This window comes from Bifidobacterium sp. LH_491, from assembly GCF_056356495.1.
Window position 1 is genome coordinate 1,153,429 of sequence record NZ_JBKEUI010000001.1, and the last position, 230,686, is coordinate 1,384,114.

191 protein-coding genes and 4 tRNA genes (1 of these 195 cut by a window edge) are annotated in these 230,686 nt (G+C 58.6%); 43 read left to right on the forward strand and 152 right to left on the reverse strand.

The features are described from left to right. A protein-coding gene (aspS, locus tag AC1AWK_RS04400) for an aspartate--tRNA ligase (RefSeq protein ID WP_476568425.1) crosses the window boundary here: on the reverse strand, positions 1-930 show its 5' portion. It extends 870 nt beyond the left edge of the window; only the first 930 of its 1,800 coding nucleotides appear in the window; its start codon is at positions 928-930; the stop codon falls past the left edge of the window. Between the two features lie 63 nt (positions 931-993). Further along, entirely contained in the window at positions 994-2,385 is a 1,392-nt protein-coding gene (gene hisS / locus AC1AWK_RS04405) for a histidine--tRNA ligase (protein WP_476568427.1), read from the reverse strand. A gap of 93 nt (positions 2,386-2,478) precedes the next feature. Here hisS and AC1AWK_RS04410 point away from each other — a divergent pair, with 93 nt between their 5' ends. After that, positions 2,479-3,900: a DUF349 domain-containing protein gene (locus AC1AWK_RS04410; RefSeq protein WP_476568429.1), complete on the forward strand. Its 1,422-nt coding sequence runs from the start codon at positions 2,479-2,481 to the stop codon at positions 3,898-3,900. Between the two features lie 209 nt (positions 3,901-4,109). On the opposite strand, the gene AC1AWK_RS04415 is transcribed toward AC1AWK_RS04410, so the two are convergent. The 3 genes from AC1AWK_RS04415 to AC1AWK_RS04425 form a co-directional block, all read right to left on the reverse strand. After that, on the reverse strand, positions 4,110-9,197 hold the full coding sequence (locus AC1AWK_RS04415) for an NPCBM/NEW2 domain-containing protein (protein ID WP_476568431.1): 5,088 nt from the start codon (positions 9,195-9,197) through the stop codon (positions 4,110-4,112). A gap of 390 nt (positions 9,198-9,587) precedes the next feature. Beyond that, the gene (locus AC1AWK_RS04420) at positions 9,588-11,618 is read right to left on the reverse strand and encodes a hypothetical protein (protein ID WP_476568433.1); all 2,031 of its coding nucleotides are present in this window, start codon (positions 11,616-11,618) and stop codon (positions 9,588-9,590) included. Between the two features lie 364 nt (positions 11,619-11,982). Beyond that, positions 11,983-14,604, reverse strand: coding sequence for an ATP-dependent Clp protease ATP-binding subunit (locus AC1AWK_RS04425; protein ID WP_476568435.1), 2,622 nt, complete (start codon positions 14,602-14,604; stop codon positions 11,983-11,985). 139 nt (positions 14,605-14,743) lie between these two features. Between AC1AWK_RS04425 and AC1AWK_RS04430 the strand changes: the two genes are divergently transcribed. Continuing rightward, positions 14,744-15,709 (forward strand): universal stress protein, encoded by a 966-nt coding sequence (locus AC1AWK_RS04430; RefSeq protein ID WP_476568437.1) that lies wholly within the window; start codon positions 14,744-14,746, stop codon positions 15,707-15,709. Between the two features lie 145 nt (positions 15,710-15,854). On the opposite strand, the gene AC1AWK_RS04435 is transcribed toward AC1AWK_RS04430, so the two are convergent. From AC1AWK_RS04435 to AC1AWK_RS04455, 5 genes are all read right to left on the reverse strand, one after another. Continuing rightward, positions 15,855-17,141, reverse strand: a complete 1,287-nt coding sequence (locus AC1AWK_RS04435) for a DUF3027 domain-containing protein (protein ID WP_476568439.1) — start codon at positions 17,139-17,141, stop codon at positions 15,855-15,857. A gap of 7 nt (positions 17,142-17,148) precedes the next feature. After that, positions 17,149-17,538 carry a cold-shock protein gene (locus AC1AWK_RS04440; protein WP_476568441.1) on the reverse strand — a complete coding sequence of 130 codons (390 nt, stop codon included), beginning with the start codon at positions 17,536-17,538 and terminating at the stop codon, positions 17,149-17,151. Positions 17,539-17,638: 100 nt separating this feature from the next. Then, complete coding sequence (locus AC1AWK_RS04445) at positions 17,639-19,414, reverse strand: sensor histidine kinase (protein WP_476569615.1); 1,776 nt, start codon at positions 19,412-19,414, stop codon at positions 17,639-17,641. A 400-nt stretch (positions 19,415-19,814) separates the two neighbouring features. After that, positions 19,815-20,546, reverse strand: a complete 732-nt coding sequence (locus tag AC1AWK_RS04450) for a response regulator transcription factor (RefSeq protein ID WP_476568444.1) — start codon at positions 20,544-20,546, stop codon at positions 19,815-19,817. Positions 20,547-20,638: 92 nt separating this feature from the next. Continuing rightward, positions 20,639-21,415: a TPM domain-containing protein gene (locus AC1AWK_RS04455; protein ID WP_476568446.1), complete on the reverse strand. Its 777-nt coding sequence runs from the start codon at positions 21,413-21,415 to the stop codon at positions 20,639-20,641. A 78-nt stretch (positions 21,416-21,493) separates the two neighbouring features. Here AC1AWK_RS04455 and AC1AWK_RS04460 point away from each other — a divergent pair, with 78 nt between their 5' ends. Beyond that, a complete protein-coding gene (locus tag AC1AWK_RS04460) occupies positions 21,494-21,784 on the forward strand; it encodes a WXG100 family type VII secretion target (RefSeq protein WP_476568448.1) in 291 nt (96 codons plus the stop codon). A gap of 96 nt (positions 21,785-21,880) precedes the next feature. Here AC1AWK_RS04460 and groL read toward each other — a convergent pair whose 3' ends face one another. Further along, positions 21,881-23,497, reverse strand: a complete 1,617-nt coding sequence (gene groL, locus AC1AWK_RS04465) for a chaperonin GroEL (RefSeq protein ID WP_476568450.1) — start codon at positions 23,495-23,497, stop codon at positions 21,881-21,883. Positions 23,498-23,732: 235 nt separating this feature from the next. On the opposite strand from groL, the gene AC1AWK_RS04470 reads away from it, so the two are divergent. Both AC1AWK_RS04470 and AC1AWK_RS04475 read left to right on the forward strand, forming a co-directional pair. After that, the gene (locus AC1AWK_RS04470; RefSeq protein WP_476568452.1) at positions 23,733-25,421 is read left to right on the forward strand and encodes a RecQ family ATP-dependent DNA helicase; all 1,689 of its coding nucleotides are present in this window, start codon (positions 23,733-23,735) and stop codon (positions 25,419-25,421) included. Positions 25,422-25,477: 56 nt separating this feature from the next. Continuing rightward, positions 25,478-26,866: an MATE family efflux transporter gene (locus AC1AWK_RS04475; protein WP_476568454.1), complete on the forward strand. Its 1,389-nt coding sequence runs from the start codon at positions 25,478-25,480 to the stop codon at positions 26,864-26,866. An 88-nt stretch (positions 26,867-26,954) separates the two neighbouring features. Here the strand turns inward: AC1AWK_RS04475 and AC1AWK_RS04480 are convergent, their stop codons facing one another. Next, on the reverse strand, positions 26,955-27,638 hold the full coding sequence (locus tag AC1AWK_RS04480) for a LytR C-terminal domain-containing protein (protein WP_476568456.1): 684 nt from the start codon (positions 27,636-27,638) through the stop codon (positions 26,955-26,957). Positions 27,639-27,809: 171 nt separating this feature from the next. On the opposite strand from AC1AWK_RS04480, the gene AC1AWK_RS04485 reads away from it, so the two are divergent. The 12 genes from AC1AWK_RS04485 (at position 27,810) to AC1AWK_RS04540 (ending at position 40,288) form a co-directional block, all read left to right on the forward strand. Further along, positions 27,810-28,523: a uracil-DNA glycosylase gene (locus AC1AWK_RS04485; RefSeq protein ID WP_476568458.1), complete on the forward strand. Its 714-nt coding sequence runs from the start codon at positions 27,810-27,812 to the stop codon at positions 28,521-28,523. A 78-nt stretch (positions 28,524-28,601) separates the two neighbouring features. Then, positions 28,602-29,678 (forward strand): AAA family ATPase, encoded by a 1,077-nt coding sequence (locus AC1AWK_RS04490; RefSeq protein WP_476568460.1) that lies wholly within the window; start codon positions 28,602-28,604, stop codon positions 29,676-29,678. After that, positions 29,675-30,625, forward strand: coding sequence for a DUF58 domain-containing protein (locus AC1AWK_RS04495; RefSeq protein ID WP_476568462.1), 951 nt, complete (start codon positions 29,675-29,677; stop codon positions 30,623-30,625). The genes AC1AWK_RS04490 and AC1AWK_RS04495 overlap by 4 nt, the downstream gene beginning before the upstream one ends. Further along, entirely contained in the window at positions 30,622-31,167 is a 546-nt protein-coding gene (locus AC1AWK_RS04500; protein ID WP_476568464.1) for a hypothetical protein, read from the forward strand. The genes AC1AWK_RS04495 and AC1AWK_RS04500 overlap by 4 nt, the downstream gene beginning before the upstream one ends. Next, entirely contained in the window at positions 31,164-32,219 is a 1,056-nt protein-coding gene (locus AC1AWK_RS04505; RefSeq protein WP_476568466.1) for a vWA domain-containing protein, read from the forward strand. The genes AC1AWK_RS04500 and AC1AWK_RS04505 overlap by 4 nt, the downstream gene beginning before the upstream one ends. Further along, positions 32,216-33,259 carry a vWA domain-containing protein gene (locus tag AC1AWK_RS04510; RefSeq protein ID WP_476568468.1) on the forward strand — a complete coding sequence of 348 codons (1,044 nt, stop codon included), beginning with the start codon at positions 32,216-32,218 and terminating at the stop codon, positions 33,257-33,259. Before AC1AWK_RS04505 ends, AC1AWK_RS04510 begins: the two co-directional genes overlap by 4 nt. Continuing rightward, a complete protein-coding gene (locus tag AC1AWK_RS04515; protein ID WP_476568471.1) occupies positions 33,256-33,852 on the forward strand; it encodes a DUF6466 family protein in 597 nt (198 codons plus the stop codon). The genes AC1AWK_RS04510 and AC1AWK_RS04515 overlap by 4 nt, the downstream gene beginning before the upstream one ends. Before the next feature lie 110 nt (positions 33,853-33,962). Next, positions 33,963-34,271, forward strand: coding sequence for a WXG100 family type VII secretion target (locus AC1AWK_RS04520; protein ID WP_476568473.1), 309 nt, complete (start codon positions 33,963-33,965; stop codon positions 34,269-34,271). Then, positions 34,268-35,860: a PGAP1-like alpha/beta domain-containing protein gene (locus AC1AWK_RS04525; RefSeq protein ID WP_476568475.1), complete on the forward strand. Its 1,593-nt coding sequence runs from the start codon at positions 34,268-34,270 to the stop codon at positions 35,858-35,860. Before AC1AWK_RS04520 ends, AC1AWK_RS04525 begins: the two co-directional genes overlap by 4 nt. 82 nt (positions 35,861-35,942) lie before the next feature. Next, the gene (purB, locus tag AC1AWK_RS04530; RefSeq protein WP_476568477.1) at positions 35,943-37,388 is read left to right on the forward strand and encodes an adenylosuccinate lyase; all 1,446 of its coding nucleotides are present in this window, start codon (positions 35,943-35,945) and stop codon (positions 37,386-37,388) included. Next, a complete protein-coding gene (locus tag AC1AWK_RS04535; protein ID WP_476568479.1) occupies positions 37,385-39,871 on the forward strand; it encodes a lysylphosphatidylglycerol synthase transmembrane domain-containing protein in 2,487 nt (828 codons plus the stop codon). Before purB ends, AC1AWK_RS04535 begins: the two co-directional genes overlap by 4 nt. Positions 39,872-40,006: 135 nt before the next feature. Next, positions 40,007-40,288 carry an HU family DNA-binding protein gene (locus AC1AWK_RS04540; protein WP_476568481.1) on the forward strand — a complete coding sequence of 94 codons (282 nt, stop codon included), beginning with the start codon at positions 40,007-40,009 and terminating at the stop codon, positions 40,286-40,288. A 122-nt stretch (positions 40,289-40,410) separates the two neighbouring features. On the opposite strand, the gene AC1AWK_RS04545 is transcribed toward AC1AWK_RS04540, so the two are convergent. The 6 genes from AC1AWK_RS04545 to AC1AWK_RS04570 all read right to left on the reverse strand — a co-directional run bounded on the left by AC1AWK_RS04545 (position 40,411) and on the right by AC1AWK_RS04570 (position 46,918). Then, positions 40,411-41,862: a proteasome accessory factor PafA2 family protein gene (locus tag AC1AWK_RS04545; protein ID WP_476568483.1), complete on the reverse strand. Its 1,452-nt coding sequence runs from the start codon at positions 41,860-41,862 to the stop codon at positions 40,411-40,413. Continuing rightward, positions 41,862-42,059 carry a ubiquitin-like protein Pup gene (locus AC1AWK_RS04550; RefSeq protein ID WP_476568485.1) on the reverse strand — a complete coding sequence of 66 codons (198 nt, stop codon included), beginning with the start codon at positions 42,057-42,059 and terminating at the stop codon, positions 41,862-41,864. Before AC1AWK_RS04550 ends, AC1AWK_RS04545 begins: the two co-directional genes overlap by 1 nt. Before the next feature lie 80 nt (positions 42,060-42,139). Further along, positions 42,140-42,967, reverse strand: coding sequence for an inositol monophosphatase family protein (locus tag AC1AWK_RS04555; RefSeq protein ID WP_476568488.1), 828 nt, complete (start codon positions 42,965-42,967; stop codon positions 42,140-42,142). A gap of 150 nt (positions 42,968-43,117) precedes the next feature. Further along, positions 43,118-44,683: a proteasome accessory factor PafA2 family protein gene (locus tag AC1AWK_RS04560; RefSeq protein ID WP_476569617.1), complete on the reverse strand. Its 1,566-nt coding sequence runs from the start codon at positions 44,681-44,683 to the stop codon at positions 43,118-43,120. Positions 44,684-44,778: 95 nt separating this feature from the next. Then, positions 44,779-46,302, reverse strand: a complete 1,524-nt coding sequence (arc, locus tag AC1AWK_RS04565) for a proteasome ATPase (RefSeq protein ID WP_476568490.1) — start codon at positions 46,300-46,302, stop codon at positions 44,779-44,781. Further along, the gene (locus AC1AWK_RS04570; protein ID WP_476569619.1) at positions 46,295-46,918 is read right to left on the reverse strand and encodes a DedA family protein; all 624 of its coding nucleotides are present in this window, start codon (positions 46,916-46,918) and stop codon (positions 46,295-46,297) included. The genes arc and AC1AWK_RS04570 overlap by 8 nt, the downstream gene beginning before the upstream one ends. Before the next feature lie 122 nt (positions 46,919-47,040). On the opposite strand from AC1AWK_RS04570, the gene serB reads away from it, so the two are divergent. Next, positions 47,041-47,718, forward strand: a complete 678-nt coding sequence (gene serB / locus AC1AWK_RS04575) for a phosphoserine phosphatase SerB (protein WP_476568492.1) — start codon at positions 47,041-47,043, stop codon at positions 47,716-47,718. 105 nt (positions 47,719-47,823) lie between these two features. Here the strand turns inward: serB and fmt are convergent, their stop codons facing one another. From fmt to AC1AWK_RS04695, 24 genes are all read right to left on the reverse strand, one after another. Beyond that, positions 47,824-48,792: a methionyl-tRNA formyltransferase gene (gene fmt / locus AC1AWK_RS04580; protein WP_476568494.1), complete on the reverse strand. Its 969-nt coding sequence runs from the start codon at positions 48,790-48,792 to the stop codon at positions 47,824-47,826. Between the two features lie 40 nt (positions 48,793-48,832). Then, the gene (locus tag AC1AWK_RS04585; protein ID WP_476568496.1) at positions 48,833-49,543 is read right to left on the reverse strand and encodes an HAD family hydrolase; all 711 of its coding nucleotides are present in this window, start codon (positions 49,541-49,543) and stop codon (positions 48,833-48,835) included. Between the two features lie 151 nt (positions 49,544-49,694). Next, complete coding sequence (locus AC1AWK_RS04590) at positions 49,695-51,914, reverse strand: primosomal protein N' family DNA-binding protein (RefSeq protein ID WP_476568498.1); 2,220 nt, start codon at positions 51,912-51,914, stop codon at positions 49,695-49,697. After that, positions 51,914-53,131 (reverse strand): methionine adenosyltransferase, encoded by a 1,218-nt coding sequence (metK, locus tag AC1AWK_RS04595; RefSeq protein ID WP_476568500.1) that lies wholly within the window; start codon positions 53,129-53,131, stop codon positions 51,914-51,916. Before metK ends, AC1AWK_RS04590 begins: the two co-directional genes overlap by 1 nt. Positions 53,132-53,263: 132 nt before the next feature. Continuing rightward, positions 53,264-53,548 (reverse strand): DNA-directed RNA polymerase subunit omega, encoded by a 285-nt coding sequence (rpoZ, locus tag AC1AWK_RS04600; protein ID WP_476568502.1) that lies wholly within the window; start codon positions 53,546-53,548, stop codon positions 53,264-53,266. Positions 53,549-53,638: 90 nt separating this feature from the next. Then, a complete protein-coding gene (gmk, locus tag AC1AWK_RS04605; RefSeq protein ID WP_476568504.1) occupies positions 53,639-54,277 on the reverse strand; it encodes a guanylate kinase in 639 nt (212 codons plus the stop codon). Positions 54,278-54,283: 6 nt separating this feature from the next. Beyond that, positions 54,284-55,189 carry an orotidine-5'-phosphate decarboxylase gene (gene pyrF / locus AC1AWK_RS04610; protein ID WP_476568506.1) on the reverse strand — a complete coding sequence of 302 codons (906 nt, stop codon included), beginning with the start codon at positions 55,187-55,189 and terminating at the stop codon, positions 54,284-54,286. Positions 55,190-55,194: 5 nt separating this feature from the next. Beyond that, positions 55,195-58,572 (reverse strand): carbamoyl-phosphate synthase large subunit, encoded by a 3,378-nt coding sequence (gene carB, locus AC1AWK_RS04615; protein ID WP_476568508.1) that lies wholly within the window; start codon positions 58,570-58,572, stop codon positions 55,195-55,197. After that, positions 58,565-59,782 carry a glutamine-hydrolyzing carbamoyl-phosphate synthase small subunit gene (gene carA / locus AC1AWK_RS04620; RefSeq protein WP_476568510.1) on the reverse strand — a complete coding sequence of 406 codons (1,218 nt, stop codon included), beginning with the start codon at positions 59,780-59,782 and terminating at the stop codon, positions 58,565-58,567. Before carA ends, carB begins: the two co-directional genes overlap by 8 nt. Positions 59,783-59,862: 80 nt before the next feature. Then, positions 59,863-60,384, reverse strand: coding sequence for a transcription antitermination factor NusB (gene nusB / locus AC1AWK_RS04625; RefSeq protein ID WP_476568512.1), 522 nt, complete (start codon positions 60,382-60,384; stop codon positions 59,863-59,865). 33 nt (positions 60,385-60,417) lie between these two features. After that, positions 60,418-60,984 carry an elongation factor P gene (efp, locus tag AC1AWK_RS04630; protein ID WP_476568514.1) on the reverse strand — a complete coding sequence of 189 codons (567 nt, stop codon included), beginning with the start codon at positions 60,982-60,984 and terminating at the stop codon, positions 60,418-60,420. A gap of 212 nt (positions 60,985-61,196) precedes the next feature. After that, positions 61,197-63,128 carry a beta-N-acetylhexosaminidase gene (locus tag AC1AWK_RS04635; RefSeq protein WP_476568516.1) on the reverse strand — a complete coding sequence of 644 codons (1,932 nt, stop codon included), beginning with the start codon at positions 63,126-63,128 and terminating at the stop codon, positions 61,197-61,199. A gap of 320 nt (positions 63,129-63,448) precedes the next feature. After that, positions 63,449-64,642, reverse strand: a complete 1,194-nt coding sequence (locus tag AC1AWK_RS04640; RefSeq protein ID WP_476568518.1) for an SLC13 family permease — start codon at positions 64,640-64,642, stop codon at positions 63,449-63,451. A gap of 44 nt (positions 64,643-64,686) precedes the next feature. Beyond that, on the reverse strand, positions 64,687-66,759 hold the full coding sequence (gene dnaG / locus AC1AWK_RS04645; RefSeq protein ID WP_476568520.1) for a DNA primase: 2,073 nt from the start codon (positions 66,757-66,759) through the stop codon (positions 64,687-64,689). A gap of 52 nt (positions 66,760-66,811) precedes the next feature. Next, positions 66,812-68,101, reverse strand: a complete 1,290-nt coding sequence (locus AC1AWK_RS04650; protein WP_476568522.1) for a deoxyguanosinetriphosphate triphosphohydrolase — start codon at positions 68,099-68,101, stop codon at positions 66,812-66,814. 42 nt (positions 68,102-68,143) lie between these two features. Further along, positions 68,144-69,499, reverse strand: a complete 1,356-nt coding sequence (gene alr, locus AC1AWK_RS04655; protein ID WP_476568524.1) for an alanine racemase — start codon at positions 69,497-69,499, stop codon at positions 68,144-68,146. 105 nt (positions 69,500-69,604) lie between these two features. Further along, positions 69,605-70,123, reverse strand: a complete 519-nt coding sequence (locus AC1AWK_RS04660; protein ID WP_476569621.1) for a GNAT family N-acetyltransferase — start codon at positions 70,121-70,123, stop codon at positions 69,605-69,607. Positions 70,124-70,221: 98 nt separating this feature from the next. After that, entirely contained in the window at positions 70,222-70,767 is a 546-nt protein-coding gene (locus tag AC1AWK_RS04665) for an S-ribosylhomocysteine lyase (protein ID WP_476568526.1), read from the reverse strand. A 123-nt stretch (positions 70,768-70,890) separates the two neighbouring features. Further along, on the reverse strand, positions 70,891-72,396 hold the full coding sequence (locus AC1AWK_RS04670; RefSeq protein ID WP_476568528.1) for a C69 family dipeptidase: 1,506 nt from the start codon (positions 72,394-72,396) through the stop codon (positions 70,891-70,893). Between the two features lie 61 nt (positions 72,397-72,457). Then, positions 72,458-73,249 (reverse strand): ABC transporter ATP-binding protein, encoded by a 792-nt coding sequence (locus AC1AWK_RS04675; protein ID WP_476568530.1) that lies wholly within the window; start codon positions 73,247-73,249, stop codon positions 72,458-72,460. Next, a complete protein-coding gene (locus AC1AWK_RS04680; protein WP_476568532.1) occupies positions 73,242-74,027 on the reverse strand; it encodes an ABC transporter ATP-binding protein in 786 nt (261 codons plus the stop codon). The genes AC1AWK_RS04675 and AC1AWK_RS04680 overlap by 8 nt, the downstream gene beginning before the upstream one ends. Next, the gene (locus tag AC1AWK_RS04685) at positions 74,027-74,923 is read right to left on the reverse strand and encodes an ABC transporter permease (RefSeq protein WP_476568534.1); all 897 of its coding nucleotides are present in this window, start codon (positions 74,921-74,923) and stop codon (positions 74,027-74,029) included. The genes AC1AWK_RS04680 and AC1AWK_RS04685 overlap by 1 nt, the downstream gene beginning before the upstream one ends. Beyond that, positions 74,920-75,891 (reverse strand): ABC transporter permease, encoded by a 972-nt coding sequence (locus AC1AWK_RS04690; RefSeq protein ID WP_476568537.1) that lies wholly within the window; start codon positions 75,889-75,891, stop codon positions 74,920-74,922. The genes AC1AWK_RS04685 and AC1AWK_RS04690 overlap by 4 nt, the downstream gene beginning before the upstream one ends. Before the next feature lie 44 nt (positions 75,892-75,935). Continuing rightward, positions 75,936-77,534 carry an ABC transporter substrate-binding protein gene (locus AC1AWK_RS04695; RefSeq protein ID WP_476568539.1) on the reverse strand — a complete coding sequence of 533 codons (1,599 nt, stop codon included), beginning with the start codon at positions 77,532-77,534 and terminating at the stop codon, positions 75,936-75,938. A 168-nt stretch (positions 77,535-77,702) separates the two neighbouring features. Between AC1AWK_RS04695 and AC1AWK_RS04700 the strand changes: the two genes are divergently transcribed. Further along, positions 77,703-78,470 (forward strand): type III pantothenate kinase, encoded by a 768-nt coding sequence (locus AC1AWK_RS04700; protein ID WP_476568540.1) that lies wholly within the window; start codon positions 77,703-77,705, stop codon positions 78,468-78,470. A 145-nt stretch (positions 78,471-78,615) separates the two neighbouring features. On the opposite strand, the gene AC1AWK_RS04705 is transcribed toward AC1AWK_RS04700, so the two are convergent. The 4 genes from AC1AWK_RS04705 to AC1AWK_RS04720 all read right to left on the reverse strand — a co-directional run bounded on the left by AC1AWK_RS04705 (position 78,616) and on the right by AC1AWK_RS04720 (position 84,270). Continuing rightward, positions 78,616-79,998 carry an ABC transporter substrate-binding protein gene (locus AC1AWK_RS04705; protein WP_476568541.1) on the reverse strand — a complete coding sequence of 461 codons (1,383 nt, stop codon included), beginning with the start codon at positions 79,996-79,998 and terminating at the stop codon, positions 78,616-78,618. Between the two features lie 190 nt (positions 79,999-80,188). Further along, entirely contained in the window at positions 80,189-82,264 is a 2,076-nt protein-coding gene (locus tag AC1AWK_RS04710) for a beta-galactosidase (protein ID WP_476568543.1), read from the reverse strand. Between the two features lie 90 nt (positions 82,265-82,354). After that, positions 82,355-83,356, reverse strand: coding sequence for a carbohydrate ABC transporter permease (locus tag AC1AWK_RS04715; protein WP_476568544.1), 1,002 nt, complete (start codon positions 83,354-83,356; stop codon positions 82,355-82,357). Continuing rightward, the gene (locus AC1AWK_RS04720) at positions 83,353-84,270 is read right to left on the reverse strand and encodes a carbohydrate ABC transporter permease (RefSeq protein ID WP_476568545.1); all 918 of its coding nucleotides are present in this window, start codon (positions 84,268-84,270) and stop codon (positions 83,353-83,355) included. Before AC1AWK_RS04720 ends, AC1AWK_RS04715 begins: the two co-directional genes overlap by 4 nt. Positions 84,271-84,435: 165 nt before the next feature. Between AC1AWK_RS04720 and AC1AWK_RS04725 the strand changes: the two genes are divergently transcribed. Next, positions 84,436-85,446, forward strand: a complete 1,011-nt coding sequence (locus AC1AWK_RS04725; RefSeq protein ID WP_476568547.1) for a LacI family DNA-binding transcriptional regulator — start codon at positions 84,436-84,438, stop codon at positions 85,444-85,446. Between the two features lie 36 nt (positions 85,447-85,482). On the opposite strand, the gene AC1AWK_RS04730 is transcribed toward AC1AWK_RS04725, so the two are convergent. The 8 genes from AC1AWK_RS04730 to AC1AWK_RS04765 all read right to left on the reverse strand — a co-directional run bounded on the left by AC1AWK_RS04730 (position 85,483) and on the right by AC1AWK_RS04765 (position 94,114). Beyond that, positions 85,483-86,298, reverse strand: a complete 816-nt coding sequence (locus AC1AWK_RS04730; protein WP_476568549.1) for a pseudouridine synthase — start codon at positions 86,296-86,298, stop codon at positions 85,483-85,485. A gap of 7 nt (positions 86,299-86,305) precedes the next feature. After that, entirely contained in the window at positions 86,306-88,192 is a 1,887-nt protein-coding gene (gene glmS / locus AC1AWK_RS04735; protein WP_476568551.1) for a glutamine--fructose-6-phosphate transaminase (isomerizing), read from the reverse strand. A gap of 54 nt (positions 88,193-88,246) precedes the next feature. Continuing rightward, on the reverse strand, positions 88,247-88,726 hold the full coding sequence (smpB, locus tag AC1AWK_RS04740; RefSeq protein ID WP_476568553.1) for an SsrA-binding protein SmpB: 480 nt from the start codon (positions 88,724-88,726) through the stop codon (positions 88,247-88,249). 164 nt (positions 88,727-88,890) lie between these two features. Beyond that, positions 88,891-90,318 (reverse strand): CHAP domain-containing protein, encoded by a 1,428-nt coding sequence (locus AC1AWK_RS04745; RefSeq protein ID WP_476568555.1) that lies wholly within the window; start codon positions 90,316-90,318, stop codon positions 88,891-88,893. Between the two features lie 92 nt (positions 90,319-90,410). After that, positions 90,411-91,334, reverse strand: a complete 924-nt coding sequence (gene ftsX, locus AC1AWK_RS04750; protein ID WP_476568557.1) for a permease-like cell division protein FtsX — start codon at positions 91,332-91,334, stop codon at positions 90,411-90,413. Further along, positions 91,331-92,704, reverse strand: coding sequence for a cell division ATP-binding protein FtsE (gene ftsE / locus AC1AWK_RS04755; RefSeq protein ID WP_476568559.1), 1,374 nt, complete (start codon positions 92,702-92,704; stop codon positions 91,331-91,333). The genes ftsX and ftsE overlap by 4 nt, the downstream gene beginning before the upstream one ends. A 12-nt stretch (positions 92,705-92,716) precedes the next feature. Next, entirely contained in the window at positions 92,717-93,847 is a 1,131-nt protein-coding gene (gene prfB, locus AC1AWK_RS04760) for a peptide chain release factor 2 (protein ID WP_476568561.1), read from the reverse strand. 135 nt (positions 93,848-93,982) lie between these two features. After that, the gene (locus AC1AWK_RS04765) at positions 93,983-94,114 is read right to left on the reverse strand and encodes a hypothetical protein (protein ID WP_476568563.1); all 132 of its coding nucleotides are present in this window, start codon (positions 94,112-94,114) and stop codon (positions 93,983-93,985) included. A gap of 125 nt (positions 94,115-94,239) precedes the next feature. On the opposite strand from AC1AWK_RS04765, the gene dapD reads away from it, so the two are divergent. Then, a complete protein-coding gene (gene dapD, locus AC1AWK_RS04770) occupies positions 94,240-95,205 on the forward strand; it encodes a 2,3,4,5-tetrahydropyridine-2,6-dicarboxylate N-succinyltransferase (RefSeq protein WP_476568565.1) in 966 nt (321 codons plus the stop codon). Positions 95,206-95,390: 185 nt separating this feature from the next. Here the strand turns inward: dapD and AC1AWK_RS04775 are convergent, their stop codons facing one another. From AC1AWK_RS04775 to AC1AWK_RS04785, 3 genes are all read right to left on the reverse strand, one after another. Next, the gene (locus AC1AWK_RS04775; RefSeq protein ID WP_476568566.1) at positions 95,391-96,689 is read right to left on the reverse strand and encodes a citrate synthase; all 1,299 of its coding nucleotides are present in this window, start codon (positions 96,687-96,689) and stop codon (positions 95,391-95,393) included. Positions 96,690-96,902: 213 nt separating this feature from the next. Further along, positions 96,903-97,685, reverse strand: a complete 783-nt coding sequence (gene map, locus AC1AWK_RS04780; RefSeq protein WP_476568568.1) for a type I methionyl aminopeptidase — start codon at positions 97,683-97,685, stop codon at positions 96,903-96,905. 176 nt (positions 97,686-97,861) lie between these two features. Beyond that, positions 97,862-98,608 (reverse strand): HdeD family acid-resistance protein, encoded by a 747-nt coding sequence (locus AC1AWK_RS04785; RefSeq protein WP_476568570.1) that lies wholly within the window; start codon positions 98,606-98,608, stop codon positions 97,862-97,864. Between the two features lie 148 nt (positions 98,609-98,756). Between AC1AWK_RS04785 and AC1AWK_RS04790 the strand changes: the two genes are divergently transcribed. Then, positions 98,757-100,829, forward strand: coding sequence for a M13 family metallopeptidase (locus AC1AWK_RS04790; protein ID WP_476568572.1), 2,073 nt, complete (start codon positions 98,757-98,759; stop codon positions 100,827-100,829). 155 nt (positions 100,830-100,984) lie between these two features. On the opposite strand, the gene AC1AWK_RS04795 is transcribed toward AC1AWK_RS04790, so the two are convergent. The 14 genes from AC1AWK_RS04795 to AC1AWK_RS04860 all read right to left on the reverse strand — a co-directional run bounded on the left by AC1AWK_RS04795 (position 100,985) and on the right by AC1AWK_RS04860 (position 115,567). Then, on the reverse strand, positions 100,985-101,518 hold the full coding sequence (locus AC1AWK_RS04795; protein WP_476568574.1) for a single-stranded DNA-binding protein: 534 nt from the start codon (positions 101,516-101,518) through the stop codon (positions 100,985-100,987). 334 nt (positions 101,519-101,852) lie between these two features. Next, complete coding sequence (locus tag AC1AWK_RS04800; protein WP_476568576.1) at positions 101,853-103,661, reverse strand: proline--tRNA ligase; 1,809 nt, start codon at positions 103,659-103,661, stop codon at positions 101,853-101,855. Positions 103,662-103,752: 91 nt separating this feature from the next. Then, positions 103,753-105,153, reverse strand: a complete 1,401-nt coding sequence (locus tag AC1AWK_RS04805) for an ATP-dependent DNA helicase (protein ID WP_476568578.1) — start codon at positions 105,151-105,153, stop codon at positions 103,753-103,755. Position 105,154: 1 nt separating this feature from the next. Then, entirely contained in the window at positions 105,155-106,009 is an 855-nt protein-coding gene (locus AC1AWK_RS04810; protein ID WP_476568580.1) for a Cof-type HAD-IIB family hydrolase, read from the reverse strand. A 51-nt stretch (positions 106,010-106,060) separates the two neighbouring features. Then, positions 106,061-106,741 carry an oligoribonuclease gene (gene orn, locus AC1AWK_RS04815; protein WP_476568582.1) on the reverse strand — a complete coding sequence of 227 codons (681 nt, stop codon included), beginning with the start codon at positions 106,739-106,741 and terminating at the stop codon, positions 106,061-106,063. 336 nt (positions 106,742-107,077) lie between these two features. Then, positions 107,078-108,625: an IMP dehydrogenase gene (guaB, locus tag AC1AWK_RS04820; RefSeq protein WP_476568584.1), complete on the reverse strand. Its 1,548-nt coding sequence runs from the start codon at positions 108,623-108,625 to the stop codon at positions 107,078-107,080. 199 nt (positions 108,626-108,824) lie between these two features. Then, positions 108,825-109,976, reverse strand: coding sequence for a glycosyltransferase family 4 protein (locus tag AC1AWK_RS04825; RefSeq protein WP_476568586.1), 1,152 nt, complete (start codon positions 109,974-109,976; stop codon positions 108,825-108,827). Continuing rightward, positions 109,973-110,716 carry an L-threonylcarbamoyladenylate synthase gene (locus AC1AWK_RS04830; RefSeq protein WP_476568588.1) on the reverse strand — a complete coding sequence of 248 codons (744 nt, stop codon included), beginning with the start codon at positions 110,714-110,716 and terminating at the stop codon, positions 109,973-109,975. The genes AC1AWK_RS04825 and AC1AWK_RS04830 overlap by 4 nt, the downstream gene beginning before the upstream one ends. 147 nt (positions 110,717-110,863) lie before the next feature. Further along, positions 110,864-111,802: a peptide chain release factor N(5)-glutamine methyltransferase gene (gene prmC / locus AC1AWK_RS04835; protein WP_476569623.1), complete on the reverse strand. Its 939-nt coding sequence runs from the start codon at positions 111,800-111,802 to the stop codon at positions 110,864-110,866. 52 nt (positions 111,803-111,854) lie between these two features. Continuing rightward, complete coding sequence (gene prfA / locus AC1AWK_RS04840; protein WP_476568590.1) at positions 111,855-112,943, reverse strand: peptide chain release factor 1; 1,089 nt, start codon at positions 112,941-112,943, stop codon at positions 111,855-111,857. A 71-nt stretch (positions 112,944-113,014) separates the two neighbouring features. Then, complete coding sequence (gene rpmE, locus AC1AWK_RS04845) at positions 113,015-113,227, reverse strand: 50S ribosomal protein L31 (RefSeq protein ID WP_476568592.1); 213 nt, start codon at positions 113,225-113,227, stop codon at positions 113,015-113,017. 168 nt (positions 113,228-113,395) lie between these two features. Beyond that, positions 113,396-113,472: transfer RNA gene (locus tag AC1AWK_RS04850), tRNA-Ile, on the reverse strand. 71 nt (positions 113,473-113,543) lie between these two features. Then, entirely contained in the window at positions 113,544-114,161 is a 618-nt protein-coding gene (locus AC1AWK_RS04855) for an ECF transporter S component (protein WP_476569625.1), read from the reverse strand. 179 nt (positions 114,162-114,340) lie between these two features. Continuing rightward, complete coding sequence (locus AC1AWK_RS04860; RefSeq protein ID WP_476568594.1) at positions 114,341-115,567, reverse strand: ROK family protein; 1,227 nt, start codon at positions 115,565-115,567, stop codon at positions 114,341-114,343. A gap of 158 nt (positions 115,568-115,725) precedes the next feature. Between AC1AWK_RS04860 and AC1AWK_RS04865 the strand changes: the two genes are divergently transcribed. After that, positions 115,726-117,213, forward strand: coding sequence for a xylulokinase (locus AC1AWK_RS04865; RefSeq protein ID WP_476568596.1), 1,488 nt, complete (start codon positions 115,726-115,728; stop codon positions 117,211-117,213). Positions 117,214-117,349: 136 nt separating this feature from the next. Here the strand turns inward: AC1AWK_RS04865 and guaD are convergent, their stop codons facing one another. Continuing rightward, positions 117,350-118,762, reverse strand: a complete 1,413-nt coding sequence (gene guaD, locus AC1AWK_RS04870) for a guanine deaminase (RefSeq protein WP_476568599.1) — start codon at positions 118,760-118,762, stop codon at positions 117,350-117,352. A 232-nt stretch (positions 118,763-118,994) separates the two neighbouring features. Between guaD and AC1AWK_RS04875 the strand changes: the two genes are divergently transcribed. After that, positions 118,995-119,903: a nucleoside hydrolase gene (locus tag AC1AWK_RS04875; protein ID WP_476568601.1), complete on the forward strand. Its 909-nt coding sequence runs from the start codon at positions 118,995-118,997 to the stop codon at positions 119,901-119,903. An 86-nt stretch (positions 119,904-119,989) separates the two neighbouring features. Here the strand turns inward: AC1AWK_RS04875 and AC1AWK_RS04880 are convergent, their stop codons facing one another. The 12 genes from AC1AWK_RS04880 to AC1AWK_RS04935 form a co-directional block, all read right to left on the reverse strand. Then, positions 119,990-121,078, reverse strand: coding sequence for a Gfo/Idh/MocA family oxidoreductase (locus tag AC1AWK_RS04880; RefSeq protein ID WP_476568603.1), 1,089 nt, complete (start codon positions 121,076-121,078; stop codon positions 119,990-119,992). A 66-nt stretch (positions 121,079-121,144) separates the two neighbouring features. After that, positions 121,145-123,088 carry a hypothetical protein gene (locus tag AC1AWK_RS04885; protein WP_476568605.1) on the reverse strand — a complete coding sequence of 648 codons (1,944 nt, stop codon included), beginning with the start codon at positions 123,086-123,088 and terminating at the stop codon, positions 121,145-121,147. An 81-nt stretch (positions 123,089-123,169) separates the two neighbouring features. Continuing rightward, a complete protein-coding gene (locus tag AC1AWK_RS04890) occupies positions 123,170-125,140 on the reverse strand; it encodes a right-handed parallel beta-helix repeat-containing protein (RefSeq protein ID WP_476568607.1) in 1,971 nt (656 codons plus the stop codon). Between the two features lie 44 nt (positions 125,141-125,184). Further along, on the reverse strand, positions 125,185-127,158 hold the full coding sequence (locus AC1AWK_RS04895; RefSeq protein WP_476568609.1) for a sialate O-acetylesterase: 1,974 nt from the start codon (positions 127,156-127,158) through the stop codon (positions 125,185-125,187). A gap of 14 nt (positions 127,159-127,172) precedes the next feature. Further along, positions 127,173-128,300 (reverse strand): family 8 glycosyl hydrolase, encoded by a 1,128-nt coding sequence (locus tag AC1AWK_RS04900; protein ID WP_476568611.1) that lies wholly within the window; start codon positions 128,298-128,300, stop codon positions 127,173-127,175. 95 nt (positions 128,301-128,395) lie between these two features. Beyond that, the gene (locus AC1AWK_RS04905; protein WP_476568613.1) at positions 128,396-130,408 is read right to left on the reverse strand and encodes a right-handed parallel beta-helix repeat-containing protein; all 2,013 of its coding nucleotides are present in this window, start codon (positions 130,406-130,408) and stop codon (positions 128,396-128,398) included. Between the two features lie 76 nt (positions 130,409-130,484). Next, complete coding sequence (locus tag AC1AWK_RS04910; RefSeq protein WP_476568615.1) at positions 130,485-132,116, reverse strand: glycoside hydrolase family 43 protein; 1,632 nt, start codon at positions 132,114-132,116, stop codon at positions 130,485-130,487. Between the two features lie 35 nt (positions 132,117-132,151). Further along, a complete protein-coding gene (locus AC1AWK_RS04915; RefSeq protein WP_476568617.1) occupies positions 132,152-132,973 on the reverse strand; it encodes an ABC transporter ATP-binding protein in 822 nt (273 codons plus the stop codon). Between the two features lie 2 nt (positions 132,974-132,975). Then, entirely contained in the window at positions 132,976-133,830 is an 855-nt protein-coding gene (locus AC1AWK_RS04920) for an ABC transporter ATP-binding protein (RefSeq protein WP_476568619.1), read from the reverse strand. A gap of 10 nt (positions 133,831-133,840) precedes the next feature. Then, the gene (locus tag AC1AWK_RS04925) at positions 133,841-134,764 is read right to left on the reverse strand and encodes an ABC transporter permease (protein ID WP_476568622.1); all 924 of its coding nucleotides are present in this window, start codon (positions 134,762-134,764) and stop codon (positions 133,841-133,843) included. A gap of 11 nt (positions 134,765-134,775) precedes the next feature. Then, a complete protein-coding gene (locus tag AC1AWK_RS04930) occupies positions 134,776-135,768 on the reverse strand; it encodes an ABC transporter permease (protein WP_476568624.1) in 993 nt (330 codons plus the stop codon). Positions 135,769-135,842: 74 nt separating this feature from the next. Continuing rightward, entirely contained in the window at positions 135,843-137,528 is a 1,686-nt protein-coding gene (locus AC1AWK_RS04935) for an ABC transporter substrate-binding protein (protein ID WP_476568626.1), read from the reverse strand. Positions 137,529-137,746: 218 nt separating this feature from the next. Between AC1AWK_RS04935 and AC1AWK_RS04940 the strand changes: the two genes are divergently transcribed. Continuing rightward, positions 137,747-138,769, forward strand: a complete 1,023-nt coding sequence (locus tag AC1AWK_RS04940) for a LacI family DNA-binding transcriptional regulator (RefSeq protein ID WP_476568628.1) — start codon at positions 137,747-137,749, stop codon at positions 138,767-138,769. 24 nt (positions 138,770-138,793) lie between these two features. Next, complete coding sequence (locus AC1AWK_RS04945) at positions 138,794-140,377, forward strand: glycoside hydrolase family 43 protein (protein WP_476568630.1); 1,584 nt, start codon at positions 138,794-138,796, stop codon at positions 140,375-140,377. Between the two features lie 46 nt (positions 140,378-140,423). Here the strand turns inward: AC1AWK_RS04945 and AC1AWK_RS04950 are convergent, their stop codons facing one another. The 5 genes from AC1AWK_RS04950 to AC1AWK_RS04970 all read right to left on the reverse strand — a co-directional run bounded on the left by AC1AWK_RS04950 (position 140,424) and on the right by AC1AWK_RS04970 (position 150,013). Beyond that, positions 140,424-141,674: an MFS transporter gene (locus tag AC1AWK_RS04950; RefSeq protein WP_476568632.1), complete on the reverse strand. Its 1,251-nt coding sequence runs from the start codon at positions 141,672-141,674 to the stop codon at positions 140,424-140,426. A 202-nt stretch (positions 141,675-141,876) separates the two neighbouring features. Next, positions 141,877-143,694, reverse strand: coding sequence for a glycoside hydrolase family 43 protein (locus tag AC1AWK_RS04955; RefSeq protein WP_476568634.1), 1,818 nt, complete (start codon positions 143,692-143,694; stop codon positions 141,877-141,879). Positions 143,695-143,891: 197 nt separating this feature from the next. Beyond that, positions 143,892-145,238, reverse strand: coding sequence for a xylose isomerase (gene xylA, locus AC1AWK_RS04960; protein WP_476568636.1), 1,347 nt, complete (start codon positions 145,236-145,238; stop codon positions 143,892-143,894). A gap of 232 nt (positions 145,239-145,470) precedes the next feature. Beyond that, the gene (locus AC1AWK_RS04965; protein WP_476568638.1) at positions 145,471-148,857 is read right to left on the reverse strand and encodes an NPCBM/NEW2 domain-containing protein; all 3,387 of its coding nucleotides are present in this window, start codon (positions 148,855-148,857) and stop codon (positions 145,471-145,473) included. A 226-nt stretch (positions 148,858-149,083) separates the two neighbouring features. Beyond that, on the reverse strand, positions 149,084-150,013 hold the full coding sequence (locus AC1AWK_RS04970; RefSeq protein WP_476568640.1) for an EamA family transporter: 930 nt from the start codon (positions 150,011-150,013) through the stop codon (positions 149,084-149,086). Positions 150,014-150,304: 291 nt separating this feature from the next. Between AC1AWK_RS04970 and AC1AWK_RS04975 the strand changes: the two genes are divergently transcribed. After that, entirely contained in the window at positions 150,305-151,585 is a 1,281-nt protein-coding gene (locus tag AC1AWK_RS04975; protein WP_476569627.1) for an O-acetylhomoserine aminocarboxypropyltransferase/cysteine synthase family protein, read from the forward strand. Between the two features lie 169 nt (positions 151,586-151,754). Here the strand turns inward: AC1AWK_RS04975 and AC1AWK_RS04980 are convergent, their stop codons facing one another. Then, complete coding sequence (locus AC1AWK_RS04980; protein WP_476568642.1) at positions 151,755-152,309, reverse strand: NADPH-dependent FMN reductase; 555 nt, start codon at positions 152,307-152,309, stop codon at positions 151,755-151,757. Between the two features lie 272 nt (positions 152,310-152,581). Between AC1AWK_RS04980 and AC1AWK_RS04985 the strand changes: the two genes are divergently transcribed. After that, positions 152,582-153,550, forward strand: a complete 969-nt coding sequence (locus AC1AWK_RS04985) for a DMT family transporter (RefSeq protein WP_476568644.1) — start codon at positions 152,582-152,584, stop codon at positions 153,548-153,550. Positions 153,551-153,604: 54 nt separating this feature from the next. Here the strand turns inward: AC1AWK_RS04985 and AC1AWK_RS04990 are convergent, their stop codons facing one another. The 5 genes from AC1AWK_RS04990 to lysS all read right to left on the reverse strand — a co-directional run bounded on the left by AC1AWK_RS04990 (position 153,605) and on the right by lysS (position 160,293). Further along, positions 153,605-154,090 carry a Fic family protein gene (locus tag AC1AWK_RS04990; RefSeq protein WP_476568646.1) on the reverse strand — a complete coding sequence of 162 codons (486 nt, stop codon included), beginning with the start codon at positions 154,088-154,090 and terminating at the stop codon, positions 153,605-153,607. Then, positions 154,087-154,596 (reverse strand): Panacea domain-containing protein, encoded by a 510-nt coding sequence (locus AC1AWK_RS04995; protein WP_476568648.1) that lies wholly within the window; start codon positions 154,594-154,596, stop codon positions 154,087-154,089. The genes AC1AWK_RS04990 and AC1AWK_RS04995 overlap by 4 nt, the downstream gene beginning before the upstream one ends. Before the next feature lie 142 nt (positions 154,597-154,738). After that, positions 154,739-155,983, reverse strand: coding sequence for a hypothetical protein (locus AC1AWK_RS05000; RefSeq protein ID WP_476568650.1), 1,245 nt, complete (start codon positions 155,981-155,983; stop codon positions 154,739-154,741). 545 nt (positions 155,984-156,528) lie between these two features. Then, complete coding sequence (locus AC1AWK_RS05005; protein ID WP_476568652.1) at positions 156,529-157,596, reverse strand: hypothetical protein; 1,068 nt, start codon at positions 157,594-157,596, stop codon at positions 156,529-156,531. A 1,035-nt stretch (positions 157,597-158,631) separates the two neighbouring features. Then, complete coding sequence (gene lysS / locus AC1AWK_RS05010) at positions 158,632-160,293, reverse strand: lysine--tRNA ligase (protein ID WP_476568654.1); 1,662 nt, start codon at positions 160,291-160,293, stop codon at positions 158,632-158,634. 195 nt (positions 160,294-160,488) lie between these two features. On the opposite strand from lysS, the gene AC1AWK_RS05015 reads away from it, so the two are divergent. From AC1AWK_RS05015 to ettA, 5 genes are all read left to right on the forward strand, one after another. Then, a tRNA-Pro gene (locus AC1AWK_RS05015) sits at positions 160,489-160,565 on the forward strand. Between the two features lie 99 nt (positions 160,566-160,664). Further along, a complete protein-coding gene (locus AC1AWK_RS05020) occupies positions 160,665-161,855 on the forward strand; it encodes an MFS transporter (protein WP_476568656.1) in 1,191 nt (396 codons plus the stop codon). Positions 161,856-161,996: 141 nt separating this feature from the next. Next, a complete protein-coding gene (locus tag AC1AWK_RS05025) occupies positions 161,997-164,141 on the forward strand; it encodes a DUF4037 domain-containing protein (protein ID WP_476568658.1) in 2,145 nt (714 codons plus the stop codon). 149 nt (positions 164,142-164,290) lie between these two features. Beyond that, positions 164,291-164,890, forward strand: coding sequence for a DUF4125 family protein (locus tag AC1AWK_RS05030; protein ID WP_476569629.1), 600 nt, complete (start codon positions 164,291-164,293; stop codon positions 164,888-164,890). Positions 164,891-165,090: 200 nt separating this feature from the next. Beyond that, positions 165,091-166,770, forward strand: coding sequence for an energy-dependent translational throttle protein EttA (ettA, locus tag AC1AWK_RS05035; protein ID WP_476568660.1), 1,680 nt, complete (start codon positions 165,091-165,093; stop codon positions 166,768-166,770). 157 nt (positions 166,771-166,927) lie between these two features. On the opposite strand, the gene AC1AWK_RS05040 is transcribed toward ettA, so the two are convergent. Next, positions 166,928-169,897: a family 20 glycosylhydrolase gene (locus tag AC1AWK_RS05040; protein WP_476568662.1), complete on the reverse strand. Its 2,970-nt coding sequence runs from the start codon at positions 169,895-169,897 to the stop codon at positions 166,928-166,930. Positions 169,898-170,172: 275 nt separating this feature from the next. Here AC1AWK_RS05040 and AC1AWK_RS05045 point away from each other — a divergent pair, with 275 nt between their 5' ends. Beyond that, positions 170,173-171,081, forward strand: a complete 909-nt coding sequence (locus tag AC1AWK_RS05045; protein ID WP_476568664.1) for an acyl-CoA thioesterase — start codon at positions 170,173-170,175, stop codon at positions 171,079-171,081. 119 nt (positions 171,082-171,200) lie between these two features. Here the strand turns inward: AC1AWK_RS05045 and AC1AWK_RS05050 are convergent, their stop codons facing one another. The 8 genes from AC1AWK_RS05050 to AC1AWK_RS05085 all read right to left on the reverse strand — a co-directional run bounded on the left by AC1AWK_RS05050 (position 171,201) and on the right by AC1AWK_RS05085 (position 180,718). Next, positions 171,201-171,737, reverse strand: coding sequence for a DUF3180 domain-containing protein (locus tag AC1AWK_RS05050; RefSeq protein ID WP_476568666.1), 537 nt, complete (start codon positions 171,735-171,737; stop codon positions 171,201-171,203). Beyond that, a complete protein-coding gene (locus AC1AWK_RS05055) occupies positions 171,737-172,618 on the reverse strand; it encodes a 2-amino-4-hydroxy-6-hydroxymethyldihydropteridine diphosphokinase (protein ID WP_476568667.1) in 882 nt (293 codons plus the stop codon). The genes AC1AWK_RS05050 and AC1AWK_RS05055 overlap by 1 nt, the downstream gene beginning before the upstream one ends. Positions 172,619-172,767: 149 nt before the next feature. Beyond that, on the reverse strand, positions 172,768-174,834 hold the full coding sequence (gene ftsH, locus AC1AWK_RS05060; RefSeq protein WP_476568669.1) for an ATP-dependent zinc metalloprotease FtsH: 2,067 nt from the start codon (positions 174,832-174,834) through the stop codon (positions 172,768-172,770). 3 nt (positions 174,835-174,837) lie between these two features. Then, entirely contained in the window at positions 174,838-175,395 is a 558-nt protein-coding gene (gene hpt / locus AC1AWK_RS05065) for a hypoxanthine phosphoribosyltransferase (protein ID WP_476568671.1), read from the reverse strand. Then, a complete protein-coding gene (tilS, locus tag AC1AWK_RS05070; RefSeq protein ID WP_476568673.1) occupies positions 175,382-176,590 on the reverse strand; it encodes a tRNA lysidine(34) synthetase TilS in 1,209 nt (402 codons plus the stop codon). The genes hpt and tilS overlap by 14 nt, the downstream gene beginning before the upstream one ends. Positions 176,591-176,614: 24 nt before the next feature. After that, on the reverse strand, positions 176,615-177,970 hold the full coding sequence (dacB, locus tag AC1AWK_RS05075) for a D-alanyl-D-alanine carboxypeptidase/D-alanyl-D-alanine endopeptidase (protein WP_476569631.1): 1,356 nt from the start codon (positions 177,968-177,970) through the stop codon (positions 176,615-176,617). Between the two features lie 160 nt (positions 177,971-178,130). Continuing rightward, entirely contained in the window at positions 178,131-179,783 is a 1,653-nt protein-coding gene (locus tag AC1AWK_RS05080) for an ABC transporter permease (protein ID WP_476568675.1), read from the reverse strand. Further along, entirely contained in the window at positions 179,780-180,718 is a 939-nt protein-coding gene (locus tag AC1AWK_RS05085; protein WP_476569633.1) for an ABC transporter ATP-binding protein, read from the reverse strand. The genes AC1AWK_RS05080 and AC1AWK_RS05085 overlap by 4 nt, the downstream gene beginning before the upstream one ends. Positions 180,719-181,023: 305 nt before the next feature. On the opposite strand from AC1AWK_RS05085, the gene AC1AWK_RS05090 reads away from it, so the two are divergent. After that, on the forward strand, positions 181,024-182,172 hold the full coding sequence (locus AC1AWK_RS05090; RefSeq protein ID WP_476568677.1) for a TDT family transporter: 1,149 nt from the start codon (positions 181,024-181,026) through the stop codon (positions 182,170-182,172). Positions 182,173-182,417: 245 nt separating this feature from the next. Here the strand turns inward: AC1AWK_RS05090 and AC1AWK_RS05095 are convergent, their stop codons facing one another. Together AC1AWK_RS05095 and AC1AWK_RS05100 are read right to left on the reverse strand one after the other, a co-directional pair. Beyond that, on the reverse strand, positions 182,418-184,409 hold the full coding sequence (locus AC1AWK_RS05095; protein WP_476568679.1) for a glycosyltransferase family 2 protein: 1,992 nt from the start codon (positions 184,407-184,409) through the stop codon (positions 182,418-182,420). Beyond that, on the reverse strand, positions 184,410-186,317 hold the full coding sequence (locus AC1AWK_RS05100; RefSeq protein WP_476568682.1) for a sensor domain-containing diguanylate cyclase: 1,908 nt from the start codon (positions 186,315-186,317) through the stop codon (positions 184,410-184,412). Positions 186,318-186,579: 262 nt separating this feature from the next. Here AC1AWK_RS05100 and AC1AWK_RS05105 point away from each other — a divergent pair, with 262 nt between their 5' ends. Further along, the gene (locus tag AC1AWK_RS05105; protein WP_476568684.1) at positions 186,580-187,479 is read left to right on the forward strand and encodes an EAL domain-containing protein; all 900 of its coding nucleotides are present in this window, start codon (positions 186,580-186,582) and stop codon (positions 187,477-187,479) included. On the opposite strand, the gene AC1AWK_RS05110 is transcribed toward AC1AWK_RS05105, so the two are convergent. The 3 genes from AC1AWK_RS05110 to serS all read right to left on the reverse strand — a co-directional run bounded on the left by AC1AWK_RS05110 (position 187,422) and on the right by serS (position 190,004). Beyond that, entirely contained in the window at positions 187,422-188,393 is a 972-nt protein-coding gene (locus tag AC1AWK_RS05110; RefSeq protein WP_476568687.1) for an alpha/beta fold hydrolase, read from the reverse strand. The two genes, AC1AWK_RS05105 and AC1AWK_RS05110, sit on opposite strands and share 58 nt — an antisense overlap. A gap of 165 nt (positions 188,394-188,558) precedes the next feature. Continuing rightward, a tRNA-Ser gene (locus AC1AWK_RS05115) sits at positions 188,559-188,643 on the reverse strand. Positions 188,644-188,717: 74 nt separating this feature from the next. Beyond that, on the reverse strand, positions 188,718-190,004 hold the full coding sequence (gene serS / locus AC1AWK_RS05120; protein WP_476568689.1) for a serine--tRNA ligase: 1,287 nt from the start codon (positions 190,002-190,004) through the stop codon (positions 188,718-188,720). 142 nt (positions 190,005-190,146) lie between these two features. Between serS and AC1AWK_RS05125 the strand changes: the two genes are divergently transcribed. Continuing rightward, a complete protein-coding gene (locus tag AC1AWK_RS05125) occupies positions 190,147-191,247 on the forward strand; it encodes a diacylglycerol/lipid kinase family protein (RefSeq protein WP_476568690.1) in 1,101 nt (366 codons plus the stop codon). Between the two features lie 97 nt (positions 191,248-191,344). Here AC1AWK_RS05125 and AC1AWK_RS05130 read toward each other — a convergent pair whose 3' ends face one another. Both AC1AWK_RS05130 and AC1AWK_RS05135 read right to left on the reverse strand, forming a co-directional pair. After that, positions 191,345-192,190: a PRD domain-containing protein gene (locus tag AC1AWK_RS05130; RefSeq protein ID WP_476568692.1), complete on the reverse strand. Its 846-nt coding sequence runs from the start codon at positions 192,188-192,190 to the stop codon at positions 191,345-191,347. A gap of 24 nt (positions 192,191-192,214) precedes the next feature. Continuing rightward, positions 192,215-194,233 (reverse strand): glucose PTS transporter subunit IIA, encoded by a 2,019-nt coding sequence (locus AC1AWK_RS05135; RefSeq protein ID WP_476568694.1) that lies wholly within the window; start codon positions 194,231-194,233, stop codon positions 192,215-192,217. 335 nt (positions 194,234-194,568) lie between these two features. Between AC1AWK_RS05135 and pgm the strand changes: the two genes are divergently transcribed. Then, the gene (pgm, locus tag AC1AWK_RS05140) at positions 194,569-196,245 is read left to right on the forward strand and encodes a phosphoglucomutase (alpha-D-glucose-1,6-bisphosphate-dependent) (protein ID WP_476568696.1); all 1,677 of its coding nucleotides are present in this window, start codon (positions 194,569-194,571) and stop codon (positions 196,243-196,245) included. 149 nt (positions 196,246-196,394) lie between these two features. Here pgm and AC1AWK_RS05145 read toward each other — a convergent pair whose 3' ends face one another. Together AC1AWK_RS05145 and AC1AWK_RS05150 are read right to left on the reverse strand one after the other, a co-directional pair. Then, entirely contained in the window at positions 196,395-198,533 is a 2,139-nt protein-coding gene (locus tag AC1AWK_RS05145; RefSeq protein WP_476568698.1) for a hypothetical protein, read from the reverse strand. Continuing rightward, complete coding sequence (locus tag AC1AWK_RS05150) at positions 198,530-198,655, reverse strand: hypothetical protein (RefSeq protein ID WP_476568700.1); 126 nt, start codon at positions 198,653-198,655, stop codon at positions 198,530-198,532. Before AC1AWK_RS05150 ends, AC1AWK_RS05145 begins: the two co-directional genes overlap by 4 nt. Positions 198,656-198,806: 151 nt before the next feature. Between AC1AWK_RS05150 and AC1AWK_RS05155 the strand changes: the two genes are divergently transcribed. Together AC1AWK_RS05155 and rpiA are read left to right on the forward strand one after the other, a co-directional pair. Then, positions 198,807-200,018, forward strand: coding sequence for a ribonuclease H family protein (locus AC1AWK_RS05155; protein WP_476569635.1), 1,212 nt, complete (start codon positions 198,807-198,809; stop codon positions 200,016-200,018). A 133-nt stretch (positions 200,019-200,151) separates the two neighbouring features. Then, the gene (gene rpiA / locus AC1AWK_RS05160) at positions 200,152-200,850 is read left to right on the forward strand and encodes a ribose-5-phosphate isomerase RpiA (RefSeq protein ID WP_476568701.1); all 699 of its coding nucleotides are present in this window, start codon (positions 200,152-200,154) and stop codon (positions 200,848-200,850) included. 200 nt (positions 200,851-201,050) lie between these two features. Here rpiA and AC1AWK_RS05165 read toward each other — a convergent pair whose 3' ends face one another. Together AC1AWK_RS05165 and AC1AWK_RS05170 are read right to left on the reverse strand one after the other, a co-directional pair. Then, positions 201,051-201,140, reverse strand: a complete 90-nt coding sequence (locus tag AC1AWK_RS05165; RefSeq protein ID WP_004268639.1) for a 30S ribosomal protein bS22 — start codon at positions 201,138-201,140, stop codon at positions 201,051-201,053. Between the two features lie 127 nt (positions 201,141-201,267). Further along, positions 201,268-201,888, reverse strand: a complete 621-nt coding sequence (locus AC1AWK_RS05170) for a hypothetical protein (protein ID WP_476568703.1) — start codon at positions 201,886-201,888, stop codon at positions 201,268-201,270. A gap of 91 nt (positions 201,889-201,979) precedes the next feature. Between AC1AWK_RS05170 and radA the strand changes: the two genes are divergently transcribed. Further along, positions 201,980-203,413, forward strand: coding sequence for a DNA repair protein RadA (gene radA / locus AC1AWK_RS05175; protein WP_476568705.1), 1,434 nt, complete (start codon positions 201,980-201,982; stop codon positions 203,411-203,413). 6 nt (positions 203,414-203,419) lie between these two features. Here radA and AC1AWK_RS05180 read toward each other — a convergent pair whose 3' ends face one another. The 5 genes from AC1AWK_RS05180 to nusA all read right to left on the reverse strand — a co-directional run bounded on the left by AC1AWK_RS05180 (position 203,420) and on the right by nusA (position 210,474). Further along, positions 203,420-204,646, reverse strand: a complete 1,227-nt coding sequence (locus AC1AWK_RS05180) for a riboflavin kinase (RefSeq protein WP_476568706.1) — start codon at positions 204,644-204,646, stop codon at positions 203,420-203,422. A 57-nt stretch (positions 204,647-204,703) separates the two neighbouring features. Continuing rightward, positions 204,704-205,732, reverse strand: coding sequence for a tRNA pseudouridine(55) synthase TruB (truB, locus tag AC1AWK_RS05185; protein WP_476568708.1), 1,029 nt, complete (start codon positions 205,730-205,732; stop codon positions 204,704-204,706). Then, a complete protein-coding gene (gene rbfA / locus AC1AWK_RS05190) occupies positions 205,733-206,323 on the reverse strand; it encodes a 30S ribosome-binding factor RbfA (protein WP_476568710.1) in 591 nt (196 codons plus the stop codon). Between the two features lie 142 nt (positions 206,324-206,465). After that, on the reverse strand, positions 206,466-209,240 hold the full coding sequence (gene infB, locus AC1AWK_RS05195; RefSeq protein ID WP_476568712.1) for a translation initiation factor IF-2: 2,775 nt from the start codon (positions 209,238-209,240) through the stop codon (positions 206,466-206,468). Positions 209,241-209,445: 205 nt separating this feature from the next. Next, entirely contained in the window at positions 209,446-210,474 is a 1,029-nt protein-coding gene (nusA, locus tag AC1AWK_RS05200) for a transcription termination factor NusA (RefSeq protein WP_476568714.1), read from the reverse strand. Positions 210,475-210,570: 96 nt separating this feature from the next. Here nusA and AC1AWK_RS05205 point away from each other — a divergent pair, with 96 nt between their 5' ends. Then, positions 210,571-211,455, forward strand: coding sequence for a hypothetical protein (locus AC1AWK_RS05205; protein WP_476568716.1), 885 nt, complete (start codon positions 210,571-210,573; stop codon positions 211,453-211,455). A 75-nt stretch (positions 211,456-211,530) separates the two neighbouring features. Here AC1AWK_RS05205 and AC1AWK_RS05210 read toward each other — a convergent pair. The 3 genes from AC1AWK_RS05210 to AC1AWK_RS05220 all read right to left on the reverse strand — a co-directional run bounded on the left by AC1AWK_RS05210 (position 211,531) and on the right by AC1AWK_RS05220 (position 213,317). After that, a tRNA-Ser gene (locus AC1AWK_RS05210) sits at positions 211,531-211,619 on the reverse strand. A gap of 98 nt (positions 211,620-211,717) precedes the next feature. Further along, positions 211,718-212,647, reverse strand: a complete 930-nt coding sequence (gene truA, locus AC1AWK_RS05215) for a tRNA pseudouridine(38-40) synthase TruA (RefSeq protein WP_476568718.1) — start codon at positions 212,645-212,647, stop codon at positions 211,718-211,720. Next, entirely contained in the window at positions 212,631-213,317 is a 687-nt protein-coding gene (locus tag AC1AWK_RS05220; RefSeq protein ID WP_476568720.1) for a TetR/AcrR family transcriptional regulator, read from the reverse strand. The genes truA and AC1AWK_RS05220 overlap by 17 nt, the downstream gene beginning before the upstream one ends. 156 nt (positions 213,318-213,473) lie before the next feature. On the opposite strand from AC1AWK_RS05220, the gene AC1AWK_RS05225 reads away from it, so the two are divergent. Next, positions 213,474-215,120, forward strand: a complete 1,647-nt coding sequence (locus AC1AWK_RS05225) for an MFS transporter (protein WP_476568722.1) — start codon at positions 213,474-213,476, stop codon at positions 215,118-215,120. A 494-nt stretch (positions 215,121-215,614) separates the two neighbouring features. On the opposite strand, the gene rplQ is transcribed toward AC1AWK_RS05225, so the two are convergent. The 29 genes from rplQ to rpsJ form a co-directional block, all read right to left on the reverse strand. Beyond that, on the reverse strand, positions 215,615-216,097 hold the full coding sequence (rplQ, locus tag AC1AWK_RS05230) for a 50S ribosomal protein L17 (RefSeq protein WP_476568724.1): 483 nt from the start codon (positions 216,095-216,097) through the stop codon (positions 215,615-215,617). A gap of 76 nt (positions 216,098-216,173) precedes the next feature. Then, positions 216,174-217,169, reverse strand: a complete 996-nt coding sequence (locus AC1AWK_RS05235) for a DNA-directed RNA polymerase subunit alpha (protein ID WP_476568726.1) — start codon at positions 217,167-217,169, stop codon at positions 216,174-216,176. A 78-nt stretch (positions 217,170-217,247) separates the two neighbouring features. Continuing rightward, positions 217,248-217,646, reverse strand: coding sequence for a 30S ribosomal protein S11 (gene rpsK / locus AC1AWK_RS05240; RefSeq protein ID WP_476568728.1), 399 nt, complete (start codon positions 217,644-217,646; stop codon positions 217,248-217,250). Positions 217,647-217,727: 81 nt separating this feature from the next. After that, positions 217,728-218,105, reverse strand: coding sequence for a 30S ribosomal protein S13 (gene rpsM, locus AC1AWK_RS05245; protein ID WP_003808138.1), 378 nt, complete (start codon positions 218,103-218,105; stop codon positions 217,728-217,730). Between the two features lie 127 nt (positions 218,106-218,232). Beyond that, a complete protein-coding gene (rpmJ, locus tag AC1AWK_RS05250; RefSeq protein ID WP_003842636.1) occupies positions 218,233-218,346 on the reverse strand; it encodes a 50S ribosomal protein L36 in 114 nt (37 codons plus the stop codon). 21 nt (positions 218,347-218,367) lie between these two features. Next, the gene (gene infA, locus AC1AWK_RS05255; protein ID WP_476568731.1) at positions 218,368-218,586 is read right to left on the reverse strand and encodes a translation initiation factor IF-1; all 219 of its coding nucleotides are present in this window, start codon (positions 218,584-218,586) and stop codon (positions 218,368-218,370) included. Positions 218,587-218,726: 140 nt separating this feature from the next. Further along, the gene (locus AC1AWK_RS05260) at positions 218,727-219,290 is read right to left on the reverse strand and encodes an adenylate kinase (protein ID WP_476568733.1); all 564 of its coding nucleotides are present in this window, start codon (positions 219,288-219,290) and stop codon (positions 218,727-218,729) included. A gap of 102 nt (positions 219,291-219,392) precedes the next feature. Then, the gene (gene secY, locus AC1AWK_RS05265) at positions 219,393-220,730 is read right to left on the reverse strand and encodes a preprotein translocase subunit SecY (protein WP_476568735.1); all 1,338 of its coding nucleotides are present in this window, start codon (positions 220,728-220,730) and stop codon (positions 219,393-219,395) included. 182 nt (positions 220,731-220,912) lie between these two features. Continuing rightward, positions 220,913-221,371 carry a 50S ribosomal protein L15 gene (rplO, locus tag AC1AWK_RS05270; protein WP_476568736.1) on the reverse strand — a complete coding sequence of 153 codons (459 nt, stop codon included), beginning with the start codon at positions 221,369-221,371 and terminating at the stop codon, positions 220,913-220,915. 2 nt (positions 221,372-221,373) lie between these two features. After that, positions 221,374-221,559 carry a 50S ribosomal protein L30 gene (gene rpmD / locus AC1AWK_RS05275; RefSeq protein WP_476568737.1) on the reverse strand — a complete coding sequence of 62 codons (186 nt, stop codon included), beginning with the start codon at positions 221,557-221,559 and terminating at the stop codon, positions 221,374-221,376. Continuing rightward, positions 221,559-222,290: a 30S ribosomal protein S5 gene (gene rpsE, locus AC1AWK_RS05280; protein WP_476568739.1), complete on the reverse strand. Its 732-nt coding sequence runs from the start codon at positions 222,288-222,290 to the stop codon at positions 221,559-221,561. The genes rpmD and rpsE overlap by 1 nt, the downstream gene beginning before the upstream one ends. Further along, complete coding sequence (gene rplR, locus AC1AWK_RS05285) at positions 222,287-222,658, reverse strand: 50S ribosomal protein L18 (protein WP_476568741.1); 372 nt, start codon at positions 222,656-222,658, stop codon at positions 222,287-222,289. Before rplR ends, rpsE begins: the two co-directional genes overlap by 4 nt. 1 nt (position 222,659) lies before the next feature. Next, the gene (gene rplF / locus AC1AWK_RS05290) at positions 222,660-223,199 is read right to left on the reverse strand and encodes a 50S ribosomal protein L6 (protein WP_476568743.1); all 540 of its coding nucleotides are present in this window, start codon (positions 223,197-223,199) and stop codon (positions 222,660-222,662) included. A gap of 17 nt (positions 223,200-223,216) precedes the next feature. Continuing rightward, entirely contained in the window at positions 223,217-223,615 is a 399-nt protein-coding gene (rpsH, locus tag AC1AWK_RS05295) for a 30S ribosomal protein S8 (RefSeq protein ID WP_476568745.1), read from the reverse strand. A gap of 83 nt (positions 223,616-223,698) precedes the next feature. Further along, positions 223,699-223,884, reverse strand: coding sequence for a type Z 30S ribosomal protein S14 (locus tag AC1AWK_RS05300; protein WP_003808046.1), 186 nt, complete (start codon positions 223,882-223,884; stop codon positions 223,699-223,701). A gap of 1 nt (position 223,885) precedes the next feature. Beyond that, entirely contained in the window at positions 223,886-224,458 is a 573-nt protein-coding gene (gene rplE / locus AC1AWK_RS05305; protein WP_476568747.1) for a 50S ribosomal protein L5, read from the reverse strand. Then, positions 224,455-224,790 (reverse strand): 50S ribosomal protein L24, encoded by a 336-nt coding sequence (gene rplX / locus AC1AWK_RS05310; RefSeq protein ID WP_476568749.1) that lies wholly within the window; start codon positions 224,788-224,790, stop codon positions 224,455-224,457. Before rplX ends, rplE begins: the two co-directional genes overlap by 4 nt. Position 224,791: 1 nt before the next feature. After that, a complete protein-coding gene (gene rplN, locus AC1AWK_RS05315) occupies positions 224,792-225,160 on the reverse strand; it encodes a 50S ribosomal protein L14 (protein ID WP_476568751.1) in 369 nt (122 codons plus the stop codon). 80 nt (positions 225,161-225,240) lie between these two features. After that, positions 225,241-225,501 (reverse strand): 30S ribosomal protein S17, encoded by a 261-nt coding sequence (rpsQ, locus tag AC1AWK_RS05320; protein WP_003837360.1) that lies wholly within the window; start codon positions 225,499-225,501, stop codon positions 225,241-225,243. Continuing rightward, positions 225,501-225,758: a 50S ribosomal protein L29 gene (rpmC, locus tag AC1AWK_RS05325; RefSeq protein WP_476568754.1), complete on the reverse strand. Its 258-nt coding sequence runs from the start codon at positions 225,756-225,758 to the stop codon at positions 225,501-225,503. The genes rpsQ and rpmC overlap by 1 nt, the downstream gene beginning before the upstream one ends. After that, positions 225,758-226,177, reverse strand: coding sequence for a 50S ribosomal protein L16 (gene rplP / locus AC1AWK_RS05330; protein WP_476568756.1), 420 nt, complete (start codon positions 226,175-226,177; stop codon positions 225,758-225,760). Before rplP ends, rpmC begins: the two co-directional genes overlap by 1 nt. A 4-nt stretch (positions 226,178-226,181) precedes the next feature. Further along, positions 226,182-226,994 carry a 30S ribosomal protein S3 gene (gene rpsC / locus AC1AWK_RS05335; RefSeq protein WP_476568758.1) on the reverse strand — a complete coding sequence of 271 codons (813 nt, stop codon included), beginning with the start codon at positions 226,992-226,994 and terminating at the stop codon, positions 226,182-226,184. A 2-nt stretch (positions 226,995-226,996) separates the two neighbouring features. Continuing rightward, the gene (gene rplV / locus AC1AWK_RS05340; RefSeq protein WP_476568759.1) at positions 226,997-227,356 is read right to left on the reverse strand and encodes a 50S ribosomal protein L22; all 360 of its coding nucleotides are present in this window, start codon (positions 227,354-227,356) and stop codon (positions 226,997-226,999) included. 20 nt (positions 227,357-227,376) lie between these two features. Then, a complete protein-coding gene (gene rpsS, locus AC1AWK_RS05345) occupies positions 227,377-227,655 on the reverse strand; it encodes a 30S ribosomal protein S19 (RefSeq protein WP_003808025.1) in 279 nt (92 codons plus the stop codon). A gap of 15 nt (positions 227,656-227,670) precedes the next feature. After that, entirely contained in the window at positions 227,671-228,501 is an 831-nt protein-coding gene (gene rplB, locus AC1AWK_RS05350; protein ID WP_476568761.1) for a 50S ribosomal protein L2, read from the reverse strand. A 35-nt stretch (positions 228,502-228,536) separates the two neighbouring features. Next, positions 228,537-228,833, reverse strand: coding sequence for a 50S ribosomal protein L23 (rplW, locus tag AC1AWK_RS05355; protein ID WP_476568763.1), 297 nt, complete (start codon positions 228,831-228,833; stop codon positions 228,537-228,539). A gap of 5 nt (positions 228,834-228,838) precedes the next feature. Continuing rightward, positions 228,839-229,504 carry a 50S ribosomal protein L4 gene (gene rplD, locus AC1AWK_RS05360; RefSeq protein ID WP_476568765.1) on the reverse strand — a complete coding sequence of 222 codons (666 nt, stop codon included), beginning with the start codon at positions 229,502-229,504 and terminating at the stop codon, positions 228,839-228,841. 5 nt (positions 229,505-229,509) lie between these two features. Beyond that, complete coding sequence (gene rplC, locus AC1AWK_RS05365) at positions 229,510-230,160, reverse strand: 50S ribosomal protein L3 (RefSeq protein ID WP_476568767.1); 651 nt, start codon at positions 230,158-230,160, stop codon at positions 229,510-229,512. 16 nt (positions 230,161-230,176) lie between these two features. Beyond that, entirely contained in the window at positions 230,177-230,485 is a 309-nt protein-coding gene (gene rpsJ / locus AC1AWK_RS05370) for a 30S ribosomal protein S10 (protein WP_003827292.1), read from the reverse strand. Positions 230,486-230,686 lie beyond the last annotated feature (201 nt).

A 230,686-nucleotide genomic window follows, 5' to 3' on the forward strand; every position in this document is an offset into this window, starting at 1 on the left:
ATCCTTGAAGAATTCAGTGAGTTCGATCAGCTCATTGCCGAAGCGCAGATCCGGCTTGTCAGAGCCGTACTTATCCATCGCCTCCTGCCAGGTAATGCGGCTAATCGGCAGCGTAATCTCATAGCCTGCGGCTTTCCACACGGCGGCCAACACACGCTCGGCCATCGTCATGACGTCTTCCTGGTCGACGAACGCCATCTCCATGTCGAGCTGTGTGAACTCAGGCTGACGGTCGGCACGGAAGTCCTCGTCGCGGTAGCAACGAGCCAGCTGGTAGTACCGCTCCACACCGGACACCATCAGTAACTGCTTGAGCAACTGCGGCGACTGAGGCAAGGCATACCATGACCCCGGCACCAAACGAGCCGGCACCAAGAAGTCACGAGCGCCTTCCGGCGTGGACTTGATCATGGTGGGCGTTTCCACCTCAGTGAAGTTCATCTCGTCAAGCGCGGCACGCGCGGCGCGGGTCATATCGGAGCGCAGCTTGACGTTACGCTGCATGGAAGGACGACGCAAATCCAAATAACGGTAACGCAAACGCACTTCCTCACCAGGCAGCTTGGTATCCGACTCGTTCTCCAACGCGGTGGACACCTGGAACGGCAACGCGTCGGACTTCGCCAGCACCTCGATCTGCTCGGCGACCACTTCGATGGCACCGGTGGCCAAATGGCTGTTCTCGTTGCCTTCGGGGCGCAAGCGCACCTCACCGGTAACCTTCACCACAAACTCGGAGCGCAGCGGACGCGCCATCTCCTCGTCATAAATCACCACCTGCACCAAGCCGGTGGCATCGCGCAAATCGACAAAGGCCACGCCACCGTGGTCACGGCGACGATCCACCCAACCGGACAGCGTCACGCGCTGACCGACCAACTGCTCGCCCACTTCAATGGCATGGTGTGTCCTGTAAGCCGTCTGGCTCATGTTCCCTCTATTCCTCGTTCGTTCAACCTACGACGTGGGGTACGTGACGAAATGCCACACGACTCACGCGTTGAAAACAATGGATTGCTGGGCAGTCATAGTATCGGGTTGCCACGACTGCGCATCGGCCTGGCACTGTTCGCCCGATACGATGTTCTTCACCTCGTCGTGGGCGTCCTCATCGGCGGCATCCGCAGGGAACCACACGTAGGGAATGCCCAGCTTGTCGGCATATTTGATTTGCTTGCCGAGCTTGGCCGCGGTAGGCGCCACTTCGGTGGCGATGCCGCGCGCACGCAACGCGGACGCAATACGATTCGATATGGCGCGGTCCTCTTCGTTCCACACCGACACCATCACCACCGCCGGAGACACGCGGGTCGGATGCGCGCCGACATTGTGCAACATATACGACAGCAAGCGCGATAGGCCGATGGACAGGCCGACACCCGGGTAGCGCTTGCTGCCTTGCGACGCCAAATTGTCATATCGGCCGCCGGAGCAAATCGACCCCAGCGATTCGGCACCATCCAGGAAGGTCTCATACACCGAGCCCGTGTAATAATCCAAACCACGGGCAATCCGCAAATCGGCGATGATGGCGCCCGGACGGATGCCCGCAGCCTCGTCGACGATCATGCACAGCGTATCCAGCCCCTCACACGCCAAACGGTAATGCTCGTCGTCGGTCGGCACGCCCAACCGCTCACACAACGCCATGAAGCGTTCGCGTAGCTGATCGCCGTTATCGGCCTGCAGCTGCGCCAACTGCAAACAGGCCTGCGCCTGCGCCTGGCTTGCGCCACATTCCTTGACCAGCAACGCGCACACCTCGTCGGCGCTGATTTTGTCCAGCTTGTCAATCTGACGCAACACCCCTTCGACGTCATCCAAGCCGATGCCACGGTAGAACCCCTCGGACAGTTTGCGGTTATTGGCATGCACCGTAGCCTTGGGCAAACCGAAGGCACGCAGGCGCTCCAACGCCTCCACCATCACCAGCGGCAGCTCGACCTCGTAATGAGCAGGCAACTCGCCGTTGCCCACCACATCGATATCGGTCTGCACAAACTCGCGGAAACGCCCCTCCTGAGGCCTCTCGCCGCGCCACACCTTCTGCATCTGCCAGCGCTTGAACGGAAACGCGAGATCTCCCGAATGCTCCACCACATAGCGGCTGAACGGCACGGTCAAGTCGAAATGCAGTCCCAAACGCTCCTCTACCGGCGTGTCGGATTCCTGCCCGACCTCCTGCAATCGCGACAGCAAGTAAATTTCCTTGCTGGTCTCGCCTTTTTTCAACAAACTCGCGCCTTGTTCCACCGCTCGCGTCTCAATGCCAAGGAATCCATGAAGCTCAAAAACCTCACGCAGCGTGTCCATAACACGCTGTTCGACGACACGTTCGGACGGAAGCCACTCGGGAAAACCGGAAATTGATGCACCTTTAGCCATGATTCCTTATAATAAGTGAGGTTGCGGAAAAACAGGACGCCACGTGGCCCCTGTCCGCAACGTTCCACTACGTAAAGCTGTAAGGAGCTGACCATGGCCGACGAGAACGTCACCCCAACCGAGAACCCGACAGAGCCCATCGACCGCGAGTCGACCGACAACGCCACACCGTCCGTGGCTCCGGCGACCCCGGTCAAGCCGGCGGTACCCTCTCCGGCGGCTTTGGCACACAAGCCGGCAAGCAATCACCCGGTTACCACCGCCACTTACTCGGCAGCCGATTTGGAACATGCTCGTTCCTTCGGCCGCGTCGACGAACAGGGCAACGTTTTCGTCAAGGATGACGAGGGCGAGCGCGAGGTTGGACAATTCCCCGACTCCACGGCGGACGAAGCGTTGACGTTCTACGCACGCCGCTATTTGGACATCAAAGCCAAGCTGGACCTGTTTGCCACCCGCATGCAGTCCGCCTCCATCAAGGCCCACGAAATCGACGAATCCATCAAGACCCTTGCCAAGGAAACGCTGCAGCCTGCGGTGGTTGGCGATGTGGCGGCGCTGCGCACGCAGTACGCCGCACTGAAGGAGCAGGGCGAGGCCAAGAAGGCCGAGCTTGCGGCGGCACGCAAGGAAGCCATCGCCAAGGCGTTGGCCGAACGCACCGCCATCGTCGAGCAGGCCGAGGCGTTGGCCACCAATCTCACCGACGCCACCAATTGGCGCGACACCGCCGACAAGTTCCGCGCCTTGTTCGATCAGTGGCAAGAACATCAGCGCACGTCCATCCGCATCGACAAGTCCGACGCAGACGCGCTGTGGAAGCGCTTCTCCACCGCCCGTACGGCATTCAACCAGGGTCGTCGCAAGTGGGCGCAGGAGCGTGACAACGAACGTGCCCAGGCCCGTCATATCAAGGAAACCATCATCGCCGAAGCCGAAGCTTTGAAGGATTCCACCGAGTGGGGCGAGACGTCGCGCAAGTTCAACACCCTGATGGATCGTTGGAAGCAGGCCGGCCGCGCGGGTCGCAACGAGGACGACGCCCTGTGGACTCGTTTCCGCCAGGCGGCGGACGTGTTCTTCGCCGCACGTCAGGCCGACCGCGAGCAGACCAACACCACCGAACAGGAGAACCTCGCCAAGAAGGAAGCCCTGCTGGCCAAGGCCGAAGCCTTGGTGCCGGTTGCCGATGAGGCCGCCGCCAAGAAGGCCCGCCACGAATTGGCCGCCATTCAGGAAGCATGGGATCAGATTGGCTACGTGCCACGCGACGACATGCGCCGCATCGAAGGCCGTCTCGACGCGGTCGACAAGCAGATCAAGGCTGTGGAAGACGCCGCGTGGAAGCAAACCGATCCGGAAGCCGACGCTCGTAAGTCCAGCTTCGAAGAGCAGCTTACCGCGCAGCTGGCCGAGCTTGACGCTCGGATTGCCGCCGAAACCAACGAAAGCCGCAAGGCCAAGTTGCAGGCGGAGAAGGCCACCAAGGAACAGTGGCTGAACGCCATCAAGTAAGAGCGGCGCCACTGCAATCCTTCACATAGCGTGGGGGCCTGGCATCCAACGGGTGCCGGGCCCCACTCGTATGGCGGTTGGACGCCACCGGCAACCACTAGAACGCCACGCCATACGCCGTTATGCATGGCACGGTCATATATGCGAACGGGACATGCTCTGTTCGCATGTCCCGTTCGTCAACCGTGCTCAGACAATATGCATGTCAATCAATCATGGCGACGCACTACCGCCACGACGAATCCGCCAACCAACAGCAACACACCTGCCAAGCCCATGGACCACACGGACGCACCGCTATGGGCCATGGTATGGGATGTAGCCGATGAATCGTCCTGCTGAGGCTGATCCTTCGACGGTTCCGGCGATTGCGTCGACTTGTCCGGCAGTGTCGTGGACGCATTGCCGCTAGAAGTGTCCTCGCCAGGATCCGGCGTAGGATCAACGGGAGCATCCACAGGAGAGAATCCCGTAAACGACACTTCCACCAAGCCATCCTCGCCCAACGACACCGTAGCAGGCACGCCATTCACCGTCACCTGCAGCGACGTACCGTCGACCTCATAGCCTTCATCCAGTGCCATCACCATATGCAAACTGTAGGTATGACCACCTTCGAACGCATCGCCATCGGCCAGACGCATGCCTTGCTCGTTTTGATACCACGACTGACGCACCGTGAACGGACCATAGCGCAGACCCACCAGCGAAGCCGCAGGCACGCCCGCAGTCGGCTGTTCCACTCCGGAAATATCAACCGCAGGCACCAACACCGTCGACTTATCCGTCGTCACCTGCACTGGCTGCGACACTGCGTCGGCATAATGTTCATCGCCAGACACTCGCGCAAACGCCCAATACGTGGTATTCGGCGTCAGCCCATCGAAGACAGCATTGACCGTCCACATGTTCAGCGTAGCCGCGGACGGCTCAGCTTCGCCATCCGTAGACAGCGTCGAGGCATCGGCCATGGTAGGCGCCTGATCCGTGGTGGACAGCGCATACATCACCGTGCCCTCGCCAGCGGTAGGCGATGCCTGCAATGTCACCGAAGTATCGGTGGCATTCACAGCGCTCACGGCAATGCTGCGCGTCGCGGCCTGACGGGTCGCCGTCACCGTAGCGCTGACGGTATAGGTATTGAAATGCGCCTGTAGCGTCGCCGTATACGGCTCGTCACTTACCGGAGCGTCGTCACGCAAGGCAACCGTCCACGACGTATCTGTCGAACCGGCAGCAATCTGCGTGGAACCGTTGCCCACCTGGAACCATTGCGCCTGGTCGCCAGTCACCTCCACCGAAGTCAACTGCGCCGGCTGCGTATCCGCGTTATGGATGGCGATGGGGGTCGGCTGCGAAGCAGTGCCCCACTGTGTGGCGAAGTCCACATTGTCGATGGCCACCGGCACCGAGCCAACGCTCATCGTGCTCACGCCCTGCAAGTCGCCAGACTGCACATAATCCGAGCAATCCAACGACACGGTGATGACATACGTGCCCTGACCCAACGCGCGCACCTGGTCGTCGTTAAGCGCCTTGCCGTTGTACAGCACCGTGGCATGGACGCGATCGGCATCGGATGCCAACACACCAGTGAGATTAGCCTTCAGCGGTTCGATACGACCCGGAGTTTGGTTGGTCTCGCCCGAAACCTGAACCGTAACCGGATGCGGAGCAATGGTCACCGAAGCAGTAGAGTCCACTCCGGCATACTGCATGCCGCCGATCTCACCGGTCGGCAAGCTGGCACGAACCTGCCACGTTCCCGCATGCGTCGGCAAACCATTCTGCCATGCATTCGCATCACGCGTTGCCGCACGACGGGCACGGACACGCGTGGACTGCTGAGCACGATAGGAGAAACGCACGCGGTCGGTGACGTCAGACGCCCCGACCTTCGCCGACAAGCCCAAATCCTCGGCATTCAGCGTTTCACCGGTATAGGCGAAGTCAGTCGACGCTTGCCCATCACCGCCCGGCTGCTGCGGCGTCAGCGTTACCTGCGGTGTGGTGGCCTGCGTCTTGACGTACACATTCACCAAGCCGATGCGCAACTGCCATTGCGCCGTATTGCCCTCACGAATCTTCAGGTAGCGCGTGGAGACGGAGTTGGGGAAAGCTACAGTATGCGACGTCGGTACGTTGACCTTGCCCCATGTGTTAGCGCCACCATCCCACGTTGTATCTTTCACTTCCGACCACCGGGAATCTTCAGCGGTCGGAGCCGTTCCACCTTGTTCATCACTAATCGCGTACACTTTAGGGTCTCGCGGAGCAGCGAACTCGGGGTCGGACGGATCGGAGAACAACTCCACCGACGTCACCTCACGAGCCTTGCCCAAATCGATAATCAGATACTTGGCATCGTTCTCGACATTCTTGCTATACCACGCAGAGAACGGATTGCCATTAATCGCATTCGCCGGGGCATGGTTGCCATCCGCCTGCGACGAGTAACCAATAATCTTCATCTCGTTATACGGCACGAACGACTTAGCGGTATCGTTCGTGGTGAAATGCACCGTCACCGGATCGGAGGGCACGCGCGTGCCGGAATATCCGGTACGCAGTTGCACCGTGACATCGCCGGCAAACTGCGAGCGATCCACCGTGTTCAAGATTTGCCAATCCCCGCCATCGAACTTGACCTGTGCGGTGGCCGCATCCACATTGTAGATGTAGTTATCCAAATCATTGGCGTAATAATTGGTCGGCGCATCGGCCTTGGTGATATCGATGGTGTAGTAATCCTGACAGCCAATCAATTGGACGAGCAGATCGTCATCCGAATTGATGCGGGACAGTTCGTCATCGGTCAACTTTGCCGTCAACGCGCCGCCGATCTCCTGGCTCCAGGTCTTGCCGCCGTCCACGCTGTAACGCCACTGCGGCGATGTTCCTTGGAAGCGCGATCCCAGCACAATGGTACCGGCCTTGTCTCCGTCAAAGGAGAACGTCGCTACCGTGCCGGGATCTTTATTGAGCAGCGTATTGGCCATCGACGTCGCCACTGCCGGTTGCAACACATCCTTATTGGTGGCATGTGTTGCTGCCTGCAACGCGTCGGTACGGTTCTGCTCGGCACGCAAGGTAACCGGCGCGGAGTTTGCCTTCTGTTCCAGCAAACGCATCAAATCACTCATCGGCAGCGGATACCAACGCAAATCCTGCGCCAACGTATTCGCCAACGCGCTCCACTCGTCAACGCTCGCCTTGCCGTCGGCATACGCGTTGATGACCATGGTCCAGTTGTCGTAGTTCGCGCCCTGCACCTTCAGCGCGGCCAACGCCAACGCCTTACGGCTGGCTGCATCAGTAAAGGTATCGCCTACCAAACGAATCGTGTATGACTTCGCGTAGTTCGCCCAATCATTCAACGCATCCTGGGCGAACGGCACATAGCTCACCTGATACGCAAAACCGGATTTGCTCTTCACGCCCCAGTTGTTCAGCAGACGCTCACCCTTTTCCGAACCGGTCCAACTGCTGATGTTGTTCTGAATCCACCAGCCACCCTTCTTGCCGCCATTATCGGTTGTATGGTCGTCCTCCAAATAATACTTCAGCGTAGCCGCGTGGCCGGGCTGTCCGATAACCACCGACGGCACGCCAACCGTGGCATTGAGGTTCGCATAGGTCTTGGCCAACGATCCGCACACGCCGCCCTTTTCAAACACCATCCACAGCTTGTGACGGCCCTTGGTACCGTAATCAATCTCATAGGGCTGTCCTACACCATTCGGGAAGTGGTCATCGTTATAGGTTAAATGGTACTTTTGGGTCCAACCGCCAGACCACACTTGTCCCTTGCGATCGGTCACTTGACCGGTGCGATAGTCCTTGTTGTAGAAGGCATCATTGTTGTATCCGCCGTCACTATCCCAATTGCTGGTGTAGGCGATATAGCTATAGGCGTCATATCGCTTGCCCGTATCACTCGGATACCGACTGATGCTATAATTGAGTAACCACGGGATTTCCACATTGTCGATATTGACGTTGTATACCCAACGCAAATCCTCCACACTTAGGGAGTTGAAAATATCCGACTGGAACCCGTATTTAGGATCCGAACGCACTGTTTCAAAGATCTCGTAACGCTGCACCGGATCAGACACGTCACTGTTCCCAGTCCACAGCTTTGGCCCACCGGCCGAATGCGTGAGCGCGATGGCGCTCATAATACGCTTGTGCAACTTGGCCGAAGCATCATTGCCCGCAACATCTTCCGGGTGCGCAAGCCACAGCTTGCGCAGAGTCATCAGTGTGGTGAGTCGATTGGACACACTCGCCTTGTCTGCAGTGGAGTCGAATGGCGTGCCACCCATCACATAATTGCTCAGCATGTATTCATCATTCACGAACCAGTGCAGGAAGTTGCGGTAGCTGGTTCCCGTGTTGGCGAAAGCCTGCAGGTTGTCGTAGCCAACCTCATTCACCAAGAAGCGCTGGAACAGCAGCAGTGCATCCGCATCGCTCAACGTGCCATTAGCGATGGCCGTTGACCACTGCTCGGCCGTGCCGTGCTTCGCCTTGATGGCTTGGTCAAGCTGCTCTACCGTCTTGATATCTGCCAAAGGTTCATAGCTCGGCTGTTCGTACCCGGCAGGGGTGAATTCGGCACCGCCCCACACCGCATGATCGAACCAATCGCTGCTGTTCTTCTTTACCTCAAGCTTGATTTGCTTGACGCCATTCAGCGCGACCTTCACTTCGCTGGCGGCAGCACCGGTACCTTGCACGGCACCCTGCTCGTTGTACACCACTTTCCAACTATTATCGTCATCAGTGTTAGTACGGGTATATACCTTGAATATCACGCCATCGGCGTTCTTACCGCCCGCATTGCCATGCTGCGAATAATCGACACCCACATAGCTATGGAACGTAGCCATCCCATCGGGAATGTTGTAGACCACAGTGGAATCCGCGTGTGTGCCCAAGCCTTTGAGGAAGGTGCGCGGCGCATCACCCACCAGCAACGTGATGAGCCCGCCGCCCGGGGCCACATCATTCTTCAAGCCCCCATTGGCAACATTGGCACTCACGGGTTTGAGATCGGACAAGAATACTTGTTCGGCTCCGTCCGTACTGTCGTCACGTTGTGAATCAGATACCTGCCGTACGGCTGACGTCGTTTGATTGGATACTCCGCGAGCCCCCTCCTGTTGACGCAGCGTTCCCAGGTCCTCGGACGCCAACGCCGATGAAACACCAGCCACCATCAATACTGCACAGCACACCCCAATCAGGGAGCCTGCCACAATGGACATTCGCCCCCGTCGCATTCTATGCATGAATTCCTCCGTTGTACTTGCCTATTTGGCGACCACAGCATCCCCCTACCGACGCACTCGACATGCATTGGCCGCTATGCAAGGTAATGCCATAGTCATTTTCTTACTGATATATACATGCGCTACGATACTCTCTTACAAAGCATCAACACTCCGTAGTCAAAAATCTACATTATGTGCAACTTTATTATTGCATTGCAAAATTTAGATTTATAACGTTTCACCCAGAACGGGACCTATGGTTTTTCTGTGATTATTATCACAGAAAACAGAATCACCAGAAGACGCAAAGACCTAGCACTCCATACCAAAAATGGGGACAGGCCCTCCATAGGAAACCCATCCCCATATCATGTCACGGCGCAACGTAGCAGTTGTCCGGTTTAACACTTAGACATTGCGCGGAGGAACCGGCAGGCAATAAATGGCCTCCGATCCGATAAGCTGAATCTTGATGCCCAATGCAGAATCCAGCTCACCCTGCTCCCGTTGGCTCAATGGAGCAATCAGCTCGCCACCGCCAATCGTCTTGCTCCAAGTCGCTCCGCCATCGATGCTATAACGCCACTGAGGAGCAGTACCTTCGAAACGAGCCCCCAAGACGATAGAGCCGGCGTGCTCACCCGCGAAGGAGAACGTAGCCAACGGACCCTGCTGGTTCTTCATCAACGCATTGGCCATGTCACGAGTCACATTCGGCTGCAAGGTATTGGTGTCGGTGGCATCCTGCGCCGCTTGCAACGCAGCCAGCCTCGCGGTTTCACCCGTCATAGTCACCGCAGGGTTGGCTGCGGCACGCTCCAGCATGCGCATGACATCGCTCATCGGCAGCGGATACCAGCGCAGTTCATCACCAACGCGATTGGCCAGCTGATTCCACTGATCCACTGAAGCGTTGGCATCACGGTAGGCATTGATCGCCAGCACCCAGTTGTCATAGTTCGCACCCTGTGTGGATAGCGCCGAACCGGCCAACGCCATACGCGACGAGGAGTCGGTGAAGGTATTAGCCAGCAAACGAATCTCATAAGACTTGCGGTACGGTTCACTATAGTTCAACGCATTCTGCGCAAACGGCACGTAGCTGCCTTGGTAGCCGGATTCGGTACGGCTCTTTGCGCCCCAGTTGTTCAACAGACGCTCACCCTTTTCCGAACCAGCCCAGCCGCTGATGTTGTTCTGAATCTTCCATGCGCCACGCTGCACACCATCACCGCCGGACTGCGTATGATCGTCCGCCAGATAGTAGGTGAAAGTCGCCGCATGACCAGGCTGCCCGGTCACCACCGACGGCACGCCGGACGTGGCGTTGAGGTTCGAGTAGGTCTTGGCCAGCGATCCGCATACGCCGCCCTTTTCAAACACCATCCACAGCTTGTGACGGCCCGTGGTGCCATAGTCGATGGCGTAGGGCTGGCCCTCGCCATTGGGGAAATTCGCGTCCTGATAGTTCAGCTGGTATTTCTGCGTCCAGCCGCCATCCCATTCCTTGCCCTTGCGGTCGGTCACCTTCCCAGTACGCAGCGCGGGATCATAGAACGGCGCATAATTGTACCCACCGTCGCTGCCCCAGTTCCCCGTATAGGCAATGTACATGTAAGCATCGCGACGCTTTGCGATATCCTGCGGCTGCGATGCGATGCTGTAATTGACCAGCCACGGTATTTCCGCATTGTCAATGTTGTTGTTCATCACCCAACGCATGTCCTCGACGTTCAGCCCGTCAAAAATTCGACGTTCGAACTGGTACTTCGGATCGCTGCGCAGCACTTCAAAGATATGATAACGCTGCACGGGGTCCGAAGGATCGCTGTTACCCGTCCACAGACGCGGACCATTCGACGTGTGCGTCAGCGCGATGGCACACATCATGCGCTTATGCACCAGGGACTGTGCGTCGTCCCCCTTGACATCGCCAGCATACGCCTTCCATAATGCCGACAGCGTGCGCAGGGTGGTCAGACGGTCGGCGGCCGACGCCTGTTCGCTGGTGTTATCGAACGGAGTACCACCCAGCACATATTCACGCAACATGATGGGATCATTCATGAACCACTGCAGGAATGCCGCATTGTCCGCATTCTCCTTGCCGAAGTCAGCCAACGCTTGCTCGCCGACCTGCTGGGTCAGATAACGCTGGTACAGCGGCAGAGTTTGCTGAGGGGTGGCCGCACCATCGGCAATGGCCTTCGCCCACGACACGGCGTCGCCGTGCACCGCGCGGATGGCGGCGTCATAGCGCGACAACGCGCCCTGCGGATCATCATTATTCACGGATTGACCTGCAAAAGTCGGCAGCGAAGCCGCTTCGGCAGCCTGAGCAGGGGCCACCGCCCCCATACCCACGGCACCCACCGCCATGAGGGCAGCCAACGACCATCCGGCCAGGGCGCGTGTTCCACGCCACGTTGTGTAGGACATGCTATCTCCTCCACTTTTTTATTCAACATTTTGTAATATATCGCATAGTTTTTACGCGACAGAGCAACGATACTATGGCTCCCCGGGAGAAACAAGCATGAATATTATGCGACAAATCACATTGTATCGTTGTAATTTTATAGACAGTTTATAGAGTTTACATATAAACATGTCATAACCCCCGAAAACACAGGGAAGAGAACAACTCATACGTATTGACGACACGTCGCCACCGGCCATCAAAATACCGTATTCCAAGATGATATAGCCATATTGCGGACATCAATCATGCTCTGCCGATACACAAAAGCGGTCTTGCGCGTGATACGCAAGACCGCTTTCCTAACACTTAACCAGCTACAGGTCAGTCCATCATCGGTTCCTCAATCGACGCAACACCATCCGCCATCGATTCACTATCCCGTTCTCGAACCGCCAAGTCACTGTCGGCATCAGTCGAAGTTGGCCGCACAGCCGACTGTCCGTCGGACTGCTCGCACGGATCCTCCTGAGGCACTGCGAAATCCTCGCCCACAAACGTGAACTCGCCAAGCAAGCCCTCACCCTGAGCGTCGACCGCAACCCGCTGACCGTCATGCAAATCGCCCATAAGAATCTTCTCGGACACCGCGTCCTCGATCTCACGCTGAATCACACGACGCAACGGGCGCGCACCCAGCAACGGATCAAATCCTTTTTGCGCCAGCAAATCCTTGGCGGCATCAGTGAGTATAAGCTCCATGTGACGTTCAAACAGGCGATCGTTAAGCTGCACCACATCCAAATCGACGATCTGACGCACCTGCGGCTCGGTCAGCTGCCGGAAAACAATAATGTCATCCAAACGGTTGAGGAACTCAGGACGGAACTGTTGCTTGAGCTCACTAGAGACCTGATCCTTCATCCGCTGATAGCTGGACTCGCTCGTATTGCCCAAGCTGAAGCCCGTATTGGCGGATTTGGCGATATCACGAGCACCCAAATTCGTCGTCAGAATGATGATGGTGTTCTTGAAATCAACCTTGCGGCCCTGACCGTCGGTAAGGTGACCATCATCCAGCACCTGCAACAGCGTGTTGAAAATATCCGGATGCGCTTTTTCGATTTCGTCGAACAACACCACGGAAAACGGCTTGCGGCGCACCTTTTCGGTAAGCTCGCCGCCCTCCTCGTAGCCGACATATCCCGGAGGCGCACCGAACAGACGCGAAGCCGCGTACTTCTCGGAGAACTCGGACATATCGACGCGAATCAGGGCGTCCTCGTCATCAAACAGGAACTCCGCCAGCGCCTTGGCCAACTCGGTCTTGCCCACACCAGTAGGGCCGGCGAAAATAAAGGATCCTGCGGGACGCTTGGGATCCTTCAAGCCAACGCGCGTACGACGAATCGAACGCGACAACGCCGATACGGCTTCATCCTGACCGATGATGCGCTTGTGCAGCTCACCTTCCATGTCAAGCAGCTTCTTGGATTCCGCTTGGGTAAGCTTGAATACCGGAATGCCAGTGCTCTGCGAAATCACTTCGGCGATAACATCCTCATTGACTTCCATCTTGACGTCGGATTCACCTTCGCGCCATGAGGATTCACGCTGCTTGCGCTCCTGTTCGAGCTTCTCCTGGCGGTCGCGCAGTTCGGCGGCCTTCTCGAAATCCTGATCCTTCACAGCTTGGTCCTTCTCCTGCGCCAGTTGGGCGACCTGATGGTCCAAGTCCTTGAGTTCGGCCGGGGCGGTCAGTCGCTTAATGCGCAAACGCGCGCCTGCCTCATCGATTAAATCGATGGCCTTGTCCGGCAAATGACGGTCCTGAATATACCGCGAGGACAGCTCCGCCGCCGATTGCAACGCACCATCGGTAATCGTGACATGATGGTGGTTTTCGTAACGCTCACGCAGACCCTTGAGAATCTCGATGGTTTCCGCAACCGTGGGCTCCTGCACCTGAATCGGCTGGAAGCGACGTTCCAACGCCGCGTCCTTTTCGATGTACTTGCGATACTCATCGGTAGTGGTCGCACCGATGGTCTGCAGCTCGCCACGCGCCAACATGGGCTTGAGCATATCGGAGGCGCCCAACGCACCATCGGCCGAACCGGCGCCCACGATGGTGTGAATCTCATCGATGAACAGCACGATATCGCCGCGCACCTTGATTTCCTTGAGTACCTTCTTCAAACGCTCCTCAAAATCGCCTCGATAGCGCGATCCGGCCACCATCGAGCCCAAATCCAGTGAATACACTTGCTTGTCTTTGAGCGTCTGCGGCACATCGCCTTCGTGAATCTTCTGCGCCAGGCCTTCGACCACGGCCGTCTTGCCCACACCAGGTTCGCCGATCAGCACGGGGTTGTTCTTCGTGCGACGAGACAGCACCACCATAACGCGTTCGATCTCATTGCTACGGCCAATCACCGGGTCCAATTTGCCGGCAGCGGCCTCAGCCGTCAGATTGCGGCCGAATTGGTCAAGCAACGCCGAACCCGACTGGTTGCGCTTGTCCTGCACGCCACCGGCGTTGGCCAAATCTCCCTTGTTGTCGCCGGAAGTCGTACCACGAATCAAATCAATGGTGGCGCTGCGCAGTTCGCCCAAATCGACATCCATCTTAATGAGCACCTGCGTGCCCACGCCCTCGCCCTCGCGAATCAGGCCGAGCAGAATATGCTCCGTGCCGATATAGCTATGCCCCAATTGCAAGGCCTCACGCAGGGACATCTCCAACACCTGCTTGGCATGCGGCGTGAACGGAATATGCCCGCTGGGCGCCGTCGATCCCTTGCCGATCATTTCTTCGACTTGCTTGCGCGTATTCTCCAACGACACGCCCTTGGCCGACAATGCCTTGGCGGCAACTCCTTCGCCCTCGCGAATCAGGCCGAGCAACAAATGCTCCGTGCCGATGTAATTATGCTGGAGAGTACGAGCCTCCTCCTGCGCGAGCACAATAACGCGCCGCGCACGGTCGGTGAACCGTTCGAACATGCTTGTCCTTCCCATTTCGATAGTGTCTCCACTCTACCGATTCGCGGTGACGTTTGCATCCGGCAACGCGCGGATTGCGCTCAGGACGCAACACGGCAGCTATATTGGAATCACGATGAGCACGTCGAGAGGAGTCATCATGACATCCACCACGATGGTTGCCAATCACACAGCCGACATTGTCGTTGGCGTGGACGGCACCGACGAATCCTTCGCCGCCTTGAGCTGGGGTATGCGGGAAGCCGCGGCAAGCGGACAATATATCAACGCCGTATTCAGTTGGACCAGTTCATGGGATATGGGCTCGCAACCCGATAACGAAGAAGCCTGGACCGCCATGCGCCATCGCATTGCCGGCACCTTACGCGATTGGGTGTCGGACAACTGCCAACAAGTGGAGTTTGACCCACACCGCCTCAAACTCACCTCGGTACGCGCTTCAGGCGCCACCGCGCTGCTGTCCATCGGAAGACATGCACAACAAATCGTCGTCGGCCGGCGTAGCATGAGCCGCGTTATGCGATGGTTCCTCGGTTCGCTGCCCGAATCCGTAGCGCAGGAAGCCTGCGTGCCCGTCACCGTAGTCCCCTGTCCCGATCATGACCTGGCCGTGCGCGATGCCATAGCCGACGCGCTCAGCGAACGGACGCCCGCAACCGAACTTGGCGCCCCCGGAGACAAACTGGAATCCGCCGGCATTGTCGTCGGCATCGACGGCACCGAAACCAGCATTCCAACCTTACGATTCGCCGCCCGTGAGGCCTTGCTGCATCATTACAGCGTACATGTGATGTTCTGTTGGCAGCACCGTGATATCGACACATTGCCCGGCATGTCGCCAGACATGCCTGACGAGTCAATACAACGACAGGCCGAACATCTGGTTCGTCGATGCATACAGGACGCACAGCTGCCCGATGAAGTCTCTCCTATCCCCCACGCATTCCCCATCGCACCGGCCAAAGGATTGCTCAACGCCTCCCGATACGCCCGACACATGGTGGTAAGCGCCGCCACACGACATGGCATCGACCCCCACGAACTTGGCTCGGTCGCCAAAACCGTCGCGCAACTATGCGAATGTCCTGTCAGCATCGTGCACTAACCATATCGTGGGCTGCGCTCGCCATCAGTCACAAGATTGCGGCCGACGGCGAGATTGCGTCCGGCGTTTACCGATAAGCCGCGTCTCGACGCACGTGCGTTACGCCAATTGCATGACCACCACGACATGCACGCGCCAACCCGACTCACGCCAACTCGTCGCCCTCGTTCTCGCAATCAGCCTCATCCACCTGCGGCTCGTGCTGCGCCGTCATGATGGGCGGAGCCGGCGGTTGCAAAACTACAGCGGCAGCCCGTGTCTCTGTCGCACCGGCGATGTCAGCCTCCACACTTTCGTCATCGGCGGCACGCTCCGTATCACCGTCGGCGACGCCATCCGACTCAGCTGAAGTATCGACTTCATCGATGCCATCGTCCCGGGCGTCATCCGTCGCTTCGGCATTATCAGTGTCATTGACTTCATCAACGCCATCGGACGGCGAATCAGCATGAACATCAACGTCGCCGGTCGATACCTCGGCTATCTCCTCAGCTGTCGCCGCACCATCATCGATGTCGTCCTCGATGCTCTCCAGCGATTCGCTCAACTGCTCAATCAGCTCCACGTCGGCACGCTCGTCGCGCGGCGACTGACGTACCACATCGATATTCAAACTATCAAACGCCGGCTTGGCCTGAATCCACAAGCGAGATGGCTCCGGGGGCGCAATTTCCGAATGCTCGCCGCACCCGTGATCCAACGAGACCACGCGCCCATCATCCGGACTCCATTTATTGGCACACACACCAAACATCGTGCGTAATTCGCCCTGCAACGGCACGAAAAAGCCGCACGTCGAGCACGGATTGCCACCAGCGGTGCGCGTCGACAACGACTTCGGCCCACGCGGCCCCTCATACCAGCGTCTCGCCGTCTGCGCACGACCCAACGCGCTCAACACATGGCGACGCGACAAACCAAAGGTTTCCACCGCGTCACGCAAATCCTCCTGCTGCGCATCCGACGCATCCTCAACGGCCTGGGCATTCTCGTACGATGAAGACTTCCCCTCATCTCCAGTAGCATCGGCACCGCGCGACTCGCCGTCAGGTTCCCTCGGCACCGCGTCCTGCGGCAACCCCTCCTGCAATCGAGGATCGTCCGGATCAGTACCGATGGAATCCGTCACCGACAAATCGCTTGGCTCAAGACGATCCTTCCATGGAATCCACGGCGGCGGCAACAACGCATCCTGTCCGGGTATCAAGGACGACTCATTAACCGTCCAACGATCTTGCTCAACGTCGTGATACAAGGTCACCGACCACTGCCAGCCTTCATATCCACGCAACATCGCAGCAAAGCGAAAATCAGTCACCTGGCCATCCATGGCAATGGCTTCGATGAACTCACCGACATGACTCGGCTCGTCACTCATATCAATGGCCACGGCACGCGCCACAGCCTGCGGATCCATCATGCTTTCCTGCATAAAGGCATCAGTCCTGTACGTCGAAATTATCCGCCACGGCACGCAGCAGCGTTGCCAGCTTACGACTTTCCGCAGCATTCGGATAATGATGGCGACGCAAGCCATTGCCCGCCGTGTCCAACAACTTAATCACATCTTCGACAATCGCCGCCATATCATCGGGAGCTGGACGATTGGCCTTCACCAAAGACGGCGCGGATGCCACCAGCGTCACACCCATCGCCTGCGGCCCCTTGCGGCCATCCACCACCGAATATTCGACTTTAGCGCCCTTGCGCAAGGTAGTCACACCAAGCGGCAACGCGGCGGCAGGCAAAAACACATCCTGCCCGCTCTCCCCGGCAATAAAGCCATATCCCTTATTCGCGTCGAACCAACGCACACGACCACTGGGCATACTTCACCTCACTGACATACTCGCAAACCCTACCGCATAATGTTGCGGTCCATTACCCTAACACACCAGTCTATCGCATGTTGCAGCACACCAGTGACGTTCAGCGCACGGCATCGTCATGACGATGACGGCGTACACGGCGAGTCGGCTTCTGTGACTTCTGTGGCTTGTACGCTTCCGACGGCGAGACAGTCGGCGCGGCGTCCACCACACCCATCGGCAGCACCACCGTCAACGTCAAACCACCACCCACAGTCTCGCTGGCGCAAATTAAGCCCTGATGGGCCTTAACCACCGACTGGGCGATAGCCATGCCTAAACCTGTACCACCTTTCTGACGAGCACGCGAGGGGTCGGCAGTATAGAACCGCTCGAAAATCTTCTCCTGCATATCCCGCGGCACACCCGGACCATGATCGATGAACTGCAACACCGCATACCGAGTGCCCACATTCACCGCCCCACCGACCTCGGCAGCCTGCAGGAATCGCCGCCATGTCTCCTGGGTGGATGGCCAACTCGACAGTGTAGAACTATCCAGCGAGGCAGTCATGGCGGACAGCGCAATCTCAACCGACGAATCCGCAGGTGTATACCGATGAATATTGCCAATGATATTAGTGACTACCTGTCGTAAACGTGAGCCATCGCCGCTTAACGAAATCTGCGGCAGCGTACCCTGCGAGAAGCACACCGAGGGGAAACCCTCACCTTGGGTGGGGCGCAGATCTATCGTGCCGCAACGCACCTCTCGCTGCGGATCGAGCGCATGCAAATCGTCGGCGGCATCGGCGATCAGCGACGTCAGCGGCACCTGTTGGGTCACATCGATGCCACGACCCTCATCCAGTCGAGCCAATGACAGTAGATCCTCAACCAGCACCGTCATACGAGCGCTGGAGGCCTCGATATGCGCAATCGATTCATCGGCACGCTCCAAGGCACCGGGCCGATGACGCTGCATAGCATACAACTCCGCATACCCGTGAATGGCCGCCAACGGCGTGCGCAGCTCATGACTGGCATCGGATACAAAACGCTTCATCTTGTCAGTAGTCGCCTGTTGCTCGCGGAAGCTATGCTCAATACGCGCCAACATAGTATTCAACGACAACGCCAAGGAACCGACCTCCGTATGCTCCGGTGCGGAAGGCACACGCTGCGTCAAATCACCGGCCGCAATCTTGGCAGCGGTACGTTCCATACGCTTAAGTGGCAACAAGGTGCGCTGCACAATCAGTGTTCCCACAACCCCACCCAGTAGCACAATCGCCACACTCATCACCAAGCAATAGCGCGTCAACGTATTAATGGTGTCGATCTGGTCGCCCAACGACAAACCAATGAACACAATGCCACGCGTCTGGCCGTCAACTTCCAGCCGCAATGCCATAACACGCCACGGCGAACGAGCGGCGGTAAGAACTGCACGCTCCGCAGTACCTGAGCTCAACTGCACTTTGGCAGGCGTCGTAAACGCCTCGCCCAAGTGGATATTACCCATCGAACCATCGGGAGGCAGCGTCGGCTGCGACACCACCCCATCATGCAGCACCGGCACCAACGTACTTTGCACCACCGCATCAGGCGTGCGAATCTGCACAAAATAATCCGTCGGACCATTGGAACTGCGATTGCCATTGGTCACCTGCATTAAATAATCGATGTTACGCAACACCAAAGGCGCCTGCTGCGCTAGCTGGGAATCCGTTTTGCTCATCAGGTAATTGCCGACCATCTGTCGTAGAGAGAACGATAATCCCAACGCGCCTACCATCAACACGGCAAGCATGCAGGTGACGATTTTGGTGCTCAGCGGAATGGCGTCCACGCGACGCACCACCCAACGCCGCCAATAGTCACGAATCCTGGTCATCCATGGGACATGCACCGGAGCATGCGTTCCTTGTGCCGACGGTTGCGCAGAGGAGTCACCGACCGTTTCACCATCTGATTGCGGCGTTTCCGACGACTGTGGCACACAGACCCGCGATGACGATGCAATATCCGTCGAAACGGTATCCATGGGCACCGTATCCATTGGTGTCTCGTCCATTGGGATCCGACCCATTGACGCCGTATCCATGAGTAATGCGTCTATCGGCGCTGCACTCGTTGACGAAGTCTTTGTCGGCGCGGCATCCGTCGGTGCAATATTCGTCGTCACTGCATCACACGACGAACCGTCCGGCGCAGCCACTTCGACTGGCGCCGGCTGCGCCAACGATGAGTCCTCGAATACCGACGAATCCTCCTGCGCCATCAATCCGCTCCTTTTAATTGCGTGGCGCGCGAATCATATAACCAATGCCGCGCTTGGTTTCAATCAGTGGCGCAACCTTGTGTTCGTTGCCCTCGTCATCGCGCACTATAATGCCATCAACCTTCTTACGCAGGTAGGATATATAAGATTCAACAATCGCCGCGTCACCGCCCCAATCGTATTGCCATACATGATCGAGAATCTGGGCTTTGGACAACACACGCCCCTCGTTATCCATCAGATATCGCAGCAGTTTGTACTCCGTCGGGCTTAAATCAATGGATTGCCCCGCGCGCGAGACATCGTGAGAGTCCTCGTTGATTTCCAGATCAGCCACGCGAATGATCGGCTCATCGGGAATCGGTTCGCGGGTACGCCGCAAAATTGCACGAATGCGTGCCTCAACCTCTTCCAAGCTGAACGGCTTGGTCACGTAATCGTCGCCACCAACAGTCAGACCCATCACCTTGTCCTGTGTATCATCACGCGCGGTAAGGAACAGCACCGGCGCGGTAATGCCCGCCTGCCGTATGCGACGGGTTACGGTAAAACCGTCAATATCAGGCAGCATGACGTCCAATACCACCAGATCCGGCTGTGTGCGTTCGATCACCTCGATGGCTTGCGAGCCAGACGCGGCCGTCTCCACTTCAAACCCAGCGAAATGAAGGGAGGCCACCAACAACTCACGAATCGAGGGTTCGTCATCCACTACTACAATTGATGCTTCAATGGGTTTGCTCATAATTCCACTGTGACCCGATATCCTGACGGTTTCCTGAATGTATGCTGTATCTTATGCTGAAAGAGTAGACGGATGCCAGACAACATCCCGACTCACCGACCATGACGACCATGCCGCGCGGCACGCCGCTTGCCACCATCCGCAACGTCAGCAGCGACGCGATGACGAACCGTACGCCACAGCCCAATACCCAACACCACGGCAGCCACCATCGCCAGCACCAGACCGCCAATCACATACGGCAGACGCACCGACGCCTGATGCACGCGCGCAATGCACTCCATCATGGCAATCGCCGAACCCGCCCAATCCGGACTGTCGGCATCCATCACCGGCTTCAACGCAGCATCTGATAATTGACGTACCGTGCGGTCATTGCGCAACCAACGATGGGAATTCGACGATACCGCCACCACCAAATTGCCATCATCGGGCGCCACCGCCAACAGCACTGTATCTGGCTGCGGATTCGTCGCCTCCAACATGTCACTCGCCCACTTCGTGGGATTGCCCTGACTATGGAAACTCGATACATATAGCACCCTCACCCGCACGCCACTGGTATCCAACGTGCGCGCAATGGCATCACTGACTTTGCCCGTGCCACCGCCAAGCAAATGCCCCGGATCGGTAATACTGGCCGTCGCCCCCTGATCGCTTGACCCGCCCGTCGAATCCGCCGCCTGTGCCACCGGACTGATCACCAGCGACACACACATGACCCACACCAACGCGCACAACGCCGTACACCAAGCCATAGCATTCAGGCGACATCCCCGCAACGCCGCCCAGCGGCATCGCGACACGCCGACACACATGCGTTCGACCACATCCCCTCGTCCCCGACGACATTCATTGCGCATACGCATAGTCTCAACCATACCGGTGCGTCACGTCAATCGCGGCCATCGGATACACCCCATCCACACACAAGTAAGGACGTGCAAATGCCTCAGTATCAAGTTGATTCCGAACGCCTGCAGTCATCCAGCGCGGCGGTAAGTTCATCCATCGGATCCATCCGTCAAGCCGTCGAGGGCATGGTGATGAATCTTCGCTCCCTACAGGACGCTTGGCATGGGTCAGCGGCCACCCAATTCGGAACGGTGGTCGACCAATGGCATGCCGCGCAACAACAGATGGAGCAATCCTTACAATCCATACAATCCGCGCTCACCCATGCATCCAGCGTCTACGCCGATGCCGAATTGCAAGCATCCAGACTGTTCAGCATGTAGCCGCGATGCCCACCCCACATATGATAGGGCCGTCGCACCAAGGTGCGACGGCCCTATCATATGTGGGCGGCTCATATCATCCGCCCAGACGAGCATTTAGTAGCCCATATCGGCGCCCGGAGCCGGCGCAGCCGCCGGAGGCTCAGGCTTATTGGCAACCACAGCTTCCGTGGTCAGGAACAGACCAGCGATGGAAGCAGCGTTCTGCAGTGCGGAACGAGTCACCTTCACCGGATCGGTCACACCAGCGGCCAGCAAGTCAACGTACTCGTTGGTCGCAGCGTTCAAGCCCTGACCATCAGGCAGGGAACGAACCTTGTCGATCACCACGTCGCCGGACAGACCAGCGTTCTCGGCGATCTGCTTGATCGGAGCCTCGATGGCACGGAACACGATGGCGGCACCAGTGGCTTCGTCACCCTCCAGCTTGACACCGGCTTCCGCCTTGGCGGCAGCCTGCACCAAAGCCACGCCACCACCCGGCAGCAGACCCTCTTCGATGGCGGCCTTGGCGTTGCGCACGGCATCCTCGATGCGGTGCTTGCGCTCCTTGGCCTCCACCTCAGTGGCGGCACCGACCTTGATCACCGCGACACCGCCAGCCAGCTTGGCCAGACGCTCCTGCAGCTTCTCACGATCGTAATCGGAATCAGTGTTCTCGATTTCCGCACGAATCTGAGCCACGCGAGCATCCACCTCAGCCTTGGCACCAGCGCCGGAAACGATGGTGGTCTCATCCTTGGAGACAATGACCTTCTTGGCGGATCCCAGCACGGACATATCCACGGAGTCGAGCTTGAGGCCCAGCTCGTCGGACACCACCTGAGCACCGGTGAGGATCGCCATATCCTGCAGCATCGCCTTGCGACGATCGCCAAAGCCCGGAGCCTTGACCGCGCAGGAGTTGAACGTACCACGAATCTTGTTGAGAATCAGCGTCGGCAGCGCCTCGCCGTCAACGTCTTCGGCGATGATCAGCAACGGCTTGCCGGTCTTCATCACCAGTTCGGCGATGTGCACGACGTCCTGCTGGCTGGAAACCTTGCCGGAGGTGAGTAGAATGTAGGGCTCCTCGAGCACGGCGGTCTGATCTTCGGCATTGGTCACGAAGTACGGCGCGATGTAGCCCTTGTCGAAACGCATGCCCTCGGTGAATTCCAGGTCCAAGCCGAAACGGTTGTTGTCCTCGACGGTGACCACACCGTCCTGACCGACCTTATCCAAGGCTTCGGCGATCTTCTCGCCCACCTCGGGATCGGCGGCGGAAATCGTTGCGGTCGCAGCAATCTGCTCCTTGGTCTCAACATCCTTGGCGGCGGCAATCAGGTCCTTGACGATAGCCTCGGTGGCCTTCTCGATACCACGGCGCAACGCGATCGGGTTCGAGCCGGCGACCACGTTCTTCAAGCCCTCATGCACCAACGACTGCGCCAGCACCGTAGCGGTGGTGGTACCGTCACCGGCCACGTCGTCGGTCTTCTTGGCGACTTCCTTGACCAGTTCGGCGCCGATGCGCTCGTACGGATCATCCAAGTCGATTTCCTTGGCGATGGACACGCCGTCGTTGGTGATGGTCGGCGCACCGTAGGTCTTGTCGAGCACCACGTTGCGGCCCTTGGGGCCAAGCGTGACCTTCACGGTGTTGGCGAGCTTATCGAGGCCCGCGAGCATTCCCTGGCGAGCTTCCTCGTCGTATGCAATGATCTTTGCCATTGTTCCTCCACATATGGCTACATGGTTAGTTGGTCCACCCAGCGCCGCCAAACGACATTCGGCCGTCAGCTGCCGTCTGCCGCCGCACGACGTCGAGTGCTACCTTGGAGATTAGCACTCTCGGGGCGAGAGTGCCAACCCGGATAGCGTCGATTGCGCTCTTGGCATGAAAAAACCGTGACGTCGCGCCATCGACGCGCACGCCACACGATTCTTCCCACCCGCAAGGAGTGTTATGGAACTGCACGATTACGCACCACGGCTGGACTACACCCCACAGGCCCAGGCCGCCTTGCGCACGTTTTTCGGATTCGAGCACTTCCGTCCCGGACAAGCCGAGGTGGTCAATGCCATTCTCAACCAGCAGGACGTGCTCGCCGTCATGCCCACGGGTGCGGGCAAATCCATCTGCTATCAACTGCCAGCCTCCAGGCCGCGCTCGTTGAGCGTGGTCATCACACCGCTTCGCGCCCTAATGCGCGACCAGGTGCAACGTCTGCAATCGCACGGCATCGCTTCCGCGCTGATTGACAGCGGCGTGAGCGGCGAGGAACGCGCCCACATCTACCAACGCATCCACGACGGCACGCTGCGTCTGCTATACGTAGCGCCGGAACGTTTGCACACCGCGGATTTCCAGCAGTGCGTGATGCGCACGCCACCACAACTGGTCGTGGTTGACGAAGCACACTGCGTGCTGCAATGGGGACAGGATTTCCGCCCCGAATACAGTGAGATCAGCGCATTCGTCCAAGCACTGCCGCAACGACCCACCGTAGCCGCCTTCACCGCCACCGCAACGCCACCGCAACGTGACGCCATAGCCGCCAATCTCGGCCTTCGCCATCCGATGCGCCTCACCACCACATTCGACCGTCCAAATATTCGATGGTGTTCGATTCAAGCCAAGCCGACGGAACGCATCCGGCGCATCGAAGCGTGGGCCAAACGACACGCCGGACAAGCCGGCATCGTCTATTGCAATTCACGCAAGCGCTGCGAAACGCTCGCCGCGCAATTGCAATCCCACGGCATCAACGCCGACTACTTCCACGCCTCCATGGAGGATACACGCAAAGCCCATGCGCAAGACGGTTTTCTCGCCGGCGACATCACCGTTATCTGCGCCACCACCGCGTTCGGCATGGGCGTGGACAAGCCCGACGTGCGATGGGTGATCAACGACGCAGCCCCGGCCAGTCTCGAAGAGTACTACCAAGAGGCCGGAAGAGCCGGACGCGACGGCGAACCCTGCCATGCCATCGTAATGTGGAGCCCCGGAGACTTCGTTATGCTGCGCCGACGCATCGCCCTCGACACCGGCACCGCATTGGACAGCCCCACCGACCTCGAACACGCCAAACGCATGGCGCTGGCACGGCTCAACGCCATGTCGCACTACTGCGAAACCGACCAATGCCTCCGCCAAACCATGCTGAGGTACTACGCCGACCCCATCGCCCACACCAACGACAACGGTTGCGGCAACTGCAGCAACTGTTGTCCGGACGACGAAGCACTTGCCGCCCCCAGCCGGTCAAGCTCCGGCACACGCACGCGCCGCACGTCGCCCTCCGCACAAGCCAAACGCGAGCAACTCATGGCGAGAGACCGCCAGATCGCCGCCGAACTTGACCCACACAACGCCAAGGCATTACAGCAACACATCATGACACTGGTCACCGATTTACACAGCCGACTGCACCACGACCCGGTCGTATCCATGGTGGTCGGCGTGCTGGGCGGAGACACCCGCGAGTTCATCAGCGAAGCCGGACTCAACCAACATCCCGATTTCGCCCGCTACGCCGACCAATACACGCTCGACACACTGCGTGCCGTGGTACATGCCATGGTCGACGCCGGCACACTTGACATGCATGGCCGACGACTGCGCATCCCCGACGGCACGCCGGACGAATAACCGTATCGCACGCCGTCGCGCACCGCTTGCTCAATTCGGGGATGCGCGGGCGTACCATGACTGCCGTGCATGAACAGCGAGCAGTAAGCAACGAACAAACCGACGCCCAATACCGACAGATGACCCAGCGTCCCATACGCCCGCTGATCATCGGCCTGTGCATTCCGGCCATCATCTCCAACCTGGTGACCATGGGATACAACCTTGCCGACACCTATTTCATCGGCCGGCTGGGCACATCGCAATCGGGAGCGATCGGCATCGCCTTCTCCGTCATGGCCATCATGCAGGCCATCGGCTTCTTCTTCGGCAACGGCGCAGGCAATTCCCTATCGCGAGAATTGGGCAAACATAACGAATTGCGGGCCGCACGCCTGATGACCGTAGGATTGTGCTGCTCAGTGGGGTGCGGCCTCCTCATTACCGCAATCACTCTTCCCACGCTGCATGTGCTGGTATACGGCCTGGGCGCCACCACCACCATCGCTCCCTACGCCGTGTCCTATCTCACGCCGTTGCTGGTCGTCGCCCCGCTGGTATGCGGTTCGTTCACCATGAATGGACTACTGCGATACCAAGGATTGTCGGCATACTCCATGATTGGCTTGGTTACCGGTGTCATCCTCAACGCCGCCCTCGCCCCGATACTTATTTTCGTCGTCGGGTTGGGTATTTTCGGCGCGGGACTGGCCACGGCCATCTGCCAAACCTGCAGTTTCCTCATACTGTTCACCATCTGCGTGCGCACCTCAGCGGTGCGCGTATCCTGGCGGCATTGCACGCCGGATGTGCTGCTTATCCGTGAAATCATCGGAGGAGGACTACCATCCCTGCTACGGCAAAGCGTCGGATCGGTGGCCGTTACCGCCGTCAATCTGGCGGCCAACCCATTTGGCGACGCCGCCATCGCCGCCATGGCCATCGTCATGCGTCTGATGCAGTTCACCAATTCCATCATCGTCGGCCTGGGACAAGGCTTCCAGCCGGTATGCGGCTACAATTACGGTGCGGGATTAATCGCCCGCGTCACCCAAGGATACTGGTTCTGCGTACGCGTCAGCACGACGATACTGGTAGCGCTGGCCTCAACAATCGCATGGCTTGCCCCCGAACTTATCGAATTGTTCCGCTCCGATCCGCAGGTGATTGCCATCGGCGTCACCGCACTGCGTCTGCAATGCTGCACCGTGGTGATGCTGGGCGTCAATATGATGTCCAATATGATGCAGCAAACCATAGGCATGACCGCCGTGGCATCCTTCCTCGGCGTATGCCGTCAGGGTTTGTATTTGGTGCCGTTGGTGCTGCTGTTACCCCATGCCATTGGACTGTTGGGCGTGCAAATCGCCCAGCCGATATCCGATGTACTCACCTTCGCCACCACACTGCCGCTGCAACGTACCGTGCTGCGCACCATCACTCGCAGCCGCACCAACACGCGATAACTTCAGCCTACGATAAAGGCAATGGGTAAGAAAAAAGGTGGCGACCGACCCTAGTCGATCGCCACCCGAGCCATCACGCCACACGATGTCAGTGCAGCAGCACTACCACCACCGGAGCGGCAATATTGGTCATCTGCTGGACGTTGGTAATGCCCAACGTAGCCGCCACATTGGAGGCAGTCGCCTTATCCGTCTCATTTTGATACCACACCACGGTATCGTCGGGCACACTGCCGGACGGATTGGCCGCCGTGACATTGGTATAGCCGGCTGTTTGCAGCGTCTGCGCCTTCTGCCCTGCATACCCGTTAATCGACGTCGCATTCACCACGCGAATCGCCGTCTGCTTGTTGGGCTGCTCGCTGGCTGTCGTCTCGTCCTGCGTAGCCTGATTGTTGTGCGAAGAAGAGGTATCCGAAGTGTCGGACGAAGCACCGGAAGACGTGTCGTTCTGTGTGCCGCTCGCTGTGTCGTCGCCGGCATCATCCGACTGCGACTGCTGGTCGGAATCGTTGTGAGCACTCTGATTCGTCTTGTCCGACGCGCTTTGTGCCGTACTTGTCGCCGGGCGCATCAGCCTGGAAAACTCGCCGGAGAACATACCCCAGGCACCATATCCCAGTAAGGCCGCCACTACGGCCGCCACAATAAACGGCATGACCCGCACCGTTGCCGAACGCGACCCACGATGCACGCCAACCGGACCGACCGGCGGATTGTCGAAGGTGTCTTTCGGATACGACTCGTACGTTTCCTTGTCGTTACGCGCCATCAGTGTTCCTTCCTGTCGTCTACCCACGAGTGTACCGGCATCGTCGACTGCACACCACAACGGCACGCCCCGAACGCCGATATCCCCGAGATATCCACACCATCGTCACGAACCGCGCCGTCACCCACATGCCGAAAACCACACACGAGGGTAGACTCGAACCACATGAGCATGAACCGCAAACCATTGTCCGAACTCATCGAACCCGGATGGGCGAAGGCACTTGCCGACGTGGAACCCACCGTTCACCAGATGGGTGATTTCCTGCGTGCCGAACTGTACGCCGGATACCGATATCTGCCGGAAAGCCGCAACATACTGCGAGCGTTCACCATACCTTTCGACGACATCAAGGTATTGATTGTCGGACAAGACCCCTACCCCACGCCGGGCCATCCGGTGGGATTGAGCTTTTGCGTCGCCCCCGACGTGCGTCCCATTCCCCGCAGCCTAGCCAACATCTACCGTGAGCTTATGGACGACATCGGCGTTGCCGCTCCGGCAAACGGCGATTTGACGCCATGGACCCGGCAGGGCGTCATGCTGCTCAACCGATGCCTCACCGTGCGGGCCGGCCAACCCAACAGCCACGCCGGCAAAGGATGGGAAACCGTCACCCAAGCCGCCATCGAGGCACTGAACGCACGAGTCGACGAGCACGGCAACCCCAAACCCTTGGTCGCCATATTGTGGGGACGCAACGCACAAAGCCTGGCTCCCCTGCTGACCAACGCGACCATCATTGCCTCACCGCATCCCAGTCCCCTGTCCGCTTCGAGGGGATTCTTCGGCTCGCACCCGTTCTCCCGCGCCAATGAAGCGCTTGTCGCAAAGGGTGCCACGCCAATCAATTGGGCGCTGCCATCCCAACCGATTCCAGCCTGACCGATACACTACCGTCCATAGGAGCATGCGCACGACGTGTTCGACACGCGTGCCAACCAGCCAAGAAAGTGAAGCACCATGCCTTTGTTCCCCCCACAGCCGCAGCCAGCAGCCGCGTCTCAGCAACCCGCGCCAACCATGCCCGCACCGTCGGCGGCATCCCCGCTCGGCCCCGATGACATGACCCGCGCCCGCGAGCTCGCCGACCGTGTACGCGCCCGTTTCCGTCAGACCCTGGTGGGACAAGACAACCTGCGCGAATCACTGATCACCACGCTGGTTGCCGGCGGACATATCCTTATCGAATCGGTGCCAGGTCTGGCCAAAACCACGGCCGCGCAAACCCTGGCAACCGCCGTCAGCGGCACGTTCAAGCGCGTGCAGTGCACGCCCGACCTCATGCCGGCCGATCTGGTGGGCACGCAAATCTTCGATTTCTCCACGCAGCGGTTCACCACGCAGCTGGGGCCCATCCACGCCAACTTCGTACTGTTGGACGAGATCAACCGTTCCAACGCCAAAACCCAATCGGCCATGCTGGAAGCCATGGCGGAAAACGCCACCACCATTGGCGGCGAGCGCATCGCGCTGCCTTCACCGTTCATGGTGATCGCCACGCAGAATCCCATTGAGGAGGAAGGTACGTTCAATCTACCGGAAGCCCAGATGGATCGATTCATGATGCAGGCCATCATGACGTACCCCAGCGCCGATGAGGAGCAGCGCATGCTGGCCATGCTCACGGCTCGCGGCACCGACACGTTCGACGCGTCCACCCTGAGCAGCGAGCCCATTACTGTGCGTGACGTGGAGTTTCTGCGTTTCAGCGCCCGTCGCGTGCATGTGTCGCCCGCGATTTTGCGGTATGCGGTGGATATTGCCGCCACGTCGCGCGGCGCCGGTTCGCAGCCGGTTGCGGGATTGTCCCGCTTGGTGCGTCTGGGCGCCTCCCCGCGCGCTTCCATCGCGCTCACCCGCATCGGTCAGGCCACGGCGTTGCTTGCCGGACGCGACTATGTGATTCCTGAGGATCTGAAGCTGTTCGCGCATGAGGTGTTGCGCCATCGCATCGTGCTGACCTTCGAAGCGCTGGCCGATGGGATCAGTAGCGACCAAGTGGTCGATTCGATTGTTGAGGCGGTGCCCGTTCCATGATCCGCACGTCGCTTAGCGAGTACGATCGCGTACGCGCCCGTATCGAGACGCTGAGCAGCTCGCTGACCTTGCCTACGGTGCGCCGCGCGCTGGGCGTGCTGGAGGGCGAGCATGCCTCACGCTTGGCAGGTGGATCGGATGGGTTGATGGATGTGCATGCCTATGCGCTTGGCGACGAGGCACGACGTATCGATTGGAAAACCAGCGCGCGCATGGGCCGTCCCATGATTGTACGGCGTGAGCGTCTGGCCACCAGTCAGGTATGGCTGCTGATGGATGTGAGTCGTCCTATGACTTCCGTATGTGACGGTACGGAGCAGGCATGGCAGGTTGCCGCCAATGCGTTGCGCATGGTGGCGGCGTTGAGTCTTCGTCGTTCGGATGATGTGTCCCTGGTGGTCGGCGATGCGGCAAATATCACCCGTTTGCCATGCCAAGGTGGTTTTGCCCGTTTCGAGCAGGTGCTCAACGCCGCGTTGGACCGACCGTGGAACCAGTCGCGCAATATCGAAGCTTTGCTGCGTTACGCCACGCGCATCAGCGATCAGCATTGTCTGATTGTGCTGGCCACCGACGAGCATGCCATTACGGATGAGCATATGCCGTTGATCCGCCGTATCGCCCGCACACACCCACTGATATTCATCGATGTGGCGACCCGCAACCCCTTCCACCCGCGAGCGCCCCGCGTTCGTGATGGCTCCGATATCCGCCGCCGCATTCCGGCGTTCCTGGCTTCTCAAGCCAATGCCGATGATGTGCGGGTACACCGCGAATATCAGGCGGCGGCCTTGCAACGCGAATTGCGCCGCCTTGGCTCGCGCATGGTGCGCGCTGACAGCAGCCAACGTATGTTCGATGCTTTCGTGCGCATGGTGTCCCTCGGTATGACCACCATGCCGGGAGCTTCGACGAGATTGGCCACCACACGCAAAGGACGCCCATGACCGCACTTGATACGCTGCATACCTGGACCATGGCAGACAACTTGACTCCCGCCGCGCCGCTGCAGATCACCGGATGGCTTACCGCCGCACTGGTGTGCTCTATAGCGCTTGCCGTCCTTTGCGTGGCATTGTGCGTGTTCTTGTCGCGCCCCCGGCGCAATACGCCACGCGCGGCTTCGAAGGGCGCGCACAGTACCGACAGCGACATCGCTCCTTGGCGCGAACGAGTGAATGCGGTACTCGAACGTCATACCAGCGGCGACATCGACGACGTCCAGGCTTTCGGCGATCTTGCAAGTATCGCCCGTCAATTCGCTTCGCAAGCCAGTGGCCGCGATTTACATACCAGCACGCTTGCTGAATTGGATAGCGGCACACCCGGTATGAGCCGACGGCAGGGATATGATTTGCTGCGTCAAACCATCGCCGCATTGTATCCTCCTGAATTTGCCGATCCGCTCACCCACGAGCAGGCCCGCAACGTCACCGTCGAACAGGCGGCGGGATGGGTATTGGCGCTTATCGAAAGGTGGCGATCATGAACTTGTCTTGGCATTGGCCATGGCTTGCGGCGGCCGCGCTGGCACTTGCTGTCATTGTCGGCATCGTCACTGTTATCGTTACCGGACGCATGCGGCCGCAAGGCCCCGCGGTGTTCTCGCTTGACGACGATTTGAACACCGAGCACGCGGCTGGCGCGTTTCGCCGTTGGCGGATGCTCAACCGTTGCGCCGCGGCACTGGCGGCTTTGGCCATTATCTGCTGCGCCGCCATACTCGCCCGACCGCGTACCGTGAACGTGCAACGCGAGCACAGCCGCACCCGAGATATCGTCCTGTGTCTCGATGTTTCCGGTTCCGCCCTGCCCTACGATCATGAGGTTATCGACACCTATCGCTCGCTGGTGAGAGATTTCCAGGGCGAGCGCATCGGCATGAGTATCTTCAATTCCACCTCGCGCACCGTGTTCCCGCTCACCGACGATTACGCCTTGGTCGAGCGTCAGCTCGCACAGGCCAGCGATATTCTTGACGGCGTGCAATCGCAACAGGATATCGACCAGATGAGCGACAAGGATTACCAGCGTATTGCCGATTGGCTTGACGGCACGCAAAACCGCGCTGACGAAACCTCCCTTATCGGCGACGGTCTCATTAGCTGCGCCGCCATGATTCCCGGATTCGCCTATGACCGCCAGGATGGTTCGGCGTCGGAAGGCGGTCGCGAGCCGTCGATTGTGCTGGCCACCGACAATGTGGTGTCCGGACATCCCACCTATACGTTGCAGGAGGCACTTGCCATCACGGCTTCTGCAGGCATCGCCGTGGATGGATTGTATTCAGGACCGGTAGCCAGCGAACACGACGAAACCACGCAGTCCATGAAGCAGCTCATCGAAGCACAGGGGGGCACGGTACTGATGCAGTCCGATGCCGACAGTATCGCGGATTTGGTCCGTGACATCGACCGCAGGCAAGCCACGCCCAGCGAGGACGACGAGGCTGCCATTGTGGATACGCCCCAATGGTGGGTGCTGGCCTGCTCCATATGCACGGTTCTGTGGATTGCCCTGGCTTGGAGGTTGCGCCGATGAACTTGCTCCAACACTTTACCCTGCATCCGGCGTTCGGTTGGCCGATTGCCGGCGCGCTGGCAGTACTGCTGCTGGTGATGGCCGTACTATGCGTATGGATGCATCGCGCCAGACGAGGCCACAGCGATGAAACCGTGGGCGCATGCGTCCGGCGCACGCTTTTGTGCGTGCTGCTGGCCATGATGATGCTCACGCCCAGCATAGTGACGACCACCACCAGCCGTGCGGTTGCCACTACCGATGTGCTCATCGCCGTGGACGTCACCGGTTCGATGGCAGTACGCGACGCACGCTATGGCTCGCAGGATGTCATATCGCGGTTGCAGGCCGCCAGCGATGCCGTGGATGACATTACCGCCGCATACCCGCATGCCAGTTTCGCGGCCTTGCGATTCGGCGCTTCCGCTACCTTGGACGTGCCGCTAACCCCTGATACGCTAGCCATTGCAAATTGGGCCGATACGCTGTCTACCGAACCGACATCCGCTTCGGCGGGATCCACGTTGGACACCCCATTGGACACCATGTTGCTCACACTGAAATCCATCAGCGAACAGCACCCGGACGACAGGCGCGTTGTGTATCTTATTTCCGACGGCGAGCAAACCGCATCCGGCACACGACGCACCTTTTCGTCGCTGCGCCGCTACGTTGACAATGCCTATGTCATCGGCGTAGGTTCGCCTGAAGGGGGTAACGTGCCCACCAGCACCGTCAATCTCGCCGGAGATCCATCCTCGAACAACAGCGATTCCTGGGTTATCGACCCGACGACCGGACAACCCGGCGTATCCAAGCTGGACGGCGACACACTCTCGGCCATCGCCGACGAAATGGGCGGCAGCTACCTGCACGCCACCGCAACACATACGGCAGCACAGGCCATCGACTCATCCAATGAAGCATCCTGGCGAATCGACAACACCGCCAAACCACGCGTGCGCGTCGTACCCGTAGTCTGGCCGTGGGCCATCGCCGCATTCCTCATCATGATGTGGGAGACCGCCGCCTGGATCGCATTGTCAAGGAGTACCCTATGACCGGCATGACAACTTCACGCACCACCGACAAACGGCAACCAGCACCAGCAAGGGCCGGCAGGCCCGTGCGCATACTCCTGATAGTGTGCGCGACGCTGTTGATGATGCTCGCCGCATGGAGCGCTCTCAACCTTGCCGCCGCCCACACCGCCAACCGCACGAGCGAGCTACTGTCACGCACCATCGCCGACAGCGAGCGCGACGATGCGGATTGGGACGTCGTGCTCGCCCAACAGCAGCAAATTCTCGATCAATTGCCGTCCGACGCACCGTGGCATGCCCTACTGCTGCCAACCATTCAAGACACATTGGACACCAACGCCACCGTATCCCGCCAAATCATCCGCAACACACAACGCAAAATCGACGAACAAACCGGCGCACAGCATGGCTCCGCTCATAACAACGACAGCACCTCCAATGACGCAACATCCTCATCAGGTGGCCAAGGCGCTGCGTTAAGCGAGGAGCAACAACGCAAAATCGACGAGATTCTGGCCGCCAACCAGCCGCAGGGATCATCGCAGGAATCCGCCAGCCAACCAACCACGACATCGGAAGAAACCACCTCGGGCGACGTCAAGCCATGGTAAGGGATATCGAACCCGAAACGACACCTACCGACACGCCGACGGCATAGCTTTCGACCACCATGCCGGCATGCGCTGGACGCCGCGACCAGCCACATGGTGCAATGGCTGTCATGATATGCCTCACACCTCATGCACTTGCCTTGATCGATGCCCCAACCGCTACTTTGGCATCCACGCAGCCATGCACCTGCCGCGCAGAACGCGAGGACGCTGCACACACCGTGCAACGTCTGGCCCGCACCCACCGTGACACCTTGCACGAGATGCAAACGGCATTGCAACAGAACCGAATCGACACTTGGAGCGGAAAGGCCTCCCACCACTATCGCGAACGGCTTGAACAGCTGCGTCGAGCGTGCGCCGAATTGGCGCACGACAGCGATGCCATCGCCGAACTTGCCCGTGGAGCGGCATCATGAGTTGGGCGGTATCCACTATCGTAAGCGGCGGGCGTTATACGGCAGCCGACGAGGATCGCTATGACAGCACGGCACGTGTGCTCTACCACCATGCCGACGTGCTGCAAGGCGACGGCTCGCTGTGGCAGCAGTGCGCTTGGCGCATGCTTTCGGCACAGCAACGCATTCGATGGTGCGCAGCGGCAAAAACCACCAATGACGGCGGCTTTGCCCCGCCGACAGACGGCTCACACGTGCCGTCGGCATATGCCAATCTGCACGAGCGCTGCACCGACCACGCCCGGCAATGCCAACACCTCGGCAAACAACTCAACGAGCTTGCCGACTTGCTGATGCACGCCCGGTCCATGTATTCGCAGGCCGAAACAGCCACACGCACATTGCTGAACACCATCGTGCAGCATGTGGCCGGATTCGCACCATTGGCTACCGCCGCAGGCACTGCGGTGTTGGTCGGCGCCGGCATGGCACATGGCGCAATCACGCATGGCAAAAGTACCGTAGGCGACGCCTTGACCTCGACCGCTTGGGCGCAGGAAGGCTTGCTCAACGCCCTAGCGACGCCGGTGGCCTGGTGGAGCGGACGCAAGAGATCCTCCAGTGCCGTCGCCGATGCAGCCGGAGCCATCAGCGCGATCAGCGCCGGCGTCAACAACCATATGCAAGGCAATACGTTACGCGTCGAACAAGTTCATGCCGGAGCTGACGTCGTTCGCGCCAGTGCCAGCGTCACGGATGCCTTGCGGAACCTGCGCCGTCTTGCCGATGAACATCTGTTTGACACGCCGTTGCAGAGCGGACTGGACTACGGCACCATCGCCATACAATCCTACCGCCATGCCGACGGCTCGCGATCATGGCTGGTGGTGGTGCCCGGCACCGACGGACAACCCGATTCACCGTTTGGCTGGGAGCAAAATCTTGAGCTCATGAGTTCCGACCAGCGTCAACGCCGCGAGGCGGACAGCGCCCGCATGGTCGCCCAAGCCATGGAACGCGCCGGCATCGGCCGTAACGAACCCGTCGGCATCATCGGCCATTCGCAAGGCGGTATCGTCGCCGCCACCATCGCTTCCGATTGGAGCAATCGATTCAACATCCACCATATCGTCACCGCAGGCTCTCCCATCGCAAACCATCCGATTCCTTCACGAACCTGGGTCACCAGCGTGGAAATGGACAATGAACTGGTGGCTGCCTTGGACGGCAAACCCAATCCTGTCACCGATCATTGGCTCACCATACGAGGTTCGGTCCATGAATTGGCCTCACCCGCGACGCCGCCGCCACCGGCAATATCAGCGCCGAAAGCTTTTCGCTTCACCCCCGTGCATACCTCATCACACACCACGGAAATCAGCCATTGGCTGCACTATCATCAAGCGGCATACCGCAACGCCGCCGACATGGGGCTTCCCTCCGTACAACGGCACGAACGCCATTTCCGCACCATCGTGGATGGCACGCTCGAATCCACCACGTACTGGAAAGGACGCATGGAACGTGGGCATGACGGCGGCAAGCCAAGTCAGAGCGCCATCGAACGAACCGATTCCCCCGCAACACCCCAACCAAAGCCCGACGCATAGCAACCACGTTGGCAAAAAGCCGTCAAACACACCACACATCGCAATACCTGCATCGGTTTACGCCTACAAGTACGCTGGAATTATGAATCTTACGGATATTTCCCCCGCAATCGCCCTGACTTCCCTCGATGGCCGCTATCATGCGCAAACCGCCCCGCTGGTCGAATATCTCAGCGAACCGGCATTGAACCGCGAGCGCATCGTGGTCGAGGTCGAATGGATGATTCTGCTGGCCAATGGTTTCGCCGGCAACGGCAACGTACCCGTCGTCCCCGGCGTGCAACCGTTGAGTGAGGCCGAACAGGCATACCTGCGCGCCATCCCGGAACATTTTGATGCCGAAGGCATTGCCCGTCATGCCGCGCATGAAGCCATCACGCACCACGACGTCAAGGCGGTGGAATATTACATCGACGACGAACTCGATCGCGCGAGCGAAACCTTGGGCCCCGATACCCAGCTGCCCAAGCTCAAGACCTTGGTGCATTTCGCCTGCACTTCCGAAGACATCAACAACCTGTCCACCGCCCGCTGCGTCAAGCATGCCGTCGAACGCGTGTGGCTGCCGGGCGCGCAAGCCATCGTCGACCATCTTGCCGAGAAGGCACACGAATACCGTGATATGCCGTTGTTGTCGCTCACGCACGGCCAGCCGGCCACGCCCACGACGCTGGGCAAGGAGCTGGCGGTGTACGTCTACCGTCTGCACCGGCAGCTCACCCATATCCGCACGCAGGAGTACCTGGGCAAGATCAACGGCGCCACCGGCACCTTCGGCGCACACCTCGCCGCCTGCCCGGATGTCGATTGGGTGGCGCTGTCTCGCGAATTCGTCACCAATCGCATGGGTCTGACATGGAATCCGCTCACCACGCAGATCGAATCGCACGATTGGCAGGCGGAACTCTATGGCACCATCAGCCACACGAACCGTATTCTGCACAATCTGGCCGTGGACGTGTGGATGTATATCTCCCGCGGCGTATTCGCCCAGGTACCGGTGAAGGGCGCCACCGGATCGTCCACCATGCCGCACAAGGTCAACCCGATTCGTTTCGAGAACGCAGAAGCCAATCTGGAAATGTCCTGCTCGCTGTTGGACACCCTGTCCGCCACGCTGGTGGAATCCCGCTGGCAGCGCGATCTGACCGATTCGACCACCCAGCGCAACATCGGCACCGCCTTGGGCTACTCACTGCTGGCGCTGAACAATCTGCTAGGCGGTCTGCAGTCCATCCACCCCAATGCCACGGTGATCGAGCGTGAGCTTGAGGACAATTGGGAAGTGTTGGGCGAGCCCATCCAAACCGCCATGCGCGCCTGCGAGCTTGCCGGACTGCCCGGCATGGAACGGCCGTATGAGAAGGTTAAAGAACTCATGCGAGGCCATCATATCGGGCAGGATGACGTTGAGAACTTCATCGATTCCCTGGCCTTCGACGAGCGCACTGCGGAGCGCCTCAAAGCCTTGACGCCCGCCACCTACATCGGCACGGCCAACACTCTGGTCGACTACGCGCAGGCATGAGCGCAACCATCATGAGGGGCACGACGTCACACACCAGCGCCACCGGCGAGCAACCGCCACAGGTGAGCCAACCGACGTCGTCGCCCCATATCGACGATGTGCCGCCCCGTCGCACCCGCAATACCGGCGACCTGTTGCACGCCGCATTCGCCGTGCTCTTCGCGGTCGCCATCGTCGTATGCTCCATGTACCTCAAGGGCATCACCTCCGGCGTGGAATCAGATGCCCACACCGCCGGCGCGGCGGTACGCTGGTTCATGGACGTCCCGGCCTCACTGTTGCAGCAAGCCACCACTGTCGCCATCGTCATTGGCGTGCTGGCACAACTGCTGATCAGCCGTGAATGGCTGCAAAGCGCCACCTCGGTAATCGCCATGTTCGCCGCCTACGCCAGCGCCTGGGGAACATCCCTGGCCTTGTCGCACTGGGGATTGCCGCAACTTATTGGCGGACTGGACGCACTGGGCACACCAAGCGGCCCCGGACTGCTGCCCGATATGTACGCCGGTTTGAGCGCATTCCTCGTCGTCGCAGGCCCGCGTCGCTTGCACCGCACCGTCAAATGGGGATGGAACGCACTGTATACGGTGGCAGTGCTGCTGGTGGCCTTGTCATGGAATTCCATGCCCGGCAGCTGCGTCTCCTTCGCACTAGGCTGCGCCATCGGCCTGGTTATCAGATTCATCATCGGCACCCATAACCAAGGCGCTTGGGGCATGCAGCTGGTGCAAGCCCTGCGTGGCATCGATATCGAGGCCACACGTCTGTCACGTCGGGTTATGCCCGATATTATCTCCGGAACCACTCCTGCCCTGTTGGACGATGATTTGGTGGACCATTCGCGCCTGTACGACGTGACTGACGTTCAAGGACGACACTATCTTGTTTCCGTGCTCGACAGCCAATCACATATGACCGGATACATTCGTCAGCTTTGGCAATGGATCAGGCTTACCGGCGTCGCCATGCGCCGCGACCGTTCAGCAAGCGACGCATGCCATCATCACCTCGCCATGCTATTGGGATTGCGCAATGCCGGGCTGTCCGTGCCGGATGTCTACGGGACCGCCGACAGCGCCGAGTCCTCCATCTTGGTATTCGGCACCGAACACGTAGTGCGCGAGTGCAATCTCAACACACTCACCGATGAGCAAGCGCTAGGATTCATGCGCTATCTCAACGAAGCTCATCGCCGCGGATACACGCATCGCAGCATCACCCCCGATACGCTGGCCATTATGGACGAGGACACCGCCATCATCGCCGGATGGAATAATGGCGATTGCGCTAGCTCTCCCGCCAACATCGCTTTCGACAACGTGCAGCTGCTGGCGCTTATCGCCAGTTTGATTGGTCTTGATCGTGCCATCGCCTGCGCGCGTCAGGCATGGGGCGAGCAGGCAGTAATAGCCTTGCTACCCTTCGTCCAGAAAGCCGCCGTTCCCGCTGCCACCAAAGCACATGCCACATGGGACAATGCACTCATCGGCGGTTTGCGCAATCAGGTACGCGCACTGGTTCCCGACGATGCCGATGCCATCGAACCGGTGACGCTGTCACGCTTCAACCTGCGTTCCTTCGTCGCCATCGTACTGCTCATCGTCGCAGCAGCTGTGGTATTCACCCAACTGCGTCCCCGTGAAGCATTCGATGCCATCGCACACGCCCAACCCATGATGGCCATTCTATGCGTGATATGCGGCTTGCTTGCGTGGGCCGGCTCCGGACTGATGCTGGCCGCGTTCATGGATCGCCATACGCGCAGCCCATGGAATGTCTACTGTTCCCAAGCCGCTTCCGGACTTACGGCCGTTTCTATGCCTGCAGGCGTGGGCCCAGCATTCATCAACCTTCAATTCGTTCGCAAAAGCGGGTATTCGACACCTGCCGCCACCGCCATTATGAGCGCCACTTGGGTAATGCAGGCCATTGTCACCGTCGGTATGCTGCTCGGCATCGGTCTGTTCACCGGACATCACATGCTCTCCGGCATGATTCCTACCAATACCTTGGTCATGGTTATCGGTGTCGTGGTACTTGCCGGATGCACCGCCATGGCCATCCCCCCGCTTCGCCGGCTGATTACCACACGATATTGGCCCCTACTGCGCTCCTACGGCCGCACACTGGTAGACGTTATCAGCCAACCCCGGCAATGCCTAACGTCCGCTGCCGGGGCCTTAATCCTTAATCTGGCCTCCGGATTTGGCTTCTGGGCGGCGTTGATGGCATTCGGCCATGCCACCAATCCCATCGAAACCACCTTCATCTTCCTGCTGGCCAACACCCTTGGTTCCGCCGTTCCCACCCCCGGTGGTCTCGGTGCCGTGGAAGCGGCGCTAGCCTTTGGTTTTACGTCAGTTGGCGTTCCTTCAGCCGTAGCATTGTCAGCAACTTTGGTGTTCCGCGTCGCATTTTATTGGATACGTATCCCTCTTGGCGCGCTCGCCATGCAATGGTTGAACCGCCACAATCTGATATAAAACGATAAAAACCCAGAAAAAAGTAAAGAAAACCCTTGCGCAATGCGGTGTTTCCTTGGAATATGCGCTATTATCAGTTTTGAACCGTGGATATCCAAGTCCTTGGGATATCCCCCGATTAAGAAGGATGCTTCTATGGCATACAACAAGTCTGATCTCGTGTCGAAGATTGCGCAGAAGTCCAACCTGACCAAGGCTCAGGCCGAGGCCGCTGTCAACGCTTTCCAGGACGTGTTCGTCGAGGCCATGCAGTCCGGCGAAGGCCTGAAGCTCACCGGTCTGTTCTCCGCTGAGCGCGTCAAGCGCGCCGAGCGCACGGGCCGCAACCCGCGCACCGGCGAGACCATCAAGATTCCCGCCTCCTACGGTGTGCGTATCTCCGCTGGCTCGCTGCTGAAGAAGGCTGTGACCAAGTAAGGCCCCTTATGACCTACCGGTCACACGCTTACACAACCCTGACCATGGCGGTCGGGGTTTTTTCTTGCTCACGGTACAGGTGACGCTTGTCCGCGCCACTGCGCCGCCTGTACCGTGGCACACTACACCACCGGCAATGACGGGACATCATCGTGCAACGACGACAGCACGCGCCGCACCGTCGCATCGCCCTCGGCATCAAAAGGATCAAGCATCGTCACCTGCGTCAAGCCATGCGCACCATATACGCCAATATGCGTCCAATCGCATGAATACCGCGCCCCCACGGCAGCGGCCATCCGCAATATCCGACTGCGCACGGCCGCCCGGGTATCGGCAGGGGGCTCGTGAAGTGCCCGGTTTGCCTCCTGCGCACCAATCACACGTTCCATACCGCCATGTGTCAACAGCGCTTCGTATATACGACCGTGGGCCACATCATGATAATCCAGGTCGATCTGTCTGCGTTGCGCGAACGACAACATACCGCGTCGACGCTGCATCCCCTGCACCAGCCGCCGCTTGGCCACCCAATCTACCCGATGTGCCAAAACATCCCAATCCTGACGCTCCACCGCGTCCAAGAGCTCGCGCCACAACGCCATCACACGCACCACCGAGGTGCGCGGCAACGCCTGTGCAATCCGATCGCCATATCGTTGCAACGTCTCATCCACCGCTTGCCAATAACGACGCTGGACGGCCGCGGCCCATAAGCCTGACAGATCACGGCTCATGGCACGATTAGCCGCTATAGGATCTTCCATCAAGTCCGCCAAACCTGCCGGGCACACGCCGTCACGCGAGGCCTGTTCAATCATGCACAACACCAGATGAGTAATGGACAGTTTGAACCACGTGATGGTTTGCGAACGGTTGGAATCGCCCACAATTACATGCAACCGCCTAAACAGTCCCGAATCCGCATGCGGCTCGTCTCGCGTATTAATCATCGGTCTGGCATGCGTTGTCGCCGACGACACCGCCTCATCCATGAACTCCGCCCGTTGCGAGACCACAAACCCATCGTCGTATGACGTGACCATGCCAGCGCCGGTAAGCACCTGCCGACTTACCAGCATCGGTACCAATACACGGTCAAGCAATACCGACGACGCACTGCGCCGCACCAGATAATTCTCATGACAACCAAAAGAATTGCCGGCGGAATCCACATTGTTCTTGAACACATGCAATGCAGTATGTTCGCCATATTCCTGACGCAACGCGTCCTGGGCGCGCAACGCCAAACGTCGCATCACCTGTTCGCCGGCAAGATCCTGAGCCAACGCATCCAAGGGATCGCGGGTTTCGGCGGTGGCATATTCAGGATGTGCCCCAATATCAAGATATAATCGGGCGCCATTGTCCAAAAACGTATTCGTCGAACGCGCACGAGACACCACCGGCTGGAACATCACCGTCGCGGCATCCGCCGCCCCGCACGGGCGCTCCGCCCCGACAACGCCCACACCATATTCAGTTTCCACACCAAAAATACGGGCGAAAGAATCCTCTTCAGACAGCGGCACCACAGCACTGCGCGATGTCGAGCTATCGCGCAACTGCGGCATCACTGACCGCCTTGCTGCACAAAGCTGCGCACATACTCCTCGGCATTGCGCTGCAGAGTCAATTCCACATCGTCCAAAATCGCATCCAGCGAGGCGTCAACCTGCGCCAACTCGTCCTGCGCGGCACGCGCTACGATGACATCATCCACATGCTGCTCCTGCATGGCTTCGGATGCCCGCATCTGTTCCTGTGGCATATCCGCCCCTTTCCACCGCCATCCGGTATGGTGAACGCCGCCCGACATCGCGTCATACACGAGTTGACGGCGACATTATCTTACAAGTACTGCGCCAAATCGTCAGTAATTATGCCATTGGTAGCCAACACATCATTCTCACCGCGCCAGTGGATGCCGCCGCCGCCCCACTGCCTCAAGTATCCTTGCGCTTCCCACACCACAATGGCGCCGGCGGACACCGCAGCCACATCCCACTGATGCAAGTGCGGTTCGAAGTAAGCGTCGTACGTACCATCGGCTACCTTGCACAAATCCAGTGATGCAGGACCAACGCGCTTGATATCGGCAGGACGGCCCGCAATACGTGCCACCACATTCAATGCTCGTTCTGATTCCTCCGACACGTACGACATACCGAAGCTCACCACCGAGCTATCCAACGACGATGTGGTCGACGGCATAATCTTCTCACGCTTGTCGCCCAACGCCGTTTTGCGAATGCGAATTGCCCCCTGACCGCGTGCCGCCACATAAGTCAACCCCAACGCCGGTGCATGCACCACGCCGAGAATCGGCTGCGCTGAACCTTGCTCATTGAACTCAAACAAGGTCACCGTCACCGACCATTCCGGCATATTGCGCACAAAATTAATCACGCCATCAATATGCCCCACACACCAATAGCGCTCCCCCGGCTGGCATTGTGCGGGACGATCCGACCACAATCCCTGGAACATGTCGATATACGTCAAACGATTGCTGATGAAACGAATAAGACGATCATCCACACCGGACATCAACTGCGTACGGTTGTCCGCCACCCGAAGCCCGGTCAAATCCCGAGGCGTCATCTGGTCGGTCAACGCATGCTTGCCGGCATCCTGCACCACACGTACTACTTCCAACGCCAATTCACGCAATTCCATGTATCGCCCTACCTATTCCTCATTCAGCGGTCGCATACTGCACACTTACTCACCATCGGCACCGCACACCAACATCACGCCATATCTGCCACGCCGACTCTGCACACGATTCTAGTCGCATCACACGAAGGCACGCCACAGACCGATATGTCAACCAGCCAAGCCCCGGGCTATGTCAGCCGCACAAGATGCTTCCTCACATAGACGCTCGCATTCCTCGCGTCCAAATCCCAGCGCACGATCCATCAGCACATCATGCAACGCGCCATCACGCCCCCGCACCACCACCCGCGACCATGACACGGTCACCACTTGGTCGGGGAAGCGATTGAGCAATGCGGCTCGCAGCCAAGCTCGTGTATCCGACGGAGCATGCGCCATCGCCTCAGCCACCTGAGTATCATCCGCCACCACGCTCACCCGCCCGCTCATCTTGCCGGCAAGTCCTTGCTCGTCCAATCGCCCCCATTCCATATCAAGAGCCTTCAAACGGACATCCGCCCAATCCGTGTCATAACGGCGACGGGCACGTTCCAACAACTGCCATTTGAGCAGCCATTCGATGCGTCCCGCCTGTGCCGTCATCGACAGACGCTCCTCATCGTCTCCATGACGAATCGTCGCCACATCCTGCAATGCCTGCCGCCATTGGGCCATCGTTCGCACAGTCGGCCCGTCAGGCCACAACGGCTCGCCGCGTGAATCCGTACCATAGCAGCGAGCGCCCATCGCGCACACCGCCGTATACAAGGTCACCTGTATCTGCCATGCGGTCGCCTGCTCACCGCCCGCCAATTCCAACGGCACGGACAGCGTGCAGTCATGCGACACCTCATGCATCGCCGCCACCGAGTCGGCAAGCTCCACCGCCGCACGCAGCCGGGCGATCTCGTCGGCATCGTCCTCGCGCACCGCCTGTTCTGCCCACCACAGCAGCATGCTGGTGGTACCGCACGCGAGCACACGCGGCACATCAAGACAATTCGCGTCCATGGTGATGCCATGCAGCCTCCGATACGCGCCCTCGACATGAGGCTCGTCTCGTGTGTTGATAATGGGCCGGTCAAACGTCGTGTGCAATCCCACCCGCATATGAAAGAAATCGGCGCGTTGGCTGAGCTGAAAGCCTGCCTGTTCACCATGCTCGCCAAGGCCGACCCTGCCCGAACCGCAATACTGCACGCGTGTCACCCAATGGGCGCTCATCAGCCACACCAGCAGGTCGAACGGCACGGCACGCTCCACGGCGTAATTATCATGCGTACCCCAGCTCGCCCCCTTGCCGTCGGTATTGTTCCGATACACAATCATGCCCTCACCACGCTCGCGCACCCGCCGTGCCGCCTGCGCCATCAACGCATCGCCCGCCTTGGCATAAGCCAAGGCATCATACGGATTGCCGGTCTCACACGCCGCATATTCGGGATGCGCATGATCAACGTACACACGAGAGCCATTGGCGCCCACCACATTGACGATACGATGCTGCGGAGCATCCGTCAGCATATCGTTGGGCGCATATTCGCGCGCCAAACGCATGCCGCGGGCGTCGCATAAGGGATCTTCCTGCCGGTAATCCCATGGAATACGCCATGGTCTGCCGTGAGCCGCCGCCTCAACCAAGGCAAATGACAGTGCCATGGGATCGCCCGCCTGCGTCCGCGAGCGCATCACTGCATATTCCGTTTCCGTTCCCATCGCGCGTATGACGCTCATCATGCCTCGTTCCGCTATGCCATAGGTATTTGTGCCATCGGCGTCGATGCCATGCGCACCGGCCGCCACATGTATGTGACGTTTCGTGACATATGCTACGAGCACGCCCGTATGGCGTTGATCTCGCCGACACGCACGCCTGCGGTGCGCGACCATTGCGCCGGATCGGCCTGAGCGATCGAAGCGCGCGATTCGACACACTCACGACGCACCGCCTCACGCATCATCGCCGTATCCAACGCCACATCACCGCCTGCCTCAATGCTGGCCTTGACGGCGGCGGTTTTGGCGCGGTCCACCATATTGCGCAGCATGGCACCGGAAATCACATCACGCAGGTACACGGTGGACCAGGTTCCCTGATCGTCGCGCACCTGGCATATCGCCCGCTCGCTGTCACGCGCATAGGCGGCTTCCACCAGCGCTTCGCCCATGTCATGCGCCGACAGTCCCGAAGCAATCGGCAACGCATCGGTCACATATCGCGCCACAATCGCCTTCGCCTGGTTTCGGTTAGGCCGATCCACATGAATCTTGACGTCCAAGCGTCCCGGACGCAGCACCGCGGGGTCAATCATGTCCACGCGGTTCGACGCGCCGATCACCACCACGTTATCCAAGCCTTCCACACCATCCATTTCCGCCAGGAACTGCGGCACGATGGTGGTTTCCATATCACTGGACACGCCCGAGCCCCGCATGCGCAGCAGCGAATCCATTTCATCGATGAACACAATAACCGGATTGCCGGCTGCCGCACGCTCACGAGCCCGCGCAAACAACGAACGGATCAACCGTTCGGACTCACCGACAAACTTATTGAGCAGTTCGGGACCTTTCACGGACAGGAACACCCCTCGTCGGCCACTGCCCTGCGCCAAGGCATGCGCCACAGCCTTGGCAATCATGGTTTTGCCGTTGCCGGGAGGGCCGTACAGCAGCACGCCCTTGGGGGCACGCAGCCCGAAACGCTCATACAGCTCGCGATGCAGGAACGGCAGCTGCACCGCATCATGAATACGTTCGATTTGCACGTCCAAGCCGCCGATGTCATCGAATGACACGTCCGGAACCTGTTCCAACACCAAGTCGTCGCCATCCGCCTTCGGCACGATCGACAACGCACACGCAGCACCCACGTCCACCAATACTTCGTCGCCCACCTGCACCTGCGCACGCACCTTGTCAATGGCATGCACCAACGTCGCGTTGCCCGAACCATCGGTCACCACCATACGGCCGTCCTCCATCAGCTGACGAACCCGACGCAGCACGCCGACCTCATCGGCACCCCGCGTCGCCACAGCGGTCATCGCGTCATTGAGCAGCGCCACATCGCCGACCCGCACATGCCCCAACGGCACGTCGGCAGCCACCGGCACCACCATCCGAGTGCCGCCCAAAGACACCTCCACGCTGGCCCGGCGCAATCCCGAGGCATCCTGCATTACCTCATGCACCCGCACGATGGTGGCGAAACGCATCGGCGGCTGCGCCAAATGCGTCAGCTGATCCTTGATGCGCTCCAGTTCCTGACTGGCCCGACGCAAGGATTGCGCCAACGCGCGATTGCGCTCACGCAACTCGTCATACGACGGCTCGCTATGCGATTCACTCATGGTTGCCTCCACTGCGACGGTGCGCCATCAGATTGCGCACCCATCGGAACAACAGTACCGCCACAACCACGACGAACACCACGATGACCACGTCTTCGAACACGTTGAGCACGCCCAAAATCGAACACCACTGATCTCCCAGCAGGTATCCGGCACTGACCAAGATGGTGTTCCACACCGCCGAACCCAGCATCGTCCATCCGGTGAATTGCAGGAAGTTCATCTGGTTGAACCCTGCGGGAATGGAAATCAGCGAGCGCACCACGGGAATCACACGGCCTATCAACACGGACCATGTGCCGTAGCGGGTAAACCAATCATTGGCCTTGTCCACGTCCTTGCCGCTCACACCCGGAATACGGTCGACGGCACGCCGGATGCGGTGCACGCCGACCCATCGCGCAATGCCATACAGCACCCATGCTCCCACCACCGAGCCAATGGTGGCCCATATGATGGCTTCGACCAGCCCCAACGTGCCGTGCGCCGCCGTGAAGCCCGCCAACGGCAGGATCACTTCGCTGGGAATCGGCGGAAACACCGATTCGGCGGCAATGGCCAACGCCACGCCGGCACCGCCAATCGTGCTCATCAGCGACACCAGCCAATCGGTCATGGCTCCGATCAAGCCAGTTTCTCCGGTCTGGCATACCGATATGGCGGACGAGGCTGCGGAAGCAAAAAGAAACGTATTATGCATACTGTGCATTGTCGCAATGATTCGACACAATCAACACTATGGCGCACAAAGCTTTGCAACCCCTTAACGAGCGTCCCACACTGCGGGCGCCCGGCCTGCTGGTCATGGATGCCGACGGCACCCTGTTCGAACAGGAAGTCATTGACGAGCTCGGTGCCTTGGCCCACGTACCCGACCAAGTGGCCGCCATCACCGCACGCGCCATGAACGGCGAGCTTGACTTCGCACAGGCCTTGCGCGAGCGGGTGCGTCTACTGCGCGGCCTGCCCAACTCGGCGATCGACGGTGTGCGACACGGCATCACCATTACCCGCGGGGCACGCACGCTTGTCGACACGCTTCACGCACATGGCTGGCGCGTCGGCGTCGTGTCCGGCGGATTCCATGATGTACTCGATCCCATCGCACGCGACCTCGGCCTCGACCATGTGCTCGCACACCGTTTGCAATGGCATGACGGCACACTCACCGGCGACATCGAAGGCACAGTGGTGGACCGTGATGCCAAACGCGACACACTTGTCGCCTGGGCACATCTCAACGGCATCGATATGGCACAAACCGTAGCCATAGGCGATGGCGCCAATGACATCGCCATGCTGCTGACCGCAGGGCTGGGCATCGGATTCGACCCCAAGCCCGCGGTGCGCCGTGCGGTGCCGACCATACTCGACGAGCGCAATCTTGCGGCGGCGCTTGACCTGCTGCGCCGCTAACCGTGCAGATTATGGCGCAACCCTAAGGACGCGACCGGCCGCCGGAGGCACAGCCGACGCTTCTACGACACGGCTCCGACGTGCCGACGACGCCCAGCATGGGGATTAGTCGCAATACGCCTGCGAGTCCAAGCGGGCGCCACGCGCCCAATCGGCCGCCGCCATGGCCTTCTTGCCCTGCGCCTTGACCTCCAACAGCTCCAACGGCATCGCGCTGGCCGAGCCAAGCCACACATGCCGCTTGTCCGTCACCAGCTGTCCGGGTCGCATATCGGCAGGCACACCCGGCTCATCGGGCTGGGCGATGCGGGCACGCAGCACATGCAGCGTCATCGCCTCGCCGCCTTCCTGGGCATGCAGCCACACCCACGCGCCGGGATTGGGCGTGCACGCGCGAATCTGACGATCCATGGCAAACACCGGCACATCACAGCGGATATGCGCATCCTCCTGCGTGATTTTGCGCGCATGCTCGTATGCGCCCGCACTTTGCGGCACAGGATCGGCCACCCCCGTGGCCACCGCGTCCAACGCCTCCACCAGCATCGGAGCACCATCGACCGCCAAACGATCCAGCAGATCGCCGGCCGTCTCGTGCGCACCGATGCTTACGGTGGACTGCGCCACAATCGGCCCCTCATCCATGCCGGCGGTAATGCGGAACACCGTCGCGCCCGTCACCTCATCGCCCGACCAAATGGCCCGTTGCACCGGAGCCGCGCCACGCCACTGCGGCAACAGCGAAAAATGCAGATTGTACCAACCCAATGGCAACGCCTGCAACACCGGCTCGCGCAGCAACGCACCATAGGCGACCACCGCCGCCATACGCGCGCTGGTGTCGTGCAGCACCTGGATGAACGACGGGTCATGCGGACTGGACTCCAGCACCGGCAACCCCAGCGCCAACGCCTCCTGCTTGACAGGACTGGCCACCATCTTGCGTCCCCGGCCGGTCGGCGCGTCAGGACGGGTCAGCACCGCCGTGACCGTGAAGCGCGGATCGTTCGCGAACGCGCGCAACGACGGCACCGCCACCTCGGGCGTGCCGGCGAACACTATCGGAACCGTCATCGAAACCACCCTTTCGTTATCGCGTCAGCCAATCGCCTCTCTACAGGCGCACCACATCCGGAATCGGCACACCGGCCTCGACCAGCAGATGCCGCAAGGCACGCGGGTCGCTGAACCGCACGCCGCGAATACCGGCCTCATTGGCACCCACAATGTTCATCGCCTTATCGTCGACAAACACGCTGGTAGAGGCATCAATGCCGAAATCGGCCAACGCCCGCTCGTAGATATCCTTATGCGGCTTGCGCAATCCCACAAACCCGGACACCAGCCGCCCGTCAAGCTCCTGCAGCAGCGGGCAGTCACGCACCGCCAAGGCAAACAGCTCACGCTCCCAATTCGACAATCCCCACACGCCGATGCCGGCCTGACGCAGATCACGCACCAACATGCGAGCGCCCGGCACCAACCCCATCAACGAATCTTCGAAATGCTCGCAGTAGAAGCTCAGCATGTCGGCCCAGGCGTCGCCATACTTGGCACGCACCCACGCCACCGCATCCGTAATGCTCATGCCGCCATCCATCATGTCAGCCGCATCGAAAAAGCCGGAGACCTCGTTATCTAGGAAGCGACGCACCGTATCCTCATCGTAGCGAGACACCAGTGCGGCGGTGGGATCCCACCGAATCAGCACATTGCCGAAATCAAAAATCACGTCGGTAATTGGCTTGCCCGCAGCGGATGCCGCCGCCGAATCTGCCACCAATACGTCGTAGTCCATCTGCGGCTCTCCCGGCCACTGCGTCATGATTGCCCTCCTTGCCATGTCGCGCGTATGATGGCGGCCCATGTCGCCGTCACCACTATGCTTCCCTTATGGTTTCACGGCAGAGCGACGAACCCCGCACGGCGACACACCCGACCGGCAATACCCGACGCAGGCACGCTTGCGCATACGACTACATCATGTCTTTCGGATCCATTTGGAAACGCAGCTCTCCCGGCTCACGTGTCCCGGCATGCCATGCCATTTGCTGACGCAAGGCACGTGCCAACGCCTCACGGCGCTTATGCTCCACGCGCACCACTGCCTTGACCCGGTCACGGGTAGCTTCCAATTCCCGGGCATCCTGGGTGCGCGGCGGCGCGATGGGCACAGGCCCCAACACCGCCGGCATACGTCGTTCGCCCACGCAAACCTCGGCCCAGTCACCGTCAAGCACGCCCAGCTCACGCAAAGCACGCATCACCGCATCGCGCTGACCCCACACGCAAGCCACACTCACCACCGGCGACAACCCGGTATCCACGCGCTCACGCAATTCCGCAGCCGTCATATACCCGCTATCCCACAACGCCAACGACTGCGCCACCACCGGATCGGCCTCACCCACGATCAGCGCCTGACCACCCTTGCTACGCGGCGCACACCATGAAGCCACACGCATCCAAGAACGCAGCACGTCATACCGCGCATCCACGCCAGTGGCATACAGGCTGGTCCACGCATCCAGCAACGCCACAGCACGATACTGCCCCCACGACCCATCTGCGGCACGCACCCGCGGCTCGACGCCGCTTGAGGCCACCACCACCATCGGTCGATTCTCCACCCATGGCACGGCACGGCGTCCCTGCTGCGTACCCGACACCACAATGGGCACGCGACGGAACAATCCTTGCAATTCCATCGCAGTCCCCGCAGGCCCCACGCGCACCACACGCAACCGTTCGCCACCACACGACACACACCGCCAGTGCACCTGCGCCGCAGCACACCAACCGCAACGCACTTCCTGTTCGCCAATGCGCAACACCGGTCCCGTGCAGCGAAGGCACCGCGCCTGACGGTGGCATGACGCGCAGCTCATCGTCTCACGCACACCATCGGAGGGCACCGACAGCAACACCGGCCCGTGCTCCAACGCCTTGGTCAAGATAGATACCGCCGTATGCGGCACCCGTGCTCCCGCCGTACGGTCACCGATACGCCCCAACTCCTCGCGGTTCAGCCAACGCACCCACGGCGTGGCATCACGCAGCACATCCGTCAGCGGACGTAACAGCACGCTGGGCGACGATACGGCGGTATGCGTCGCACGTTCATCGACCTCCCATTGACTCGCCACACTGCGGGTCTGAGCAAAAGCGATAAACGTACCGTGATGCAGGCGCGCACGCAATCTCATCACGCCACGCGCCTGCGCATAGGGAGCCATGCCGTCGGCATGCTGATATACGGTGTCATCAACTACCACAAAATTCGCGCCATCGCCGACCGGCGCATACATGGCCGAACGCACGCCCACCACACACCGCACCTGCCCGGAACGCACCGCATGATACACACGATACCGTTCAGCAGGCGACATCATCGCCCCATACGTCGCCACATCGCCATAGACGCCATAGGTGTGTGCCGACGCCATCGCAAAGGGATGCATTCCCCAGGCCGACAACGTGTTTGCCACATCCTGCACCTCGCGCACATCGGGCAACACCACCACGATCGAACCGCCTGCCAGCCATGTACACAACACCATCCATGCTATGGCATACGTCACATCACGCGCCGCCGGCATCCCATCCACCACATAAGACTGCCCATGAGGATGACGCAACGACTCACGCAATTGCCCGGCATCGGCATACCACGAATGCATCACGGCATACGCAGCTTGTTCGCGTTCATGAGCCTGCGCCGATTGCTGCGAGTCAAGCTGGCGCTCGCGCTTGTGACGCTGCTCCTCCTCGACACGCGCCACACGCGGCGGCACTGCCACACGCACTACGTTGGCGCGCGTACCGCCATACGCATCGGCAATGGCCTCAATGTCACGACGCAGCTGCGCGGGCACCGCATCGCCTTGCGATAACACCCGTTCGATGCAGCGCAGCGACGACGAAGGTGCATCGCTATGCGCCACACGAGCCCATATCACACCATTGACGCGCTGACCGCCGAATCGCACGCGTACCAATGCTCCCGGTTGCGCCGCTGCATCATGACGCTCCGGCACCTGATAGTCAAAGGTTTGTCCTAAATGCGGCGACTGCACGTCCAATACCACTTGGGCAATGGGAAGCTCTGCGGCCAGTGGTGTACCGGCCGTCCGGGAACGCTTCGCGCGGGGAGCCAAACCCTCCAGCGCTGGCTGTTCGGCGTCCAAAGCGCCCATTAGCGAACGGACACCGCCTGCCGCAACACATCGGCGCGATTCGTCTGCTCCCACGAGAACGCCACATCCTTACGTCCAAAATGACCGTAAGCCGCGGTCGCCTCGTAGGTAGGCGTCTTCAGCCCAAGCTCGTCAATAATCGCCGCCGGACGCAAATCGAACACCTGACGTACTGCCCGGGCAATGTCGTCATGACTCACGCCAATCTCACTACCGAAGGTCTCGACGTTGATCGACACCGGATCGGCCACACCAATCGCATAGGCTACCTGCACCTCAACGCGACGCGCCAACCCTGCGGCCACAATGTTCTTCGCCACCCACCGTGCCGCATACGCCGCCGAACGATCGACCTTGCTCGGATCCTTGCCGGAAAACGCACCACCACCGTGATGTGCGGCACCGCCGTAAGTATCCACGATGATTTTACGACCCGTCAAGCCGGCGTCCGCCGCAGGACCTCCCAGAATGAACGAACCGGTCGGATTTACCAGCACACGGTAGTCATCGTGACGCACCGTAACATCCAATTCCTCCGACAATACCGGTTCAATAACATGTGCGCGCAACTGTTCGCGCAACCACGCCTGGTCCACGTCCGCATCATGCTGCGTGGACACCAACACCGTATCAATGCGTGCAGGACGGCCGTCCTCACCATATTCCACCGTCACCTGGGTTTTGCCATCGGGACGTAAATGCGCCACCTCACCGGACTTGCGCACCTGAGTCAAACGCTGCGCCAACCGATGTGCCAACGTAATCGGCAATGGCATCAGCACATCGGTCTCATCGCAAGCATATCCGAACATCACACCCTGATCGCCCGCTCCTTGCGCCTCATAGCGTTCCTCGCGAGACGCGGCTGATTCCTCGTCAAGACTCAAGCGCTGTACGCCTTGGTTAATCTCCGCGCTTTGCCCGCCAATCGCCACCAACACACCGCACGAATCGGCATCCAATCCAATGGCAGAGCTGGTATAGCCGATACGACGCAGCACCCCGCGGACCACCTGCGGAATATCCACATAGCCTTCGCTGGTCACCTCTCCGAATACAACGAACTGTCCCGTCGTCGCACAGGTCTCCACCGCCACATGCGAATGGGGATCCTGACGTAGCATATCGTCCAAAATCGCATCGGAGATCTGGTCGCATACCTTATCCGGATGACCTTCCGTCACCGACTCCGCCGTAATCAGTCGTGGTTCGCTCATGTCTCTTCCTTGTTTGTCAACTGCCATAACCGTGCATCGCACCCGCATACCTGCCGCAAGTGCAAGAGAGGCCCGTGCCAACCACGGAGGGTGGCGCGAGCCTCACCATACGCTCCTGCCGAGCAGACAAGCCTAGTTGCCCTCGTTCACATCATCCTCGCCCAGCGTCTCTTCCAGCAGACCCTCGTTAATCTCGCGGAAAGCGATGGACAGCGGCTTCTCCTGATTCTGGTATTCCACCAGCGGGCCGACGTTCTGCAGCAAACCTTCGTTTAGCTGCGTGAAATAGGAATTGATCTGACGCGCGCGTTTGGCGCCAAACAACGCCAAGGCATACTTGGAGTCAGCGTGCTCCATCAAATCGTCGATGGGTGGATTCGCAAGTCCCTGCGGGGTAGGCTCAGTGCCGAATGCCATAATGAATGTCTCCAAATCGTCATGAAAGCATTACACATTTTCCAACCTCACCAGTATACGGTGAGGGCTCGATAAGCGCGACGCAGATCCTTAGGCACCCTTATACGTGCCATTGTTTCTAGACTCCTCGCCATCATGCGGCAAGCCATATTCGTCGGCAATCACCGCCCACAACTCGCTGGCCGCACGCTCCACCTCATCGTTGACGATGACCACGTCAAACTCGTCGGCGGCAGCAAGCTCCACCTCCGCCGTACGCAGACGACGCTCGCGCTGTTCCTCGGTTTCCGTACCACGTCCCACCAAACGGCGCACCAGTTCCTCATAGCTGGGAGGCGCGATGAATACGGAAACCATATCCAACCCCAGCTCTCCGGCACGCTCACGCACCCGACGCGCGCCCTGCAAGTCGATTTCCAACACCGTCGGGACTCCCCGACGCATATGATCCAACACCGGCTGCAGCGGTGTGCCATAATATGCCATGCCATGCACCACAGCCGTTTCCAAGAATTCGCCCGCCTGTTCGCGTCGCACAAACGTGTCTTCATCCATAAAGTGATAGTTCACACCATCAAGCTCGCCGGGACGCGGCTGACGCGTCGTAGCGGACACCGACACCCATACTTCAGGATGCCGCTTGAGTAGGCACGATTCCACCGTCCCCTTGCCTACGGCAGTGGGGCCAGTCAGCACCACCAAACGATACGAACCTGACGATTGCATCATTCCTCCTTAATGACTCATGACCGCATCCAACGCCCGGCGCACTTCCCCGGCGGCATCCGCAATGGCGGCGGACAACGCCGCAATGTCCGGCCCATGCGTGGCAATAAGCCGCGATGCCGTCACCAAAACATTGCCCTGCGTTCCGGCGAACAACGCACGCACATCCGTGGCCTGCGCCCCCTGCCACCCGTATCCGGGAGCCAGAATCGGGCCGGTGAACTTCGACGGATCCACCCCACTCGACTGGAACCATTGCCGAATGGTGGCACCGATGATCAACCCCACCGACCCCATATGCGGGTTATCCGCGTTGAACTTCTGCGCCGTAGCAGCGATGCCATACGCTACGGTTTCGCCCACGTATTCTCCGCTTTGCCGTATCGCTGTTTGCAAACTCGCGCCTTCCTGATTCGAGGTCAGCGAGGCGATAAACACGCCACGGCCATTGTCCAGCGCGTCATTGATCACGCCGCGCAGCGAACGCGCGCCATAATACGGCAGCAACGTAATGGCATCAGCCAACAATGGCGCATCCGGCTTGAAATAGGCGTCGGCTATGGCTGACACCGTAGTGGGAAGACCGCCGTGCAAACAGTCAACGACGGTCATCATATCCATCTGTCGCGCGGCATACAGCACGCGTTCCAATGCGGCGAACCCCTTGGATCCATATCGTTCAAACATGGGCAACTGCAATTTTACCGCAGCGGCCTGTCCATAAGCTGCCTGCAACATGCGCATGGCAAACAGTTCAGCACCTTCGGCGCTAACACGATACCCCCAATCCACAAGAAGCTTGCGATGCGGATCAATGCCCACACACAACGGACCATATTTATCCATGGCGTTGCGCAGGCGCAGGCCGAAATCCGAACGCTGCGCCTGACGCTCCTCGTGGCTGAGCCCAGTCATGACCATTAACGTTCCTCAAGAGCAAACAGCTCGGCCGCATGCTCCTGAATGCTCATGATCTGGTAGTCATCGCTCTTGACCGCTTCAATCGCCATCAGCACAGCCGCGAACTCGGTCATAGTAGTGAACTGCGGTAAATCAGCAGCAATGGCGGCGGCGCGGATGGAGTAACCATCAGAGCGTGAACCGCGCGAATTCGGCGTGTTCAGCACCATGTCGATCTGACCGTCTTCAATCAGCTCCACCACATTCTTGCCTATGCTGCCCTCGGCGTGATGCACCTGAGCCGGGGCATCGGCGGCGGCGTCCACACGGGTCGAGATCTTATCGACAATATGCGCGTCGATGCCGTAGCGGCGCAACACCGAAGCCGTACCCTCAGTCGCCCAAATGGCGAAGCCCAACTCCACCAAGCGCACACCCATCAACGGCAGCTGGCGCTTATCAGCGTCATTCACCGAGATGAACACATTGCCGCTGGTCGGCAGACCACCCTCGTACGAAGCCAGCTGGCTCTTGGCGAAGGCATGAGGGAAATCACGATCGAAGCCCATAGCCTCACCGGTCGAACGCATCTCCGGCCCAAGCAGAATGTCCACCGTCTTGCCCACCGGCGTACGGAAACGCTTGAACGGCATGACGGACTCCTTCACCGCCACCTGCTGGCCGGGGCGAATCATACCGCCGTCGCCCTGAGGCAGCAGCAATCCCTTGGCACGCTGATCGGCGATGGTTTCGCCGGTCATAATACGAGCCGCGGCCTTGGCCAACGGCACGCCCGTTGCCTTGGAGGCAAACGGCACGGTGCGCGAGGCGCGCGGGTTGGCTTCGATCACGTATAGCGTATTCGCCATGAAGGCGTATTGCACATTGATCAAGCCCTGCACGCCGCAGCCCTTGGCGATGGCATAGGTGGCTTCGCGCAGACGACGGATCTGATCGTCCGACAAGGTACTCGGCGGCAAAGTGCAGGCGGCGTCACCGGAATGCACGCCGGCTTCCTCGACATGTTCCATAATGCCGCCGATATACAACTCTTCGCCGTCGAACAGCGCATCGACGTCGATTTCAATGGCATCCTGCAGGAACTTATCAATGAGCAATGGCGACGGCAAGCGCCCGGAGACCACGGTATCCGCCTTGGCTTGGTTCAGCGCGCGGCGCACATAGGTCTCCAGTTGGGCATCGTCGTACACGATTTCCATGCCGCGTCCGCCCAACACGTAGCTCGGACGCACCAGCACCGGATACCCGATAGCGTGGGCGGCCTCGAAGGCCTCGTCGATGCTCAAGGCCGTGCCATAGCGCGGGGCGTTGAGCTTCTCCCGGCGCAAGACATCACCGAACAGCTCGCGGTTCTCGGCCAAATCGATGCTTTCGGGAGTGGTGCCCAAAATCGGCACGCCAGCAGCCTTCAGACGCGCGGCCAGCGACAGCGGCGTCTGACCGCCCAACTGCACGATAACGCCCTTGACCGGACCCATGAGTTTTTCGGCCTCATAGATTTCCAGCACATCCTCGAAGGTAAGAGGCTCGAAGTACAGCCGGTCGGACATGTCATAATCGGTGGATACTGTCTCCGGGTTGCAGTTGACCATGATGGTGTCATAGTCCTTGCCCAGTTCCTGTACGGCATGCACGCAGGTGTAGTCGAACTCGATGCCCTGACCGATGCGGTTCGGCCCCGATCCCAAAATAATCACGGCCTCACGCTCACGCTTGCGCAACTCGTTCTCCTGCGCGTAGCAGGAGTAGTAGTAGGGCGTCATGGCGTCGAACTCGGCGGCGCAGGTGTCCACCGTCTTATACACGGGTCGCACGCCGTAGTTCCAGCGCAGCTCACGCACCGTGTTCTCGCCTTCATCGCCCAAGCCACGCAAATGTGCGATCTGCACGTCCGACAGGCCCGCAAGTTTCGCCTTGCGCAAGATCTTGGCATCCAAGGTCTGCGCAGCACGCACCTGCATCGCCGTGTCGTTGATCAGCATGAGCTGCTTGAGGAACCACGGATCGATCTTCGTGGCAGCGAACAGCTGTTCCATGGTGGCTCCGCCCCAGATGGCGCGCTGAATCTGCAGATAGCGATGCTCCGTGGGAATCGTAATGGCTTGCAGCAGCCGCTCAACTTCCGCCGCGTCGGGAGCCTCCCCACTCCAGTCGAAGCCCATGTGACGCTTGTCGATGGAACGCATGGCCTTGCCCAAGGACTCCTGGAAGTTGCCTGCCAGTGCCATGGCTTCGCCGACCGACTTCATGGACGTGGTCAGGCGCGGATCGGCACCGGGGAACTTTTCAAACGCAAAACGAGGGACCTTGGTCACCACATAGTCGATGGTAGGCTCGAAACTCGCCGGCGTCGACTGCGTGATGTCGTTGCGGATCTCGTCCAGGGTATAGCCCAACGCCAACTTGGTGGCGATCTTCGCGATCGGGAAACCCGTAGCCTTGGAAGCCAACGCCGAGGAACGCGATACACGCGGGTTCATCTCGATGACGATGATGCGGCCCGTATCGGGATGGACGGCGAACTGGATGTTGCAACCGCCGGTATCCACGCCCACACCACGGATGATGGCAATGCCGATGTCGCGCAGCTTCTGATACTCGCGGTCAGTCAGCGTGAATGCCGGAGCCACGGTGATGGAGTCGCCAGTATGCACGCCCACCGGGTCGACGTTTTCAATCGGGCACACCACCACAACGTTGTCGTTCTTGTCGCGCATGAGCTCCAGCTCATACTCCTTCCACCCTTCGATGCCCTCTTCGAGCAGCACCTCATCGGTGGGCGAATAGTGCAGGCCGGCACCGGCAATGCGGTGCAGCTCCTCCTCGTCATGGGCGATGCCCGATCCCAGACCACCCATGGTAAAGCTCGGGCGGACCACAATCGGATAGCCCAACTCCTCGGCGACCTTGTCCACTTCCTCCATCGAATGGGCGATGTAAGAACGGGCGGACTCAGCGCCCGCCGCATCGACGACCTGCTTGAACAGCTCACGATCTTCGCCACGGTCGATGGCCTCCAGGGAAGCACCAATCAACTCGACGTTGTACTTCTTGAGCACTCCGGCCTCGCCCAACGCCATCGCGGCGTTCAGCGCAGTCTGTCCGCCCAGCGTCGGCAACAGCGCATCGGGACGCTCCTTAGCGATGATGCGTTCCAAAATCGGCGTGGCGATAGGCTCGATGTAGGTGGCGTCCGCCATGTCCGGGTCGGTCATGATGGTGGCCGGATTGGAGTTGACCAGGATGACGCGAATGCCTTCTTCACGCAGCACGCGGCATGCCTGTGTGCCGGAATAGTCGAACTCGGCGGCCTGGCCGATCACAATCGGACCGGAACCGATAACCATGACGGACTTGATGTCAGAGCGCTTAGGCATGGCGTGCTTCCTCCTTGGCGGAACGCATAAGGTCTACGAAACGATCGAACAAATAGGCGGCATCGTGCGGACCCGCTGCCGCTTCGGGATGATACTGCACCGAGAAGGCCGGAATATCGACGCATTGCAGTCCCTCAACCACATCGTCATTCAAATCGACATGGCTGACGAATACCCTGCCGAACCGTCCATGTTCGTACGGCGCATCCACGGTTTCACCCAACGGAGCATCCACTGCAAACCCGTGGTTATGGGCGGTGACCTCTACCTTGCCGGTGGTCACGTCCTTAACGGGCTGGTTGATGCCACGATGGCCGAACTTCAGCTTGTACGTACCAAAGCCCAGAGCACGGCCCAGCAGCTGGTTGCCGAAGCAGATACCGAAGAACGGATAGCCGGCGTCAAGCACCCGACGCAGCAACGCCACCTCGGCCTCGGCCTGCTCGGGATCTCCCGGGCCATTGGAGAAGAACACACCATCGGGATTCAGCGCCTGCAACTCCTCAAAGCTCACATGCGACGGCAGCACGTGCACACGGCAGCCACGTTCCGCCATGCGATGCGGGGTCATCGCCTTAATGCCCAGGTCGACGGCGGCCACCGTGCACAACGGTTCCTTGCCTTCGAACTCGCCGCACGGCTCAATCACATACGCCGAAGCGGTGCTGACTTCCTCATACAGGCTCAGTCCCTGCATCTGCGGCGTGCCGGCCACTTCCTGCATCATGGACTCAACCGAGCGCACCGCACCATTGTCGTCAAGCAGCGCATCGCCCGAAAAAATGCCGGCGCGCATGACGCCGGCAGAACGCAAATGCCGCACAAGCTTGCGCGTATCGATACGGCACAATCCCACAATGCCCTGCGCCACCAAATCGTCATCCAGGCTGCCCGTGGCACGCCAATTGCTCACATTTGGGCTGGGCTCACGCACAATGTAGCCAGCCACCCACATACGCGAGGACTCCTGATCCTGCGCATTGATTCCGGTATCACCAATATGTGGGAATGTTTGCACCACAATCTGGCGGTCGTAGCTTGGATCGGTCAACGTTTCCTGATAACCGGTCATACCCGTGGCAAACACAATCTCACCGCAGGTCTTGCCCGTGGCACCATAGGGCTCACCGACATACACCTGACCGTCCTCCAATACGAGCACGGCGTCCTGCGGGGTAATCGTTACGGTTTCGGAATCAATCTGGTTCACCAAAAACCCCTTTTCTCAAAGGCTAATCGTACTGAGAATAACGGCCCGTTTCGACGAACGAGACGGGCCGCAATACCTAATCATGCGTCGGACGACACATCCGCGTCATCCGCAACGTGTTCGTCAAGCGACGCCTCGGCGTCAGGCGTGTGATCCGGATGTTCGCCATTCGCTTCGCCGGCATCCTGCTCGCCGTCCTGCTGCTCGGCGGCGTGACATACCGCGCTCAACAATCCATGGATAAATGCCGGAGCATCGTCATCGCACAAGGTTTTGGCCAATGCCAACGCCTCGTCGATCGCCACTTTGTCCGGCACTTCGTCGTTATAACGAATCTCCCACACCGCCATACGCAGAATGTTGCGTTCGACAACACCCATGCGACGGACCTTCCAACCTGTGGAATTATCGTTCAACATACGGTCAATGACTGCACGATGCTCCGCCACGCCGCGCACCACGGCGACGGCATAATCCGGCAGCGGCGTCTGAGCACCCGGATGCTCCAAGCGCTCAGCAAGAAGGGACAGGATATCCTGTCCCTTCTCATCCGCTTCGTACAACGTATTCAGAGCCCTTTTACGAGCGGTGGAACGTGCCATGAAGCTTCATCCTTACTGGTTTATCAACAATGCTTAGTTGTTCTCACGGCCAAGGTAAGAGCCATCGCGAGTATCAACCTTCACCTTCTCGCCTTCGCCGACGAACAGCGGCACCTGAATCTCAGCGCCGGTTTCCACCGTGGCAGGCTTGGTGCCGGCGTTGGAACGGTTACCCTGCAGGCCGGGCTCAGTGTGGGTGATTGTGAGCACCACGGAAGCCGGTAGCTCCACATTCAACGGAGTGCCATCGTGGAACGACACGATGCAGTCCGTGCCCTCAAGCAGGTATTTGCTCTGGTCGCCGACCAACGACTTGGGAATGTACACCTGGTCGTAGGTGGTCATGTCCATGAAGACGTAGTTGTCGCCGTCCTCGTAGGAATACTGCAGGGTGCGGTTGTCCACCGTCTCGAAATCCACCTTCATGCCCGCGTTGAACGTCTTGTCGACGATCTTGCCCGAGAGCACGTTCTTGATGGTGGTGCGCACGAAAGCTGGGCCCTTGCCCGGCTTGACGTGCTGGAACTTGATGACGGTCCACAGCTGGCCGTCCAGATTAAGAACCGAGCCGTTCTTGATGTCATTGGTAGTCTGTGCCACGATTATTCACCTATTCATCCGTTGTTGAGGCAACGACGAAAAATTGCCTTGCTTATTATGCCACCACGTATAGAGAATGCAACACGAACGCCGTATCTCGCCCATGTTGCTTCCGATGCCGCCGAACGGCCGTCGAAAATCGTCGGCATCACATCACAACAAGGGCGCGGCCCGAAAGCCGAGCCGCGCCCTTTCATACGCCGCAGTGCCGCTTAGCGCACGCGATGACGCTTCGCCATCATCGCCAGACCGGCGGCAGCCAATATCATCGCGCCAAAGATGGCACCATACATCGACGCACCGGTGGGAGCCAGCGGATCCTTCGCTTCAGGAGTCGGCTCAGTCTGCGTGGCGGACGGATCCTCAATATCGCCCACCGCCGGCAGGACACCGTCCTCATAGCCGGCAACATGACCCAGCGTATCCGTCATCGCCTGGAAATCGGCGAAGGTAAAGCCCTGGTTGCTTGCCACGTTCCACAAGCGCGTGGCCATCGCACGCAGCGGCATCGCGATGTCGCTGGCAACCTGATCTTCCGTAGCAATCTTGGCATTGTCACACCAAATATGCATGCCCGCGCCCTTGATACGCGCGTCATCATCGGCAATGGTGTCTGTGTTGCCCGAGAACGCACCCGGACGCCACTGCTCGAAGATCAGCTTGTCGGGATCGTCGTTATCGAAGGCCGCCCATCCGTCAGGATGAGTGGAATCGGGATTGCGCAGCACGTAATATCCGAAGCTGCTGTTGACGTTATACAAGTCCTTGTGTCCGCGATCGAGAATCGTCTTCAACGTGGCAATGGACTCATTCCATGGCATATTCGACCAGTAATCAACGCCGATGTTGGGATCGAAATTCAGCTTCTGTGCGCCTTGGGTACTCACAGATGTCCCCGTCTCGCCGTAGTACATGCCGTCGTTGTACATGCGCGGCTTGAAGCCCTTGCTCTCCACCAGCTTGGCGATATCGTTGATATAGGCGGTCAGCACGTCGCGCCAATCATAGCCTTCGCCCAAGGTTTGCTCCGCATAGGCGTTCAGTACCGGCATATATTTGGTCGTGAACGGAGGACGGTCAAATTCCATATACTCGTCACCGCCTATCTGGAAATCAGTGCACACATCAGGGAATTCGGCGAACAGATCGGCGTATTCGGTGTAGATGCTCTTCATGAACTCCACCGCCTGCGGATTCGTCACGTCGATACCGGACTTGTAGTGGTTGCCGTCGATATCGACCTGTCCGAATTCGGGATGCGACCGCAAAATCCAATCTGTGTGTCCCGGACTGTCGATGGAGGGGATCACCTTCACGCCATACAGTCGCGCCTCACGCAAGATACCGCGCATCTCATCCTTGGTCAGCGCGCCATCCGTAGACACAATCTCCGGATGCAGTTCGCTTTGCAGACGGAAACCGAAGTTTTCCGAGAAATGCAATTCCAGCGTGTTGAACTTCAAATAGGACAATTCACGAATCTGTCGCTTGATCCAATCCGCGGTGAAATACTTGCGTCCGCAGTCCAGGAACAGACGACGTTCGGCAATATCGGAATAATCCTTGATCTGACCCAACGGCATGGAACCGGTGGTAATCATCATGGCTTCGATCGTGCGCAGGGCGTACATCGCCGCCACATCACTTACCGCACGAATACGCACGCCATCGGCGCCAACACTGATCACATATTCATCCGACGTACGTCCTGGCAAATCCACGCTGGCATCGACGCTCACGAACACATCGGCGGCACCAGTTGCCGACTCCTCACCATACGTCATGCTCAATGACTGCGGCACCACGCCCTTGCTCACCAGCTCGGCGTTCACCAACTTCACGGTTTGCGCCAAACGACTGTCGTCATGCGCCGAACGGTCGATAATCAGACGTGTCGACGGCGTCACACGCCACGCTTGGTTTCCGTCATCCTGACGATATTCATGCACGACGGGATTGACACGCTGCGCCAGCTGCGCGTCAGTGTACCGCACCGTCTGCTGCACGACGGGAGCCTCACCCCCCCCCTCAACGGCCATCGCATTTGCCGGCACCGCAATCACGGCACTGGACAGGCCCAAGGTCAAGGCAACCATGCCAAATCCCATGCGCCTCATAATTCCCATACTTCGCTGCTCGCTCATACTATCCTTTCGAGCATTGTTCTCTTCTGACGGACGCCTATTGCCACAATGCAAAGATTCAATAGTGAGCATCCGCACCAAACACGCATCGGTACGTATCGGTTCATTCAGCGTAAGTACAACCATATACTTATACGCAAAGACTCTATGCAATATTCACATATTCTTCATATATAACATTATGGGCGACAACACCATAGCATCATCGCCCATGTTGCTTCCGACGCCGCCGAACGGCCGTCGAAAATCGTCGGCATCACATCAGCGAGGGCGCGGCCGAAAACCGAGCCGCGCCCACATGCCACCCCAACCCAATATGACTACTCGATCACCCACGACAAGCCGACCAACACAACGAGAAACACCACATTCACCGCGCTGTACACCGCCAAATACCGACCTTTGCGCTCTGGATAGCGGCGGGTCACATTCGTATACGACACCAAAGACGCCATAGACGCGATCAGCGTACCCATGCCGCCAAGATTCGTGCCGATAATCAACGATCGCCATTGGTCGCAGAACCCGGAAAGCAACAACGTAGCCGGAACATTGCTAATCACCTGACTGGTCGCCACCGACACCTCCAATGGATGAGCCCCCACCAACGACGCGGCTAGCTGCGAAAACTCCGGCACCCGGCGCATATTACCGATAAAAATGAAGAACATGATGAACGTTAGCGGCAGTCCCCAATCCACATAACGAAACACCCGACGATCGCACCACAGCATCACCGCAAACACCGCCAACACCATGACATACAGTGGCAAGACACCGCCGACCGCCAACAAGCACACTACAAACAGCGCCGTATACGCCAGCGTGCGCCAACCTCCGTAACCAGCGCCATACCCCATCACACGAATCTCATCAGGCAAAGGCTTGCCGGATTCCGGCGCCAACACACCACGCTCGATACCACCGCCATCGAGATGCGAAAACTCATCCACCGACTGACGTGGAAAACATAGCCACACCATCGCCGCCAGCACCAACGCCGCCACAGCGGAATAGGGCGCCATAATGCCAATGAACCGCAACGTCGACATCCCCGTCAACGCCTTGAGATATAGATTATGCGCGTTGCCAATCGGCGTCAGCATACTGCCGACGTTTGCGGCCACCGTCATCAGCGTCACCACCAGCACCGCATGGCGATCCTGATGAGCCATAATCAATACCGCAATGGCAAACGGCACAAATGTCACCAACGCCACATCATTCGTCACCAACATGGAAGACCAAAACGGCAAGGCCACCAGGGTCAACACCAAACCCCGCACGCTACGCACCCGGCGCAACAGCCGCGAACCAATGATGCGAAACACCCCGATACGCTGCAAGCCGCAGACCACCAGCATCAAACACACCAACTGCGTAATCGTGCCGACATGAATATAGTCCGCATACTCGGCATCGGGAGGTACGATAACGCACGATATCGCCGCCAGCACCGTCGCCACCAGCAGAATGGTTTCGTTTTTGACGACGGCAATCAACCAACGTCGCATGCTTAATCCTCCGGTCCATACCTTATGAACGTTGCCCTGTCACCCTAGCCGATGGCATTGCCATATACCTGGTCTTGCAAGTTCTTCCGCGCCGTTTCCATCGCCGTAAGCCGGCGCAACACTTCCAGCTTCTGTTCGCCATCAGGCATCTGCGCCATCGTACGGCGCTCCTCGCCGATACGACGCGCAAACCCTACATCCAACAAGCGCACCAGCAATTCAAAAGCATATTGCCGCTCGGCATCAGTAGGCTGGCGCAACGGCGCGGCCGGATTGTCCGCATGTCCATCATCGCGCGCCGGCAATGCCGACCCCTGCGAGGGCAACGGCAGCGGCATCACCGACAATTCGTTGATCACCGGAGCCAGCAGCACGCCGCCCGCCTTGCTCAACTCATGCAGCCACCCACCTTGCGTTATCTGCGCAGAAGGCAAACCGCCAGCAGCCTGCACCGCGCAAAACAGCGACACAAACACCGGCGTGACAAAATTCGACATCTCCAAGGAATCAAACAATTGCGCATCCACCGCCGTGGGCACCTGCACCAGCGTGGCCATGAATTGCTGCTCACACATGAATACCGCATCGTCAACACGATAATATCCCTGGTTCCGCGCCGCCTGGCGCAACGCTGCCTGACGCTGGGCGGCATCGTTGGCATATGATGACGGCCCCGACTGCGCCCCCGCCATCGAGACGGCACGCTGACGAGGCGCATATGCATCCTCGTCACGCACCTGCAAGGCACGACGCGCGGCAAGCGCCTCACGGCGCATCACCTCCAGCTCCACACCAATGCGCCCGGCCGACTTGCGCATATACAAATCCAACAGCGAACGGTCACGAATCTGCGCCACCAACGGCGCCACCGCCTTCACCGCGCCCATTTGCCCCGTGGTATACCGAGTATCGAAACGCGCAATCGCCGCATCAATCACAAAGTCATACAACGGCTTGGCATGCTCCAGCAGGCTGCGCACCGCCTCGTCACCATGTTGCAAGCGCAAATCGCACGGGTCGAGATTATCCCGCGCCACCGCCACAAACGTCTGCGACAAAAACGCCGCATCCAAGCCGAACGCATGCAACGCCGCCTTCTGACCCGCTGCATCACCGTCAAACGTAAACACAATGCGCGAACTCAACGATTGGCCCTGCACCTGCAACGGGCCGATCAGCTGCACCGCCCCCAACGAGTCATCCGCGATCAGACGACGTACAATTTTCGCATGCTCGGCACCAAACGCCGTGCCACAGGTCGCCACCGCCGTATCGATGCCAGCCAAATGACAGGCCATCACATCGGTATACCCTTCGACGATCACCACCTGACGTTTTTTCACAATCGCCGGTTTGGCCATATCGATGCCGTACAGTACCTGATTCTTGTGATACAACTGCGTATCAGGAGTGTTGATGTACTTGCCGGCCATTGTGTCGTCATCGTAGAGTTTGCGTGCGCCGAAGCCCAAAGTCCGCCCAGTCGAATCGCGAATGGGCCATGTAGCACGCCCCCGAAAATAGTCGTACACGCCATGATCGGAACGGCGGGCCAAACCGGCATCGACCATCTCCTGCTGCGTAAAGCCCCGATCAGCCAGATGCCGCACCAGATTATCCCAACCACGAGGCGCATACCCGCAACCAAAACGCTCGCAATCGGCTCGTGTGAAATTCCTGCCAGCCAACAACTTGCGCGCTGCCAACGCCTCTTTGCTCGCCAATTGCGAAGCGAAGAAGCGCTGCGCCGCTTCATTGGCTTCCAGCAAGCGAGCACGTTTCGAGCCGGTTTGCGCAGTACGCTGCGTTCCCGCTTCATAGTGCAGTTCCACATGATATTTATCGGCCAAATACTCCACGGCTTCACGAAAATCGATATTCTCGCGCTGCTCGACGAACTTAAACACATCGCCGCCCAAACCGCAGCCGAAACAATGCCACGAACCCATCGCTGGACGCACATTGAAACTCGGCGTCTTTTCATCATGGAACGGACACAACCCCACAAACGTCCCCACGCCCGAGGGCTTCAACGCCACCACTGAAGACACCAAATCATACAGGTCCGCCGCGGCACGCACCCGTTCAATGTCGTCTTTCATAATCATTCCTGGCATATCGACCAGCCTACCGCGATTGCTGGATACGCCGCGCTTGTACCCCGCCCGACTAACAAACAATACTATGCAGCGCCAACGCCGAGGCATCGGTAAGCGAAGCAACTTGGTCAACGGCCACGCGCAAGCGCCCCGCATCATCGCCGGCATCATACCAGTCGCGCAAAAACACCGTTTCCAAGGCATCTGATGGATGTTCTCCCTCGGCCATCAGCACATCGATCAAATCTTCGACGATGCGGCGCTCCTCCTGATGAAACGGCTCGCGTTCCCGCGGCTCCATGACAAAATGCACGGCGATGCCCTTCAATGCGACGATCTCGTACGAAGTCACCTCGGGAACCACCACACTGGCCGCATATCGAGTCAACGGTCCGTCTCCGTAAGTCGTACGCGTCGCCGACTCCACCGTGCCGGCGAACCTGCCGATAAGATTGCTCGTAATGGTTTTCAACTGCGCCAGCGCCTGGCGCGAACCATTAAAATGCTCCGGGAACATATGCTCATGTCGCAACCGCAGCAATGCCTGCAGCAACAAATCGCCGTCCCAACGCTCGCCATACCATCGGCGGGTGTCATGCACGATGGCATCCAGAACCCGCGAATCGTTCAGCACCAGCGGATCGAACGCACCAGTCGCAACGGCATCCTCCACATCATGCACGCTGTAGGCAATGTCATCGGACAAATCCATAATTTGACATTCCATGGGGCGCTCGCCTTCGGGAGCATGCTGCTTAAGCCAGTCGAACACCTCGACATCATCGGGATACACGCAGAATTTCAACCCGCGCTCACCCTTGTCATGTGAGGCCGCCTGCTGCATGGTCCACGGATATTTCACCGCCGCATCCAATGAGGCACGAGTCAGATTCACGCCTGCGGAACGACCATCCAAATGCGCCACTTTCGGTTCCAGTCGCGTCAGCAGCCGCAAGGTTTGTGCGTTGCCTTCAAACCCACCGATATGCGCCGCGATATCAGCCAAGGCCCGTTCGCCGTTGTGTCCAAATGGCGGGTGGCCCAAATCATGTGCCAAGCATGCGCAATCCACCACATCGGGATCGCACCCCAGCATGGAGGCGATTTGCCGGCCGATCTGCGCCACTTCCAATGTGTGCGTCAACCGCGTGCGGACAAAATCATCCGTACCCGCCACCAACACCTGGCTTTTTGCGCCCAACCGACGCAATGCGGACGAATGAATCAGACGCGCCCTGTCTCGTTCAAAAGCGGTGCGGGCACGCGACTTCATCGGTTCGGGAGCCCAACGTTCCTCATCGAAAGGCGTATACCCCTCGCTCAATGGCACAATGTCACGATCAGCGATGGCAGTCACCATACGTCCCTCCCCTTATGTCAGCGCGGCGATATATCACCGAGCCTACAGTATGCTGTGCTCGTCTACCATGGCAACGTCCCGTCCCAATACGTCATGCGCGTGCACATACAGTCGTGGGATACGCGAGCGTAAACAGGTGTAGATCTCATAGCTGATGGTATCCGCCGCCCGCGCCCAGTCGTCGGCGGTGGGCTCGGCATACCGCTCGCCGCGCCCCGGTCCGAACAGCACCACGGTATCGCCTTCACGCACCCCCAAAGATGAGGCATCGCCATGCAGGTCAACCATGAACTGATCCATGCACACTCGCCCCGAGACGCGCAGCAACCGAGGGCCGCCCTCCGTCATCACCCGCACCGGACCGCCAGGCTTCTCAACGTGCTTGGCACCTTGCATATCGAAGCCGGAAGCCGAACGGTGAATGCCGTCGGAGTATCCTAACGGCACAATTGCCGTACTAGTATTGTCCGGGGTCAAATACGTGCGGCCATAGGAAATGCCATGACCAGCCTGCACATTCTTCACTGTGCCCAGCTGCGCCTGCAAAGTCATCGCGGGCTTCAACGCGTACTGCGAGGGCGTGCCCATTGCGGGATCGGGCTCATACCCGTACAACCCGATGCCCGGTCGAGTCAGTTCAAAATGAATCTCCGGACGAGACAAGGTGGCGGCGGTATTTGCCAAATGACGGATGCGCGGAGGCAAGCCCGCTCGACGCATACGCTCGGTAAAAGCATGAAAACAGTCAATCTGACGATCGGTGGACGCGACAAACTCCGGCACATCCGGGTTGTCGGCCACAGCGAGATGACTCCATTGCGCCACCACATCCAGTACCCCACGCTCAACAGCGCGGGACAAACGACGCAATGCCTCATCGAAACTTTCCTCGGTAAACCCGTTGCGCCCGAACCCCGAATCCACCTTGACATGCACACGCGCCGGTTTGCCTACACGACTCGCAGCATCCGCCACCCTGTCAATGGCCTCCAATGAGCCTACCGAAATATCGATATCCTCGCCAATCAGTTCCTCAAACGGCGCATTGAGACCGTTGTACACCCATGTCAGCACATGGCAGCGGTCGGCACCGATACCGGCCCGCCGCAACTGCAGCGCCTCCGAAGCCTGCGCAGCTCCCAACCATGTGGCGCCACCAGCCAACGCCGCCAACGCAGATGGCACCAGCCCATGCCCGTATGCGTTGGCCTTGACGATACCCATCACCGCAGTACCGGAGTGCGGACCCCCAACCACCTGCACCAAATGGCGCATATTGTCACGCAATGCCGCCAAATCAACAACAGCCTGCGCGGGATAGCGTCGACAGGCATGCTCATAGTTGGCCTTGCCTTGCTCGGACGAAAACTGCCATTGCGGCGCTGCGCTCATAGTCATGACGCGGAATACATCTCCTTGCATGGTACGCCAGCATCTTCCACTATGGCGGTGTGCCGGCACACCGGTAAACGAGCCGATGGTTGCAATCCTAATGCGCGGCGTCTACCATTCGTGACGCTGATAGGCGATACGGGTGGTATCCTCGTCCCGATCAAGCAGCTGAATCAAGCCGCAGCGGGCGAAACCACTGGTTTCCAGCACGTGTTGCATGGCTTTGTTATTGGCATGCGTATCGGCACGCACATTGCCGTAATGCTCCAATGCCCAATCGATGCATGCGCGGGCGGCATGAGGTTTGACGCCGGACGAGGCGATGCGGTGAATCGTCACATACGGCTCGTCGTCCAGCCACGCGCCGTCGATGTGCGCATACGTCGGGTCGGCACCGGTACATAGCGCGAACTGGGCCAAGATACGCTCATGCCCCTCGCATTCATCCACCAGCAGCATCATGCGGCGGCGTTCGATGTCGTCACGCACCACTTCCTCTCGGGGGAAGGTATGACCCCACTGCGTGGGATTGCCGGTGCGCATCATCAGCTCACGTGCGTGAGCATAAATCTCGCGCATACGTGGCAAATCGTCCAACGTCGCCGGACGGAAGCGTGCCGTATCGCCCATATCAACCACGTCGCTCACCTCACCTATCTGTTCGCCGAAACCGTCCGATAACCTACCATGCCGTGCGCACAACGCCAAGACCCGCGTGTGTGCACGGTTCACACGACGCGGCGTTCGAACGGATCGCTGCTGATGCCCCTGCTCACAATGTCACGGCACCACTCTCGTGCGGTGAACAGGCTGTGGTCACGGTAATTGCCGCAGCTTTCCACCGCGGTCGCCGGCACATCCTGCCAGGTGGCCTGCTCGGCGATGAAGGTCAACGCCTCCTTGACGGCGAGAGCCACGTCACGGGGGTCGTGTTCGCCCCAGGTGAGCAGGTGGAAGCCGGTGCGGCAGCCGAACGGCGAGCAGTCGATGTAGCCGTCGATGCGTTCGCGCAATAGCACGGCAATCATGTGTTCGATGGTGTGCAGGCCGGCGGTGGGAATGGCTTGTTCGTTGGGTTGCACCAGCCGAATGTCATAGTTGGAGATGACGTCGCCGCGCGGGCCGCGCTGCGTGTCGATGAACCGCACGTATGGCGCGAGTACGGCGGTGTGGTCCAGTTGGAAACTTTCCACGGTCGGTTTCGCCGCGGCCGGAGGCACTGTTGCCGCCGTGGCAGGCCGTTCGCTTACCGATGCATGTCGATTATTAGTCATGCTGACTCCTTATTGAAGCGTTCATCACAGTATGGTGTGCCCGATCATGGCTACCGCCCGCAACAGCGGTGGCACATCGGCGAACGGAACAAGGCCGCCCGCCGATGCCTATATGGCCGGCCGCTACCGGTCGGACATATGGAAGGCGTTGCGCATGCCGTTGCTGGCTTCGTACAGCACCGCGGCCAACACGTCGTTGGTTTCCTTGCGTAACCGTTCGGCCATGCATTCGTTGGCGCGCTCAAGCACCTGCCACGCCTGTTCGCCGCTTGCCTGGGCCATGGCCTCGTCGGTGTCGCACACCAGCCGATGCCCATAGGCGATAACGGTTTCGCGATAGCGCTCCAGCGCGTTCGAGGTGCTCACAAAATGGGCGTCGGCCAGAGCGGCGATAATACGGTTCGTCCAATAGAAAGAGTCGGTGGTGACCAATGCCGTGGTGTCGCGCAGATACGCCGGCGTATCTCGCACATGCGGATAGAACGGCGCCACCGTGTTGAATGGCCCCGAACCATAAGAGATCCACATGATGGTACGGTTCGCTCCCTCGACATAGCCTCGTACCTGCAACGCCACCATATGCCCGGTGCGGTTGATCCCAATGGGACGATAGCGGTGACGCGTCTCGTCCGTACCCAACGTGCCATACGGATCGTACGGCGTACCTTCGAAATGCGAGCTCATCAGCACATCGATGTCCTCGACGCTGATGCGCCGCTCCGGACGACGGCACCACGGCATATCGTCGGAGGTCGGCGTATAGCGGGCCTGCGGCGAATCCCAATCCTCACTGGGATTGAGATAACGCTGCATATACCACGCGCGCGGCGTGTTGTAGATATGGTCCTTGGCGGTGCAAGTGCCGAACATGTGACGCGGGTTGAGATGCCGCTCGTCCATATCCATCGCCATCCACAGATGATGCCGGTCGATGAACTCACGCATGTCGGCGCTACACAAATGCTCGCGCCCCTCGCCCAGGGCGTCCGTCAAATCGAAGTCGTCCAAGCCCAGCTGGTTGGGAATCGCGGCGTAGCAATCGTCCGGCACGCGTCGGGCGATCCAATGGTGGCCGCCAATCGTCTCGACATACCAAATCTCATCCGCATCGGCGATGGCAATACCGTTGGCCTCGTAGGTGCCGTATTCACGCAACAGCTCGCCCAACCGCAGCACACCCTCTCGAGCAGAGCGCACATACGGCAGCACCAAGGTGATGAAATCCTCTTCGCCGATGCCGCCAGGTACTTCGGGCACATAATCCTCGTCGCCGGGCACGCCTTGCGCCTCACGCAATTGCACCATCGGATCGGCGCCCAGCACCCGCTCGTTCACCGCGATCGTTTCGGTGGCACTCATGGTCACATGGCAGGCGTTCGCGCCGGCCTCCGCCAAAATGCCGCGTCCCGGCAGTGCGTTGGGCACGATGGCATACGGCAACGGATCATTCGGCAGCCGCATCGAACAATGGCTGATCTCACTGCAGTAGTCGATGGGATGATCCTGGGGCCGCACCGCCACAAAACGCTTCGGATCATAACGGCCACTACCCGAATCATCATTGCGGGCAATTAGCGTCGACCCGTCATAGCTGGCATCTTTTCCTACAAGTATCGTGGTACAAGACATAGAACTTACTCTAAGAGCCACCACGCCCAAACGGCACGCCCAGCCCGAGATACGCGCCATCTCATGGCATCAACGACGCCTCGACCAACGCTTGGGTATAGGCATGCTGCGGATGGTGAATGATCTGCTCGACACTCCCCCGCTCGACCACACGCCCCTCGCACAGCACCACGATGCGATCAGCAAGATGGCGCACCACACCCAAATCATGCGATACCACCACCAGTGCCATGGACGGACGCGCACGCCGAACATCACGCAACACCTCCAACAGTTGCACTCTCGCCGTCACATCGATTGCGCTCATCGGCTCGTCCGCAAACACCACATCGGGCATGTCGGACAACGCACGCGCCAGCGCCACACGCTGCGCCTGGCCGCCCGACAGATCCATGGGATAGCGCCACCCGTACTCATCCTGCGACAAGCCCACCATTGCCAAAGCAGCCGCTACACGACGATCCAGCTGCCCGGCCGTGTAGTCACGATGATGCAACCGCACCGGTTCGCCCACCGAACGGGACACCGTCCAGCGCGGGTCCAACGCACTCACCGGATCTTGCAACACCACACCGCATCCAGCACGCAGCGCACGATACCCGGCGCTGGCGCGACCTTGCACCGCCTGTCCGCGGTAACTCACCGTACCTTCATCGGGACGTACCATACCCAACGCCACCCGCAGCAGCGTCGATTTACCGGCTCCCGATCCGCCGACCAGCGCCACGCATTCTCCCGCACGCACCTGCAAAGACACGTCATTCAATACCTGCCGCCTCGATCGACCTTTGCCCAACCAACAATGCACCCGCCTGCAGCATACCACCGTCGATTCATTGGCCGATTCACACATCGTAGTCCTCCTGCCGCAACGTGACCATTCGCGCCGAACGCACCAACGCACGGGTTACATCGTTCCCCGGCTCATGAAGCATCGCCATCGTCGCACCTTCGTCCACCACCCGACCGGCATCCAACACCAGGCATCGCGTAGTCGCCCGCGACAACACCGCGAAATCATGGGTAATAAACAACATCGAGGCACCGGCTTCGTCCACCAGACGCACCATCACATCTACGATATGCCGTTGCGTCAACGCATCCAACGCCGTCGTCGGTTCATCGGCGACGATCAACTGCGGCGATGTGATCAACGCCGTGGCAATGCCCACCCGCTGTGCCTGACCGCCCGATAAGGTATGCGGATACCGTCCGGCCAAGGATGAGTCCAAACCAACCTTCTGCAGCATGTCCATCACCCGATCACGGCACTCCCGTTCGGACACGTCGTAATGCAGCCGCAACGGCAGCGCCACCTGCTGCGCCACCGTCATCACCGGATTCAACGACAACAGCGGCTGCTGAAACACCATGCCCGCGAAACTGCCCCGCATACGCGCCAGCGTGCGCTCATCGCTGTCCAACACCGATGTGTCGCCCAGTCGCACCACGCCGCCGGCACGCATATGACGCGGCAACAATCCCAGGATGGTTTGGGCAATCAGGGACTTGCCCGAGCCCGACGCGCCCACCAACCCCACACGTTCGCCCTGACCGATATGCAAGTCCACGCCATCGAGCAGCCGGCGATGCCCCGCATCCACCGTCAAACCCCGTACCGTCACCACCATCAGCACACCACCTCGGGTTCATGAGCACGACGCAGCATCGGATTGCAGGACGGATCCATCGCATCACGCAGCACATCGCCAAACACATACAATGCCATCACCACCACGGTCACCACCAATCCTGGCCACACCACGGCCCACGGCATCACCCGCACAAACTTCACCGAGGTGGCCAGGCAATGCCCCCAACTGGGAGTACCCGACGGCACACCAATGCCCAAATATGTCAATCCACTTTCCGCCAAAATGGAGGTTCCCGCCGACATCGACAGTTGGACGGCCACCACCGAGCGCATATTGCCCCACACATGGCCACGCCACACCTGCCATAGACTCGCACCATTGATCAGTGCCGACTCCACATACGACGAGCGCAACGCCAACGCCGCCGGAACACGGGCCACCCGAGCCAAATTCAGCCCGTAGCCCACACCGCAGGCAACTACCACCACGGCAATCGAGGCGCCAAACGGCACTGCCAAGATCAACGCCAGCAACACGGTAGGCACGGAAATCAAAGCATCGACGCTCACCACCGCAATCTGCGACACCGAGTCACGACGAGCTGTCATCGTCACGACCAACGACAGACCCACCGCTAAGGCCACGGCCATGCACAGCACCGCAATAAGCAGATTCGTCACACTGCCCGCCATCATCCAACTCAGCACATCGGCACCCGTGCCATCCGTACCCAGCCAATGCTCGCGCGAAGGAGCCGACCATGTCTCATAACCATTGGTCGCCCACAGCGAATACGGCGTCCATACCAAGGACACCGCACACACCGCCAGCCAAGCCAGCAGCAACACCGATGCGCAGCAACCCTCACGGCGTGACCATATGCAGCGGATCACCGCACCCGCACTACGCCACAACGCATGTGCCTTCATCATTGTCCATCCCCCGTTCCATCGCGCAGGCGCGGATCAAGCAGTCGATGCGCCACATCCACCAGTACGCCGATAGCCAGAAACACCGCCGCCAGCAGCAATAGTTCACTTTGCACCACCAGCAAATCGCGATTGCCCACATCCGTCACCAAACCGCTGCCCAAACCCGGCAACGCGAAGAGATTCTCGACCACCATCACGCCGGTAATCATCTGCGCGAACGTGAGCCCGATCACCGATACCAGCTGCGCCGCCGACAACCGCAGTCCAACCCGCAGCAACGCCTCACGCTCGCTCATGCCGCAGGCACGCGCCATCGCCACATAACCACTGTCCAGCATGGATATCAGCGACGAGCGGGTATAGCGCGTCACGGTCGCCGCCACGATAACGCCCACTGACAACGCGGGCAACAGCAAACACGATAACGCAGTTAACGGCGTATGCCACCCATCAGGTGCAAAACCTTGCGAAGGCAGCCAGTTCAGCAGACCCCCACCGCGCCCGAACAGCACAATCACCAGCATGCCGCCCCATAACGCCGGAATGGCCCCGCCAACGATGGCCACCACCTGACAGCACACCCGCACCCAAGCGCGATGGGCCAGCACCGCGACACATCCCAGCGGCACGCCGATCGCCAGTGCCAAGGCCATACCCATAACGATCAGTGGCACCGTTACGCTGGCCCGTTGCACCACCTGCTCGCCCATCGGCCGGCCGGTGAGCACCGAAACCCCGAAGTCTCCGTGCAGCACCGAAACCAGCCAATCACCATACTGCACCAACGCGGGACGGTTCAACCCCAGTTCAGCTCGCAACGCCTCGACACGTGCCGGCGTAGCCTTGGTACCGGCCATAATGGTGGCCACATCACCGGGCAATATGCGCAGCGCGCAGAATATCAATGCCGACAAGCCCCAGAGGGCCAGCAGGAACAGCACCATGCGGCGCAGAAGGAAACGTTTCACAACCGTGTCTTTCGTCCAGTACAGACCGTCAAGGTCAGACAGCGTCAGGCAGCGTCAAACCGCACGTTGTATAGCGGCATCAGCGACTGATTGAGGTTCACGGGGAAACCACTCACGCCGTGTACCCACGCCGTAGACACCCGATAGTTGAACAACCAATCCGCGGGCGCATCCTGGCTGACGATGCGCGCCGCCTGGGCCAAAGCATCGTCGCGTTGCGCGTCCGACATGGCGCTCATCGCCTGATCGTACAGCTGCTGCACCTGCTGGTTGTCGTAGTTGTAGTAATACTTGGGGTTTGCCCACTGTGAAAAATCATGGCTTTCATTGTGGTCCACCAAAGACAGGTCATACTGTTTGTTGGTGTACACATCCTGCAACCACGTGGAGAACTCCACCACATTCAGCGTCAGGTCAATGCCGATGTCATGCAGCTGAGAGCGCAGCAAATCGCCGATTTCTGTGCCGTATGTATTCGCATAGGTCAACGTAAGCGCCAGCGGATGCTCCGTCGTGTATCCGGCCTGGCGCATCAGTTCCTTGGCTTTGTCCACGTCATGCGGATACACATCAGTGAGGTCTTGGTAGCCTGGATCCAGAGACGGAATGGGACCGCCCAACGGCTTGTTCAGCCCGCCGAGCGAAGCGATGATCTGGTCATGGTCGATGCCATAACGGATGGCTTGCCGTACACGCAAATCAGCGGTATGTTCGCCCTTGTTGTTGAACGCCAGCACATATTTGTCGGTGCCTTCGCCGACCTTGATGGTGTATTGATCGGGTTTGGCACGCAACGGCGCGGTCAACGTTTCGTTGATGGGCGCCAATATCTGCACATCGCCGGAGGTCAGAGCGTTGAGCGCCGCGGTGTCATCGGTGAAGTAGCGCAACACCACCGTGTCGACTTGCGCAGGATGATCGCCCCAATAGCGCGGGTTTTTAGTCAATACCAGACGGTCGTTCGGAGCAAAGGAATCAACCAAAAACGGCCCCGACCCCACAGCCTGCGTTTTGGCGTCGTACTGGGCATCCTTATCGAACACCAATCCAGCTCGCCCCGACAACGACCATAGCAGTTCCGAATACGGCGCGCTCAGGCTGATACGTACCGTGCGCGGGTCCACGGCTTCAACGCTCGTGACATTGCGCAGCATATCTGAGTCATGATACTGCTTGCTGATCAACTCGTTAAGCGACCAGGCCACATCGTCGGCGTTCAGCACGTCACCGTTGGAGAACACCATATTGTTGTGAAGCGTAAAGGTATATGTCAAGCCATCGGCACTTTCCTGCCAGGACTGCGCCAACGCCGGCACCACTTGATTGTCGCTATCGCGCGCCACCAAACCTTCATATACGTTGCCAATAAGCGCTTGGTCCAGCGCCGTGCCCGACTGATTGCGAATATCCAAATTGGTAGGTGCCAGTTTCAATCCCACGGTTACCGTGCTGCCCTGGCGCGCGGAGCCACCACGCCCCGCCAGCAAGGCCGCCGCCAGCAATACCACGGCCACTACCGCGGACAGCAACCACAACAGACGCCCTCTTGGCGACTTGGTGGTCTTGATTCGATTATGCAAACTTGCATCAGTGCTTGCGTTGGTTGCGCCGGCCTCGCCGTGCGCACCATTGTGCTCAGTCATGGTGCTTATTATCCTTTGTCATCTCTTGTATCATCATTGCTTCGGTTGGCCGCCCGCCTGCGGGTCGTCCACCGAAACGCCATTGTACTCGAGACTGCCTATGTCGGAGCGTCGACGCGGTTCGCGCGGCAACAAACCGTATAATGATGCACGACCAAGGAGGACACCATGCTTGTAGCAGTTGATATCGGCAACACCAACATCGTCATCGGATTCATGCAGGGCGAGTCGGTGATCGGCACGTATCGCATCACCACCAAGGCCGAGCACACCTCGGACGAATACGGGTTGATGATCACTAATTTCATGCGCATGAGCCATATCGGCCGCGAGGATGTCGAGGATGTCATCATCGCATCAGTGGTGCCTAACGTCATGTATTCCTTCCGTGCCAGCATCGTCAAATTCCTCGGCGTCGAACCTATGATCGTTGGTCCGGGCATCAAAACCGGTCTCAACATCCGTATCGACGACCCCAAGTCGTTGGGCGCCGACTGCCTGGTTGACTGCGCAGGCGCCTATTACAGCTACGGCACACCCGCACTGGTCGCGGATTTCGGCACCGCCACCTCGTTCAACTACGTAGATGAGCAAGGCACCATCACCTGCGGTTTGATTACCACCGGCCTGCGCAGCGGAGCCGCTTCCTTGTGGGGTCAAACCGCACAATTGCCCGAAGTGGAAATCACCCGTCCCAAGTCCATCCTCGCCAAGGACACCAAGACCGCCATGCAGGCGGGCTTGTACTACAGCTATTTAGGCGGCATCGAACGCATCATCAATGAGTTCCGCGAAGCTATCGACGGCGATTTCACCGTCATTGCCACCGGCGGACTGGGACGGGTTTTCCACAGCGATACCTCCCTGATCGATATTTACGATCCTGATCTGATGTTCAAGGGCATGGCGCACCTGTACCGACGCAATCGTCAATAATGCGCGAGCCTGCGAGACGGAGCATACCGGCCGGTACAACTGACCCCGCACACGTCAGCGCGGTTATACGCCGGCCGACGGCGCGTAACCAGTCGTCGGCCGGCAACGCCACCATGTGCATACCATCACGTCAACCGGTATGCCATTAATGGTGCATAGTAAAGCCCTGATTCGTGCCATAGAGCAGCAAGTCATTTTGCCACTCGGCAATGCCATCTCGCAACGTGATTTTCTTGCCCGGCCCCTGAGGCACGCTGATGGGATTGCCACTCGAGTCCACCACGCCGGCAGCCCTTCGCCGTTTAGCGGACAGCACCGTCTGATGGGCGCTTTGCCAACGATAGGCATCGCCTACCGTCGAACGGAAGTTACTGCGCGAATACACTTCGAATGGCAGATACTGGTAGCCTACTGACACATTCTGCGCCGCCTGCGCCAGCACCCGATTGAACTGCTGACCGCCAAAATAGCTTACGTCAATCCCGCGGGCATCGCGCACTGTCGTTTGGTTGAGAAAATCCTCACTACTCAATGTTGCATCGTCAGCCGGGAATGACCCTCCGGCCACACGTGGTGCGATGCCTTCCTGCGTGTGGCACACATATTCGATAAAACGATACGCGGCGTTGGGTTTGCGCGTCGACTGCAAAATCGCCAACGCAGAACCGCCATTCTCTGAAGTTTCCGAAGTACCGTCGGGCGTTGGCATGGCCGCTACCCGCCACAGACCGGATGCCCCCGGCACATCGGCAAGCAACAAGGACGGCATCCAAGCGCCGGCAAACACCGATGCCACCTTGCCCGTACCCAATGCCTCTTTCCACCCATCCGACCATGTGGTCAGCTTCGTGTTAACCAGACCCTCGTCGATCATCTTTTGCCAGAACTCGGTGAATGTCGCCGTCCCTCGATCTCCCTCCAAGTCGACGGTCACATCCTTGCCATCGCTGGAGGTAGAAAACGGCCGTCCCCCCGCAAGCCATATCATGGCATTATAGAAACTTGCATCGCCCGCATCAGCGGTAATAAACACACCGATACGTTTCAGCTTTTTTGCCGCTTGGTAATAATCATCCCACGTCTTGATGGCCGACGCGTCCACTCCGGCTTCCTCGAACACATCCTGATTGTAAAAGAACGCCATCGGACCAGAATCCATGGGCAAACCATACACACGTCCATTCAACTGCACCGACGACCACGTGCCCGGCGTATAGAAATCCCCATACCCCTGCGCGCGATCGGTGATATCCAACAGCTGGCTGCTCACCGCATACTGCGGCAAAGCAAAATATTCAACCTGAATAACATCCGGCATACCATAACCATCTTGGATGGCGCTATTGAGATTGTCATAGCCGCTGGTATCACGCAACTGGACGTGAACATCAGGATTGGCCTGTTCAAAGCCGTCGATGACGGCATCCATGCTTGGCTCCCACGACCACACCGTCAGCACCGTGCGGGTATCCTGCGCAGCGCATGCGCTCAACGCCACCAGCATGATTGCGGCAAGTGCGCATGACATCGCTCGTGATATGTGCCGACGTGCCTTCACGCGTAGTCCTCCTTTGCCGCTTGGTTGATCCTCGCACAGCAAGTGTACGCCATAACCCTGAAGCCAACGCCACCTTGTGCGCCGATATGACAAGGCGGCATGGCACCTCCGTACCACGCCGCCTTAACCAACAGGCAGTATGCACGTCACACGCGCTGCACTAGAACGCGGCCACTACCACGCCGTTGGGGAACAACGTCGCCGTACCGGCTTCGTCGTCCGCCTGCGCCAAAGAGGCCACTAGCGCTTGTCCTGGCAGCGGTACCGACACCGGCTCATGCGTGCGGTTGAACACGAAACGCAACCCATGCTCGCCGCTGTCATCCACACGGTCGACCGTAAACACATCGCCGTTGCCCAACAGCAGCGCGCTCTCGCCCAACGCTTCGAACAGCTGCGGCAACGTGGCGGCGATACCTTGACGCCCCAAACGGCAGCCAACATACGCCGCCACACCGGACTCATACGGATGCACCGTCACCGCAGGCACGTCGTTCAGACCGGTCCATACATCGGCATGATACGAAGCCAACACGCGCGTATCCTCATCCATCGAAGTAATGACGTCGGCAAAGTCAGTGGCCACTGTGCCGTTGCTCACCTCAAGATGATCCAGCGTTCCACCATCCTGGCCCATCGGGGCAAACTCCTCAACGCGCACGCCCACCACGTCACGAATCGAGCCCGGATACCCGCCCAGATGCACGTGATCGCGCTCGTCGGCAATACCCGTGTAATACGTGACAATCAACTTGCCACCATGCGCCACGAAGCGACGCACACGTTCACTGGTTTCCTCAGAGAGCAGATACACGCTCGGCAGCACCACTACGTCATAGTCGTCCCAGCCAGCCCGCACCGGCACCACATCGGCGCCAATACCGACATCGGCCAACGCCCGGAACCAATCCAGCGGCTCGGTCCAATGGCGAACCTCCTGTGACGGCGTGGCCGTATGTTCGGTGGCCCACTGCGACTCATAGTCGAACACCACCGCCACCGGCGACTGCGCCACGCGAGTGCCCAGCACGCCGGCATCGGACAGACGCTGCAGATCGGCGCCCAGCTCGCATACATCGCGGAACACCTGGGAATCGGCGCCAGCGTGCGGCAGCATCGCCGAGTGGAACTTCTCCGCGCCCGCCTTGGACTGACGCCATTGGAAATAGCACACGGCGTCCGCACCCATGGCCACATGCGCCAAGGAATCGCGCACCAACTGTCCGGGTTCCTTACGGTAGTTGATGGCACGCCAATTGACGGCACTGGTCGAATGCTCCATCAGGAACCACGGCTGCTTGCGGGCAATGCCATCGGTCAGGGATGCACTGTACAGCAGCTCGTCCAGATGGGCCTCCCCCGGCGTGAAATAGTGGTCGTTGGAGACGAAGTCAACCTCGTAACCCCAGTCGTCGTAATCCAAACCGGTGCCACCGGCACTCACCATGAAATTAGTGGTCAGCGGACGACCCGGCGTCAGTTCCTCGAGCAGGTCGCGCTCCGCGCAATAGAACGCCTTGAGCGCATCCGAGCTGAAACGCTTGAAGTCCAACAGCTTGCCCGGATTCATGAAGTTGCCATCGCCAATGAAGCGCGGCGGCACAATCTGGGAAAAATCGGTCATGTGCTGCGCCCAGAACGCCGTACCCCAAGCATCGTTCACCGCCTCGATCGTGCCGTAGCGAGCGCGGCACCATTCCTGGAAGGCCGCCATGGCATCATCCGAATAGTCAAAACGATTATGGCAACCATACTCGTTGCCCACATGCCAGGCCACCACATACGGATTGTCGCGATAATGCTCCGCCATCTTGCGGCACAAACGTAAGGCATATTCACGGAACACCGGGCTGGTCGGTCGCCAATGCTGACGCGCGCCAGGCCAGCACACGTCGCCGCGATAATCCTTCCACATCACCTCCGGATGCGCCTGCGTAAGCCACAACGGCGGCGACGCGGTTGCCGATGCCAAATCGACGGCAATACCGGCTTGACCCAGTTTGTCAATGATGCGATCAAGCCAGTCGAAGTCATACACGCCGTCCGACGGTTCGATCTTCGCCCACGAGAAAATACCCACGGACACTAGATTCACGCCCGCTTCGCCCATAAGACGAACATCCTCATCCCATACTGCTTCGGGCCACTGGTCGGGGTTGTAATCACCACCGTACCAAATACGTTCTTGCTGGCCCGCCAACGGTTGCGGCCAACGATGCCTTCTACGTGCACCCATACTTCATACTCCTTATAACTGTAGTGGCCAGGTCGCTCCGGCAACACTACCGGGGCGACCTGCCAGCTCACGAGGGTTCCGCGAACCCCATCATTCCTTGACGGCGCCTGCGGCCAGGCCGGACTGCCAGTACTTCTGCAACAGCAGGAACGCGACCACGAGGGGGATGATGGTGACCAGCGAGCCGGTGATGACCAGGTTCTGGATCGCGGTGCCGCCGGCGGTGGAGGCTTGGTCCTTCCATTGGTTCAGGCCGATGGTCAGGGGGTACCAGTCGGCGTCCTTGAGCATGATCAACGGCAGGAAGTAGTTGTTCCAGGTCGCCACGATCGTGAACAGGGCTGTCGTGACGATGCCGGGGGCGAGCAGCGGCAGGGAGATCGTGCGGAACGTGCGCCATTCCGAGGCACCGTCCACGCGGGCGGCCTCGAGCAGCTCGCTGGGCACGGCCTGCTCGCTGAAGATCCACATCAGGTACAGGCCGAACGGGCTGATCAGGCTGGGCACGATGACCGACAAAGGCGTGTTCGTCAGTCCGAGCTTGGCGAACAGCAGGAACTGCGGGACGGCCAGCGCGATGCCGGGCACGGAGATCGAGCCGATGATCAGCGCGAACACGGCCTTGCGGCCCGGGAAGCGGAACTTGGCCAGCGCGTAGCCGCCCATGATGGCGAGCAGGGTCGCTCCGCCGGCGCCGACGACCACGTACAGCAGCGTGTTGAGCAGCCAGCGTGAGAAGATGCCGTCGTTGTAGGTGAACACCTCGACGAGGTTGTCCCACAAGGCGAAGTCCTTGCCCAGCCCCAGGCCGAACGTGGACGTGAAGTCACGCTGCGTTTTGGTCGCGTTGATGATCAGGTACAGGAAAGGGAACAGCGAGTACACCGCGAACACGGCGCACACCACGGTCAGCAGCACGCTGCGCCGGGGGTTGGCCACGTTCGAGAAACCGCTTTTGGCGGCGCGGCGGCGTTCGGCCGCCTCGTCGCGCGCCACCCTGCGCTGGCGCTCGCGCTCCGCCTTCTTGGCCGCGCGCTCACGCGCGCGCAGTTCCGCCGCAGTGCGGCGGGCATCACTCGTCACTGCTGTCATTTCATCTGCTCCTTCATGCTCCTCAGCTGCACGGCGTAGGCCACGGCCATGGTGATGACGGCCATCACGATGGCCAGCGCGGCCGCGTAGTTGCTCTGGTTGCCGCTGAAGCTCAGGTTGTACGCGTACATGTTCGGCGTGTAGTATGTCGTGATCGCGTTGCCCGGCACCATGTTCTGCATGATGCTCGGCTCGTTGAACAGCTGGAACGAGCCGATGATGGAGAAGATCACGGTGATCGCCAGGGATCCCTTCAGCTCGGGCAGCTTGATGCGGCGCACGATCTGCCATTCGCTCGCGCCGTCGATCGACGCGGCCTCGTACAGCGAGTGCGGGATCGTGGAGAGCGACGAGTAGAAGATCAGCATGTTGTATCCGGTGAACTCCCAGGTCACGATGTTGCCCATCGAGGCGAGCAGCACCGACGGGGCGAGCACATCGAAATTGGTGCCCAGCACGTCGTTGAGCGAGCCGACCAGGCCGTACTTCGCGCCATACATGAAACCCCAGATCAGGGTCGAGACCACCGCGGGGACCGCGTAGGGCAGGAACGTGGAGATGCGGAAGAAGCGCATGCCGTGCAGTTTGAGCGAGTCCAGCGCCAACGCCATCGCGGCGGCCAGGAACAGCATGATGGGCACCTGCACGATGGTGAACAGCGCCACTCGGCGCACACTACTCCAGAACTGCGCGTCCGCGAACAACTGCTTGTAGTTCGCCAGCCCCGCGAACACCGTGCCACCGATCATGCGCGTTTGGAAGAACGAAATCCACACCGCGTACACGATCGGCACTACGAACACAAACACGAACACCAACGCAAACGGCCACATAAACTTCCATCCACGCCAGTCCGCGCGATGCCTATGTGACACCACGGGAGACGCGATGGCGGGCGACTCATGCACTGACATCACACACCCCTCTCCGTCGAAGGTTATTGCAGCTCCATAACTGCATGCCAAAAATGGTTACGATATCATCATAGCATAGCTTTGGCAGAATGAGCACTTTCGCGTTTCTTAGATGATATAATGGTGACGAAAACATAATCAGCACACCGAAGAAACGAGCTCACTATGGAGAACAAGCAGCCTGCCTCCATGCAGGACGTCGCCAAAGCGGCAGGAGTCTCTCCCCAAACGGTATCACGAGTCGCCAACGGCAGCGACGCCGTGCGTCCCGAAACCCGCCAGCGCGTAGAAGCCGCCATGGAACGATTAGGCTACCGTCCCAACTATGCGGCACGTGCGTTGAAGCACGGGCGGTTCAATGATATCGGCGTCGCACTATTCAACATGTCCTCATACGGCAACGCCCGCATTCTCGAAGGCATCACCAACGCTGCCGTCGATGAAGGATACGCGGTGACACTGCATACCATCAGCCAAGCGGGCACCACACTGCAAGACATCGTCAACCGCATGAAACGACTACCGGTCGACGCGCTCATCGTCGTTATGGAACAGCGCATCACCGACTTCGACGATTTCACCCCGCCCAAAGACCTGCCGGTGGTGCTTATCTGCGAAGACGCCGCCAACCACTGCCCCACCACCGACGCCGACCAATACGGTTGCTCCACCGCCATCGTGGACTATCTCCTCAGCAAAGGACACCGCACGGTTTACCACGTCGCCGGCCCCGCCTCCTCCCGCGCCGCGGAAAGCCGACTGCGCGGCTGGCAGGACACCCTGCGCCAAGCCGGCCGCCCCATACCCCCAACCTATGTAGGCGACTGGGAAGCCGACAGCGGTTATCAAGCCGGATTAGCGCTCGCCCATGAATCCGACTGCACCGCCGTGTACGCCGCCAACGATCAAATGGCCTACGGCGTCATGCTGGGTTTGCAGGCAGCGGGCAAGCGTGTCCCCGATGACGTCAGCGTCATCGGCGTGGACGATTCGCTGCGCAACCTTGTGCCGCGACTGTCCCTCACCACCATGAGATTGCCATTCGACATCATTGGTCGCACGGCATTCGGCATGGCACACGACCTGTGCGAAGGACGCAACGTAGCCTCGCACGTCAAAAACGTCATCCCCGGCACACTCATCGAGCGCTCGTCCGTCGCCGAGATCGCCGCCTAAACAGGCCATCGCATCACTTGGGCCGGCCAGACAACGTCATTCGCCGGCCCGCACCACCAGCGCCGAATCTACGCGCCGTAAAGCTTGCATGTCCGTATCCAACCTCACCTGCGATCGCCATACGCGGCGACGCCCGCTCACCGGATCGTCAAAGGCGAGACTACGGGCCACCAAACGCAATGGCTGCGCGAAGTCATCATATGCGCGTGGCATCACCTGCGGGTACCAATCATCTCCGACGATAGGCAATCCCAACGATGCCATATGCACACGCAATTGATGCGTTTTGCCGGTAAGCGGATGCAAGTCGTATTGGCACCACAAACGAGACGGGCGCGTTGAACCGCAGGCCACAAGCCTTACCAATTGCCCGCGCTCCATACGAGTGATCGCATTCACCTGCCCCGGTATTTCAAAGGCCTGCAATTGCCCCCGCTCTTTGCGTATGTGAGAAGCACGCACCAATGGAAACGGTGTATGCGCGCATTCCCGACGTACCACGCCATATCGAGGCGTTCTCACCGGAGTGCACGGCGCGACGCATTCGTAATATTTTTCGGCCTGCCGCTCTTGGAATACCTTCTGATACGCCCCGCGCAAAGCCGGGTCCCGCACAAATACGACAACACCTGCGGTCATGCGGTCCAAACGGTGGGCCGGAACGATGTCCGGCTCACCGTAGGCCATGCGCAATCGCATCAGTGCAGTCTGCCGATACCACATCCCTCGCGGCATGGTCGGCACAAAATGCGGCTTATCAATCACAATAAGCGAAGGATCCTCATACAATACCGTGCATGCGAAGGGAATATCCGGCTCGTCCTCGACCCACCGGTGCCTGCCGCCAGCCATCGTGCGGCTACTCCACCGTCACCGATTTGGCCAGGTTGCGCGGCTTATCCACGTCGTAACCCTTGTCTTGGGCCATATACATAGCGAACATCTGTAACGGCACCACGTCGACCAACGGCGACAGCAGCGTAGGGCACGCCGGACGCCACAGCACCACATCGGCATATCGCTCGGCATCCGGGTCGCCTTGCTCAGCCACGGCAATGGTGAGCGCACCGCGTGCCTTGACTTCCTCAATAGCCGAGACCACCTTGGAGTGCAGCATATCGCGTCCACGTGCCGACGGGACGATTACCACGACCGGTTTGTTTTCCTCCACCAATGCGATAGGCCCGTGCTTGAGTTCGCCGGCGGCAAATCCCTCCGTGAAGGTATACGCGATTTCTTTAAGTTTCAACGCGCCTTCCAAAGCGACCGGATATCCCACGTGACGCCCCAAGAACAGCACGGACTGCGCGTCACGCAAACGATGCGCCAACTGCCGCACCGTTTCGCCCTGCGTGTCCAACACCCATTGAATATGCTCCGGCATGGCTCGCAGCTGATCGAGCACCTGCCGGATCTCATCGGCAAACATCGTGCCCTTTACCTGCGCCAAGTACAACCCCACCACATACGCCGCAACGATTTGCGCCACAAACGCCTTCGTGGAGGCCACGGCCACTTCCGGTCCGGCATGAGTGTAGAGCACGGCGTCGGATTCGCGCGGAATGCTGGCGCCTTGCGTATTGCAAATCGACAGCACCAACGATCCTTGCTCGCGTGCGTGACGCATGGCCATGAGCGTATCCATAGTTTCGCCAGACTGGGAAACCGCCACCACCAGGGTACGCGATGTCAAAATTGGGTCGCGATAGCGAAACTCATGCGCCAGCTCCACTTCCACCGGAATACGCACCCAATGTTCGATGGCATATTTGGCCACCAATCCGGCGTAGGATGCCGTACCACATGCCACTACAATGATTTTGTCAATGCTGCGGAAAACATCCTCATCCAATCGCAGCTCGTCCAACGTCAAGGAGCCCTGCTCATCCACACGCCCCAACAGCGTATCGGCCACAGCCTGAGGTTCCTCATGGATTTCCTTATCCATAAACGAAGGCCAACCACCCTTATCTACCGCGGATGCGTCCCAATCCACTGTGAACCGAGCGGATGCCGGCACTGCATTACCTTGCCAATCCGTAATGGCATAGCCGTCCGCACGCACGCTCACCACCTGATCCTGCCCGATTTCCACAGCCTCGGTGGTATACGCCACAAAAGCCGCCACGTCGGACCCCAGGAAGTATTCGCCGTCTGCAACACCAAGCACCAGTGGCGAATCATGGCGGGCCGCCACCACCGTATCAGGCTGACGGCAATCCAACGCCAAGATAGTAAACGTACCTTGCAGCAGCGAAGCCACCCGCCGCATAGCCTCGGCCAAGTCAGGCACGCCCTCGCGCTCCATGAGTGCAGCCGCCTCGACGCCCAGCAGCTTGGCGATCACTTCCGTATCCGTACTTGAAGAGAAGGTATGCCCCTGCTGCTGCAACTGCGATTTAAGCGAGGTAGCGTTTTCGATAATGCCATTGTGGATGACCGCAATCATCCCATCTGAACTCACATGCGGATGCGCGTTCACATCACTGGGCCGTCCATTGGTGGCCCACCGGGTGTGTCCAATCGCCGCCTGCGCCGCAGGCAAAGGCGCGCGTTGCACGTCGGCAACCAAATTATCCAGACGACCTGCCTTCTTACGCACCACCACGTGGTTCATATCAGGCCCGCACACCGCCACACCGGCGGAATCATATCCGCGGTACTCCAAACGCCGCAAACCTTGCACACACACATTCCACGGGCGGTCGCTCACCGCACCACCCACATATCCTACAATGCCACACATGACTTCTTAGTCTAAGGCACAATGATGTCGATACGGCAGCGTGTCTTATTTCTTTCACCGGCTGCGCATGTTCCGGTAGCGCATGGCGCGCAACGCCTCGCGCTTGTCCTGCTCCTCACGCAACGCCTGACGTTTGTCGTATTCCTTCTTACCGCGCGCCAACGCAATCTGCGTTTTCACCCGACCATCCTTGAAATACAGGCTCAACGGCACAATGGTGTAGCCTTTGGCCTCGGTCTGCCGCGCCAACTTGGCGATTTGCGCAGCGTGCAGCAACAACTTGCGCTTACGACGTGGCGCATGGTTAGTCCATGTGCCATTCAAGTATTCAGGAATATTGGCACCTTCCAGCCATATTTCCCCACGACGATCAATCGCCACAAATGACTCCGCCAACGAAGCCCGCCCCTCGCGCAGCGATTTGACCTCCGTACCGGTGAGCACAATACCCGCCTCATACGTATCTTCGATGGCATAATCATGACGCGCCTTACGATTTTGCGCAATCATCGTCGTTCCCTGTTCCTTGGCCATCACGCCTCCCACTTGTCCGTCCTCGTATGCCTTGTCCAGGCTCAGAACCAAACGTCTCGCACACATCTGCTTTTGACCATAGCACGGCGGGTGCGCCGCCATGCTATGGCAACACACCCGCCGAAAATGCCTCGCTTCAACGGCGCTTAGCACCGCCAAGCAGATCAGTAGTGAATGTACTCGTAGTTACCGGTATTGTAAATCGTCTCGTACGCAGGGAAGGACGCAAAACCGGTGCCACCTTCCGACACCAACACCGAACCATCCGCATTAACACGTTCGACAATCGCCACATGGCCGTACTGCCAATCCGCATACCAGCTGGTCACCTTCTGCCCACGGGCAAATACCATCACCGCGCCAACATGCGGCGTACGGTTCACCAAATACCCCAAACGACGGGCACTATTAGCCCATTCCGCGCCATTGCCCATATACGAACCGACGGGAAGTCCCATCTGGGAGCGGCGGATATACGCCCACAGCGTGCACTGACGGGCCGGATACGCAGCGCCGCCAACCGTATTGCCCGTATTGTGTCCATAGCAGAACGACGAGCCTTCTGGACAGGAACCGGGCACGGCATAATCCATACCGTTGGCCGTACCGCCACCCGTGTTGCCACCGGTGGATCCTCCGCCTGCGTTCCCTGATGAACCACCGGCAGAGCCACCGGAGTTAGAGCCACCTGAGTTGGAACCACCGCCGATTTGCTGCTGTCCACCGTTTCCGGCATTCGCATTGCCAGCATTACCCACATTCTGGTTCCACGAATCAATCTCGGACTTCATGGCAACGATATCGGCGGCTTCACGAGCTTCCTGCGTGGTCAGTTGGCTCTTCTGCGCTTCCAACTGCGCGCGTGCCGCGCTGCCTTGGTCACGCAACGTCTGCAGTTCGCTTTGCTTCGACTGGGCCGCCGCCAGCGCCTGCTGCGCTTGGGCAAGCTGCCCATCATACTGCTGCTTGAGCTTGGTGATTTCCTGTTCGATGGCATCCAAACGCTGCTGGCGATTCATCGACGTATTGAGGCTTACGGCAGCATCGGAAGCCGCGTTCGCCTCACTGCGCGTCACGGCCGCCTCGGATTGCATTTTGTTCACAAAATCTTTGGTGGTAGTGGCATTGGTCACTACATCCATCACATCGGAAGCGTCAGAGCCATGGAAGCTGTCACGCGCCAACTGCGCCACAGCGGCGCGGGCATCGTCGTAATCCTCGCCGGTTTGCTTGATCTTCGCCTCAAGATCAGCTTTGTCTTTCTTGGCAGCGTCCAAACGCGCGTTCGTGGCATCGGCCAAATCCTGCGCCTGTTGCGCTTGAGACTGCGCTTGGTTGGCGGCCTCCTGCGCGGCAGGAATCTGCTGTTCCGTCAAATCGTCGAGCTGCAAAATAAGGTTCGCCAAATCATCATTGACGCCCGCCAGCTTCGCTTTCAGCGCATCATGGGACGATACTTTCTGCTGATACTCGGAAACTGTCACCGCTTCTGCTACCGGAGCCTGGGCAAACGTTCCCAATCCTACCGAAACCAACATGGCGGCGCTTAATACCGTTGCGGTAACGGCATGCATATGTCGTACCTGTATCATGACTGACCTTCCTATATTGTCAACGTCACTCTATGATGTCGACGCTAACACACCAACCTGAATATTGTCTAGGTAGCGTGGCAAAGCGTGTACTAAGCCTGCAAATATCGCCGTAACGAAATCGTCGATGCCACCGCCGACAGCAACACGGCGCCGACAATCAGCCCCGGAGCCGCCAGCCACACCGTGCGCTGGGAAATAAACGGCATCCATTGCACATTTTGCGCCAGCCAATCGGTGACGAATATCTTAACCACGATACTCAACGCGGCACACGAAAGCACCGAGCCCAACAACGAAGCAACCGCACCTTCCAACACGAACGGCAGGCGAATAATCCAATTGGACGCGCCCACATAGCGCATGATTTCGGTTTCGTTCTTACGCGAGGCAGCGCTCAAACGAATCGTCGTACCTGTCAGCATGATGGCCACGACGACCATAACCACCGCCAGCACCACCGTCACCACCGTAGCGCGATTGAGCACCGCGAACACCGGGTCGAAAATCTGACGTTGGTCCACAACTTCTTCCACACCCGTACGGCCAGTTAACACCTCAGACACGGTCTGATACTTCGTCGGGTCGCTGAGCTTCAACCGCAGCGAATCCTGCATATCCGCGGCGGTCAGCGTACGCCCTTGGTACATACCATCGGGATATTGCTTCAGGAAGGTGTTCTTGTAGAAATCCTCACGGCTCACATACGTGATTTTGGACACAGTGCTGCCTAATTCGGTACGGATCACCTGCTCCAAATCCACGATCTCACTCTGGCTTGGCGCCGTACCCGCGGCACAATTGGCCGACTGGCTTGTGCCGTCAGGACATAGCCACACCACCACTTCGACTTGGTCATACCAATCGCCCTTGGCTTGGGTAATCTGCGCCTGCATCAGCACCGACGCACCGATAAACAGGAACGAGATAAACGTCACCAACATTACCGATAGAATCATGGATACATTGCGACGCAAACTCGTCCAAGTTTCCGACAGGATAAATCGGATATTCATTGGTTGTCCTCCATCGTGGGGGTCGACTCAGTGGCATTGCTCACAGCGTTGCTTGGCGGCTGCGGTGGAGCCGGAGGCGGCACCGGCGGTCCGGCAACATGTTGTTCGGCGATGGCTTGACGCTTTTGCGCGCCATCCTGCTTCGTGTCGTCCTGCGGTCCGGCGTCCCGACCACCGGCATCCTGCGGATGACCGCACGTCGTCGCATCATCACGCATGTCGCCAGCATCAGTGTCTTGCACGACGTCATCCACGGCAACGCTCTCCACCATCGTTCCGGAAGGTACGGCGCTGCCCGCCATGTCATCGGCACTGCCATCGGCACGATGACCATCCGGCCCATCGCTCAATGCCGCAGCACCAGAGGCCCCGGCCTGACCATCGTCCGCCAGCACCAGCCCACGTCCCCATGTCAAGGTATCTTCAACCGGCGCGAACACTTCGCCATAACGTCCGGTACGGCCCGAATGCACGGAATTAGCCAGACGGGCTATGCCGTCGTTATCCTGCGCAGCCACGGTATCGCTCAGCACCTGCAGGGCCTGAGCCACGTCACGTTCGCCCTCCTGCGCGGCCTGCACCTGTATCGGAGCCGACTGGGGACGGAAACGATCCTGGCCTTCGGACTGTCCAATGGCCTGCTGCGCCTTCGACTCGACTTCGGCATCCGGAAAATACAGCGCGGAATCATACGAACCATGCACCTGATCACGTACAATCTTGCCGCTATGCAGCTCCACTACGCGCTTGCGCATGGAGTTCACGATTTCCTCATTATGCGTCGCCATCACAATGGTGGTGCCGGTACGATTAATGGCGTCCAACACCTCCATAATGCCCAACGACGTGGTGGGATCAAGGTTACCGGTAGGTTCGTCAGCCAGCAGGATCTGCGGATGGTTCACATAGGCGCGGGCAATGGCCACACGCTGTGCCTCGCCACCGGAAAGCTCATGCGGATAATTATGTTCCTTGCCAGTCAGACCGACAGTTTCCAATACCTTGGGCACCAACGACTTGATGGTGGCGCGGCTGGTGCCGATCACTTCCAAGGCAAAGGCGACATTCTGCCATACCGTCTTATTGTTCAGCAACTTATAGTCTTGGAAAATAAAGCCGATGGAACGCCGATACTGCGGCACCTGACGGTTGGTCAGACGACGCAAATCATTGCCCGCAACGCGAATTTCACCATCGGTGGCTTCCTCTTCGTGCAACAGCAAGCTCAGCAACGTAGTCTTACCCGAGCCGGACGCACCCACCAGGAACACGAAATCGCCACGGTCAATGTGCAGATTCACGTCATCCAACGCCGGGCGTGTACCACGGGGATAGATTTTGCTCACATGGTCAAGCGAGATCAACGCCATAATACCGGCTCCTTATGCTTGCGCTTCTTCCAATGTCGCACGACGCTGCTCATGACGCCAGCGAATGCCAGCCTCGATGAAGGCGTCGATGTCGCCGTCAAACACCGCTTGGGTTTGCGAGGTTTCATGCCCGGTGCGCAGATCCTTGACCATCTGGTAGGGATGCAGCACGTAAGAACGCATCTGGTCACCCCAACTGGCCTTGATGTCACCGGCAAGCTCCTTCTTCTTCTTGGCTTCCTCCTCATGACGCAACACCAGCAAGCGAGACTGCAACACCGCCATGGCCGCAGCACGATTCTGAATCTGCGAACGCTCGTCCTGCATGGTCACCACAATGCCCGTCGGCAAGTGAGTGATGCGCACCGCGGAATATGTGGTGTTCACGCCCTGTCCGCCAGGTCCGGAGGAGCAGTAGGTGTCAACGCGGATTTCCGTATCCGGAATGTCGATGTGGTCCGTCGCTTCGACCAAAGGCACCACTTCGACCGCAGCAAAGCTGGTCTGGCGGCGACCCTGGTTGTCGAAGGGCGAAATGCGTACCAGACGGTGCGTGCCGCCTTCCACGGAAAGTCGGCCATAGGCATAGGGGGCGTCAATTTGGAAGGTGGCAGATTTGATACCGGCTTCTTCCGCGTAAGACGTATCCATCATCTTGGCCTTGTAGCCGTTGCGCTCCGCCCAACGCACGTACATGCGCAGCAGCATCTGCGCGAAGTCAGCGGCATCCACACCGCCCGCGCCGGAGCGAATGGTCACCACAGCCGAACGTTCGTCGTATTCACCGTCCAGCAAAGTTTGGATTTCCATATCGTCCAAGTCACGCTGAATCGCCTCGACTTCCTGCTGCGCTTCGCTTAACGTGTCGGCGTCACCTTCCTCGCGCCCCAACTCAACCAGCGTCTGCACGTCATCGATACGGCTTTCGGCAGAGGTCAGTCGCTTCATCTGCGATTGCGCGGCCGACAGACGACTCGTTACCTTCTGCGCATTGTCCGGATCATCCCACAAGCCCGGCTGCGCCGCCTGCTCTTCCAGCCGCGCAATCTGCTCGCGCAGGCGCTCGACATCCAACGCTTTGGCGATGGATTCGTATTTGGCGCGCGCGTCCGCAATGCCTTGTTCAAAATCATATTCAGCCATGAGTTACCACCATACATTGTTTGTCACGATATGGAGTATGCCATATCTTCATTTCCGCGGGTTCATCACGCATGCGCCGTCAACGCGCCAGCGCCACACTTGGGCAATGCCTCGATTGCCGGCAACGCACCAACGTCAAAGACCAGAAATAACCGCGGGAATCACCAGGCTCGCCAGCAGTGCGACCGCCACTACCACGGCTATCGCACGCGCGATGCAGCGCCGCCGCGCCTGCCTGCGCTCACGTTCCCTGCGATAGTCATCCATGCTGGGCATTGTACGCAATACGGCGGATTTTACGCTTGGCAGGACGCGCCAACGGCACGCCCTTACGGTATGGTTGAACAGGTATCCGCGGGCACACGCGGCCATCGAATGCTAAGGAGCGAAGCATGATCGAACCACGTACGGCATGGGGTTGGGGTTTGGCAAGTATCGACGCCAGCGGAGCGACCCTTGACGTTTGGTATCCCACGTTGTCCCTCGGCGCACCTCCTGCGCCGCAATCACGACCGCACCACGGTTTCGGCGCCATGGCTTTCGACGAACCGGACGCCCGTGGCGTGCGTCGCGTGCCGGTATTCACGATCAGCGATTTGGATGCTCCCATTGCCGACAGCGCTGACGCCTATCTGCGTCTGCACGTCCTGAGCATGCGGCTGGCCAAACCGAACACCATCAATCTCGACGGTATTTTCGGCAAGCTCACCACCGCCGTATGGACGAATTACGGACCGTTCTCGGTGTCCGACTTCGCCTTGCGCAAAATCGACGTCATGGATGCCGCACGCCGCGCGATGCCGATGATGCCGCCCGCATCGGTCACCGTCCACTCGTTGGATAAGATTCCGCGCATGCTGGACTACGTCACACCTACCGGCGTGCGCATCGCCGACGCCAACCGCGCCCGCCTGGGCGCCTATCTGTCCGAAGGCACCACGGTGATGCATGCGGGCTTCGTCAACTTCAATGCCGGCACACTCGGTGTTTCCATGGTCGAAGGGCGCATCTCACAAGGCGTGGTCGTCGGCAACGGTTCGGACATCGGCGGCGGTGCCTCTATCATGGGCACGCTGTCCGGTGGCGGCAAGCATCGCGTCACCATCGGCGAGCACAGCCTGTTGGGCGCCAACGCGGGCATCGGTATCTCGCTGGGAGACCACTGCGTCGTGGAAGCGGGCCTGTATGTCACCGCAGGCACCAAGGTAACCGTGCACGCCACCGGCGAAGTCGTCAAGGGCGCGGAACTGTCAGGCAAGGACAACCTACTGTTCATCCGCAATTCTCTCACTGGTGCCATCGAAGCACGCTACCGCAAGAGCGGCATCGAACTCAACGCCGAATTGCACAAGAACTGACCTCCATACGTCACGTGTGCCGTTGGACTCGCCGATACGACGAGTCCAACGGCACACGTCGTCTGCAACGCCGCGCACGGCAAGCACGCACGCCGCGAATCACCAGACGGTGGCGGTGCATCCTTATGGATATGCACCGTCACCATCGCATGTGCAGCCGATTGCGCGAATTAACCGATGTGGAATCACTCTTCCCTCTGCTCCATTGGCACATAGGTTCGCGCCGGCACACCCGTGTACACCTGCCGTGGACGTCCGATCTTCGTATTCGGATCGGTCAACAACTCACGGTACTGCGCAATCCATCCGGGAATACGTCCCAACGCAAACAATGGAGTGAACATTCCCGGCTCGAAACCGATGACGCGATACAGCAACCCAGTATAAAAATCCACATTGGGATACAGATGACGCTCCACGAAATACTCGTCATGCAGGGCGATGTCTTCCAATTCCATCGCCACCTCACACAACGACCGCACCTCACTAGGCAGTGTATCCATATCATCGCGGTGCAGCACCTGCTCCATATATTGCCGAGCAATCGCCGCGCGCGGATCATATGACTTATAGACACGATGACCCAGTCCCGCAATACGTCTCCCCTCGCGCTTGGCATCCTCGACAAACTCACGCACCGACTTCCCCGAATCACGAATCAACGCCAACTGCCGCAACGCCGCCTCGTTCGCACCTCCGTGCAAGGGTCCAGACAGTGCGTTGATGCCCGCCGCCACCGCCGCATATAGATTCGCATGGGCACTTCCGGCGATACGCACCACGGACGTGGAACAGTTCTGCTCATGATCGGCATGGATAATCAACAACCGTCCCAATGCATGCACATTCAACTGATCTGAGGCAAATGGCTCATACGGTATGGCGAAACACATGCGCAGAAAATCGTCGACATATCCACGCGCATAATCCGGATACAGCATTGGCTCGTCACGATGACGCCTCATGATGTAGCTCACCATCGTGCGTACCTTCGCCATAATGATGATCGCCGCCTCATCCAGCTGCGCCTCATCCAATGGATTGGTGGTGTCCGCATAAAACGCACCCAAGGCGTTCACCGCCGAGGCCAATACCGCCATCGGATGACTGCTGCGCGGGAACGACCCCAGGAATGTACGGAAATCCTCCCCTACCATCGTGCGATGGTTCACCGCTTCGCAATACGTCTCGAACTGCGTACGCGACGGAAGCTCGCCATATTGCAGCAACCATGCAACCTCAAGGAAATCCGCATATTCGCATAGCTCGCTGATCGCATACCCGCGATAGCGCAAGATAGAACGCTGACCGTCGATAAAAGTGATTTTCGACGCACATTGCGCAGTGGTCAGAAATCCCGGGTCAAGCGTGACCCAGCCATCGTTGCGCAACCCCGACACCACAATGCCGTCGGGACCATCCGTGGACTCCACCACCGGCAACACATAGGAACTGCCGTCAACATTTAGATTCGCCTCGGCCATCGCCACCGCCTTTCGCTACGTCGAAGGATTATCCTTGCGGCATCGCTGGTGTCTGACCACACAGGCAACTGAAACAAGCAGAGTACTTTATCGCTTGTAAGCCCTTGCAGCACAAGACGTTATACCATACAAGAACGCCGTATGCGGATTCACTGTAGCAAAGCAAATCGCATACGGCGTTACCTCGTCTTAGCGTACGGACAACACTACCGATTACAGACGTTCGCGATCGGTGAGGATAATCGGGCCGTTGTCCGTAATCGCAATGGTGTGCTCGCTGTGTGCGCCACGCGAACCGTCCACGGAACGCAGCGTCCACCCATCCTTCGGATCTTGATAAATCTCATCGGTAGTCTTAAGGAACCACGGCTCGATCGCAATCACCAAACCCGGACGCAAACGATACCCGTGATGGGCACGGCCATCGTTGGGCACGTGAGGATCGCCGTGCATGATATGTCCCACGCCATGGCCGCCGAAATCAAGATTGATGTCATAGCCGGCCGCATGAGCCACCTCACCGATGGCTGCGGAAATGTCTCCAAGACGGTTGCCTGGTTGCGCCTGCTCGATGGCCGCCGCCAAGGCCTCTTCGGTGCAGCGGATCAGACGCTCGTCCTCCGGGTCGCGATGCTCGCCGACGATGAAGCTGATCGCCGAATCGGCCACCCATCCGTCCACGCTGATCGCCAGGTCAAGACTGACCAGATCGCCGTCGCGCAAGGCGTAGTCAAACGGCACACCATGCAGCACGGCATCATTCACCGAGGTGCAGATATAGTGCGCAAACGGTCCGGTGCCGAAGTCCGGCGCGTAATCCACATAGCACGATTTAGCCCCCTTGCGGCTTTCGATGCGACGGCGCACGAAATCATCGATTTCCAACAAATTCGTACCCACCTTGGTGGTTTCGCGCAAATCCTTGAGAATGCCCGCCACAAAACGGCCGGCCGGCTTCATCGCTTCGATTTCTGATGCTGTCTTCAACTCAATCATATGTTCACCCTACCGCGTGCCTTGCCCGAACATGCCAAACGCCATGTCACACACCACACCACTCCAGGGCAGGTTCCCATCCATCGAACTGCCCCACCGCACATCGGTGCGGCGAGGCATTATCTGCACGAAGTGGCGAAGCACATGGGTATAGCACTCAACTCCACTCGACATTACTATCGTTGCACGCCGCGTCCGAAAGACAGAGCCCGCATAATGGAGGCAACGCCCATCACCACCAATGCGATGGCACCGAACCACACCAGCCAAACCGTGGACGACAGCGGGAACACCAGCACCACCACACCGGCGACCACCGCCAGCACGGCGTACAGCATCGACCAGCCCGAGCTGGCCAGACGCCGGCTTTCCGCCAATGCCGTGATGCCTTCGACCATCCAGCCGATGCCCACCGTCAGCGTCACCAGCAATGCCAAGGTCTGTCCCGACAGCATGCTGTTCTTCAACACCACCACGCCGCCGACGGCAAGCAATATGCCGACCAGGATATTGAGCACGCGCCAACCTCCCGGCAGGCCGAGTTCCACGATGGCGGTGACGATGCGCACCACGCCGGAAACGACAAAATACACGCCGAACGCCAACGCGAACAGCGCCAACGTGCGCCCCGGCCAGAAGAGCAGCGCCGCGCCAAGAGCCACGGCCGCCACGCCAAGTACCGCGTAACCACCGCGAATCATATTGCGCGCACGCATGGAAAGTGCGTCTTCAAACAACGAGAAGGGCTCAGGACCCCACCAATCGTTGGAGGTGCCGTCCTGCCATGCAGTCTGCTGCGGTGGCTGCTGCGACTGCTGCCACTGGCCATCATCTGCAGCTGCGCGTTGCGGATCATAGGGATTGTTCATTGATGCGGACATGGCGTCACGCTCCTTCACTGAATATGTAACGATGACTGACACAGTGTCACCTTTTCCTATATTCAAGAATAGACAGCCTGACCATTCCATGCCCAAAGCGGAACTCCGACTTGTGTGCTCCACACAGTTTGGCGTCCATCCAGCGGACGAGCATGCATGGATTGTCACCAAACATGGCTAGGGTAAAGCCATGAGTACAACATTGACCTCCGGCATCGACCCGGCATCATTTTCCTCCGTCATCTCCCCCGCGCAGGATCTCTTCCGTTACGTCAACGGACCCTGGATCGATACGTATCGCCTTCCCGACGACCGCTCACGCTATGGGTCGTTCGACAAACTCGCCGAAGACGCAGAGCGCCAAATACGCGAGATTCTCGACGACGAGAATGCCCCCGCGCCCCTCTCCCGACTTATCTACCGCACATTCCTGAACACGCAGGCCATCGAAGCGGCAGGCTTGGAACCCATCCGCGACGACCTGTCCCGCATCGACCAGGCCGCAGACAAAACCGAGCTGGTTCGCGCGCTGGCCACGGTCGACGGCGCTGAATTCTTCGGCATCGGCGTCTACGGCGATCCCAAGGATCCAACCACCGACATCATTCACATCGAGCAGGGCGGCCTGCTGCTGCCCGACGAAGCCTACTACCGTGACGAACACCACGCAGCGATACGCGAAGCATTCAGCACCATGGTCGCCCGACAGCTGCGTCACGCAGGCTACGCCGAGGATGACGAGTCCGCCACCGAACAGGCTCGGACACTGTTGGATATCGAAACCCGCATCGCATCGCATCATTGGGATGTCGTTGCGACCCGAGACTCGCAGAAAACCTATAATCCCTACGATTGGCAAATGCTCACCGAAGCGCTACAGCACGTTAACCTGCAGGCATGGACACAGGCCTGGCAGGAAGCCTACGATGCCACCGAAACATCGGCGGCCCAGCCCGTATCCATCAGCCAAGCGCTTGCCCATAGCATCGTGCACGAGCCGAGCTTCCTGACTGGCTTCGATGCTTTCTGGCAGGCCGCCAGTCTCGACGAACTCAAGCTGTGGGCCCGTGTACACGTCATCGTCGGCTGGGCCAGCATGCTGAGCGAACCATTCGACAGCACGAACTTTGACTTCTACGGTAAGATCCTTTCGGGAGCCAAGCAACAGCGCGAACGCTGGAAACGCGCCGTATCGCTCGTCAACGGCACCTGCGGCGAAGAGGTCGGCAAGGTGTATGTGCAGCGCCACTTCCCCGCAAGTTCCAAGCAACGCATGGAAGAGCTCGTCGCCAACCTCATCGACGCCTACCGTGTCTCCATCACCACCAGCGACTGGCTGGGCGAGCAAACCAAGGCCAAGGCGCTGGAAAAGCTCTCGAAGTTCACTCCGAAGATCGGTTACACAAATCATTGGCGCGACTACAGCGCACTGGTCATCCACGAAGGTGATAGCCTGATCGACATCATGCGCGCCGCCAATCGATACGAAATGGGCCGTCAGCTCGCCAAGGCCGGCAAGCCGGTCGACCATGAGGAATGGCTGATGAATCCGCAAACCGTCAACGCCTATTACGAGCCATCGATGAACGTCATCGTCTTCCCCGCAGCCATCTTGCAGCCGCCGTTCTTCAACCCGGATGCCGAAGATGCCGCCAACTACGGTGGCATTGGCGCGGTGATTGGCCACGAGATTGGACACGGCTTCGACGACCAGGGAAGTCAGTACGACGGCGACGGCATGCTCCATGACTGGTGGACCGAAGAGGACAAGGCCAACTTCGAGACACGCACCAAGGCGCTTATCGAACAGTACAATGCCTTCGTGCCCCAGCAGCTCGCCGACAAATACGCCGAGCATCCCGAACAGGCACCACATGTCAACGGCGCACTCACTATCGGCGAGAACATTGGCGATCTCGGCGGTGTCACCATCGCCCTGAAAGCCTACGCCTTCTCACTAGATAAAGCTCACGGCAACGCCAAGGACGGCTCGGCGCAAGGCATCGCCGACGCATTGCGCCAGGCGCCTGTCATGGACGGGTACACCGGCGTGCAACGCTTCTTCCTAAACTATGCCGCCATCTGGCGCACCAAGAATCGCGACGAGTTGGCCGAGCAACATCTGCAGATTGATCCGCATTCACCCGCGGAATGCCGCACCAACGGCATCGCGCGCAATGTGGATCTATTCTACGATGCGTTCCACGTCACCGCGGACGACCCCATGTGGCTCGACCCCGACCAACGCGTGCACATCTGGTAACGTTCCCGTCATCTTGCGGCATATACCGTATCGGCCGTGTCATGTGATATGCACGACCCATCGCCGCACTTGACCATTCGTGCCGACCCGTTGGAGGGTCGGCACGTTGCGTTATGTGCCTCCGCAGCGAACAACATGTCCACATGGGCTGCCGCTCACACGCTATCTGCAGTTGACAGCGAGGTGTTGTCCAACGCCTCTTCCGCAGTATCAAAATCCGAGTCCTCCGCACTGGAGTCACCCGCCGACTGCGCTCGATCGCCCATCTCGGATGCATCACGATGGACCCCGCCTTGCGCATTAGCGGCAGGCTGCCCGCCAGTGCCTTCGCGCCGCTGGCGTTGAAACATGCCGATACCACGGGTCAGATCATGCCCGACCGTCTGGGCTTCGATAACCAAACGGCTGCGCTCCGCGCCATCCTGCGTCCACTGTTCGGTTTGCAACGCACCACACACCATAACAGGGTCGCCTTTGTGCACCGATTGCAGAATATTCGACGCCAATGTCCTGAACGCCTTTACGGTCCCCCACGTGGTGACGCCCTCCTTCCACGCGCCCGCTTTGGCGTCGTAATAACTTCTGGTACACCCCAGACGGAAGGAGCAGGCCGCCGCCCCGCCTTCCTTGCCGAACGCCACCGGCTCTCCCCCGACATACCCGTTGATGGTCACCATTGCTTGCTGCATATCGCGCTCCTTGTGCTCGTTGGTGGACCGACGAGCACGCTGCTGGGCAACCAATCCATGACACCAACCGAAGTGACAGACACCATGCTCGCCGGTACCGACACTATGACGCACGCATGCCGCGCAGCACCAGCCGCTCCAACAGTGGTGGTCGAAGGCCTGGCAATCGGGCGTGTTGTGGATAACCTCCAACCGGAATGCTTCACCAGGCCCGGCAAGTATGCAAGATCGGCAACACCACGGCACTCCAATCCGACCCACTATGCCAAACGGCCCGCAGCAATGCTACGGGCCGCCCATCAACATGACCGCACGTGGGCCACGCTCACTATGCCTACAGTGCGGCGATACGCTCGACCAGCACCTGCGCCACCTGCTCAGCCGGCACCGCCACCATATGCTGGCCGTCGCGGTCACGAATCTCGATCGTGCCCTGCGAGACGGTATCGCGGCCGGCAACCGCCACCAGCGGCACACCGATCAACTCGGCATCCTTGAATTTCACGCCCGGCGACACTTTGCGGCGATCATCGTAGATAACCTCGACGCCACGTTCCTCAAGCTGCTCGACCAAGCGCTCCGCCGCCTCAAAGGCAGCCTCGTCCTTGCCGGTGGCCATCACATGCACCTGAGCGGGCGCCACGATCGACGGCCACGCCAAGCCCTTCTCGTCGTGATGAGTTTCCGCGATGCAGGCCAGTACGCGGGACACGCCGATGCCATAACAACCCATCCATACCGGAACGGTTTTGCCATTGGCATCCAAGACCTTCAAATCCAACGCCTTCGAATACTTCAAGCCCAGCTGGAACACCTGGCCGATTTCCACACCACGCTCGAAGCTCAGCGGTCCCGAACCATCCGGACTCATATCGCCCTGACGCACCTCAACCGCTTCCACCACGCCATCGGCTTCGAAATCGCGGCCGTACACCGCATGCACGCGGTGCTTGCCCGGCTCATCGCCACCCACGATCCACTGCGAACCGCGAGCCACATGGGCGTCGATGAAGAAACGCACCGGCTCGGCCACACCAGCCTCGCCAGCCTGCTTGCCAAACGCCATCGGACCCATATAGCCGGCCACCAACTCGGGATGCTTGCGCAAATCCTCGGGCGTGGATTCCTCCAACTCGCTGGGAGCGAACTGCGCTTCCAAACGCTTCATATCCACCTGGCGATCTCCCGGAATCGCCACGGCAACCACTTCGCGCCACGGCTTGTCATGCTCGTCATCCTCGGCATGCAGCACGGTCACCGCCACGGTCTTCAACATGTCGGCAGCGGTCCATGCACGGCCGTCCTCACGCGGATAACGGCTATTCATCACTTCCACCAACGACTCGATCGTCTTGGCGTCAGGAGTCTGCACCATCGCCATATCAGCGGTATCGGCATAGTCGACCGGCGCCACCTCGGGCGTGGTCAGCGCCTCGACGTTCCACGCCTTGCCGGACGGCGCCAAGGCAAACGTATCCTCGCCAATCGGCATGGGTGCCAGGAACTCTTCAGAAGCGGAGCCTCCCATGGGGCCAGACATGGCGAACACCGGCACATATCGCAGGTCCAGCCGTTGGAAAATACGCTCATACGCACCGCGCTCATCCATATAGCAGCGCTTCATGCCCTCCTCATCCAGCGTGAACGAATAGGCGTCCTTCATCACGAACTCGCGTCCGCGGATCAAACCGGCACGCGGACGGAACTCGTCGCGATACTTGGTCTGGATCTGGTACAGGGTCACCGGCAGATCCTTGTACGAGGAATACATGTCCTTGACCAGCAAGGTGAACATTTCCTCATGCGTCGGAGCGAGCAGATAATCAGCACCATGACGATCCTGCAAGCGGAACAGATTCTCGCCGTACTCCTCCCAACGATGGGTGGCCTCATACGGCTCGCGCGGCAGCAATGCGGGGAAATGGACTTCCTGGGCGCCAATGCCGTTCATTTCCTCACGGATAACCGCTTCGATCTTGTTCAACACCCGCAGACCCAACGGCAGCCACGTCCAAATGCCGGGGGCGGTCTTGCGGATATAACCGGCGCGCTGCAGCAGTTTGGCCGAATCGACGTCCGCATCGGCGGGATCTTCACGCAACGTGCGCAAAAACATAGTAGACATACGAAGTGCTTTGCTCATACGCCCAACCTATTAGCGCAAGAGGACATTGCCCGATAACATACCACACCCCTCATGGACACACTGTCTGCACCCAACAGTCGGCTCAGCACTAGAACAGTTCGTCCTGCGTAAACTCATCCTCCCCAACGATTTGTGGCGCAAAAGTCTCCTCGCCTTCTTGCGACAGCCGAGCGGAGGCTGCCCTGGCTTCGGCGCGCAGCGATGCATCCAGCCGTACGGCGTCCGGCGAGACCATGAACGCCCGCTCATTGATGCCGTCCAGATACAAACCATCCAATCCCTGTACACGCGACAACGCCACATATCCCATGCCCGGCGCGAACGTGCGCCGCAGGTCCATAACCGCCCGATCCAGCGTCATGCCCTGCGACTTGTGAATCGTTATCGCCCACGCGCACCGCAACGGCACCTGGGCCACGCTGGCCAGCACCGTTTCGCCATCCATCATGTCCCATGACGCGGGCTTCATCGTCACCACGTTGCCGTTGTCAAACTCGACGATCGGCCAACCGCCCTTGGGCTCCTTCGCAAAACCCCGCACCACCCCAATAGAGCCGTTCACATATTGACGGTCGGCATCGTTGCGCAACGCCATAACCGCCGCCCCGGTTTTCAGCTGCAACACCTGCGGAGCCAGCATGTTCTTCTGCAGACGAGCCACCAGGTCAGCAGGCCCGCGCGACTGCGACTGATACTCATGCGGCTCTTCGTCGATCTGCGCCAAACGGGTGTCGTTCAGCGTATCCGCCTGACGATTGACGGGAAACAGATGCACCGCCACTTCATCGTCGCCAGGCCTGGAACCCACCCGCGCGGCCAACACCTCATGGTCCTCCTGCGTCACCATGCCATCGCGAATATCGGTAAGTACCGTAAGCAGCTGTCCGTCATCCTGACGATGCTGTTCGGTCAGATAGCACACCACGGGAGCAAGCTCGCGCCACACCAACGATTCGGTGACGAAACCTTCCGGATTCAAGCCAGCGTCGGCATACCGCTCACGCATGGCCACAAACTCCGGCCTCGGCGCAATGACATCATGATTGCGCCCCGCCACGCTCACGGGAGGCAGCTGGAAGAAATCTCCCGACAGCACCACCTGCAGTCCACCGAAAGGCCGCGGATCGCGACGCAACGAACGGCACACCTGATCGACCATGTCGAACAGCCACGCATGAATCATCGACACCTCGTCGATGACCAAGATATCGGCGGATTGCAGCCTCCGGCGGCGGCGCTGCGCAATGGTTTTCATCAACGCGTCGCTCAACGATGTGGCCACGCCAATGCCGCTCCACGAATGAATCGTCTGCCCGTTGATATGCGTGGCGGCGATACCCGTGGAAGCCGTCACCGCCACCGACGCGCCATTGCGACGCGCCTGCGCCACGAACGCATTCAACACGTAGGTTTTACCCGCACCCGGCGCACCGGTAAGGAATACGGGCGCACCGGCCGCCAAAATCGCCAACGCCTCCGACTGCCGCATCTCACGCCTCCAGCATCGCCCGCAACACTTGCAGCACACCATGCTCGACGTTGGATGGCGCGCCGTAACGAGCGCACCGAACCACCTGCGGATGCGCGTTCGCCATCGCATACGACCATGATGCGGCCTGCAGCATGCCGACATCGTTGATGTAATCGCCGAACGCCATGGTGTGCGCGACATCGACCTGCCAACGCTCCTGCAACGCGCGAACGCCGCACGCCTTGTCGGCCCGGCGGTCCATCACATCCACCCAATGGGCGCCCGAGACCACCACTTGATGGGATTCGCGCAACGCTCCGAACAACGATTCGGCCACTGGCTGCGCGTCATCGAAATCAAACACCGCCATCTTGACCACCGGCTGGCCGTCGCGCACGGCGGCATCCAGCGCCTCGCGCACATCATCCACCACGCGCAGCGCATGATAATACTTGGCGCATTCCTCAACGAACGGCCGGTCGCCGCGTTCGATCAACGCCTCGTCGCGGCAGCACACCACCACGCCCAGATCACGCCCATGGTCACCGCGAGCCAGCGTCACCACATGCCGCGCCGTATCGGCATCGATGCCGCTTACCGCTTCCATACTGCCGTCAACGGCGATGACATTGCCATTCTCGGCGATCATGGCCATATCGCCGCCACGCGCGGCAAACATATCGCGCAGCGTGGCATACTGGCGTCCGCTGGCCGGTACAAATCGTATCCCCTGGCCGCGCAGCAGTTCGTACACCTGCCAAAAATCCTCGGGGATATGTCCGTCGCCGTCCAGCAACGTACCGTCCATGTCCGCCACAACCATGCGTACGTCGTGAACGGACGGGTGGACCTGCGACCATTGCGCTGTTGTCATAGGTTCACTCCTTGCGATGGGCCACGCGATGGTAGGATCGCGCGGCGCGGATCACTGCCCCAGCGGCGTGCCTTGACGCTCGTACTCCCGCAGCAGACTGGTGTCTTCGATTTGACGCGCCGTACGCTCACATGTGGCGGCGTCGGGACCAGGAGCCGGAACCATGCACAATTCGCGGTAATAGCGCAACTCGTCAATGGATTCGATGATATCGGCCAACGCACGATGGCCGCCATGTTTGGCCGGACGATGCACCAACACGTCCGGATACCAACGGCGGGACAGTTCCTTGAAGGTGCTCACGTCAATCACCCGGTAATGCAGCCGTTGCATCAGCTGCGGCATGTACCGGTCAAGGAATTTCTTGTCTGACCCTACTGAATTGCCCGCCAGATGCGCCTTGTCGCCCTGCGGCAAGAACCGCGACACGTATTCGACCACCATGCGTTCGGCTTCCTGTAACGACACCCCTTCTCGATGCCATTGGTCGACCAAACCGGACGAGGTGTGCATATGCCGCACGAAGTCGTTCATATGCGCTTCGGCCGCCTCGGAGGGCCGAATCACCACGTCGATGCCCTCATCCAATACATTGAGATCAAAATCCGTAGGCACTACGGACACTTCGCACAGTTCGTCACGGAAAATATCCAATCCGGTCATTTCACAATCGATCCAGATCAACCGCGAATCACTCGCGGCATATGTGACGTCATCGTTCTTCCCAGCCATTATGGCCACCTTTCCTTGACGAACGTACCGAACAGACAAGCCTATAACTCGGCAGCGACGGAGCGACGGCAACCAACCACGCAGTCGTCCCCACTCAGCTCGCCCATCACAACCACACAACGTTACGACCAGACGACGCCATGCCGCCGCATAACGACAAAGCGCCCGCCTGGGCAATTCCCGACGGGCGCTCAACATTACCAAAACCTGGCTTTAGCGAAGCTCGGCATTATCAAAGCACGGCATTACCGCAACACTAGCGAAGCTCGGCCCTAGCCTTGTTCGGCGCGCTCCGGCACGCACACCATGAGAGCCACCAAGCGCGAACGCACACGATCAGTTGTGGAAACCAGTGTAGTTCGGCGCTTCCGTGGTCATCACGATGTCATGCGGATGCGACTCGCGCAAACCGGCGTCCGTGATGCGAATAAAGCGACCCTTCTCGCTCATTTCCTTGATATTGTGCGCACCGATGTAGAACATCGACTGGTGCAGGCCACCGATCAGCTGGTACAGCACAGCGTTCAACGGGCCACGGTACGGCACTTCGCCTTCCACGCCTTCCGGCACCACCTTTTCGGTACTGGTCACATCGGCCTGGAAGTAGCGATCCTTGGAGTAGCTCTTCTTGCCGCGCGGCGCCATGGCACCCAACGAACCCATGCCACGATACAGCTTGTACTGCTTGCCGTGCAGCAACACCTTCTCGCCTGGGGTTTCCTCGCAACCAGCCAGCGTGCCGCCCAGCATCACCGAGCTGGCCCCCGCCACCAAAGCCTTGGCGATATCGCCGGAATAGTGGATGCCGCCATCGGCGATACACGGCACGCCAGCCGCCTTGCACGCCTGCGCCGCTTCATACACGGCGGTCAACTGCGGCACGCCCACACCGGCAACCACACGCGTCGTGCAAATCGAGCCAGGGCCCACGCCAACCTTTACCGCGTCCACGCCAGCGTCGATCATCGCCTGCGCACCTTGACGGGTAGCGATATTGCCGCCGATGACCTGAACGCCCCTAAACGCGGAATCGGCCTTGATGCGACGAATCATGTCCAACGCCAACTTGGCTTCGCCATTGGCGGTGTCCACCACCAACACGTCGACTCCGGCTTCCATCAGCGCCGAAGCACGCTGCCAGGCATCGCCCAGGAAGCCAACGCCCGCAGCCACACGCAGACGGCCCTGCTCATCCTTGGTCGCATCCGGATACTGCTCGGTCTTGACGAAATCCTTGACGGTAATCAGACCGGTCAGCTTGCCTTCGGCATCGATCAACGGCAGCTTCTCGACCTTGTGCTTGGCCAGCAGGTCATGCGCGTCGTCCTTGGAAATATCGGACGGGCCGGTGATGAGATGCTCACGGGTCATAACATCCCTGACCTTGAGATGGTCGTAGTCCTCCGGCGCGATGAAACGCATGTCACGATTGGTGATGATGCCGACCAGACGGTTGTCGGAGTCCACCACCGGCAAACCGGAGATATGAAAACGCCCGCATTGCTTATCAAGCTCTGCGAGCGTGGCTTCGGGACTGACGGTCAGTGGATCGGTGATCATGCCGGATTCGCTACGCTTGACCACGTCCACCTGGGCGGCCTGATCGTCAATCGACAGATTGCGATGCAGCACGCCGATACCACCGTTGCGCGCCATGGCGATGGCCATTTCTGCTTCGGTCACGGTATCCATCGCAGCGGAAATGGCGGGAACCTTCATCGTGATCTCGCGGGTCAGATGCGTGGTGGTATCCACTTCCGAAGGAATGACGTCGGTCGCGTTCGGCAACAGCAACACGTCATCATACGCCAAGCCGAGATTGGCGAAAATAGGGGGCAGAGGAGCATACGCGGATTGCGCGTTCATTTCAGGGATTGTAGCCATAGCACCACTATATGAGCGTGTGCTGACGAAAGACACACCGCAGGGCACTCCATACGACGCTCAGCACAATATGGTAAACGTTAGCCCTATGACGCGGGCGCGCATACTGCGACACATGCTATCCACACCTGCGCGCCCGCAGTACCACATCAATCCGATATCGCGGACGTTCCGGCGAATCGGCGCAACCGCACGAACGCTAACGCCCCTCGCGACCTGACGAATGATGCCCCCGCTTCGAAGCCGCATTCTCCTCGCGAATCTCCGGAATGCGGTGACGCATATACGGCATCAGCGTCACCCCCGACAACACCACCACCGCCACGGCAAAACCAATCGCCACATACTGCGCCTGAAAAAACAGAATCATCAACGAGCCAAAAGAAATCAACGCAGCCCACGCCCATAGCGTCAGTACCGCCCCCGGTACCGAATGGCCGATGCGCAGCATACGATGATGCAAATGCATGCGATCGGGATGCATCGGAGACTGCCCTTTGCTCAAGCGGCGCACAATCGCCATGCACATATCCAACACCGGCAGGAACAACACCAACACCGGCAGCAAAATCGGCATGAACACCGGCAGATAAATACTGGTATGGATGGAAGCCGGGTCCAAACGTCCCGTCATCACAATCGACGCGCACGTAATGAGATACCCAAGCAGCATGGAACCGGAATCGCCCATAAACAACTTCGCCGGGTGCCAATTATGCAGGATAAACCCTGCGCATATGCCCACCAGTGCCACATCAATCAATGTCGCCAGCGATGCATACGACGGCGACGAACGCGCGATCACATACGAATATATGGCGAACGCAATGCCTCCGATCGCCACGATGCCGGAAGCCAAGCCATCCAGGCCATCGACGAAATTCACGGCATTAATCGACGCCACAATCAAAAACGCCGTAATCGCCACCGACAGGCTGGGCGACGCCGTAACCAACGACCCCAACGGCAATGAAATAATCTGCAAACCGCCCCATGCCACAAACACAGAGATCAACAACTGTCCCGACATTTTCAGCATCCAGTCCAGATCCCACAAATCATCGGCCACGCCCAACAGACAAATCATCCACGCACCCGCAAGAATCACCCACGGCTGATGCGTGCTCACGAACAAGTTGGAAATAAACGGAATCTGACTGGCGAACAGCATCGACACCGTAAATCCCAGCAGCATCGCCACCCCGCCCATACGCGGTGTGGGCACCGTGTGCACATCACGGGCGCGCACCTTACCCACCGCACCGATACGAATCGCCAGATGACGAATCAGCGGCGTCAGCAACCACGTCACACCGCCGGCAATCGCCGCGATGAACAAATACACCCTCATGCCTGCGCCTCCATCCGTCCGCGCTCTCGACACACGCCCTCGACACCGCCCCTACGCGCGGCATCCGCACCAGCGGGAACGCCAACGGCAATACCAGCATCATCCGCATCCAGCACGCGATCGATAACCGCACGCTCCAACACGCCCTCGCGCAACACACGCACGCCCCGCGGCGCCGTCGCATCCGCCATCACCACCGTGCTGGGCACATGGCTGCGCGTAGGCCCGTCATCAATATACAAGTCAACCGAGTCGCCGAAAGCGCGCACCGCCTCCTCAACACACTGCGCACTGACACCGCCGGACAAATTGGCGCTCGACGCCGCCAACGGACCGGTCACCGCCAACACCCGCAACAGCGCCGGACAATTCGGCACACGAACACCCTGTGTGCGCTCGCCACGCTCATTGACCGCGGTCGTCACCAAAGAACATTCCCGACCTGCCACGGCAATAGGCGACAAACCGCCCGGCAGCAACGCATGGGACAACACGTCCAAAGGAGACGGCAACGTCAGCGCCAATGCGGCTGCATCATCCACACACGACATCAACACCTGCAAGGATTTTTCACGCGGACGATGCTTGACGGCGAACAAGCGCTCGACGGCCGCCTCATTACGCGGATCACACGCCACACCATACACCGTGTCAGTCGGTATGACGATCACACCGCCTTTACGTATGACGGACGCCGCCAACGCCAACGTCTCGTCATCAACGCCACGAACCGCGACCATGTCATCCTCCGTATTCCGCACCGCATCCAGCGGCACCGAGTGCCATTGTACAAAACATCCTTGGCAACGTAAGCCCGGCCAACAGCCCGTCCGCGCGAGTCCGCCCGTCCACGACCGACCGTCAATCGCAGGCAGGAGACGACGCGCTCATCCACACGACATACGACGGCATGCCACCACAAATCGCGGCCGACCCGCCCAATCGGCAACGGTATGCGCCCGCGCAAAACCATGCTCCAGCGCCCACGAAACCAAAGCCTCGCCCTGACTGATATCGTGCTCCATAACCAACAGTCCTCCCAGACGCAGCATCGAGGCCGCACGGACCATCAACCGTTCGGGGAACAGCAGACCGTCATCGGAACCGCCGTACAGCGCCATCGCCGGATCATACAACCGCACTTCCGGCTGCTCGGGAACGGCACTATTGGGAACATACGGCGGATTCGTCACCACAACATCCACCTTGCCGCGCAACTCGCCCAAGGTATCGGGAGCCAACGCATCACCCTGCACCAGATGGTATCGGCCCCGCACCGACGGATGGGAGTCAGCCACACGCTCGGCGTTACGCCGGGTCCACGGCAACGCCTCATCGCTGAGTTCCACGGCCCATACCTCGCTATGCGCACATTCCACGGCCACGGAAAGCCCGATCACACCGCTGCCCGCGCAATAATCCACCACACAGGGCGCTTCCAACGACTGCTCACCTATCCAATCCAGCGCAAGATCAACGGCCATTTCCGTTTCCGGACGAGGCACGAACACGCCCGGACCAACCGCCACATCAAGATAACGGAACGGCGCATGGCCAACAATATGCTGCAATGGCTCACGTGCGCAGCGCCGACGAACCACCTCGGACAACATTGTCGCAGCGGCAGATTCGTCATGTTGCAAGCCCTCCATGGACGACACCTGCGCACCATATTCGGCCATGGTGCGTCCCATCGCCATACCGGTGCGCAGGTCAGCCAGCGTGCCGCCCAACACGTGGGCGAACAGCACCGCGGCATCATGTTCGGGCACCTCCACGCCGGCGTCCCGCAGCATCGTCGCCGCCTGCGTTACGGCAACACGCAACGACGCATGCGGATCGCACCACGCATGGCCGTCCCCGTCATGGACACAGCCGCTACTGCTGGTTGGCAAGACGCTCCGCCTCATCCGCTTGGATATCGCTGTCGATCACCGCTTGCAAATCGCCGTCCAACACCTGATCGAGGTTGTACGCCTTATAGTTCGTACGGTGGTCAACAATGCGGTTTTCCGGGAAATTGTAGGTGCGAATGCGTTCCGAACGATCCAGCGAACGCACCTGGGAATGACGCATGTCGGCAGCTTCCGCAGCCTCCTGCTCATGCTTCATCGCCAACAGACGCGATTTGAGCACGCGCAACGCAGCGGCACGGTTTTGAATCTGCGATTTCTCATCCTGCATGCTCACCACAATGCCCGTGGGAATATGCGTCATACGCACCGCGGAATAGGTCGTGTTCACCGACTGGCCACCAGGACCGGAGCTCATGAAGATATCGATCTTCAGATCCTTCGGATCGATTTCGATCTCGTCATTGTCATCATCGGCTTCCGGGAACACAATGACGCCGGCGGCCGAAGTTTGGATGCGTCCCTGCGATTCGGTCACGGGAATGCGCTGCACACGATGCACGCCACCCTCATATTTCAAGCTCGCCCACACCCCTTCTTCGGGAGACGGCGTGCCCTTGGCACGAATCGCCACCTGCACATCCTTGATACCGCCCAATTCAGTACGATTTTCGCTTTGAATGACGGTGGCCCAACCACGCTTCTCCGCATACCGCATGTACATACGCAACAAGTCGCCGGCGAACAAAGCGGCCTCCTCGCCGCCCGTACCCGCCTTAATTTCCATAATGGTGTCACGGGCATCGTCCGGATCGCGCGGAATCAACGCATTACGCAGCTTCTCCTCAACCACAGGCAGCTGCTCTTGCAAACGCTTCGCCTCCTGCGCAAACTCCGGATCCTCCGACGCCATTTCCTGCGCGGCCTGCAAATCGTCGCGCACCTGCAGATACGTCTGGTAGGCACTCACAATCGAGCCAAGTTCGGCATGGCGACGGCCCAGCTTGCGCATGGCCTCAGGGTTGGCCGCGGTTTGCGGATCACCCATCTGCTCCTCAAGACTCCGATACTCGTCAAGCGCGGTCTGCGCGGCAGGGAATTGTTCGTCCGCCATAATCATCCTTTACGATACAAAAACGCCAGTCCACGGAACCAACATTGCCCCGTGAGACTGGCGCACCACAGTTACTTGGTCTTCTTGCCGTAGCGCTTCTCGAAGCGAGCCACACGACCACCGGTGTCGAGAATCTTCTGCTTGCCGGTGTAGAAGGGGTGGCACTTCGAGCACACGTCAACCGTCATGGCCTGCGTATCGGCGGTAGAACGGGTGACGAAGGTGTTGCCGCACGAGCAGGTAATCTGCACGGCATGATAATCGGGATGAATACCCTGCTTCATGGTGTCTCCTAAGGAATTCGGGGGACTCGGGTCGCCATGCCCCGATGGCAGGCGTGAACCGAAACCTGTGACATTGTACGAGACGGCACGGACGAACTACACACATCTCAGCGCGATCTGCGCGGGAATGAAAAACCGCCGACGCCACGGACGGCGACGGCGGACAGCTGGTAGGGCCGCTGGGGCTTGAACCCAGGACCGACGGATTATGAGTCCGCTGCTCTAACCGACTGAGCTACAGCCCCACATCGACCAACAGGCCGACGTGGTTAGTGTAGCAAACATCCTGACAACACGCGCACGTACACGCCGCATGTTAGTCGACTTGACCACGCACGGCCCTGCCGGAGGCGAATCGATCCAACGCTCCGGTGCGCGCAACGCCCACATACAAGAACCAGCTCATGACGCCAGCAATCAGTACGCCACCAATAATCTCGCTGATCATGTGCACTATGCCACGCGGGCTGAAAAACGCTACGCCTTGATAGCGGAACAGCATCAAATACACGCCATATTCCAATCCCGTCAACGCTCCGGAAGCAACGGCCATCGGCAGATTGAACACCCGGTATCGCGCCAGTGCAAACGGTAGCTCCGCAAACACCCCCTGCAACATCGCCGAAATCAACACAAAGCCAACCGCATACTGATTGCCCAACACCATTTCGGCCAAGCCGCCGACCACATTCACCATCAATGCCGAACCTGGTTTGCGCACAATCAGCATGGCCAACGTGCCTGAAAAATACCACAACGCATGCAGCACACTAGCCACGCCGGGCAGGATAGCCCCTAGAATCGGCGACAGCCACGCATACGCAAAATTGAAGCCCCAGAACACCACGCCGCACGCCACGCCCAACGCGGCTGCAACCGCAATGTCGGCCGTGGTCCAGCGAAAACGAACCATATCAGTGGTAGACGAATACATATCATGAGACGAGGAAGACATGGGAACTCCTTGAATCAAGTCGCACACAGCACATACCGTTTAGGTGCGCTTCTTGACCTGTGCGACGCGGGCGGAAGCGCACAAGCCACTGTACCAGCGCATGTGCCGCTACGACCTGAGTCACCATGTCATGGCCCAAACCCCTCCAGTCAACGCCATCAATTCTGGGCAAGAAAACGCAAGGGATCGTCAAGGAACCTGCGCATTCCCATATAGGAAGCGCCGAGCAATGCCGGCCGCGCGGTAACCTGGGAGATCAACACCCTCGCCTGCGTTCGCGGATATCCCAATACCTGAGGGCGGACCATATGCTCCATACGCTGCGCGAATTCCGGCTCCATACGCGCCCACAAACCGCCCAATATCACCGTATCGACATCAAACGCGTTAATCGTGGAAGCCATGACTGACACCATTGCCTCGATGGCATGATCCACCACGGCCAAAGCCTTGGCATCACCGTGATGCCAACGTGACAACAATTCGTTCAACGCATCCCTCGTCGCCGCGGCGCTACCGCTGGCGATACCCGCGGATTCCACCATGGCTCGGCGTCCCGCATATACTTCCAGACATCCACGTCGGCCACAACGACATACCGGTCCCCTCATATCCACGGAAACATGCCCCAATTCTCCACCAAATCCGTGCTCGCCGCTCAATACAGCGCCACGTTGAACGACAGCACCGCCAATACCTACGTCAGTGGACAGGTAAATGAACGAATCGGTGGGCTCAACGATGCCTTTGCCTTGCCGCCGTGTAGCATACCCGGGAATTTGCGCCAACGCCGCCATGTTGGCTTCATTGCCAGCGCACGCGTCCAAGCGTCTCACCACGTCGAAAGAAGTGAGATCAAGACGTTCCCACCCCAAGTTCCTCGCCATCAGCAATTGCATGTTGCCGGTGACCAAACCCGGCAGAGCCAGCGCCGCGCCAACGAGCCTCATGTTATGGGCGAGAGCCTCGTGTTCGCACTCCTGCGCAAGCATATTGAGTTCGTGGAACACGTACGGAGCGTCGGCATTGGTCATATTGGCTTCGATCCAACGCTCGGCGACTACCGCACCATTGAGATCCACCACACATACGCCGTATCCGTCGGTATTCACTTGCAAACCCAACGAGCATATGGCTCCTGCGCGAATTTGCAATGGCGTGCTCGGTCTTCCATAGGTGGATTGCGCGGCGGGCTCCCCCTCTTGCAATATGCCATTGTCCAATAACAGCGACACCAACAGCGACATGGTGGCTTTGGTAAGCCCGGTCGCTTTGGCGAGATCGGCCCGGCTCATGGGCTCGTCGGCACGCAGCAACGTATCGAGCACAACCGATAGGTTATGGTTGCGCAAATCATCCTGGTTGATGCTGCGTAACGCTGGCATAACAAGCCTCCTGCTGGTTTCGGTACGACGCACGGTAATGCGCTTGTGGAAACAATGCTACACTGAGCATTATAGTTCATTCATCTAACTATCCATGTGGCTGTGGTGCGCAGTGGGTACAACGTTGCCACGCCACCAACCACGGCAAGGAGGCCTTCATGGTCAGCACGCTCGTTGCAGGCATCGACACCTCGACCCAATCCTGCAAAGTTCGCGTCACCGACGCGGCAACCGGAGCACTCGTCCGATTCGGGCAGGCCAAGCATCCCGACGGCACCACCATCGACCCGAAGTACTGGTGGCAAGCCTTCCAGGAGGCAGCCGCACAAGCCGGCGGACTCGACGACGTTGCGGCGCTAGCCGTCGGCGGCCAACAGCACGGCATGGTCATCCTCGACCGGCAAGGACGAGTCATCCGCGACGCCATGCTATGGAATGACACCAGCTCCGCCCCCCAGGCAGACGAACTCATCACCATGCTCGGCGCAGCGCCCGCCCAAGACGACGAACCCGACGACATCATCGAGCGGGGCAAACAACGCTGGGTCAAAGCCGTAGGCTCCTCCCCCGTAGCCTCCTACACCTTAACCAAACTCAAATGGGTCGCCGACCATGAGCCGCACAACGCCGCGCGCATCGCCGCGGTATGCCTGCCGCACGACTGGCTCAGCTGGCGCATCGCCGGCTACGGCCCCGTCGACGAAGGGCAGGACGCCCATCTCGAAGCGCTGTTCACCGACCGCTCCGACGCATCGGGCACGCTGTATTTCGACGCCGCCCACAACACCTATCGCGAAGACCTGCTCGATCTAGCGCTCGGACGCCACGACATCATCCTGCCCACCGTACTCGCCCCCCACGCCGCGGCACCGGTGCGCGCCGACGCCGCGTATGCGGGAGCCAACGTCGAAGGCGGATGCATCATCGCACCCGGCGGCGGCGACAATGCCATGGCATCGCTAGGACTTGGCATGTCCGTCGGCGACGTGTCCATATCCCTCGGCACTTCGGGTGTGGCAGCCGCCATCTCCCAGCATCCGACTTACGATCTGACCGGATCGGTATCCGGATTCGCTGACTGCACCGGACACTACCTACCGTTGGCATGCACCATCAATGGCTCGCGCATTCTTGACGCCGCACGCGCCGCACTCAACGTCGACTACGACGAATTGGCGCAACTGGCATTCGCGTCGAAGCCTGGAGCCGAGGGCATCACACTAGTGCCCTACTTCGACGGCGAACGCACCCCGAACCGCCCCAACGCAACCGCCACATTATCCGGACTGACGCTGCGCAACACGACAAAGGCCAATATCGCCCGTGCGTTTGTCGAGGGACTGCTGTGCTCGCAACGCGATTGTCTTGAGCTCATTCGCTCGTTGGGAGCCACCATCGATCGCGTGCTGCTCATTGGCGGCGGCGCCAAATCCGCAGCCGTGCGCACACTCGCCCCGTCGATATTGGGACTGGACGTCACTCTCCCCGCAACCGACGAATATGTGGCCATCGGCGCCGCACGCCAAGCCGCCTGGGTATTGTCCGGCGAGGACGAGCCGCCCACATGGTCGCTGACGCTCGAAGGCACGCAAACCGGCGAGCCCACGCCGCATGTGTACGAAGCATACGTGAAGGCGCGCGCCTGACGCATGGGGATCATGCGACCATCGCCGATATCACGACCGCATGAAAGTCAACAACATATGAGGTCCCGCCAAGTGCCATCGCAGGCATTCGGCGGGACCTCATGAATGATGCCGTCCAGCGGCGAGACGAACCGCTTTACTCCGACAGCAGGTCGCCGTGCACCAACCGCCCCTGAACCCATACGGCACGAATGTTCGCCGGCGAAACCAGATTCACCAATTTCTGGAACACATCATGCGAAGCCAAATCGTCGTCGAATATCGGCAGGTCCGCGCCAGGAGCATGCACATCCACCAACTGCGCATCCCAGTATTGTCCGACCTGCAACGAGCCGGCGTTGACGCCCAATGCTTGAGCGCCTCCGACCGTCGCCATCCAAAACGCCTCGTCAACCGTAATCACACTACCGGGCACGCCGCGACGCTCAACCGGCACGCGGGCATCCACGCCCTGCTCCAACATGCGCCCCATCACGCCGGCCATGCGAATCATGCCATAGATGCTCGGATCATACCCGCCGGAAATATCCGTACCCAATCCAACGTTCACGCCATGTTCACGATATCGACGAACCGGCGCGACCGTACTGCCGAAATACACGTTCGACAGCGGGCAATGCGCCACCGAAGCGCCACGGCTCGCAAACAACGCCGCATCGGACGGCGAAAGGAACACACAGTGATGCATCACGGTTTTGTCCGTCAACAAACCGAAACCGTCCAACGACTCCGTGTCGCTACGGCCGTAACGACGCAGCGCCTCGCCATGCTCCCAATCACTTTCCGAACAATGCGATTGCACGGCGCAATCGTAGCGGGCCGCAATATCACCCAAACCACGCAACGCCTCGTCAGTGCAACTAGGAATGAAACGCGGCGTCACCACCGGCTGCACCAAACGATCGGCACTCATGCCGCGTACCGCTTCGACAAACGCCTCCGTATCGGCGAGCGCCTTATCCGTTTCCTCGCGATAATATGACGGGTTTGCCTCGGGATGATCCATAACCACTTTGCCCACGAACGCACGCTGTCCCATGTCGGCGCATACCCGCGCTAGGTTCTCGGACGATTCACGGTAAATGGTGTCGTAGTACAGTACGCTCGTGGTGCCATGCGCCAGCAACGCCCGCACCAAATGCCGATGGGCTTTGTCGGCGAAGGCGGGATCGCCGAAGCGTGATTCCGTCGGGAACGTGTACTTGTTCAGCCAGCGTTCCAACGGCTCGTCCAAAGCCGTGCCATCCTGAACCCACTGCGGCGCATGCACATGCAGATCGGTGAATCCGGGCAGCACATACTGCCCGTCGGTCAAGGAAGTCAGGCGTCCCAGGCGTGCGGCCTGCGTGCGTACGTCCTCATAACGCTCATTGCCGGAAACGATGATGTCGGCGATGATGCCTTGTCCGTCGATGACATAGAGCGATCGGTCACGCAACTGCACGCGATGTTCGTCAACGCTGGCAAACGCCTGCGCTTCCACCACATGACCGTCCATTGCGTACGCCTGGTTGTTGACATGTTTGCTTGACTGCGCTGTGTGTTCCATGTCTCCACTATAGGCGAAGACTTCCCTCTGGACTGGAGCGTACTTGGCGAACTTCCGGCAAAGGTTCTCACCAACAGCATCCAAACATCGACATCACCTATTGATATACCCGAGCCTTCCCGATACTCGTGATTTTCCGAAGTATAATAGTTTATTGAAAAAACTAATAGGCGGGCGACGACGCCACGCCACAACAACACCCCAGAACCCCATTATCAAAAAAGGAAACAACATGACCTATAGGTTCTCCATCACCGATGATAAACGCATCCGAGTCATCATCGACACCGATGCCGACTGCGAGGCAGACGACCCCTTCGCCATCACGCATGCCCTACTGACCCCCAAATTCATCGTCAAAGGAATATGCGCGGAACACTTCAACGAAGAAGGCAGCATGGAACGTAGCTACCGTACGGCATTGCGCATAACCACATTGCTCGACAGCAGCGTCCCCGTACTGCAAGGCTCCACGACCCCACTCGACCCCAACACGGACGGCGCTCCACATGTAAATCACATTTTGCTCTCCGCCGCATCACAAGCCATCATCTACGAAGCACAACGCGACGACCCGCACCCTCTCTACATCCTCTGTCTAGGCGCCATCACCAACGTCGCCGCGGCGATACAGCAACAGCCCTCCATCATCCCCCGTCTTCATATCATTTGGATTGGCACACAGCTCGTCAATCAAAAGGAAACACCAATTCGCGAATTCAATTCCGGCAACGACGTCACCGCCGCCAATATCGTCCTATCCAGCGGAGCGGACCTGTGGCTCGTCCCCTACACCGTGTACCGAACCATGCATATCAGCATCGCCGAACTGCAATGGCGTCTCAGCGGCACCGGCCCCATCGGCGATTTCCTATTCACCAATCTCACCGCCTACAACGAAGGACCGTATTCATGGTGGACATCAGGCGAATCATGGTCGCTTGGCGACTCGCCGGCAGTCGGAATAGCCATCAAGCCAGATTGCGGCACATTCCACTATGCCCCGGCACCTGTCATTCACCACAACAGCACCAGTAGCTTCAGCGCCGACAGGCCGCTCATTCGCATCTACGACAGCGTCGATAGCCGATTCATTCTGGAGGACATGTTCGCCAAACTCCACCTGCACGCTCAACCCTAACGAGCAACCAACCCCACATGACACCAGCACAGATCGGTAAGAGGCCCGCCGCAGTCACCAAGCAAGCCCCTTACCGCTCCCCGCGGCTACGCCATCCACGGCTCGTCTTCGACGCGTACATCCTGCCCGCTACGCACCGACGCTTCAATCGCCAATCCGATGGCATGATCGTGCATGCCGTCGGCCAACGAGTAGATGGCATCGCCTTCGCCCCGCGCATACCGACCCATAGCCACCAAATGATCGGCAACCGCCAGATCATCTTCGGACAAACGTCCGCCTGGCAATGGGTTGCGATACACCACATTCCCGTCAAAGCTCGCCGAAGCAACCTCATTGCCCTCAAGATTCATGTCACGGCCCAAACGACGATATTCGATATGCGAAGTAACCGGCGTACCGTCAACCCAACGCAATACCGTGTCATCAACCATCTCACCCAAACTCGCACGCACCACCACGCGACGCGACAGCAACGGATTCCACCACTGGTTGTCCACGAAGTCATACACACCGTACCGGCCATCACCAAAATCCACCGTCGCCAACGTCGAGGCAATCGGCTCCGGCTCAGGATCAACTGTCCAGCCATCACGCTGTAGCGGATTGATCATCGGCGACGTAAACACACGAGCATTCACCGTAGCCGCCACGCGCCCGATTCCCAAATAACACCGCATCAGCGACACCGCATGATACAGGTGAGTCGAAGCGATTTGCACACTATTCACGGTGCTCAATGCGCCTTGACGCAACACAGCCAATCGTGACGCATGCCCAGGCATGCGGTAATACTGTTCGCCGATCTGAATCAGCTCGCGACAATCATGCGTCTCGTCCCAGAGACGACGCAAGCCCTCCATATCCGGAGCGGGCGGAGTCTCACATAACACGTACTTGCCGCGCTTCGCCAAATCCACGGCTAGACCGGGCGTCGCCGACCATGAGACAGCCACGGACACGAAATCAGACGGTACCTCATCCAACACCGCCATATCCGCGCCGACGCGAACACCATATGTCTTCGCCAAACGCTCCAGCCGATCGCTATGATGCCCCACCACGGCGCTCACCTGCAACCATTGCGGCACGGCCTGCGCCACGCGACAGAAAAACTCGCCGCGCCAACCGTCACCAATCACCACCATCGAATATGGATTGTCAGGAACCATCATGAAAACCTCCTTGTCATCCACCAGCAACCATAGCCCCCGGCACATGGCATGAAGCCAGCGACACGCTTACTTGTGTCTTCTATAGTCCCCCAACGACGACCCGGAAAACACGGCATTGAGTCCATCGACAATCGCTCCGACCGCCCAGGGCATAAGAGCAAACCACGTACTTGCGGCGGACCCATCGGGGTATCGCTCATGAAGCAATCCCCTCGAATAGCAGAAGCGTTCCGACATCCAGCCCCGCCGCCCATAATCGTATTCGCGATCATATCGGTTGTACGTCTGGCAGCTCCAAGCAATCATGTCGTCCACTCGAGCCCGCACATAGTCGTCGTCCTGCCGGTGTTGCAGATAATAGAGCATATCACCAATCACGTTGCTGGACATGGGATGGATATGCGGATTGCATACCGAAGTCACGCCACCCCCGCAACTCGTCCACCCTACGGTGCTCAATGGCGGCGTGGACACCGGCGTGTTCCAACAGAATGTAAAGCTGAACTCATAGTCCAAAGCATGACGCAGGTATGTCAGCATGCGGTCTTCGCCAGTCATCTCGTGCAGCCTACGCATAGCCTTGATGTATGCCAGCACGCCCTCCGAATCGACGGCTTTCTTCACGTCGAGCGGCGCACCGTAGCATTCCATGCGATCGATATACGCCTTACGATACCATTCCTGCGACGCCAGCAACGATGCCAAATGTTCGCGAGTGCCCGTCACCACATCGTAATAGGCCACGGCAGCCATGCACCAGGCCCCGGCAAAGGAGTTGTAGTCCAAACCGTCCCCGCTTTGCCCTGAAAACACGTAGGGATATTCCCCATCGCCATTTTTCGACGCTTCCAATACCGAAATCACGCGGGACACGAACGCCAGCCAATCATCATGCGTCGCACCGCAAGCTCGCTGTTCCGCCTCGTACGCCTGAAGAATGTAATACAACGCCTGCCCTACGAGATACGAGGAATGTCCGGGTTCGGGCAGACACGACGCCCACCATCCACGCAACAACCACTCGTTATCGTTTACCGCATCATAGGGAAGCCCACTATCGGGATTCATCGAGCAATCCACTATGTGCTGAATGCAATCGAGCGCTTGGGCTCTCAATACGTCATCTGACCGTCCGAGTGCGGCCTGCAGCATAGGCACCGCGACAGAAAGTCCATTGGTCCATGAAATCGACCCAAGATCGCGGACCGTGTTCTTTTCCTCGCCCATGTCATCAAAAACGAAACCCGCGTACATGTGCTTATCCGGCAACCACGCGTAATCCCGAACCGCCGCACTCAGATCCCGTATCGCCTCCTCAACGCCGCCAACTGCACGGCAAGGCTGGCGATAACGCCAATACACGGTTTCCAACGCATCCGCATAGCCACGTTCGCAATCCGCCGCATAGTCGAACACATCCACCTTCACGCAAACCGTTTGCCCAACTCCGATAGTGATCACATTGGCCGCCCCCAACGGCTCACGGTCGCGCATATCATCCGCAGCGACAAATACCCAAGGAGCTTCCTCATAACCCAAGGTATATCCCACCGAAGCGCCGAATGCGCAGGTAAAGCCCGACATGCCAAGCTCAGTCACCGGCCTACCCGCCAAGCCACGAACCGCGCCATCGTCATACGCCAGCGCACACGGATACGCAAGCCGATCGGCACTCTCCATCCACCACGTCGACAACGGTTTGCCTTCGGCCCATGGACTCAACCGCGGATAGTCGCGTCCATCAACGGGGACTTCTCCCCGATTCCACCCATACATGAATCCAGGAAGCAAGAAACGTGGATGCTTATCGCGCAACACCAACTCGATATGCACCACGCCGCTCCAGGCAGCATCGGCATTATTGCTCACATAGATGGCGTATTGGAAGGGCCTTGCCGCGGAACCATCACCCTCCACAAGTTCCTCGCGCACCGACAAAGGCTTGCCGTCACACACCTCGTATTTTTTCGTGGCATCGTCCAGCGATCGACAAGTGTAACGAAATTCCATACTTCTCCGATCTCTCCTCACGGACGGCACCGGCGGGGCGCCCTATCGAGCCCCACCGAACCATCCTTGATCGAACATCATCTAACGGCGCTTGAACACACAAATGTCGCAGATACCAGGCCTCAACGCCTGCAAAGGCCCTGGGACACGGACCCGCTCAGCGACAACGCCCTCCATATCGGTATCAAGAACATACGGCGTCCCGTCAGGATGCTCATACCGCTCCTCAACCACACGCGGCTGTCCGAGATCATCCGTAGTCACGACAGGATTCGAAAGCCCCGCAAAGGATTGCGGCACCTCGCATAGCAGATGACAACCATCCTCCCGTTCTTCGATGCGGATGGACAGCGGTTCCGGCAACAACACCCCGTCACGTTCGACAGACGCGCTCTCAAGACCCGAAGCGTGCACATTGTTGGCCGCATAAATAGGCTGCCACGTGTATTTCTCTTCTTCGTCTTCGGGCATGGTGGCCCACATCGAGCCCAGCCGATCATTGTATTCACGCAATGTCGCCGGATTCGATTCGTATTGCGACAATCCGAAACTTCCCCGCTCGACCCTCTGCGTTTGAGGAGCGAATATATTACCGTAGAAGCGCTCGTCACCTCCCGAAACCACCGTGGTGCCAGCAACTTCAGTGCTATGCGGATAATGGTACGGCGTGGAACGCTTCAGCACTTGATGCAGTGTGAACGAACCGCAGATGAGATTGTTGACGAACGCGGAGCCTTGCGAAAAATCATCCCACGTAATGGGCGAGGCGAAAACATTGCTATCCACCAATAACGGACCATGCGTCACCTCGAACATCATGTCTCTAACATTGTCATGAAATACATTAGAGGATATGCGCACGCCCTGAGCTTGCCAATCGAGCCACATGCCCAACGAGCAATCATGCACATCATTCTTGGCGATAACCGCATCAATGGCGGCATGGAACTTGATTCCGGCAATCTCATATCCGTAGAATTCACGCCGCACACCGATATGGTGAATATCGTTTCCGATCACCTGACTGTCAATGCAGCCCAGATGCCCGACCACACCATTCTGTCCGCAATGATGAATTTCATTATTGCGGACAATGTGCGACCCGACATAGCCCTTTTGCCAACCGATGCGACGCGCTTTGAACACCGCCTCGAGCTGATACTGATATCCCTGCTTGCGTCCGGTAAGGCTGTGCTCGTTTTCTCCGGTGTCCTCTTCCTTTCCAAGACAGACCGCCGAGAACTTGGCATGATGCAACACGTTGTCTTCAATAATCCAGCTCAACGCCCAGTTAGGACCAATCATGCCCATCTGATGAGAGGTCGGCGGCGCCCAATTGGTAGCAGCCTGGCACATCTCGAAATTCCGTACGGTAATGTAATTGCGATGATGCCGGCTCGGGAAGAAGCAAGTCTGGCGAACGCTCACTTCGACCAGCTCCTCATTAGGGTTCCGATGTTGAAAATTCGCCCATACGGTAGTATCGCCGCTAATTTCATCCACTTGCGCAAACCATACGAACTGCGTCATATCAGGATTCTCGATGGCGCATTCCACGCCAATGTCATAATCATCAATCGTTTCCCTGCGCTGCGGTGCGTAGAGTTCATCCAAAGACGTCACCTCATACAGAGGCTCTCCACACAAGTACACATCGCCAAGATGCTTGACCGGGTCAACGCCAGGTTTAGGCACGTCCAGCCAATCCCCAAAAATCGGTTCGGCGAACGGATTGAATCCACCGAAATATTCCTTGGCAAACATCGTCTTCCACACACCGGGATGAGCCTCATCGCGAATCCAATTGCTTACTCTCTCAGATCCCTTAATGACCGGCTTACACTCTCCGTCCGCACCTTGATAGACGATACGACAGCTATCGCTCTCGCCTCCATATGCAGGATCCACTGACTCCCGGTACGTGCCTTCGTGAACCGTCACCACATCCCCCGGCCGCGCCAGCACGGCAGCACGCGAAATGGTTCTCAACGGATGCAATGCATCTCCGATATTCCCATCATCACCAATAGTCGACACATGATATTCAGCCATAATACTTACCTTCCTCTTTCCTTTTCCACGTTGCTGACAATGCCTCACCGCATGACAGTCTCAGACGGTTCACCTGACGGTACACGTACTTCACATGGAGCGACCAGCAAACCCGAACTGCCGTACAGCAATCCATCCGTGGGCGCATTGCTCCAGGCGTATCGCACCTGTTCGGGACGCCTGCCTCGCACGGGAATGGTCACCGTATGCCCCTGCAAGAATGCCGGGACCTTTGAGGACGAACCATCTTCCCAAACCAACGTGAATTCTCCCAATGCCTTGCCGTCAATGGTTCGCAACACACAATCGTCACTTCCGTCGGCGAACTCCAATGCGATCGTCCCATGTTCGTAGCGGACGCACGAAACATACGGAGCTTGCGCAAGGGATACATCTCCGTAGACCGAACGACGCATGGCAGTGAACAATCGCTGTGCCACCAAACGTTTGTTAGTGGGGTGCAAATCGTTCCATTCGCCCGCATCAAGCGTCACCACAGTGGTTACGCCATCAACCTCATTCGCCACACGCTGTTGGCAATCACGCACTATGGCCCATCCGCCGTCTTCGACGCTATCGATGGAGAAAATCGGCAGTTGCACAATCAAGAATGGCAAATCGTCCTGCTGCCAGGCCGACCGCCAATCACCAATCATGGCCTTCAATAGGTCGCCATATCGCTTCGCCCCATTACCGGTGTTGGATTCGCCCTGATACCACAATACGCAGCGCACACCATACCCAGCGCATGGAGCAAGCATCGCGTTATACAATCCGACCGGACGCCATTGCGCGAAGTCCTGCCCAGGACAGTCGCAGTCCTGCACCCAAGCGACCTCGGCAGGCAACCCACCCGGAACGCTGGTCCGATGTTCGCGAATCGTTGTCGCACGTGCACCTATGGCATATGACCACGTGCCTTCCAAATCATAGGTTTCGCCATCAACGACAAGCGACAGGCGCTTGCCTGGAGTCACTCTCCCCGTACCGCGCTCGCAAACCAGCCGAACAAGAATTTCGTTGTTCCCCGCATGCAGCACGCCCGCCGGAATCTCATACTCGCGAGATACATACTGATGGGCACTTTCACCGACACGAACACCATTGACGAACGTCACATCCGAGTCCACCATGGTGCCCAGCGTAAGCAGTCCGGGGCAGCCCTGCACGTATTGCGGCAATGAAATCTCACGCCGCAAATACACCGCACCCCTCAGTTCCCGCAGCTCGACATCACCCGATTCGCACAATACGCTCGGTAGATGAATCGACCGCCATGACCATCGCGCATCGTGCGACAACGCCATGGCATCGGACTCAGCTAGATGCAATTCGTCATACCATTCCTGCACTTGGGAAAGACCATGTGCCACGCGGCGTTCCAGTTCAGCATCGTCACGATAGGGGGCCAACTCTTGCAATGATTGTGGAGCTATGCTTCTCAAGGTCCCCTCACTCATCCAGGATTCGATAGGCGAACCACCCAGACTGATGTTGAGAATACCCACGGGAACATGCAGCCACTGGCGTATCAAACACCCGACCCAATAACCGATTGCACTAAACTCACCCAGATGGTCATGACTCGCGCCGAACCAGCGCACCTCATCGAGCCAATCGCGCTCTTGGTGAAAATCAAAGGCAACAGGAACCTTGCAATGCCGAAGCAGGACATCATTCTTTTCCCACTCGCGTGAGTAACGATGCCGAACATCGAACATCGTAAATTCCATATTCGACTGACCGGCGCATACCAATACTTCACCGACATATACTTCCCGCTGTTGCAGGGATATGCCGTCGCTCACACGCATGGCAAACGGACCTCCGGCCGGCAATGCCTGTAAGCAAACCCGCCAATGGCCACGATCATCGGCCACGCACCGAGCCGACGCATCACCTACCTGCACCAATATTTCCGCAGTCGGTCTTCCCATGCCCCAGATGGCAACCGGACGCTCTTGCTGCAGTACGCATCCATCAGCAAACAACGCGCCCAACATCAATGCTTCGCTCATCGACACTCCCTATGTCACTCGTCAACGGAGGCAAAATACCGATACCTGCCGCTTAATGCCAGGAACGCAAACGCGTAGAGGAAATTGTCGTAATAACGACGCTTGCCGACACGCATGGGCGTGTCCCATAGCATCCGCACCCACGTGATGACGTCAGCCCGAACCCGATCGTCGTCCACGCAGCTCGAAGCCAGAGTCCCTTGAGCAGTCGCCGCCAGGAATCCCACGGGATGCAACACCGTTTCGCCCACGGCGGTTCCATCCACTTCGTACACACTGGTCCGATCATGTTCCAAGAAGAAGCGCTGCAAGCGGGCCACTGCCGCGCACAACGTCGCATCGGGCCCATTCCACAGACAGTCCAATCCGATGTTCGCCGCGGTGCGGTAGGCATCTGAGTAGAACCGCCAATGCCCACGGTTGCTCACATGAGGCGTGCCGTCGTAGTTGGCGTATTCCGGGTTCATACCCGTATGCGGGTCGCAAGCCTTGCCAAGGAATCGACGGCTGGCCGCGGCAGCCGCCCGCCAGAAAGGACGATCCTCCTCATTAGCCTCCTGCGCAAACACTTCGTAAAAATGAGGAAGATGGTAGGACGGATCGGTCCATTCCGTTTCGGGAATGAACTTGATCAGATGATTGTCGGCATTCCACATGGGATACCCCACGCCATCCTCGCCTTGATGCACACAATAATGCAGGAGCTCGCGGGCATGCCGCGCATACGCAAAGATGCCCTCCCCTTCGCCCCACCTACGCGAAGCCAGGAATAAGGCCATGGCAAAGTATTCCTCGCCATCGGGCGCGGGCCCGTCGGAGTTGGGCACGCCATCCGCAGACACCGACCATGCGAAATAATGCCGATGCACGCCCTGATCCATATACATATGTCGCATGACCCATCCCCAGAGCTTGTCGAACACGTCATGCCGGTCATACTGCACCGCCAGCATCATCGCATACGACATGCCCTCGGTACGCACATCATCATTACCTGTGTCCATGACGTAGCCAAGGCCTTCGTCGTTCTCCCAGTAGATTTTGTCGGGACCTTCGAACATCTCGTACCACACGCGATCCACACGCCGCGCAATCTCCTCCGGCTCATATCCGCACTGCGCGAACATCGATGTCAACGACATACCACCCTCCGTATCGTGCTACTTCCATTTCACGGTTTCCGTTGCGCCACGGGAACCCATCCTGCCGCGCAACGGAAACCGCGCCAACCAATCGATCAGCGCCACACGCAAATCTCATTGTGTCCGGCACGCAGATCGACAAGCGCACCGGCGATACGCTCCCCCTCGCTCCGCTTACCAGTTATGTCAACGTTAAGTACATACGGCTCGCCATTCGCATCTTCATAGCATTCCTCGACGATGCGAGGCGTGCCAAGCACCTGCGAGGTAACCGCCACAGCCGTGTGACGTGCCACCGACTCAGGAACGTCGCATACCAGATACCAGCCGTCCTCCCGTTCGGACAGCGATACCGGCATCGAAGCAGGTTCCATGATTTCAGACGCATCATCCCCACCGAAGAAGCCAGTATCCTGACGTCCTCGATCGGTACGCTCGCCCGCAGGCGCCGCCTGGCCGGTATATACGTTGCCCGCCGCATACAGCGCTTGCAACGGATTGCGCTCACCGCCGCCTTGCGACGGATCGGCCCACATGGCACGTTGACGCTCCAAATATTCCGGCATCGACGCAGGATACTCCGCATAGGACGCCAACCCATATTCGCCTACCCACGGCTTGACCGGCTGCGGAGCGAACAGATTATGCAGATAGCGCTCATCACCGCCGGAAACCACGGCGCATCCCGCGACCTCCGTCGTATGCGGATAATGATACGGCGTGGAACGATCGGGAACCGTATGCGGCTCTATGGCTCCGCAAATCAGGTTGTTGACGAACGCGCCGCCTTGGGACCAGTTCTGGAACATCACCGAAGACAGGAACAGATTGTTGTCCACCAGATACGGCCCATGGCTGACTTCGATCATCAGGTCGCGCACATTGCGGTGGAAGACATTGCGTGTGATGCGTGTGCCTTGCGTCTGCCAATCCATCCACATGCCCAAGGAACAATCGTGAATGTTGTTGTGCTCGATAACCGTATCCAATGCGGCATGGAACTTAATCCCCGCAACTTCCCAACCGAAGAACTCACGCTTCAACGCAATGCGATGCACGTGGTTATGTTCAATACGGCAGAACGCAGAACCCATATGGCCGACGATGCCATTCTGTCCGCAATCGTAAATATCGTTGTTGCGCACGATATGGCCACCGATAAGGCCGCGTTCCCAACCGATGCGGCGAGCCTTGAACACCGCTTCGAGCTGATACTGGTAACCGGTCTTCCTGTCGGTTTTCGCCCATTCGTTGTCTCCGGTGGAGATTTCTTTGCCTAAGGACACCGCCGAGAACTTGGCGTCATGCAACACGTTATCTTCGATAATCCAGCCATAGGACCAATTCGGACCAACCATGCCCCACTGCTGAGAAGTCGGCGGAGCCCAATCACCGGTGGCCTGCGCCATTTCAAAACCACGAACCGTAATGTAATTGATGTGGTTCCTCGACGGGAAGAAACAGGCACGGCGCACACTGACTTCCACCAGCTCCTCATTCGGATCCGCTTCATGGAAATTCGCCCAAATAGTCGTTTCGCCAGTCTCGCGATCAACCCGCGCATGCCACACGTAACGCGTACGATCCGCATCAAGAATCGGACACGGAACCTTCAACGCAAAGTCCTCGTCCACTTCGCGCGCCTGCGGCGCATACACTTGTTCCAAGTCAGTCGCTTCAAAGAACGACCGACCATTGAGATACACATCGCCCAGATGCTTGTCTGGCTCCACGCCACGTTTCGGCTGCTCCAGCCAGTCGCCAAAAATAATCGTGTCAAACGGGTTGAACGATCCGAAGAAGGACGCCGGCAACGTCACCGACCAGACTCCCGCATGCGACGGGTCCTTAACCCAGCCGCTCACCGGCTCGGAGCCCTTGACCACCGGCCTACCTTCGCCTTCGGCGGCGCAATACACGATCCGCTCGCGCTCGCTCACACCGCCATGCAACGGATCGACCTGTTCCCGGTAGACGCCTTCATGCACCACCACGGTGTCACCCGGAGCTGCCACGCGAGCCGCCTGAGAAATCGTAGCGAACGGATGCTCGGCATCACCACGCCAGGTGTCATTGCCCGAAGGCTTCACATGGTATGTAAACGTCATCGTTGTACTCCTTGATGTACCTTGCATTTTTATTGTTATTGGGGCCGCCTGCATCGGCGGCCCCAAACGGATCAAACTACTCGTTGTCGGGTAGTTCGCGATAGTCGAACGAAGTGAACCGTGCGCGAGCGTCGTAGCCCGACAAATCCACGGCGGCCATGCCGACAAAAGCCCCGGTAAAGAAACCACCGTAGCGCTGGTTGACATAGTCATCAGACAGAATCTTGGCATCCAAGGTCACGCCCAAATCATGCCATTGCTGACCGTCGAATGAATATTCATAGCCGTAGGTCTGCGTACGCACCTTGGTACGCAGCCATACCTGCGCAACATCATCAGGTACCACCACGGCACGCTCCCGCAGGAACGACGTGTAAGAATGGAAGTCATTCTGAGCGACTTCAATGACCCGGCACGCCCGTTGCTCATCCCACGTAACGAACACCCACGACCAGCACAGGTCGTTGTAGTAGTTGGTCAAGCCAGCCATCTGATTGTAGTTCTTCGGATCGAACTCCACCGCAACCTGCGCATCAAAGTTGAAAGCCTGCCAACGGCGAGCCACCAACGACAGGTCAAAGAGATTGCACAACGATCCCTGGCCTCGCAGTTCCAACGCGCCGCCACCCACATGTCCCATCGTCTCATCGAACGGCACACGCAACGTATTCCAATCCAACCCAAGCGAATCGGATTGGAAATCATCATGCTGGCTATGATCCGTAGGCGCCTGCGTCTCAATGGCATCCTTGGGAGCAGGCACATACCGCTGTCCACCATGGCCTCCAACGACATACGGCCAGCCGCCTTCGGTCCATTCCACCTTTTGAATGGACGTCTCACGACCAAGCGTGCACCAGCCTCGAGGGTCGCGATCCGGCTCGGTATCATGATGCCACGGACGCGCGCAGAGCGAAGCATAATACCATTCGCCAGAAGGCGTATCCACCAACGCGCCATGTCCCTGCTTCTGCAGGTAGCTATCGGGCGTATCGTAATTGCCGATAAAGGGATTGTTCGGCATGCCTTCGAAAGACAACGCATCCAACGAACGGGAGCGCGCCACGGACTCCTGGTGCGTATACACCGTACCGCCCTCGGCCGCGAACAGATAATAATAACCGTTGATCTTGTACAGGTGCGGTCCCTCAACCAACTTGACCTCCGTACCACGCCAAATGGTGCGGGCCGTTTCCGGCCGCAGCCGCATGGTCGATGCGTCGAACTCGGTCAGCGTGATCCCGTCGAAACCATGATGATATTCACGGAAGTCCCACGTCTGCTGCACCAAATATTTGCGACCATCGTCATCGTGGAACAGACTTGCGTCAAAGCCCACACCATTGAGTCGAATCGGATCGCTCCACGGTCCGCGAATGTCATCGGCGGTGATCAGATAGTTGGTGCAATCCTTAAACGCACCGTTAACAATCTTCACATCGGTATACACCAGCCAAAACTTTCCATCGGCATACGAGAGGTCAGGCGCCCAAATGCCGCCGGACGAAGGATTGCCCCGCGCATTCAACTGAGACACACGAGACAACGGCCCCGGAAGCAAATTCCAATGAACCATGTCCTTGGACTCATGAAGCCGCACGCCCGGAAACCAATCGAACGTGGAATTAGCGATGTAATAGGTATCCCCCACACGAATCATCGACGGATCGGCGTCGAAACCAGGGAGCACAGGATTTGCGATTTGCATTTTCTCTCCTGAAAAATATGAAAAACAGTAACCGATTATTTACCCGCACGCTGGGCCCGAATCTTGCTGAAGTGCTTCTCAGGATCAGGAGCAGCACCCAGAAGAACCTTGGTGTATTCATGCTGCGGATGCAGAATGACATCATCAGATGCACCGTACTCAACAATGTCGCCGTGGCACATCACCATAATTTCATCCGAAAAATGCCTTGCAGTCGCAAGATCATGGGTAATGTACAACATGCCGATATGCTCTTCTCGCTGTATGCGGGACAACAAGTTCAGCACTCCAAGCCGCAATGAAACATCGAGCATAGAAACAGGTTCATCAGCAATCAGCACTTTAGGGTTGGGGGCCAAGGCACGAGCGATAGCCACACGCTGACGCTGTCCACCAGAAAGCTCATGCGGTCGGCGATACATAAACTGCGTCGAAGGCGTCAATTCCACACGCTCCAGCAATTCCATAACGCGTCGTTCGCAATCCTTATGATCCTTCGCAACCTTGTTAATCATTAGAGGTCGTGCAATGTGATGGAAAATAGTATGGTATGGATTCAACGAAGCAAACGGATCCTGAAACACCATCTGCACATTATGGCGATACTCATATAGTTTACGCCCACGAACCGGCACGGGTTCACCATCGAGCGTAATACTCCCCGATGAAGGACGTTCCAAACAGGTAATCATACGAGCAATTGTCGATTTACCCGAACCTGATTCTCCGACCAACGCAATCGTCTTATCTGATGACAACGAGAAGGAGGCATCTTTCACCGCATGTATTGTCGTGGTCTTCAAACCATCGCGAAGCTGAAAATCTTTAGTGACATGTTCAAGTTTCAAAACAGACATAATCAATCCTTTGCGACACTGGAGTCACGAACGAACGCACCGCGGTCACCAGTCAATGAGGGGAAAGAACTCAACAGTCGTTGCGTGTATGGATGCTGAGGATTAAAGTAAACATCTTCGGATTTACCTTGCTCAACTATCACCCCATCTTTCATGACGGCGATCTTGTCCGTTATCTCCAAAAGCATTGGCAAATCATGGGTAATAAAGATTACCGAGAAGCCTTTCTCTTTTCGCAGCTCAGCAATCTGTTCAATAATCTCACGCTGAACTACTACGTCCAAAGCCGTGGTCGGCTCATCCATAATGATGAGCTGAGGCTCCAACGCCAAAGCCATAGCAATCATCACTCGCTGTCGCATACCACCCGAAAGCTCGAAAGGATATGCCGCCAAACGATTAGGGTCAACATGAACCATTTCCAACAAATGCGCGCAACGATCATGACGCTCTTGTTTGGAGAGTTCAGGCCAATGCGTCTTGTAAATATCACCAAGTTGTTTTTCGATCTTAGTGACAGGGCTCAGGGAATTCATGGCCCCCTGAAACACCATCGAAGTTTTTTCCCAGCGATATCTGCGCAATTCCTTACCGGACAGAGCACGTATATCAATATCGGTACCGTCTTTGTCATGGAAAATGACAGAACCACTATTGATGCGCCCCGGGGATTTCAGCATCTGATTAATGCTATATGCCAATGTCGTCTTGCCACATCCCGACTCACCTGCAAGTCCAAGCATTTCGCCGCGCTTCAATTCGAAAGTCGCATTTTGCACAGCATGCACCGGATTATCTGTGTCATAGATGACATCCATATTCTCGACAGAAAGCAAAACATCTTGTTTCTTATCCATCGTATGACTCCTAACCCTTATGCTTCTTCGTTTTCTTGGTGGTCGTAGGCTTACGCAAACGCGGATTAATAACCTCATCAATGGAGAAATTGATAAAAGACAATCCGGCCCCGATAAACGCGATCATGAGCCCTGGAGGCAAGAACCACCACCAAGCGCCAGTATTAAGCGCCGAACCGTTCTGCGCATAAAACAGCATGGTTCCCAAGGAATACGAGTTGCTAGAGCCCAAACCAATGAATGACAAGGACGATTCGCTCAGAATAGCCATAATGACGGAGAACACAAATTGTGAACCCATAACCGGAAGTAAGTTCGGCAGAATTTCGACAGTGATAACACGCCAAGGACGTTCTCCTGAAATCTTCGCGGCCAAAACATAATCGCGGTTTCTCATAGAAAGCGTTTGCGCACGCAACACACGAGACGCTCCGGCCCATGCTGTAATGGAAATGACCAAAATCAGCATTCCAGTGCCCTTGGAAGGCATCAGCGCAGCAATAACGATGGTCAGCGGCAAACCAGGAATCACTAGCATGATATTGGTAATCAGGGAGAATAAGTCATCCCAGAAACCACCAACATACGTACCTAAAACACCGAAGATACATGACATGACCGTAGCGATTATCGCCACGCAAAAACCAATGATCAGAGACCCACGGACGGAATATCCCAACTGAGCGAATACATCCTGACCAGACTGTGTGGTCCCTAATAGGTGCTTGGCAGAAGGCGGGGTCAAGCCAATATTGTTAATCGCATCGGGATCCTGAGAAAATAGGGGTACAAATACAGCAATAAGAATAACGATCCCTACAATCACAAGCCCTGCCACAAGCCTCGGCGATCGCTCCGGAAGGACACGCTTTACCGAATCCCAAGCGGAATGCGTCGGCAACTGCGCAACTTGCTCAATGTTCTTTTCTGACATTACAACTCACCTCAGTCCTGCTGACGCGTACGCGGGTCAATGACGCCATAAAGCAAATCGATGATGAAATTAACCACGAGCACGGTAACCGTGATAATCAAGAAGATTCCCTGCATCAGTGCATAATCGTTGCTTTGTACTGCCTGAAGCAGCATCTGCCCGACACCCGGATAGGAAAACACCTGTTCCGTAAGCAACGATCCGCCAACGACTGCGCCAATGGATGTTCCAAAACCCGAAATTGACGGAAGGACAGCATTACGGGCTGCATAGCACATCATAATCCGCCGAGGTTCCAGACCTTTAGCTTCGGCGGTTGTAATGTAATCTTCAGCCAACGTGGAAACCATCATATTTCTCATGCCGACAACGCCGATTCCCAAAGAGCTTACAAGAATGGTCAATGCAGGAAGCGCAGCATATTCGAGTGCGCTAGCAAAGAAATCCCAAGAGAAACTTGGCACTACCTCACGGTAGTTATAACCACCAGATTGAGGGAACCAGTGCAGCGTCTTCGCAAACAGCCAAATGAAGATAAGCGCAAGCCAAAAATACGGTACAGCTTGAAAAATTGTTGCCACAGGAGACACGATGTTATCGAACTTGCTTCCTCGACGCCATCCTGCCCAGATACCCAGCGCCTGCTGGATAAAGAACGACAGAACCGTTGTTGTGCCTACCAGAGCGATAGTCCAAGGAAGTGCAGAGGAAATAGCAACCGTCACTTGCGTCGGGAAATACAATACCGATACTCCCCAATTACCAGTAAAGATATTTTTTAAGTAATCAAAATACTGCTGTATCAAATTCCCACCGTTTTGTCCCAACATAGCGGTAACGGCTTCTTTGGTTTCAGGAGCTACTATGCCACCACGCGCAGCCAACCGATTCAGCACGGCACTGACCGGATCACCCGGCATCATACGCGGAATTGCAAAGTTTAAAGTAAGCGCAGCAAATAGCGCTATCAAATAAAAGCCTATTTTTCGAAGATAAAATTTCATAAATATCCCCCCGGGACAGGTGACGCGGAAACTCCGCGCCACCAATGGAACTCATTCGTTGAAAGAAGTAAGAACTACTTCTTGACCTTGAGGTTCTTCAGAACAATTCCCAAATCCGGGTTCGCCCACGTTTGAGGATTCGCGTAAACGTCATCATCCGTCGGCCAACCAGTGACCTTATCTGTCCAGTACTCAGTCAGGCCAGTCTGACGAAGCAGCGGAATATAAGGCATATCCTCAAACGTCTGCTCCTGGATCTTCTTGTATTCCTCAGTCTTGGTGGCAACATCAGTGGTACCGTTGATCACATTCAGAGCATCATCGACCACCGGGTTGCTGTAGCGGGAATAATTCGGCCATGCACTCTCACCCACGGGCTTAGTCTGTTCAGTCGAATAGAACTGGTTGTAGAACATCCACGGCTCTGCACCCGCAACCCAAAGTCCGAAGATGGACATCTGGAATTCACCCTGCTGCATCGCCTGCGTCCATTCGTTAGAGGACATCTGATCGGCGTGAATATCAATGCCAACTTCCTTGAGTTGCTGGGCAGCTACATTAATAGTGTTAATCCAGTCGGAATAGTCACTTTGCACAGCAACTGGGATGCTCAGCTTTTGTCCACCCTTCTCATAGATGCCGTCGCTACCCTTGGTCCACCCATCCTCTTCAAGAATCTTTATCGCTTCAGACTGACGAGCTTTACCAGGAATCGGCGTATCGGGAATGTCCTTATCCATATACTTGCCGAACTGCCCATATGGATAAAGAGAGCCGGCCAGTTCAGTGTATTGACCATTCAATGCAAGCTTATTGATTTGATCACGATCCAGCGCGTAATAAATTGCCTTGCGCACCGCAGGATCCGTCATTGGACCAGTGCACCCCATCTCGACATTCGAGCAAGTGATAAACGCTAGCTGGCTCGAAGGCACGTTCACCGTCTTAATGTCAGGATAGCCAGAAAGTACCTTATCCATATTGGGGAAAATCGCCGACATCCAGTCGATATCTCCGCCAGTCAAAGCATTCTGAGAGGCCTGAGTGCCTCCAGTTACAAGAACATATCGAACACCGTCAACCTGAGGTTTCCCCTTATCCCAGTAATACGGATTCTTTTTGAACGTGTACGCCGTAGGAGAGAAGTTCCCGCCCTTGACCGTGAATGGGCCGTCACCAACAGCATCTTCATTAGTGAATGTAACTGGATCCTTCACATCCTTCCAAATATGTTCCGGAACAATGTACGTACCTGCCAAAATCGACAGGGCATTCACGGATTCTGCTTTAGCCAAAGTCACACGGACCTGATTATCGCCAGTCACCTCTGCTTTGCCATCGAAACCAGACGTGTTCAGACCAGCGTTACCCGCAATCAAATTAAAAGTATATGCGACATCATCCGCGGTAAATGGCTTGCCATCAGACCACTTACCACCACTGCGAATCGTGATATCGATAGTTTTTGCATCATCACTAATGGTGTATGACTTACCCATAAGCGGTTCAAGCTGCGTAGGATCATCTTTCAGATTATTCATAAAGAACAACGGCTCATACAAAGCTCCAACAACACCAGTCAACGCTGTCGGAGAGAAAGGGTTGTAATTCAACGACGCCTGAGCGGTGGAATTCATTGTCGTATTAATGATAACTTCTTTTGAAGCGGATTGCGAACCGCCACCACATGCTCCCAGCGATGCAACCAAGGCACCGGCAATCAACGCCGAAGATATTTTCTTCCAGCATTTAACGTTCATCTTCGAACTCCTTAAAAACGAGGATATTGCTGTTTTCTTTTCGAAAACATATTCACCATAATACTTAGTTAGACCATCTGTCAAATCACTATTAAAACGAAAAAAGAAGTTTTTATCATTGATATTTCAACAATTTGAATATATAATATCAGCCATATAGAACTTCATTATTTTCGTAAATTTTCGATATTACGAAATGCCAGATAGGATCAACACACATGCAAGCCAAGAACAAACCACACGTCCAGCTTTCCACTATTGCCGCGCAGACAGGATATTCAATAGCCACCGTTTCCAAGGTACTTAACAACAAAGAAGATGTCTCCCAAGAGGCTCGCCAAGTCATAACAAAAGCACTAACAGCTTCAGGCTACAGACGCAAAAAAAGACGAGAGGCTTCCTCTCTCCACGGCACCATCGAAGTCGTATTTCAGGATTTCGATAATATCTGGGCATTGGAGGTGCTTCGCGGTGCTCTCAAAGAAACGCGCAATAACGACATTAGCGTCGTCATTACCGAAGGAGGCGATCGCCAACACCCTAAATCATCCTGGATTACCGGAGTAACACAACGTCGCCCCATGGGAGTAATCCTGATTTTTTCCAACCTAACCCCCGAAGAACGACGCACACTCAGTTCCCTGCGTATTCCTTTTGTTATTTTCGATCCTTCGGGAGAACCCACCCCAGATGACCTCTCAGTACAAGCCGATAATTGGACCGGAGGCGTCACCGCAACACGGCATCTCCTTGCTTTGGGACACACGCGCATCGGCGTCATTACCGGACCGGATGAAATGCTATGCTCGCGCGCCAGACTTGACGGCTACACCTCAGCATTGGCCGAACGCGGAATTACCCGTTCCGCCGAACTCATTACCGAAGGCGATTTCACCACACCCGGAGGCTATGCTCAGGCAATGGCATTATTGGAAAACCAGCAAATACGACCAACAGCCATTTTTGCGGGAAGCGACCTACAAGCCATGGGCGTGTATGAAGCTGCACGCCAACTCGGCATTCGCATCCCAGAAGACCTTTCCGTCGTAGGGTTCGATGATGTGCAAACCGCTTCGTTTATGGGCCCTGCCCTTACCACAATCCGGCAGCCTCTGCAAGAAATGGCACAAGCAGCCGTACGTCTCATACTTGACTCCAATCACGGCACACCAATTCAACGTCAAATCATCCTCCCCACCACACTTGTCGTTCGCAACAGCACTAGACCACCTCAACGGTAAATCATCACAGCAAAGGAACCTCACATGACCCGCGTACCCCAACCGCTCATTGCGATGGACATCCCCGACCCCGATGTCATCCGAGTTGGCGACACGTTCTATATGATCACCACGACCATGCATTTCTTCCCCGGCGCGCAAATTCTGCAATCACACGATTTGCTGCACTGGGAACATGCCTCCTACGTGTTCGAACAACTCGACTCCCCCGCCACCGCGGGGCAACGACTCGAAAACGGCCATACCATTTACGGGCAGGGCATGTGGGCGGGCAGCCTACGCCACCACAACGGCATCTTTCATGTGGTATTCTCCGCAAACGACACCCACCGCACCTACCATTTCACCGCTGAACACATCACCGGCCCTTGGATAATCCAGCCACTGGAAGGCTTCTACTACGATTGTTCGCTATTTTTCGACATCGACGACCGAGCCTACCTGGTGCACGGCAACCACACCATACGACTCACCGAACTGAACGATACGCTCACCGCCCCTCGTCCCGGCGGACTTGACCGCATACTGCTCGAAGACGATGCCAACGCGGTCACACTTGGATTTGAAGGCTCGCACCTCTATCGCATCGACGGGCGATATTATCTCTTCAACATCCACTGGCCGAAAGCCGCCCCAGCCAGACGCACGCAAACCTGTGCCATCGCCGACAGCCTCGACGGCACCTTCACTGTCCGCGATGTGTTCAGCGACGATATGGGCTACCACAACTCCGGCATCGCACAAGGAGGCATCGTCGACGACCTGGATGGCAACTGGTATGCCATACTATTTCAAGATCATGGCGCGTTTGGCAGAATGCCAGTGCTGCTTCCCGTCACATTCGGCGACGACCATTATCCGATCTTGGGCGTCAACGGCACCGTGCCATCGCAATTCCCAACTCCATCCGTCGCCAATGGTCACTCCGTCCACACGCCCCGTCCCTTGGCACACGACGACGATTTCCGTTGGACACGCGACGACCACGAACAACCGCAACCAGACCCGCAATGGCAATGGAACCATATGCCGGACGCTTCGGCATGGAGCATCGTGTCCCCCTCCGACGCCGGCAACGCATTGCGCCTGTACGCCGCCACTCCGGCGCCGACCATACTGCGAGCGCACAACACGCTGACGATACGCACCACGTATCCGCACTGCCGTGTCGAAATCACCATTGATCCTCGGCATATGCAGCATGGGGAACAAGCCGGACTGGTGGCATTGCTTGCAGCGTATGCGACGGTCGAAGTATATCGGGACGCTTACGGCAAGCTTGGCGTACGTATGACGAGCCGCGCCGCACAGGATGACACCATGGCTCCCATGCCTACCGACAATGAGGAAGCATCGGTCTTGCAGGCCATGAATATTGACGAACAGCCTGTTCGTCTGGCGTTGGAGTTCACGTCCGATGACACTGTTGAGGCGGTCGCGGGTCTGTACTACGACGAAACCCGCCGACAGTGGCATAGCTTGGGAACGCACCGCCTTTATTGGAAACTTGATCATTTCACCGGATGTCGGGCGGGAGTATTCATGTATGGCTCTACCCCATCGCATGGATACGCGGATTTCAGCGATTTCCGTTATCTCACCGACTGATATGGGTGATGTAGCCGCCGCTGCCGCATTCCGGCTGCGGCGGCCATTATTCGCGCGGCAATCTCACCGAGGCCAGCAGCGCCGCTCCGCACAACACAATCATTGCTTCCACCACAAAGGATGCTCCGTATCCAAGCGAGTCAATAATCACGGCTCCTAAGCACGAAGCACCCACGCCGCCAAGCGTGTTCGCCAAATTGAGGAATCCTAAATCCTTCGCAGCAGCATGCGGGTCAGGTAACACGCGCACGCTAATGCTTTGGATCAACGAAGCATTCATACCACCGCCGATACCAAATAGCACCGCGAAAATCGTCAGGCCTTGCGCTGTCGGCATGACAAAGGGAACGAAGGATGACGCGGCGGTAAGGAGCACCGAGAGCACCGCCAGTTGCTTGACATGCCCGAAAGTATCGGCCAACGGACCAATTGCCACGCAGCACACCAGGCCGATTCCCAACCTAAGCGATGAATTGAGCGATAGCAACGATTGCGTATGATCCGCATCCAACCCCAAATAATCCTGAATGATGTACAGCATGTAGTTCGACACCACACCGCCGCCTACGGTCATGAGGAACCGTGCGCCCAACGTCTTGTAGAAGTTCACGGCATGATGCGTGGGAAATGCGAACATATTCCATAGGCTTCGCCATACAAAAGGTTCTCGAGGCTCGTCGACGTTGGAAGGTTCGCCCGCCATCAGCGCCGAGACGACGCCGCCGCATAACGCAATCAGTGCGAACACCCCCACGCCAGCGCTCACCGAATCGAGGAACTGCGCTCCTACTAAAACACCGAGCTGCGATCCGGCCATCTGTCCGATGCCATACGCCGACGAAACGCGCCCGCGCCATTGCGCCGGCACCCTATCGGACAGTTGAGCGATCATAGCGGCTGCCACGCCATTGACCACCACCTCGTACAGGCACCAATACGCCAACATGGCACCGATGGCCTCCGCTTGGGCAAACAGCAACAACACCGCGCACGAGAGCACCGAACAGCCGACGATCCATGGTTTGCGCTTGCCGAAACGCGTGCGCGTACGATCCGAACAGGCCCCCAGCACGATGTTCGACACCAGCGCCACCAGCATCGCGATGGTCGAAAACATCATCACCAACTGCACTTTGTTCGCCGGATCAATGTCCGCAATGCGCTGCGGCAGCAACGTGGAAATCGCACCTTGATGTGGCATAAGCCATGAAGCCGGCCCAATCAGCAACGATACGGTGAGCCAGCCAAACCCTTGCATGGCCTGGTTTACTTCGGTCTTCTGCTTGTGCGCGACCATGGCACCATCCCTTTACGCGCTCTTCTCCCATGCGCGCGCTTTATGCGCGCTCCGCTCACATGTCCTCCCTGCAATGGTTCCGCACCGAAGGCTTGCGTGCCGCGGTCCACGTATCATCACAGGCACGAGAACGCCATCACACGATGGCACACCAAGGGGCCTCGCATCATATGACAGCGTTCTCGCACACCATATATTCCCGTTAATCACCAGCGGTCGGCAACGTACCCATCATGCAGCCAACGAAACCACCGGCCCGTTCCGTACTCAGGAACCGTGCGTCATACACACGCAGCACCACACCGCCTTCGGCCTCAACACAAGCCTGCGTTGACTGCGTCCACTGCGATGCCTGCGCTTGCCGCTCAGCGCCGCCACACACCACCTGCGGCACCATGCGGTCGTCACCGCATCCCAATACCACCAGCTGATTGCACGCGAACGCCACCATAACCACACTCAGACCAGCGGACACAGCATCGATATGTTCCGTTACCATTTCCCCGTCCACCACACGACTGACCACACGCCGACCATCAAACCGTACCGTGGCGTAATGCGTGGAATTTTGCTGCACACGCAAGAATCCGTCCTCGGGAACAACCATCGCCACTTCGTGATGGCAGATACGCACGTACCGTATGGACGCATCGCCTCGAATCAACACCTCATGCGGGTCATCTCCACGCCGCATCACCACGCACGGCTTACGGCAGGGCTTGCCCATGTCGCCGTCGCAAGCGCCTCCATCGCAGGATTGCCCGCCGAATATACGCACTTCCCCGCCGTCGACCGCCATGCGTTCAGGCAACCGCCCCAATCCATCGGCAACCACCGGCCAGCCAGGATCTCCCTGCCCCTCGCCCGGTCCGGTTCCATCCAACTTCCAATTCGACGGATTATGCTGCCACGACACCGGAGCTGCGAACGTCTCGCGCCCCAGATAGCTCAACAGCTCTCCCGGACGCGCTCCCGGAGTTTCCCGAACGCCCAGACACGTCATCCACCACCCCGACTGCGGATGGCGCAAGATATCCCCATGACCGACACACTGCACGGTTTCGCTCAAGCCCAGATGACGATGGCTGAGAATCGGATTCTTCTTATTCGCCTCAAACAACCGATGCCACTGCCCCACCATGCTGCACTCGCCATCACGAGGCGCTTCGATGGCATCGCCGGACATATTGACCGCGCAGTCAAAGGTCTCCATCGCCGCGGAGAGTCCCTCCGGCGCATACGTGCGCATAGCCATCTCGCTATGCTCGAAGCTGGTGCCACCCTCGGCAGTCATCAGATATACATAATCGCCAATACGATACATATGCGGCCCTTCGGCCCATACTGCGTCGATGCCATATCCACGCCACACAACCGTCTTGCAGCCCGCAGGCTGATCGTCGTTCACCAAACGCCACGTATCCGGATCAATACGCTGCGTCCACACTTCGGTCTGCCCTTCCCACTGCGGGTGGACGGCAGGACGGGTCTGCGTCCAATACACACGACCATCGATATCTTCGAAAATATCCGGATCGATGCCTTGGGCGCCCTCAATCCAGTAAGGACCACGCCACGGCCCTTCCACGGCATCGGCGACCATGGCGAAATTACCTTCACTCTTGCGAGCTGCAGCAAGCTCGTCTTCGGAACATCCACCGCAGCGTGCGGCCTGTTCGTCGATGCGCGCCACCGTGCACACGATGACATAGCGTCCACGTATGCACCGAATGGTGGGCGCATACAAGCCACCGGAATCCTGAACGAAAGGAATCAGCAGACGACGAGCCATGTCGGCATCCACGGCATCCGCCACATACCGCCAATGCACCATATCCGAAGAGGCGTGCATCGGCAGACCCGGTACCAATTCAAATGATGAATTCACCAGCACCGCTTCGTCGCGCCGCTCATCCCACATCCACGAAGGATCCGGATACATACCCGACAAAATAGGATTCGTCACCGCATTGGCGGATTCGACACTGTAGACGCCGCTGTCGCCAGCATAACGTTCCATGAAGGCACCTCCTCGTGCACACAAGCCGAGGCGGTCCGCCCAAGAACATGCGCCACGCATGCCCTGCGAACGGACCGCCCTCGAAAAGGAAGGAAAAAGATTGAACCGGGTCAGCTGAGAGAACAAAGCGCCGACCCGGTGCGCTATTCATTGCCCGGGGCCGCCCTGACGAGTAGGCGACCACGTCGGCATTATCATCACGCCTCGGCCAGCGCGTCCACGATGTAGTTGTTGATCGTGGCCTTGACGGACTCCAGGTGATCCGACTTGGTGGCCTCGATCAGCTTGGCCTGCGGGATATCCAGCGCGTACTTCTCCAACGATGCCAGCGACGCGGTGCCGTTCTCGATGGTGGCGCCGATGCCGGAATCGTAGGAGCTATAGCGCTCGGCCTGCAGATTCTCGATGAACTTGTCCTCATGCATCTTTGCGGCGACCAGCAGGCCAGCGGCGAAGGAATCCATACCGGCGATATGCGAACGGAACAGGTCTTCGGCATAGAAGGAGGTACGGCGCGGCTTGGCGTCGAAGTTCAGGCCACCCTTCGGACCGATGGAGCCCGCATCGAGCACTTCCCACATCACGGTGGAGGTCTCGTACAGATCGCTCGGGAACTCATCCATATCCCAACCAATGAGCTTGTCGCCCTGATTGGCGTCCAGCGAGCCCAGCACACCGGCCTCACGGGCGGTGCGAATCTCGTGCTGATAGGTGTGACCGGCGAGGTTCGCATGGTTGCCTTCGAGGTTCAGCTTCATGAAGTCGATGTCATACGTCTTGAGGAAGGCAATGGCGGTGGACGCATCGAAATCATACTGATGCATCGTAGGCTCCTTGGCCTTCGGCTCGATGAGGAACTGCGCATCCAGACCAATCTGCTGCGCATACTCATGGCACATGTGGAAGAACTTCGCCATATGCTCCTGCTCACGCTTCATCTGCGTGTTCCAAAGGTTCTCGTAGCCTTCGCGACCGCCCCAGAACACGTAGTTCTCAGCCCCCAGACGCTTGGCGATTTCCAGGCTGTGCTTGAGCTGGCCAGCGGAGTACGCGTAGATGTCGGCAAACGGCGACGTGGCAGCGCCTGACACGAAACGCGGGTTGGTGAACAGCGACGACGTGTTCCACAGCAGCTTGACGCCGGTGGCCTTCATCTGCTCTTCGATGCGGTCGACGACCTTATCGAGGTTGTCGTTCGTTTCGCGCAGGGTATCGCCTTCGGGAGCGATGTCACGGTCATGGAAGCAGAAGAACGGAGCACCCAGCTTCGTGAAGAACTCAAACGCGTAATCGACCTTGGCCAGAGCCTCGTCCATCGGGTTCGAATACTTGCCATACCAAGGACGGTGCGAAGTGCCGGTGCCGAACGGATCGACCAGCTCCTGATCGAACGTGTGCCACCAAGCGACGCCGAAACGCAGCCAATCCTTCATCGGCTTGCCGGCGACCACACGGTCGGCATCGTAGTAATGGAACGCCAGTCCCTCCTGCGGGCCCTTGGCGCGGCCAACATACTCAATCTTATCGATATCCCACAAAGCCATGGGAAGCTCCTTTGCTGTAGTGCTTATGCATAGGTGACGGTTTCCCGCCTCGCCCCATATAGTAAAATCAATTACCTATATTTGTCAAATGGCTTTACTATCGACGTGTCGAGAGATTATGAACCACTCACCATCCGCCAACACCAAAGTCCAGATACATAAATGCGGGTGTTGCCAAACGCAACACCCGCATCATTTACACGTAGATCATACGCACAGTGAGGTCATGCCATTACCGACGGGAGCTCCGACGGCGAATCATTACGAGCATGGCCGCAACAGCGCACGCAGCCAAAGCGACGATGGCAAAGACCAGAACGGCGCTGCCGGCAGCTGCCACTCGATTTTCCTTCACGACCTGCGAGCCGTTCGATTGACCCTCGACAGTATTGCCGCTCGAACCATTCTGTTGCTGGCCATTGGAAGAACCTCCGGCCTGCTCATCATTGCCACCCGGCGTAGAGCCGCTGCCGCCAGTGTCTCCATCGCCACCCGGAACATCGCCCGAACCTTGACTTGCCATGCGCACCTCAAAAGATGTGGTCACCGTACCACCCGGAGCTTCCGCCACCAAGGTATACATACCATTTTCTGTAATCGGATCCCCGTTGGACCACCCATCAACAGGCGAACCATAGCCCGCATCGTCCTGAGTGCCATCACCGGTCTCATCGGCGGCGGCGTCCTCCTGCGACGCCATCATCACACGCGCCATACGCGCCATACGCACCGAGGCCGGACGAACGAAGGAAGCCGCACGAGCAGAATACTGAGCCGCCGACGGCGACGCCTCGCCATCGGCAGGCAGATCGCGCCGATACAGGGTTACCGTATTGGCGTTCTTCGCGTAAGGCTTCGGCGCGGTGGTATACGTCGCCCCATCACGTACGCCAGACACCTCCGGCATCACCGGAGTATCGGGAATCGCAGGCTCCTGCGGCTTCGGCACACCAATCTGGAACGACACCTTGCTTGTCTGTCCAACGTTATTCGAAGCCACGATGGTATAGCGCCCTTCCCCACTGATCGGAGTGCCGCTCTTCCAACCAGCGACAAGCTCGCCATAATCCTCAACGTCGCCATCGGCAGTGGATGCCACCGACCCGACAGTGACCAAATCAACGGACTGCGCCGCAGCAGGCTCGACCACAGTCGGCAAATCCTTGCGATACAGGGATACCTCCGTAGCATGCTCGACCTCGGGAGTGACGGCCTGCTCATACACCGCACCATCCTCGACGCCGGCAAAGCTCGGCGGCACAGGAACCGTATCGAGAATGTCATCCGTGAAGAAACGGGGATTGCCCCATCCGGCGTGGTTGTTGCCACTACCGAGAGGGGTGTTCTTCAAAGTAATCGCCGTAGCCCCTTCGGGAATCTTCACCAACGCATGCTGCTGCACCGCATACCACCCCATATCCGGAGAGGTGTACAGCTGCTCTTCCTTGCCGTCGACGGTGGCCCATACTTCGAGGCGAACCTTGCCATTACGCCCCCAGGAGGTGTTGTCGCGGACTTCCTTCTCGATACCCACCCAAGCATCGAAATAGCGATAGCCCTTGCCCGCAATGTCATAGGTGAGAGACACCTTTTCATTCATCCAGATGCCATTGTCGTACCAACGCTCGGCGTTGCCGGTCCACAAACCGACCCGGCGGAACGTATAGCTGCCGCTGTGAGACGAAGGATCCTTACCTACGGCGGTCCCCTCGTTGATCACCTGCACATAACCTTTTGCCGTGGCGGTGTTGCCTCGCGAATCCTTGACCGAATACGTCAACGTATAGAAACCGGGAGTATATCCCGCATCCGTGGCCTTCGCAGCCAAACCGCCGTCATCGATCGAAACCTTACCGATAACGTTGCCGTCATATACGCTGCTGGCTTTTGTAATCAACGACGAAGCCTGGAAGGACTTGCTGTCACTGGGCACCAACACGTTGATATCCTGCGACACTTCCAAGGAGAGGTTCGGCCACTGCGTGTACTGGAACGGATACGACTCATCCGTCATATCTGGATATCCCTTGCTGCGATCGAAATACACCTCGTGATGATGTCCGTGGTACTTCGACATAAAGCTGCCGCCATCCACCGACAGGAAGCAACCATCGCGAGCCAGCAAATCAACGCGATAGTACTTACCGGTTTCGTTGAGCTTGATAATGCTCCACGCATGGCTGGCAGTACGCACCCAGTAGGCCTTGATGCCCAAACGCTGCGACAGATAGATGGCGCCGCGGGCATTGCCGCCGCACACGCCCTTGCCTTCCGCCAGCGCCTGATCCATGGTCTGGCCGCCCCATCCACCATAGTCGTTGTATTTGATCCAATCCGCATACGGGTAGAGCACCGCACGCAAGGTCTGCGCATCCGTCATACCCTTCTCATACTTGGCGATGAATCGACTTGCGTTGCCTTCCGTCGCGAGAAGACGCTTATTGTAATAATCGTCCTTGGTGTATCGCTCCGGCACATAGAAGGTCGCCACAGACGCCATGCCTTCCTTGGCAGTCACCACCGGCGCCCATTCCTTCAGCAGGAACAGTCGCGGTTCGTCGTCATACATCAATGCCGTGAAGTATTTTGCGTCCGCGGTGCTCATGTAGATACCGGCAGCCTGAAGGTTGATATCCACCTGCGCCACGCGCTCATTCCAACGGGTAATCACCGGATACTTATTGACGTCACGTCCGAAGTGCAGCAAAGTATCCACAATCAAATCGAAAGCCTTCTTGCCCTGTTCATCCAAGAAATCACGACCCGAATACAGGTATGAAGCGAACGGCGTGGTCAGGTAGTCGATATCCGCATTCGTGCGATACCGTTCGGTGCCTTGCACGGTCATCTTCACCGTTCGGGTGCGCACCAGCCCCTGCGCATCCTGCACACGATAGGTAATCGAGAAGTCTCCAGTTTTGCCTGGCTGATAGTTCGTGGTGTACGTCACCGCGTCCGACAGGTCGTTGCCCTCCTTACCGTTGCGCAATTCCCCTTTAACGCCTTTGACCGGTTCCGGGGTTGGACCCACCGGACCGGATAGCGTACGAGCAAAGACACCTTCCAAGATATTAGCGGCCGTAACCTGTTCTGGAGTGGAGAATTCCTTATCGGCGGCCGATAGGTACGGTGTGGCACTGCTCTTGTAGAAGGCAGCGTCACCCCACACGGCATGGTCGTCCTGGTTGCCTCCCAAAGCATCAGCTTCAAGCTTGAGCACGTGAACCTGCGAGATATCCACCGACACATGCTCCGCCTCGCTGGAAGCATTCATCGTCGAGCTCTGCCACAACAGTTGGCCGTCCCCATACACCCGGAACTGAACCGAGGCTTTGGCTGACTGTCTCTTGGCCTTGTCGATACCCACCCACGACTCAAAACGCTCATAGCCATAATCTTGGATATCGTTGTAGTAGATGTACGAATGCGCATGTGCCAACAAACCCTTGTCGAACTGATGTTCAACCCCCTGTACTTTCAGGGAAAGCTTTGCTCCGTCGAAATTGGCATCCGTACGCAAGGAACCCCAGCCCATCTGACTGCCACTGGGCGACCTATCCGACAAATATTGACGATACTCCCCACCGTTGGCGGCGCTCGCCGGGTGAACAAATGCCATATTGGACAAGACTATGCCCAATACAACGATGCATATAACGAATACATACCGCGACTTGCGCTGTATCCAGCCCATCACTCTCTCCCACAATCAGTATGGTTTACACTCGACCTTACAAGGATAATACAGATATGGGAATTTTATTAATGGACTGCCTGTACTATAAAATATTTACTGGAACATCAACACCCTGCACCATTCCGACACACGGCATCCCATTACAACATCACGCCGCCCGATGGCCCAACATCAACATCCGACGATATTGGCGAACCATGTCGAAGGAATACACCACCAGTGCCAGCCAAATCACCGAAAAAGAAATGAAGCGATGCGCAGGCACATATTCGCCCAGTACCACAATGCCCAATATCAGCTGAATGGTGGGCGTGATGTACTGCGTAAAACTCACCGTAAGGAACGTCGCATGCTTAACACCGTACGAAGTCAATCCCAACGGCACCACGGTTAACACACCGCATCCGGCGAGCAGTACCCAAACCCACCAAGGCGCGCCGGCCGGCACCCCCATCCGCGGCTGGACGGCGAGCGCCACCAGCGCGAAGGGCGCAAGAATACCGGTTTCAAACGTCAGTGACGAGAAGGCGTCCAAGGGTACGAATCGTTTGATCAGGCAGTATCCGCTATAGCTGAGCGTCATAATCATGGCCAACCCCGGGAAGGATCCAGTATCCCACACATATAAGCCGGCGCCGACCAAGGCAATCACCATGGACAGAACACCGAGCACACTGGTTTTTTCACGCAACAGCACCAAGGCGAGCAGCATGTTGATCAGCGGCATGAGGAAGTTGGCAGCGCTGGCTTCGGACGTATGCCCGATGGACACCAGATAGATGTACACCACCCAATCAATCGTTACCAATATGGCTGCAGCCACGGCGGCGGCAAATACTTTGGGTTTGGCCCACATGGCACGCACCGAGGCGACGAACCCCGCCCAACGGCGCGAGCATATCATGAACAGCACCATAACAATGGCCGCGGTGACAATGCGATATAACATGACATTCATGGACGAGACGCTGGCGAGCGCCGCCCAATAAAGAGGGAAAAATCCATACACGACAGATGCCACCAAGGTGGCCGTCAATCCTTGCGGGGTTTGTTCGATTCGATGCTGCGTACTGCTCACCGAACGATAATAACGCAGCTGCGGATATCCGACATTACACCGACGTATCGTTCCACCTGTGCGATTGCTGCGCCACCGTGATGGCGACATACGCGAGGGACGGCATCACTACACGAGGTCGATAGCGAGATTGTCCGGCATATCTGCGGCGGACAAGCGGAACATGTCACCATATTCATCTGCAAAACACGAGACGGAAACATCGTTGTGCTTATCTGCGATGCTACGGTGGACACAATGCCTATATTCATGCGCACTACGGCGCTTCCCTATGAGGTCAGGAGGAATCCCATGACGCTGCATCTCGACACCACCTGCGTGCAAGGCGGCTACCAGCCGGGCAACGGCGAGCCGCGCACACCTCCCATCGTGCAGTCCACCACGTTCAAATACACCTCAAGTGAGCACATGAGCCGCCTCTTCGACCTCTCCGAAGCCGGATACTTCTACAGCCGCCTGCAAAATCCAACCAGCGATACGGTTGCGGCGAAAATCTGCGAGCTGGAAGGCGGCGCCGCAGCCATGCTGACTTCCTCGGGACAGGCAGCCAACTTCTTCGCACTCTTCAACATCTGTGGCAATGGCGACCACATCGTCGCATCCAGCGCCATCTACGGCGGCACGTTCAATCTAATCAACGTCACCATGCGACGCATGGGTATCGAATGCACGTTCGTCAGCCCAGATTGCACCCCTCAAGAGCTGGAAGCGGCGTTCCGCCCCAACACCAAAGCGGTGTTCGCCGAATCCATCGCCAATCCTGCGCTCATCGTGCTTGACTTCGACAAATTCGTCGATGCCGCCCACCGCCATGGCGTACCGATGATCGTCGACAACACCTTCCCGACTCCCATCAATTGCCGACCGTTCTCGTTCGGCGTGGATATCGTCACGCACTCCACCACCAAGTACATGGATGGCCACGGCTCATGCGTCGGCGGAGCAATCGTCGACTCCGGCAACTTCGATTGGATGGCACACGCCGAGCGTTTCCCCGAAATGACCACGCCGGACGACTCCTACCACGGTGTGGTCTACGCCAAAGATTTCGGCAAAGCCGCATACATCACCAAAGCCACCGCGCAGCTCATGCGCGATTTCGGCTCCACACCGGCTCCCATGAATTCATGGATCATGGGGATGCATCTGGAGTCGCTGGCCCTGCGAGTCCAGCGCCATTGTGCCAACGCCCAGGCCGTGGCGCAGTTCCTGCACGACGACCCGCGCATCAGCTGGGTCAACTATCCGGGATTGGCTGATGACCGTTACCACGAACGTGCCATGCGTTACATGCCCCAAGGCACATGCGGCGTCATCGCGTTCGGCGTGCCTGGAGGACGCGAACAGGTAACGGCTTTCCTTGACCGTCTCACCACCATTTCCATCGCCACCCATGTGGCCGACGCCCGTAGCTGCATCCTCTACCCCGCCGGCACCACACACCGCCAGCTCACCGAGGAACAGCTCGAACAAGCCGGCGTGGGCATCGATTTGGTGCGCTTGAGCTGCGGCATCGAAAACGCGCAGGACCTCATTGACGACATCAACCACGCTTTGGACGCCGTCTCATAATCACACGCGACCATCGCTATACCTATGCATGACTGCGCGTTCGCCGGTCCGAACGTTCGACTCACCACGCATGCGCAGGTAACCAACGAGGGGTGGCACGTCATCATGACGCGCCACCCCTCGCCATATCAGCCGCCACCATCGCTACGGCAACGGCCATACCGCGTTACTACGCGATAGCAGCCAGCAAGGCATCCGCCTGTTCGGCAATCGCCTTGCGGTCATCCTCGCTCGGCGTGAACGCACCGGTGGCGAATGCCTCCGAAGGCAGCACAACGCCCACCTGTTGTTCCAGTACCTTGGCATTGACAAACTGCAGCAAAGTGGTCAGATGCTCACGTACCAGCGCACCTGCCGAACGCCCCGCAGCCGAGCTCAGCGCCACCGTCTTACCAGTCAACGCACTGGTAATGTCCTGGAAAGTCGGATCGAACGGACGGGATAGCCAGTCGATAAGATTCTTCAGCACTGCGGTATAGCTACCGTTGTATTCGGGAGCGAACATCCACAGCGCATCGGCATGCCTGACCTGCTCGACCACACGAGCGACCGGTTCGGGCGCGGGATGCTCAACATCTTGATTGAGGAACGGCACATCGGCGTAATCCACAACAACCACGTTGGCCCGCCCCTGCAACGCCTCGCTTGCCACTTGCGCAAGCATGCCGTTGAATGAACCACGACGCAGCGAACCAACGATTAGAGCAATGGTAGGAAGAGTCATCAGTATTCCTTTCGTAAGTGGCTTGTTTGTAATCGTCCAACGTCAAACACGGATGATGGATTGACGGGAAACGGGGCAAGCCACGGATGAATATGATTCCATTATCCCGTTCGCGCATGTCCGGCATATGCCACACGCCGAGCGTTCCCCTCATGGCGTAGCGAGGTATCTCACATTCTCACTGCAAGCCCCACCACTTGTTTACACACCACGCATTATGCTTAGGCACAACATTCGTATTCGTCACCCACGCAATCAGGCTAAGGATCATCATGTTTCCCATTCTGCTAGGCGTCATCGCCGGTGCCGTCACTCCCGCGCAAACCGCAATCAACACCAGGCTACGCCACGCCGTCGGATCACCGCTGCGCGCCTCCATGATTTCCTTCAGCATGGGACTGCTTACCATGCTGATCGCCACACTGGTGGCCGGCCCTTACCCATTGATTCCGCAAGGCGCCACCTCGGGCCCATGGTGGATGTGGCTTCCCGGCCTTTGCGGCGGCATCTTCCTGACCGGCAACATTCTGCTTCTGCCGCATCTAGGCAGTCTGCAAACTGTGATGATGCCCGTCATGGGTCAGATTGCCATGGGATTGCTCATCGACCAATTCGGCTGGTTCGGCGCCGAGCAACGCTCGCTCAACACGCTGCGGACGATCGGCGCACTCGTAGCCACCATCGGTTTTCTTGTCACGGTCGTGCTGCCGTCATGGCTTGCCCATCGCAACCATGACGACATTCATGACATGAAGCCGAGCATGGCCAGTGCCCCTGCCACTAGCAAACACCACACCGTATGGCTGTGGCGTCTTGCCGGCATTGGCTTCGGCGCGTGCGCGGCCATCCAAATTGCCATGCTTGGCACCTTAGGCACCGCGTTGGGATCGCCATTGAAAGCCGCGGTCGTATCCTTCGCACTGGCATTGCTGCTGCTTGCCGCAGTCGTCGGAGTGCGGGAACACAGCTACAACATATCCGGCGCATGGCACGGCCAACACCCTTGGTGGATGTGGTGCGGCGGATTCATTGGCGCGGGAATCGTGTTGTCCAACGCATTTCTTTCGCCACGTCTTGGCACAGGAGTGACGGTACTGCTCGTGCTGTTGGGCCAAGTATTGGGCGGTGTGCTCATCGACCAATGCGGCTTGCTCGGAGTTCCCCGCCGCCGCATCAGCACGGTACAGATCATCGGCCTGATACTGGCGATTGGCGGCATCGCCCTTATTCGACTCTCCTAACAAACCGGATATCCTACGAGTGAGAACAGCTGTTCCTGCCTAACCACTGGCGTTTCACAGGCAGTTGTCTCGTAGAAACGCGACAAGCTCCGTCTTATTCCGCTTGCCCGTCACCAAGTCCTGTACCCACTGGTACAACTGGTTGTCCTCCGGATTGGGCGTGTCCTCGAAACCGTAAAAAATACCTTGACGGTTCAGACAGCTTAGGGCAAACGTGACCGTGGTGCGTTTGTTGCCGTCCGCGTACACATGGCGCTTGGCTATGCGTTCTGCCAAGTCGCTTATCTGCTCGAAGAAGTCGGCGTATCGGTCGGCGGGCGATACGCCGAAGTGCGAACAGAATACCGCTTCGATAATTGGTGTTATCCGCTGTTTCCGATCGGCACGCCCGTCGGTTGGAAACAGCTCCTTGGATTCAAAACCCGCTTGTGAGACGATACCTGCGTGCGCTTCATCCACGGATTGCGCCAATGCTTCAATTTTCCTAGCGTCGGCAATCATCAATGGCGGAAACACTGCCTTCTGCATATTGCCGCTCATGAGTTCTCCAACAACCGCATGGTGTTAGGCCATTTTTCCGCCACCATGTCGAAACCGTCACGCAACGTTCGCCCGATGTTCTCAAACGCGGTCATATCCGTTGACGAGGTGATGATTTCCGCTGTGATGGGGGTGTCTTCATTGGGTGTATAAGCCTTTTCCCACGCGCCGCCATCCCTGCGAGAGAGTTCCACAAGATCAAAAGCGGTCAATCTTCCTATCTTATCCATCGTCAGGGCGACGATCCGCTGTAGCCGTTCGGAGTTTTCATACTGGGAAAACTCCCGTATACGATTGCTCCCGTACTTCTGAAACGCTCGATGTACAGCGGGCACTGTCACCCCATTTCCCTCCGCTTCTATCGCGTCGTCGAACAAAAGCCTGCCGGTTTCCCTAAGCGAACACACCTGCGTGAAATACACCAGCTCATTAAGTTTCAGGTTCGTGAGCACCACGTCAGAACCGTACCTGTCGATAATGCAGTTCGCCACGTCAACCGATTTCATATGTGCTCCTTTCCTGTCGCACGCCCTCTCTCCTATCGTCTCACGAACTCCTTATTTTCTTTTCACGCTTACAACGCCTTCTGGAAGTCTGTCAGCAACCATTGCGCGGCCTGATCGCCAGGATTGACTTCTAACGCACGGTTCAACCGACGCAACACATGCCGTAGGCGCTGTTGCCTTTGAAGTCGCCCAAGTCCTTCGGGAACCCGTTGACGGTGATGGTGTCCCACAGTTCCGCGCCGGTTTCCGCGTGGGGTTCGGCTACCATCGACCATTCGGAGAATGTCTGGCGGTGTACGTTGGTTTCGTTCGGTTTGCCCACGTTGTCGATGGTGTCGGCTTTCACGTAGCTCAAGGGGTCTCCGGTGAGCGTGCCGCCGATGGTGATGTGGCTGGTGTCGCGTGGGATGACCCATAGCCATGTGCCGAACGTGCCGTTGCCGGGCGACGTGTAGGGTTGTCCGTTCTTCATGGCGGTCGCGGTCTGCGTGCCCGCTCCGGTGAATGTGACGGACGCGGTGGCGGTGGGTTCGCCCAAAGACTGCTTGACGCGGTTCACGTAGTCGCCCGCGTTGTTGCCGTCCACGCTGATTTCGCGCAGGATGTTGCCAGCCGCGCCCTCGAAATAGTAGCCGTCCGCCTTGAGGCTCACGCCTCCGATGTACGAGCCGTCCGAAACCCCCAGAGTAACTTGGTCGGTGACGGTCTGCCCTTTGTCGTATGTCTTGGGCGCGTTGGTGGACAGGCTGGGTTGGAACGCGGGCTGGAACGGTTCGTTGTCCGCGAGCACGAGGACGATGACGCTGGTACTCCTGATGTTGGGCGAAGTCGCCTCACGATTCACGATGCTGTCCACCGAGGTCACGCCATCAGAAAAAGTACGCGAGGTCTGATATGCCAAACCATTGCGATAGTATGTGTTTGGAACAATATTCTGTAGATAAGGGGCAAACCATTGTTGGCTTGTGTGTGAGCCGGATGCGCCCGTGAAGCTGTTCGTACCGGTCGAATGGACGAAGCCCACGCCCACCAGACGGCAGTTCGCGGACGCTCCGGCACGGGACTGGCACTCCGAGACCGCCTTCTGCAACGCCTCGTTGATGGACTTGTCCGGGTTGTTGCCGCCCACTGCGACGATTTGGATGCCCGGAGCCGCCTGTTGCATCGCCGCCCGCACGTTGGCGTTCGTCGCCGCCCCAAAGTCCTCGCGGTACGTCCACACCACCGTGGAACTATCGCCGGAACCGCCTGAGCCGGAACCGGAACCGCCGCCTCCGTCGCCCGCATACGCCGTTGCGGGAAGCACCATGCCGATGCCCACCGCGACAGCCACGCACGCACGCGACACATTCTTCAATTTTCGTTTGATGCTTACCCATGTACTCATGGAATAGCTCCTTTTGTTGAGTCTGCACTTACGCATAACCCAACACACCTCACAGCACAGTTTACACGATTGCGGTTTTTGCCGCAGGGCGACCGGCGCGAAGTCAAGCCACCCCATTTTCGCCGGTCATATCCATCCACACCACCTGCACGCGAATACAGTGGAACACGAAAGGCAAACGAAAACCCTTGGAAAAGGAAACAGCCACAAAGAAAAACAATAAGGACAGGTTTTCGCCGGTCGAAGCCCATGGGGGCGCTCGCCCACACATAGGATGGAAAACACAAGCCCCACGCAACAGCGAGGGGGCAGAACGTCGGGAGGACGATATGACGCAGACCATCTTCCTGCTCGCCACATTGGCAGCCCTAGCGACCATAGGAGGCATACGCCACCACCACAACACCACAACACCCGCCACATGGGGAACATGGGCGACATGCGCCACCACCACACCAGTGACACCGAATACGAGAGTGTCCCCGCAAACGCCGGGGCGCTCGCGGGGACACTTGTTCAGGAGAGAGAGGAGAGGTAAGACCTAATCAGCCAACAGGGCAATACTTGGTCGGGTCAGTGCAAATAGGAGATGTGTCACGACCTTGGCTTAAAATAGCCATCATTTCCTCGTAGGTCATGTTTCCGCTGTTGGATGCACTTCCACTGTTGGAGGACGTGCCACGATTGGAGGAACTTGACCCGTAGCTCTTGGACGTACCGTAACTGGTGCTCTTCTTGGACGCTTGCGCCTGCGCCTGCGCCTGTGCGGCGGCTTGGGCGGCTTCCTGCTCAGCCTTGGTCTTCGCGTCCATGGAAGCCTGAACCGCGTTCACGGCATCGTCGAGCTGTTTCGCCTTGGCGGTGTAATCGTCCGCCTTGTCCGAAGAGAGCTTGTTCGCCTCGTCGATAAGCGTCTGCAACGTGGCGCGGGTGTTCTCGTCCGCGACCTTGCCGTTCGAGTCGTTGAGCTTCGCGGTGGCGTTGTCCACCGCCGTCTTGAGCGCGGTCTTCGCGTCAGCCAGCAGTTTCGCCGCATGCGAGTCGTTCACCTTGCCAGCCAGTTCCTCCACCTTGCCCATGCGCGTGCGCAACGTGTCCGCCACCTTTTGGTTGGCGGTCGCCGCCGCCTGCAAGCCTTGGGTGTCCGCGGGGCATCGCTCGGTCGCAGTGTCCTTGGCTTGCATGAGCTTAGCCAATCGTTCCACGAGCTTCGCGTCCTGCACGTCGCCCGCCGTGTACTTGACCGCCGTCTGCACGCTGTCGGACGCGGCGAGCTTCGTCCACTCGCCCAGCGTCTTGTCCGCGATGGTCACGCTTCGCTCGCACGCTTGCGCGGCGGTCTTGTGACGGTGGCTGGTGTACAAGCCGACTCCCGCCGTTCCGGCGAGGATGATTGCCAGCGCGCTGAGGGACGCGATGAGGATGGTGCGCCGCGTGGGCTTGCGCTTCGACGTTGCGTTATCGTCGTTGCTGTCCCGCAAGGGAGCGTCCTGCAAGGGGGCGTCCTGCAAGGGGGCGTCCTGCACAGTGGTCTCCTCCACAGTGGTTTCCTCCATGTCCGGGGTAGGCTCCACGCCAAGCTCCGGCATATCCATGTTCTTCTCGTTTTCCATTGTCGTTCGTCTCCTGAATCTCGGTGAAACCCCCACCCAATGTGAGCGTTTCGTGTACATTCACATTGTCCCAAACCCCATAGCGGAATGTCAAAAACCAACCGAAAACGACCGGCGAAAACGACAAAAAAAGGGGCGCACTCCCCCGTGGGGTTGTGCGCCCGGAAAAACAGGGCTAAGCCTACAACCGTCTGATTGTCAGCCACGCCAGCAGGAGCAGCAGGAGGAGAACCGTAAGGTTCGCCGTCCATTGGCTCACCGCCTTTGCGACGCATAGGAGGCATATCGCCTTCAGCAGGTTGGCTGGTTGGCTGTCGCCATTGTTGTTTCCGTTCATTTGATTGTTCTTTTCTTACTTGGGGGCTTTCCCCGTGTTCGGGGATTGCCCGAACCGTCCCGTGCCGGACGGACGCGGGACACGCGCACGGCGGAGGGTGAGTCCAACCGTGGGCGCGTTTGCCATTCTACACATCTTCGTGTAGTATCGGTGGTGACGGATGGCGGGGTGACTTTCCCCAGAACGATGAAAGCCCACCGCAGACAGACTTTCGGGGAATGCGCCAAACGTCAGGAATGGCAACATTCCACCTTTCATTTAATTTTCTTTTCTTGAACGAGTGCCTACCGTTTCCGGTAGGCACTCGTTTTATACGCACGTCTTCGTGTAGTATCGGTGGTGACGGATGGCGGGGTGACTTTCCCCAGAACGATGAAAGCCCACCGCAGACAGACTTTCGGGGAATGCGCCAAACGTCAGGAATGGCAACATTCCAATGGATATACCTTTTTATCGGTGAGTGCCTACCGGAAACGGTAGGCACTCGTTTTATACGCACGTCTTCGTGTAGTATCGGTGGTGACGGATGGCGGGACGACTTTCCCCAGAACGATGGAAGCCCACCGCAGACAGACTTTCGGGGAATGCGCCAAACGTCAGGAATGGCAACATTCCAATTTTCATACTAACCTTCTTTAAGTGGGCGCCCGTCGTTTCCGGCGGGCGCCCACTATTTATCTACGCAGGAGCGACTATCGTCAGTTCAGCGGTTTGACCAAAGGGAACGTAATCGTCTCACGGATGGTCGCGCCGGTCAGGGCGATCAGCAGACGGTCGATGCCCATGCCGGTGCCGCCTGCCGGCGGCATGCCAACGCCAAGCGCCTCTAGGAAGTCCTCATCAATATCCATGGCCTCCACATCGCCGGCCAACGCATCCTTGGCTTGCGCCACAAAACGCTCGCGCTGCACCACCGGATCGTTCAGCTCCGAATAGCCGGTCGCCAGCTCGAAGCCGCGCACATACAGATCCCACTTCTCCACCATGCCCGGCTTGGTGCGATGCGCCTTGACCAGCGGCGAAGTCTCCACCGGGAAATCACGCACAAAGGTCGGCTCATACAGCTTGTCCTCATAGAAGTGCTCCCACAGATGCTCCACCAGCTTGCCGTGGTTCTCCACCTCGTCGCGTTCCACGCCCAGCTTGTCGGCAATGGCGCCGAGATATTCCACGGACGTCTGCGGCGTGATTTCCTCACCTAAGGCTTCCGACAGCGAACCGTACATCGTCATGGTCTTCCACTCGCCGCCGAAGTCATACTCCGTGCCGTCCAGCAGCGTCACCGTAGTCGAACCAAACGCGTCGATGGCCGACTGCTGAATCAGCGTCTTGACCAGCTCGGCGATGGTGTCGTAATTGCCATACGCCTGATAGGCCTCCAACATGGTGAATTCGGGAGCGTGCGTACCGTCGACGCCCTCGTTGCGGAAATCGCGGTTGATCTCAAACACTCGGTCGATGCCGCCAACCAGGCAACGCTTGAGGAACAATTCCGGCGCGATACGCAAATACAATTCCATATCGAACGCATTCATATGCGTGGTGAAGGGGCGCGCAGCCGCACCACCGTGCACCGTCTGCAGCATCGGCGTTTCGACCTCAAGGAATCCACGGCTTTCAAACGTGTGCCGCAGCGACGACACCACCGCCGAACGCTTGCGCACCATATCGCGAATCTTCCCGTCCGCGATCATGCCGATGTACGGCTTGCGTGTACGGGTGTCATCATTGAGTTCCTTATGCAGCGCAGGCAGCGGCTGCAATGCCTTGGCCGCAATTGCCCATTCGGATGCGAACACCGACAGTTCGCCCGTCTTGGAGGCAATCACGCGACCGCGCAGGTATAGATGGTCACCCAAATCAACCAACTGCTTGAATTGCTTGATGGAATCGGCACCGATTTCCTTCTTCGACACCATGCCCTGAATGGTGGTGCCGTCTCCGGCGGACAACTGCACGAAGCACAGGCCACCGGCATTGCGCAGGAACAGCACACGACCAGCGATGCCTACGATATCTTCGGTTTCCTGTCCGGCGTCCAGCGTGCCGTCATACTGCTCGCGTACCTGCTCGATGGTGTGCGTCACATCCAACGACACCGGGTACGGCTCAATGCCGTCCTTCAACATCATGGCACGCTTGGCGACGCGCATCTGCACCTGTTCGGGGTGTGCGGCTGGGCCAAACTGCGCGTTGCTGGGATCCACTGCCTCGTCAAGCGTCGCGCCCTGTTCGATCTTGCGACGAATCTCCTCGTCCTGGCGCATCAGCATTTCGGCACGTTCAACCGTGCTCATCGCCTGTGACACGGCATCATCCTGCATCTCGTTCATCTCATCGGTAGCGTTCAAGTCAGTCATAGTCCTTCAGTGTATCGATGAGCCACTACACCGTAACGATGGTGTGTACCATCCACCGAATGGCCATCATCGCTTCGGCTCCACCGCCGCACGCGCCACGACTGGCACATCGAACCCGAAGGTCACCCATAATACCTACGACACGCGGTATTTGCTTGTCCGCATGTTCGTTGTAAGATAACCAACGTTGCCAAACGGGCTGTAGCGCAGCTTGGTAGCGCGCTTCGTTCGGGACGAAGAGGCCGCGGGTTCAAATCCCGCCAGCCCGACCACATAAGGGAACTACTAATGGTCACACGACTGTTGGCGGTTCTCTTTTTTTATGCACGAACGGCATCGTTCGGCAAACCACACAGACGATGAGGTGAGCGATGAAGAAAAGCATCCTGGCGCTGGCGTCCGGCGCGTTCGTGTTGGGAGCCGCGGAATTCGTGATGATGGGCATCCTGCCGCAGGCGGCACACGCCATGCACGTAGACATTCCCACCGCCGGCAATTTCATCTCCGCGTACGCCATCGGCGTGTGCATCGGAACCTTGATCCTGGTCTTTGGCCGCAAAGTGCCGCCCAAGAAGCTCATCATCATCTTCATGCTGATTGCCCTGATCGGCAACGCCGCGAGCGCCTTCGCCATCAATGCTCCCATGCTCATCGCCGCACGTTTTGTGGCCGGCCTGCCTCATGGCGCGTTCTTCGGCACCGCCACTCTTATCGCCAAAACACTTGCCGACAAGGGTAAGGAAGCACAGGCTGTATCCATGATGGTCACCGGGCAAACCGTCGCCAACATGATTGGCGTACCGGCGGGAACCCTTATGGCGGAAAGCATGTCATGGCGGCTGGCGTTTGGCATACTTGCAGCGTGGGCGGTGCTCACCATCGCATTGGTGGCTTGCTGGGTGCCATTCGTCGCTCCGGTCAAGGACGCGGGCATCGCCGGACAATTCCGTTTCCTCACTAAGCCTGGTCCGTGGCTGGTGCTGCTCGCCGTATTCACGGGCAACGCCGGTATTTTCTGCTGGTGGAGTTACGTATCGCCATGGCTGCAGCAGGTTGGCCACTACCCGTCATCTTCGATATCGTTGCTGATGATGCTGGCTGGATTCGGCATGGTGATCGGCGGACTGATCGGCGGGCGCATCTGCGATCGTTGGCGTCACGCCGGCACCGCCGCCATCGGGCAAACTATCGCCTGCATCGGCTTGCTCGCCGTATTCCTTACGCCCGGCGAACCCGTCAGCGCCGCGATACTTACTTTTATCATTGCATTCGGCTTGTTCTTCGTATCCTCTCCGCAACAGTTACTCATGGCTGAGGCTGGCAAGGGTGGCGGCGAGCTTATCGGCGGCGCCGCCGTGCAGGTGGCGTTCAACTTTGGTAATGCAGTGGGTGCCGCATTCGGCGGCATCATGCTCACCGCATTCCACGACGACTATCATTATCCGGCATTGGGCGGCGTACCGTTGGCCGTACTCGCTGTCATACTGCTGGCCATATTCTCTGTGCGGCATGAAGCGCATCGTAGTGTGCTCGACCGTATCGAGGAAGTTCACATACAGTGACCTTCGCTGCGACATACGCGCTGTGAGCACCCTCACACCGCCACGCCACGCGAATACATACCCTACGGCCGTACACTGGAAGGGCAACGACGCCACGCCAAACGCGCCGCGTCCCCTCGCGCACCAGGGCAAGGAGTGGGTATGAGTAACGACGACACCACACTGGATATTCCACGGTTCTTCGCAACATTGGACCAATTGTTCGCCGACCACGCTTCTGCGGACGACGTGCATCGGTATCTCACCGATACGTTGCAGCAAACAAAACTCCGCCATGACGATGCCGGAGTGCTTGCCGTGCTCAACGAGCTTATGGGCTGGTACCGCGCTCAAGGCCGCCACGAGGACAACCGCTCCATTGTCAAAGAGGCCCTTGCTCTGCTGGACGCCATGCACGTGGCGGGCACCGACAGCTGGACCACCACCATTATCAATGCCGCCACGGCCTATCGAGCTGCCGGCGACTACGGACAGGCAGAAACCCTCTACCAGCAGGCGCTTGACAGCGCATCCCATACCCTGTCTGCGACGGATCGTCGTATGGCCGCTTTGCATAACAACCTATCGCTGCTCTACAGCGACACCCAGCAATGGCACGCCGCCCAACATGAGCTCATGCAAGCCCTGCAGGTTCTCGAACACTCCAGTGTGGACGTCGACACGGATGTGGATGTCGCCGCCACTCACACCAATCTGGCATTGGTACTCGCCCAACGCGCCGACGCCCTCAGAGACGATGCTGAACACGCCCGCATCGATAGCGTCGACGCAGACAACGACACTGGCCTCAGCACTGCCGACGCCGACGCACTGCGGTGCGACGCGCTCTCGCACGCCACACGTTCCCTCGATATCTATCGGCGAGCGCAAGGCGAAGGCAACGGCCATTTCGCCAGCGCTCTGGCTGGATACGCACAGGTATGCTTCAGTATTGGCCTCTTCAAACAGGCCGTCGACGCTTACGAGCGAGCGTTGGCATTGATTGGCGAATGCTACGGCACCGACGCCGAATCGTACGGCATCACCCAAGCCAACCTCAACGAAGCCCGCCAGGCGCTGCATGTCCAGCACTCCGGCACCGCCGCAAACGCGGATACGAACGTCAATGCCACTGCCGACACCACCAGCAGCAATATCGCCGGCACCGCGGCCGCCGGTATTATCGGCACTAGTTCAGCCACCGTTCCAGCAGACGTATCTTCCGCTCCCGTCAATAATCGTCCCGCCATCAGCGGACTGGCCCTTTCCCGCGCCTACTGGCAGGAATACGGCAAACCATTGATCGAACAACGCTATGCGCAATATGCCTCCCGCATCGCCGCCGGTCTGATCGGCCACGGCTCGGAATGCTACGGCTTTGATGACAATCTGTCCCACGACCATGATTTCGGCCCCGGTTTTTGCCTGTGGCTCACCGATGAGGATTACGCCATCATCGGCGAAGCCTTGCAGGCCGATTACGAACGCCTACCCTCGTCGTTCATGGGATTCGGCCCCGCAGAACGCACGCCGCGCGCACAAGGTGACGCCCGTCGCGTCGGCGTATTCGCCATTTCGGATTTTTTCGCCTCTATCACCGGCTACGCACAGCCGCCGTCCGTCGACAAACCCCATGAATGGCTATTGCTGGATGAGCCCACGCTGGCGGCCGCCACCAACGGCGAGGTATTCGCCGACCCATTGGGCGCGTTGCTTTCTCGCCGCCAAGCCTTCAAGACCATGCCGGATGATGTACGTCTGTCATTGGTCTCCCGACGGCTGGGCATGATGGCGCAAGCCGGACAATACAATCTGGCACGTATGCTTGCCAGAGGCGACGGCATGGGCGCTTGGATGTCGATTCGTGAATTCATCCACGCCGCCACATCCCTTGTGTTCCTGATCAACACACCGATCAGCGCCGGGTATATGCCGTATTATAAGTGGCAATTCGCCGCGCTACGCCGCCTATCCGCACGCATGGCAACCCGGTTGGCCACGGTCTGCGAGCGCCTTGAAACGATGGCGCGTCTGTCGTCAGCCGCATGTTTTGGCGGCGCGGGTTTTGGCGAAGGCGGCAAGGGATCGACCCCTGCGGCCGTGCAGATCCAATCCTTGGTGGACGGTATCTGCGCCGATGTGGTCGACGAGCTGCGCCGTGAAGGTCTGACCACCAGTCGGGAGACCTTCCTGGAATGGCAGCGGCCGTATGTGGAGTCGCATATTGTCAGCGATGCCGCATGCCTGCACAGTTTGCCGGCGCCGGCCACCCCAACGGAGCATGGTGAGCAAACCTCCGCAGGATGATGCAACGGCACGCCACGCGTCGCACTGACGAAGCTCGACGAATGTTCTTGAGATAAGGAGCGATCATGCAGTTCCATGACAACACGAGCAACGACGCCAACATCGCCGACGGCGTCGACCCTCGTGCCACACCTGAACCCACCGCACTGATGGAGGATGTGGTACGGCTTGAATGGGAACAGTTCCAACGCACCCATAACGAAGGCGGCCGAGCGTCCTGCCAGGATAATTGGCGCACGTTCCGCATTATGCGACTCAGCCAGTTCCTCACATGGCCCGAATCACTCATCGCATCATGGGCTGCAGACCTGCGCAACGCCGAACGCGACGGCCGCAATCTCATCACCGAAAAATATGCTCGCATGATGGAATCCACCGCCCCTGACGAATTCCGTGAGCGTATTGCGCCGTTCCTGCCCGCGCTCGATGAGTCCAGGCGACGCGAGCAAGAGCGCGTCATCGCAATCCAAGTGGTCTGGGCACGAGACTTCCGACAACGATATCCGCGGCTTGGCAACGGCATGCGAGTGCTCACCACCTCGGAAGACAGCGACGAATACACCTCGTTGGAAACCTATCTGCGCGGAGAGATCAGCACCTATTCGGCACCCATGTTCGCCAGCTATGCAGCCTTTATCGACGAGTGTGCGGCACACGGACGCAACCTCACCGAGGAGAGCGTGCGCCACACCGTAATGTTGGAAGGCTACACCAGTGTGGACGACGCGGAGGAACACGCCACTGCGTAAGCCGCCATCTTTTCCAACCCGTGTAGACGGCATATGGGATAATGCCACAGGTACTGTGCTGCGCCTTGGATGGGCAAGCCGGCTGATATATCGGCGGATACATCAGCATTGCCTACAGCCGGTCGGCGTCTGACCGATTCGTCCGACCGCATCAAGGAGCGCAACCGCTGACATGGTAATTGACAACGGAAAGAGTAGCTGTGGCTGAGTTTGTATATCAGATGATCAAGGCCCGCAAGGCTTTCGGTGACCGCGTCATTCTCGACGACGTCACCCTAAGCTTCCTGCCTGGCGCCAAAATTGGCGTGGTGGGCCCCAACGGCATGGGTAAGTCCACCCTGCTGAAAATCATGGCAGGTTTGGAAACCGTCTCCAACGGCGAAGCAAGTCTGACTCCCGGTTTCACCGTCGGCATCCTCCAGCAGGAACCGCCGCTGGATGACACCAAGACCGTCGGAGAAAACATCAAGATGGCGTTCGGCGAAATTGCCGAAAAAGTCGCACGTTTCAACCAAATCGGCGAAGAGATGGCGAATCCTGACGCCGATTTCGACGCCCTGATGGAAGAAATGGGCAAGCTGCAAACCGAAATCGACGCCGCGAACGGCTGGGATTTGGATTCGCAGCTCGAGCAGGCCATGGACGCACTGCAATGCCCCGATCCGGACACCCCGGTCAACGTGTGCTCCGGTGGCGAGCGCCGCCGCGTCGCCTTGTGCAAGCTGCTGCTGGAAGCTCCCGACCTGCTGCTGCTCGACGAGCCCACCAACCATTTGGACGCCGAGTCGATTCTGTGGCTGGAGCAGTTCCTGCACCAATATCAGGGAGCGGTAATCGCCGTCACCCACGATCGATACTTCATGGACAATGTTGCCGAATGGATTTGTGAGGTCGACCGCGGCCACCTGTATCCGTACAAGGGCAACTACACCACGTATTTGGAGACCAAGGCGAAGCGTATGGAGATCCAGGGCGCCAAGGACGCCAAGCTCGCCAAGCGCCTCAAGAGCGAACTTGACTGGGTGCGCTCCTCCCCCAAGGCCCGTCAGGCCAAGAACAAGGCTCGTCTGGAACGCTACGACCAGATGGAGCAGGAGGCACGCAATTCCAAGAAGCTCGACTTCTCCGAGATTCAAATTCCGCCGGGGCCGCGTCTGGGCTCGACGGTGTTGGAAGCCAAGCATATCCACAAGGCGTTCGGCGACCGCGTGCTTATCGACGATTTGAGCTTTACGTTGCCGCGCAACGGCATTGTGGGCGTGATCGGCCCCAACGGCGTGGGCAAATCGACCCTGTTCAAGACCATCGTCGGCTTGGAGCCGCTCTCCGGCGGCGAACTCAACGTCGGCGAAACCGTCAAGATCAGCTACGTCGACCAGGGACGCGCCGGCTTGGATCCCAACAAGAACCTGTGGGAAGCGGTTTCCGACGGTTTGGACTTCATGGAAGTGGGCGGCGTGGAAGTGCCAACCCGCGCCTATGTGGCTAGCTTCGGCTTCAAGGGTTCCGACCAGCAGAAGCTGACGGGCGTGCTGTCCGGCGGCGAACGCAACCGCCTGAATCTTGCGCTGACCCTCAAGCAGGGCGGCAACCTGCTGCTGCTCGACGAGCCCACCAACGATTTGGACGTCGAAACGTTGGAATCGTTGGAGAATGCGCTGATTGAATTCCCCGGCTGCGCCGTGGTCGTCTCCCATGACCGTTGGTTCCTGGACCGCGTCGCCACGCATATACTCGCGTGGGAAGGCAATGACGAGAACCCGGCCAATTGGTATTGGTTCGAGGGCAACTTCCAGGCCTATCAGGAGAACAAGGTGGCCCGTTTGGGCGAAGAGGCATCCAAGCCGCATCGCCTGCACCGCAAGCTCACTCGCGTGTAGCCTGCGCAGTCGTGTGGCACGCGCGTTATGCCACACGAATCCACATACGCCCCTGCGTACACAACTCATGTACGCAGGGGCGTATGTGTTGGCCATTGACGCGTTGACCCAATGTCTCCACTAGGTCAACGCCGCGCATGTTATTAATACCGGGTGACTAATGCCGCATACGCCAGCGCCGTGCGGCAACCAATGCGACGATCGCCCCAGACATAGCCAACACTATCGCCGAACGCATGACACCAATAGTGGCGGCACCTGATGGCGGCAGCGTAACCGACGAACGAGGTCCGCTGTTGGTCGCCCCTTGCCCGGGCGTCGCGTCATCGCCAGACTGACCTGCCGCCGGCGGCGCCGGTTCTGGTGTTGGGCCCGGCGTCGGTTCAGGGCTTGGTTGCGGACTTGGTTCCGGTGTTGGCTCACTCGACAATGCACCAATGGCCATCACCTTACCCCGCTCAATCCGAATCGGCACCGTGCTGGACACCATATTGACGCCGGCCTGCTCTCCAGTGCCGCCTTGCACGGTGATAGTGCCCTGCGCATGGTTACGCAATGATTCAGGAATGTCCACCGACACATTTGCCACGCCATTCATCCTAGTGCCGTAGAGCATCTGCTGCCCTTGCTCGTTGACTTGTTGCCCCTGATATCCCTGCTCCATGCTCACCGTCACCGGCAGCTCAACCACATTGCGCGCGGTGTCATCCTGGAAGGTGGCGCGCAGCTTCACCGCCGATTGGTCGACGATTTTCGGCTCCGCATAGCCGCCGATACGCACCGGCTGGCTTACGTCGGCTCCCACGGCATCATAGGTCACATACTGCGCCTGCCAACTGGTCACTTCACCGGCGACATGGAAATTCACGCCACGATTCATCAGATCGATGCCCATCAGCCCGACCCGCGCATTCCAATTGGCATAATTGCGCAAGTTCTGTTGGGTCCATGCCACTTCGGCCGTGGACAGCATGCGCGGGAACATCATGAACTCGGCGTCACTGAGCGTACGCACATGTTCGCTCCACAACGCCGCTTCCACACCCAGCATGTCGGATTCATTGACATACGCTTGCGTGGTGGGATTCCAGTTGTAGTACTTGGCGGTATCACAGCCAGACGCGCCACACGCCCAGTCAGGACCAACGGTGTCCTTGCCCGGCTTCTGCGCAACGTAAGTATTGGCTACCGGCGACATGATGATTTTGCCGTTGTGTTCCCTGACGAAGCTCTGGATGCGTCCGTTATGGTCGTCAGCCCTGCCGGTCCACACCTGAACCACCGTGCCGTCCGGAAGCTGATCAGCGGCATCCATGCCGTCGTTCCACACGATGACAGTGGAACCACTATCTTTAACCTGCTTGCCCAGCTTACCTAGGTATGTTTGCATGCGTTGGGTCAAATCGTTGGCGTTGGCAGCCAACTCGTCGCCACCGATATGGAAGTACTGTCGGCGCATCACCTCAACCGGCATACCGGAACGTTCCAGGCCTTGTTCGATCATGCCCCGCAACTGACTCATGATGTGCCCCATCACCGTGTAGGTCACTTCGCTATCGGTAGCCAGGCTGGTCTTACCCCACTGTTCATAGGTGAGTTCCGCCGTAGCCTTGCCTTCCGCGGGCTTAGGCAACGCATTGCCCACATTGAGTTCGGGCAATGCGTGCAGCATGCCCATGCTATGGGCCGGTCCGTCGATCTCGGGAATAATGCTGATTCCGCGATCGGCAGCATATGCCACCAGGTCGATGAACTCTTCCTGCGTGTAATATCCCGTGCGGCCATTAATCGGGGACGTCCAGAACTGCTTCTTCTTTACCGCCCAATCATGGTTGTAGCTGCCGGTACTCGACACCTCGGCAAGCTTCGTGTAATCCACGGTGTCCCCTGAGACACGACCTTCGTTGGTAATCTGCACACGGAAACTCTCGTCATCGGACAAGTGCAGGTGCAATACGTTGTACTTATATGACGACATGACATCGATCATGCGTTTGACTTCATCCGTCGGAGAGAACGAACGAGCCACATCCAGCGTCAACCCACGCCACTGATAGCGCGGCGCATCGACAATGTGCGCGGCCGGCACGCGGGCTTCCTGCGCCACGCGAGTTGCCGAATGCGCCCACGGCCCAACCAGCTGCAACAGCGTCTGCACACCCCAAATCGCTGACTGGGCGCTTACCGCCGTAATCCTCACGCCATTGGCATCACTATCCAAGATGTATGCCTCATTGGCCTGTACACTTTGCGAAGCGTCTACCGAGGACGCTATCGAGAGCTGAGGATCACGCGTGATGGTCACACCGCATGCCCCGGTGGATTGCGTTAAGCCCACGCCATAGGAGGCACTCAACGCATCACGCAACAACGCGGCCGCAGGCTTCAAGGAATCATCCGACAGACTTACGCAGGTTTTCGCATCCAGCACATACCCCTGTCCATCCAACGCTTGGGCGACCAGCGGCTTGGGCGTCAGCGCCTGGACAGGGTTGTCCGCAACCTTATCCATAACGCCCATAATGTAGACTTCCCACACCGAAAGCGCCCACTTCTGGCTTTTTTGGGTAGCTACCATGCGCAGGTACCGTGCGTCCACAGGTGTTTTCAAGGTCACCGTGGTTTTAGCGCTCTTCTTGCCTACAAGCCGATCTCCAACAGTGGTCCACTGCGAACCATTCTCCGACACCTGCAGGCGATATGCGGTGGCATAGGTATTGCCCCATTCGATGGACACCTCATCGATATGCACAGTACTGGCGAATTGGTATTGCAGCCACCAATTGCCCGTCATGGTCTTGTTATCCGTGTTGGCGCTCCATCGGGAAGCGTCCGCGGCATTGTGCACGCTACTGTCGGCACCATGTTCTGGCATTCCCTTACCATCGGCAGTCAGTTCCGGACCCCATTTGCCGGCAACTTCCTGCCCAGATGCCGTCACCGTGGATCCCAACGACACATCAGTACGTCCATTCGTGGCCCGATCATCAGCCACAGCCACATGTGCGCCCGCCATCGCACCCACTATCATTGCGGAAGCGCACAACGTGGTCGCCCACCATCGCACCGCACGGCCACCGTGACGCAGCATGCGGGCGACCAAGCGAACATCGCCATTGGATTTCATGAATATCCCCCTTTCCGGCAGTACAGATAAATCCCGAATGCCGGTAGTATGCCGCCCACACACCTTCGTGCATGTCACGCGGCTCCGTTGCGAGAGCACTTCCTTGGCTCTTGCAATACGACGCAGTACACGTTAGTACGCCGCCCCTACATTATTATACAACACGCACGATGTTGTATCGTCGCAAGTATTGTGCTGCAAAGACTACACTCAATTGCGGTATTCCGATAGATGTTATTGGACGCAACGCGCCATCCACCAGAATCGAGGACCATATGAACGAATCCGCGCCGACCACACAGCCGACACCCATCGACCACGTGCTCAACGTTCTAACTCTAAACCACAAAAGTGATACCTGTTTCGTAGGCGAGAGCTTGTATTTCCCCACCGGACGCGTCTACGGCGGTCAAGTCGTCGCACAATCCATCATGGCTGCGGCGCGCACCGTACCTGACAGCCGCTTGCCACATTCCGCCCACGCCTATTTCATCGCCGCAGGCGACATCGCGCAACCCGTCACCTTCGATGTCGACGTGCTGCGTGACGGCCGTTCGTTTTCGGCCCGCCGTGTCAATGCCACCCAATCACAGGGGACCATCCTCACCGCCATCGCTTCATTCCAAGAACAAGGACAGCAAGGCGTGCAATTCGCCGATCCGATGCCCGACGTTCCCGCACCTGAGACCCTGACCAACGCGCAGCAACTCATGGCCCCCTACAGTGCGGTATCGCCTTTCGCCCACTATTACGCCAAGCAGTCACCCTTCGACATTCGCCACGTCACCCCGACGGTGATGCTCTCCGCCGACCCGACAAGCGCCAAGCGCGACAGCGGCAGACAAATGGTATGGATGAAAATCGACGGCACCATCGACGCCTCACAAACCACCCACCGTGCCATGCTGGCTTTGGGCTGCGACCAAATCATGATGGAACCCGTGCTGCGTCGAGCTGGATTAAGCATCGCAACCCCAGGTATTTCCTACGCTTCCCTCGATCACTCCATGTGGTGGTATCGTGACATCGACATCAACCAATGGCACCTGTACGTCCAAGATACCCCTACCGCCGCGCATGGACGCGGACTGGGAACCGCAGCCGTCTACGACCGCGACGGACATCTGGTCGCCGCCATGGCACAGGAAGCTATGATTCGCGTGCCCGAAGAACTCTTGGCCTGAAGACTCGTCCTAACGAACGGCGGGGTGTCTGCCCACGGTGGGCAGACACCCCGCCGTTCGTTACGCTTCGGTATCGGTACGTTTCCGTTCACCGCCTTGTTCAATCCGGCATATCCGTCTCACTCATGCGAGGTTTTCACCGCTGCGCCGGCCATCTGTCGTTGTCGTTCAGCCTCGCGCATACGGGGATGTTCCGCCCCCTCGCTCGGCGGTAGCTGACACCAGCGTTCCCCGATAATGCCGGCAACCATATCCAGCAATGACAGCACACCAGCCACCGCACACTGCCAAGCCACCTGGCGATAGAACTCGGCATCCAAGTGCCCCAGACACAGCAGGATCTGCCCGCCATACCACCCGGCCAACACCGCGCCCGCAATCCCCAATGACTTGGACAGCATCAAGGCATATACCGCCTTGCGTGGATCAAGCGTGGTCTGCCGTTTGCGTGGATCGGTACGCGCATACACCCGCACCTGCCAAGCCAGCGCCAACACCACCACACCCAACACGAAGAGCAGCGCGTCCACCACCCAGGGAGCACCCGCCAAGGTCACGCCGGTACGATCCGACAGCGACATGACACCCATGCCGCACAGCACTCCCAGCAAGATGCCAATCACATAATGCCACCACGGCGTTCGCATAGCATTCATCACATCGCTCCCACAATCCATTGATCGGACAATACACCCACACGAGCCGCGTCGTCGGCGTTGGCTAGCAAAAATGCCACCGGATCGCCATCACATTCCGCATTGGCATCCATATCGAGCCACGGCGCCAGCACCGCCGCACGACGCTTCGCCGACGGCCATGGAATGCGGCATTGCAGCGTATTCTCATGCACGCCCTGCATATCCACAACATCCAAGTCAACCGCACCATCATGCAGCCGTTCGACCTCCTGTAATGCGGCAATCAGCGCAGTAGGCGACAATCCGGTACGCAGCTGCACCACCGCCGACATACCATCCGACCCTTGCAACGCGCCGACATGATATAACGGCGAAATGCCCTCGACCTGTGTGCCGGCAAACGCATCCATGCTCACCACGGCCTGTCGAAACATCGATTCCGCATTCGTGGAAACACTTTCCAACGACACCACCGCACGGCGGCACAACAACGAATCATCACCAGATGACTCCGCTACCGCGTCACCCGACATCTCGTCCGAACCATCTCCCAACACCCCGCATGCCACAGCGTCGGCAACGCCACATTCCTCCCCGGCCGTTTCGTCAAGATACCACTGTTTGACCGGGTTGGACGTTTCATCGCAGGCAAGCCGTACCGAGGGATGATCCACCAACACCGCAAACTGCCGGTCATCCGTATGCACGATGACGTCAACGCGCACCGCCTGCCGCATCGCCCATATCGTATCCGCATCGGCGAATGCCGACGGATCCAATCGCAAGGTCACCTCCGCGCCGTTGACTTGCTCCGGGCGCAGCGTGCAGCGCACCATGCGGTCGGTGTCGACCCCTGGTCTCATATCCGAGGCGGCGCTCCTACCTTCGTCGTCCATCATCCCATCATCCTTCCCTCACCATTATGTGTCAACACCATATCAACATGCCAACATGCACCTTGAACAGCCACTGGCGAGTCACTCGCTTCAACAAATTGAGGGGTATGCCGATGCTTGGCATACCCCTCAACCATGCGTGCATCGCAGCGTCACTCGCCCGGCTTCATGCCCACGGAACGCTTCAACGATTCAGGAATCTCCACTGGCGGAATATCCGAATTGGGTCGCATGCTGTCGGACAGCCACATCCGACGCTTCGGAGCCTTCTTGATATTGGCAAAAATCTCCGCCAATTCCTTTTCGTTCAGCGTTTCCTTCATCAGCAACTGACGCACCAACTCATCAAGAATCTCACGGTTCTCGTTAATGATGGTCCATGCTTCCGTATGCGCAGTTTCGACCAGTTTGAGCACTTCCTCATCGATCACCTGCGCGGTTTGATCAGAGTATTTGCGCGGCTGCAAACCGTCCATCACCGTGGTCTGGTCATCATCATCCGCCCACTTGATGGCACCAAGGCGCGACGAGAAGCCATATTCGACTACCATCGTGCGGGCGATCGCCGTTGCCTTCTCGATATCGTTGGACGCACCCGTCGTCGGATCATGGAACACCACTTCCTCGGCGGTGCGCCCACCCATGGCATACGCCATCTGATCGAGCAACTGGTTACGGGACTGCGAATAGCGGTCAGACGTCGGCATTACCGCCGTATAGCCCAACGCACGGCCACGCGGCAAAATCGTCACCTTGGTCACCGGATCGGTGTTGTGCAAAGCAGCCGCCACCAACGCATGCCCACCCTCGTGATAGGCAGTATTGCGCAGCTCCTGAAGCGCCATCCCCTTGGACTGGCGCTTCGGGCCAGCCTGCACACGGTCAATGGCTTCGTCGATAGCGCGATTGTCGATCAGCTGTGCTCCGGCACGCGCGCACAGCAGCGCCGCCTCGTTGAGCACATTGGCTAGGTCAGCACCGGTGAAGCCCGGCGTGCGCACGGCAATAGCATGCAAATCAACATCAGGTACAAACGGCTTGCCTTTGGCATGCACCTTCAAGATAGCCTCACGACCCTCCAGGTCAGGCGCTTCCACGCCTACCTGACGATCGAAACGACCAGGACGCAGCAATGCCGGATCAAGCACATCAGGACGGTTCGTCGCCGCGATGATGATCAGATTCGTATCGTTGTTGAAACCATCCATCTCCACCAGCAGCTGGTTCAACGTCTGCTCGCGTTCATCATGACCGCCGCCCATGCCGGAACCACGGCGACGACCAACCGCATCGATTTCGTCGATGAAGATGATGGCAGGAGCGTTCTTCTTCGCCTCTTCGAATAAGTCACGCACGCGGGAAGCACCTAGGCCAACGAACATCTCCACGAAGTCCGAACCAGCCATCGAATAGAACGGCACACCTGCCTCACCGGCGATGGCACGAGCCAGCAGGGTCTTACCGGTGCCGGGAGGACCATACAGCAGTACGCCGCGCGGAATACGGGCGCCCAGCGCCTTGTACTTGGACGGATCCTTAAGAAAGTCTTTGATTTCTTCGACTTCCTGCACGGCGGCATCCTCACCGGCGACATCGGCAAACTTCGTGGTGGGTGTCTGCCCGTCCAGCAACTTGCCGTGGTTCTTCTTGCTGCCCATGCCAAACATGCCGCCCGAACTCATGCCGCGCATCATCCACCAGAACAGCAGCACAATCAGCAGCACCGGAGCCAGCGAGGTAATCAAATAACTGAGGATACTGGCCGATTGGATGGTGCTCGTCCATCCCTTGGAAAGGTTGGCTTTTTCCACCAAGGAAATCAGCTGTCCTCCTTGGGCGAAGGTGTAGTAGAACTGCACTTTCTTGCCGTAGTTGTGGCTGGCACCGGTTTGCGCATCGCGCTTGACGAAATTACTGGACAATTCCAGCTTCACCAGCTGTTTGTTGTCAATGATTTCCGCATACTGGGCGCTGCCGTCCTCAATCAGCGACAAACCATCCTTGGTGTCGATGGTCTGCGTACCGCCGCCGAAGAACATGCCGAACATGCCCACTGCCAGCAACACCACCACCGCACCCCACAGCCACGGCGACTGCCAGAACGCACGAGGTCCTTTGCCATTGCCTTGACGCGAACCGTCGTTGCGCATATTGAAGGGATTATTGCCGCCGTTATTGCCCATCGGCGGGCGCTGCTGCGGCCCTTGGGGAAAACTCATGCCCTACGCTCCTTGATACACTGCCGGTTTCAGCACGGCGATCGAATCGAGATTGCGATAACGTTCCGCAAAGTCCAGCCCGAAGCCGACTACGAACTCGTCAGGAATCTCAAAACCCTGATATTTCACGTCCACGTCCACTTCACGGCGAGCCGGCTTGTGCAGCAATGCGAAGACTTCCACGGAAGCGGCTCCGCGCTGCTTAAGCTCTTCGACCAGCCAAGCGAGTGTACGCCCTGAATCCACGATATCCTCGACAATCAAAATGTGCCGCCCGCGAACATCCGTCGACAGATCCTGACGGATGGTGATGGTGCCACTGGAGGTTGTCGACGTCCCGTAGCTGGACAAACTCATGAAGTCCATCGTGGTGTGGATGCTCAACGCCTGAGAGAAGGCCACCAGTGTATTGACGGCACCTTTGAGCACCGCAACCAGCATCACATCACGGTCACGGTAGTCATTGCTGACCTGTGCCGCCACCTCGTTGATTCGCGCGACAATACGGTCGTGACTAATCAGCTCATGATCAATTTCATCTTGGATATCAGCAATTCGCATGCTCACCATCTTGACACAGGCGAATGACGTGTTTCTGACGACTTGCCGAATATTTGCTGGGAAGATGCACCGCTCCCTGCCCATGCCAATCGGTAACCAGACGCTCCACCGCAAGCACATGACGCGCCGACGGCTGCATGCCAAGCCGCGACATGGCCATGGCAATCACCCGACGGCGAATCGCAGCGTGTTCGGCCGCCAACGGTTTCACCGCCAACGTCACGCCAGCCAAGGCCGTCATGACGTCATCCATCTCCCCCTCGTGCAACATCCTCTCGCCCGCACGCGCCGCAGCCACAGTATCCGCAGCGGCAACTTCTTCACGCACACACCGCGCCCACGCCTGCCGTGCCTGCGCGCACAGAAAATCACGCTCGGCCGCCGCCACCGACGCCCCGTAGGCAAGATGCGCCTGCACCGATGCACCGGTAACCGCACGTAACACGGGCATTACATCATGCCGCACCCGCGAGCGCAGCGGATACTGTGCCGGCAACAAACCATGCGCTGACGTCGCCCCATCGCCGCCGCCAAAAGCATCGCTGCCGACGTCCTCGCCATTGGTGGGATCATCCCACCAGGACACGCCTGCATCGGCGCAGATACCTGCGGTATCCTCACGGGTAAGGTTCAGGAACGGCCGCAGCATGGGTATTCCGCCACGCACGGCTCGCGCCGGAATGCCCACCACCGCGTCAACCCCCACCGTACGCAACACACCCATAAGCACGGTTTCCGCCTGGTCGGTTTGCGTATGCGCCAACAACACCGCCGCGGCACCGCAACGCCGAGCTTCGTCGACAATGGCCTCATATCGGGCGGTTCGCGCGGCATCCTCCAATCCCGTTCCGGCATCGACCACCTGCACCCGGCGCACTGTCACGGGATGCAATCCCGCGTCTTCACACACCCGCGCCGTCCTCTGCGCCACGTTCGCAGAATCTTCCTGCAGCTGATGGTCCACAATTACGGCACCGCACCGCACGCCAAACATAGCGCATACTTTGGCCGCGACCAATGCCAAAGCCAACGAATCACGGCCTCCCGAACAGGCAACCAGCACCAGCGGAGCATGTTCGGCGGGAGCATGCTCGCCATGCTCGCGCATCCGGGTCGTGCCGGATATCACGCCTTCATTGACCAGCGTCGCACGAACATCACCGATGGCTTGCCGCAGCCGTGCCGAATACGTCATACGCCAGTCCTTTCTGTGCGATTTTTACAAGTTCACCAGTTCAGTGATGAAGGTATCCACCGCTTGTTTGGCCGCGGCATAATCGTCAGGATTATTGACGATCACCGCAAACGTCAGCACTCCTCCGGAGCGGCGTGACACATTGCCGGTCATGGACGTCACCTCGTCCAAACTGCCGGTTTTCACGCGCAGCAACCCGGCTGCGGCTTCATCCGTAATGCGATATTGCGCCGTGCCATTCACGCCAGGAATCGACAAGCCTTCCGCTGCCGCGGCCTGACCATCCGCCACCACATTATGATGCTGCACATCAAGCAGCGTGCGTATGGTGAGCTGCGATCCGGGCGACAATCCCGAACAATCCGCCATCTGCAAGCCGTCCGTGGAGATGCCCAGCTTAGCCAGCGCCGCCTGCACCGCCTGCACGGCGCCCGACGGCGAATTGTCAGTACCCGCCGCCAGCGCGGTAAGCCTACCGAACTCCTCCGCCAACGTATTGTCCGAATGCCGTAGGGCAAACGCCAGGATTTCGCTCAACATGGCGGAATGCACCTGCGCAATGGGCGACGTGTTGGCGGGAACCGTCTCTTGCGTCGCATCGCCTTGCACCTCGATGCCTTGATCGCGCAGACGTTGGACGAACACGCCAGCCGCATCCTGCGCCGTCGTGGTCGATAGCGTGGGATACTCCTCAAACACGTCAGGATTACTGGGACGCTGTCCATTCCATTGACGACCGCCGTCAATCGCCATCGACGACACCCCGGTGTAGTACAGATTGCCCGGATTATTGCGCTCGATATTCGCCGGAGCTCGCGTCGAACCGAACAACGAATCGTCATATCGCACCTGCACCGCCGCAATGCCACGCTGACGCAACGCCGTTGCCGTATCCTGCGCCAAGGACGCCAAGCCCGCACGACCATTGACATGCGAAGCGTCGTTATACCCATCCGACAGCAGCATATCGCCGTTGCCTTTGATGATAACAACCGGCACATCGCCGGTTTGCACCAGATACGTTTGCGTATCCAAGGTAGCGCCCATATCCAGCGTGGCCGAAGCCGCCAGCGCCGTCAGCGTTTTCAACGTCGAAGCCGGTTCTCTGGGCGTGTCAAGTTCCCGTTGCGCCACAATCTGGCCAGTGCCGTCGGCTATCGCCACCGATACGTCAGTTCCCACACCCGGCGCGGCCAGCAATGCGGAAATCACGGCATCGGCACGCGCCGAATCCACCGGCAGCCCCGTATCCACCGACGCCACAATCGGCTCTCCCGACACAGCTTGCAACGGGGTATCGATATGGCGCACCGGCACAGCCTGCAGCGTCAACGGCCCAGGCAACACGTCGCATACGTCCCCCGCCACGTAGCCGACCATGGCCGCCGTGGCGCACACGCACGAAACCACCACGCGGATCACACGGCGTATATGGACGGTACGCCACGATGGCACATGCTTGACTGGCAACGCATCTTCCCCTTGGATCGACGTGATGGTGTTCGGCCCGCAGCCGCGCGCATACCGTCGGCAACAAGCGTTATCGCTGCAGGGATGCGAACGAATCCAGCGTCGCCATGATACGCACCACCCGTGCATCCAACAGCTTACCGCCGAGTACCGTACCGCCATAGAGCACAGCCGCGCCGTTGACCAGCGCGACCACAGCCAACACGCCATACCAAAGCGGAGCGAAAATCATCACCACAACGGCCACGATCACAGTAGGCAGCATCAATACCAATGTGCCGAACATATGCGCCAGCGGGAAGAAACCCTGCGCCACGCCACGGCCCTGCGGCGAAGCGAACGGACGGTCCAACGACGGCACCGGATACATGAGCACGCAGGACAACACCTGCGCCAAACCCAGCGAACAGCCCAACAAGCCCAAGCCAACGGCCCACATGACTACCGCGAACAGCAGCAACTCCAGGTCAGCCCAAGCACCGGAAAGCGCCACCAGCACCAAACCGATCACCGTCAGATACGCCAGACCGATAACGCCATACACCCGTACACGTCCGATGCGCTCCTGACGCCCCCGCACACCGGCGATAACCTCCATGGCAAGTCCCTGACCGTCATACGCCAAACCATTGCCTTCGGTGAGCGCCATCAACCAACCCGATATGCATAAGGCCGAAAACGCCACGGCAAACTCGCCGTTGGCATACGTCTCAATGCCCAGCACCACCGTGAACAACACCGGCATTACCCAAATCATGGCCTGACGCACATCGCGTACCAGATACGTGAACAAGCGGGCAGACACCGCCCCCGACACGCTATCAGGCACTCGCTCGAACATCCCCAGGCCCTTGGCCGAGGCGCGGCTATGACCGGCATTGTCGGCAACGCGCTGACGACGAAGCGCCCACACGCCGACCACAAAACACACCGCCCATGTCACCGCGATAATCGCCACACGGACACACAACGCCAGCCAATTGCCATCAACCACGTCGAAAGGCAGGCACATCGGCGCCGCCAACGGCGTCCACGACAGCACCGCAGCGGCAGAGGACAGCATACTCCATGCCGACTCCAACCAGGCATCCTGCCAGGAGGATGCCACCATGCCGGGAATCTGACACACCACAATGAATACGATGAGTACCACCATATATGTCAGGTTGCGGCTGCGTGAACTGCTGGCCAGCGCGGTGAACAAGTTCAGCACCATCTTCGACAGGCTCATCAATGTAACAATGGTCAACGGAGCCGCCACCACGGCCATCACCACAGCGCCCACGCCAAGACCGGAGAACACCGACGCCCAGATCAGCAGCCCCAACACGCCGAATATCGACGGCAAACCGGTCAGGGAAGCGCCCATCATGCCTAGGTGTATCGTACGGTCGTCAATACCGTACATGGCGAACATCTTCGGGTCCATCGTCATGCCGGACCCGGCCCACATCAGTTGGAATATGATGCACCCCAGACACAACAAAGCCGTCCCCACCATGGTCAGGCCCCATACCATCCGCACGGCGCCCGTGCCCACTATGACAACAGGCGCGTCAAGCATCGCCCCTACCATGCGCGCGAACTTGACGACGCCCGCCAACGCTGCCAGACCAATGATGAAAGACACGATGTAACCGATCATCTGCCACATCGAGCGGCGCATTTCCGCCAGCATCAGCGCCCAGCGCAAACGAATCATGATGCACGCCGTAGCCATCATGCCTCCCCGGCGCTCTGCGTACGAGCAGCACCCTGCGTCACACCGGCATCCAGCGTTGCGACACCCGCAGACCCAACACCGGAAGGCACACCACCAGAAGGTGCAACATCCGAAGTCACGTCATGGGACGCGGACGAGCCGTCCTGTTCCAGCCAATCCAAACGGGCCGCTTCGTGTCGCCCGCCCACCAACTGCAGGAAACGCTCCTCAAGATCCTCGCCAGCCGCAACCTCATCGACCGTGCCGCTGGCACATACTTGACCGTGATTAACCACCGCCACATGGGTGCACATCTTTTCCACCATCGCCATCACATGCGAGGAAATCACCACCGTACCGCCAGCCGACGCATATTCCAGCAGAATATCGCGCAAATTGGCGCTCGACACCGGATCCACCGACTCAAACGGCTCATCGAGCACCAGCACACGCGGACCGTGGATCATGGCCGAGGCAAGGCAGATTTTCTTCGTCATGCCGGCCGAATAATCCGACACCATGACATTGGCAGCATCATGAAGATCGAATGCCGCCAACAAATCGTCGGCTCGGCGGCACGCCTCATCGCGACGCATACCCCGCAGCATGCCCGCATACACAAGCAGTTGCGATCCGGTGAGCCGGTCGAAAATCTGATCGGCCTGCGGCATCATGCCAATCAAATGCTTCGCGCGATTCACATCGGCCCAAACCTCGTGTCCAAGAATCATCGCCGTGCCATAATCCGGGGTAAGCAGCCCCGCCACCATATTCAGCGTGGTGGTTTTGCCGGCGCCATTGGGGCCCACCATGCCATAAAACGATCCGACGGGTATGTCCAGGCTCAGGCCGTTCACGGCGACTTTCTCCCCAAACCGCTTGAAAAGCCCACGAATCGATATGGCCGCCTGCGGATCGGCGGGCGGCAAAGCCCCGGCTTCAGAGCCGACTTCCATCACTGTTGCATCCGTGTTCTGCATCCCATTATGCAATGGATTATAATTGTTCACAGTTTGCAATTTAGCACAAAAACACAGTGAATGGTAGAAATGTCCACCGACGCGGTGCACGAGACACACCAACCTCGCGAGCCTCACCGAATCCCCGCCGTCGACTCACCGTCATCAATATCACTCAACAATACCGCCTTGCCATGTCAGAGCTTCGTTTCCACCTCAGCCACAAGCTATCGATTTTTTCGATAACAAGCATTGAAAACATCGATTTGCGTAATAGGTAAGCCTAGAGGCAAGATACCACTATGACTAACGCAAACCATGCCATTGTTTCCCGCGGCGACCTGCGCCGCCGCCGTTCGCGCCACTTCCACAAAACCGTGGCGCTCCCCCGCGCGGGCCTCACCCTCGGCATGCTCGCCTTGGGCAACCTCCTGATCTCCATGACCCCGGCCAGCGCCGCCACGCCACTGCGCATCGTCTTCGGCGTGGTCTCCCTGCTGTATTTCATCACCGTTGCCACGAAGTTCTTCGTGCAGCCGGCGGAAATCATCACCAACGACATGCAAAACCCCGTGGTCGCACCGGTCAGCGCCACCGTATTCATGACCATGATGCAATTCGCCACGTATCTCATGCCTGCAGGCGGCATCTGGGCCACGCTGGCGGTATTCCTGTGGTACTTCGCGGTGAGCTTCAATGTGGCGCTGATGGCACACATCACCACCCGTTTCGTCGCCCACGACTTCCAGCTGAGCAACGTATTCCCCACTTGGTTCGTCGGCTACGTCGGCATTGTCGTCGCCTCCGCCACCAGCGCTCCCGTAGGCCAGCAGGCACTGGGGCAAATCATCTTCTGGATCGGTTTCGTGCTGTATATGCTCATGCTGGCGCTGGTCACCATGCGCATGGCACGTCATCCGCTGCCCGAACCAGCCAAGCCCACCTTCGCGATCTACACCGCTCCTATGAGCCTGTCCATCGCCGGCTACACCACGGCATTCGCGGACCCCAACGTCTGGTTCGTGCTCGTGATGCTCATCGCCGCCCAACTGCTGTACGTACTGGTGCTGGTGAATATGCCCCACTTGCTGCGGTTGAAGTTCTACCCCAGCTACGCGGCATTCACCTTCCCCTTCGTCATCACCGCCACCGCCTTGCTCAAGGCGCTGACGCTTTTCGAAGCGCACGGCTGGCAGGTGCCGGCATGGCTGCACGTGCTGCAGGTGGTGGAAACCGTGCTTGCCTGCGCCATCGTGTTGTATGTCGCCATCCTGTTTGCCTATCACATCTTCCGGCATTGGGTGCAGGCCGGTCAGACCGTCCGCGAGGAAATCGCCCGCAGCGGAGCCACCGCCACATTGGGCGAGGAGCTGCGCGAAGTCGCCGAAGCGGTTGCGGACAGCGAGGAACAGGAACGCGAACAGGACGCGCAAGCCCTGAGCGGACGCTGATTGACCGGCATGGATTGACTGGACGCTGGCTGGCAGTACACCCCAACCGCACGGTCACTGACAGTGCAGCGCCCATCCTCCTCAACGCCGCAACCAGCAACCGTCACCATCTAAGGGGCGGTCACCCACAGTGGCCGCCCCTTTCGCTACCCTTTCGCTACCCTTTCGCCACCCTTCGCGATCTTTCGCCGCTTCGCTGATCAGCCGCCACCTCTTGCCCTCGGACACCTCTTGTCAGCCTCCGACTAAGCCCGTCGCGCCGCGTCCACGGCCTCTCGATAGGAATGCATATGCTCGGCGAACACGCGCATCACAGCGCGCATCCCCGCCGGATCAAGTGCTCCGAAGCGCACACCCACCTGCCGGTCCGCCACGCGGGCCACCGTTGCCGGCAACGCCACGCCATCCAGGATCACCGTCACCGAGGCATCCCTGCGCAGCCACTCTCGGGTCTCATCGGCACCATCATCCTGTCCCGCGCGCTCATCCAGCCGTCCGCCCAACCGCACGCCCATACCGGTACCGGAAATATCCACAACCTCGCCATCGCAGCGGCACCGTCCATCAGCGCCACGAGTTTCGACACCGACAGTTCCGCCAACTCCATCAACGCCGCCAGCCTCCTGGACCGATACCGGGACAGTATCCAACACCGCCACACGTTCGCTGGAACGCACGATAGGACGCTGATACGCCACCATGATCGCGACAATGATGCCGGTGACGTTGTACACGCTCCACACCAGGCTCAACAGCATCGACCCTGCATAGCCGTAGTGCATGGCGAACGACACCGCGCTTACCGCCCAAGCCGCCACGGTCAACAGCGCCAACACCATGTGCGGCAGCGCCACCGACATCTGGAACGACGCGCGGTCCAATACCGTATCCTTCGCCGTCACGGCAAACGACGTGCGCACATGGAACAATTCCTTGAGAATGGACACGCACAGATGCGGCGCCATCGCAATCTCGTAATAATGGCTCCACCGAATGGTGCGCGTACGCGGCGACAGCACATGAAAAATGGCGTACTGCCCCACCATGAAGGGAATATACACGGTCATCAGTGCAGCAAACGTGCACTCCAATATCACCGTATGCGTCAGCAAGTGAATCAGAGGACACAGCAGATAAATCATCTTTTGGAAATTGGAAAACCAATACACCGCCCCATCCAAATAGGCGATTTTCTGCGACCTACTCAGCCCTTTGGTGAACAGCGGATTGAAATGGCGCAACACCTGCAGGTTGCCACGGCACCACCGATCGCGCTGCTTGACCATATCGGAGAAGGTCATTACGGACAGTCCGCACACCAGTTCCTCGTTGACAAACGCAGAAGCATAGCCATGCGCCTGCAACAGCATGCCCACCGCCATATCCTCGGTAATCGAGCAGGTGGGATAGCCACCTACCGCCAGCACATCGCGCTTACGAAAGACAGCATTCGTACCCACATGGAGCACGGCGTTGCGGTCGGCGCGAGCCTGCTGAATGTCACGCATAAAGAAGTCCTGCTCGTTGGGAATATCACGACGCGACAGGTTGTACTGGTACATGTCCGGGTTGTAATACGTCTGCGGCGTTTGCACGAACGCCATCCGCTCATCGGCAAAATAGCCGACCGTGCGCTGCAGGAATTCCCGCTTGGGCACCATGTCGGCATCTAGCACCGCGAACAACTCGCCGTCGATCATCTCCAACGCATGATTGATATTGCCGGCCTTCGCCCCCTCGTTGCCTTCGCGGGTTATCCAATCCACCCCATAGGAGGCGCACAGCTCACCCAATTCCTTGCGATTGCCGTCATCGCATACATGCACCTTAAAGCGGTCCGTCGGATAATCCAATTGCACCGCCGCAGCCATCGTCATCTCCAGCACACGCAACGGTTCGTTATAGGTGCAAATCAACACATCGACGAACGGTAGATTGTCTCCATATGCGCGAATATCCCCAGACAATTGGCGACGTTTGCCCAAAAATAGGTATTGGAAATCGAAAAACGCCACCATGCCCAACATTTCCGCGGCGAACAGCAAGACGCCTAGCGTCGCACTGACCGGGCCCGCCCGGAAAGGAATGGTCGTGACACGCCATCCGATATACACCAGGCATACCACCATATCAGCCACGATCAAGCCGCCCCGCCACGAAGGCCGAACCCTGGCGACCAGCCACATCACCGCCAGAACCGCCAATGCGATCGGCGCATACCACCATGACACCGCCATTTATGCACCCCTCTCGCTTTCGTCGTATACCCGATATTGGTGTTTGCCGGCATGTTTCGCTGCGTACAACGCACTATCCGCCCTCTGATACAGCATTTCATACGGCAAGTCACCTGAGGAACGCGCCACGCCGACGCTCAGCGACATTCCCGATCGAGATAGCCTCGCCTGCAATGCACCAAGCTTGCCAGCCAGTACGTCGTCATCCAGCACGCGGGTCACCCATACGCAGAATTCGTCGCCGCCAATACGCCCTATGACGTCGTCGGAACGGAATTGTTCGCGCAATGCCTGCGCCACCGTACGCAGCGCCCGATCGCCGGCGGGATGACCTTGCCGGTCGTTGATTTGTTTGAAGTCGTCGACGTCCGCGATCAGCAGCATGCCTTCGCGCTTGTCCAGATTCTCAACCATTGCGGTAAATCCGCGCCGGTTCAGCACTTCGGTCAATGCGTCGGTGTCACCCATCTGTCTGGCCGAGTCCAGGCGGCGCTGCAACCCCTGCCGGTCGCGCACTTGCGCAGTGCGGTCAACCATAATGCCTTGCAATTCGCCTTCTTCGCGGTGTACGCGCAATTCGAGGTATCTCTCGCCGCAAGCCATAACCTGCTGTTCGCCGCACCGTTGCATCCACGCGAGTATTTCCCGTTCACATCGTTGAGCATCATGCATGAGCTGCTTCCAGGTTTCGTCGTCGTATCCGACCATGTGCTGAATGTTGTCCGTTGCCAATACCGTGCCCAGTGCGGGGGAACATTCGAATACGCCGATGTCATCGCCTAATGCCGAGAACAACACCGTCCAATGCTCCGACTTGCGGATGTACCCTTCGCGTAGCCGTTGGATAACGGCGAACAACTCTCGCAGCTCCGGCACCTGCGCCGATGACGCCCCCCGAGAGAAATCACCGGCCAGTACCGCACGCACGTCGTCACGCACACGCGCGACATCACGCAATACCGTGCGAGCCATGCGTCTGCGCAGCACCAGCACGGTTATCGCCGCCACGGCCGCCAGCAAGATGGCGAACCATGCAAACTGCTTCGCCGCGCCGCTGAGCAACGTTGCCATGGACGTGAACGCCAGCACATAGGACGAGCCCACCCGCATCGAGCGCACGATGCGCAGCTGTCCGTTCACGCTCGCATACGCCGGCTCCTGAATCGCCGCACGCGCCACGGCAAGCGCGCCGTCGCCGCCTCCCGTGAATTGCAGATCCCGGTCATTGTTTACCGACACCGCTCCCACGTCGCCGGTATCGGCATGGATGGTCATTACGACGGTGCTGCGTTCGGTGCTCATGCCCAGCACCGCCAGCCGCAGCGCACCTTGCGTATCCGGCACTCGCAGCCCCGATACATCGGCGTCGATTGACAATACGCGATATACGGATGTTCTCGCCTGCCCACCGAATGTCTGCGCTGCTGGCAGCACCACCTTCACTTGCGTTACAATGCCTTGATCATTCGCCTCCAGCTGCACGGCAGATGGCTCGCCGTTCTGCACGACTGCCTGCAACCCATCCATCCAATCGAATGTCGTGCCCACCAGCGCGGGGTCGGTGTCTTCGAGAATCGTTCCCTCGAGGTTCATGAGATGAATCGCTTCGATATCCATGAATTGGCGGATTTCCTGCAAATCGGCGCTCCAATTGTCACGCGCCCCCTGCTCCATCATGTAATCGACCGCCTGGGCGCGGTTGACGTAATCCTCCTGCAGCAGCCGTCTGCTCTCCTGCGCCTCTTCCCGCAACCGGGAAGCATTGCGAGACACTTCCTCCACCAAATCACGCAGGTACCCGGAGGTATTGCTCACATCAACGCTGACCGCATAGACACCCATGACGGCCAGCACGGCCAGCATCGAGAACAGCAAGGTCGCTACCACTGTCCGATACAGGTGTTTCATACGATCACCTATCCTTTGCGGGACACTTACCGCCACCATGGTGGCGGCCGTCGACGAAGTATAGGGAACATGGCTCCACGACGACCGGCTGCGGCGATACCGCATATAGACACCATGCCGATTCCCTTCAGACTAACATTGACGTTACGTCATGAACAGGGTGTTCAGTCGTGGGCATAGCGCCCCCCATTGCCCGTGAACCAAACCGATACACTGGAGACAAACAAACAACCAACCAATCGCCACAGGCAAGGAGCGCCGCATGCCCGCACAAGCCACACCTGACAGCGGCATCACGCCGGACAGTCCACCACAACTGCGCGTGCCGCGGCTGCGCGCCGCCATGGCAAACGGCGAATTTCGTGCGGTGTTCCAACCCAAATGCGATATTGCCTCGGGGACCATCGTGGGCGCCGAAGCCCTGGCGCGGTGGCTGCCGGAACGCACCGACGCCATATCGCCCGACCAGTTCATCGATTTTCTCGAACGGCATGGCATGATCGTCACATTCGACCGCATGATGCTCACCGAAGTGTGCCGCCATCTGCACACCATGCATGAGCAAGGACGCGCCGTCGTCCCCACATCCGTCAACCTATCGCGCGCGCACCTAGCCAGCGACGACACCATGCGCGATACCCTATATCAAATCGACCGCGCTTTTGACCAATGGCACATCGACCCGCAATGGGTGTCATGGGAAATCACCGAACGCGAGATCGGTTGCGTCCACGGCGACGCACCAGACATACAATCATCCACGAGCATAGCTGCCACGCCATCTGCCCAAGAAGACAGCCAGCTCGCCCGACGGCTGGATACGCTCATCGACGCCTTGCATCAACGTGGCTGTTTGGTCGAACTCGACGATTTCGGCGCGGGCGCTTCCACACTGCGTACCGTGGCCATGCATGCGTTCGATGTCATAAAGATCGACCGCTCACTCACCATGCTGATTCCCGGCAAACGGGCGAACGCCATCATCGCCGCCATCACCACAATGGCCGCGGAGCTGGACATGCAGGTTATCGCCGAAGGCGTGACAACATGTGACCAGGCACATGCGCTGCTCACCCTGGGATGCGCGACAGCCCAAGGGTACTATTACGATAAACCCATGTCCCCGGAAGATTTCGCCGCCTTACCTGCTCTTCGCCGGTAGTTTTCGACGGCGCGATCGACATACTCAACCACCACCGACTCTACAACGCGCCAATCGACACGACGCGGCACATGCCCCCACCCCGGCAATCGCACGAATGTCACGCATCGATTGGTCTCGGCAATTGCGTGAAGTTCGTTCGCCGGCGCAAACCAATCCTGCCATCCCTGTACGTACAGAGTCGGTACCCGAGTGGCATATGCGTATCGCCGAACATCAACCCAGCGCAGTGAGCGAGACATCGTGCGGAATATGCCCGCGCCTGTCCATTCCAACACCGTCACACGCATCATCGCAGCATACTCGCGCCACCCGTACTGCGCGCAGGCCGCAAGCGGAGCCAGCCACCACCACGCCTGTGGCGCGCGGGCATGCCGTTTGGCAGCCGACACCGCTCGGCGATACCGCGCGTAGAATACCGTCGGGTCATCCATTCGTCGCCTACGCCAGATTACGGCTCTCGTTTTCTTGCCGGCGTCGGACAACGTAGCCAAATCCAACACTGGAGCCACATTCACTACAGCGGCAATCGCATCCGCGCGCGCCCATGCGGCGACCATGGTCAGATATGTGCCGAACGAATACCCATTGAGCACTATCGGCGCCCCGGGAAACATCCGTCCGATGACATCGACCAAGTCCACCGTCATCCGCGCCATCGTCCGCACCGTCATGCGCGAGGCAACCCGATCGGACACACATCCAGCATTGCGCCCGCAGCCGCATTGGTCCCACCAAATCAGCGTATAACGACGTGCCAATTGAGGATATCTTCCGTGATATGCCATGCCATACAACACCGGCATCCACGGCCCGCCGTGCAACATCAACATTATGGGAGCATCAGATCGATGCACTTCAACGCCGATGCGCTGTCGCACCCCACCAAGCGTCACCATATGCTCTTTGTACATCGGCCACCTCCGCATATTCGCCCAACAGCCTCGGCACAACCGGCGTCTGCGGCTTGACGCCTCACCTCGTAACCGCCTTGAGATCAGCGGCTCTTATGCGCATCCGACACGGTCAAATACCTCTATGAAAAAGGCTCTGACACCACTATGCCAGAGCCTTTCCTGCGGGCAGAGCGAGATTCGAACTCGCGGAGGCGTGAACCTCAACGGTTTTCAAGACCGTCTCCTTAGACCGCTCGGACATCTACCCTTGTGCTTATGCACGAATCGCCATTATAGGCGATATGCTCGATATAACACGCGCGGCACACCGACTACCGGGGATTACGCTTCCCACGCCACCGGTTCGATAACCTCACGGCCGCCCATATACGGACGCATGGCGGTAGGAACAGTAATCGAGCCGTCGGACTGCTGATGGTTCTCCAAAATCGCCACCAACCAACGGGTCGTCGCCAACGTGCCGTTCAGGGTCGAAACCGGACGAGTCGAGCCATCCTCCATACGCTCGCGCACATTAAGGCGACGCGCTTGATACTCGGTGCAGTTGGACGTGGACGTCAGTTCACGATAGCGTCCCTGCGTCGGTACCCACGCCTCGCAGTCGAACTTACGCGCCGCCGACGAACCCAAATCGCCAGCCGCCGTGTCGATGATGCGATACGGCACTTCGACCTTACCCAGCATTTCCTGTTCCATCGCCAGCAAGTGCTGATGCTCGGCTTTGGCGTTCTCCTGCTTGGTGTACACAAACATTTCCACCTTGTCGAACTGATGGACGCGAATGATGCCGGAAGTATCCTTACCGGCCGCTCCAGCCTCGCGACGATAGCAGCTGGACCATCCGCAATAGCGAAGCGGACCGTTGTCCAAGTCGAGGATTTCGTCAGCGTGCATGCCTGCGAGCGCCACTTCGGACGTGCCCACGAGATACTGCTCGTCAGGTTCGCGCAGACGATAGATCTCGTCGGCATGCGCGTTGAGGAACCCGGTTCCGCGCATGACTTCTGGACGCACCAGCGTCGGCGTCACCGCCAGGGTGAATCCATTGGATTCCGCCTGGTCTACGGCCATGGTAAGCATGGCAATCTGCATGCGAGCCACGGCACCACGCAGGAAGTAGAAGCGCGAACCGGACACTTTTACGCCACGACGCATATCAATACCGGCAACTCCCGATCCCAAGGTGAGATGGTCCTTGGGCTCAAAACCTTCGGCGGCGAAATCACGCGGCTCGCCGACCTTCTTGACCACGACATAATCGTCTTCGCCGCCTTCGGGGGCTTCGTCCTCCACAATATTGGACAACTTCCACATGGCGGTGGTGTACTCTTCGGACGCCGCATCCGCCGCCGATTTGAATTGCGCGACCTGCTGCGAAAGTTCCTTGGTCTGCGCGATCAAGGCTGCCTTGTCATCACCGCTGGCGGCGGCCACTCGCTTGCCAATTTCCTTCTGCTTGGCACGAGCGGCTTCGAATTCCTTCAACGAGGAGCGACGCACTTCGTCCGAGCGCAGGACATCATCAACCAGTTCCACGGATTCGCCGCGCTTGCGCTGGGAATCCTTCACCACATCGGCATGTTCTCGAATGAATTGGATATCAAGCATGCCCTCCACACTAGCCGTGCAAGCCGACACCGCCGCAGAAACATCCGCCCCCCGGAGCGAACGCGCCCATATTGCGTGCAGAATTCGTCAAGTTTTGCCACCCGACAAGCTCTTCCGGCGCGCATGTGCCCACAATAGTGCCATGTCCCCTTCCACTGGCGCCGTATTGGCTATTGTTGCAGCGATTCTAACCGTTATCGTTGTTGTTGCGGTGAATATTCGTCTGTATCATCGTCGCCGCCGCGCTGAGTGGCTGCGCAAGCGCGATGGTGACCAAGTTCGCTATGCCTTCATCGTGAACCCGTCCAAACCACAAGCCGAGCACTACGTAATCCTGATCAAGGATTTTTGCGCCAATCGCGGACTTACGCACATTCAGTTCATCGAAACGCAGTTGGATAAGGACGGCCGCGTCTGCGCGCAGGAGGCCTTGGCCCAAGGCGCCGATGTGGTGGTGGCTGTCGGAGGCGACGGCACCGTGCGCACGGTGGCCAGCGCATTGTCGGGCACAGGGCATGCCCTCGGCATTGTTCCCATCGGTACCGGCAATTTATTCGCCCGCAATATGGGCATTCCGATTGACGACGCGCAAGCGGCGCTCACCGTAGCGACCTCGCACGGCTCACGCATGGTCGACGTCGGACGCCTGACATTACTGGACCATGAGGATGAAGACCACGGACACGCCTTTCTCATCATCGCCGGCATCGGCTTCGATGCCTTGATGATCGACGACACCGACCCCACACTGAAGAAAAACATCAGCTGGCTGGCATATTTTGTCAGCGGCGTCAAGCATCTCTTTACACCAAAACATCGCGGCACCATCAGCGTTACCGACGCGCATGGCAATATCAACATCATCAACGAAGTGACGTTCCGCACACTCATGGCCGGCAACTGCGGCCAGATTCCGCTGTTTTCGCTGATGCCCAACGCATCTTATGACGACGGATTATTGGATTTCGAGGTTATCGACACCTCCGGCGGCATTATCGGCTGGGCCAATCTATTCGGCGATGTCGTGCATCAAACCATTACCGGCAAGCCGCAACAAAGTCCTTTGTCCACCAATTCGACGATGGAACAGATGCAAGGCATCACGGCTGTCATCACGCTGGACGATCCGACCCTCGCCCAAGTGGATGGCGATACCCTAGGGCCAACGTCGCATATTCAGTTCAGCATCGAGCACCGGGCATTGTGTGTGCGCGTGCCGGAAACCAGTACCACGGCGTTATGAACGCCTCGCCCCAATCCACGCTACCGATGGATTCACCGTAATTTTCACCACAATGCAACCCGCCCCATCGAACATACTGTCTACTTGAGCCGTCACGTTACCGACTGTCTCGCTCGTCGGCGGTCACACGGGCCACATGCAAGGTCAGATAGGCGATTTCGTCGTCGGTAAGCGAAGCGCCCAACCGCAGTTCAGCCACCGTGGCGATACGCTGCGCACATGCCGTGGCCTGTGGATACGACTCATAAATGGACGTGATGATCGGCTCGGGCTCACGTCGCAGCTGCTGATGCTGATGCACTCGCACGAATAAATACCGCACATGCGTGATGAACCGTCCTACGCTCACGCTGTGCTGGTCAAGCGTAATGCCGTAGCTATGTTCAATTACCGCCAACATCTGTTGGATGACACCGGTCATGGTGTAGGTATACGACAAATCCCCCGTGGAAAAACCGGCATTGACCAGATGCATAGCCACTGCCACGCACTCACCGTGCGGCAACGTCTTGCCCAATGATTCATTCAGCGCTCCGATCAGCGCCTCACCCTGCGCATATTCTTCCGGATAGAGGGAGCGCACTTCCGCAGTCAGCGGATATTCCACATGAACGTCATCGTTCAATCGGCGCAACGCGCCGGCCACGTGGTCGGCCAAGGCCATCACCAGCGTGGGCTGTTGCTCGATATGCTGACCGACGCCGGCCTTCACCATGGCGTCGGTCACCAAACGAATCATTTCCGGCGGGATTCCGGCCAGAAGCTCAGCCACATGGTCGGGATCGCGCCCGTCGGCCGGAAGGAAAGTCCGCACCACCTTGGATTCGTCGACCTGCTGGCCGGGGCGGGTCTGGAACCCGAGCCCACGGCCAGTGAGAATCATCTCACGGTCGCCATCTTTGGCAAGCACGACGTTGTTGTTGAATACGCGAAGTACCTCCACAACGCTCCTTCCGACCTATCGGCGTCAACGCTCGACGGTCAGCACAGTCTGTCCTGCCTGCACGTCCTGCCCCGTCTTCGGGGTGACACCCGCGAACATGGTGGTGTTCAGCACCGTCATCAATGTGGTGGTGCTGTACCCAGCTTCCTTGACTTTGTCAAAGTCTACCGTTACCAGTGTATCGCCGGCATTGACGCGCTGCTCGGCAGACACGGCGACCGTAAAGCCTTCACCATTCATCTTGACGGTATCGATGCCCACGTGCACCAACACTTCCACACCATCATCGGTCTTGATGCCGAAGGCATGGCCGGTTTCCGCCACGGTCTGCAGCACGCCGGAGACCGGAGCAACCACCACGGACGAGGTCGGCTCGATGCCCACGCCCTCACCCAAAGCACGCGAGGCGAACACCGGATCGCCGGCTTCGTCGAGCGTCACCACATGGCCGGCAACCGCAGCGCCCACCGTATCGGTGCGCACATCGGTGGCCACGGCAACCGTGGCAGCAGCCGGAGCGGAAGCCTCCATCGCCTCACGAGCCACACGAGCCTTGACTTCGGCACGCTGTTCGGGAGTACGGTAGTCAAACATGATGATCAGCGCCATGGCGGTGAAGAACGCCACCGCAATGGCAATGGCATAAACCCACATCGGGCTGAACACCGGAATGGTCAGCAAGCTAGTGAACGCGAATGCCGATGTCTTCACGCCGTTGAACGGGAAGCTCAGGATGGCGATGACCAAGCCACCCAAACCGCAGCCGATCAGCATACGGCGGTAAACCAGCTTGTAACGCAGGTGGATGCCGTACAGCGACGGCTCGGACACGCCACCGAGCAGACCGGCGGCCAACGCACCGATGGACACCTGGCGCATGCCCTTGTCCTTGTCGCGCATGGACAGGACGAGCACACCGGCGGTCGCACCGAAGCAGGCGAAGTTCCACACGCCCATCGGTCCCTGGATGAAGTCGTATCCCAGGGACTGGATATTCACGAGCATCAAGGCGTTGAGCGGCCAGTGCAGACCCAGCGGCACGAGGAACGGGTAAATCAGCGGAATCATCACGCTGAAGATGAACGGAGCGTTCGTGTTGAGCCATGCCAGGCCAATGCCCAGATAGTTGCCCAGGAACACGCCGACAGGGCCGATGATGAACGCGGTAAGCGCGGTGACGATCACCATGCACAGGAACGGCACGAACACCATCTGCACGCTGTCGGGGATGATCTTCTTCAAACCGTGGTACACCACAGCCAGCACCGCAGCCATGAGGAGCGGCACGAACACATTGCCACTGTAATCATTGAGCATCATCGGCAAACCAAAAATCTTGGTAGAGCACGAGGTGGTACCCAAAGTCTGGTTCACCACGCAGCTCGTGACGCCCTTATAGGTTTTGGGATCGAGCAGACCGGTGAACTGCGGGGTCATCAGCGCCGCCATAATGGTGCCGCCGAGCCACGGATCAACCTTCAGCTTCTTCGCGGCATTGTAGGCAATCATCACCGGCAGGAAGTAGAACACGCCCTTCCAGATCGCTTTGACGAACACCCAGCCGGTGGAGGCTTCGTCATTGGGGATGACGCCCACGGAAATCAGCACGTTCACCAACGCGATGATCAGTGACGCGCCAAGCAGTACGCCCAGAATCGGACGGAACGAATCGGACAGATACTCGAAGAACGCATCGAGCCAAGCCACCTTGCCACGAGCCTTGGCACGAGCGGCGGCCTTAACGTCCGCATTGGACATTTCGCCACCGGACTTCGCCGAACCGGAACCGGCATTGGACATCTCGGGAAGATGCATGATGTCGTCATAGACGGAGGCCACCGCTCCACCAATGACCACCTGATAACGGTTGCCGCCTTGCGGAACGGCACCAAGGACTCCGCTCATGGAGTCGAGACGCTGAGCGTCAACGGCATCGGCGTCGTTGAGCTCGAAGCGCAAGCGGGTCGCACAGTGGGTCAGGCTGCGCACGTTACCGGCGCCGCCCACCGCCGCAATAATCTGCGACGCGAGTGAATCAGTCATGATGATTCCTTCCTACAGTGATGTTCTCTCAGTCAATTCACACCGACAGGCAGCCCGTTTCGAGGCAACAAAAAAGACCTGAGATACGGCGAACCGTACCTCAGGTCTTGCGTCTCAATTTGGACTTGCAACCCTGCAAATGTCGAATTACATGCAATATACGACTGTCTTGCCCGGAACACAACCACGACACGCCGAAACATCGATTACCTCTTTATAGGCATCGACGGCATCCCTCCTTCACCATCCTCGCACACGCCGCATATTCTGCCAAATGCGAACAGAACATGACATTTTCTTACACAACATCCCGCAATCGTGGCACAATAGAAAACATGGTTGCAAACAATGCGGGACTACCCGCCACCCCAGCTGATCTCATCAACGTTGACGAAGTCATCGGTAGCTACTATGACCTCGTCCCCGATTCCACGGTCGCCGAACAGCGCGTATCGTTCGGCACGTCCGGACACCGCGGCTCCAGCCTCAAAACCTCTTTCAACGAGGCCCACATCGTCGCCATCACGCAAGCCATTGCGGAATACCGCAAGACACAGGGCGTAACCGGCCCGCTGTACATCGGCCGCGACACCCACGCACTGTCCGAACCGGCGTGGAAAACCGCCATCGAAGTGCTGGTCGCCAACGACGTACGCGTCCGCATCGACGCCCGTGACGACTTCACCCCCACGCCCGTGGTGTCTCAGGCCATTTTGACGCACAACCGCGCCGCCGACGGCACGCAGCGCTTCAGCGGCGCCGACCTGGCCGACGGCATCGTCGTCACGCCGTCGCATAACCCGCCCACGGACGGAGGTTTCAAGTATGACCCGCCCACCGGCGGCCCAGCCCCGTCCGAAACCACCAACGCCATTGCCGAGCGCGCCAATGAGCTGTTGAGCAACTACCGCAACGTCAAGCGCGTGCCGTTCGAACAGGCCATCGCCTCCGATTTGGTGGAGCGTTTCGACTATCGCGAACATTATGTCGCCGACCTGGAAAACGTCATCGACTTCGACGTCATCCGTTCCTCCGGCGTACGTCTGGGCATCGACCCACTGGGCGGCGCATCCGTCAACTACTGGCCGCTGATGAACGAACGCTACGGACTCAACATCGGCGTGGTGCGTCCGGACGTCGATCCGACCTGGCGTTTCATGACGCTGGATCACGACGGCAAGATCCGCATGGATCCGAGCTCCCCGCACGCCATGAAGGGCTTGGTGGACCAGCTCAATGCGGGCGCCTGGGACAAGTACGATCTCGTGGGCGGCACCGACCCGGACGCCGACCGCCACGGCATTGTCTGCCCGAATTGGGGCGTCATGAACCCGAACCATTACATTGCCGTGTGCGTCGAATATCTCTTCGGCGGCGCACGTCCCGGCTGGCCGCAAGGCGCAGGCATCGGCAAGACCTTGGTCAGCTCGTCGTTGATTGACCGCGTTGCCGCATCAATCAACGCGAAGCTCGTCGAGGTTCCCGTAGGCTTCAAGTGGTTCGTCGACCCGCTGTTCAGCGGCGATGTGGCGTTCGGCGGCGAGGAAAGCTCCGGCATGAGCTTCCTACGCAAGGATGGTCGCGTGTGGACCACCGACAAGGATGGTCTCATCCCCGACCTGCTGGCTGCGGAAATCACCGCCAAGACCGGCAAGAATCCGGCGCAGTTGCACCAGGAGCAGGTCGCCCGCTTCGGCGAAAGCTGGTACAAGCGCGTCGATACGCCGACCACGCTGGAACAGAAGGCGAAGTTTGCCAAGCTCAGCGGCGACGATGTCACCGCCACCACGCTTGCCGGCGAAACCATCGAAGCCAAGCTCACGCAAGCGCCGGGCAACGGCGCGGCCATCGGCGGCCTGAAGGTCACCACGGCGAACAACTGGTTCGCGGCACGACCCTCCGGCACCGAAAACATCTACAAGGTGTATGCGGAGAGCTTCACCTCGCCCGAAGCCCTGGACCAGGTACTGTCCGAAGCGACGCAACTGGTCGACAAGGCCCTGGAGTCCTGACCCATAACGGCCTAGCCAAACGGCGTTATACCAAGAGGGGGATTCCCACGCAGTCATGCGGGAATCCCCCTCTTGTCGCATGTCATCGTGTCGCCATGCGAGCTTGTCTATGCAGCGGATCCCGACACACAGACAGGCCACTCACATCGTCAGGCGCGACGACGCGACGAACGCACGCCAAGCGCCATGCCGCCAACCACAACCAATGCCGCAGCCACGGCGACGGGCGCGAACACGGAGGCACCTGTGTCGCCCAACTGCGCGACGGTCTTGGTCGCAGTCGAATCGGTCGCATCGCTCTGTCCATCGTCGGGCCCGGCGTTCGTGCCGGTGAGAGCACCGGCAGGTTTGCCATTGGCCGATTCGCCGGTGCCGCCAGCAGAGTTGGCGACCTTCGAGGCAATCATGAACGGAGACAAGTCCGTCACCGTCACCACGATGGAACCGTTCTTGACCGTATAATCGTCGGCAGTGATGGTGCCATCGGCGTGCTTGTGCCACAGCGTCACCACCGTGCCATCGGGAGCCGCCACCGGGAAGGTCAACGTGAGCTTGCCGAAGTTATTGTGGAACTGGGTGCCGCGGTTATCGAGCGACACTTCGTACGCGCCATAAATCGTGGCACCGCCCACCACCGAGAACACCGAGTCACGCAGCGAGGCGTAATCGGCGCTGTTGGTGTCGAGCTGGGATGCCTTGACGGTGGCATCCTTGCCCGTGGGGTCAACGTTGCTGTCACGGAAGTCACCCACGGCCGAGAAGCCCGGAACATCGGGCGCATCCACCTTCGGCGTCACCGTATCAGCAGTGTAACCAGTGGGATGAGCCGAGACCTTGAGCGTGAGCTTGGTCGCCTTGCCGGTGACCGGATCCTTGTCGGCAATCAACTGCGCGTCATCATCCATATCGAAATACTGACGGTCGTAGAGAGCTATCGCCACATAATCGCCACTGAAATATGCCTTGTAGATCACATGGTTCGGGTTGTTCGGATCGACGCCATCGGGGGTGTTGAAATAGGACTGGTAGAACTCAGTGGGAACCAACGCATCACCATTGGTGTAGGTGACGTTCAAGTCACGAATGGGCTGGCCCGAGTACCAATCGTACACGTGCACCTTCGTGGTATCGAGACGACGGGTCTTGGTGTCATCAGCCGTATGGCCGAACCACGGGTTGTTCTGTTCGGCGTCCGTGAGCTTGGTGACCACGTTCTTCTTCATGACGCGATCCATGAGCACCTGCTGCGTTTCGCTGGCACCCGGATACAGCGGCACGGTCTTGTAGACATCGACCACGATGGTGTAGGGCTCGGCGCTGTTGAACGGCATGCGCCAAGGCACATCGCCGGATTGCTGGTCGGAGCCCACCTTGTTGCCATTCGAGTCGAAAGCCGCAAACTTATACGTGCGGTCGTTGAACTCACCGGACTGGTTATCGATATGCACCGAAGCGAATGGCTTGGTGGAGGTATCGAGCGTGAGCTTGGGCACCTTGATGGTGTCGGGAGCCTGAATGGTGTTGCTGTACTTGGAGTCCCATGTGAACGTGATATCGGCAGTCAACGTCTTACCGGCAATCTTGCGCACCGTGGTGTTATCGAGTTCGTAGGAGACATGATCGGTGACAATATTTACGCCATAGTCTTTCCATGTATCGGAGGACTCCCATAAATCGTGACTATAGGTGAACTCTTTGGTTGCAATGAGCTCACCGTCGGCGTATACATGCTGCGTGGCCAACACGTCGCCATCGGGTTTGTATCCTGCGGCTGCATGCATCTGGAAGTTCATGACCAACTCGGCCGACACGTTCGTGTTGAGCATGTCAGTGGCGCTCTGCGGCGTTACCGACAATTCGTGCGTTTGGTTGGCTGGCTTGAAATCAATATCAGCGGTGATCGCCTTGTTCGGGTCTCCGGTGTACTGCGGAGGAATCGGGCCTCCTGGCCCATCGGGCGTACCGTCGGAGTCTGCGGTCACATCACCGTCAGCCGTAGCTGAATCGCCGGCAGCGCCGTTGCTATTCGAGGGCGCAGTCTGTGCGTCAGTGGTGGGCGCAGTAGTCGTTGCCGCAGTCTCGGTCGAGCCTTGCGCGGCTTCGTTGTCGGCGGCCGTATCGGTACCAGTGTTTGCCGCAGAAGTATCAGCAACCACTGCATCGGTGCCACCATCGGCCATTTGCGAATCCTCGCGGGAGGTTCCATTCGCCACCGCCTTTTCCAGCGGCGTTACGTCCTTGTCGCCGATAGCGGATGTCGAAGACGACAGCCCGGATTGCGACTTCAATTGCTCAGGATTGATACCCCCCCCTGAGCCACCGCCGGAACGGCGCCAGCACATATGCCAAACACCGCCACTGCGGATAGCGCCACCGATACGAGGCGCTTCTTCTTTGTCTTCTCTGCCATACCAGTATTCCTTTCCTATGGCATATATGGACACTATGCCCATACCTCGGCAATTATATAATGACAAAGCGTCAATATCGGATATTGTCAACGTTTTTCTCATGATTGGTGCCACAACGCCCCGTCGCACACACTCCGTAGTGTGGAACGCATGACCATCATTGTTTCCACCGACGGCAGCGCACTCGGCAACCCCCACGGCCCCATGGGCTGGGCATGGGCGGACCACGGCGTCAATGGCAAGGTATCCGCATCCCATCCGCACACCAGCGACTGCGCGGCAGGAGGCGCCACCAACGGCACCAACCAAATAGGAGAATTATGCGCCGTATTGCAAGCCCTGCGCGCACACCCCGGCAGCGAGCCGCTCACCATCGAAACGGATTCGCAATACGCCATCAACTGCGCCACGACCTGGGTGCGTGGATGGAAACGCAACGGCTGGCGCAACTCGCAGAAACAACCCGTCAAGAATGCCGAGCTCATTAAAGCCATCGACCGCGAAATCACCAATCGACCCGGACCGGTGAACTTCGTGTGGGTCAAAGGTCACGCCGGCAACGCAGGCAACGAGCGAGTGGACGAGTTGGCCCGCACGTACGCCGCCGACTGCCGCAGCGGCGCACAGGATGGTTTCCTGCCGCTGGAAGGATGGCAAGCCCTGATGGCTTCGCCATACGCGCAAGGATTGGACGTGCCCGCCGACGCGCAGCTGTTGATGGACGGCGCGATCACCGGCGAGCAGTACGAGCAAGGCCGCCCCGGAGCACTTGTGGCGCAGCATCTGCCGCAAGACACGGCACAAGATATGACGCAGGATGCCGGAGAAGAAACATCTGACACAGCGCAGAAGGCAGCCGATACCAACGACAGCGCGGACGCAGCCAATACGATCGACGGCACAGATACCGCTGACAACGACATCGATAACAGCGCCGATATCGCTGACAGCGCAGCCAACATGGACAGCGCCAATAACGCAGACACGGATGACGCTACCGCCAACACCGGCGACGCCGTCAGCACGCCAGAGGAAGCACACGACGAGACACCGCAGAACACGGCAGATACAACGACAGAGACCACTTCCCCTGCCAGTGACGACACCACCAATGACGACACTAGCGACGCCGGCCAGCCTTCAACCCCATCCGCCACGCCGTCGGCCGTTCCCTCCTCCGCACAGCGCGTCAGCGGTCTGACCGTAAGCGGCACGGTGACGTTCTCCCCTCCGCCCTCCTCCAGCCCATCCTATGATGGCCGTCCCCGCCTGGTACGCGGCGTCATCGCCGTGGAAGGCTATGTGGACGGCGAGGGGCGCCTCACGCTCGCCCAAGCACCGTTCCTGATCAACCGGTCGTAACCCCACTCCAGCTCATTGCGGCGACATCCAATCGCGAAAAACACACAGGCCATGCGGCAATCGCCACTGGCCACTACTATGAAAACAAAGGCTTAGCGTTTCCAGCCAAGCCGCTGTTTCTCGAAGGAGCATCATGGATAAGGCACAACAAGACGCACTGAAGAAGGCGGCGGGCATCGAAGCCGCCAAGCTCATCACCAACGGCATGATCGCCGGTTTGGGGACCGGTTCCACCGTTCGTTTCCTCGTGGATGAGCTTGGTCGTCGCGTCAAGGAAGAGGGCTTGGAGTTCATCGGCGTCACCACGTCTCGCCGCACCCAGGAACAGGCGGAAAGCTACGGTATTCGTATTGTCGATATTGACGAGGTCGACCATATCGACGTCACCATCGACGGCGCCGACGAAGTGGACAAGGACTTCAATGGCATCAAGGGCGGCGGCGCGGCGCTGCTGTGGGAGAAGATCGTCGCCATCAACTCCAACCGCATCGTATGGATCGTCGACGAATCCAAGGTGGTGGACACCATCGGCGCGTTCCCGCTGCCGGTGGAAGTCATTCCGTTCGGCGCCGGTCAGGTCGTCAAGAAGTTCGAAGCGAAGGGCTACAAGCCTGTGCTGCGTTTGGATGCCGACGGCAAGCCGGTGCGCACCGATGAGCACAACTATGTCGTTGACCTGCATCTGGAACGCATCGAGCACCCGCAGGCCCTGGCCGACGATCTCATCAACACGGTTGGCGTGGTGGAACACGGCCTGTTCCTCAACATGGTGGACACCGTTATCGTAGGCGACCCCAACGGCCCGCGTGTGATGACCAACGGCAACAAGTAATCCACGCGTCACTACGTTAACGTCGGGGCGGCTTCTCATGCCGGGAAGCCGCCCCGACGCATATGCGCATACCGCATCCTCCTAGCCACTCTATGACATACGATGCCAGCCAATCCTGACGGCACGAACGCATCACCCGGTATGCAAAATCCCCGGAAATCACTACGATTCCGGGGATTTGCAACGTCCATAAGCGAAGACTACTTGCGCTGGTGACGAGTCTTACGCAGCAGTTTGCGGTGCTTCTTCTTGCTCATCCGCTTGCGGCGCTTCTTGATGACCGAACCCATCGGAAGCCTCCATTCCTATATGTGAAAGATTGCAACTCGCCCAATAGTACACTGCTTTGGCGACTTTGCACATCGATACGAAATCTTAGGGTGTTTCGCCAATGCAATGCCACATGCCGACAAAACGCTACATGGGAAACTTGCGATAGAACGTATCCACGGAATCCTGCGCGCCAGATGCTCGGAACACCACCGTATCGTTGCGCCATACCGCCACCGCATTCTTGCCGTTATCCGTGGACTTGACCTCGTAATTGCCCGTCGACGCCCCCGACACCTTCACCTCGCCAGCCGCAATACGCGTACCGTTGAGGTTGCCGGTCAACGTCGTGTATTGATTCTCCGCCTTATCCGACGTGGACCACTGCGCCACAATCAGCGTCACATCCTCGCCTTTGGTACCGGTCGAATACGTCAGCGTATATTCTTCCAACGGTGACGAAGCCGACCAATCCTGCGTATGCTTGGCAGCCACTCGGGCGAAATTACGTACGGAATCAGGCATGGAACTCAACAGATTGCTGGCATCATCCGGCAATGGCACCGCATCGATCGTCGGCTTGTCAGGCGTCGACTTCTTGGCCGTATGCTGTGACGTTTGGGATGACGAAGACGCATCGGCTTCGGATTTGACCGCCCAGCCGGGCCATACGAATGCCGAAAGCACCGCCAATACCACCACTACCGCAGCGGCGGTCACCACCACGATCAACTTGCCATGCGAGGGAGACTGCTGAGAATTAGCCATGCCGCCATTGTCTCACGCCGTCCTGACCCCGGGCCATCCGCGCGCCTCACCACACGAGGCAATGTCTGCAAATCTCGGTAGCGTCACATATATGGCAAAGTCGTCGACGCAATTCCTCTGCTCCGAATGTGGGTGGACCGGCACCAAATGGTACGGCAAATGCCCAGAGTGCAACCAATGGGGCACGGTGAATGAATTTCACGAACCCCGAGCTTCGACCGGAACGCGCACCGCCGCCCCCGGACACACGGCACGTACCACCGCACTGCATGTCGGCGATGGCGTCGTCACTCCAATTACGGAAGTCGACACCGACACCTCGTCACGCATTGCTACCGGATTCAGCGAGTTTGACCGCGTACTCGGCGGCGGCGTGGTTCCCGGATCGGTAGTACTCGTGGCCGGAGAACCCGGCATCGGCAAATCCACTCTACTGTTGGAAACAGCCGGCAATATCGCACGAGCGCACCAAGGCACCGTCGTCTACATTTCCGGTGAAGAATCCCAAGCACAGGTGCGCATGCGAGCCAACCGCGTCGGCGCAATGTACGACGATCTCCTGCTCGCCTCCACCACCGACTTGGCCACCGCATTGGGCATTATCGAGCAACACCGCCCGACATTGGCAATCGTCGATTCAGCACAAACCATCGTCTCCCAACACGTCGATGGCATCGCAGGCGGATCCACACAAGTACGCGAAGTCGCCAGCGCGCTTATCGACACCGCCAAAGCCAACGCCATCCCCATCATGCTGGTCGGGCACGTCACCAAAGATGGCACGATCGCAGGCCCACGCACATTGGAGCACCTTGTCGATGTGGTCTGCCAATTCGACGGTGACGAACAAACCGCGCTACGCATGCTACGCGCATTGAAAAACCGCTTTGGCCCCACCGACGAAGTCGGCTGCTTCGATATGAGCGGCGATGGCATCGACGAAGTACTCGATCCTTCGGGGCTGTTTCTCTCCCGCGACGACGAATCCGTGGAAGGCACCTGCGTCACCTTTACTTTGGAAGGCCACCGCAGCCTGCCAATCGAAGTACAGGCACTCATGACCAATTCGGTATTGCCCACACCACGGCGTGCGGTGAACGGCGTAGATCCTAGCCGCATTGCCATGCTTACCGCCGTGCTCTACCGTCACGGCGGCATTAATCTGCTGGGCAATGACCTGTATGTGTCCACCATTGCGGGAGGAATGGCCAAAGAACCCTCCTGCGACCTAGCCATTGTGGCGGCATTGGCGAGCGCTGCGCGTTCCATACCGCTCTCTAAATCGACGTGTGCCATTGGGGAAATCAGCCTTACCGGACAGGTGCGTCCCGTTCCGCGTCTGGAGCATCGCTTGCAAGAAGCCGCTCGGCTGGGATTTACCACCGCCGTAGTCGCGCCATCGCGCACCCCCGTACGTCCTATCGAGGGAATACGCGTGATTACGGTGTCGTCGATTCGGCAAGCTTTACAGGCCTTGTTGACACCGACCAATGGCACCGGCGCGCACTCATCACCAGCGGTATGAAGAAGCTCAGGATTCCTCGGCCATGCGCTTGGCAGTACGGGCATTGTCCGTCAGTGCCGCCTGCAACGCGTCCACCGAAGTGAACTTCTCTTGGGGGCGCAGGAATCCGCAGAATTCCACCCGGACACGGTGACCATACAGTTCCAGCCAATCATCCGTAATGGCATAGGCTTCGATCACTCGTTCCTGCAAACCGGTTTCCTCGCTGAAGGTTGGCTTGGTACCAATGGAAATCGCCGCAGGATAACGCCACGGCGATCGGGCGACCATGCGCGAACCGTCTCGGGCAATATGCTGGTCGTCCATAGACTTACCGGCTTGCGGAGGAAAACCTGAGCCTTCATCATCGCCCATATCGACCAACCATCCGGCATACACGCCATCCACCGGCACATAGCCCTCCACGGTTTGCCCCACATTCGCCGTAGGGAAGCCGATAGTGCGTCCACGCTGTTCGCCATGCACCACCACGCCCTCAACGGCATGGTCATGTCCCAAAATCTCGTTGGCAGCGCGCACACGACCTTGTGATAGCAGGTATCGCACATTCGTGGAGCTCCACAGCCGATGCTCGCGGCACTGATGGCGCTTGCTCCATGCCCGCACCTGCGCTTTGTCCATACCATCCAGAGGATCGGCGGGCTCCCCTTCGCCCTGCGGTACCACCGGCATGAAATCGGCAGGAATACGCACATATCCCGGGCCTCGATCATCCACCACATCCAAGGTGAACACGCCAGTGGCCTGTGACAACGTAGATATGGCTTTAACGTCGCCGGCACATTGCGCGCCCAATGCCGCGTCCCGACCCAGCACGAATGTGCGCATGCCAAGTTTGCCCACCAACTGCCCCAAGAAGAATCGGTAGGATTTCGCGGCAAATTCCAACGTGTACCGCACCATCAATACATGGTCGACACCCAATTCGCGCATCAGGCGCAGACGGTCGCGCACACCGCTCACCATATGCGGATCCGGCATGCCTTGAGGCAGAGGTGCTCCGCCATGTGCTTTGGCATAGGCGTGCACCAAGCCGGGGCGCGGGTCACACATGATTACCACGGCAAAGGAATCGGACTGGCGAGCCAGTTCCACCGTGCGATGGATCACCTCTTGGTGTCCCCGATGCATACCGTCGAAGACGCCGATCGTCACCACCGACTTACGATTGGCGCTCAACATCGGCCACGCCACCACACCGGCGCTATCTGGAACAAGTTGCGTGATTTTCATGCCATCCTCATCATCTTTCCAGCCGTACACATACGGTTTTTCACTCTCTTCAGACTATCAGTCTTGAGGAAACACCACCATGGGGCGCACCATGCCTTGCCGTCCCCTATCTACAATCGCCACCACGTCACGGGATTGCTCGTACACCGCAGCCCACGGTCCGCGATTCCTATCGACATCAGTATCCGACATGGCAATCTGCCGACCAAAGCGCAAATCCAGCGCCTGTCCATCGTCCACTGCCAGCACCGGCATAGTCAACCGCACGGCATCCACCATATCCAACGCGCTATCGCACACGCTTTCGGGATGTTCGAAACTCGCCTGCATGCGATGCCGCTCCTCACCATTGCGATCGGTAAACACCCGTTCCTGCGCATGTGCTCGCAAAACGCGCGGATCATCCACCGAAAACGCACCGACTGCCAGTCGACGCAATCGCGTCACATGCGCACCCACGCCAAACTCGTTGCCCAGATCACGCGCCAACGCACGAATATAGGTTCCTGCCGAGCATGTCACCCGCACGCACGCATCCACCACCGGTGTACCGTCCGCAGCCTGAGCGGGTTGCACTGTCACTACCGTGAATTCATCGATAGTGACTTCCCGCGGTTGCAACTGCACGGCCTCGCCTTGCCGGGCCGCCTCATACGCGCGTTTGCCATGTACTTTGATAGCTGAAAACGCATTCGGCACCTGCTGGATGACACCCAGAAAAGCACGTTCGATAACCGCTTGCAACCGGTCAAACGTCACCTCATGTAACGTGTCCAGCTCAATAGGATGTGCCGAGTGCACAAACTCACCGTCGGCATCATCCGTTGTGGTGCGTTGCCCGAACCGTATCGTCGCTTCGTAGGTTTTGCGATGGTCCACAATGGCATTGAGCAATCTGGTGGCATGCCCGAACCCTATCACCAGCACGCCGGTGGCCATGGGATCCAGCGTTCCCGCATGCCCCACACGCCGCATATGCAATGCGCGGCGCACGGCACCAACTACATCATGACTCGTCACCCCTTGCGGCTTGTCCACAATCAACACGCCCGACGCCAACGGGCTCTGCGCCAAAACCACAGCCACTCAGTCCTTCACCACGGACGCGGGCAAGCCGCTATCGTGAGCTATCTCAGCACCATCGACACTACTAGCATCATCATCCCAATCCCCCAGGTCTTCAACCTCCACGCCGTCAGCATCGGTCTCGTCATCCCACTCGTCATCCGAGAAGTCCTCGGCTTCCTCGACATGCTTGTAGGGATCGGCCTCGCCGGCATACTGCGCATGCTCACGCGCCTTCGCCAGCTCTTCGTCCCGGCGCCGAGCAATAGCCAGAATATCCTCGATTTCATGCGCCTCACCAGGCACTTCATCGAAGATGAACTGCAGTTGCGGCGTCAACCGTAATCCGGCCTTCGAGCCCACCAACGAACGCAAGCGCCCCTTGGCCTGATTCAACGCATCCTGCGCACGCTTGCGTTCCCCCTGCTCGCGGCCCTCACGACCCAACTGTGTCCAGTACACCTTCGCCAATTGCAAGTCGTTGGTTACTTTCACGTCGGTAATGGTCACATGCGCGATGCGCTTGTCATGCAGCTGCGACTCCATCGATGACGCAATCACCCGCTGGATCAGCGCCGCAATACGCGCGGCGCGTGGATTCGTTCCCGCCATGCCTCTGTCCTTACTCATATTGTTGCCATACGGCGTTCCTACTCGCTGTCGAATCAGCCTACCATGGTCGCTTCCCAGAACGCGTTGTGCCCGCGGCCGTACATGACGGACGCGGGCACACCACCTGCTTTGGCGCAATACGCTACTTGCGCTCGACCTCCTGCATTTCAAAGGTCTCGATGATATCGCCGATTTCGATATCGTTGAAGCTGCCGAGGTTGATACCAGCCTCGTAGCCCTCGCGAACTTCGGTGACGTCGTCCTTGAAGCGACGCAGCGAGGAGATTTCCAAATCGTTGACCGTGGCAACGCCATTGCGCAGAATACGGCACTTGGTGCCACGCTTGACCACACCATCCTGCACGGACACACCAGCGATGTTGCCGAACTTGGACGAGCGGAAGATCTCGCGAATCTCTGAATGTGACGTGGTGACTTCCTCGAATTCGGGCTTGAGCATGCCCTTCAACGCAGCCTCGATATCCTCAATGGCCTTGTAGATGATCGAGTAGTACTTGATCTCCACGCCTTCGCGTTCCGCCAAATCGGCAACCTGACGGTTCGGGCGCACATTGAAGCCGATGATGACGGCCTTATCGACGGTCGCCAGATTGACATCGTTCTGCGTGATCGCACCGACGCCACGGTGAATGACCTGGATACCGACCTCGTCGGACACCTCGATCTTCATCAAGGAATCTTCCAGCGCTTCCACCGAACCAGAGGAATCACCCTTGATGACGATGTTGAGCATATCGACCTCGGACTTGGCGAACTGCTCCTTGAGGCTCTCCAGCGACACGATCTTGCGACGCTTGGCCAACTGGGCGGCACGCTCCGTAGCCTGACGCTTCTCGGCAATCTGACGTGCGGTACGGTCATCCGGCGCCACCAGGAACAGGTCACCAGCAGTCGGCACGGACGTCAAGCCAAGCACCTGCACCGGAGAGGACGGTCCGGCTTCCTTCATCTGATGACCGTTCTCGTCCAACATGGCACGGACGCGACCATAGGACGTACCCGCCACGATCGCATCACCGACGCGCAGAGTACCCGACTGGACCAACACCGTGGCCACCGCCCCGCGGCCCTTGTCGAGGCGGGCCTCGACCGTGGCACCACGAGCGTCCATATCCGGATTCGCCCGCAAATCAAGCTCGGCATCAGCCGTCAACAACACCGCTTCCAGCAGCTTGTCAACATTCAGTCCCTGCTTGGCGGAGATGTCGACGAACATGGTGTTGCCGCCGTACTCCTCCGGCACCAAACCAAACTCGGTCAGCTGGCCACGGACCTTGTCGGGGTTCGCACCGGCGACATCGATCTTGTTCACCGCCACCACAATCGGCACATGCGCGGCCTGGGCGTGGTTAATGGCCTCCACGGTCTGCGGCATCACGCCGTCATCGGCGGCCACCACCAAAATGGCGACGTCGGTCAACTCGGCGCCACGGGCACGCATGGCGGTAAACGCCTCGTGACCAGGAGTATCGAGGAACGTGATCTTGCGCGGCTCGCCCTCCAGCGATACCGTCACCTGATAGGCACCAATGCGCTGGGTAATGCCACCGGCCTCGCCAGCGATGACGTTGGTCTTGCGGATGGTATCCAACAGTCGGGTCTTACCATGGTCGACATGGCCCATCACCGTGACGACCGGCGGGTGCGGCTGCAAATCTTCGTCTTCCTGCAGTTCTTCCTCATCGAGATTGATGTCGAACTGCTGCAGCAGCTCCTTGTCTTCTTCCTCGGCAGACACAATCTTGATGTTCCAGCCGATTTCCTCGCCAAGAATCTGGAAGGTGGACTCGTCCAACGACTGCGTGGCGGTCGCCATCTCGCCAAGATGGAACAGCACCGTCACCAACGCCGCCGGATTGACGTTAATCTTCTCCGCCAAATCCGCCAACGACGCACCCTGACGCAAGCGGATGGTCTGACCGTTACCGGCGGGAATGCGCACACCGCCGATAACCGGCGCTTTCATCTCCTCGAATTCCTGGCGCTTGGCTAAACGATTCTTACGCGCCTTCGAGGACTTGCCTCCCTGACGTCCAAAAGCTCCGGCAGCACCACCGCGACCGCGACCGCCACCGCGGGACGGTCCGCTATTAGGCGCGCCTCCACCTTGGAAGCCACCGCCATTGCCACTGCCGAAACGGTTGCCGCCCCCCGGAGCGGGACGACCCGATGAGCTGCTCTGGGCCGGACGATGCTGACCCCACTGGCCCGGCTTGGCGCCTTGCGATCCCTGTCCTGGACGGCCGCCACGGAAGCCCGAACGACCGCCGGCTCCTTGACCCGGGCGCGGTCCACGACCACGCCCGCCTTCACCGGACGCGTTATTCGCATTCGGACGGGACATCGGATGCGGACGCGGAATATCTCCCGGAGTCGGGGTGCGCATGCCCTGCTTGCGGCTAAACGGATTGTTGCCCGGACGCGGACCATTCGCAGCATGAGGACGCGACCCCGTACCCGGAGTCGCGGCAGGACGCGGAGCCTGCGGCTTGGGCGCGGCAGGACGCGGCGCAGCCGCACGCTCGGTATTCGAAGCAGCGGGCTTGGAAGCGACCGGTTTGGCCGCACGCTGCCCCGGCTTAGGAGCACTCTTCGCCGGAGAGACAGACGGTGCGCTTACCTGTTCTGCGTTGCTCGACGTTGCGGCAGGCTTGGGTGCTGCGGCAGGCTTGGACGTAACCGTCTTAGCGTTCGGTTTGCGAGCGGCCTGCGGTTTGGGCGCGGCTTCCTGCGGCTTAGTTTCTTGGAACGCGGACCGCAACTTGCGGGCCACCGGTGGTTCGACTGTCGATGAGGCGGACTTTACGAACTCCCCCATGTCCTTGAGCTTCTCAAGAACAGTCTTGCTATCAACGCCAAATTCCTTGGCTAAATCATACACGCGTGCTTTCGGCACTCTTTCTCCTATTCTGCGCCGCGTGCATGCGCACGCGGTCACCTTGTGATGACGGCGTTACCCTGTCTCATCGCTGAACCATGATCGTATACCTCTGATGTCTACCGGGAGTTCGGCGCACGGTGCGCCACCCGGCGTTGTTCAGCATACTCGCGGCTGTGGATGTGTTCACCGCCGCGAGTCACTGCACTGCTTACCCGTATGGTCAGGCTTGTTCCCGAACTTCGGACGGACGGTGAGCGTCCGCCGATTCGATGCCGATCTTCCAACCGGTCAGCTTTGCCGCCAAACGAGCATTCTGGCCTTCTTTGCCGATGGCCAACGACAGCTGATCGTCATGGATGAAGGCAATGGCGGTTTGATTCTTCTCGCTCATAACACGCACATCCGTGGCAACGGCCGGAGACAGCGCTGCGGCAACAAACTTCGCCGGATCATCAGACCAATCCACAATATCGATTTTCTCGGCACCCAGATTCTCCATCACGGCACGCACACGTGCGCCACCGGGGCCAATCAATGCACCCTTCGGGTTCACGCCAGCGGTATTCGCTCGCACCGCAATCTTCGTACGCGCGCCGGCCTCACGGGCGACAGACATGATGGACACCGCTCCCGACACCAATTCCGGCACTTCGCGCTCAAACAAGCGACGCACCAAATCCGGATGGGAACGAGACACCACGATTTCCGGCCCCTTCAATCCGCGCGACACATTCACCACGAACACGCGCAGACGTTCACCATGGCGGTAACGCTCGCCGGGAACCTGTTCACGGCGCGGCAGCAAGGCTTCGACGTCGCCAACGGCGATGTGTACGTTCGATGGATCCTTGGCATCCTGCTGGACGATACCGGTAATCAAACGACCTTTCTGCCCGGAAAATGCGCCAAAAATCTTATCGTCCTCCGCTTTGCGGAACAGTTGCATAATCACCTGACGGGCCGTGGCGGCCGCAAGACGTCCGAAATCCTTTGGAGTGTCGTCATATTCCTCACCCAAGGTGACCGTCGGATACGGATTGTCTTCGGTCGGTTCCGCGGTAATCTCGTCGCGGGCCCACACCACGAACGAACCAGCGCGTTCGTCAAGTTCGACACGCGCGTGTTTCGCTGCATGGGGCGTTTTGCCGTATGCAAGTTGCAAAGCCTCACACAATGCGGCGTCCAGCGTTTGGGAGTCGATCCCCTGTTCGGCGGCCAGCTGATGCATACCTGCCAGGTCTAGTTCCATGTGGAAGACCTCCTATGAAGTTATGTGTAGATACTTGAAGTTACGGTCCGAGCGTTGCGCCCATATGGTCACAGTCAACTATTAGTCTAGGTGGCTATGCAGACACCTTCGCTTCGCGCAAACACCGTGCAACGCCGTCATTGTCGCCATCTCGTCACGGCAATCTGCACCACGATGACGCTGGTGCTGTCAGGCTGCGCCATGCCACGCATCGACGGCAAGGATGAGGCGGCACAATCGCGCACCTCCTGCGAAGTAGTATACGAACGCGCGAATCGAAATCGCACCCTATCGCTCGATGCGTCGACTCCGGCAATGCTGCGATTCGTTTATGCGCAACGGGCACAACGCGACTGGCTCAATGTCGCCTCCCAATGTTCGGGGCGTTTTCAGGAAGGCGCGGTACGCAGCGCCGAATCGCAGTATCTGGCCAGCACCATCGCCGACCATTGGCATCTTGACTTCTCTGCCGCCGGGACCGCTTCGGTAGCATATGCGCCACAACGTCTCGATGGCTGGACCAACGCCGTCCTCTCCCCCCAAGCCCTGGGTTCGCTTGCATTGGCGGAAGACCGCGCAGGCTTCGCATGGGAGGTACTGGCGCCTCGCTCCGGCGCCGAGCAAGCGGTATCCATGAGCGACATACATAAGGCAACCGCCCAACAACTCATCTCCGCCGGTAGCGCTACCGATACGCGCCGCAAAGTCTACGATGTCAAGGACCTGCTACATCATCCAGACACCGTGGTGGACAATCGCGGCATCGCGGCCCCAACCACCGCAGCGGTGGAAATGGATTGCGCGCGCGAACTACTCGCCGCCACCAGCACTGCCTCCCTTGCCTCGGATGCCGCGCCGAACGCCACCGCAACGCAACGCGGCGATAGCCTTATTGTTGTAGCGTCCTTGGTTGCGAATCGACTCATGGGCGCGTTCCATTACGGCTACCCTTGCGTCGAAGCGCTACTGCTGAAGCAATAGTTGTCAACCATAGGACAACATCATACATGTAAACAAAATCCCGAAGCCGCACCAAGTGCGAAACTTCGGGATCGATGGCGGATGAGGCGAGATTCGAACTCGCGGAGGGGTTCGCCCTCACACGCTTTCGAGGCGTGCTCCTTAGACCGCTCGGACACTCATCCATGTCACATAAAGCAACTTGTCCATTATTACATACATTTCGCGTTACGCAAGTGGCGTGCCGCATCGAAGTGTCGCACACAGCGAAAAGGCGCACACATCAGCTCACATGGGATTGTGGCAATGTACGTTTTGCACGGATCGATTGCGCCCGTAACGCCAGTTGATCATCCGGCGGATACGCCACGTGTTCCAAAGTAAGCCCACCCGGAGCGATAGGGCCCGTCGACCCTTCACGCAGCGGATGCGCCATTTTGTCCGCGAACCACGACAACGTTTTGCGTCCCATACCAATCTGCACGCAGGCATTGACCAGCGAGCGCACCATATTATGGGCAAAGGCATCGGCCACGATCGTGAAGCACAGCAACCCGCCTTCCACATGGGACACCACATAATCACCGTTATGTCCAAGTCGTACGGGAGCCACGCCAAGTGGCTCGATCGGCACACGCTGCCAATGCGCAGCCTTCACCTCACGGATTGTCGTACCATGCGGATTCGCGGTGGCAAACGAACCGAAATCATGCAACCCCAGCATCAAGGCAGCAGCCTCATTCATCGCATCCATATCCAATGGCGTGCAGACCGGCAGCACCATCGAACGCAAACGAGGATCGAGCAGTTCCGGATCGTCACATATGCGATAGACGTAGGTTCGCTCCAATGCCGAAAAACGCGCGTCAAATCCATCCGGGGCTTCGCTGACCGCATGGATGCACACATCGTCGGGCAGCACATGACGCAGACGACGTTGCAATGCGACGGCCCCATCCACGGCCATATGGCCCACGCAACGGTCAAGCATCTCGGGTTCGATATCGACATGGCATACCTGGTGACGTGCATGTACACCAGTGTCCGTACGCCCAGCAACGGTCAAGCGCAAACACGCACGCTCCTGCTCGTCGGCGCGCAGCACCATTGCCATCGCATCCTCGATCACCCCTTGTACCGTGCGCAGCTGCGGCTGCCGTGCCCATCCGAAAAACTGGCTGCCATCATACGCGCAATCACAGCGCAGGCGCATTGTTCACCTCCTCGCTCAAGGTTGCGGCAAGTGCGCGCACCGCACGCTCAACATCTTGAGTTATCGCACGGGCTTTGTCCTCACAATCATCGACATTCGCCTGTTCTCGCGCAACCTGCGCCGCATGCATGCCGCCACGCACCAACGCACGCGTCAATTCCACGCCAAGCTGCGGATCGTGCGGCCGCAACTGTTGCCATGCTCGCAGCAATGGCCCTTCGATATTGCAATGCTGAGCATCACGCTCTGCCGCGTCGCCTGCCTCACCGTAGGATGAAGCGAGCACAGGACACCCTTCGCCCTCTTGCCGTTCGCGTAATACGCCATACAGCCGCATCAACCACGCATGTCCATGCACCGACGCCTGTTCCATGTTCACCCTCGCCCATATCGCCACCGCTTCCTGCGGTGTGCCCGCCTGACGCAAGGCCTCCGTCAAGGCATGATGCCATAACGGTACATGACGTTGCACCACCATCGCGCATAATTCATCGACGGTGTTGACATAGCGGTAAATCGAGTTTCTTGCGATGCCTGCTTGCGCGCTCACCGCAGCACTCGTCAGCGCCTCGCGTCCAGACTCTCGCAGTATGGATTCGGCGGCATCTACCAAAGCACGCTCAACCTTATCATGGTGCGCCTTCACCGTGGCTTCACTGATCTTGGGCACTTTTCCTCCTTGTCCTGACTCGCCGCGACATGCCCATCAACTTGCCTTGCAGAACTTAGCGACATATAGTCGCAATCATAGGGACATCCTGTCTCAATATAACATCATCGACGGTTCGACGCACCTAGCGCGAACCCTTCTCGGAAAAGTTGCCTTATGAATTCCCCAACCACCCATACGTCATCACACGACGAAACTCCCGCGCCCTGGAACGCCCTATGGGTCCTGGCCCTAGGTCTAGCGCTCATCATCCTGGACAGCTCCATCGTGAACGTATCGCTGCCCACCATTATCGACGCCATCAATATCAACCTCACCGACGCACAGTGGATCACCTCACTGTACAGCATTATCCTCGCCGCGCTGCTGCTGCCGGCAGGCAAACTCGGTGATATGCACGGACGACGCAACCTCTTCCTCATCGGACTGGTGATCTTCATGACCGGCTCCGGCTTGGCCGCGGGAGCCGCCAACGGCGCCATACTCCTCATTGCAAGAGCCGTGCAGGGAATCGGCGGCGCCTTCATCATGCCCTCCACACTCTCTACCGTATCCGCAGCATTCCGCGGCAAAGCCCGCGCCGTCGCATTCGGCGTATGGGGAGCTGTCATGGCTAGCGCCGCCGCCATCGGACCACTGCTTGGCGGCATTCTCACCACCACCGTCGGCTGGCGTTGGATTTTCCTCGTCAACATTCCACTGGGTCTGATTGCATGTTACGGCGCGTGGCGATTCGTTCCCGAAACGCGCTCCGACGAGCGGCACGAAACAACCTCATCCATCCGTTCTGATTTTATCGGACTCATACTGCTCGCGGTTGGCGCCGCTGCCGTGGTATTCGCCCTCATCGAAGGACAAGACTATGGATGGTGGAGCCCTCAACGCGATTTCACCCTCGCTGCCTTCACTTGGCCCAGCACTTGGCCCATCTCACCCATCCCCTGCTGCCTTGCAACCGGCGTGGTGTTACTGGTCATCGCCATAATGCATGAACACCGTCGCATCGGACAGCACAAGCTGGTTATTCTCGATGTTACGCTGTTCCGGTTCCCGGCGTTCGCCTGGGGCAACCTCGCGGCCGGCGCAGTGTTCTCCGGCGAAATGATCGCCGTCTTCGTCCTACCGCTGTATCTCATTAATGTTCGCGGCATGAGCTCGTTGGGCGCTGGCGCCATCCTGGCCATTCTCGCATTGGGTGCATTGGTTTCCGGCGGTCTGGCCCGCCATTTTGCCAGCTCAATCGGACCGGCGGCAACCGTGCGCCTAGGCTTATGCATCGAAATAGTTGGCATTGGCCTAGCGATTGCCATGATGGGCACATCGATTACTGTATGGGCATTGTCACTCGTGCTTGCCCTGTACGGATTCGGACTGGGACTCGCCTCGGCTCAGCTCACCAGCCTCGTACTCGCCGATGTTCCGGTGGCGCAATCAGGGCAGGCTTCCGCAACACAATCCACTATTCGTCAATGTGGATCCGCCGTTGGCGCAGCACTGGCCGGCAGTGTCTTGTCCGGCGTTATCACCCATACCGTTCCCGCATCATTGCAAGGTATTGCCGGTATCAGCAACGGTTTGGCAACGGGCTTAAGCGAAAGCTTGGCAGCATCCGCCGGTACCGTCATTCCGGCATTGCGCGCACAAGGCGCCCATGGCAAGTTTGGCGAGGCTACCATACATGTCGCCGACATGATGGCCGCCGGATTCACCCATGCCTCACAATGGACACTGGCATCCGCCATGGTGCTCATCGCCTGCGGTCTGTGCGCTTCGTTACGGGTGAAGGCCTCGCGCGAATCCTGACACACCGACAACCATCGCGCATGAATGCAATATTTACGAAGTCGCGTGTGACACTGTTTCAGCGGACGGACTCACCACCCGTCCGCTGTTATATGTGCACCCGCTATGGCTAAACCATCGATCTCATATCTACGAACGGCACATGCTTCCGGGGGAGCCGGCCATGCAGGCGCACGACCGTACATACGCGGAACCGGTATCGAAGCCGGCCTCGCGCGGGGAGCCGGCTATGCAGGCGCACGACCGTACATACCAATGATCCGCACCGCGTATCATTCCGTGTCACTTTCGAGATACATCCGTAATGCAGCGCACCAACTACGCTATGCGTATCCCCTATCACACAAAGCTGCCATCATGCCAAGCATAGTGCGGCGTCTATGACAGACATATCGGCCGGATGTTCGTTGCACACACATCTGTTGTAGATAACACAGGGGCGGGCGTGTTCGTTAACTAACACGCCCGCCCCTAACGCTGTATCAGCGGTGAGGTCACTCCTCGGTCTGCTCGGCGGTGTTTTCCACCTCAGCCTCGACCGTAGGCTCTTCGACCTGAGCCTTTTCGGCAACCTTCACGGCAGCTTCGGCTTCCTTCACCACGGCCTTCTTCGGGCTCACCGGCTCGGTCACCAGCTCGATAATCGCCTGCGGCGCGGAATCACCACGACGCGGAGCGATCTTCACAATACGGGTGTAGCCACCCTCACGCTGCTCCATCTGCTCCGCAATCTGCGTGAACAGCACATGGACAACCGACTTATTGCGAATCACGCGCATCACGCGACGACGCGAGTGCAGATCGCCACGCTTGGCGAACGTAATCAGGCGTTCGGCCAGCGGACGGAGGCGCTTGGCCTTCGGCAGCGTGGTCACGATGCGACCGTTCTGGAACAGGCTGGTGGCCATGTTCGCCAGCATCAGGCGCTCGTGCGCCGGACTCGAGGCCAGACGGGGACCCTTCTTGGGTGTAGGCATGTTAACTCCTTATTGCCTCGGGGAACCAGGTGGGCATGCGCCCGAACATCCGATTCCCCGGAGCGGTTGTTGAAGATCAGTCGTCTTCCGGAGAGAAGAACGTACCACCTTCGAGATTGGCGGCATCAAAACCAAGCGGCGAAGCCTTCAGCGACAGACCCAGCGTCTGCAGCTTTTCCTTGACCTCGTCGATGGACTTCATACCGAAATTGCGAATGTCGAGCAAATCCTGCTCGGTATGGGCGACCAATTCGCCGACGGAATGAATGCCCTCACGCTTCAGGCAGTTGTAGCTGCGCTGCGTCAGGTTCAACTCCTCAATCGGCACGGCCATCTCCGGGTTCGCCTCTTCGACGACCGGAGCAGGACCGACCTCGACGCCCTCTGCCTGAACATTGAGTTCGCGGCATAGACCGAACAGTTCGACCAACGTCGAACCAGCGGAAGCCACCGCATCACGCGGAGCAATGGCGGGCTTGGTCTCCACATCCAAGATGAGCCGGTCGAAATCCGTGCGTTGTTCGACACGGGTAGCCTCGACCTTATAGCTCACCTTGAGCACCGGAGAATAAATCGAATCGACCGGAATGCGACCAATCTCATCATTCTCTTGCTTGTTCATCTGCGCCGGAACGTAGCCACGGCCACGCTCGACCGTGAACTCGACTTCCAGCTCGCCATCTTCCGCGAGCGTAGCAATATGCAGCTCCGGATTGGCGACCGTAACACCGGCAGGCGGCGTGATGTCACCGGCGGTGACCTCTCCCTTGCCGTTCTTACGCAGATACATGACCACCGGCTCATCGTATTCGCTGGTCAGCACGATGCTCTTGATGTTCAGCAGAATCTCGGTGACATCTTCCTCGACTCCCGGCAACGTGGTGAACTCGTGCAGGGCACCAGAGATGCGCACCGAAGTCACAGCCGCTCCAGGGATGGAGCTCAGGAGCGTACGGCGCAGCGAGTTGCCAAGCGTATAGCCGAAGCCAGGCTCGAGAGGCTCGATGACGAAGCGAGAACGCTGAGGGTTAATAGATTCCTCGGTAAGTGTCGGACGCTGTGCGATAAGCACTGTGGTATCCTTTCAGCTTTTGGCTGGCGGTGCACTCACCAGCCATCGGCACGTTGGACGAATAATTGCTTCTAGTGCTCAGACGCGGCGGCGCTTCGGGGGACGAACGCCGTTGTGCGCTTGCGGGGTGACGTCGGTAATGGAACCAACCTCGAGCCCAGCGGACTGCAGGGAACGGATAGCGGTCTCGCGACCGGAACCCGGGCCCTTGACAAACACGTCAACCTTCTTGACGCCATGGTCCATCGCCTTACGGGCGGCGGACTCAGCAGCCATACCAGCGGCGTACGGCGTGGACTTACGTGAGCCCTTGAAGCCGACATCGCCACCGGATGCCCAGGACACAACGGCCCCGGAAGGATCCGTGATGGAGATAATGGTGTTGTTAAAAGTGGACTTGATGTGCGCCTGCCCAACCGGCACCGACTTGCGGTCCCGGCGACGCGGCTTGCGCGAGGCTTGCTTCGTAGCTGCCAATTGACCCTCGTTTCCTAATAACGAATGTTTCCTATTGCCAAGGCGATGGATGTTACCCCGTGGCCCTGGCTATGCCACCGACTACTTGGTGGCCTTCTTCTTTCCGGCGACCGTGCGCTTCGGACCCTTACGGGTGCGGGCGTTGGTCTTGGTGCGCTGACCGCGCACAGGAAGTCCCTTGCGGTGACGCTGGCCTTGGTAGCAGTTAATCTGGATCTTACGGCGGATGTCCGCGTCGATCTCACGACGCAAATCACCTTCGATCTTATAGTTACCTTCGAGGTAGTCACGCAGCGTAATCAGCTGCTCATCCGTCAGATCCTTGACGCGAATATCCGGATTGATACCGGTCGCGGCAAGCGTTTCCTTAGCGCGAGTGCGACCCACACCAAAGATGTAGGTAAGCGCAATCTCGATACGCTTCTCATTGGGGATGTCGACTCCGGCAAGACGTGCCATTGCGATTCCTTACTGTTCTCCGCAGGTCTTGCACCGAGTCCTCCGGTTCCCCGGCCCGGGCCTGCGTACCCGGGGTTCAGCTGTCGCTGTGACTCAGCGCCTGTTCTCTTATGCCGCTGGAATCTGCTCAGCCCTGACGCTGCTTGTGGCGCGGGTTGATGCAGATCACCATGACGCGGCCGTGACGACGGATCACGCGGCAGTTTTCGCAGATCCTCTTCACACTAGGGCTGACCTTCATGGTTTTCCTTTGCTATGTACCTTACTTGTAACGGTACGTAATACGACCGCGGGTCAAATCGTAAGGACTCATTTCCAAGACAACACGATCCTGAGGCAAAATACGGATGTAATTCTTCCGCATCTTGCCAGAAATAGTCGCCAACACGATATGTTCATTCTCAAGTTCGACGCGAAACATTGCGTTAGGCAACGCTTCGACAACTCGACCTTCGACTTCTATCACACCGTCTTTTGCCATGAGCCTTCGTTTCTGTCCTTTGGCTGGATTACTGGTACGACATGTCTAAAAAGACACGCCAAATTCCAATAATACAAGATAAGCCGTGATTGCAACACACTCGGCGTGTTGCAATCACGGCTATGGTATTGCAGAGCGGTTCACTCCCCCAGCGTTGCGATAATGCCACGCGAAATGTCGTCGATATCACCGACGCCATCCACGTTGAGCAAGATACCTCGCTGCTCATACACATCGAGTAGCGGTGCGGTTTCGCGCTCATAGGTTTCCAAGCGCTTCGCAATGACTTCCGGAGTGTCGTCGGAACGTCCCTGCTCGGCAGCGCGCTTGGTCATACGCGCAAGCAACACATCACGCGAGGCTTCCAGAGCCACAGCGTGATCCAATGGTGTGCCCAACTCCGCCAGCATGGCATCCAGCGCTTCCACCTGCGCCATATTGCGCGGATACCCGTCAAGAATCCACCCCTTGCTGGCATCCTCCATGGCCAAACGATCCTTCACGATGCTGTTAGTCAGCTCGTCGGGCACCAATTCACCGCGATCGATATACGCTTGCGCCTGCTTGCCCAGCTCAGTTTGATTCTTCAGGTTGTAGCGGAAGATATCACCGGTGGAAATAGCGGGAATGCCATAATGCTCGCTCAACAGCGCAGCCTGCGTGCCCTTGCCGACACCTTGCGGACCCATAATCAGCAGTCGCATAATCTTTATCCTTCTCTACATTTTTTCGGTTGTACAGCCGTATTGTTGCAAGCCCTCACGACGCGGGGCCGGACACGATGTCGCGTCCGGCCCCGTTCAGGCTTACTTGCCCTCGACGTGATCAGTGTTTTCGAACAGGAATCCAGCGTACTGGTACTGCTCCGTCTGTGCCTTGGCCTGACGCAGCGTATCCAAGCCGACACCAGAGATGATCAGAATCGTGGTACCTCCGAACGGCAGCTTGGTGCTCAAGTCCAGCATCATGATCAGCGCCGTAGGAATCAATGCCACGAACAGCAGGTAGACCGCACCAACCGTATTGAGGCGATTCATCACATAGCTCAGATAACGGCTGGTGGCACTGCCAGCACGGATACCGGGGATGAAGCCACCGTACTGCTTCATATTGTCGGCAGTTTCATCAGGGTTGAAGGTAATCGAGGTGTAGAAGAAGCAGAAGAATACAATCATCAACGCATACAGCGCGATGTACCATACCGACGTCGTATTCGCCAGATTGGTGTTGATCCACTGCACCCAGCTTTGGCTGCTATCGCCGAACTGTGCGATCAGCGTCGGAATCGCCAAAATGGAGGACGCGAAGATCGGTGGGATAACACCGCTCATGTTAATTTTCAGCGGCAAGTACGTGGAAGAACCGCCATACATCTTACGACCAATCATGCGGCGAGTGTACTGCACCGGAATACGGCGCTGAGAGAGTTCGACGAAATCGACCAACACAAGAATCACCAGGAAGACGCCAACCACGATACCAAACTTGGTCCAGTTTCCATCAGTGCCATTGGTGCCCCAGCCGATCTCCCACAGCTTCGGCAGGAAGCCGGCGCAGATGGACATGAAGATTAAGATGGACATACCCTGACCAATGCCCTTGTCGGTAATCAACTCAGCCATCCACATAATCAGGCCGGTGCCGCCGGTCATGATGAAGAGCATAACGATCAAGTTCCACACGCTGCCGTCGGGAATTACCTGTGAGCACTGATAGTTGAACAGCGCGCCGGAACGAGCGGTGACCAGAATTGTGGTGGACTGCAGCACCGCAAGTCCAATGGTCAGATAACGAGTATACTGGGTCAGCTTGGCTTCGCCGGACTGGCCCTCCTTATGTAGCGCCTCAAAGCGCGGAATCACCACACGCAGCAGCTGGATAACGATAGAAGCGGTGATGTACGGCATAACACCCAGCGCGAAGATGGACAGCTGGAGCATCGCACCACCGGAGAACAGATTCACCAAACCAACAAAGTTCTCCTGGTTATTGGAGATCGTACTCACACACTGCTGCACTACCGTGTAATCCACACCGGGAATCGGGATAAACGAGCCGATGCGGTAGATGATGATCATGCCAATCACAAAAAGGATTTTCTTTCTCAGCTCCTTAGTGCGAAAGGCCTGGATTAACGTCCTCACGTTGGGGTTCCTTCCCTTAACCTATGCGAACTGGCGCATATCGACAAGTAAACAAACTCTAGCTCACCAGTCTAGCCTACAGCGTCTACCTTCGTGGCTTTTCGACGCGCATGTCTTATCTACGACAAGGGGCTTCCCCCCGAGCAGACTCGGAGAGAAGCCCCTCATACTATCGTAGACAATCAGTCTTCGACAATCGAACCGCCAGCAGCTTCGATCTTGGACTTAGCGGAAGCAGAAGCATTCACGCCCTTAAGCGTGAACGCGATGCTTGTCTCGCCTTCACCCAGAATCTTCACCGGCTGGTTGGCACGAACAGCGCCCTTGGCCACCAAGTCAGCGACGGTAATCTCGCCACCCTCAGGGAACAAACGCACCAAAGCCTCAACGTTGACTACCTGGAACTCCTTCTTGAAGGGGCTCTTGAAGCCACGTAGCTTCGGCAAACGCATGTACAGCGGCAACTGGCCGCCTTCAAAGCCAGGACGCACCTGATAACGCTTCTTCGTACCCTTGTCGCCACGACCCGAGGTCTTGCCCTTGGAGCCTTCACCACGGCCAACGCGGGTACGGCTCTTCTTGGCACCCGGCGCAGGACGCAGATCGTGCATTTGCAGGATTGTGGTCTCTTCGTTAGCCATAATCAGTCTGCCTCCTCCACGGTAACCAGATGGCGCACCGTCTGGATCATGCCCAGATTCGAACCGGTGTCCTCACGGACCACGCTCTGACCAATCTTACGCAGACCGAGGCTCTGCACCGTCGCGCGCTGCTTGGGATTGGCACCGACGACGCCATGCACCAATGTAATCTTCAGGTTCTTAGCCATCACTCACCATCCTTCTGAGCAGCGGCAGCCTTGGCCTGAGCCTCTTCGCGAGCCTTACGAGCCTCGGCGATGCCCTCGGCGCGAGCACGCAGCAACGCGTCGGGAGCCACCTCTTCGAGGGACATTCCACGGCGAGCGGCGATCTCCTCCGGCTCTTCCAGCTTCTTCAGCGCATCGACAGTGGCACGCACCACGTTCACCGCGGTGGCCGAGCCCATCGACTTGCTTAGAATGTCAGAGATGCCAGCGCACTCCATGACGGCGCGAACCGGACCACCGGCGATAACACCAGTACCCGGAGCAGCCGGACGCAGCAGCACAGTGCCGGCAGCATCGTGACCAATCACCGGATGGGTGATGGTGCCCTTGATGCGGGGCACAGTGAACATGTGCTTCTTGGCATCCAGCTGGCCCTTGGCGATAGCCGCGGGAACCTCACGGGACTTGCCGTATCCGACGCCCACGGTGCCGTTGCCGTCGCCCACCACTACCAGAGCAGCGAAGCTGAACGTACGACCACCCTTGTGGGTCTTGGAGACGCGGTTGATGGTCACCACGCGATCGAGCAGCTCGTCGCCGTGGTTTTCCTCACGACGGTTGCGACGCTCGCCGCGACGACCCTCACCACGCTGACCGCGACGGTTCTTGCGATCCTCGTTGCGCTCCTCGGCCGTTGCCTGAGTGTTCTGAGTTTCTTCCACCACTGGGGTTTCCTTCTCGTTGTCGCTCACAGTGCCAGACCTCCCTCACGGGCGCCCTCAGCAACAGCTGCGACGCGGCCATGATACTTGTTGCCGCCACGGTCGAACACGACAGCGGTGATGCCAGCTTCCTGAGCCTTCTTGGCCACCAGCTCGCCAACCTTCTTGGCCGCTTCGACCTTTGTGCCCTGGAAACCAGCGAAGTCGGCCATCAATGTCGACTCGCTCACCAGCGTGATGCCCTTGGTGTCATCAACAATCTGAGCCACCATGTGACGGTTGGAACGGGTAACCACGAGACGCGGACGCTCTGGGGTACCCATGATGCGCTTGCGAATACGCGCATGACGACGCAAGCGCGCAATCTTCTTGCCTTTACCGAAAATCTGGACGGTCATATCACTTACCAGCCTTTCCAGCCTTGCGCAGGATACGCTCATCAGAGTACTTGATGCCCTTGCCCTTGTATGGTTCGGGAGCACGCAGCGCACGGATATTCGCGGCAACCTGACCAACAGCTTGCTTGTCGGTGCCCTTGACGATCACCTGGTTGGGGTTCGGCAGCTCGAACTCGATGCCTGCCGGAGGCTCAACGGTGATAGTGTGCGAATAACCGAGCGAGAACTCGATGCCCTTGCCCTTCATCACGGCGCGGTAACCGGTACCAATGATGTCAAGCGTCTTGGCGTACCCCTCGTGCACGCCCTTGACCTTGCCGGCAATCAGTGACCGGCTCAGGCCGTGCATAGCGCGGGTAGGACGAGTGTCGTCAGCGGGGACCAACACGATCTCGTTGTTCTCGACCGTGGCGGTGACGCCTGCGGGGATTTCGTAGGAGTCAGAGCCCTTCGGTCCCTTGACCGAGAAGTTCTGACCATCAATCTTGACTTCCACACCTGCCGGGATGGCGATGGGGAGCTTACCAATATGCGATGCCATGTGTCAGCTCTCCTTTCTCACCACACGAAAGCGACGATTTCGCCGCCGATGCCCCGGTCGAGGCATTCCTTCTGAGTCAACAATCCCGAGCTGGTCGAGATAATCGCGATGCCGAGACCGCCCAACGGCATGGGCAGCGCGTCGGACTTAGCATAGCGACGCAGACCGGGCTTGGAAATACGCTTGATGCCCTGAATGGAACGTTCGCCATTACGACCATACTTCAGCGTGATTTCCAAGGTCTGACCGACCTTGGCTTCCTTAGCGGTGAAGTCCTTGATGTAGCCTTCACGCTTCAGAATCTCAGCAATGTTCGCCTTGAACTTGGAGTACGGCATATCCACGGTTTCGTGCTTTGCCGCGCTCGCGTTACGCAGACGCGTAAGCATATCTGCGATTGGATCTGTCATTGTCATGTGGGCTAGTGCCCTTTCTCGCCGTGGTTTCCGCCGCCCTCACGCACTACAGCGCTCGGGCCGCGGACCTTCAGCGTCGATGTTTACCAACTGGACTTCGTAACTCCGGGCAGCTCGCCACGGTGAGCCTTCTCACGAAGGCAGATGCGGCACAGACCGAACTTGCGGTAGACGGAGTGGGGACGACCGCACACCTGGCAGCGCGTGTACGCGCGAACCTTGAACTTCGGCTTAGCGGCCGCCTTGTTCTTCAGAGCGGTTTTTGCCATATCAGTTCTCCTTGAACGGGAAGCCCAAGTGCTTGAGCAGCGCACGAGCTTCGGTGTCGTCCTTGGTGCTGGTCACCACGGTGATGTCCATACCACGCTGATGATCGATCGAATCGGGATCGATCTCGTGGAACATGGACTGCTCAGTCAGACCAAAGTTGTAGTTGCCCTGACCGTCGAACTGCTCGCCGCTAATACCACGGAAATCGCGGATACGCGGCAGAGCCAGCGTCAGCAGACGATCCAAGAACTCCCACATGCGATCGCCACGCAGCGTCACATAGGCACCGATGGCCTGACCCTCACGCAGGTGGAACTGCGCAACAGACTTCTTGGCCTTGGTGACCTTGGGCTTCTGGCCGGTAATCAGCGTGAGGTCCTTGATCGCACCTTCGATGAGCTTGGAGTCGCGGGCAGCGGCGCCAACGCCCATGGAGACGACAACCTTCTCCACGCGAGCCACCTGCATCGGGTTGGAGTAATGGAACTCCTTCTCCAGCTCAGGAACGATCTGCTCCTTGTACTGCTGCTTCAAGCGCGGAGTTGCCGGCGCTTCGATAGTGATATCGCTCATGCCAGCTCCTTTCCGGACTTCTTGGCCACGCGCACGCGCACAGTCTTCACCTTGCCGTCACGAGCCTCTTCCTTGATGACGACGCCAACGCGGGTGGGCTGCTTCGTTTCCGGGTCGATCAGCATCACGTTGGAGCGATGGATCGGAGCCTCGGTGGCAACGATGCCGGCCTGCTGACCCTGCTGGGTGGCACGCACGTGCTTCTTGACGATCTGCACGCCCTCAACGATCAGACGATCGTTGGGCAGCACGCGGGTCACGGTACCTTCCTTGCCGCGGTCCTTGCCGCGAATGACCTTCACCTGGTCGCCGGTCTTGATCTTGGCTACCATCTCAGATCACCTCCGGGGCGAGGGACACGATCTTCATGAAGCGCTTGTCGCGCAATTCACGACCAACCGGTCCGAAGATACGAGTGCCCTTCGGTTCACGGCCGGAGCCGAGAATCACGGCGGCGTTCTCGTCGAACTTGATGTAGGAACCATCGACACGGCGATGTTCCTTAACGGTACGGACGACGACGGCCTTCACCACATCGCCCTTCTTAACCGACCCGCCAGGGATCGCGTCCTTGACGGTGGCGACGATCACGTCGCCAATGCCGGCATAGCGTCGCTTCGATCCGCCGAGCACTCGGATGGCCAGGATTTCCTTGGCACCCGTGTTGTCGGCGATATGAAGCCGCGTTTCCTGCTGAATCATTTGATTCTCCTTAGCCGAGCTGGTTCTCCCCGAGCACCCTGCCTAAGCAGGGTGTCTCGCGGAGCCTTGCCGAACTGGTATTACTTGGCGCGCTCGATAATGCTTTCGAGACGCCAACGCTTGGTCTTGCTCAAGGGCCGAGTCTCCATAATACTCACGAGGTCGCCAATATGCGCGTCGTTGTGTTCATCATGGACCTTGACCGTGCGGGTGGAACGAACGACCTTGCCATACAGCGGGTGGGTCGAACGCTGCTCGAGCTCGACGGAAATCGTCTTATCCATCTTGTCGGACACGACGTAACCGCGACGAACCTTGCGGAAGTTACGCTCTTCAGCCATTACTTCTCCTCAGCTTTCGTATCGGTCGCCTCGGGGGCCTGGCTAATGCCGAGCTCACGTTCGCGCAGAACCGTGTACATCCTGGCGATATCGTGCTTGACCGCCTTGAGGCGCGCGGTGTTTTCGAGCTGACCGGTAGCCGACTGGAAGCGCAGGTTGAACAGCTCTTCCTTGGACTTCTTCAAGAAGCCCTCGATCTCAGCATTGGTCTTCTCGTTGAGATTCTTGATGGTGTAGTCTGCAGTTCCGACTGACATCAGATGTCACCGCCTTCACGAGCAATAACACGGCACTTCATGGGGAGCTTGTCGATAGCGCGGCGCAGAGCCTCGCGCGCAACCTCCTCGGAAACACCACCGATCTCGAACATCACGCGACCGGGGTGCACGTTGGCAATCCAGAATTCCGGAGTACCTTTACCGGAACCCATTCGGGTACCAAGCGGCTTCTTCGTCAACGGACGATCCGGGAAAATCGTGATCCACACGCGACCACCACGCTTGATGTAACGAGTCATGGCGATACGAGCGGCCTCGATCTGACGGTTCGTCACGTAAGCCGGAGCCAGAGCCTGAATACCGAAATCGCCGAACGCGATCTCGTTGCCGCCCTTGGACATACCGCCACGGGTAGGACGGTGCTGCTTACGATATTTGGTCCTCTTTGGGATAAGCATCAGCTCACTCCTTTGTTTCCGTTGCGGCAGGAGCTTCAGCCGGAGCGGCTTCGGTCGCGGTGGCGGCCTCGGCGGCATTCTGCTGAGCGGCGGGACGAGCACCGCGACGAGGACGACGATCATTGCGACGTCCAGGACGGTTGTTGCCCTGCTGAGCCTGCTGCTCTTCAAACTCACGTTCGGTCATATCGCCTTTGTAGATCCAGACCTTGACGCCGATACGGCCGTACGTGGTCTTGGCCTCGAAGAAGCCATAATCAATCAAGGCACGGAGAGTCTGCAGCGGGACGCGACCCTCACGATAGAACTCGGAACGGCTCATTTCCGCACCGCCGAGACGGCCGGAGAGCTTGATACGGATACCCTTGGCACCAGCGCGCATGGCATCCTGCTGAGCCTTGCGCATGGCGCGACGGAACGTAACGCGGTTGGTCAGCTGCTCGGCGATGCCCTGAGCCACCAGCTGAGCGTCCAGCGCGGCATTCTTCACTTCGAAGATGTTGAGCTGAACCTGCTTGCCGGTGAGCTTCTCGAGCTTCGCGCGAACGCGCTCGGCTTCCGCACCACGGCGACCGATCACGATGCCCGGACGAGCGGTGTGGATATCCACGCGTACGCGGTCACGAGTACGTTCGATAACGATACGGGACACGCCCGCACGCTCGAGGTCCTTGCTCATGGCCTTGCGGATGGCGTCATCTTCGAGCACGAAGTCACGGTAACGTTCGCCAGCCTTGTTGGAGTCGGAGAACCACTTGGAACGGTGGTTTTCAGTGATGCCCAGGCGATAGCCAAAGGGATTAATCTTCTGACCCATCTTTAGCGGGCTCCTTCCTTGCTAGCGACGACGACCGTGATGTGGCTCGTGCGCTTGTTGATACGAGCGGCACGGCCCTGTGCACGAGCGCGGAAACGCTTGAGCGTCACACCCTCATCCACAAAGGTCTCCTTGATGACCAGGTCGTTCTCGCGGAACGACTCGCCGGCACGTTCGGCCTTCACGCGAGCGTTCGCGATGGCGCTCTCCAGGACCTTGAGCACCGGAACCGATGCATCCTGCGGAGCGAACTTGAGAATGGTGATGGCTTCGACCGCCTGCTTGCCTCGGATGAGGTCGACCATGCGGCGAGCCTTGCGCGGCGTCACGCGGACGTGACGAGCGATTGCTTTAGCTTCCATGTGTCTTTACTCTCCTACCTTTAGCGGCGTGCCTTCTTGTCGTCCTTCACGTGACCCTTAAAGGTCTTCGTGGGGGCGAACTCACCGAGCTTGTGTCCAACCATGGACTCGGTGACGAACACCGGCACATGCTTGCGACCATCGTGAACGGCGAAGGTGTGTCCGATGAAATCAGGGGTGATCATCGAACGGCGTGACCACGTCTTGATGACGTTGTGCGTGCCCTTCTCGTTCTGCTCGTCGACTTTCTTCTGCAGGTGGGCGTCGACGAAGGGGCCCTTCTTGATGCTACGAGTCATCTTCTCGACACTCCCTTACTTGCGGTTCTTACCATTCGGACGACGACGAACAATCATCTTGTTCGAAGCCTTCTTCGGACGACGGGTACGAACCTCGCCCTTGCCCCACGGAGAAACCGGCGGCTTGCCACCGCGGGTACGACCGCCGTGCGGGTGATCGACAGGGTTCATGGACTCACCACGGGTGATCGGACGCTTGCCCATCCAACGCGCACGACCGGCCTTACCGAGCTGGATGTTGGCGTGGTCGGAGTTGCCGACCTCACCAACAGTGGCGCGGCAGCGAGCGTCCACGTTACGGATCTCGCCGGACGGCATACGCAGCTGAGCGTAAGCACCATCCTTAGCAACCAACTGCACCGAAGCACCGGCGGAACGCGCGATCTTCGCACCGCCCAACGGACGCAGCTCAATGGCATGAACCACGGTACCGGTCGGGATGTTGCGCAGAGGCAGGTTGTTGCCCGGCTTGATATCGGCCTTGGCGCCCGTCTCAATCACGTCGCCCTGCTTGATGCCTTCAGGAGCGATGATGTAACGCTTCTCGCCATCGGCATAGTGGAGCAGCGCAATACGAGCGGAACGGTTGGGGTCGTACTCGATGTGAGCGACCTTCGCGGGTACTCCGTCCTTATCCCAACGACGGAAATCGATGAGACGGTACTGACGCTTGTGACCACCGCCACGGTGACGGGAAGTCATGCGGCCATAAGAGTTACGGCCGCCAGTCTTGCTGAGTTTGCGAACCAGCGACTTCTCAGGCGTGGAACGCGTGAGCTCGGAGAAATCCGAAACAGAAGCGTTGCGACGGCCTGCAGTCGTCGGCTTATAAACGCGGATAGCCATAATGTAGTTCTTCCTTTGACTTTCTCGGCTAGCCTTCAGTTGCCGAAGATGTCGATCGTCTGTCCCTCAGCAACCGTCACGATGGCACGCTTCTGGCTCACACGCTGGCCGAAACCAGTACGCGTGCGCTGACGCTTGCCGGCGCGATTGAGAGTATTGACGTTCGTCACCTTCACCTTGAAGATTTCCTCAATAGCCTGCTTGATCTGCACCTTGTTTGCATCCGGAGCCACCACGAAGGTGTACTGACCGCGATCGGAGATCGCGTAGCTCTTCTCCGACACGACAGGCTTCAGGATGACGTCATATGCGGGCTTATGAATAGCGACCATCTGAATCAGGCCTCCTTAACCGTCGGCTCGGCCTTCGCCTCAAGGAACGCGTCCAAGCCTTCCTTGGAGAAGACGATGTGCTGAGCGGTGACCACATCATAGGTGTTGAGCTGATCAGCGAAAATCGGGTGAACGGTCGGGATGTTACGCACCGACAGCCACTCGTTAACGTTGTCGCGGGACAACACCACGGTCGTGAACTTGTTCTCCGTAATCGGAGTCAGTACCGACACGGCAGCCTTGGTGGACGGAGCATCGGTGATACCGAAGTCCACAACGGCAACACGTCCGGCGTTGAAACGATCGGACAACACGTAACGCAGCGCAGCGGCCTTCATCTTCTTCGGGGTGCGCTGATCGTACTTGCGCGGAACCGGGCCATGCACCACGCCGCCGTGATACCACTGCGGAGCGCGGATGGAGCCCTGACGGGCACGACCGGTACCCTTCTGCTTCCACGGCTTCTTACCGCCGCCGGAAACCGCGCCACGGTTCTTTACCGCGTGCGTACCCTGGCGAGCAGCAGCCAACTGAGCCACCACGACCTGATGGATCAGCGGAACGTGAGCCTGAACCTCTTCAGCGGAAAAACCGAAGATTTCAGCGGGCGCTTCAACGGAGCCAGCCTTCTGGCCCTTAGCGTCAGTGACGTTCAGAGTAATGTTTGCCATGCTAATCAGGCTCCCTTCACTGCCGAACGGACGAGAACGATGCTGCCCTTGGGGCCCGGCAGGGCACCCTTGATGGCGAGAATGCCGTTCTCCACATCCGAAGAAACGATGGTGAGGTTCTGCACCGTGGAGGTCACATGACCCATGCGACCCGCCATGCGCTTGCCCTTGAGGATACGGCTCGGAGTTGCGCATGCGCCGACGGAACCGGGGCGACGCTCGTTCTTGTGCGAGCCGTGCGAACGACGATAGGACTTGAAGCCCCAACGCTTAATGGTACCGGCGAAGCCCTTACCTTTGGTGGTGCCAGTAACATCCACCTGAACGCCCTCAGCGAAGAGCTCGGCGGTCAGTTCCTGACCTGGTTCGAACTCCTCAACGTTCTCCGTACGCACCTCAACGAGGTGGCGACGCGGAGTCACGCCGGCCTTGGCGAAATGACCAGCCATCGGCTTGGTCACCTTGGTAGGATCGATCTGGCCATAGCCGAGCTGCACGGCCTTGTAGCCGTCGGATTCCTCGGTCTTAACAGCCGTCACCACATTGGTGGACACATCGACGAGCGTAACAGGTACGAAGAAACCGTTCTCGTCCCAAACCTGCGACATGCCAAGCTTGCGGCCTAGCAGTGCGGTGCGCTTTGCTTGCTGCGACATAACGTTTCCTCCTCCCTTACAGCTTGATCTCGATGTTGACATCCGCAGGCAGATCAATGTGCATCAGGGAGTCCACGGCCTTGGGGGTCGGGTCCACGATGTCGATGAGACGCTTATGCGTGCGCATCTCGAAATGCTCGCGAGAATCCTTGTACTTATGGGGAGAACGAATAACGCAGAACACGTTCTTCTCCGTCGGGAGCGGAACCGGGCCTACCACAGTAGCGCCCGCGTTCGTCACCGTTTCGACGATTTTCTTCGCCGATTGGTCGATGACCTCATGGTCATAGGACTTAAGCCTGATGCGGATTTTCTGTCCCGCCATTGCCTTCCGCCCTTTCTAGCGATTGTTGTACTGTTTACCAACCTGTCACAGGGCACTGGCGAAGAGCCACAAGGGACACACGTCCCCCAAGGCGACCACATCAGTGCGTAGGCTTCCACACATCCACTGGTGAAATGCTGGCCCTACGCTCGCTTTTTTGATTCCAATATGCGAGCCCAAAACAGGCAACTTCTTAATTAA

Bases quoted from the DNA above. Each gene is read 5' to 3' on its own strand.
- hisS (WP_476568427.1), bottom strand. From the start codon at position 2,385: ATGGCTAAAGGTGCATCAATTTCCGGTTTTCCCGAGTGGCTTCCGTCC.
- AC1AWK_RS04410 (WP_476568429.1), top strand. From the start codon at position 2,479: ATGGCCGACGAGAACGTCACCCCAACCGAGAACCCGACAGAGCCCATC.
- AC1AWK_RS04415 (WP_476568431.1), bottom strand. From the start codon at position 9,197: ATGCATAGAATGCGACGGGGGCGAATGTCCATTGTGGCAGGCTCCCTG.
- AC1AWK_RS04420 (WP_476568433.1), bottom strand. From the start codon at position 11,618: ATGTCCTACACAACGTGGCGTGGAACACGCGCCCTGGCCGGATGGTCG.
- AC1AWK_RS04425 (WP_476568435.1), bottom strand. From the start codon at position 14,604: ATGTTCGAACGGTTCACCGACCGTGCGCGGCGCGTTATTGTGCTCGCG.
- AC1AWK_RS04430 (WP_476568437.1), top strand. From the start codon at position 14,744: ATGACATCCACCACGATGGTTGCCAATCACACAGCCGACATTGTCGTT.
- AC1AWK_RS04435 (WP_476568439.1), bottom strand. From the start codon at position 17,141: ATGCAGGAAAGCATGATGGATCCGCAGGCTGTGGCGCGTGCCGTGGCC.
- AC1AWK_RS04440 (WP_476568441.1), bottom strand. From the start codon at position 17,538: ATGCCCAGTGGTCGTGTGCGTTGGTTCGACGCGAATAAGGGATATGGC.
- AC1AWK_RS04445 (WP_476569615.1), bottom strand. From the start codon at position 19,414: ATGACCAGGATTCGTGACTATTGGCGGCGTTGGGTGGTGCGTCGCGTG.
- AC1AWK_RS04450 (WP_476568444.1), bottom strand. From the start codon at position 20,546: ATGAGCAAACCCATTGAAGCATCAATTGTAGTAGTGGATGACGAACCC.
- AC1AWK_RS04455 (WP_476568446.1), bottom strand. From the start codon at position 21,415: ATGCGTATGCGCAATGAATGTCGTCGGGGACGAGGGGATGTGGTCGAA.
- AC1AWK_RS04460 (WP_476568448.1), top strand. From the start codon at position 21,494: ATGCCTCAGTATCAAGTTGATTCCGAACGCCTGCAGTCATCCAGCGCG.
- groL (WP_476568450.1), bottom strand. From the start codon at position 23,497: ATGGCAAAGATCATTGCATACGACGAGGAAGCTCGCCAGGGAATGCTC.
- AC1AWK_RS04470 (WP_476568452.1), top strand. From the start codon at position 23,733: ATGGAACTGCACGATTACGCACCACGGCTGGACTACACCCCACAGGCC.
- AC1AWK_RS04475 (WP_476568454.1), top strand. From the start codon at position 25,478: ATGACTGCCGTGCATGAACAGCGAGCAGTAAGCAACGAACAAACCGAC.
- AC1AWK_RS04480 (WP_476568456.1), bottom strand. From the start codon at position 27,638: ATGGCGCGTAACGACAAGGAAACGTACGAGTCGTATCCGAAAGACACC.
- AC1AWK_RS04485 (WP_476568458.1), top strand. From the start codon at position 27,810: ATGAACCGCAAACCATTGTCCGAACTCATCGAACCCGGATGGGCGAAG.
- AC1AWK_RS04490 (WP_476568460.1), top strand. From the start codon at position 28,602: ATGCCTTTGTTCCCCCCACAGCCGCAGCCAGCAGCCGCGTCTCAGCAA.
- AC1AWK_RS04495 (WP_476568462.1), top strand. From the start codon at position 29,675: ATGATCCGCACGTCGCTTAGCGAGTACGATCGCGTACGCGCCCGTATC.
- AC1AWK_RS04500 (WP_476568464.1), top strand. From the start codon at position 30,622: ATGACCGCACTTGATACGCTGCATACCTGGACCATGGCAGACAACTTG.
- AC1AWK_RS04505 (WP_476568466.1), top strand. From the start codon at position 31,164: ATGAACTTGTCTTGGCATTGGCCATGGCTTGCGGCGGCCGCGCTGGCA.
- AC1AWK_RS04510 (WP_476568468.1), top strand. From the start codon at position 32,216: ATGAACTTGCTCCAACACTTTACCCTGCATCCGGCGTTCGGTTGGCCG.
- AC1AWK_RS04515 (WP_476568471.1), top strand. From the start codon at position 33,256: ATGACCGGCATGACAACTTCACGCACCACCGACAAACGGCAACCAGCA.
- AC1AWK_RS04520 (WP_476568473.1), top strand. From the start codon at position 33,963: ATGATATGCCTCACACCTCATGCACTTGCCTTGATCGATGCCCCAACC.
- AC1AWK_RS04525 (WP_476568475.1), top strand. From the start codon at position 34,268: ATGAGTTGGGCGGTATCCACTATCGTAAGCGGCGGGCGTTATACGGCA.
- purB (WP_476568477.1), top strand. From the start codon at position 35,943: ATGAATCTTACGGATATTTCCCCCGCAATCGCCCTGACTTCCCTCGAT.
- AC1AWK_RS04535 (WP_476568479.1), top strand. From the start codon at position 37,385: ATGAGCGCAACCATCATGAGGGGCACGACGTCACACACCAGCGCCACC.
- AC1AWK_RS04540 (WP_476568481.1), top strand. From the start codon at position 40,007: ATGGCATACAACAAGTCTGATCTCGTGTCGAAGATTGCGCAGAAGTCC.
- AC1AWK_RS04545 (WP_476568483.1), bottom strand. From the start codon at position 41,862: ATGCCGCAGTTGCGCGATAGCTCGACATCGCGCAGTGCTGTGGTGCCG.
- AC1AWK_RS04550 (WP_476568485.1), bottom strand. From the start codon at position 42,059: ATGCCACAGGAACAGATGCGGGCATCCGAAGCCATGCAGGAGCAGCAT.
- AC1AWK_RS04555 (WP_476568488.1), bottom strand. From the start codon at position 42,967: ATGGAATTGCGTGAATTGGCGTTGGAAGTAGTACGTGTGGTGCAGGAT.
- AC1AWK_RS04560 (WP_476569617.1), bottom strand. From the start codon at position 44,683: ATGAGCGTCATACGCGCGATGGGAACGGAAACGGAATATGCAGTGATG.
- arc (WP_476568490.1), bottom strand. From the start codon at position 46,302: ATGAGTGAATCGCATAGCGAGCCGTCGTATGACGAGTTGCGTGAGCGC.
- AC1AWK_RS04570 (WP_476569619.1), bottom strand. From the start codon at position 46,918: ATGACCGATTGGCTGGTGTCGCTGATGAGCACGATTGGCGGTGCCGGC.
- serB (WP_476568492.1), top strand. From the start codon at position 47,041: ATGGCGCACAAAGCTTTGCAACCCCTTAACGAGCGTCCCACACTGCGG.
- fmt (WP_476568494.1), bottom strand. From the start codon at position 48,792: ATGACGGTTCCGATAGTGTTCGCCGGCACGCCCGAGGTGGCGGTGCCG.
- AC1AWK_RS04585 (WP_476568496.1), bottom strand. From the start codon at position 49,543: ATGACGCAGTGGCCGGGAGAGCCGCAGATGGACTACGACGTATTGGTG.
- AC1AWK_RS04590 (WP_476568498.1), bottom strand. From the start codon at position 51,914: ATGGGCGCTTTGGACGCCGAACAGCCAGCGCTGGAGGGTTTGGCTCCC.
- metK (WP_476568500.1), bottom strand. From the start codon at position 53,131: ATGAGCGAACCACGACTGATTACGGCGGAGTCGGTGACGGAAGGTCAT.
- rpoZ (WP_476568502.1), bottom strand. From the start codon at position 53,548: ATGGCATTCGGCACTGAGCCTACCCCGCAGGGACTTGCGAATCCACCC.
- gmk (WP_476568504.1), bottom strand. From the start codon at position 54,277: ATGATGCAATCGTCAGGTTCGTATCGTTTGGTGGTGCTGACTGGCCCC.
- pyrF (WP_476568506.1), bottom strand. From the start codon at position 55,189: ATGACTGGGCTCAGCCACGAGGAGCGTCAGGCGCAGCGTTCGGATTTC.
- carB (WP_476568508.1), bottom strand. From the start codon at position 58,572: ATGCCTAAGCGCTCTGACATCAAGTCCGTCATGGTTATCGGTTCCGGT.
- nusB (WP_476568512.1), bottom strand. From the start codon at position 60,384: ATGGCACGTTCCACCGCTCGTAAAAGGGCTCTGAATACGTTGTACGAA.
- AC1AWK_RS04635 (WP_476568516.1), bottom strand. From the start codon at position 63,128: ATGAGCGAGCAGCGAAGTATGGGAATTATGAGGCGCATGGGATTTGGC.
- AC1AWK_RS04640 (WP_476568518.1), bottom strand. From the start codon at position 64,642: ATGCGACGTTGGTTGATTGCCGTCGTCAAAAACGAAACCATTCTGCTG.
- dnaG (WP_476568520.1), bottom strand. From the start codon at position 66,759: ATGCCAGGAATGATTATGAAAGACGACATTGAACGGGTGCGTGCCGCG.
- AC1AWK_RS04650 (WP_476568522.1), bottom strand. From the start codon at position 68,101: ATGGTGACTGCCATCGCTGATCGTGACATTGTGCCATTGAGCGAGGGG.
- alr (WP_476568524.1), bottom strand. From the start codon at position 69,499: ATGACTATGAGCGCAGCGCCGCAATGGCAGTTTTCGTCCGAGCAAGGC.
- AC1AWK_RS04660 (WP_476569621.1), bottom strand. From the start codon at position 70,123: ATGGGCGATACGGCACGCTTCCGTCCGGCGACGTTGGACGATTTGCCA.
- AC1AWK_RS04665 (WP_476568526.1), bottom strand. From the start codon at position 70,767: ATGACTAATAATCGACATGCATCGGTAAGCGAACGGCCTGCCACGGCG.
- AC1AWK_RS04670 (WP_476568528.1), bottom strand. From the start codon at position 72,396: ATGTCTTGTACCACGATACTTGTAGGAAAAGATGCCAGCTATGACGGG.
- AC1AWK_RS04675 (WP_476568530.1), bottom strand. From the start codon at position 73,249: ATGTGTGAATCGGCCAATGAATCGACGGTGGTATGCTGCAGGCGGGTG.
- AC1AWK_RS04680 (WP_476568532.1), bottom strand. From the start codon at position 74,027: ATGGTGGTGACGGTACGGGGTTTGACGGTGGATGCGGGGCATCGCCGG.
- AC1AWK_RS04685 (WP_476568534.1), bottom strand. From the start codon at position 74,923: ATGATGAAGGCACATGCGTTGTGGCGTAGTGCGGGTGCGGTGATCCGC.
- AC1AWK_RS04695 (WP_476568539.1), bottom strand. From the start codon at position 77,534: ATGACTGAGCACAATGGTGCGCACGGCGAGGCCGGCGCAACCAACGCA.
- AC1AWK_RS04700 (WP_476568540.1), top strand. From the start codon at position 77,703: ATGCTTGTAGCAGTTGATATCGGCAACACCAACATCGTCATCGGATTC.
- AC1AWK_RS04705 (WP_476568541.1), bottom strand. From the start codon at position 79,998: ATGTCATGCGCACTTGCCGCAATCATGCTGGTGGCGTTGAGCGCATGC.
- AC1AWK_RS04710 (WP_476568543.1), bottom strand. From the start codon at position 82,264: ATGGGTGCACGTAGAAGGCATCGTTGGCCGCAACCGTTGGCGGGCCAG.
- AC1AWK_RS04715 (WP_476568544.1), bottom strand. From the start codon at position 83,356: ATGACAGCAGTGACGAGTGATGCCCGCCGCACTGCGGCGGAACTGCGC.
- AC1AWK_RS04720 (WP_476568545.1), bottom strand. From the start codon at position 84,270: ATGTCAGTGCATGAGTCGCCCGCCATCGCGTCTCCCGTGGTGTCACAT.
- AC1AWK_RS04725 (WP_476568547.1), top strand. From the start codon at position 84,436: ATGGAGAACAAGCAGCCTGCCTCCATGCAGGACGTCGCCAAAGCGGCA.
- AC1AWK_RS04730 (WP_476568549.1), bottom strand. From the start codon at position 86,298: ATGGCTGGCGGCAGGCACCGGTGGGTCGAGGACGAGCCGGATATTCCC.
- glmS (WP_476568551.1), bottom strand. From the start codon at position 88,192: ATGTGTGGCATTGTAGGATATGTGGGTGGTGCGGTGAGCGACCGCCCG.
- smpB (WP_476568553.1), bottom strand. From the start codon at position 88,726: ATGGCCAAGGAACAGGGAACGACGATGATTGCGCAAAATCGTAAGGCG.
- AC1AWK_RS04745 (WP_476568555.1), bottom strand. From the start codon at position 90,318: ATGATACAGGTACGACATATGCATGCCGTTACCGCAACGGTATTAAGC.
- ftsX (WP_476568557.1), bottom strand. From the start codon at position 91,334: ATGAATATCCGATTTATCCTGTCGGAAACTTGGACGAGTTTGCGTCGC.
- ftsE (WP_476568559.1), bottom strand. From the start codon at position 92,704: ATGGCGTTGATCTCGCTTGACCATGTGAGCAAAATCTATCCCCGTGGT.
- prfB (WP_476568561.1), bottom strand. From the start codon at position 93,847: ATGGCTGAATATGATTTTGAACAAGGCATTGCGGACGCGCGCGCCAAA.
- AC1AWK_RS04765 (WP_476568563.1), bottom strand. From the start codon at position 94,114: ATGGATGACTATCGCAGGGAACGTGAGCGCAGGCAGGCGCGGCGGCGC.
- dapD (WP_476568565.1), top strand. From the start codon at position 94,240: ATGATCGAACCACGTACGGCATGGGGTTGGGGTTTGGCAAGTATCGAC.
- AC1AWK_RS04775 (WP_476568566.1), bottom strand. From the start codon at position 96,689: ATGGCCGAGGCGAATCTAAATGTTGACGGCAGTTCCTATGTGTTGCCG.
- map (WP_476568568.1), bottom strand. From the start codon at position 97,685: ATGATTGAGTTGAAGACAGCATCAGAAATCGAAGCGATGAAGCCGGCC.
- AC1AWK_RS04790 (WP_476568572.1), top strand. From the start codon at position 98,757: ATGAGTACAACATTGACCTCCGGCATCGACCCGGCATCATTTTCCTCC.
- AC1AWK_RS04795 (WP_476568574.1), bottom strand. From the start codon at position 101,518: ATGCAGCAAGCAATGGTGACCATCAACGGGTATGTCGGGGGAGAGCCG.
- AC1AWK_RS04800 (WP_476568576.1), bottom strand. From the start codon at position 103,661: ATGAGCAAAGCACTTCGTATGTCTACTATGTTTTTGCGCACGTTGCGT.
- AC1AWK_RS04805 (WP_476568578.1), bottom strand. From the start codon at position 105,153: ATGCGGCAGTCGGAGGCGTTGGCGATTTTGGCGGCCGGTGCGCCCGTA.
- AC1AWK_RS04810 (WP_476568580.1), bottom strand. From the start codon at position 106,009: ATGACAACAGCGCAATGGTCGCAGGTCCACCCGTCCGTTCACGACGTA.
- orn (WP_476568582.1), bottom strand. From the start codon at position 106,741: ATGGCTGGGAAGAACGATGACGTCACATATGCCGCGAGTGATTCGCGG.
- guaB (WP_476568584.1), bottom strand. From the start codon at position 108,625: ATGGCTACAATCCCTGAAATGAACGCGCAATCCGCGTATGCTCCTCTG.
- AC1AWK_RS04825 (WP_476568586.1), bottom strand. From the start codon at position 109,976: ATGAGGGTGTATTTGTTCATCGCGGCGATTGCCGGCGGTGTGACGTGG.
- AC1AWK_RS04830 (WP_476568588.1), bottom strand. From the start codon at position 110,716: ATGGTCGCGGTTCGTGGCGTTGATGACGAGACGTTGGCGTTGGCGGCG.
- prfA (WP_476568590.1), bottom strand. From the start codon at position 112,943: ATGGCGGACGAACAATTCCCTGCCGCGCAGACCGCGCTTGACGAGTAT.
- rpmE (WP_476568592.1), bottom strand. From the start codon at position 113,227: ATGAAGCAGGGTATTCATCCCGATTATCATGCCGTGCAGATTACCTGC.
- AC1AWK_RS04855 (WP_476569625.1), bottom strand. From the start codon at position 114,161: ATGTATTCGTCTACCACTGATATGGTTCGTTTTCGCTGGACCACGGCC.
- AC1AWK_RS04860 (WP_476568594.1), bottom strand. From the start codon at position 115,567: ATGCCAGCGTTACGCAGCATCAACCAGGATGATTTGCGCAACCATAAC.
- AC1AWK_RS04865 (WP_476568596.1), top strand. From the start codon at position 115,726: ATGGTCAGCACGCTCGTTGCAGGCATCGACACCTCGACCCAATCCTGC.
- guaD (WP_476568599.1), bottom strand. From the start codon at position 118,762: ATGGAACACACAGCGCAGTCAAGCAAACATGTCAACAACCAGGCGTAC.
- AC1AWK_RS04875 (WP_476568601.1), top strand. From the start codon at position 118,995: ATGACCTATAGGTTCTCCATCACCGATGATAAACGCATCCGAGTCATC.
- AC1AWK_RS04880 (WP_476568603.1), bottom strand. From the start codon at position 121,078: ATGATGGTTCCTGACAATCCATATTCGATGGTGGTGATTGGTGACGGT.
- AC1AWK_RS04885 (WP_476568605.1), bottom strand. From the start codon at position 123,088: ATGGAATTTCGTTACACTTGTCGATCGCTGGACGATGCCACGAAAAAA.
- AC1AWK_RS04890 (WP_476568607.1), bottom strand. From the start codon at position 125,140: ATGGCTGAATATCATGTGTCGACTATTGGTGATGATGGGAATATCGGA.
- AC1AWK_RS04895 (WP_476568609.1), bottom strand. From the start codon at position 127,158: ATGAGCGAAGCATTGATGTTGGGCGCGTTGTTTGCTGATGGATGCGTA.
- AC1AWK_RS04900 (WP_476568611.1), bottom strand. From the start codon at position 128,300: ATGTCGTTGACATCGATGTTCGCGCAGTGCGGATATGAGCCGGAGGAG.
- AC1AWK_RS04905 (WP_476568613.1), bottom strand. From the start codon at position 130,408: ATGACGTTTACATACCATGTGAAGCCTTCGGGCAATGACACCTGGCGT.
- AC1AWK_RS04910 (WP_476568615.1), bottom strand. From the start codon at position 132,116: ATGCAAATCGCAAATCCTGTGCTCCCTGGTTTCGACGCCGATCCGTCG.
- AC1AWK_RS04915 (WP_476568617.1), bottom strand. From the start codon at position 132,973: ATGTCTGTTTTGAAACTTGAACATGTCACTAAAGATTTTCAGCTTCGC.
- AC1AWK_RS04920 (WP_476568619.1), bottom strand. From the start codon at position 133,830: ATGGATAAGAAACAAGATGTTTTGCTTTCTGTCGAGAATATGGATGTC.
- AC1AWK_RS04925 (WP_476568622.1), bottom strand. From the start codon at position 134,764: ATGTCAGAAAAGAACATTGAGCAAGTTGCGCAGTTGCCGACGCATTCC.
- AC1AWK_RS04930 (WP_476568624.1), bottom strand. From the start codon at position 135,768: ATGAAATTTTATCTTCGAAAAATAGGCTTTTATTTGATAGCGCTATTT.
- AC1AWK_RS04935 (WP_476568626.1), bottom strand. From the start codon at position 137,528: ATGAACGTTAAATGCTGGAAGAAAATATCTTCGGCGTTGATTGCCGGT.
- AC1AWK_RS04940 (WP_476568628.1), top strand. From the start codon at position 137,747: ATGCAAGCCAAGAACAAACCACACGTCCAGCTTTCCACTATTGCCGCG.
- AC1AWK_RS04945 (WP_476568630.1), top strand. From the start codon at position 138,794: ATGACCCGCGTACCCCAACCGCTCATTGCGATGGACATCCCCGACCCC.
- AC1AWK_RS04950 (WP_476568632.1), bottom strand. From the start codon at position 141,674: ATGGTCGCGCACAAGCAGAAGACCGAAGTAAACCAGGCCATGCAAGGG.
- AC1AWK_RS04955 (WP_476568634.1), bottom strand. From the start codon at position 143,694: ATGGAACGTTATGCTGGCGACAGCGGCGTCTACAGTGTCGAATCCGCC.
- xylA (WP_476568636.1), bottom strand. From the start codon at position 145,238: ATGGCTTTGTGGGATATCGATAAGATTGAGTATGTTGGCCGCGCCAAG.
- AC1AWK_RS04965 (WP_476568638.1), bottom strand. From the start codon at position 148,857: ATGGCATTTGTTCACCCGGCGAGCGCCGCCAACGGTGGGGAGTATCGT.
- AC1AWK_RS04975 (WP_476569627.1), top strand. From the start codon at position 150,305: ATGACGCTGCATCTCGACACCACCTGCGTGCAAGGCGGCTACCAGCCG.
- AC1AWK_RS04980 (WP_476568642.1), bottom strand. From the start codon at position 152,309: ATGACTCTTCCTACCATTGCTCTAATCGTTGGTTCGCTGCGTCGTGGT.
- AC1AWK_RS04985 (WP_476568644.1), top strand. From the start codon at position 152,582: ATGTTTCCCATTCTGCTAGGCGTCATCGCCGGTGCCGTCACTCCCGCG.
- AC1AWK_RS04990 (WP_476568646.1), bottom strand. From the start codon at position 154,090: ATGAGCGGCAATATGCAGAAGGCAGTGTTTCCGCCATTGATGATTGCC.
- AC1AWK_RS04995 (WP_476568648.1), bottom strand. From the start codon at position 154,596: ATGAAATCGGTTGACGTGGCGAACTGCATTATCGACAGGTACGGTTCT.
- AC1AWK_RS05000 (WP_476568650.1), bottom strand. From the start codon at position 155,983: ATGAGTACATGGGTAAGCATCAAACGAAAATTGAAGAATGTGTCGCGT.
- AC1AWK_RS05005 (WP_476568652.1), bottom strand. From the start codon at position 157,596: ATGGAAAACGAGAAGAACATGGATATGCCGGAGCTTGGCGTGGAGCCT.
- lysS (WP_476568654.1), bottom strand. From the start codon at position 160,293: ATGACTGACTTGAACGCTACCGATGAGATGAACGAGATGCAGGATGAT.
- AC1AWK_RS05020 (WP_476568656.1), top strand. From the start codon at position 160,665: ATGAAGAAAAGCATCCTGGCGCTGGCGTCCGGCGCGTTCGTGTTGGGA.
- AC1AWK_RS05025 (WP_476568658.1), top strand. From the start codon at position 161,997: ATGAGTAACGACGACACCACACTGGATATTCCACGGTTCTTCGCAACA.
- AC1AWK_RS05030 (WP_476569629.1), top strand. From the start codon at position 164,291: ATGGAGGATGTGGTACGGCTTGAATGGGAACAGTTCCAACGCACCCAT.
- AC1AWK_RS05040 (WP_476568662.1), bottom strand. From the start codon at position 169,897: ATGAAATCCAATGGCGATGTTCGCTTGGTCGCCCGCATGCTGCGTCAC.
- AC1AWK_RS05045 (WP_476568664.1), top strand. From the start codon at position 170,173: ATGAACGAATCCGCGCCGACCACACAGCCGACACCCATCGACCACGTG.
- AC1AWK_RS05050 (WP_476568666.1), bottom strand. From the start codon at position 171,737: ATGAATGCTATGCGAACGCCGTGGTGGCATTATGTGATTGGCATCTTG.
- AC1AWK_RS05055 (WP_476568667.1), bottom strand. From the start codon at position 172,618: ATGATGGACGACGAAGGTAGGAGCGCCGCCTCGGATATGAGACCAGGG.
- ftsH (WP_476568669.1), bottom strand. From the start codon at position 174,834: ATGAGTTTTCCCCAAGGGCCGCAGCAGCGCCCGCCGATGGGCAATAAC.
- hpt (WP_476568671.1), bottom strand. From the start codon at position 175,395: ATGCGAATTGCTGATATCCAAGATGAAATTGATCATGAGCTGATTAGT.
- tilS (WP_476568673.1), bottom strand. From the start codon at position 176,590: ATGACGTATTCGGCACGGCTGCGGCAAGCCATCGGTGATGTTCGTGCG.
- dacB (WP_476569631.1), bottom strand. From the start codon at position 177,970: ATGGTCGGCTACGTGGCGGGGGACGTATGCGACGTGTTGCCTGGGCCG.
- AC1AWK_RS05080 (WP_476568675.1), bottom strand. From the start codon at position 179,783: ATGATGGCTACGGCGTGCATCATGATTCGTTTGCGCTGGGCGCTGATG.
- AC1AWK_RS05085 (WP_476569633.1), bottom strand. From the start codon at position 180,718: ATGGAAGTCGGCTCTGAAGCCGGGGCTTTGCCGCCCGCCGATCCGCAG.
- AC1AWK_RS05090 (WP_476568677.1), top strand. From the start codon at position 181,024: ATGACTAACGCAAACCATGCCATTGTTTCCCGCGGCGACCTGCGCCGC.
- AC1AWK_RS05095 (WP_476568679.1), bottom strand. From the start codon at position 184,409: ATGGCGGTGTCATGGTGGTATGCGCCGATCGCATTGGCGGTTCTGGCG.
- AC1AWK_RS05100 (WP_476568682.1), bottom strand. From the start codon at position 186,317: ATGAAACACCTGTATCGGACAGTGGTAGCGACCTTGCTGTTCTCGATG.
- AC1AWK_RS05105 (WP_476568684.1), top strand. From the start codon at position 186,580: ATGCCCGCACAAGCCACACCTGACAGCGGCATCACGCCGGACAGTCCA.
- AC1AWK_RS05110 (WP_476568687.1), bottom strand. From the start codon at position 188,393: ATGTACAAAGAGCATATGGTGACGCTTGGTGGGGTGCGACAGCGCATC.
- serS (WP_476568689.1), bottom strand. From the start codon at position 190,004: ATGCTTGATATCCAATTCATTCGAGAACATGCCGATGTGGTGAAGGAT.
- AC1AWK_RS05125 (WP_476568690.1), top strand. From the start codon at position 190,147: ATGTCCCCTTCCACTGGCGCCGTATTGGCTATTGTTGCAGCGATTCTA.
- AC1AWK_RS05135 (WP_476568694.1), bottom strand. From the start codon at position 194,233: ATGACTGATTCACTCGCGTCGCAGATTATTGCGGCGGTGGGCGGCGCC.
- pgm (WP_476568696.1), top strand. From the start codon at position 194,569: ATGGTTGCAAACAATGCGGGACTACCCGCCACCCCAGCTGATCTCATC.
- AC1AWK_RS05150 (WP_476568700.1), bottom strand. From the start codon at position 198,655: ATGGCAGAGAAGACAAAGAAGAAGCGCCTCGTATCGGTGGCGCTATCC.
- AC1AWK_RS05155 (WP_476569635.1), top strand. From the start codon at position 198,807: ATGACCATCATTGTTTCCACCGACGGCAGCGCACTCGGCAACCCCCAC.
- rpiA (WP_476568701.1), top strand. From the start codon at position 200,152: ATGGATAAGGCACAACAAGACGCACTGAAGAAGGCGGCGGGCATCGAA.
- AC1AWK_RS05165 (WP_004268639.1), bottom strand. From the start codon at position 201,140: ATGGGTTCGGTCATCAAGAAGCGCCGCAAGCGGATGAGCAAGAAGAAG.
- AC1AWK_RS05170 (WP_476568703.1), bottom strand. From the start codon at position 201,888: ATGGCTAATTCTCAGCAGTCTCCCTCGCATGGCAAGTTGATCGTGGTG.
- radA (WP_476568705.1), top strand. From the start codon at position 201,980: ATGGCAAAGTCGTCGACGCAATTCCTCTGCTCCGAATGTGGGTGGACC.
- AC1AWK_RS05180 (WP_476568706.1), bottom strand. From the start codon at position 204,646: ATGAAAATCACGCAACTTGTTCCAGATAGCGCCGGTGTGGTGGCGTGG.
- rbfA (WP_476568710.1), bottom strand. From the start codon at position 206,323: ATGGCGGGAACGAATCCACGCGCCGCGCGTATTGCGGCGCTGATCCAG.
- nusA (WP_476568714.1), bottom strand. From the start codon at position 210,474: ATGGAACTAGACCTGGCAGGTATGCATCAGCTGGCCGCCGAACAGGGG.
- AC1AWK_RS05205 (WP_476568716.1), top strand. From the start codon at position 210,571: ATGCAGACACCTTCGCTTCGCGCAAACACCGTGCAACGCCGTCATTGT.
- truA (WP_476568718.1), bottom strand. From the start codon at position 212,647: ATGCGCCTGCGCTGTGATTGCGCGTATGATGGCAGCCAGTTTTTCGGA.
- AC1AWK_RS05225 (WP_476568722.1), top strand. From the start codon at position 213,474: ATGAATTCCCCAACCACCCATACGTCATCACACGACGAAACTCCCGCG.
- rplQ (WP_476568724.1), bottom strand. From the start codon at position 216,097: ATGCCTACACCCAAGAAGGGTCCCCGTCTGGCCTCGAGTCCGGCGCAC.
- rpsM (WP_003808138.1), bottom strand. From the start codon at position 218,105: ATGGCACGTCTTGCCGGAGTCGACATCCCCAATGAGAAGCGTATCGAG.
- rpmJ (WP_003842636.1), bottom strand. From the start codon at position 218,346: ATGAAGGTCAGCCCTAGTGTGAAGAGGATCTGCGAAAACTGCCGCGTG.
- infA (WP_476568731.1), bottom strand. From the start codon at position 218,586: ATGGCAAAAGACGGTGTGATAGAAGTCGAAGGTCGAGTTGTCGAAGCG.
- AC1AWK_RS05260 (WP_476568733.1), bottom strand. From the start codon at position 219,290: ATGCGACTGCTGATTATGGGTCCGCAAGGTGTCGGCAAGGGCACGCAG.
- rplO (WP_476568736.1), bottom strand. From the start codon at position 221,371: ATGGCTAACGAAGAGACCACAATCCTGCAAATGCACGATCTGCGTCCT.
- rpmD (WP_476568737.1), bottom strand. From the start codon at position 221,559: ATGGCTAAGAACCTGAAGATTACATTGGTGCATGGCGTCGTCGGTGCC.
- rplR (WP_476568741.1), bottom strand. From the start codon at position 222,658: ATGACCGTCCAGATTTTCGGTAAAGGCAAGAAGATTGCGCGCTTGCGT.
- rplF (WP_476568743.1), bottom strand. From the start codon at position 223,199: ATGGCATCGCATATTGGTAAGCTCCCCATCGCCATCCCGGCAGGTGTG.
- rpsH (WP_476568745.1), bottom strand. From the start codon at position 223,615: ATGACAATGACAGATCCAATCGCAGATATGCTTACGCGTCTGCGTAAC.
- AC1AWK_RS05300 (WP_003808046.1), bottom strand. From the start codon at position 223,884: ATGGCAAAAACCGCTCTGAAGAACAAGGCGGCCGCTAAGCCGAAGTTC.
- rplE (WP_476568747.1), bottom strand. From the start codon at position 224,458: ATGAGCGATATCACTATCGAAGCGCCGGCAACTCCGCGCTTGAAGCAG.
- rplX (WP_476568749.1), bottom strand. From the start codon at position 224,790: ATGGTAGCCAAGATCAAGACCGGCGACCAGGTGAAGGTCATTCGCGGC.
- rplN (WP_476568751.1), bottom strand. From the start codon at position 225,160: ATGATTCAGCAGGAAACGCGGCTTCATATCGCCGACAACACGGGTGCC.
- rpsQ (WP_003837360.1), bottom strand. From the start codon at position 225,501: ATGGCTGAAGAGCGTAACTTCCGCAAGGTTCGTCGCGGTTACGTCGTG.
- rpmC (WP_476568754.1), bottom strand. From the start codon at position 225,758: ATGTCAGTCGGAACTGCAGACTACACCATCAAGAATCTCAACGAGAAG.
- rplP (WP_476568756.1), bottom strand. From the start codon at position 226,177: ATGCTTATCCCAAAGAGGACCAAATATCGTAAGCAGCACCGTCCTACC.
- rpsC (WP_476568758.1), bottom strand. From the start codon at position 226,994: ATGGGTCAGAAGATTAATCCCTTTGGCTATCGCCTGGGCATCACTGAA.
- rplV (WP_476568759.1), bottom strand. From the start codon at position 227,356: ATGGAAGCTAAAGCAATCGCTCGTCACGTCCGCGTGACGCCGCGCAAG.
- rpsS (WP_003808025.1), bottom strand. From the start codon at position 227,655: ATGACTCGTAGCATCAAGAAGGGCCCCTTCGTCGACGCCCACCTGCAG.
- rplB (WP_476568761.1), bottom strand. From the start codon at position 228,501: ATGGCTATCCGCGTTTATAAGCCGACGACTGCAGGCCGTCGCAACGCT.
- rplW (WP_476568763.1), bottom strand. From the start codon at position 228,833: ATGGTCGCTATTCATAAGCCCGCATATGACGTCATCCTGAAGCCTGTC.
- rplD (WP_476568765.1), bottom strand. From the start codon at position 229,504: ATGGCAAACATTACTCTGAACGTCACTGACGCTAAGGGCCAGAAGGCT.
- rplC (WP_476568767.1), bottom strand. From the start codon at position 230,160: ATGTCGCAGCAAGCAAAGCGCACCGCACTGCTAGGCCGCAAGCTTGGC.
- rpsJ (WP_003827292.1), bottom strand. From the start codon at position 230,485: ATGGCGGGACAGAAAATCCGCATCAGGCTTAAGTCCTATGACCATGAG.